The 225,122-nt window shown below is 63.0% G+C and carries 205 protein-coding genes and 4 pseudogenes (1 of these 209 running past the window's edge); 92 read left to right on the top strand and 117 right to left on the bottom strand.

Annotated elements, in window-relative coordinates:
- Positions 1-26 precede the first annotated feature (26 nt).
- Both rho and trxA read right to left on the bottom strand, forming a co-directional pair.
- Positions 27-1,286 (bottom strand): transcription termination factor Rho, encoded by a 1,260-nt coding sequence (gene rho / locus ACLEJP_RS04735; RefSeq protein WP_003253661.1) that lies wholly within the window; start codon positions 1,284-1,286, stop codon positions 27-29.
- A gap of 261 nt (positions 1,287-1,547) precedes the next feature.
- The gene (gene trxA, locus ACLEJP_RS04740) at positions 1,548-1,874 is read right to left on the bottom strand and encodes a thioredoxin TrxA (protein WP_056794137.1); all 327 of its coding nucleotides are present in this window, start codon (positions 1,872-1,874) and stop codon (positions 1,548-1,550) included.
- 256 nt (positions 1,875-2,130) lie between these two features.
- Here trxA and ppx point away from each other — a divergent pair, with 256 nt between their 5' ends.
- Positions 2,131-3,633, top strand: a complete 1,503-nt coding sequence (ppx, locus tag ACLEJP_RS04745) for an exopolyphosphatase (RefSeq protein ID WP_440804713.1) — start codon at positions 2,131-2,133, stop codon at positions 3,631-3,633.
- Here ppx and ppk1 read toward each other — a convergent pair.
- The gene (gene ppk1 / locus ACLEJP_RS04750) at positions 3,620-5,863 is read right to left on the bottom strand and encodes a polyphosphate kinase 1 (protein WP_225779705.1); all 2,244 of its coding nucleotides are present in this window, start codon (positions 5,861-5,863) and stop codon (positions 3,620-3,622) included. The genes ppx and ppk1 overlap by 14 nt on opposite strands.
- Positions 5,864-6,076: 213 nt before the next feature.
- Between ppk1 and ACLEJP_RS04755 the strand changes: the two genes are divergently transcribed.
- Positions 6,077-6,721: a DedA family protein gene (locus ACLEJP_RS04755; RefSeq protein ID WP_440804714.1), complete on the top strand. Its 645-nt coding sequence runs from the start codon at positions 6,077-6,079 to the stop codon at positions 6,719-6,721.
- 501 nt (positions 6,722-7,222) lie between these two features.
- On the opposite strand, the pseudogene ACLEJP_RS04760 reads toward ACLEJP_RS04755, so the two are convergent.
- Positions 7,223-7,855: pseudogene (locus ACLEJP_RS04760) on the bottom strand (sterol desaturase family protein); the annotation flags it as partial.
- 106 nt (positions 7,856-7,961) lie between these two features.
- Here ACLEJP_RS04760 and elbB point away from each other — a divergent pair.
- Positions 7,962-8,621: an isoprenoid biosynthesis glyoxalase ElbB gene (elbB, locus tag ACLEJP_RS04765; protein ID WP_225779707.1), complete on the top strand. Its 660-nt coding sequence runs from the start codon at positions 7,962-7,964 to the stop codon at positions 8,619-8,621.
- A 38-nt stretch (positions 8,622-8,659) separates the two neighbouring features.
- Here the strand turns inward: elbB and ACLEJP_RS04770 are convergent, their stop codons facing one another.
- Positions 8,660-9,112 carry a YaiI/YqxD family protein gene (locus ACLEJP_RS04770; protein WP_170033681.1) on the bottom strand — a complete coding sequence of 151 codons (453 nt, stop codon included), beginning with the start codon at positions 9,110-9,112 and terminating at the stop codon, positions 8,660-8,662.
- Between the two features lie 173 nt (positions 9,113-9,285).
- On the opposite strand from ACLEJP_RS04770, the gene ACLEJP_RS04775 reads away from it, so the two are divergent.
- Positions 9,286-12,135: a class I adenylate cyclase gene (locus ACLEJP_RS04775; RefSeq protein ID WP_440804715.1), complete on the top strand. Its 2,850-nt coding sequence runs from the start codon at positions 9,286-9,288 to the stop codon at positions 12,133-12,135.
- 37 nt (positions 12,136-12,172) lie between these two features.
- Here ACLEJP_RS04775 and rnk read toward each other — a convergent pair whose 3' ends face one another.
- From rnk to cyaY, 3 genes are all read right to left on the bottom strand, one after another.
- Positions 12,173-12,583, bottom strand: coding sequence for a nucleoside diphosphate kinase regulator (gene rnk / locus ACLEJP_RS04780; protein WP_225779709.1), 411 nt, complete (start codon positions 12,581-12,583; stop codon positions 12,173-12,175).
- A 145-nt stretch (positions 12,584-12,728) separates the two neighbouring features.
- Positions 12,729-12,953, bottom strand: coding sequence for a DUF1289 domain-containing protein (locus tag ACLEJP_RS04785; protein ID WP_440804716.1), 225 nt, complete (start codon positions 12,951-12,953; stop codon positions 12,729-12,731).
- Position 12,954: 1 nt separating this feature from the next.
- Positions 12,955-13,287 carry an iron donor protein CyaY gene (gene cyaY, locus ACLEJP_RS04790; RefSeq protein ID WP_186684100.1) on the bottom strand — a complete coding sequence of 111 codons (333 nt, stop codon included), beginning with the start codon at positions 13,285-13,287 and terminating at the stop codon, positions 12,955-12,957.
- Positions 13,288-13,538: 251 nt separating this feature from the next.
- Here cyaY and lptM point away from each other — a divergent pair, with 251 nt between their 5' ends.
- The 6 genes from lptM to ACLEJP_RS04820 are packed head-to-tail and all read left to right on the top strand — an operon-like array spanning position 13,539 to position 18,182.
- Positions 13,539-13,775, top strand: a complete 237-nt coding sequence (gene lptM, locus ACLEJP_RS04795) for an LPS translocon maturation chaperone LptM (RefSeq protein ID WP_440804717.1) — start codon at positions 13,539-13,541, stop codon at positions 13,773-13,775.
- Positions 13,776-13,784: 9 nt separating this feature from the next.
- Complete coding sequence (lysA, locus tag ACLEJP_RS04800; protein ID WP_440804718.1) at positions 13,785-15,032, top strand: diaminopimelate decarboxylase; 1,248 nt, start codon at positions 13,785-13,787, stop codon at positions 15,030-15,032.
- A 4-nt stretch (positions 15,033-15,036) separates the two neighbouring features.
- Positions 15,037-15,867, top strand: a complete 831-nt coding sequence (gene dapF / locus ACLEJP_RS04805) for a diaminopimelate epimerase (RefSeq protein WP_440804719.1) — start codon at positions 15,037-15,039, stop codon at positions 15,865-15,867.
- A gap of 13 nt (positions 15,868-15,880) precedes the next feature.
- Positions 15,881-16,591: a DUF484 family protein gene (locus ACLEJP_RS04810; RefSeq protein ID WP_225779715.1), complete on the top strand. Its 711-nt coding sequence runs from the start codon at positions 15,881-15,883 to the stop codon at positions 16,589-16,591.
- Positions 16,591-17,490, top strand: coding sequence for a tyrosine recombinase XerC (gene xerC / locus ACLEJP_RS04815; RefSeq protein ID WP_440804720.1), 900 nt, complete (start codon positions 16,591-16,593; stop codon positions 17,488-17,490). Before ACLEJP_RS04810 ends, xerC begins: the two co-directional genes overlap by 1 nt.
- The gene (locus ACLEJP_RS04820) at positions 17,487-18,182 is read left to right on the top strand and encodes an HAD family hydrolase (protein WP_440804721.1); all 696 of its coding nucleotides are present in this window, start codon (positions 17,487-17,489) and stop codon (positions 18,180-18,182) included. Before xerC ends, ACLEJP_RS04820 begins: the two co-directional genes overlap by 4 nt.
- Before the next feature lie 109 nt (positions 18,183-18,291).
- Here the strand turns inward: ACLEJP_RS04820 and sutA are convergent, their stop codons facing one another.
- The 3 genes from sutA to glnK all read right to left on the bottom strand — a co-directional run bounded on the left by sutA (position 18,292) and on the right by glnK (position 20,768).
- On the bottom strand, positions 18,292-18,621 hold the full coding sequence (sutA, locus tag ACLEJP_RS04825) for a transcriptional regulator SutA (RefSeq protein ID WP_317660327.1): 330 nt from the start codon (positions 18,619-18,621) through the stop codon (positions 18,292-18,294).
- Positions 18,622-19,050: 429 nt separating this feature from the next.
- Positions 19,051-20,382 carry an ammonium transporter gene (locus tag ACLEJP_RS04830; RefSeq protein ID WP_440804722.1) on the bottom strand — a complete coding sequence of 444 codons (1,332 nt, stop codon included), beginning with the start codon at positions 20,380-20,382 and terminating at the stop codon, positions 19,051-19,053.
- Between the two features lie 47 nt (positions 20,383-20,429).
- Positions 20,430-20,768 carry a P-II family nitrogen regulator gene (gene glnK, locus ACLEJP_RS04835; RefSeq protein WP_002555808.1) on the bottom strand — a complete coding sequence of 113 codons (339 nt, stop codon included), beginning with the start codon at positions 20,766-20,768 and terminating at the stop codon, positions 20,430-20,432.
- A gap of 398 nt (positions 20,769-21,166) precedes the next feature.
- Here glnK and ACLEJP_RS04840 point away from each other — a divergent pair, with 398 nt between their 5' ends.
- Together ACLEJP_RS04840 and ACLEJP_RS04845 are read left to right on the top strand one after the other, a co-directional pair.
- A complete protein-coding gene (locus tag ACLEJP_RS04840; RefSeq protein ID WP_440804723.1) occupies positions 21,167-21,433 on the top strand; it encodes an accessory factor UbiK family protein in 267 nt (88 codons plus the stop codon).
- Positions 21,434-21,787 (top strand): gamma-glutamylcyclotransferase family protein, encoded by a 354-nt coding sequence (locus tag ACLEJP_RS04845; protein WP_289133442.1) that lies wholly within the window; start codon positions 21,434-21,436, stop codon positions 21,785-21,787.
- Here the strand turns inward: ACLEJP_RS04845 and ACLEJP_RS04850 are convergent.
- Positions 21,741-23,789 (bottom strand): annotated as a pseudogene (locus tag ACLEJP_RS04850) (DUF4034 domain-containing protein). The gene ACLEJP_RS04845 and the pseudogene ACLEJP_RS04850 overlap by 47 nt on opposite strands.
- Positions 23,790-24,042: 253 nt before the next feature.
- Here ACLEJP_RS04850 and ACLEJP_RS04855 point away from each other — a divergent pair.
- Entirely contained in the window at positions 24,043-25,533 is a 1,491-nt protein-coding gene (locus tag ACLEJP_RS04855) for a YifB family Mg chelatase-like AAA ATPase (RefSeq protein ID WP_440804724.1), read from the top strand.
- Positions 25,534-25,604: 71 nt separating this feature from the next.
- Here ACLEJP_RS04855 and ACLEJP_RS04860 read toward each other — a convergent pair whose 3' ends face one another.
- From ACLEJP_RS04860 to ACLEJP_RS04870, 3 genes are all read right to left on the bottom strand, one after another.
- Positions 25,605-26,033: a DoxX family protein gene (locus tag ACLEJP_RS04860; protein ID WP_440804725.1), complete on the bottom strand. Its 429-nt coding sequence runs from the start codon at positions 26,031-26,033 to the stop codon at positions 25,605-25,607.
- A 108-nt stretch (positions 26,034-26,141) separates the two neighbouring features.
- On the bottom strand, positions 26,142-26,510 hold the full coding sequence (locus ACLEJP_RS04865; protein ID WP_289133438.1) for a response regulator transcription factor: 369 nt from the start codon (positions 26,508-26,510) through the stop codon (positions 26,142-26,144).
- Positions 26,507-27,499, bottom strand: a complete 993-nt coding sequence (locus ACLEJP_RS04870; protein ID WP_440804726.1) for a response regulator — start codon at positions 27,497-27,499, stop codon at positions 26,507-26,509. The genes ACLEJP_RS04865 and ACLEJP_RS04870 overlap by 4 nt, the downstream gene beginning before the upstream one ends.
- A gap of 239 nt (positions 27,500-27,738) precedes the next feature.
- Here ACLEJP_RS04870 and ACLEJP_RS04875 point away from each other — a divergent pair, with 239 nt between their 5' ends.
- Positions 27,739-32,787 (top strand): trifunctional serine/threonine-protein kinase/ATP-binding protein/sensor histidine kinase, encoded by a 5,049-nt coding sequence (locus tag ACLEJP_RS04875; protein WP_440804727.1) that lies wholly within the window; start codon positions 27,739-27,741, stop codon positions 32,785-32,787.
- Positions 32,788-32,841: 54 nt separating this feature from the next.
- Here ACLEJP_RS04875 and ycaC (ACLEJP_RS04880) read toward each other — a convergent pair whose 3' ends face one another.
- Both ycaC (ACLEJP_RS04880) and ACLEJP_RS04885 read right to left on the bottom strand, forming a co-directional pair.
- On the bottom strand, positions 32,842-33,468 hold the full coding sequence (gene ycaC, locus ACLEJP_RS04880; RefSeq protein WP_440804728.1) for an isochorismate family cysteine hydrolase YcaC: 627 nt from the start codon (positions 33,466-33,468) through the stop codon (positions 32,842-32,844).
- A gap of 72 nt (positions 33,469-33,540) precedes the next feature.
- Positions 33,541-33,903 carry a helix-turn-helix domain-containing protein gene (locus ACLEJP_RS04885; protein WP_170033726.1) on the bottom strand — a complete coding sequence of 121 codons (363 nt, stop codon included), beginning with the start codon at positions 33,901-33,903 and terminating at the stop codon, positions 33,541-33,543.
- 180 nt (positions 33,904-34,083) lie between these two features.
- On the opposite strand from ACLEJP_RS04885, the gene ACLEJP_RS04890 reads away from it, so the two are divergent.
- Together ACLEJP_RS04890 and ACLEJP_RS04895 are read left to right on the top strand one after the other, a co-directional pair.
- Positions 34,084-35,061, top strand: a complete 978-nt coding sequence (locus ACLEJP_RS04890) for a GlxA family transcriptional regulator (protein WP_440804729.1) — start codon at positions 34,084-34,086, stop codon at positions 35,059-35,061.
- A 238-nt stretch (positions 35,062-35,299) separates the two neighbouring features.
- The gene (locus tag ACLEJP_RS04895) at positions 35,300-37,087 is read left to right on the top strand and encodes a monovalent cation:proton antiporter-2 (CPA2) family protein (RefSeq protein ID WP_440804730.1); all 1,788 of its coding nucleotides are present in this window, start codon (positions 35,300-35,302) and stop codon (positions 37,085-37,087) included.
- Between the two features lie 4 nt (positions 37,088-37,091).
- Here ACLEJP_RS04895 and ACLEJP_RS04900 read toward each other — a convergent pair whose 3' ends face one another.
- The 3 genes from ACLEJP_RS04900 to ycaC (ACLEJP_RS04910) form a co-directional block, all read right to left on the bottom strand.
- A complete protein-coding gene (locus ACLEJP_RS04900) occupies positions 37,092-37,376 on the bottom strand; it encodes a HigA family addiction module antitoxin (RefSeq protein ID WP_440804731.1) in 285 nt (94 codons plus the stop codon).
- Positions 37,377-37,388: 12 nt separating this feature from the next.
- Positions 37,389-37,667 carry a type II toxin-antitoxin system RelE/ParE family toxin gene (locus ACLEJP_RS04905; RefSeq protein WP_440804732.1) on the bottom strand — a complete coding sequence of 93 codons (279 nt, stop codon included), beginning with the start codon at positions 37,665-37,667 and terminating at the stop codon, positions 37,389-37,391.
- 298 nt (positions 37,668-37,965) lie between these two features.
- The gene (gene ycaC / locus ACLEJP_RS04910; protein WP_440804733.1) at positions 37,966-38,595 is read right to left on the bottom strand and encodes an isochorismate family cysteine hydrolase YcaC; all 630 of its coding nucleotides are present in this window, start codon (positions 38,593-38,595) and stop codon (positions 37,966-37,968) included.
- Positions 38,596-38,874: 279 nt separating this feature from the next.
- Between ycaC (ACLEJP_RS04910) and ACLEJP_RS04915 the strand changes: the two genes are divergently transcribed.
- Positions 38,875-39,786: a LysR substrate-binding domain-containing protein gene (locus ACLEJP_RS04915; RefSeq protein WP_225779731.1), complete on the top strand. Its 912-nt coding sequence runs from the start codon at positions 38,875-38,877 to the stop codon at positions 39,784-39,786.
- Here the strand turns inward: ACLEJP_RS04915 and ACLEJP_RS04920 are convergent.
- Positions 39,747-40,946 (bottom strand): YbfB/YjiJ family MFS transporter, encoded by a 1,200-nt coding sequence (locus tag ACLEJP_RS04920; RefSeq protein WP_440804734.1) that lies wholly within the window; start codon positions 40,944-40,946, stop codon positions 39,747-39,749. The two genes, ACLEJP_RS04915 and ACLEJP_RS04920, sit on opposite strands and share 40 nt — an antisense overlap.
- A 126-nt stretch (positions 40,947-41,072) precedes the next feature.
- Between ACLEJP_RS04920 and ACLEJP_RS04925 the strand changes: the two genes are divergently transcribed.
- From ACLEJP_RS04925 to ACLEJP_RS04935, 3 genes are all read left to right on the top strand, one after another.
- A complete protein-coding gene (locus tag ACLEJP_RS04925; protein WP_440804735.1) occupies positions 41,073-41,930 on the top strand; it encodes a LysR family transcriptional regulator in 858 nt (285 codons plus the stop codon).
- A gap of 82 nt (positions 41,931-42,012) precedes the next feature.
- A complete protein-coding gene (locus ACLEJP_RS04930; protein WP_440804736.1) occupies positions 42,013-43,275 on the top strand; it encodes an OprD family porin in 1,263 nt (420 codons plus the stop codon).
- 1 nt (position 43,276) lies between these two features.
- A complete protein-coding gene (locus ACLEJP_RS04935; RefSeq protein WP_440804737.1) occupies positions 43,277-44,875 on the top strand; it encodes an MFS transporter in 1,599 nt (532 codons plus the stop codon).
- Between the two features lie 165 nt (positions 44,876-45,040).
- On the opposite strand, the gene ACLEJP_RS04940 is transcribed toward ACLEJP_RS04935, so the two are convergent.
- The 4 genes from ACLEJP_RS04940 to ycaC (ACLEJP_RS04955) all read right to left on the bottom strand — a co-directional run bounded on the left by ACLEJP_RS04940 (position 45,041) and on the right by ycaC (ACLEJP_RS04955) (position 49,418).
- Positions 45,041-46,882: an amidohydrolase gene (locus tag ACLEJP_RS04940; RefSeq protein ID WP_440804955.1), complete on the bottom strand. Its 1,842-nt coding sequence runs from the start codon at positions 46,880-46,882 to the stop codon at positions 45,041-45,043.
- A gap of 367 nt (positions 46,883-47,249) precedes the next feature.
- Positions 47,250-48,068 carry an alpha/beta fold hydrolase gene (locus tag ACLEJP_RS04945; RefSeq protein ID WP_440804738.1) on the bottom strand — a complete coding sequence of 273 codons (819 nt, stop codon included), beginning with the start codon at positions 48,066-48,068 and terminating at the stop codon, positions 47,250-47,252.
- A 38-nt stretch (positions 48,069-48,106) separates the two neighbouring features.
- Positions 48,107-48,673, bottom strand: a complete 567-nt coding sequence (locus ACLEJP_RS04950) for an antibiotic biosynthesis monooxygenase (RefSeq protein WP_440804739.1) — start codon at positions 48,671-48,673, stop codon at positions 48,107-48,109.
- Between the two features lie 115 nt (positions 48,674-48,788).
- A complete protein-coding gene (gene ycaC, locus ACLEJP_RS04955; protein ID WP_440804740.1) occupies positions 48,789-49,418 on the bottom strand; it encodes an isochorismate family cysteine hydrolase YcaC in 630 nt (209 codons plus the stop codon).
- A 301-nt stretch (positions 49,419-49,719) separates the two neighbouring features.
- Between ycaC (ACLEJP_RS04955) and ACLEJP_RS04960 the strand changes: the two genes are divergently transcribed.
- On the top strand, positions 49,720-51,147 hold the full coding sequence (locus tag ACLEJP_RS04960) for a mechanosensitive ion channel family protein (RefSeq protein ID WP_289134197.1): 1,428 nt from the start codon (positions 49,720-49,722) through the stop codon (positions 51,145-51,147).
- Positions 51,148-51,185: 38 nt separating this feature from the next.
- On the opposite strand, the gene amaA is transcribed toward ACLEJP_RS04960, so the two are convergent.
- Positions 51,186-52,472 carry an L-pipecolate oxidase gene (gene amaA / locus ACLEJP_RS04965; RefSeq protein ID WP_440804741.1) on the bottom strand — a complete coding sequence of 429 codons (1,287 nt, stop codon included), beginning with the start codon at positions 52,470-52,472 and terminating at the stop codon, positions 51,186-51,188.
- Positions 52,473-52,639: 167 nt separating this feature from the next.
- Positions 52,640-54,130 (bottom strand): L-piperidine-6-carboxylate dehydrogenase, encoded by a 1,491-nt coding sequence (gene amaB / locus ACLEJP_RS04970; protein ID WP_289133423.1) that lies wholly within the window; start codon positions 54,128-54,130, stop codon positions 52,640-52,642.
- Positions 54,131-54,265: 135 nt separating this feature from the next.
- On the opposite strand from amaB, the gene ACLEJP_RS04975 reads away from it, so the two are divergent.
- The gene (locus tag ACLEJP_RS04975) at positions 54,266-55,156 is read left to right on the top strand and encodes a LysR family transcriptional regulator (protein ID WP_440804742.1); all 891 of its coding nucleotides are present in this window, start codon (positions 54,266-54,268) and stop codon (positions 55,154-55,156) included.
- A gap of 193 nt (positions 55,157-55,349) precedes the next feature.
- Entirely contained in the window at positions 55,350-56,744 is a 1,395-nt protein-coding gene (hglS, locus tag ACLEJP_RS04980) for a 2-oxoadipate dioxygenase/decarboxylase HglS (protein ID WP_440804743.1), read from the top strand.
- Between the two features lie 39 nt (positions 56,745-56,783).
- Here hglS and ACLEJP_RS04985 read toward each other — a convergent pair whose 3' ends face one another.
- The 3 genes and pseudogenes from ACLEJP_RS04985 to ACLEJP_RS04995 all read right to left on the bottom strand — a co-directional run bounded on the left by ACLEJP_RS04985 (position 56,784) and on the right by ACLEJP_RS04995 (position 59,776).
- Positions 56,784-57,644 carry a methyl-accepting chemotaxis protein gene (locus ACLEJP_RS04985; RefSeq protein WP_440804956.1) on the bottom strand — a complete coding sequence of 287 codons (861 nt, stop codon included), beginning with the start codon at positions 57,642-57,644 and terminating at the stop codon, positions 56,784-56,786.
- A pseudogene (locus tag ACLEJP_RS04990) lies at positions 57,642-58,682 on the bottom strand (Cache 3/Cache 2 fusion domain-containing protein); the annotation flags it as partial. The pseudogene ACLEJP_RS04990 and the gene ACLEJP_RS04985, both read right to left, overlap by 3 nt.
- Positions 58,683-58,849: 167 nt before the next feature.
- On the bottom strand, positions 58,850-59,776 hold the full coding sequence (locus tag ACLEJP_RS04995; protein WP_440804744.1) for a LysR substrate-binding domain-containing protein: 927 nt from the start codon (positions 59,774-59,776) through the stop codon (positions 58,850-58,852).
- A gap of 154 nt (positions 59,777-59,930) precedes the next feature.
- Here ACLEJP_RS04995 and ACLEJP_RS05000 point away from each other — a divergent pair, with 154 nt between their 5' ends.
- Positions 59,931-61,319 (top strand): NorM family multidrug efflux MATE transporter, encoded by a 1,389-nt coding sequence (locus ACLEJP_RS05000; RefSeq protein WP_440804745.1) that lies wholly within the window; start codon positions 59,931-59,933, stop codon positions 61,317-61,319.
- 60 nt (positions 61,320-61,379) lie between these two features.
- Here the strand turns inward: ACLEJP_RS05000 and ACLEJP_RS05005 are convergent, their stop codons facing one another.
- Positions 61,380-63,044 carry a putative bifunctional diguanylate cyclase/phosphodiesterase gene (locus ACLEJP_RS05005; protein WP_440804746.1) on the bottom strand — a complete coding sequence of 555 codons (1,665 nt, stop codon included), beginning with the start codon at positions 63,042-63,044 and terminating at the stop codon, positions 61,380-61,382.
- Positions 63,045-63,340: 296 nt separating this feature from the next.
- Here ACLEJP_RS05005 and rep point away from each other — a divergent pair, with 296 nt between their 5' ends.
- Together rep and ACLEJP_RS05015 are read left to right on the top strand one after the other, a co-directional pair.
- Entirely contained in the window at positions 63,341-65,350 is a 2,010-nt protein-coding gene (gene rep, locus ACLEJP_RS05010; RefSeq protein ID WP_440804747.1) for a DNA helicase Rep, read from the top strand.
- Between the two features lie 60 nt (positions 65,351-65,410).
- Entirely contained in the window at positions 65,411-65,983 is a 573-nt protein-coding gene (locus ACLEJP_RS05015) for a xanthine phosphoribosyltransferase (protein WP_289133416.1), read from the top strand.
- Between the two features lie 110 nt (positions 65,984-66,093).
- On the opposite strand, the gene ACLEJP_RS05020 is transcribed toward ACLEJP_RS05015, so the two are convergent.
- From ACLEJP_RS05020 to dadA, 5 genes are all read right to left on the bottom strand, one after another.
- Positions 66,094-67,953 (bottom strand): acetyl-CoA hydrolase/transferase C-terminal domain-containing protein, encoded by a 1,860-nt coding sequence (locus ACLEJP_RS05020; protein ID WP_440804748.1) that lies wholly within the window; start codon positions 67,951-67,953, stop codon positions 66,094-66,096.
- 224 nt (positions 67,954-68,177) lie between these two features.
- A complete protein-coding gene (locus ACLEJP_RS05025) occupies positions 68,178-68,582 on the bottom strand; it encodes a c-type cytochrome (RefSeq protein WP_038408395.1) in 405 nt (134 codons plus the stop codon).
- 154 nt (positions 68,583-68,736) lie between these two features.
- Positions 68,737-69,285 carry a cupin domain-containing protein gene (locus ACLEJP_RS05030; RefSeq protein ID WP_013974777.1) on the bottom strand — a complete coding sequence of 183 codons (549 nt, stop codon included), beginning with the start codon at positions 69,283-69,285 and terminating at the stop codon, positions 68,737-68,739.
- 109 nt (positions 69,286-69,394) lie between these two features.
- A complete protein-coding gene (alr, locus tag ACLEJP_RS05035) occupies positions 69,395-70,468 on the bottom strand; it encodes an alanine racemase (RefSeq protein ID WP_440804749.1) in 1,074 nt (357 codons plus the stop codon).
- A gap of 146 nt (positions 70,469-70,614) precedes the next feature.
- On the bottom strand, positions 70,615-71,919 hold the full coding sequence (dadA, locus tag ACLEJP_RS05040; RefSeq protein ID WP_440804750.1) for a D-amino acid dehydrogenase: 1,305 nt from the start codon (positions 71,917-71,919) through the stop codon (positions 70,615-70,617).
- A 156-nt stretch (positions 71,920-72,075) separates the two neighbouring features.
- Between dadA and dadR the strand changes: the two genes are divergently transcribed.
- Positions 72,076-72,564, top strand: coding sequence for a transcriptional regulator DadR (gene dadR, locus ACLEJP_RS05045; RefSeq protein WP_003258963.1), 489 nt, complete (start codon positions 72,076-72,078; stop codon positions 72,562-72,564).
- 2 nt (positions 72,565-72,566) lie between these two features.
- Here the strand turns inward: dadR and ACLEJP_RS05050 are convergent, their stop codons facing one another.
- On the bottom strand, positions 72,567-72,920 hold the full coding sequence (locus ACLEJP_RS05050; protein ID WP_186684038.1) for a YkgJ family cysteine cluster protein: 354 nt from the start codon (positions 72,918-72,920) through the stop codon (positions 72,567-72,569).
- Positions 72,921-73,068: 148 nt separating this feature from the next.
- On the opposite strand from ACLEJP_RS05050, the gene ACLEJP_RS05055 reads away from it, so the two are divergent.
- Positions 73,069-74,361, top strand: coding sequence for an NAD(P)/FAD-dependent oxidoreductase (locus ACLEJP_RS05055; RefSeq protein ID WP_440804751.1), 1,293 nt, complete (start codon positions 73,069-73,071; stop codon positions 74,359-74,361).
- Positions 74,362-74,395: 34 nt separating this feature from the next.
- Here the strand turns inward: ACLEJP_RS05055 and ACLEJP_RS05060 are convergent, their stop codons facing one another.
- Positions 74,396-74,626, bottom strand: a complete 231-nt coding sequence (locus ACLEJP_RS05060) for a DUF1127 domain-containing protein (protein WP_296235016.1) — start codon at positions 74,624-74,626, stop codon at positions 74,396-74,398.
- 177 nt (positions 74,627-74,803) lie between these two features.
- On the opposite strand from ACLEJP_RS05060, the gene ACLEJP_RS05065 reads away from it, so the two are divergent.
- A complete protein-coding gene (locus ACLEJP_RS05065) occupies positions 74,804-76,234 on the top strand; it encodes an aminotransferase-like domain-containing protein (RefSeq protein WP_225779751.1) in 1,431 nt (476 codons plus the stop codon).
- 60 nt (positions 76,235-76,294) lie between these two features.
- On the top strand, positions 76,295-77,848 hold the full coding sequence (locus tag ACLEJP_RS05070; RefSeq protein ID WP_440804752.1) for a phospholipase D family protein: 1,554 nt from the start codon (positions 76,295-76,297) through the stop codon (positions 77,846-77,848).
- A 36-nt stretch (positions 77,849-77,884) separates the two neighbouring features.
- On the opposite strand, the gene ACLEJP_RS05075 is transcribed toward ACLEJP_RS05070, so the two are convergent.
- Together ACLEJP_RS05075 and ACLEJP_RS05080 are read right to left on the bottom strand one after the other, a co-directional pair.
- Positions 77,885-79,024, bottom strand: coding sequence for an MFS transporter (locus ACLEJP_RS05075; protein ID WP_440804753.1), 1,140 nt, complete (start codon positions 79,022-79,024; stop codon positions 77,885-77,887).
- A 102-nt stretch (positions 79,025-79,126) separates the two neighbouring features.
- Positions 79,127-80,620: an aldehyde dehydrogenase gene (locus tag ACLEJP_RS05080; protein WP_186671873.1), complete on the bottom strand. Its 1,494-nt coding sequence runs from the start codon at positions 80,618-80,620 to the stop codon at positions 79,127-79,129.
- Positions 80,621-80,816: 196 nt separating this feature from the next.
- On the opposite strand from ACLEJP_RS05080, the gene ACLEJP_RS05085 reads away from it, so the two are divergent.
- Positions 80,817-81,176 (top strand): cupin domain-containing protein, encoded by a 360-nt coding sequence (locus ACLEJP_RS05085; protein WP_112249410.1) that lies wholly within the window; start codon positions 80,817-80,819, stop codon positions 81,174-81,176.
- Between the two features lie 91 nt (positions 81,177-81,267).
- Here the strand turns inward: ACLEJP_RS05085 and rpmG are convergent, their stop codons facing one another.
- Entirely contained in the window at positions 81,268-81,423 is a 156-nt protein-coding gene (gene rpmG / locus ACLEJP_RS05090; protein WP_003253507.1) for a 50S ribosomal protein L33, read from the bottom strand.
- A gap of 10 nt (positions 81,424-81,433) precedes the next feature.
- Positions 81,434-81,670, bottom strand: a complete 237-nt coding sequence (gene rpmB, locus ACLEJP_RS05095) for a 50S ribosomal protein L28 (RefSeq protein WP_003258972.1) — start codon at positions 81,668-81,670, stop codon at positions 81,434-81,436.
- 361 nt (positions 81,671-82,031) lie between these two features.
- On the opposite strand from rpmB, the gene ACLEJP_RS05100 reads away from it, so the two are divergent.
- Positions 82,032-83,639 (top strand): ABC transporter substrate-binding protein, encoded by a 1,608-nt coding sequence (locus tag ACLEJP_RS05100; protein ID WP_440804754.1) that lies wholly within the window; start codon positions 82,032-82,034, stop codon positions 83,637-83,639.
- A gap of 123 nt (positions 83,640-83,762) precedes the next feature.
- On the opposite strand, the gene radC is transcribed toward ACLEJP_RS05100, so the two are convergent.
- A complete protein-coding gene (radC, locus tag ACLEJP_RS05105; RefSeq protein ID WP_440804755.1) occupies positions 83,763-84,443 on the bottom strand; it encodes a RadC family protein in 681 nt (226 codons plus the stop codon).
- Positions 84,444-84,571: 128 nt separating this feature from the next.
- Between radC and coaBC the strand changes: the two genes are divergently transcribed.
- From coaBC to argB, 4 genes and pseudogenes are all read left to right on the top strand, one after another.
- Complete coding sequence (coaBC, locus tag ACLEJP_RS05110) at positions 84,572-85,783, top strand: bifunctional phosphopantothenoylcysteine decarboxylase/phosphopantothenate--cysteine ligase CoaBC (RefSeq protein WP_225779756.1); 1,212 nt, start codon at positions 84,572-84,574, stop codon at positions 85,781-85,783.
- 5 nt (positions 85,784-85,788) lie between these two features.
- Positions 85,789-86,244: a dUTP diphosphatase gene (dut, locus tag ACLEJP_RS05115; RefSeq protein ID WP_225779757.1), complete on the top strand. Its 456-nt coding sequence runs from the start codon at positions 85,789-85,791 to the stop codon at positions 86,242-86,244.
- Between the two features lie 144 nt (positions 86,245-86,388).
- Positions 86,389-87,756 (top strand): annotated as a pseudogene (locus ACLEJP_RS05120) (phosphomannomutase/phosphoglucomutase); the annotation flags it as partial.
- A gap of 30 nt (positions 87,757-87,786) precedes the next feature.
- Positions 87,787-88,692, top strand: coding sequence for an acetylglutamate kinase (argB, locus tag ACLEJP_RS05125; protein WP_170033798.1), 906 nt, complete (start codon positions 87,787-87,789; stop codon positions 88,690-88,692).
- Positions 88,693-88,854: 162 nt separating this feature from the next.
- Here argB and pyrE read toward each other — a convergent pair whose 3' ends face one another.
- Positions 88,855-89,496, bottom strand: a complete 642-nt coding sequence (gene pyrE, locus ACLEJP_RS05130; RefSeq protein WP_170033799.1) for an orotate phosphoribosyltransferase — start codon at positions 89,494-89,496, stop codon at positions 88,855-88,857.
- An 80-nt stretch (positions 89,497-89,576) separates the two neighbouring features.
- Here pyrE and ACLEJP_RS05135 point away from each other — a divergent pair, with 80 nt between their 5' ends.
- Positions 89,577-90,356: an exodeoxyribonuclease III gene (locus ACLEJP_RS05135; protein ID WP_003253401.1), complete on the top strand. Its 780-nt coding sequence runs from the start codon at positions 89,577-89,579 to the stop codon at positions 90,354-90,356.
- Positions 90,357-90,472: 116 nt separating this feature from the next.
- On the opposite strand, the gene ACLEJP_RS05140 is transcribed toward ACLEJP_RS05135, so the two are convergent.
- Together ACLEJP_RS05140 and rph are read right to left on the bottom strand one after the other, a co-directional pair.
- Positions 90,473-90,841 carry a DUF4870 domain-containing protein gene (locus ACLEJP_RS05140; RefSeq protein WP_186671858.1) on the bottom strand — a complete coding sequence of 123 codons (369 nt, stop codon included), beginning with the start codon at positions 90,839-90,841 and terminating at the stop codon, positions 90,473-90,475.
- A 23-nt stretch (positions 90,842-90,864) separates the two neighbouring features.
- Complete coding sequence (rph, locus tag ACLEJP_RS05145) at positions 90,865-91,587, bottom strand: ribonuclease PH (protein ID WP_225779760.1); 723 nt, start codon at positions 91,585-91,587, stop codon at positions 90,865-90,867.
- Positions 91,588-91,814: 227 nt separating this feature from the next.
- Between rph and ACLEJP_RS05150 the strand changes: the two genes are divergently transcribed.
- Entirely contained in the window at positions 91,815-92,678 is an 864-nt protein-coding gene (locus ACLEJP_RS05150) for a YicC/YloC family endoribonuclease (RefSeq protein WP_225779761.1), read from the top strand.
- A gap of 13 nt (positions 92,679-92,691) precedes the next feature.
- On the top strand, positions 92,692-93,312 hold the full coding sequence (gmk, locus tag ACLEJP_RS05155) for a guanylate kinase (RefSeq protein ID WP_440804756.1): 621 nt from the start codon (positions 92,692-92,694) through the stop codon (positions 93,310-93,312).
- A 124-nt stretch (positions 93,313-93,436) separates the two neighbouring features.
- Here the strand turns inward: gmk and ACLEJP_RS05160 are convergent, their stop codons facing one another.
- From ACLEJP_RS05160 to ACLEJP_RS05170, 3 genes are all read right to left on the bottom strand, one after another.
- Entirely contained in the window at positions 93,437-94,978 is a 1,542-nt protein-coding gene (locus ACLEJP_RS05160; RefSeq protein WP_440804757.1) for an APC family permease, read from the bottom strand.
- 113 nt (positions 94,979-95,091) lie between these two features.
- Entirely contained in the window at positions 95,092-95,865 is a 774-nt protein-coding gene (locus ACLEJP_RS05165; RefSeq protein ID WP_225779764.1) for a gamma-glutamyl-gamma-aminobutyrate hydrolase family protein, read from the bottom strand.
- 4 nt (positions 95,866-95,869) lie between these two features.
- Positions 95,870-97,213, bottom strand: a complete 1,344-nt coding sequence (locus ACLEJP_RS05170) for a glutamine synthetase family protein (protein ID WP_440804957.1) — start codon at positions 97,211-97,213, stop codon at positions 95,870-95,872.
- 245 nt (positions 97,214-97,458) lie between these two features.
- Here ACLEJP_RS05170 and ACLEJP_RS05175 point away from each other — a divergent pair, with 245 nt between their 5' ends.
- The 5 genes from ACLEJP_RS05175 (at position 97,459) to ACLEJP_RS05195 (ending at position 102,206) form a co-directional block, all read left to right on the top strand.
- On the top strand, positions 97,459-98,331 hold the full coding sequence (locus tag ACLEJP_RS05175; protein ID WP_085588812.1) for a LysR family transcriptional regulator: 873 nt from the start codon (positions 97,459-97,461) through the stop codon (positions 98,329-98,331).
- A gap of 250 nt (positions 98,332-98,581) precedes the next feature.
- Positions 98,582-98,845 carry a DNA-directed RNA polymerase subunit omega gene (gene rpoZ / locus ACLEJP_RS05180; protein ID WP_003253383.1) on the top strand — a complete coding sequence of 88 codons (264 nt, stop codon included), beginning with the start codon at positions 98,582-98,584 and terminating at the stop codon, positions 98,843-98,845.
- Positions 98,846-98,904: 59 nt separating this feature from the next.
- A complete protein-coding gene (gene spoT / locus ACLEJP_RS05185) occupies positions 98,905-101,013 on the top strand; it encodes a bifunctional GTP diphosphokinase/guanosine-3',5'-bis pyrophosphate 3'-pyrophosphohydrolase (RefSeq protein WP_440804758.1) in 2,109 nt (702 codons plus the stop codon).
- Positions 101,014-101,036: 23 nt separating this feature from the next.
- Positions 101,037-101,417: a RidA family protein gene (locus tag ACLEJP_RS05190; protein WP_009684531.1), complete on the top strand. Its 381-nt coding sequence runs from the start codon at positions 101,037-101,039 to the stop codon at positions 101,415-101,417.
- Positions 101,418-101,474: 57 nt separating this feature from the next.
- The gene (locus ACLEJP_RS05195) at positions 101,475-102,206 is read left to right on the top strand and encodes a hypothetical protein (RefSeq protein WP_440804759.1); all 732 of its coding nucleotides are present in this window, start codon (positions 101,475-101,477) and stop codon (positions 102,204-102,206) included.
- A 137-nt stretch (positions 102,207-102,343) separates the two neighbouring features.
- Here the strand turns inward: ACLEJP_RS05195 and ACLEJP_RS05200 are convergent, their stop codons facing one another.
- A complete protein-coding gene (locus tag ACLEJP_RS05200; protein WP_440804760.1) occupies positions 102,344-103,201 on the bottom strand; it encodes an SDR family oxidoreductase in 858 nt (285 codons plus the stop codon).
- 188 nt (positions 103,202-103,389) lie between these two features.
- On the opposite strand from ACLEJP_RS05200, the gene exbB reads away from it, so the two are divergent.
- From exbB to ACLEJP_RS05230, 6 genes are all read left to right on the top strand, one after another.
- Positions 103,390-104,352, top strand: coding sequence for a tonB-system energizer ExbB (gene exbB / locus ACLEJP_RS05205; RefSeq protein WP_440804761.1), 963 nt, complete (start codon positions 103,390-103,392; stop codon positions 104,350-104,352).
- Between the two features lie 3 nt (positions 104,353-104,355).
- Positions 104,356-104,784: a TonB system transport protein ExbD gene (gene exbD, locus ACLEJP_RS05210; RefSeq protein ID WP_440804762.1), complete on the top strand. Its 429-nt coding sequence runs from the start codon at positions 104,356-104,358 to the stop codon at positions 104,782-104,784.
- Complete coding sequence (locus tag ACLEJP_RS05215; RefSeq protein WP_225779772.1) at positions 104,781-105,518, top strand: energy transducer TonB; 738 nt, start codon at positions 104,781-104,783, stop codon at positions 105,516-105,518. The genes exbD and ACLEJP_RS05215 overlap by 4 nt, the downstream gene beginning before the upstream one ends.
- Before the next feature lie 94 nt (positions 105,519-105,612).
- Positions 105,613-106,539: a hydrogen peroxide-inducible genes activator gene (locus ACLEJP_RS05220; RefSeq protein WP_296234992.1), complete on the top strand. Its 927-nt coding sequence runs from the start codon at positions 105,613-105,615 to the stop codon at positions 106,537-106,539.
- A gap of 3 nt (positions 106,540-106,542) precedes the next feature.
- Positions 106,543-108,621 (top strand): ATP-dependent DNA helicase RecG, encoded by a 2,079-nt coding sequence (gene recG, locus ACLEJP_RS05225; protein ID WP_440804763.1) that lies wholly within the window; start codon positions 106,543-106,545, stop codon positions 108,619-108,621.
- Positions 108,622-108,699: 78 nt separating this feature from the next.
- Positions 108,700-110,103, top strand: coding sequence for an HDOD domain-containing protein (locus ACLEJP_RS05230; protein ID WP_440804764.1), 1,404 nt, complete (start codon positions 108,700-108,702; stop codon positions 110,101-110,103).
- Positions 110,104-110,135: 32 nt separating this feature from the next.
- Here ACLEJP_RS05230 and ACLEJP_RS05235 read toward each other — a convergent pair whose 3' ends face one another.
- The 4 genes from ACLEJP_RS05235 to ACLEJP_RS05250 all read right to left on the bottom strand — a co-directional run bounded on the left by ACLEJP_RS05235 (position 110,136) and on the right by ACLEJP_RS05250 (position 112,478).
- The gene (locus ACLEJP_RS05235; protein ID WP_225779776.1) at positions 110,136-110,510 is read right to left on the bottom strand and encodes an SCP2 sterol-binding domain-containing protein; all 375 of its coding nucleotides are present in this window, start codon (positions 110,508-110,510) and stop codon (positions 110,136-110,138) included.
- Positions 110,511-110,658: 148 nt separating this feature from the next.
- On the bottom strand, positions 110,659-110,958 hold the full coding sequence (locus tag ACLEJP_RS05240; protein WP_114169522.1) for an HU family DNA-binding protein: 300 nt from the start codon (positions 110,956-110,958) through the stop codon (positions 110,659-110,661).
- 187 nt (positions 110,959-111,145) lie between these two features.
- Positions 111,146-112,294 (bottom strand): NAD(P)/FAD-dependent oxidoreductase, encoded by a 1,149-nt coding sequence (locus tag ACLEJP_RS05245; RefSeq protein WP_440804765.1) that lies wholly within the window; start codon positions 112,292-112,294, stop codon positions 111,146-111,148.
- A gap of 16 nt (positions 112,295-112,310) precedes the next feature.
- Complete coding sequence (locus ACLEJP_RS05250) at positions 112,311-112,478, bottom strand: rubredoxin (RefSeq protein ID WP_003253349.1); 168 nt, start codon at positions 112,476-112,478, stop codon at positions 112,311-112,313.
- Positions 112,479-112,704: 226 nt separating this feature from the next.
- Between ACLEJP_RS05250 and ACLEJP_RS05255 the strand changes: the two genes are divergently transcribed.
- Together ACLEJP_RS05255 and ubiA are read left to right on the top strand one after the other, a co-directional pair.
- Complete coding sequence (locus ACLEJP_RS05255) at positions 112,705-113,262, top strand: chorismate--pyruvate lyase family protein (RefSeq protein WP_440804766.1); 558 nt, start codon at positions 112,705-112,707, stop codon at positions 113,260-113,262.
- Positions 113,262-114,152, top strand: a complete 891-nt coding sequence (gene ubiA, locus ACLEJP_RS05260) for a 4-hydroxybenzoate octaprenyltransferase (RefSeq protein WP_440804767.1) — start codon at positions 113,262-113,264, stop codon at positions 114,150-114,152. The genes ACLEJP_RS05255 and ubiA overlap by 1 nt, the downstream gene beginning before the upstream one ends.
- Positions 114,153-114,185: 33 nt before the next feature.
- On the opposite strand, the gene ACLEJP_RS05265 is transcribed toward ubiA, so the two are convergent.
- Positions 114,186-114,557, bottom strand: a complete 372-nt coding sequence (locus tag ACLEJP_RS05265) for a COG4315 family predicted lipoprotein (RefSeq protein WP_440804768.1) — start codon at positions 114,555-114,557, stop codon at positions 114,186-114,188.
- A 172-nt stretch (positions 114,558-114,729) separates the two neighbouring features.
- Here ACLEJP_RS05265 and phoB point away from each other — a divergent pair, with 172 nt between their 5' ends.
- The 3 genes from phoB (at position 114,730) to ACLEJP_RS05280 (ending at position 118,287) form a co-directional block, all read left to right on the top strand.
- Complete coding sequence (phoB, locus tag ACLEJP_RS05270; RefSeq protein ID WP_003253341.1) at positions 114,730-115,419, top strand: phosphate regulon transcriptional regulator PhoB; 690 nt, start codon at positions 114,730-114,732, stop codon at positions 115,417-115,419.
- 47 nt (positions 115,420-115,466) lie between these two features.
- Positions 115,467-116,774, top strand: a complete 1,308-nt coding sequence (phoR, locus tag ACLEJP_RS05275; RefSeq protein WP_440804769.1) for a phosphate regulon sensor histidine kinase PhoR — start codon at positions 115,467-115,469, stop codon at positions 116,772-116,774.
- Positions 116,775-116,946: 172 nt separating this feature from the next.
- On the top strand, positions 116,947-118,287 hold the full coding sequence (locus ACLEJP_RS05280; protein ID WP_289129147.1) for a hemolysin family protein: 1,341 nt from the start codon (positions 116,947-116,949) through the stop codon (positions 118,285-118,287).
- A gap of 33 nt (positions 118,288-118,320) precedes the next feature.
- Here ACLEJP_RS05280 and ACLEJP_RS05285 read toward each other — a convergent pair whose 3' ends face one another.
- The 8 genes from ACLEJP_RS05285 to ACLEJP_RS05320 form a co-directional block, all read right to left on the bottom strand.
- The gene (locus ACLEJP_RS05285) at positions 118,321-119,217 is read right to left on the bottom strand and encodes a M23 family metallopeptidase (RefSeq protein WP_440804770.1); all 897 of its coding nucleotides are present in this window, start codon (positions 119,215-119,217) and stop codon (positions 118,321-118,323) included.
- A gap of 170 nt (positions 119,218-119,387) precedes the next feature.
- Positions 119,388-120,284: a response regulator gene (locus ACLEJP_RS05290; protein WP_440804771.1), complete on the bottom strand. Its 897-nt coding sequence runs from the start codon at positions 120,282-120,284 to the stop codon at positions 119,388-119,390.
- A gap of 164 nt (positions 120,285-120,448) precedes the next feature.
- Entirely contained in the window at positions 120,449-121,219 is a 771-nt protein-coding gene (gene phoU, locus ACLEJP_RS05295) for a phosphate signaling complex protein PhoU (RefSeq protein WP_225779785.1), read from the bottom strand.
- Positions 121,220-121,283: 64 nt separating this feature from the next.
- Positions 121,284-122,117 (bottom strand): phosphate ABC transporter ATP-binding protein PstB, encoded by an 834-nt coding sequence (pstB, locus tag ACLEJP_RS05300; RefSeq protein ID WP_084855420.1) that lies wholly within the window; start codon positions 122,115-122,117, stop codon positions 121,284-121,286.
- Positions 122,118-122,189: 72 nt separating this feature from the next.
- Complete coding sequence (gene pstA / locus ACLEJP_RS05305; RefSeq protein ID WP_440804959.1) at positions 122,190-123,806, bottom strand: phosphate ABC transporter permease PstA; 1,617 nt, start codon at positions 123,804-123,806, stop codon at positions 122,190-122,192.
- 71 nt (positions 123,807-123,877) lie between these two features.
- Positions 123,878-126,166 (bottom strand): ABC transporter permease subunit, encoded by a 2,289-nt coding sequence (locus tag ACLEJP_RS05310; RefSeq protein WP_440804772.1) that lies wholly within the window; start codon positions 126,164-126,166, stop codon positions 123,878-123,880.
- 139 nt (positions 126,167-126,305) lie between these two features.
- A complete protein-coding gene (locus tag ACLEJP_RS05315; RefSeq protein ID WP_440804773.1) occupies positions 126,306-127,304 on the bottom strand; it encodes a phosphate ABC transporter substrate-binding protein PstS in 999 nt (332 codons plus the stop codon).
- A 204-nt stretch (positions 127,305-127,508) separates the two neighbouring features.
- Positions 127,509-128,798, bottom strand: coding sequence for an MFS transporter (locus ACLEJP_RS05320; RefSeq protein ID WP_440804774.1), 1,290 nt, complete (start codon positions 128,796-128,798; stop codon positions 127,509-127,511).
- Between the two features lie 360 nt (positions 128,799-129,158).
- On the opposite strand from ACLEJP_RS05320, the gene ACLEJP_RS05325 reads away from it, so the two are divergent.
- Together ACLEJP_RS05325 and ACLEJP_RS05330 are read left to right on the top strand one after the other, a co-directional pair.
- Complete coding sequence (locus ACLEJP_RS05325; RefSeq protein WP_003253317.1) at positions 129,159-129,557, top strand: acyl-CoA thioesterase; 399 nt, start codon at positions 129,159-129,161, stop codon at positions 129,555-129,557.
- A gap of 71 nt (positions 129,558-129,628) precedes the next feature.
- Positions 129,629-130,525, top strand: a complete 897-nt coding sequence (locus ACLEJP_RS05330) for a D-hexose-6-phosphate mutarotase (RefSeq protein ID WP_440804775.1) — start codon at positions 129,629-129,631, stop codon at positions 130,523-130,525.
- A gap of 92 nt (positions 130,526-130,617) precedes the next feature.
- Here the strand turns inward: ACLEJP_RS05330 and ACLEJP_RS05335 are convergent, their stop codons facing one another.
- From ACLEJP_RS05335 to ACLEJP_RS05355, 5 genes are all read right to left on the bottom strand, one after another.
- On the bottom strand, positions 130,618-131,151 hold the full coding sequence (locus tag ACLEJP_RS05335; protein ID WP_440804776.1) for a DUF3299 domain-containing protein: 534 nt from the start codon (positions 131,149-131,151) through the stop codon (positions 130,618-130,620).
- Between the two features lie 48 nt (positions 131,152-131,199).
- A complete protein-coding gene (locus ACLEJP_RS05340; RefSeq protein WP_010955824.1) occupies positions 131,200-131,445 on the bottom strand; it encodes a GlsB/YeaQ/YmgE family stress response membrane protein in 246 nt (81 codons plus the stop codon).
- Between the two features lie 97 nt (positions 131,446-131,542).
- Positions 131,543-132,625 carry a 5-(carboxyamino)imidazole ribonucleotide synthase gene (locus ACLEJP_RS05345; protein WP_289129125.1) on the bottom strand — a complete coding sequence of 361 codons (1,083 nt, stop codon included), beginning with the start codon at positions 132,623-132,625 and terminating at the stop codon, positions 131,543-131,545.
- Between the two features lie 10 nt (positions 132,626-132,635).
- The gene (gene purE / locus ACLEJP_RS05350) at positions 132,636-133,127 is read right to left on the bottom strand and encodes a 5-(carboxyamino)imidazole ribonucleotide mutase (RefSeq protein ID WP_170033866.1); all 492 of its coding nucleotides are present in this window, start codon (positions 133,125-133,127) and stop codon (positions 132,636-132,638) included.
- 171 nt (positions 133,128-133,298) lie between these two features.
- The gene (locus ACLEJP_RS05355; RefSeq protein ID WP_289129124.1) at positions 133,299-134,231 is read right to left on the bottom strand and encodes a LysR substrate-binding domain-containing protein; all 933 of its coding nucleotides are present in this window, start codon (positions 134,229-134,231) and stop codon (positions 133,299-133,301) included.
- A 182-nt stretch (positions 134,232-134,413) separates the two neighbouring features.
- On the opposite strand from ACLEJP_RS05355, the gene aspA reads away from it, so the two are divergent.
- The 4 genes from aspA (at position 134,414) to ACLEJP_RS05375 (ending at position 139,325) form a co-directional block, all read left to right on the top strand.
- On the top strand, positions 134,414-135,838 hold the full coding sequence (gene aspA / locus ACLEJP_RS05360; RefSeq protein WP_003260072.1) for an aspartate ammonia-lyase: 1,425 nt from the start codon (positions 134,414-134,416) through the stop codon (positions 135,836-135,838).
- 182 nt (positions 135,839-136,020) lie between these two features.
- Positions 136,021-137,013, top strand: coding sequence for an AraC family transcriptional regulator (locus ACLEJP_RS05365; RefSeq protein ID WP_225779792.1), 993 nt, complete (start codon positions 136,021-136,023; stop codon positions 137,011-137,013).
- A gap of 164 nt (positions 137,014-137,177) precedes the next feature.
- Positions 137,178-138,221, top strand: a complete 1,044-nt coding sequence (locus ACLEJP_RS05370) for a histone deacetylase family protein (RefSeq protein WP_440804777.1) — start codon at positions 137,178-137,180, stop codon at positions 138,219-138,221.
- Positions 138,222-139,325, top strand: coding sequence for a polyamine ABC transporter substrate-binding protein (locus tag ACLEJP_RS05375; protein ID WP_440804778.1), 1,104 nt, complete (start codon positions 138,222-138,224; stop codon positions 139,323-139,325). It begins immediately after the preceding gene.
- An 81-nt stretch (positions 139,326-139,406) separates the two neighbouring features.
- Here the strand turns inward: ACLEJP_RS05375 and pdxR are convergent, their stop codons facing one another.
- Positions 139,407-140,945: a MocR-like pyridoxine biosynthesis transcription factor PdxR gene (gene pdxR / locus ACLEJP_RS05380; RefSeq protein ID WP_440804779.1), complete on the bottom strand. Its 1,539-nt coding sequence runs from the start codon at positions 140,943-140,945 to the stop codon at positions 139,407-139,409.
- Positions 140,946-141,034: 89 nt separating this feature from the next.
- Between pdxR and ACLEJP_RS05385 the strand changes: the two genes are divergently transcribed.
- From ACLEJP_RS05385 to ACLEJP_RS05395, 3 genes are read left to right on the top strand one after another with little or no spacing between them, the layout of a single operon-like run.
- Positions 141,035-141,664: an FMN-binding negative transcriptional regulator gene (locus tag ACLEJP_RS05385; RefSeq protein ID WP_440804780.1), complete on the top strand. Its 630-nt coding sequence runs from the start codon at positions 141,035-141,037 to the stop codon at positions 141,662-141,664.
- Between the two features lie 11 nt (positions 141,665-141,675).
- Positions 141,676-142,122: an N-acetyltransferase family protein gene (locus ACLEJP_RS05390; RefSeq protein WP_440804781.1), complete on the top strand. Its 447-nt coding sequence runs from the start codon at positions 141,676-141,678 to the stop codon at positions 142,120-142,122.
- Between the two features lie 7 nt (positions 142,123-142,129).
- Positions 142,130-142,801: a GNAT family N-acetyltransferase gene (locus ACLEJP_RS05395; RefSeq protein ID WP_440804782.1), complete on the top strand. Its 672-nt coding sequence runs from the start codon at positions 142,130-142,132 to the stop codon at positions 142,799-142,801.
- A gap of 125 nt (positions 142,802-142,926) precedes the next feature.
- Here the strand turns inward: ACLEJP_RS05395 and oadA are convergent, their stop codons facing one another.
- Together oadA and ACLEJP_RS05405 are read right to left on the bottom strand one after the other, a co-directional pair.
- Positions 142,927-144,735 (bottom strand): sodium-extruding oxaloacetate decarboxylase subunit alpha, encoded by a 1,809-nt coding sequence (gene oadA, locus ACLEJP_RS05400; protein WP_440804783.1) that lies wholly within the window; start codon positions 144,733-144,735, stop codon positions 142,927-142,929.
- A gap of 11 nt (positions 144,736-144,746) precedes the next feature.
- Positions 144,747-146,162 carry an acetyl-CoA carboxylase biotin carboxylase subunit gene (locus ACLEJP_RS05405; RefSeq protein ID WP_016712746.1) on the bottom strand — a complete coding sequence of 472 codons (1,416 nt, stop codon included), beginning with the start codon at positions 146,160-146,162 and terminating at the stop codon, positions 144,747-144,749.
- 189 nt (positions 146,163-146,351) lie between these two features.
- Between ACLEJP_RS05405 and ACLEJP_RS05410 the strand changes: the two genes are divergently transcribed.
- Positions 146,352-147,314: a LysR family transcriptional regulator gene (locus ACLEJP_RS05410; RefSeq protein ID WP_318782836.1), complete on the top strand. Its 963-nt coding sequence runs from the start codon at positions 146,352-146,354 to the stop codon at positions 147,312-147,314.
- Here ACLEJP_RS05410 and ACLEJP_RS05415 read toward each other — a convergent pair.
- Positions 147,256-147,474 (bottom strand): PA3496 family putative envelope integrity protein, encoded by a 219-nt coding sequence (locus ACLEJP_RS05415; protein WP_296234964.1) that lies wholly within the window; start codon positions 147,472-147,474, stop codon positions 147,256-147,258. The two genes, ACLEJP_RS05410 and ACLEJP_RS05415, sit on opposite strands and share 59 nt — an antisense overlap.
- Before the next feature lie 208 nt (positions 147,475-147,682).
- A complete protein-coding gene (gene hexR / locus ACLEJP_RS05420) occupies positions 147,683-148,549 on the bottom strand; it encodes a transcriptional regulator HexR (RefSeq protein ID WP_011536461.1) in 867 nt (288 codons plus the stop codon).
- A gap of 103 nt (positions 148,550-148,652) precedes the next feature.
- Here hexR and zwf point away from each other — a divergent pair, with 103 nt between their 5' ends.
- The 5 genes from zwf (at position 148,653) to ACLEJP_RS05445 (ending at position 154,341) form a co-directional block, all read left to right on the top strand.
- Positions 148,653-150,095 (top strand): glucose-6-phosphate dehydrogenase, encoded by a 1,443-nt coding sequence (zwf, locus tag ACLEJP_RS05425; RefSeq protein ID WP_440804784.1) that lies wholly within the window; start codon positions 148,653-148,655, stop codon positions 150,093-150,095.
- Between the two features lie 81 nt (positions 150,096-150,176).
- Complete coding sequence (locus ACLEJP_RS05430) at positions 150,177-150,491, top strand: hypothetical protein (RefSeq protein ID WP_440804785.1); 315 nt, start codon at positions 150,177-150,179, stop codon at positions 150,489-150,491.
- 130 nt (positions 150,492-150,621) lie between these two features.
- Positions 150,622-152,808 (top strand): DNA helicase II, encoded by a 2,187-nt coding sequence (gene uvrD / locus ACLEJP_RS05435; RefSeq protein ID WP_440804786.1) that lies wholly within the window; start codon positions 150,622-150,624, stop codon positions 152,806-152,808.
- Positions 152,809-152,956: 148 nt separating this feature from the next.
- Positions 152,957-153,820, top strand: coding sequence for a Tim44 domain-containing protein (locus ACLEJP_RS05440; protein WP_440804787.1), 864 nt, complete (start codon positions 152,957-152,959; stop codon positions 153,818-153,820).
- Positions 153,821-153,933: 113 nt separating this feature from the next.
- A complete protein-coding gene (locus tag ACLEJP_RS05445; protein ID WP_440804788.1) occupies positions 153,934-154,341 on the top strand; it encodes an SMI1/KNR4 family protein in 408 nt (135 codons plus the stop codon).
- 137 nt (positions 154,342-154,478) lie between these two features.
- Here the strand turns inward: ACLEJP_RS05445 and ACLEJP_RS05450 are convergent, their stop codons facing one another.
- Positions 154,479-156,239, bottom strand: coding sequence for a cation:proton antiporter (locus tag ACLEJP_RS05450; RefSeq protein WP_440804789.1), 1,761 nt, complete (start codon positions 156,237-156,239; stop codon positions 154,479-154,481).
- A gap of 271 nt (positions 156,240-156,510) precedes the next feature.
- Between ACLEJP_RS05450 and ACLEJP_RS05455 the strand changes: the two genes are divergently transcribed.
- Positions 156,511-156,996: an acyl-CoA thioesterase gene (locus ACLEJP_RS05455; RefSeq protein ID WP_009683536.1), complete on the top strand. Its 486-nt coding sequence runs from the start codon at positions 156,511-156,513 to the stop codon at positions 156,994-156,996.
- Here the strand turns inward: ACLEJP_RS05455 and pdxY are convergent.
- Positions 156,993-157,865 carry a pyridoxal kinase PdxY gene (gene pdxY, locus ACLEJP_RS05460; RefSeq protein ID WP_440804790.1) on the bottom strand — a complete coding sequence of 291 codons (873 nt, stop codon included), beginning with the start codon at positions 157,863-157,865 and terminating at the stop codon, positions 156,993-156,995. The genes ACLEJP_RS05455 and pdxY overlap by 4 nt on opposite strands.
- 121 nt (positions 157,866-157,986) lie before the next feature.
- On the opposite strand from pdxY, the gene ACLEJP_RS05465 reads away from it, so the two are divergent.
- Positions 157,987-158,379, top strand: coding sequence for a DUF3301 domain-containing protein (locus ACLEJP_RS05465; protein WP_289129095.1), 393 nt, complete (start codon positions 157,987-157,989; stop codon positions 158,377-158,379).
- Here the strand turns inward: ACLEJP_RS05465 and ACLEJP_RS05470 are convergent, their stop codons facing one another.
- The 3 genes from ACLEJP_RS05470 to zigA are packed head-to-tail and all read right to left on the bottom strand — an operon-like array spanning position 158,380 to position 161,219.
- Entirely contained in the window at positions 158,380-159,348 is a 969-nt protein-coding gene (locus ACLEJP_RS05470; protein ID WP_440804791.1) for a CobW family GTP-binding protein, read from the bottom strand.
- 39 nt (positions 159,349-159,387) lie between these two features.
- The gene (locus ACLEJP_RS05475; RefSeq protein WP_440804792.1) at positions 159,388-160,014 is read right to left on the bottom strand and encodes a DUF1826 domain-containing protein; all 627 of its coding nucleotides are present in this window, start codon (positions 160,012-160,014) and stop codon (positions 159,388-159,390) included.
- Positions 160,011-161,219 carry a zinc metallochaperone GTPase ZigA gene (gene zigA, locus ACLEJP_RS05480; protein WP_440804793.1) on the bottom strand — a complete coding sequence of 403 codons (1,209 nt, stop codon included), beginning with the start codon at positions 161,217-161,219 and terminating at the stop codon, positions 160,011-160,013. The genes ACLEJP_RS05475 and zigA overlap by 4 nt, the downstream gene beginning before the upstream one ends.
- A gap of 113 nt (positions 161,220-161,332) precedes the next feature.
- Here zigA and ACLEJP_RS05485 point away from each other — a divergent pair, with 113 nt between their 5' ends.
- Positions 161,333-161,716 carry a glutamine synthetase gene (locus tag ACLEJP_RS05485; RefSeq protein WP_440804794.1) on the top strand — a complete coding sequence of 128 codons (384 nt, stop codon included), beginning with the start codon at positions 161,333-161,335 and terminating at the stop codon, positions 161,714-161,716.
- A 23-nt stretch (positions 161,717-161,739) separates the two neighbouring features.
- Positions 161,740-162,645 (top strand): GTP cyclohydrolase FolE2, encoded by a 906-nt coding sequence (gene folE2, locus ACLEJP_RS05490; RefSeq protein ID WP_440804795.1) that lies wholly within the window; start codon positions 161,740-161,742, stop codon positions 162,643-162,645.
- Here the strand turns inward: folE2 and ACLEJP_RS05495 are convergent.
- Positions 162,629-163,156, bottom strand: a complete 528-nt coding sequence (locus ACLEJP_RS05495) for a DUF3617 domain-containing protein (RefSeq protein ID WP_225779815.1) — start codon at positions 163,154-163,156, stop codon at positions 162,629-162,631. The two genes, folE2 and ACLEJP_RS05495, sit on opposite strands and share 17 nt — an antisense overlap.
- Before the next feature lie 132 nt (positions 163,157-163,288).
- Here ACLEJP_RS05495 and cls point away from each other — a divergent pair, with 132 nt between their 5' ends.
- Positions 163,289-164,728, top strand: a complete 1,440-nt coding sequence (gene cls, locus ACLEJP_RS05500; protein ID WP_440804796.1) for a cardiolipin synthase — start codon at positions 163,289-163,291, stop codon at positions 164,726-164,728.
- Between the two features lie 121 nt (positions 164,729-164,849).
- Here the strand turns inward: cls and cfaB are convergent, their stop codons facing one another.
- Entirely contained in the window at positions 164,850-166,034 is a 1,185-nt protein-coding gene (gene cfaB, locus ACLEJP_RS05505; RefSeq protein WP_440804797.1) for a C17 cyclopropane fatty acid synthase CfaB, read from the bottom strand.
- Between the two features lie 207 nt (positions 166,035-166,241).
- On the opposite strand from cfaB, the gene lpdA reads away from it, so the two are divergent.
- On the top strand, positions 166,242-167,642 hold the full coding sequence (lpdA, locus tag ACLEJP_RS05510; RefSeq protein WP_440804798.1) for a dihydrolipoyl dehydrogenase: 1,401 nt from the start codon (positions 166,242-166,244) through the stop codon (positions 167,640-167,642).
- A gap of 130 nt (positions 167,643-167,772) precedes the next feature.
- Here the strand turns inward: lpdA and glmS are convergent, their stop codons facing one another.
- The 21 genes from glmS to rpmH form a co-directional block, all read right to left on the bottom strand.
- Positions 167,773-169,608 (bottom strand): glutamine--fructose-6-phosphate transaminase (isomerizing), encoded by a 1,836-nt coding sequence (gene glmS, locus ACLEJP_RS05515; protein ID WP_440804799.1) that lies wholly within the window; start codon positions 169,606-169,608, stop codon positions 167,773-167,775.
- Between the two features lie 3 nt (positions 169,609-169,611).
- Entirely contained in the window at positions 169,612-170,388 is a 777-nt protein-coding gene (locus tag ACLEJP_RS05520; protein ID WP_440804800.1) for a DeoR/GlpR family DNA-binding transcription regulator, read from the bottom strand.
- Positions 170,389-170,585: 197 nt separating this feature from the next.
- On the bottom strand, positions 170,586-171,953 hold the full coding sequence (glmU, locus tag ACLEJP_RS05525; protein WP_440804801.1) for a bifunctional UDP-N-acetylglucosamine diphosphorylase/glucosamine-1-phosphate N-acetyltransferase GlmU: 1,368 nt from the start codon (positions 171,951-171,953) through the stop codon (positions 170,586-170,588).
- Between the two features lie 112 nt (positions 171,954-172,065).
- Positions 172,066-172,491 carry a F0F1 ATP synthase subunit epsilon gene (locus ACLEJP_RS05530; protein ID WP_023383131.1) on the bottom strand — a complete coding sequence of 142 codons (426 nt, stop codon included), beginning with the start codon at positions 172,489-172,491 and terminating at the stop codon, positions 172,066-172,068.
- A gap of 44 nt (positions 172,492-172,535) precedes the next feature.
- Complete coding sequence (atpD, locus tag ACLEJP_RS05535; RefSeq protein ID WP_170033980.1) at positions 172,536-173,912, bottom strand: F0F1 ATP synthase subunit beta; 1,377 nt, start codon at positions 173,910-173,912, stop codon at positions 172,536-172,538.
- Between the two features lie 27 nt (positions 173,913-173,939).
- The gene (gene atpG / locus ACLEJP_RS05540; protein ID WP_186671701.1) at positions 173,940-174,800 is read right to left on the bottom strand and encodes a F0F1 ATP synthase subunit gamma; all 861 of its coding nucleotides are present in this window, start codon (positions 174,798-174,800) and stop codon (positions 173,940-173,942) included.
- Between the two features lie 48 nt (positions 174,801-174,848).
- Positions 174,849-176,393, bottom strand: coding sequence for a F0F1 ATP synthase subunit alpha (gene atpA / locus ACLEJP_RS05545; protein WP_186671700.1), 1,545 nt, complete (start codon positions 176,391-176,393; stop codon positions 174,849-174,851).
- 21 nt (positions 176,394-176,414) lie between these two features.
- Positions 176,415-176,951: a F0F1 ATP synthase subunit delta gene (locus ACLEJP_RS05550; RefSeq protein WP_043214190.1), complete on the bottom strand. Its 537-nt coding sequence runs from the start codon at positions 176,949-176,951 to the stop codon at positions 176,415-176,417.
- 12 nt (positions 176,952-176,963) lie between these two features.
- Positions 176,964-177,434 carry a F0F1 ATP synthase subunit B gene (locus ACLEJP_RS05555; protein ID WP_023383136.1) on the bottom strand — a complete coding sequence of 157 codons (471 nt, stop codon included), beginning with the start codon at positions 177,432-177,434 and terminating at the stop codon, positions 176,964-176,966.
- Between the two features lie 57 nt (positions 177,435-177,491).
- Positions 177,492-177,749, bottom strand: coding sequence for a F0F1 ATP synthase subunit C (atpE, locus tag ACLEJP_RS05560; protein ID WP_003097235.1), 258 nt, complete (start codon positions 177,747-177,749; stop codon positions 177,492-177,494).
- 144 nt (positions 177,750-177,893) lie between these two features.
- Positions 177,894-178,763 (bottom strand): F0F1 ATP synthase subunit A, encoded by an 870-nt coding sequence (atpB, locus tag ACLEJP_RS05565; RefSeq protein WP_225779822.1) that lies wholly within the window; start codon positions 178,761-178,763, stop codon positions 177,894-177,896.
- A 16-nt stretch (positions 178,764-178,779) separates the two neighbouring features.
- Positions 178,780-179,187, bottom strand: a complete 408-nt coding sequence (locus ACLEJP_RS05570) for a F0F1 ATP synthase subunit I (protein ID WP_008092225.1) — start codon at positions 179,185-179,187, stop codon at positions 178,780-178,782.
- A 148-nt stretch (positions 179,188-179,335) separates the two neighbouring features.
- Positions 179,336-180,208 carry a ParB/RepB/Spo0J family partition protein gene (locus ACLEJP_RS05575; RefSeq protein ID WP_225779823.1) on the bottom strand — a complete coding sequence of 291 codons (873 nt, stop codon included), beginning with the start codon at positions 180,206-180,208 and terminating at the stop codon, positions 179,336-179,338.
- 9 nt (positions 180,209-180,217) lie between these two features.
- The gene (locus tag ACLEJP_RS05580) at positions 180,218-181,009 is read right to left on the bottom strand and encodes a ParA family protein (protein ID WP_440804802.1); all 792 of its coding nucleotides are present in this window, start codon (positions 181,007-181,009) and stop codon (positions 180,218-180,220) included.
- 18 nt (positions 181,010-181,027) lie between these two features.
- On the bottom strand, positions 181,028-181,678 hold the full coding sequence (rsmG, locus tag ACLEJP_RS05585) for a 16S rRNA (guanine(527)-N(7))-methyltransferase RsmG (RefSeq protein WP_440804803.1): 651 nt from the start codon (positions 181,676-181,678) through the stop codon (positions 181,028-181,030).
- On the bottom strand, positions 181,675-183,567 hold the full coding sequence (gene mnmG, locus ACLEJP_RS05590) for a tRNA uridine-5-carboxymethylaminomethyl(34) synthesis enzyme MnmG (RefSeq protein WP_440804804.1): 1,893 nt from the start codon (positions 183,565-183,567) through the stop codon (positions 181,675-181,677). Before mnmG ends, rsmG begins: the two co-directional genes overlap by 4 nt.
- 587 nt (positions 183,568-184,154) lie before the next feature.
- Positions 184,155-185,525, bottom strand: coding sequence for a tRNA uridine-5-carboxymethylaminomethyl(34) synthesis GTPase MnmE (gene mnmE, locus ACLEJP_RS05595; protein ID WP_440804805.1), 1,371 nt, complete (start codon positions 185,523-185,525; stop codon positions 184,155-184,157).
- An 87-nt stretch (positions 185,526-185,612) separates the two neighbouring features.
- Positions 185,613-187,295, bottom strand: a complete 1,683-nt coding sequence (gene yidC / locus ACLEJP_RS05600) for a membrane protein insertase YidC (RefSeq protein ID WP_440804806.1) — start codon at positions 187,293-187,295, stop codon at positions 185,613-185,615.
- 2 nt (positions 187,296-187,297) lie between these two features.
- Positions 187,298-187,543, bottom strand: a complete 246-nt coding sequence (gene yidD, locus ACLEJP_RS05605) for a membrane protein insertion efficiency factor YidD (protein ID WP_015268406.1) — start codon at positions 187,541-187,543, stop codon at positions 187,298-187,300.
- On the bottom strand, positions 187,536-187,940 hold the full coding sequence (gene rnpA, locus ACLEJP_RS05610; RefSeq protein ID WP_225780775.1) for a ribonuclease P protein component: 405 nt from the start codon (positions 187,938-187,940) through the stop codon (positions 187,536-187,538). Before rnpA ends, yidD begins: the two co-directional genes overlap by 8 nt.
- Positions 187,941-187,953: 13 nt before the next feature.
- Positions 187,954-188,088: a 50S ribosomal protein L34 gene (gene rpmH, locus ACLEJP_RS05615; protein WP_003253163.1), complete on the bottom strand. Its 135-nt coding sequence runs from the start codon at positions 188,086-188,088 to the stop codon at positions 187,954-187,956.
- Positions 188,089-188,681: 593 nt separating this feature from the next.
- Here rpmH and dnaA point away from each other — a divergent pair.
- Genes dnaA through gyrB form a run of 4 tightly spaced genes read left to right on the top strand, consistent with a single transcriptional unit; the run spans position 188,682 to position 194,908 of the window.
- Complete coding sequence (gene dnaA / locus ACLEJP_RS05620; protein WP_440804807.1) at positions 188,682-190,220, top strand: chromosomal replication initiator protein DnaA; 1,539 nt, start codon at positions 188,682-188,684, stop codon at positions 190,218-190,220.
- 40 nt (positions 190,221-190,260) lie between these two features.
- Entirely contained in the window at positions 190,261-191,364 is a 1,104-nt protein-coding gene (dnaN, locus tag ACLEJP_RS05625; protein WP_440804808.1) for a DNA polymerase III subunit beta, read from the top strand.
- A 15-nt stretch (positions 191,365-191,379) separates the two neighbouring features.
- Positions 191,380-192,483 carry a DNA replication/repair protein RecF gene (gene recF / locus ACLEJP_RS05630; RefSeq protein ID WP_225779829.1) on the top strand — a complete coding sequence of 368 codons (1,104 nt, stop codon included), beginning with the start codon at positions 191,380-191,382 and terminating at the stop codon, positions 192,481-192,483.
- Between the two features lie 4 nt (positions 192,484-192,487).
- Positions 192,488-194,908, top strand: a complete 2,421-nt coding sequence (gene gyrB, locus ACLEJP_RS05635) for a DNA topoisomerase (ATP-hydrolyzing) subunit B (protein WP_440804809.1) — start codon at positions 192,488-192,490, stop codon at positions 194,906-194,908.
- Positions 194,909-194,982: 74 nt separating this feature from the next.
- Here the strand turns inward: gyrB and ACLEJP_RS05640 are convergent, their stop codons facing one another.
- Complete coding sequence (locus ACLEJP_RS05640; RefSeq protein ID WP_440804810.1) at positions 194,983-196,275, bottom strand: sigma-54 interaction domain-containing protein; 1,293 nt, start codon at positions 196,273-196,275, stop codon at positions 194,983-194,985.
- A gap of 223 nt (positions 196,276-196,498) precedes the next feature.
- Between ACLEJP_RS05640 and ACLEJP_RS05645 the strand changes: the two genes are divergently transcribed.
- Genes ACLEJP_RS05645 through ACLEJP_RS05655 form a run of 3 tightly spaced genes read left to right on the top strand, consistent with a single transcriptional unit; the run spans position 196,499 to position 199,509 of the window.
- Complete coding sequence (locus tag ACLEJP_RS05645; protein ID WP_440804811.1) at positions 196,499-197,383, top strand: MBL fold metallo-hydrolase; 885 nt, start codon at positions 196,499-196,501, stop codon at positions 197,381-197,383.
- A 39-nt stretch (positions 197,384-197,422) separates the two neighbouring features.
- Complete coding sequence (locus ACLEJP_RS05650; RefSeq protein ID WP_440804812.1) at positions 197,423-198,694, top strand: NAD(P)/FAD-dependent oxidoreductase; 1,272 nt, start codon at positions 197,423-197,425, stop codon at positions 198,692-198,694.
- A complete protein-coding gene (locus ACLEJP_RS05655; protein ID WP_440804813.1) occupies positions 198,691-199,509 on the top strand; it encodes a sulfite exporter TauE/SafE family protein in 819 nt (272 codons plus the stop codon). Before ACLEJP_RS05650 ends, ACLEJP_RS05655 begins: the two co-directional genes overlap by 4 nt.
- On the opposite strand, the gene ACLEJP_RS05660 is transcribed toward ACLEJP_RS05655, so the two are convergent.
- Positions 199,498-200,385 carry a LysR family transcriptional regulator gene (locus ACLEJP_RS05660; protein ID WP_440804814.1) on the bottom strand — a complete coding sequence of 296 codons (888 nt, stop codon included), beginning with the start codon at positions 200,383-200,385 and terminating at the stop codon, positions 199,498-199,500. The two genes, ACLEJP_RS05655 and ACLEJP_RS05660, sit on opposite strands and share 12 nt — an antisense overlap.
- Positions 200,386-200,552: 167 nt before the next feature.
- On the opposite strand from ACLEJP_RS05660, the gene ACLEJP_RS05665 reads away from it, so the two are divergent.
- Together ACLEJP_RS05665 and ACLEJP_RS05670 are read left to right on the top strand one after the other, a co-directional pair.
- On the top strand, positions 200,553-202,199 hold the full coding sequence (locus tag ACLEJP_RS05665) for a GMC family oxidoreductase (RefSeq protein ID WP_440804815.1): 1,647 nt from the start codon (positions 200,553-200,555) through the stop codon (positions 202,197-202,199).
- Between the two features lie 98 nt (positions 202,200-202,297).
- Positions 202,298-203,917 (top strand): MFS transporter, encoded by a 1,620-nt coding sequence (locus ACLEJP_RS05670; protein ID WP_440804816.1) that lies wholly within the window; start codon positions 202,298-202,300, stop codon positions 203,915-203,917.
- A gap of 197 nt (positions 203,918-204,114) precedes the next feature.
- Here ACLEJP_RS05670 and ACLEJP_RS05675 read toward each other — a convergent pair whose 3' ends face one another.
- The 4 genes from ACLEJP_RS05675 to glyQ are packed head-to-tail and all read right to left on the bottom strand — an operon-like array spanning position 204,115 to position 208,476.
- On the bottom strand, positions 204,115-204,900 hold the full coding sequence (locus tag ACLEJP_RS05675; protein WP_440804817.1) for a lysophospholipid acyltransferase family protein: 786 nt from the start codon (positions 204,898-204,900) through the stop codon (positions 204,115-204,117).
- 46 nt (positions 204,901-204,946) lie between these two features.
- The gene (gene gmhB / locus ACLEJP_RS05680; protein WP_440804818.1) at positions 204,947-205,474 is read right to left on the bottom strand and encodes a D-glycero-beta-D-manno-heptose 1,7-bisphosphate 7-phosphatase; all 528 of its coding nucleotides are present in this window, start codon (positions 205,472-205,474) and stop codon (positions 204,947-204,949) included.
- A 3-nt stretch (positions 205,475-205,477) separates the two neighbouring features.
- The gene (gene glyS / locus ACLEJP_RS05685) at positions 205,478-207,532 is read right to left on the bottom strand and encodes a glycine--tRNA ligase subunit beta (RefSeq protein WP_440804819.1); all 2,055 of its coding nucleotides are present in this window, start codon (positions 207,530-207,532) and stop codon (positions 205,478-205,480) included.
- Positions 207,529-208,476, bottom strand: a complete 948-nt coding sequence (gene glyQ / locus ACLEJP_RS05690) for a glycine--tRNA ligase subunit alpha (RefSeq protein WP_023377955.1) — start codon at positions 208,474-208,476, stop codon at positions 207,529-207,531. The genes glyS and glyQ overlap by 4 nt, the downstream gene beginning before the upstream one ends.
- Positions 208,477-208,559: 83 nt before the next feature.
- On the opposite strand from glyQ, the gene ACLEJP_RS05695 reads away from it, so the two are divergent.
- Both ACLEJP_RS05695 and ACLEJP_RS05700 read left to right on the top strand, forming a co-directional pair.
- Positions 208,560-209,111 carry a DNA-3-methyladenine glycosylase I gene (locus tag ACLEJP_RS05695; protein ID WP_440804820.1) on the top strand — a complete coding sequence of 184 codons (552 nt, stop codon included), beginning with the start codon at positions 208,560-208,562 and terminating at the stop codon, positions 209,109-209,111.
- A gap of 41 nt (positions 209,112-209,152) precedes the next feature.
- A complete protein-coding gene (locus tag ACLEJP_RS05700) occupies positions 209,153-210,040 on the top strand; it encodes a lysophospholipid acyltransferase (protein WP_170027565.1) in 888 nt (295 codons plus the stop codon).
- Between the two features lie 59 nt (positions 210,041-210,099).
- Here the strand turns inward: ACLEJP_RS05700 and ACLEJP_RS05705 are convergent, their stop codons facing one another.
- From ACLEJP_RS05705 to def, 5 genes are read right to left on the bottom strand one after another with little or no spacing between them, the layout of a single operon-like run.
- Positions 210,100-210,408, bottom strand: coding sequence for a tetratricopeptide repeat protein (locus ACLEJP_RS05705; RefSeq protein ID WP_440804821.1), 309 nt, complete (start codon positions 210,406-210,408; stop codon positions 210,100-210,102).
- Between the two features lie 11 nt (positions 210,409-210,419).
- Positions 210,420-211,793 (bottom strand): Trk system potassium transporter TrkA, encoded by a 1,374-nt coding sequence (gene trkA, locus ACLEJP_RS05710; protein WP_440804822.1) that lies wholly within the window; start codon positions 211,791-211,793, stop codon positions 210,420-210,422.
- A gap of 23 nt (positions 211,794-211,816) precedes the next feature.
- A complete protein-coding gene (gene rsmB, locus ACLEJP_RS05715; protein ID WP_440804823.1) occupies positions 211,817-213,127 on the bottom strand; it encodes a 16S rRNA (cytosine(967)-C(5))-methyltransferase RsmB in 1,311 nt (436 codons plus the stop codon).
- A complete protein-coding gene (fmt, locus tag ACLEJP_RS05720) occupies positions 213,124-214,056 on the bottom strand; it encodes a methionyl-tRNA formyltransferase (RefSeq protein ID WP_440804824.1) in 933 nt (310 codons plus the stop codon). Before fmt ends, rsmB begins: the two co-directional genes overlap by 4 nt.
- Before the next feature lie 60 nt (positions 214,057-214,116).
- Positions 214,117-214,623, bottom strand: coding sequence for a peptide deformylase (gene def / locus ACLEJP_RS05725; RefSeq protein WP_225779845.1), 507 nt, complete (start codon positions 214,621-214,623; stop codon positions 214,117-214,119).
- 207 nt (positions 214,624-214,830) lie between these two features.
- On the opposite strand from def, the gene dprA reads away from it, so the two are divergent.
- On the top strand, positions 214,831-215,928 hold the full coding sequence (gene dprA, locus ACLEJP_RS05730) for a DNA-processing protein DprA (RefSeq protein WP_440804825.1): 1,098 nt from the start codon (positions 214,831-214,833) through the stop codon (positions 215,926-215,928).
- A 42-nt stretch (positions 215,929-215,970) separates the two neighbouring features.
- Complete coding sequence (locus tag ACLEJP_RS05735) at positions 215,971-216,528, top strand: L-threonylcarbamoyladenylate synthase (protein ID WP_225779847.1); 558 nt, start codon at positions 215,971-215,973, stop codon at positions 216,526-216,528.
- 137 nt (positions 216,529-216,665) lie between these two features.
- Here ACLEJP_RS05735 and ACLEJP_RS05740 read toward each other — a convergent pair whose 3' ends face one another.
- Positions 216,666-217,643 (bottom strand): NADPH:quinone reductase, encoded by a 978-nt coding sequence (locus ACLEJP_RS05740; RefSeq protein ID WP_440804826.1) that lies wholly within the window; start codon positions 217,641-217,643, stop codon positions 216,666-216,668.
- Between the two features lie 134 nt (positions 217,644-217,777).
- Here ACLEJP_RS05740 and hemF point away from each other — a divergent pair, with 134 nt between their 5' ends.
- Both hemF and aroE read left to right on the top strand, forming a co-directional pair.
- Positions 217,778-218,689, top strand: coding sequence for an oxygen-dependent coproporphyrinogen oxidase (hemF, locus tag ACLEJP_RS05745; protein ID WP_440804827.1), 912 nt, complete (start codon positions 217,778-217,780; stop codon positions 218,687-218,689).
- Between the two features lie 25 nt (positions 218,690-218,714).
- On the top strand, positions 218,715-219,539 hold the full coding sequence (aroE, locus tag ACLEJP_RS05750) for a shikimate dehydrogenase (RefSeq protein WP_440804828.1): 825 nt from the start codon (positions 218,715-218,717) through the stop codon (positions 219,537-219,539).
- Positions 219,540-219,581: 42 nt separating this feature from the next.
- On the opposite strand, the gene ACLEJP_RS05755 is transcribed toward aroE, so the two are convergent.
- The 3 genes from ACLEJP_RS05755 to betC form a co-directional block, all read right to left on the bottom strand.
- Complete coding sequence (locus ACLEJP_RS05755) at positions 219,582-221,147, bottom strand: SulP family inorganic anion transporter (RefSeq protein WP_440804829.1); 1,566 nt, start codon at positions 221,145-221,147, stop codon at positions 219,582-219,584.
- 102 nt (positions 221,148-221,249) lie between these two features.
- Positions 221,250-222,179: a choline ABC transporter substrate-binding protein gene (choX, locus tag ACLEJP_RS05760; protein ID WP_440804830.1), complete on the bottom strand. Its 930-nt coding sequence runs from the start codon at positions 222,177-222,179 to the stop codon at positions 221,250-221,252.
- 16 nt (positions 222,180-222,195) lie between these two features.
- On the bottom strand, positions 222,196-223,713 hold the full coding sequence (gene betC, locus ACLEJP_RS05765) for a choline-sulfatase (RefSeq protein ID WP_440804831.1): 1,518 nt from the start codon (positions 223,711-223,713) through the stop codon (positions 222,196-222,198).
- A 108-nt stretch (positions 223,714-223,821) separates the two neighbouring features.
- Here betC and ACLEJP_RS05770 point away from each other — a divergent pair, with 108 nt between their 5' ends.
- Positions 223,822-224,721, top strand: coding sequence for a choline sulfate utilization transcriptional regulator (locus ACLEJP_RS05770; protein ID WP_440804832.1), 900 nt, complete (start codon positions 223,822-223,824; stop codon positions 224,719-224,721).
- Between the two features lie 34 nt (positions 224,722-224,755).
- Here ACLEJP_RS05770 and ACLEJP_RS05775 read toward each other — a convergent pair whose 3' ends face one another.
- Positions 224,756-225,122 carry the 3' portion of an NAD(P)-dependent oxidoreductase gene (locus tag ACLEJP_RS05775; RefSeq protein WP_440804833.1) on the bottom strand. Its footprint extends 251 nt past the window's final position, so 367 of the gene's 618 nt are visible here — the last part of the coding sequence; its start codon lies off the right edge, out of view; its stop codon occupies positions 224,756-224,758.

Consider the following 225,122-nt stretch of genomic DNA (forward strand, 5'->3'; position numbering starts at 1 on the left):
CCCAATGACTGCCTGGCCTGAAACGCTTACTTGCGCTTCATCGACAGGAAGAACTCGTCGTTGGTCTTGGTCTGCTTGAGCTTGTCGACCAGGAACTCGATGGCGGCGATTTCGTCCATCGGGTGCAGCAGCTTGCGCAGAATCCACATGCGCTGCAATTCGTCGTCGGCGGTCAGCAACTCTTCGCGGCGGGTACCGGAACGGTTGATGTTGATGGCCGGGAACACTCGCTTCTCGGCGATGCGGCGGTCCAGCGGCAGCTCCATGTTGCCGGTGCCCTTGAACTCTTCGTAGATGACTTCGTCCATCTTCGAGCCGGTTTCGACCAGCGCGGTAGCGATGATGGTCAGCGAGCCGCCTTCCTCGATATTACGCGCGGCACCGAAGAAGCGCTTCGGCTTCTCCAGGGCATGGGCGTCGACACCACCGGTCAGTACCTTGCCGGAGCTCGGGATGACGGTGTTGTAGGCACGCGCCAGGCGGGTGATGGAGTCCAGCAGGATGACTACATCCTTCTTGTGCTCGACCAGGCGCTTGGCCTTCTCGATCACCATCTCGGCAACCTGCACGTGGCGGGTAGGTGGCTCGTCGAAGGTGGAGGCGACCACTTCGCCGCGCACGGTGCGCTGCATTTCGGTCACTTCTTCCGGGCGCTCGTCGATCAGCAGGACGATCAGGTGGCACTCGGGGTTGTTACGGGTGATGTTGGCCGCGATGTTCTGCAGCATGATCGTCTTGCCGGCCTTCGGCGGCGCCACGATCAGGCCACGCTGGCCTTTGCCGATCGGGGCACACAGGTCGATGACACGACCGGTCAGGTCTTCGGTGGAGCCGTTACCGGCTTCCATCTTCAGGCGCTTGTTCGGGAACAGCGGCGTCAGGTTTTCGAACAGGATCTTGTTCTTCGCGTTTTCCGGGCGGTCGAAGTTGATGGTGTCGACCTTCAGCAGGGCGAAGTAACGCTCCCCTTCCTTCGGTGGGCGGATCTTGCCGACGATGGTGTCGCCGGTACGCAGGTTGAAGCGACGGATCTGGCTGGGCGAGACGTAGATATCGTCGGGGCCGGCCAGGTAGGACGCATCAGCCGAACGCAGGAAACCGAAACCATCCTGGAGAATCTCCAGCACGCCGTCACCCGAGATCTCTTCGCCGCTTTTCGCGTGCTTCTTCAGCAGGGCGAAAATCACGTCCTGTTTGCGCGAACGGGCCATGTTTTCGATGCCCATCTGTTCGGCCATTTCCAAAAGATCGGTAATCGGCTTTTGCTTGAGTTCAGTCAGGTTCATAAGGGGAGTGACGTAATCATGTAAGAAGGGAGAATTAAGCTTCTGGCTTAATGAGGCCGCGCCGCTAGATGGCGACAGGATCGCGTACTGATTCGAATTAGGGATGCTTCGGCGACGGCGTGTAGAGGGCACTGGAGAAGCAGTGCGAGGCCGAATGTAACACTTGCTTTTTTCGACGTCTAGTGGTTTTGACGGGGTAAATCGTACCCCTGCAGACCTCTGCGGGCAAAAAAAACCCCGCATTCGCGGGGCTTTTCGCTATCACAGGTGGGCGTCGAGGAACGCGGCCAGCTGCGATTTGGACAGGGCGCCGACCTTGGTGGCCTCGACGTTGCCGTTCTTGAACAGCATCAGGGTCGGGATGCCACGCACGCCGTGCTTGGCCGGGGTTTCCTGGTTCTCGTCGATGTTCAGCTTGGCGACGGTCAGTTTGCCCTCGTAGGTGGCAGCGATGTCGTCCAGAACCGGAGCGATCATCTTGCATGGGCCGCACCATTCAGCCCAGTAGTCAACCAGAACCGGGCCCTGAGCCTGCAGTACTTCGGCTTCGAAGCTGGCGTCGGTGACGTGTTTGATTTTGTCGCTCATGGAAATCTCCAAGGTCGTAAGCAATAAAAAACGTTGCCCATCATAGCCGCACCCGTCTCCTACAGGAAGTCGCGGGCGATTGAGTGTAACTATAGTTGTGCAAGACGCCACGAATCGAAACTGTCATGCCAGTGTCATAGCATCGAATGGCCTGTTGTCCTGCATCAAGGCCAGCTCAACGGCTGGGTGCCACGCGTTGGCGATAGCCTGCTATCGTGGCACGATTGCCGGGTTAACGACCGAGAACAACCAGATCATGCCGCATACCATCGCGAAGAACCTGTCCCTGATCGCTGCCATCGACCTTGGCTCCAACAGCTTTCACATGGTCGTGGCCAAGGCCCACCATACCGAAATCCGCATTCTCGAGCGGCTCGGCGAGAAGGTGCAGCTGGCCGCCGGCATCGACGAGGGGCGCATGCTCAGCGAAGAAGCCATGGAACGGGGCCTGGACTGCCTCAAGCGCTTTTCCCAGCTGATCAACGGCATGCCCGCGGGCTCGGTGCGCATCGTGGGCACCAACGCCTTGCGCGAAGCGCGCAACCGCAACGAGTTCATCCAGCGTGCCGAAGCCATCCTCGGCCACCCGGTGGAGGTCATCTCCGGCCGCGAAGAAGCGCGCCTGATCTACCTCGGCGTGTCGCACACCCTCGCCGATACGCCGGGCAAGCGCCTGGTCGCCGACATCGGCGGCGGCAGTACCGAGTTCATCATCGGCCAACGCTTCGAACCGCTGCTGCGCGAAAGCCTGCAGATGGGCTGCGTCAGTTTTACCCAGCGCTACTTCCGCGACGGCAAGATCACCCCGGCCCGCTACGCCCAGGCCTACACCGCTGCGCGCCTGGAGCTGATGAGCATCGAGAATGCCCTGCATCGCCTGACCTGGGACGAAGCCATCGGTTCCTCCGGCACCATCCGCGCCATCGGCGCTGCTATCAAGGCCGGTGGCCTGGGCAATGGCGAGGTCAACGCCGAAGGCCTGGCCTGGGTCAAGCGCAAGTTGTTCAAGCTGGGTGAGGCCGACAAGATCGACTTCGACGGCGTCAAACCTGACCGGCGTACCATTTTCCCGGCAGGCCTGGCGATTCTCGAAGCGATTTTCGATGCGCTGGAGCTGCAGCGCATGGACCACTGCGACGGCGCCCTGCGCGAAGGCGTGCTGTTCGACCTGCTGGGCCGCCACCATCACGAAGATGTGCGCGAGCGCACCCTCAACTCGCTGATGGAACGCTACCACGTGGACCAGGGCCAGGCCGCTCGCGTCGAGCGCAAGGCCCTGCACGCGTTCGACCAGGTCGCCGACGCCTGGGACCTGAAAGACGGAAACTGGCGCGACCTGCTGGGTTGGGCGGCGAAGGTGCACGAGATCGGCCTGGACATCGCCCACTACCATTACCACAAGCACGGGGCCTACTTGATCGAGCACTCCGACCTGTCGGGCTTCTCGCGCGAGGACCAGCAGATGATGGCCCTGCTGGTACGCGGCCACCGCCGCAACATCCCCAAGGACAAGTACGCCGAACTGGGCGAGGAAGGGGTCAAGCTCCTGCGCCTGTGCGTGCTGCTGCGCTTCGCCATCCTGTTCCATCACATCCGTGGCAACCAGCAGATGCCGAAGGTGGAACTCAAGGCAGCCGGTAACAGCCTGGATGTGGTATTCCCGCAAGGCTGGCTGGAACAGAACCAGCTGACCCAGGCCGACTTCGCCAACGAGGCGGAATGGCTGGCCCGGGTCGGCTTCGTCCTCAGCGTACGTTGAGGACCGGGTTGCTCAGGCGCTCCAGCAAGGTCGCCTGGGCACTGCGCGGGTTCTGGTTGCCGGTCGGCGTGCTGCGCACGTAGCGCCCGTCCGGCTGCAGGGTCCAGGCGTGGGTGTTGTCGGTCAGGTAGCCTTCCAGCTCCTTCTTCACCCGCAGCAGCAGTTTCTTGCCTTCCACCGGGAAGCAGGTCTCGACACGCTTGTCGAGGTTGCGCTCCATCCAGTCGGCACTGGACAGGTAGATCTGCTCTTCGCCGCCATTGAGGAAATAGAACACCCGCGTGTGCTCGAGGAAGCGACCGATGATCGAGCGCACCTGGATGTTGTGCGAAACCCCAGGGATGCCTGGGCGCAGGCAGCACATGCCACGCACCACCAGGTCGATCTTCACGCCCGACTGGCTGGCTTTGTACAGCGCCTTGATGACCTTGGCGTCGGTCAGCGAGTTGAACTTGGCAATGATGTGCGCCGGCTTGCCTTCAAGGGCGAACTGGGTTTCCCGCGCAATCATGTCGAGCATGCCCTTCTTCAGGGTGAACGGCGCATGCAGCAGCTTCTTCATGCGCAGGGTCTTGCCCATGCCGATCAGCTGGCTGAACAGCTTGCCGACGTCCTCGGTGAGGGCGTCGTCGGAGGTCAACAAGCTGTAGTCGGTGTACAGGCGGGCGTTGCCGGCGTGGTAGTTACCGGTACCCAAGTGCGCATAACGCACGATCTCGCCGTGCTCGCGGCGCAGGATCAGCATCATCTTGGCGTGGGTCTTGAAGCCGACCACACCGTAGATCACCACCGCACCAGCGGCCTGCAGGCGGCTGGCCATCTGCAGGTTGGATTCTTCGTCGAAACGCGCACGCAATTCGATCACCGCAGTGACCTCCTTGCCGTTGCGCGCAGCGTCGACCAGGGCGTCGACGATTTCCGAGTTGGCACCGGAGCGGTACAGGGTCTGGCGCACGGCGAGCACGTGCGGGTCCTTGGCCGCCTGGCGCAGCAGGTCGATCACCGGGGTGAACGACTCGAACGGGTGCATCAGCAGGATGTCCTGCTTGCCGATCACGCTGAAGATGTTGTCAGCGTTTTGCAGCAGCTTGGGGATCGCCGGGGTGAACGGCGTGTACTGCAGCTCGGGGTGGCTGTCCAGGCCAGTAATGCTGAACAGGCGGGTGAGGTTGACCGGGCCGTTGACCTGGTACAGCTCGCTTTCACTGAGGCTGAACTGCTTGAGCAGGTAGTCCGACAGGTGTTTCGGGCAGGTATCGGCCACTTCCAGGCGCACGGCATCGCCATAGCGGCGCGAGAACAACTCGCCGCGCAGCGCGCGGGCCAGGTCGTCGACCTCTTCGGAATCCAGCGCCAGGTCGGCGTTGCGGGTCAGGCGGAACTGGTAGCAGCCCTTTACCTTCATGCCCTGGAACAGGTCGTCGGCGTGCGCGTGGATCATCGACGACAGGAACACATAGTTGTCCCCTGCGCCACCCACCTCCTCCGGCACGCGGATGACCCGCGGCAGCAGGCGCGGGGCCGGGATGATCGCCAGGCCGGAATCGCGGCCGAAGGCGTCGACCCCCTCGAGCTCGACGATGAAGTTGAGGCTCTTGTTCACCAGCAGCGGGAACGGGTGGGTCGGGTCGAGGCCGATCGGGGTGATGATCGGGGCGATTTCGTCGCGGAAATAGCGGCGCACCCAGGTCTTGAGCTTGGGTGTCCAGTAACGACGGCGGATGAAGCGGATCTGGTGCTTTTCCAGCTCTGGCAGCAGCACATCGTTGAGGATCGCGTACTGGCGCTCCACTTCGCTGTGCACCAGCTCGCTGATGCGCGCCAGCGCCTGGTGCGGCTGCAGGCCGTCGGCGCCGGCCAGTTCACGGGCAAAATTGATCTGCTTCTTCAGGCCGGCGACGCGGATCTCGAAGAACTCGTCGAGGTTGCTGGAAAAGATCAGCAGGAACTTGAGGCGTTCGAGCAGCGGGTAGCTCTCGTCCAGCGCCTGTTCCAGCACGCGGATGTTGAACTGCAGCTGCGAGAGTTCGCGATGAATATACAGGCTGCTGTCGTCCAGGCCGGGGACGGCAATGGCCGGGGCCGGTGCTGGCGCCGGGGCCACAGGACCGGCCGCTGGCTCTACGGCAGGCGCGGGCGCCGGCGGCAGGTCTGGCGGGGTCTGCACCATCTCTTCGGGGATTTCCTGAGCATCCTTGATCGCGACAGGGGTTAGCACTTCATTATTCATCTGGCGTTCCTGAGGACGTTAACGCCCTATCATCAATTGAGCGGCAAGATAAGCGCCCATTATGACGCCTGTGTTACACGCCAGGGCAAGCGATGGCGCGCGCCTTCGGGCATTCTCGGTGCAGGAAATGTTCACGTCGAGACACATTTGGACACTTTCATGAATGCGCGCGAAGGGGTAGGCTGCGCGTTCATTTCGCCAGCACCTCAGAAAATGCTTCAACAATTCCTGCAGGATTTCGGCTACTTCGCCCTTTTTCTTGGCACCTTCTTCGAAGGCGAGACCATTCTGGTGCTTGCGGGATTCCTTGCGTTCCGCGGTTACATGGACATCAACCTGGTGTGCCTGGTGGCCTTTTTCGGCAGTTATGCCGGCGATCAGCTGTGGTACTTCATGGGCCGTCGCCACGGCCGCAGGATTCTGGCGCGCAGGCCACGCTGGCAGGCGATGGGTGACCGCGCACTGGACCACATCCGGCGCCACCCCGATATCTGGGTATTGAGCTTCCGCTTCGTCTATGGCCTGCGCACAGTCATGCCGGTGGCGATCGGCCTGTCGGGCTATCCGCCGCGCCGCTACCTGCTGCTGAACGGTCTTGGCGCGGCGATCTGGGCAGTCGCCCTGGGCGCGGCCGCGTACCACTTCGGCGCCATTCTCGAAGGCCTGCTGGGCAACGTGAAGCGCTACGAGCTCTGGGTACTGGGTGGCCTGCTGGCGCTGGGTGGCCTGCTATGGCTGCGCCGGCGCTTCCGTACCCTGCGTGCGGAGCGCAAGGCGGCGGACCAGGCCCAGGCCCCACAGGCTGAGCAGGCCGTAAGCCACGAGCAGGACCCAGGCCAGCGGCACGACCACCGCTAGGCCCGATGCACCGGCCAGGTACAGCGCCGGCGCGCTTGCCACCAGCCGTACCTGTTCCAGGCGCGTGGCCCAGGGCCGGTTCTCCAGGAGCGCGCCCAGCACGAACAAACCGAACGCCATCAACGACCAGCCGAGCACCAGCGCGGCAGTTGGCACGCGCTCGGCCACGCCCATCAAATAGCTGCCCAGTGCCAGATAAACCACGAATTGTGCCGCCACGTAGGCCTGCTGCGGGCGGCCCAGGGCAACCTCGAACTTGCGAAACAAGGCCAGGTCCTGCTTGCCATGCGGGTAGCGGGCGGCTACATCGGCTGGGCGCCAGCCCGTGGGCATGAACCAGATGCGCAGCTTGTCCCACAGGCTGCCGGCACGCCGGGCGTCCTGCCAGAGCTGGGCGTAGAACTGCAGGTTGGCCCATAGCGGGTTCCAGCTGGCCAGCGGCGTGGTCACGCCGAACACGACCGGCTCGGCCGGGTCCTCCTCCTTGAAAGTGCCGAACAGACGGTCCCAGAGAATGAACACGCCGCCGTAGTTGCGATCCAAGTAAGCAGGATTTTGCGCATGGTGGACGCGATGGTTGGATGGCGTGATCAACACCCACTCGAGCCAGCCGAGCTTGGCGATATGCCGGGTATGTACCCAGAACTGGTACAACAGGTTGAGCGACGCCACAGTGATGAACACCACTGTCGGCACCCCGACCAGTGCCAACGGCAGGTAGAAGATCCAGGAAAAGATGAAGCCGCTGCTGGTCTGGCGCAGCGCGGTGGTGAGGTTGTACTCCTCGCTCTGGTGATGCACCGAATGCGCAGCCCACAGCACGTTGCGCTCGTGGCCGAGGCGGTGCAGCCAGTAATAACAGAAGTCGTACAGGACGAAAGCCAGCAACCACACCCACCAGGCCTGCGCCGGCAAGCGCAGCAGCGCCAGATGCTCGAATGCGAATGCATAGGCCAGCAGACCCAGCCCCTTGGTCAGCAGCCCGGTGCTGGTCGACAGTGCACCCGTGCTGAGGCTGTTGATCGAGTCGGCCAGGGTGTAGTTGCGCTGCCCACGCACGCGGTCGGCCACCAGCTCCACGGCGATCAACACAAAGAAGAACGGCACGGCCAGCAATATCAGGTCCATGGGCATGAGCTCAGGCGTTATCCACCAAGATTAGGCCGCAGCCGCAGGAATCCCTATGGCGACATCTGCCAAACTAGAGGACATTTAGCGCCTCGACACTGGAGTAATGAGCATGACAAAAAAAGTAGCGGTGATTCTTTCCGGCTGTGGCGTGTATGACGGCGCCGAAATCCACGAAAGCGTGATCACCCTGCTGCGCCTCGACCAGCGCGGTGCGCAAGTGCAGTGCTTTGCGCCCAACATTGCGCAGCTGCATGTGATCAACCACCTGACCGGCGAGGAAATGCCCGAGTCGCGCAATGTACTGGTGGAGTCGGCGCGCATTGCCCGCGGCCAGGTCAAGGACATTCGCGAGGCCAAGGCCGAGGACTTCGATGCGCTGATCGTGCCGGGCGGGTTCGGTGCGGCGAAGAACCTCTCCAACTTTGCCGTGGAGGGCGCCAATTGCAGCGTCAACCCGGATGTGCTGGCCCTGGCCGAAGCCTTTGCAACGGCATGCAAGCCGGTTGGCCTGATCTGCATCTCGCCGGCGCTGGCAGCGAAGATCTACGGGCCGGGCGTGGTCTGCACCATCGGTACCGACGCCGACACCGCGGCAGCCGTGGTGAAGATGGGCGGCACTCATGAAGATTGCGATGTGCACGATATCGTCGAAGATTCCCAGCGCAAGCTGGTCACCACCCCGGCGTACATGGAGGCCAAGTCGATCAGTGAAGCGGCTGGAGGTATCTACAAGCTGGTGGATCGGGTGCTGGAGCTGACTCACGAATAGGTGCTTGCTGGCGCGCCCCGTGCAGGGGCGCGTACACCTCAGGCTTTGGAAAGCCGGGCGATGATGCGGTCCAGCGCATTGGCAAACGCCTGCTTCTCGCGCTCGCCGTAAGGCGCCTGCCCTCCCCCCACCTGGCCCTGCTCGCGCAGTTCGGTGAACAGGTTGCGCGCCGCCAGCCGGTCACCCATGTTGCGCTCGTCGAACTCGCGCCCACGCGGGTCCAGTGCTGCCACGCCCTTTTTCACCAGGCGGTCGGCCAACGGTACGTCACTGCAGATCACCAGTTCGCCGGGCACGGCGTGCTCCACCAGATAATCGTCCGCCGCGTCCATGCCGCTGGGTACCACGATCAGGCGTACGATGGCGAACGCCGGCTTGGCCACAGCCTGGCCCGCGACCATGACCACTTCGAACTTGCGCTTGAGGGCGAACTTGACGACCAGATCCTTGGCCGCCTTGGGGCAGGCGTCGGCATCGATCCACACACGCATCGGGTAACCTCGTCATTCATTCAAGGCAGCCATCATGCCTCAACGGCAGTAAAAGCTGGAGCTTGCCGCCATTGGCGATGGCAAATTGGCGTCAATCTTTCAATTGGCGCTTATCCACCGCCGATCCCTCAGGCTACACTCGCCACAGCTCCATTGGCCTGCCCGAGTGCGCAATGAACCACCCCCACGAAATCCGCCCCGACCTGGACGAAGGCATCGACCGCAAGGAACTGGCGACCTTGCGTGCGCGTTTCCTGCGGCTCAACCAGGGCCGGCTGCAGCGCGCACTGGAAGGCCTGTCGACGCGCCAGCAACAGGTGCTGACACTGTTGCCGCTGCTGTTCCACATAAACCATCCGCTATTGCCGGGCTATGTTTCGGGCAGCACCCCTGCCGGCGTATCAGGTTACGAACCGGGCGCCGAGTTGCTGCTCGAGGCCCAGCGCCTGGCCCGCTCGTTCACCTACAAGGCCCGCCATGGCAACCCGCCGCGGCCGATCCACGGCCTGTTCCTGATGGGCAGCCTGGGCTCGCTGGCGCAGGCCGAGCACAGCGACATGGACCTGTGGGTGTGCCATGCGCCCGGCCTGGCCGATGAACAGCTGGGCGAACTGCGGCGCAAGTGCCAGCTGCTGGAAGCATGGGCGGAAAGCCTGGGTGCCGAGGCGCACTTCTTCCTGATCGACACCCAAGGTTTCGCCCAGGGCCAACGCGACGGCCAGCTCGGCTCCGACGACTGCGGTACCACCCAGCACTACCTGCTGCTGGACGAGTTCTACCGCACCACCATCTGGCTGGCCGGGCGCACGCCGTTGTGGTGGCTGGTGCCGGTGTACCAGGAACAGCACTACCACAGCTACACCCAGACCCTGCTGTCCAAGCGCTTCATCCGCAGCCAGGACGCGCTCGACCTCGGCAGCCTGGCGAACATTCCGCCTGGCGAGTTCGTTGGCGCCGGCCTGTGGCAGCTGTTCAAAGCCATCGACTCGCCCTACAAGTCACTGCTCAAGCTGTTGCTGACCGAGGCCTATGCCAGCGAACACCCCGCCGTGCGCTGCCTGAGCCTGGAGTACAAACAGGCCGTGTTCGCCAACCAGCTCGACCTCGACGCGCTGGACCCCTACGTGATGGTGTACCGGCGCATCGAACACTACCTGCTGCAGCGTGGCGAACGGGCCCGCCTGGAGTTGGTACGCCGCAGCCTGTACCTGAAGGTGAACAAGAAGCTCAGCGAGCCATCCCGGACCACTGGCTGGCAACGCCGACTGCTGCAGCGCCTGACCGACGAATGGGGCTGGGACACGCGCCAACTGGCACTGCTGGACAGCCGCAACCAGTGGAAAGTCCAGCAAGTCGCCGTGGAGCGCCGCGACCTGGTAGCCGAGCTGAACCACAGCTACCGCTTTCTCAGCCAGTTCGCCCGCACCCAGAACGCCAGCAGCCGCGCCGACCAGCGTGACCTCAACGTGCTGGGTCGGCGCCTGTATGCGGCTTTCGAGCGCCGTGCCGGCAAGGTCGAAGTGATCAACCCGGGCATTGCCCCGGACCTCGCCGAAGGGACCCTGACCCTGGTCCAGGCGCCCAACCGCAAGGAGCCCGGCAGCCACCACTGGGGGCTGTATACCGGCAACCTGAGCACGCATGACGTGGAGCATTTCAGCCCGCTGAAACGCTGCCGCGAGCTGATCGAACTGCTGACCTGGGCACACCGCAACGGGGTGATCGACAGCAGCACGCGCCTGGCCTTGCACCCCGGTGTCAGCGACCTCAGCGAAATCGAGCTGTTCAACCTGGTGGGCTGCCTGCAGCAGAGCATTCCGCTGCCCTTGCCGATCGTCAGCGAGGTGCGCCTGCTGCAGCCCAGTGTTGCCGACGAAGTACTGCTGCTGGTCAACGTCGCCATCGACCCGCTGCGCCACCACCGCGACCTGAACATCCTGATGACCACCGAGCGCACCGACTCGCTGAGCTACGCCGGTGTGCGCGAAAACCTGGTGCTGACCCTGGACCAGGTCACCCTCAACAGCTGGAACGAGGTGCTGGTCCAGCGCTATGACGGCGACCATGCGCTGGTGCGCTGTCTGCGCGACTTTCTCAACAGCCCGGTGCTGCATGGCCAGCGGCCACGGGTGCGGGTACGCTGCTTCTGCCAGAGCCGCGCCCAGGCCATCAGCCAGCGCGTGGAGGAAATATTCGACACGGTACAGCTGCTGCTGGACCAGGGCCAGAACCACCGCTACCTGCTGCAGGTTGCCCAGCACACCCATGTGCTTGAACTGCTGGCCGGGCACGCAAGCCTGACGACCCTGACCGACCACGAGGCATTACTGGCCTACCTTGGCGAAGAACGCAGCAGCTACAGCCCCCTGTACCTGGACGCCAACGCCCTGCAGGACCACGACCTGCGCCTGGTCCTGGAACAAGGCCAGCCAGGCTGCATCCAGGTGTTCTACCGCCTGCAGGGTAGCTGGGCCGAGCTGTATGTGCTGGATGAGTACAACGCCTTGTGGCAACAGCGCCTGCCACTGCACGACGAAGCACACCTGCTGCTGCCGCTGCAGCGTTTTCTGCGCTCGGTGGTGATGCGCCGTGATGCCCGGTTGCCGATGGACACCCTGCGGCCGGCGTCACTGGACATCCATTACGCCCAGTTGCTCCCATCCGGCCCGGGCAAGGCGCGCAGCAGCGAGCCGCGCCCGGCCCCTTTCGAAGGCAGCGACCAGCCCTACTACGAGGTACAGGCCATTATCCAGGCCGGGGTGGCGGGTGCTGCGCATGTGACGCTGTACTGCGACCAGCAGGAATTTTCCGAACTGGAGCATGGCGAGCAACTGTATGCGGTAGTAGCCAGGCAGATTATCGGCCAGCGGCGCAGCGCGGGCCAGTACCGGTGCTACATCACCGACCTGGATCTGTCCGAGCTGCTGGATGACCAGTTGGGGTCGACGCAACTGTACCTGCGCTACAAGCGGGAGCTGGAGCAGGCGTTGAACGAGGGCTTGGAGCGGATATCCAGCGAATGACCGGGGCCGCCTTGCAGCCCCCTTGCAGCCCCAGGACTCAAAGGTCGAAATCGCCCGCCGCTTCCGGCTGGTACTCGACTTCCAGCAGCTTCAGCTTGAGGGTCTTGCCGCCTGGCGCCGGCCAGTCGATCTGCTCGCCCACCGACAACCCCAGCAAGGCGCAACCAATCGGCGCAAGGACCGATACCCTGCCCTCAGGCCCGGCATCCTTCGGATACACCAGGGTCAGGTGGTAATCCTTGCCGCTGGCTTCCTCACGGCAATGCACGCGCGAGTTCATGGTCACCACGCCAGCCGGTACTTCCTCATGACCGACCACCTGCTCGGCACGGTCCAGCTCGCCCATCAAGGCGAGCACACCCGGCGTACTCTCGTCGAGGCTGTCGATCAGACGCTCCAGACGCTGTACGTCCAATCGGGTGAGGATGAGGGAAGGCTTGGTGCTCATGATCCAGTCAGACTCCTTTGAACAGGCGGTTTTCAACAGGCAGATAAAGCAAAACCCCGCCCAAGGGCGGGGTTTGTAATGGCATTGCGTCACTGACGCAGAACCCGACACTACCACAGCCGGGCAAATACTCAAGCCCCTGCGATCAGTGTGCCTTAGCCTGATCGCGCAGGGCCTGGGCTTCGCGGCAGATCTGCCGGCGCCGCTCGTCATCGGCCGAGCGCCATTCGCGAATGTGCTCTACATGCCGGTGGCAGCCGGTGCAGATACGCTGCTCGTCCAGCCGGCACACGCTGATGCACGGCGACGGCACGGCAGGGCTGACGTTGCTGTAGAGCGGCCTGGGCGGCCGGGCCGGGGCACTGCTCATGTCAGATCTCGTCGAAGTCCAGCTTTTCGCCGGCCCGTTCCCAGACGATGCGTTCGAGCATTTCGCCGAGCAGCTCCTCGCTCTTCTCGCACACCCACTTGCCGCTGTCCTCGTCGTAGTCGAAGTGGAAACCACCGGAACGGTCGGCCAGCCACAGCTGGCGCAGCGGCTCCTGGCGGCTGAAGATCAGCGTACTGCCGTTGTCGAACTTGATGGTCAGGACACCCGCCGAGTTTTCCATGTCCAGGTCCAGGCCGCTCTCGTCGAACAGGTCTTCCAGGGCCTGTTGGGTAGTGTCGACCAGATCATGGAAACGCGCTTCACTCAAACTCATTACCGGAACCTCGAAATTGGCTGCGTTACTGGCATGCCGGGCAAGATACGGGCGCTTGCCGCCGAATGCAAAGTTTTAGCCATTGCCTGCAGCGGCACGAACCCGAAGCCAGCGCAGTGCCCGTGGGATCGGGAAAGGGCCGCTGCACGCGCCAAGAATAGCCCGCCCGGCGGGCCTGCCCTTGCATAGGCAAGCCGTCGGTCGCTCGGTATACTCGGGCGCAATACTGCAAATTTCTAAGGATTTCACCCATGAAGCGCCTGATTTCCTCCTTCGCGGCGCTGGTCGCTGTTGCCTGCCTCGTTTCGGCCTGCGGCCAGAAAGGTCCGCTGTACCTGCCTGAAGACGGCGATAACGGCAAAGCGCACAAGTCGCACCAGCACTCGCCAAAAGCCAAGCCGGCCCCGACGTCGGAACAGCAGCCGGAACAGCAGCCGGAACAGCAGCCCGAGCTGCAGTCCGAGCCCGAGCAGTCGCCAGCGCAGTAAGGAAACCAGATGAACGCTTTCAACTACCGCGACGGCGAGCTGTTCGCGGAGGGCGTGGGCCTATCGGCCATCGCCGAACGTTACGGCACCCCTACCTACGTGTATTCGCGCGCCCACATCGAGGCCCAGTACCGTAGCTACACCGACGCCCTGCAAGGCACCGAGCACCTGGTGTGCTTCGCGGTCAAGGCCAACTCCAACCTGGGCGTGCTGAACGTGCTGGCGCGCCTGGGCGCCGGTTTCGATATCGTCTCCGGCGGCGAGCTGGAGCGTGTGCTGGCCGCTGGCGGCCGCGCCGACCGCGTGGTGTTCTCCGGTGTCGGCAAAACCCGCGAGGACATGCGCCGGGCCCTGGAAGTCGGCGTGCACTGCTTCAACGTCGAATCCACCGACGAGCTGGAACGCCTGCAAGTGGTGGCCGCCGAAATGGGCAAGGTCGCCCCGGTCTCGCTGCGGGTCAACCCGGACGTCGACGCCGGCACCCACCCGTACATCTCCACGGGCCTGAAGGAAAACAAGTTCGGCATCGCCATCGCCGACGCCGAGGCCATCTATGTGCGCGCCGCGCAGTTGCCGAACCTGGAAGTGGTCGGGGTCGACTGCCACATCGGTTCGCAGCTGACCAGCGTCGAGCCTTTCCTCGACGCCCTCGACCGCCTGCTGGTGCTGGTCGACCGCCTGGCCGAGTGCGGTATCCACCTGCGCCACCTGGACCTTGGCGGCGGTGTCGGTGTGCGCTATCGCGATGAACAGCCACCCCTGGTGGCCGACTACATCAAGGCCATCCGCGAGCGCATCGGCGACCGCGACCTGGCCCTGGTGTTCGAGCCGGGTCGCTACATCGTGGCCAATGCCGGCGTGCTGCTGACCCGCGTGGAATACCTCAAGCACACCGAACACAAGGACTTCGCCATCGTCGATGCGGCAATGAACGACCTGATCCGCCCGGCCCTGTACCAGGCCTGGATGGGCGTCAGCGCGGTCACCCCGCGTGAGGGTGAGGGCCGTGCCTACGACCTGGTCGGGCCGATCTGCGAGACCGGTGACTTCCTTGCCAAGGACCGTGTGCTGAACCTGGCCGAAGGCGATCTGCTGGCTGTTCAGTCTGCGGGCGCCTATGGTTTTGTCATGAGCTCCAACTACAACACCCGCGGCCGTTGCGCTGAAATCCTGGTCGACGGCGACCAGGCCTTCGAAGTTCGCCGCCGCGAGACCATCGCCGAATTGTACGCTGGCGAAAGCCTGCTGCCGGAGTAAGCCCATGCTGCTGCGTTTCACCAAGATGCATGGGCTGGGCAACGACTTCATGGTCCTCGACCTGGTCAGCCAGCACGCGCACATTCAGCCCAAGCACGCCAAACAATGGGGCGACCGCCACACCGGCATCGGTTTCGACCAGTTGCTGATCGTCGAGGCGCCAAACAACCCGGAAGTGGACTTCCGCTACCGCATCTTCAATGCCGACGGCTCTGAGGTCGAGCAGTGCGGCAACGGTGCGCGCTGCTTCGCCCGCTTCGTGCTGGACAAGCGCCTGACCGCGAAGAAGCGCATTCGCGTGGAAACCAAGAGCGGCATCATCGAACTGGACGTGCAGAACGACGGCCAGGTCAGTGTCGACATGGGTCCGCCACGCTTCACCCCTGCGGACATTCCCTTCATCGCCGACCAGCAGGCGCTGAGCTACCCACTGGAAGTCGACGGCCAGGTGTATCCGATTGCCGCCCTGTCCATGGGTAACCCGCATGCCGTGCTGCGGGTCGACGACGTGCACAGCGCCCCTGTGCACCAGCTGGGGCCGAAAATCGAAAACCACCCACGCTTTCCGCAGCGGGTGAATGCCGGCTTCCTTCAGGTTATCGACCGTCACCGCGCCAACCTGCGCGTGTGGGAACGCGGCGCGGGCGAAACCCAGGCCTGCGGCACCGGCGCCTGTGCCGCTGCCGTGGCGGCGATCAGCCAGGGCTGGATGGACTCCCCGGTGTCCCTCGACCTGCCCGGTGGCCGCCTGCACATCGAATGGGCCGGCCCCGGCAAGCCTGTGCTGATGACCGGCCCAGCCGTACGCGTCTACGAAGGACAGGTTCGTCTCTAAGCGAGTAACCGCCATGACCGATCAGCCCAAGGTTGTACCCAAGCAGTCCGCCGAGCTCGATGCCGATGCGGTTGTCGCCTACCTGCGCGCCCACCCTACTTTCTTCGCCGAGCACGACGAGCTGCTGGTCGAACAGCGCATCCCGCACCAGCGCGGCGACAGCGTGTCGCTGGTCGAGCGCCAACTCAAGCTGCTGCGCGACCGCAACATCGAAATGCGCCACCGCCTGTCACAACTGATGGATGTGGCCCGTGACAATGACCGGCTGTTCGACAAGACCCGCCGGCTGATCCTCGACCTGCTCGATGCCGGCAGCCTGGAGGAAGTGGTCATGGCGGTCGAAGACAGCCTGCGCCAGGAGTTCCAGGTGCCCTTCGTCAGCCTGATCCTGTTCGGCGAGAACGTTGCGCCGGTCGGCCGCTGGGTCAGCAATGCCGAAGCGCAGCAGGCCATCGGCGCCCTGCTGGGCGGCGGCAAGACCGTCAGCGGCAACCTGCGCGAGCACGAGCTGGCCTTCCTGTTCGGCGAGGAACAGCGCCGCGAAGTAGGCTCCAGCGCCGTGGCTGCCCTGGAGTATCAAGGCCTGCACGGGGTGCTGGCGATCGGCAGCCGCGACCCGCAGCACTACAAGAGCAGCGTCGGCACCCTGTTCCTCGGCTATATCGCCGAAGTACTTGGCCGCGTTGTACCGCGCGTTACCCAGACCCTGCGCCCGGTGCGCTGATGGAACGCCAGCTGGAGTCTTATTGCGCACACCTGCGCAACGAGCGCCAGGTTTCCGAACATACCCTGCTGGGCTACCGCCGTGACCTGGACAAGGTTGTCGCCTACTGCAAGGAACATGGCATTGCCAGCTGGCAGGCGCTGCAGATCCAGCAGCTGCGCCAGCTGATCGCCCGCCAGCACCATCAGGGCCAGTCCTCGCGCAGCCTGGCGCGGCTGTTGTCGGCGGTGCGCGGCCTGTACCGCTATCTCAACCGCGAGGGCCTGTGCCAGCATGACCCGGCCAGCGGCCTGAGCGCGCCCAAGGGCGAACGCCGGCTGCCCAAGGTCCTGGACACCGACCGCGCCCTGCAGCTGCTGGATGGAGGCGTCGATGACGATTTCATCGCTCGCCGTGACCAGGCCATGCTCGAACTGTTCTATTCATCGGGCCTGCGCCTGTCCGAGCTGACCAACCTCGACCTCGATCATCTCGACCTTGCTGCCGGCCTGGTGCAGGTGCTGGGCAAGGGCAGCAAGACGCGCGTATTGCCAGTAGGTCGCAAGGCCCGCGAAGCGCTGCAGGCCTGGTACCGCCTGCGCGGCATCGGTAACCCGCGCGACCGGGCGGTGTTCATTACCCGCCAGGGCAACCGCATCAGCCCAAGGGCGGTCCAGCAACGGGTGAAGGTAGCTGGCGAGCGCGAGCTGGGCCAGCACCTGCACCCGCACATGCTTCGCCATTCCTTCGCCAGCCATGTGCTGGAATCGTCCCAGGACCTGCGCGCCGTGCAGGAGATGCTCGGCCATGCCGACATCGGCACCACACAGATCTACACCCACCTGGACTTCCAGCACCTGGCCGCGGTGTACGACAGCGCCCACCCTCGGGCCAAACGCAGCAAAGGCACAGACTCATGAGCATCAAGCTGATCACCTTCGACCTTGACGATACGCTATGGGACACCGCGCCGGTGATTGCCAGCGCGGAAGTCGTGCTGCGCGACTGGCTCGAAGCCAATGCCCCGATCCTCGGTGGCGTGCCGGTGGAACATCTGTTTGCCATTCGTGAACGCCTGGTGCAGGCCGAACCCGGCCTGAAACACCGCATCAGCGCCCTGCGCCGACGGGTGCTGTTCCATGCCCTGGAAGAAGTCGGCTACAGCGAAAAACATGCGCAGGAACTGGCCAACGAAGGCTTCGAAGTATTCCTGCATGCCCGCCACCAGGTGGAGATTTTCCCGGAGGTGCAGCCGGTGCTGGAGATCCTGCGCCACCACTACACCTTGGGCGTGGTCACCAACGGCAATGCCGACGTGAGCCGGCTGGGGCTGGCGGATTACTTCCGCTTCGCCCTGTGTGCCGAAGACCTCGGCATCGGCAAGCCTGACCCGGCGCCGTTCCTCGAAGCGCTGCGCCGTGGTGAAGTGGAAGCCAGTGCCGCCGTGCACATCGGCGATCACCCCGGCGACGACATTGCCGGCGCCCAGCGCGCCGGGCTGCGGGCGGTGTGGTTCAACCCGCAGGGCAAGGCCTGGGCAGGTGAACAGGCGCCGGATGCCGAGATCCAGCGCTTGTCGCAGCTACCCGACATCCTCGCGCGCTGGCGCTGATAGTCTCCTCCGGCCCCCCGCACGCCTACAGGGGCCGCATGGACCAGGCCTGTACAACTGGCACAAAAAAGCCCGCAGCGACGGCGGGCTTTTTTTTGCGATCAGCCACTCAGATAGGGCGGCTGCCGTACTTGTTGTCCGGCTTCTTGGGTGGGTCGGCGACCACGTTGGCTTCGACCTCCTGAACCTTGCCGCCGCGGGCGAGGAACTCTTCCATGGCCTTGGCCAGGGCATCACGTTCCTTCTGCTTGGCTTCCATGCTCGGCATCTCGTCTACCGAGACAGCCGCCTTGGACTTGCCCTTGGCAGTGGGTGCAGGGCTGCTGTCATCATCGCCGGCATCTTCGGCGACATCATCAGCCGCAGCTTCGAGGCCTTCATCAGCCTCATCTTCGTCGCCTACTTCGAGGTCATCATTTTCCAGATCGTCGTCGCTCATGTTCTACCTCATGACTTGCGAAAAGCAGGTTAGTTATAGACCAGTGCAGCCGTAGACCGGCAGCCACCAGTGAAAATTCAACTGGCCGTGGTAAGGCCACTGCCCTAGGGTCGGCGCTCCTGATGGGAGGCGGCACCCAGCAGACCCTGCTCCTGGCAGGACCTGACAAATCCATAAGCCCCTGCTGGCCACTCGCTATTGGCAAGCCTAGCAAAGGCTGGCGAAGCGTGCGGACAACTGTCAAACACCCTTCGGCGCGCATTCTAGCGCGCCAGAAGAAAAAGCAAAGCACCCTGAACGCTCTACGTTTTGTAAGTTTTATGCCCACGTCGCAAACGTAGCGAATAAACCGTTTGCCGAGCGCGAAATGCTGAAAATCCGGCAAAAAAAATGCCCGGCAAGCCGGGCAAGTTTTTTACCGCGCCGCGGTTACAGGTTGTAGCCGCGTTCGTTGTGCTGAGCCAGGTCGAGGCCGACCGACTCTTCTTCTTCGTTGACCCGCAGGCCCATCACCAGGTCCAGCACCTTGAGAATCACATAGGTGACGATGGCGGTGTAGAGCACGGTCAGGATCACGCCTTTGGCCTGGATCCAGACCTGCATGCCGATGTCGGTCACGGCACCGAAGCCACCCAGTGCCGGGGCTGCGAACACGCCGGTGAGGATAGCGCCGACGATACCGCCGATGCCGTGCACGCCGAAGGCATCGAGCGAGTCGTCATAGCCCAGCTTGCGTTTCAGGCTGGTGGCGCAGAAGTAGCAGATCACACCGGCGGCCAGGCCGATCACCAGGGCACCCATCGGGCCGACGGTACCGGCAGCCGGGGTAATCGCGACCAGGCCGGCGACCACGCCCGAGGCGATACCCAGCGCACTCGGTTTGCCGTGGCCAACCCACTCGGCGAACATCCAGCTCAGTGCAGCGGCAGCAGTTGCGATCTGGGTCACCAGCATGGCCATGCCCGCAGTACCGTTGGCGGCAGCGGCCGAACCCGCGTTGAAGCCGAACCAGCCGACCCACAGCATGGCCGCGCCGACCAGGGTGTAACCGAGGTTGTGCGGAGCCATCGGGGTGGTCGGATAACCCTTGCGCTTGCCCAGCACCAGGCAGCAGACCAGGCCAGCGACACCGGCGTTGATGTGCACCACGGTGCCGCCAGCGAAGTCCAGTACGCCCCAGTCCCACATCAGCGCACCGTCACCGCTCCAGACCATGTGGGCGATCGGCGCGTAGACCAGGGTGAACCAGATGCCCATGAACACCAGCATCGCGGAGAACTTCATGCGCTCGGCGAAGGCACCGACGATCAGCGCCGGGGTGATGATGGCGAAGGTCATCTGGAAGGTGATGAATACCGCCTCGGGGAACAGCGCGGTGGCCGAGGTCAGGTTCCCGGGCGTGACGCCGCTGAGGAACGCCTTGGAGAAGCCACCGACGAAGGAATTGAAGTTGAGCACGCCCTTTTCCATACCGGTGGTGTCGAAGGCCATGCTGTAGCCGTAGATGACCCACAGAATGCTCATCAGGCCCGTGATTGCAAAGCACTGCATCATCACCGACAGCACGTTCTTGGAACGCACCATGCCGCCATAGAACAGGGCCAGGCCTGGAATGGTCATGAACAGCACCAGCGCCGTTGCGGTCAGCATCCAGGCGGTGTCGCCGGAGTTCAGCGCTGGGGCAGCGTCCTCTGCCAGGGCAAGCCCGGGCATGACGAGGGACAATAGGGCTCCTAGCCCTGCGATCTTACGCAGAGTCATGTTGTTTTCTCCTGGGGCGTTGGGTTTGGTGAGGCTTTTTTTGCTGCTTAGATCGCGTCGGTATCGGTTTCGCCGGTACGGATTCGGATCGCCTGCTCCAGATTCACCACGAAGATCTTGCCGTCACCGATCTTGCCGGTGTTGGCTGCCTTGGTGATGGCTTCGATTACCCGATCAAGGTCCTTGTCATCGATGGCGACATCGATCTTCACCTTGGGCAGGAAATCGACCACGTATTCAGCACCGCGATACAGCTCGGTGTGGCCTTTCTGCCGACCGAAGCCTTTGACTTCGGTGACGGTGATGCCCTGCACGCCGATTTCCGACAACGACTCGCGCACGTCGTCCAGCTTGAACGGCTTGATGATGGCTGTGACTAGCTTCATGAAACTCTCTCCCGATTTGGTGGACTTGCCCCAGGAAAACAAACCCGTCTCAAGTCTAAGCGCAGCAGTTGGCTTTGTAACGCGTCGTCGGCATCCGGCTCCGCATGCGCACTGCCTGGTCACAAAGAACCGCATCAGTGCATGGCTCATGGTGGTCTTTGCAGAAACCTTGCCAGTTCTACCAAGGCACGAGAAAACAGCGGCTTATGTCAGTAAAGCGTGATTGGCCAGTCGCCAGCACGGGAAACATGCACAAATTCGGTGCGCAGCGGCCCGGCGTATTGCTCGAAAAATGTGCAACCACGCGCGCCTGTGGAATCGGCCACTGCGCACTCAAAGGCGAGGTTTGTGCGTGCTACACTGCCGGCCATTTCCCAGTTTCAGTGGACAGCCGAACCATGCTCGCGCCCAAAGCCCTTCTCGACGCCCTGAGCGACCAGGCCTCGCGCCTGTTCAGCAGCGATACCGCCCAGCCCCGTGCCGAACTGGAAAGCCAGTTCAAGGTGCTGATGCAGGGTGCCTTCAGCAAGCTGGACCTGGTCAGCCGCGATGAATTCGACAGCCAGATGGTTGTGCTGGCGCGCACCCGTGCCCGCCTCGAAGCCCTGGAACAACAAGTAGCCGAGCTGGAAGCGCGGCTGAACCCGACTTCACAGGACACGTGAATGCAGCCCTCCGATGCCTACCCGGTATTGCTGTTCTCCTACGGCACCTTGCAGGACAAGGCCGTGCAACTGGCCAATTTCGGCCGTGAGCTGACCGGCCAGGCCGACCGCATGCCTGGCTACCGCCAGGACTGGGTCGAGATAACCGACCCGGCCGTGTTGGCGACCAGCGGCAAGACCCACCACCCCATCGTCTCCCCCAGCAGCCAGGCCGACGACAGCGTGGCCGGCATGGTCTTCCAGATCAGCGAAGCAGAGCTGGCGGCAGCCGACCGCTATGAAGTCGCCGACTACAAGCGCATCGCCGTCACCCTCGCGTCGGGGCTGACGGCCTGGGTCTATGTACGCGCCTGAATCCTCCAGGCCGCTTCCACACTCACCCGGGCGGCAACTCGCTGGCATGCAGGGTGCCGCGGAACAAGGCCGCGCCACACTGGGTGAACAAGGTCTTCACCCGGTTGCGTGAATTGAGCACCTTGGCCTGGATTTCGCCAATGGCGGAATCCTCCGGCTGCAAGGTGGCGGCCCGGTTGACCCATTCGATGGCGGCAAAGCGACTTTGTTTGCGGGTGCCGCGTCCCTGCATCCAGGCCAGCCCCAGCTCGGCGCTGGCTCGCCCGGCAATTCCCGCGTCAGGGTGCTCGACCAGGCTCAGCAGGTAGGCCACCGCCTCGGCCCGCTCCTGGGGCTCGCCAAACCGACGCAACAGGATCCCCAGGTGCAGCCGCGCTTGTGCGTTGGTCTGCGCATTGCCCAGCGCATCAACCAGCAGCTGCCGGACTGCCAGCATGGCACTGCGATCGTTGAGGTCTTCGTCGCCATCCATGCGCAAGCGGGCCAGGTGGTACTTGGCTTGCCGGCTGCCAGCCTGCACCGCACGCTGCAGCCAGTACCTGGCCACCTCGTCATCCAGATATTGCTCAGGGGCGTCGCCCAGTTCGCCGTGATGCAATTCGTACAGGGCAAGGGCAGCCCCTGGCAGATTCAGCTCGGCGCAGCGCTCATACAGATAGCAGGCCACCTCATGCCGGTTGCCCGCCCACAGCAGCCGTGCCGCGTCGAGCACCGCGAAACCCGGCGCCAGGCCGCTGCACTGGCGCTTTACCGCAATCTGCGCCCAGGCCCTGGCCTGCTCGGCAGAACGCGACAGGCCCCACAAGCCGAAGCGGTGCCCGGCGGCCCGCAATGCGCAGGCCGCCGCATGCGAATGGCCCTCACACAAGGACTCGATGGCGGTACGTAGCAGCTGCTTTTGATCTGCCATGCCATCCAGCAATAGCCGCTCGACCAGACAGCGAAAGGGCTCGGCCATGGCCGGAATGGCAGCGTGATCAGCCTGGCACGCGAAGCTCGCGGCGATATCACCCATGCCGCCAACGTGGTCGTGCAATGCATGGCTGCGCAACGCCCCACGCCAGGCCAGCAGGATGGCCCGCTCCCTTGGCCTTAGCGGGCGCTGCGACCAGGCTTCGAACACCTGCTGCCACTCGACGACAGCCTGCAGCTGATCGGCATTCGGCAGTGTCAGCCGATCTTCGACAGGCATCCAGCGCAGTGCATTACGCAATGTCTCGTCCCACGCTTCGCACAACGGACCATTGGCCAGCAACTCGATCGCATCCAGGCTGGCGCCCCGGCGCGGCTGCAGGTACGACGCCAAGGCCTGGACCGCTTCGAAGCAGCCGGGGCGTGCGTCCAGCGCGTGGCGTAACCAGTAGTGGCGAGTATCCTTGCTTTCGCTGTCGGCCCGTCGGCCCAGGCATGCCGGCAACGCTTGCGGCAGCTCGGCCAGGGGCTGCAGCCCATGCTTTACCAGAAACGGCGCTGCAGCTTCTTGCACTTCCACATCGGCACGGGCACTGGGGCGGAAACGCGCCGGCTGGCCCTGGAACAGTTCAACCAGCCAGCCAGGCTCACCGAATTGCGCACTGATGTGCAGCATGCCAATGGCGGCGGCCACGGGCTGGGGGGAGCGGTCCATGGCCCGTAGCAGGTGCGCGGTCGCGGTTTCGCAGATCTGCTCGACGGCCAGCGAGCGCGCCGCGTTGCGCCTGCCGCTGGCCTGCACCTGGCAAGCGCGCTGGAAGCAGTGCAAGCCCATCACCACCTGGGGGTGATAAGCCTTGGGGCAAGCCTCTATCCAGGCCCTGAGCACCTGGCTCAGGGCGCGGTCGCCGTGGCAGTCGAGGTCGGCCAGCAGGTGCCCTTCGATAGCGGCAAGGTAGTCGGGAAACTCACCGGGCGGGGCCTGCCGCCATTGCCCTTCGAGGCTATCGAAAAAACGGTTGAGTTCAGTGAATGCGTTGGCCTGCACCAGTTCGCGGATTACCTGGCGCGTGCGGGTGAGCGTTTGCACGGGGCACCACCTCAAGTCCATTTGAAGGAAGCTGCGGTGCCATCCCATGGCAACCGCCGTTGCCCAACAACACTAAGCCATACCAGGCGACTGCGCAAAGGTATTGGATCCATTCTCGCCATACGGCATCAAGGCTGGGGACGATACCTGACCTGAAAAACCCCGATGCACACTTCCTGCGCCGGCCTGGAGAGCGCTCGCTATGCTTGCACAGCCGCAGGAAGCGGCCCATTTCAGCGACAACGGAGCGTCCATGTCCCTAGCCCTCGTCCACAGCCGCGCCCAGGTGGGCGTGCAGGCACCGGCGGTCAGCGTCGAAACTCACCTGGCCAATGGCTTGCCCCATCTCACCCTGGTCGGCCTGCCGGAAACCACGGTCAAGGAAAGCAAGGACCGGGTGCGCAGCGCCATCGTCAATTCCGGGCTGAACTACCCGCCACGGCGCATTACCCAGAACCTCGCACCCGCCGACCTGCCCAAGGACGGTGGGCGTTACGACCTGGCCATCGCCCTGGGCATCCTGGCCGCCGATGGCCAGGTGCCAACGCCCCCTCTCGCCGAGCTCGAATGCCTGGGTGAACTGGCCTTGTCGGGCAAACTGCGCCCGGTGCAGGGGGTGCTGCCTGCGGCACTGGCAGCACGCGAAGCAGGCAGGGCGCTGGTGGTGCCACGGGAGAACGCCGAGGAAGCCAGCCTGGCCGGTGGCTTGGTGGTGTATGCGGTGGGGCATCTGCTGGAGCTGGTCGCCCACCTGAACGGCCAGGTACCGCTGCCGCCCTATGCTGCCAACGGCCTGATACTGCAGCAACGCCCCTACCCGGACCTGAGCGAGGTGCAAGGCCAACTGGCCGCCAAGCGCGCATTGCTGCTGGCCGCGGCCGGGGCGCATAACCTCTTGTTCACCGGCCCACCCGGCACTGGCAAGACCTTGCTTGCCAGCCGCCTGCCGGGGCTGCTGCCACCGCTGGATGAGCATGAGGCACTGGAAGTGGCTGCGATCCAGTCGGTGAGCGGGCACACACCTTTGAGCAGCTGGCCGCAGCGGCCTTTTCGCCATCCGCACCACTCGGCCTCCGGTCCGGCACTGGTCGGAGGCGGCAGCCGACCACAACCGGGCGAAATCACCCTCGCCCACCATGGCGTGCTGTTTCTGGACGAACTGCCGGAATTCGAGCGGCGGGTGCTGGAAGTGCTGCGCGAACCGCTGGAATCCGGCGAGATCGTGGTTGCCCGGGCCCGCGACAAGGTGCGCTTCCCCGCCCGGTTCCAGCTGGTGGCGGCAATGAACCCGTGCCCTTGCGGCTACCTAGGCGACCCCACCGGGCGCTGTCGCTGCAGCACCGAGCAGATAGCGCGGTACCGCAACAAGCTGTCCGGGCCGTTGCTGGACCGTATTGACCTGCACCTGACCGTGGCCCGCGAGAGCACCACGCTGAACAACCAGCCGTGCGGTGAAACCAGTGCCGATGTCGCCGCCAAAGTTGCCAAGGCACGGGAGGTACAGCACAGGCGACAGGGGTGCGCGAATGCCTTTCTCGACCTGGAGGGGTTGCGCCGCCACTGCGGGCTGGCAGCAGCGGACCAGGCCTGGCTGGAGGGCGCTTGCGAGCGGCTGACCCTGTCGTTGCGCGCGGCGCACCGGTTATTGAAGGTGGCGCGAACGCTGGCCGATCTGGAAGGTAGCCAGGCAATTGGCCGGGCGCACCTGGCCGAGGCCCTGCAGTATCGGCCGGGGAGCAGCTAGCGGGTCAGGGTTGCGCTTCACCTGTGGGACTGGCTTGCCAGCGACAGGCCGCAAAGCGGCCTCGACATCCGTCAGGCAACCTTGCTCCGGCACAAAAGCCCGGCGACCGAATAGGCCCCCGGCCCGGTCAAGGCAAGCCCGCCATAAAGGGCCACCAGCAACCAGGCAAACTGACCCTGCTCCAGCGTCCAGTCCGGGTGCACCACCACCAGCGCTATCAGCAATACCGCCAGCACCGGCAGGCAAGCCAGACGTGCGGCAACCCCCAGTATCAGCAGCAGCGGGCAGACCACTTCGGCAAATACCGCCAGCCCCAACGTCAGCGCCGCGCCCAGGCCGAAGGGATCTTCAATGCGCTGCAGCTCTGTGCTCCAGTTCAACAACTTGGGCAGGCCATGGATGAACAGCAGCAGCAAGGCGGCCATGACCCGCAGGAACAACAAGCCGCTGGCGGTCAGGCGTGGCGATGGGGCATCAAGGAAGGGCTGCAGGCGAGGCATGACTCTGGCTCTGTGGTCGATCAGCCCGGGAGCATTGCGCAGCGCCAGGCAAATTGATTGTGCAGGTGTGCTGCGTTGACATGCACGCTCGGCGCACCAGCCTGCGCCTCAGCGGCTGCCGGCCAAGGCCTCTTCTACCGCCTTGAGCAGTACTTCTTCAGAAAACGGCTTGCCCAGGCAGGCCAGCGCCCCCTGCCCCATTGCCGCCTGCACCGAGCCGTCATCCCAATGCGCCGACATGCAGATCACCGGCAAACGCCAGCTCCGCTGCGCCAGCTCACGCTGTACCTCCAGCCCGCTCATGCCCGGCATCTTCAGGTCCAGCAACACACAGCCCGCCTCGCCCGCCAGGGGCGAGGCGAGGAAGGCTTCCCCAGCGGCAAACGTCAAGGTCTCGAACCCCGCCGAACGCAGCAGATTGGCCAGGCTTTTGCGCACTGACGCATCGTCGTCGACGATGCACACCCCTCTGCTCATGCGCCGCCCAGGCCCTCAGGTCGTGCTCCGAGGACGTTGTGCATGGCCACCAGCTCCAGCAGCGAGCGGGACTGCATCTTGTTCATGATGTTCTTCTTGTGCACCTTGGTGGTCACCTCGCTGGTGCCGATCTGCCTGGCAATCTGCTTGTGCGACAAACCGCCAACCACCAGCGAGAACACCTGGCGCTCACGCTGGGTCAGGCGCTGGTATTTTTCCTCGACCTGCCGCGCATGGTGCCACTTGCGGCCTTCGACCACGGCGCGGGCACGCACCGCCTGCAACAGGGTCAGCAACTGGTCCTCGTCGAACGGCTTGGTGAGAAACTCCAGCGCCCCGCCACGCATGGCCTGGACGGTCATCGGGATGGTGCCGAAGCCGGTCATGAACACAATTGGCCAGGGCAATGCCAGGCGGCGCAGCGCGTCCTGAACCTCCAGGCCGCTGGTATCGGGCAGGTGCATGTCCAGCAGCAGGCAGGCACAGGGGGTTTCCAGGCGGGCGTCGAACAGCGCCTCGGCACTGGCGAACAAGTGATGCGGGATGTCCTGCGAGCGTAACAGGCGGCCCAAGGCGCTGCGCACCGACGGGTCGTCATCCACCACCAGCACCGGCACGCTGAAACGCTCATCGAGCGGCTCGGCAGTTTCGGCCACGCTGCGCAGCAGCGACTTGCCCAGTGCCTGGCCTGGCACCTCGAGGCTGATGTCCACAGCCAGACGGTAGCCGCGACGCGGTACGGTCTGGATCAGGCTGCGGTCGCCAAAGGCCTTGCGCAACATCGACACCTGCACCTGCAGGTTGTTGTCCTCGACCACCGTGCCGGCCCACACCTGGCTGAACAGCTCGTCCTTGCCGACCACCCGGCCGTTGGCCCTGATCAGCGTGGCCAGTACCTCGAAAGCACGCCCACCCAACAGGATCGGCTTGCCGTCGACAAACACTTCGCGCCGCTCCAGCGACACCTGGGCATTGCCTATTCGGATCATGGCTTCCTCGCGCGGGCACCGGGCATTTTCGCTGCCTGGGCAGCCTAGGCCAGCGAACGCGTTCAGGCAATTATCCCGAGGGATAGGTTGGTCTGAGGACTATACAAAAGCCCGCCAGCTGCCAGGGGACGATAACGGACAACAGCGTGCCCGTTCCTGCCAAGCAGGCTGTAACCCGCATCAGTACTGGGCTCGCTGCGTATACTCGCGCCTCAGGATGTCGCTAGCAGGGGTGCTTTATGCTCGATGAACGCCTTGCCCACAGGCCCATCGATTACGACCAGTCGATCGACGAGGGCTGGCTGAACCGATGCGAGATCAGCGCGCTGGGCCAGGAAGGCGAGCTCAGCTACTTCCGCCTGCGCGACCCGGCCACCCGTCAGGCCTGGATCGCCGTGCGCGCCCCGCTCGAGGCCCCCGCCGCCTGCCAGCGCCTGGAACGTGACTACCGCCTGCAACTGGACCCACAGTGGGCGGTAGTCCCGTCGGCGTTCGTGCGTTCGGCCGAAGGCCCATTGCTGGTGTACCCGGCCGGCCGCTCGGTCGCCGACCTGCTCGCCGACGGCCCGCTGGCGCTGACGCCGTTTCTGGACATCGCGGTAAATGCTGCCCATGCCTTGGCACAGGCACACGAACACAATGTGCTGCACGGAGCGCTACAGCCCGGGCATGTGTGCCTGCATGCGCACCAGCGGGTGCGGCTGGGCTTCTTTCGCGCCGACCACGCGCAGCGGCTCAGCGACCAGGGCGCCCCGCTCGGCAACTGGGCCTACCTGGCGCCGGAGCAGGTTTGCCCGCACGGCAGCAGCAGCGACCGCCGCAGTGACATCTATGCCCTGGGCGCCATCCTCTACCAGCTATTGCTGGGCGAGCTGCCCCTGGCCGGCCGCGACACCCAGCACTGGCGCCAGCTGCATGCCGGCGTACAGCCGCGGGCGGCCTGCGAAGTGAACGGCAACGTACCACCGCCCCTCAGCCTGATCCTGGCCAAGGCTTTGGCCAAAGAGCCGGACGCCCGCTACCAGAGCGCACGTGCCCTGGCGGTCGACCTGGCTCATTGCCAGCGGCAATGGGCTACCACCCAGACCATGGCCCCCTTCACCCCAGGTTGCGCCGACCCGGTCGCGCCCAGCCGCGTGCACCTGTATGGCCGCAGCACCGAGCAGCAGGCAATCGCCATGCTGCTCAAGGCCATGCGCCGCGACAGCGCGCCACACGTCCTGCTCATCAACGGTGCAGTCGGCATGGGCAAGTCGAGCCTGGTCGAAGCCGCCCTCAAGGCCGACACCGAGGGCTACCGCGCCGTCGGCAAGTGCAACAGCCTGGCCCAGGCCGTGCCCTACACGCCCTGGGTTGACATACTCGGTGCGCTGACCACCCAGTTGCTGGCCAAGAACAGCCAGGACCTGGACACCCTGCGCCGCGAGATCCTGCAGCGCATCAAAGGCCATGGCCGCCTGCTCGGCAAACTGGCCCCGGACCTGCAGCTCATTCTTGGCCCGCAGCCGCAACTGCCGGCCAAGCTCACGCGCCTCGGGTTGCACAAGGAATTGCACGCGATCATTGAATTCCTCCAGGTTTTCAGCCGCCCTGGACAACCGCTGGTACTGTTCTTCGACGACCTGCAGTGGGCTGACGACGCCTCCCGGCAGCTGCTGGCCCAATTGCTGGCGGAGGCGCCCGATAACCTGCTGCTGATGTTCGCCTGCAACAACGACGCGCCCACCAGCAGCCCGCCACTGGCCATACCCGCAACGCTGCGCAGCACCACGCTGAACCTGCAACCGCTGGGTGTCGAGGCGGTAACCGCACTGATTGGCGAGCGCTACCATGTCACCCCCGAGGACGCGTTGCCGCTGGCCGAAAGGGTTCATGACAAGACAGCCGGCAACCCGTTCTTCATCCACCAGATCCTCAAGGCCATGGTCGAAGACCAGCTGTTCACCTTCGACACCCATGCCATGCGCTGGTCGTGGTGCCTGCACGCCGTGACTCGACACTGCTACGCCGACAATGTCGCCGAGCTGATGATCCAGCGTCTGGCGCGCCTGCCGGCAGCGCAACGCGACCTGTTACGGGTCGCCAGCGCGGCGGGCAGCCGCTGCGATCAGCGCCTGCTGCGGCAGGTACTCGCCCAACCACCAGGCGAACCGTTGAAAGCCTTGATTGGCGCGGGTTTCCTGCAACCAGCCGCGAACGGTTTGAGCTTCACCCATGACCGGGTGATGGAAGCTGCCTACGCGCTCACCCCGGCGTCCGAGCGCGCCTCGCTGCATGCCCGCATTGCCCTGGCCATGCGCCAGGCCTGGGCAGGCCGCCTGCACGAGGTACTGTTCGAGCTCGCCAGCCAGCTGCAACGCGCCAGCCCGTGCGGGTTTGCAGCGGACGACTGCGAAGCGTTCCTGCAGCTTCTGCGCGAAGCGGCATCACGCGCACGCGACCGTGGCGCCTTCGAGCAAACCGCTGATTACCTGCATACCGCCGAGCAGTTGCTGCAGCACGGCGCCTCGCTGGAAAGCCGCACCACGCATGGCTTTGCCATCGCCTGCATGGCGACGGAATGCGACATTCAGCTATCGCGGACGAGCAGCGCCGAAGCCCGCCTGAAGAAATGCCGCCAGCGCGCATATTCGGCGTTGGACCAGGCACGGGCGTGCCGCCTGCAAGCATTGCTGTGCACCTTGCGCGGCGACTACCAGGCGGCCATCGACAGCGCCCTGTCCGGCCTGGACCTGCTGGGTATAAACCCGGCGCGGGGCGTCGACTGGCAACAGGTCGAGGCCTGTCATGCCCATGTACAGGCTTTGGTCGAACAGAAAGGCCGGCACTGCCTGGAGTCGCTGCCACGCACCGACTCGGAGGAAGTGACGGTCGCCATCAGCCTGCTGGCCACGCTGTCATCCTCGTTTTTCGTAAAGGACGACATCTGTTTCCTGCACCTGGCCAAGCTCATGGAAATGTCGCTGCAGCATGGCGTCGCCCCGGGCAGCACCTACGGCATGGCCTGGTACGGGGTGATGATTGCCGAGCGTTTCGGTGCCTACCATGACGGCCATGCCTATTGCCTGGCCGCGCTCAAGCTGATCGAGCGGCACGGTCTCGAGGCCGACCTGACCAGCGCCCTGCTGGCCCTGGACCAGGTCAGCGCCTGGACCTCGCCCATGGAGTTCGCCCGCCGCACCGCGCTCGACGCAGTCCACTCGACGCGCCTGAGCGGCGACCTGGCGATGAGCTGCTACGCCTGCAACCACCTGGTTTCCGACTCGCTGTTCATGGGCCGCTACCTGCCGGAAGTGGTCGAGGAAGTGGCGCAAGGCCTGGCCACCGTGCGGCGCCACGGCTACCACGATGTCGAACAGATCCTGCAGGCCCAGCAAGCGTTCGTCGCCACCCTCGGTGGTATGCCCGGACCGGCCTCGGCGACCACCTCGAAATCGCCTACCACGCGGTTCTTCCAGCACCTGTTCGCCGGCATGGGCGCCTTCTACATGGGCAATATCGCGCAGGCCATGCGCAACCTCGCATTGGCCGCTGACAACGCCTGGGCTGCACCGGCACACATCAACCTGGCCGACTACCACCTGTTCCGCGGCCTGGCCCTGGGCAGCCCGGAGGCCCCCGGCAACCTGGCCGACAAGCTGCGCGAGCTGCATACCCTGCACGAGCGCTTCAGCCGCTGGGCCAGCTTCAACCCGGCCACCTTCCGCAACAAGCTGCTGCTGATCGAGGGCGTGATCGCCAAGCTCGAAGGCGACGGCCTGGCTGCGATCCGCTGCTTCGACCAGGCGCAGATCGCCGCTACTGCCGCCGGTTTCATCCACGAGCAGGCGCTGGCCCATGAGCAACTGGCCGAGGTGTGCATCCCCAGCGGCCTGATTTCCGGCGCCAACCTGCACCTGCGTATCGCCCGCGACTGCTTTCATATCTGGGGCGCGAGCGGCAAGGTGCACCAACTGGAGACGCTGCATCCATTCCTGCGCACCCAGCCGATCCAGGAGACCTATCGCGCCACCCAGCAGGCCAGGCTGGACCTGGAAGCCGGTATCGAAGCCGCGCGCGCATTGTCCGAGGAAGTGCTGCTCGAAGGCCTGATCGAAACCCTGATGGGCCACCTGACCCAGCACTCCGGCGCCGACCATGGCGCGCTGCTGATCGTCAGCGGTGCCGAGTTCCAGATGGCCGCCCTCGCCTACATCGATGATGACGGACTGCACGTGAGCATGGACAACTGCCAGAGGTTCATGACCCAGGCGCCGCTGTCGGTCATCAACGCCACCATGCGCACCCGCAAGCCGCTGGTACTCAACGATGCCCTCAGCGATTGCCCGGAGGCTTTCCGCCAGCAGTTGCAGGCGCGCAACGCCCGCTCGGTGCTGTGCCTGCCGCTGGTGATCCAGGGCGTGCTGATTGGCCTGGTGTACCTGGAAAACCGCCTGGTGCCGAACCTGTTCGGCAGCCAGCGCCTGGCCATGCTGGAAATCCTCGCCTCACAGGCAGCGGTGTCGCTGCAAACCGCCAAGTTCTATACCCGCCTGGCCGAGGACAACCAGACGCGCGCCCAGATGGAAGCCGAGTTGCGCCGCTCGCGGGCCGAATTGGCGCGCAGCGCACACCTGCAGGTGATGAACGAGCTGTCGGCCTCCATCGCTCATGAAATCAGCCAGCCGCTGCTGGGTATCGCTTCCAACGCCGCGGCCAGCCTGCGCTGGCTGAAACGCGCCGAGCCCAACCTGGAAGAAGCGATTGCCGGCCTGGAAGACATCCGCAATGACAGCGAACGGGCCGCCAACATCGTGCGCGCGCTGCGGGCGCTGGCCAAGCAGTCGCCGATGCAACTCAAGGCGGTGAAGCTGGACGAACTGATTCGCGAGGTGGTGCGCCTGACCTCGGCCGATGCCGCCAGGAGCCGGGTCGAGGTGCAGACGCAGTTGCAAGCCGGGGTGTGCGTGACAGCCGACCCGGTGCAGTTGCAGCAACTGATATACAACCTGATCACCAATGCCTTGGAAGCGCTGGCGGGGTATCGCAGTGATGGCGTGCTGCAGATTGCCTCGGCGCTGGTCGAGGGTGGCGTGGAGATTTGCGTGGACGACAACGGGCCGGGGATTGCCGCGGACGAGCGCGCGCGTGTCTTCGATGCGTTTCATACCACCAAGACCGGTGGCATGGGCATGGGTCTGGCGATCTGCAGCTCGGTGGCTCAGGCGCACGGTGGGCAATTGCAGGCCCTGGTGTCGCAGCTGGGTGGGTGCCGGATTCGTTTCACCTTGCCGGTGAATCCTTCCTAGCCTGTACCGGCCGCTTCGCGGATAGCCCCGCGAAGCGGCCGGTACAGGTCTGCATCAACGCGAGCTCAAGGCCGCATAGCTGTTCATCAGGTTGCGATAGTTGGGGATGCGCTGCGACAGCAGGTTGCCCAGCCCCTCGATGTCGTTGCGCCAGTCGCGATGCAGTTCACAGGCCACCGAGAACCAGTTCATCATCTGTGCACCCGCCTGGGTCATGCGCACCCAGGCCGCCTGCTGCACGGTCTCGTTGAAGGTGCCCGAGGCATCGGTGACCACGAACACGTCAAAGCCTTCCGCCAACGCCGACAGGGTCGGGAAGGCCACGCAGACATCGGTTACCACACCGGCGATGATCAATTGCTTGCGGCCAGTGGCCTTGATTGCCTTGACGAAGTCTTCGTTGTCCCACGCGTTGATCTGGCCCGGGCGGGCGATGTACGGCGCGTCCGGGAACATTTCTTTCAGCTCGGGCACCAGCGGGCCGTTCGGGCCTTGCTCGAAGCTGGTGGTGAGGATGGTCGGCAGGCCGAAGAACTTGGCCAGGTCGCCCAGGGCCAGCACGTTGTTCTTGAACTCGTTGGGCGAAAAGTCCTGCACCAGCGAGATCAGGCCGGTCTGGTGGTCGACCAGCAGCACCACGGCGTCGTCTTTGTTCAAGCGCTTGTAATCGGGTTGGCTCATGGGGGTGACTCCTTGGGTTGGGATAACGGGTGGGCCCTGTCCGCAGGGGTTATACCGGCGGATAGCTTCGGCTTAAGAAAGTACCTGCGCCTGGCGCCACGCCTTCGGCGGCTGGCCGACCAGGCGGCTGAAAGCGCGGGTGAAATGGGCCTGGTCGCAAAAGCCGCATTCCAGGCTCACATGGGTGATGGGCGCTTCGGTGGCGAGCAGGCGCTTGGCCTTTTCCATACGCGCCAGCAGGCGCCAGGCCTGGGGCGACAGGCCGGTAGCCACTTTGAACGCGCGGGAGAAATGGCTGCGGGTGAGGTTGCATACCGCGGCGATCTCGATGATCGACAACGGGCTGTGCAACATCAGTTCCTTGGCCCGGCGCAGCCGCGCGGGCGTTAGTGCGCCGGGGGTTTGCAGCGGCGCTTCGGGCGTCCCAGGGTGCATGGCGACTCTCCTGTTCAATGCAGAAAGTCTCGCCCCCGGCCCATGACAAAGTCCTGAGCCAAACCTGAATTGTTGTTAAATGTGCGCTGCTGGCCCAGGCTGTTTTGCCGATACCATAAGATGCGTTTCGTATTCAGCTTCTGGCCGCTGCCAGCGGCCGGCATTCAAGGCGAAAGAGGTATGCAGGAAAAACCCGCCCACCGCACCGTGGCCATGGTGCTGTTCAACGATGTGTTGCTGCTGGATGTCACCGGCCCCATGGATGCATTCGCCATCGCCAACCGGTTCCTGCCGGCAGAGCGGCAGTACCGGTTGCTGACCTTGGCCGAGGGGGAAGCGGCGGTACGCGGCTCATGCGGCCTGAAAGTGGTCGCTGACCGGCGCCTGGAAGACCTGCCGGAAGCCGTCGACCTGTTGCTGGTGCCAGGCGGCCCGGGCGCCTATGACATCGCCCTGCCCGCGATCGAGCGCTGGCTGCCCCAGGCCGTGCGCCGGGCCAGGCGCTTCGGCGCCATCTGTACCGGGGTGTTCCTGCTGGGGCGGGCCGGGTTGCTCGATGGCTATCGCTGCACCACCCACTGGAACTACGTGGAGCGCCTGGCACAGGCGTTTCCCCAGGCCAAGGTCGAAACCGAGCAGATCTACGTGATAGACCGCTGCCTGATTACCTCGGGCGGCATCACCGCTGGCATCGACTTGGCGCTGGCGGTGGTGGCGGAGGACCATGGCAAGGCGCTGGCCCTGGAAGTGGCCAAGGTGCTGCTGGTCGCCCGCCATCGCCAGGGCGGGCAGACACCCTATGGGCCACTGCTGGCGGCTGTACCACGGGACGATTCGCCGATTGCCCGGGTGCAGGCGTACATCGTCGACCATATCGAGCAAGCCTTCACCGTGCAGAAAATGGCAAACCTGGTGGCCATGAGCGGGCGCAACTTTGCCCGGACGTTCCTGCGCGAGGTCGGGATCACGCCGCTGCAGTACCTACAGAATGCGCGCATCGACCGGGCGCGCAAACTGCTGGAAGGCACCGACCTGCCCTTGAAGGTAGTGGCGGCACAGTGCGGGTTTGGTAGTGACCGGCATTTGCGCAAGGTGTTTTGCGAGCGGATTGGCATGACGCCTGCGCAGTATCGGGCGCAGTTTGGTGGCGGTGAATAGTCGGATCTGCGCTGTCTTCTTCGCGGGCACGCCCGCTCCCACAGCGATAACACCAGCCTCAGGGGCAGTGTTTGTACCTGTGGGAGCGGGCGTGCCCGCGAAGAGACCACCACAGGTTGTCACCTGTATCGGGACAATGTTTCTCCCCAATAGCAGATTGTCCAACTCCATCACAACCCCCAGAATTGTCCGTCAAACTGATCTAACGCTGCCCCGGCAGCTCATGGAGTACGAGCCAATGCCACACGAAGGCAGCCTTCTGCAAACCGCGGTGATCTTCCTGCTCGCCGCAGTCCTCGCCGTCCCCCTGGCCAAACGGCTGCAACTGGGTGCCGTACTCGGCTACCTACTTGCCGGGGTGATCATCGGCCCGCAAGCACTCGGCCTGATCCGCGACACCGAAAGCGTGGCGCACATTTCCGAACTGGGCGTGGTCCTGCTGCTGTTCATCATCGGCCTGGAATTGTCGCCCAAGCGCTTGTGGCTGATGCGCAAGGCGGTGTTCGGTGTCGGGACTGCCCAGGTGCTGCTGACCGGCGCAGTGATCGGTGCCATCGCGCTGTTCGGCTTCAGCCAGACGCTACCGGCAGCCATCGTGCTCGGCCTGGGCCTGGCGTTGTCGTCCACCGCCCTCGGCCTGCAGAGCCTGGCCGAGAGCAAGCAGCTCAACGCGCCACACGGCCGCCTGGCGTTCGCCATCCTGTTGTTCCAGGACATTGCCGCGATCCCGCTGATCGCCCTGGTCCCGCTGCTGGCCGCCAGTGGCCCGGACACCAGCAGTGGCGACAGCCTGGGGCATGGGCTGAAGGTGTTCGCCAGCATTGCCGTGGTCATTGTCGGTGGCCGTTACCTGCTGCGCCCGGTGTTTCGCACCGTGGCCCGCACGCACCTGCCGGAAGTGTCCACGGCCACCGCGCTGCTGGTGGTGATTGGCACCGCCTGGCTGATGGAACAGGCTGGTATCTCCATGGCCCTGGGTGCCTTCCTTGCCGGCCTGCTGCTGGCCGACTCGGAATACCGCCACGAGCTGGAATCGCAGATCGAACCGTTCAAAGGCTTGCTGCTGGGGCTGTTCTTCATCAGCGTCGGCATGGGTGCCAACCTGCGCTTGCTGCTGGAGATGCCGCTGGTGCTGCTGGGCCTGACCCTGTTGCTGGTGGCGGTGAAGCTGGTGTTGCTGATCGGCGTCGGCCGCCTGGCCGGTGGCCTGAGCAGCGCCAGCGCGCTGCGCCTGGGCATGGTGCTGGCCGCAGGTGGCGAGTTCGCCTTCGTGGTGTTCAAGTTGGGCAAGGACCAAGGCCTGTTCGATGCCCAGACCTACGACCTGCTGTTGATGACCATCACCCTGTCGATGGCGATTACCCCGCTGTTGATGCTTGGCTGCGCCCGCGCCCTCAAGCGCCCGCAAGCGGTGCGTGAAGTGCCTGAGCAGTACAAGCAGATCCAGACCGACACGCCACGGGTGGTAATCGTCGGCATGGGCCGCATGGGCCAGATCGTCGCGCGCATCCTGCGCGCCCAGAAGATCCCGTTCATTGCCCTGGAAACTTCGGTGGACACCATCGAGATGACGCGCATGTTCGAACAGGTGCCGGTGTTCTACGGCGACCCGCTGCGCCCTGAGGTGCTGCATGCGGCCAAAGTGGGTGAGGCGGAGTACTTCATCATCACCATCGATGACCCGGAGGCCGCCATCCATACGGCAGAGCGGGTCAAACGCCTGTACCCGCACCTGAAAGTGCTCGCCCGAGCGCGTAACCGCCAGCATGTGCACAAACTGGTGGATGCGGGTGCCGAACCGATTCGCGAGACGTTCTACTCCAGCCTCGAGATGACCCGCCGGGCATTGGTGGGGCTGGGCTTGAGCGACGAGCAGGCGGCGGACCGCATCGAGCGGTTTACCCAGCATGACGAAGAGGTGCTGGTGGCCCAGGGGCAGGTGCGTGACGACCGGGCCAAGGTGATGCAGACGGCCAAGGAGGCGCGGGTGGAGTTGGAGCGGTTGTTTGCTTCGGATGCGGATTGAGCTATCAGGCAAACACTAGCCGTTCTATTTGCGGATGCTCACGGTGCGCGGCCTGCCAGAGGTCGTAGGCAGCCTGCTCTGCAAGGTATTGGCGCGCATCCCCGAGGCCAGCCAGCTCAAGGCGATAAGCAAGGTCGGCTGATATGGCGGCGCGTCCATTAAGTACAGTGGACAGCTGTCCGCGCGAGTAGCCAAGATGGCGGGCCAGCCCCGACACGCTCATGCCAATCGCAGGTAAAACGTCTTCACGCAGGGACTCTCCCGGGTGAGGCGGGTCGAACATTGCCATGATTTCAGCTCCCTAGTGGTAATCCAGATAATCGACAAGCTCCACGTCAGTACCAACGAAGCGGAATACTAGACGCCAATTCCCCGAAACATTTATTGCCCAAAAGCCATCCAGCTTTCCATGCAATGGATGAAGTCGGTTACCTGGACGATTCATGTTTGATGGCATCTGCGCCACTTCAAGCGAAGCAAGCAAGCGTCGCAAACGGGCAACATGATCTGCCCGCACTCCTGATGGGTCGCCTTGTTGATGAAGCAACCTCAGGCCTTTATGCCTGAAGTTACGTATCATTGGAGAACAAGTGTAAGGCCAAGCCTTACACCTTTCAAGCTGGCAGCGGGGAGGCACATAGACATACTCCTGAAGGATTTCCGGCTTGCCCAGTGTGTTCCTACTTAGCCAGGTTGACGCCTTCAGGCGCTCCGATATGTGCGTAAGAGATTTCCTGCAAACCGAATTTGATTGAAGGATTGGCTGAGGCATTGTGGATGGGGCGTAGAGTCGCAGCCCAAGAATTGAAGCCGACACCACAAAAAAGGCCAGCTCCCTACAGAGGGAGCCGGCCTATTTGCGTGAAACTACCAGGCTGTTACTTGCCCGCAGTCAGCGCGTTGTAGCTGGTAATCAGATTGCGGTAGTCGGGGATGTGGTTGGAGCACAGCGCCGCCAGGCCCTCGATGTCGTTGCGCCAGTCGCGGTGCAGTTCACAGGCCACACCAAACCAGGTCATCAGCTGCGCACCGGCCCGGCTCATACGGTCGTGTGCGGCATCACGGGTCATTTCGTTGAAGGTGCCGGAGGCATCGGTCACCACGAATACATCGAACTCTTCTTCCAGGGCCGACAATGCCGGGAAGGCCACGCAAACTTCGGTCACCACACCGGCGATGATCAGCTGCTTCTTGCCGGTGGCCTTCACTGCCTTGACGAAGTCTGCGTTGTCCCAGGCGTTGATCTGGCCTGGGCGGGCGATGTACGGGGCGTCCGGGAACAGCGCTTTCAGCTCCGGCACCAGCGGGCCGTTGGGGCCTTGCTCGAAGCTGGTGGTGAGGATGGTCGGCAGGTTGAAGAACTTGGCCAGGTCGGCCAGGGCCAGCACGTTGTTCTTGAACTTGTCCGGCTCGATATCGCGCACCAGCGACAGCAGGCCAGCCTGATGGTCGACCAGCAGGACAGCGGCGTCGTCTTTGTTCAGGCGGTTGTAGGTGAATTTGCTCATGGTCTGTGCTCCCAAAGGTTTATGAATTTTTCAGCATTTCGAGGTGTTTCGCGTTGATGGGCACAGATTAAAATCACCCCCTTTACGGCGGTAGATAGCAGAATTTGGCTTTAGCGTTCTAATTTATGAACGATGGATTTGCAGGGGCTGTGCCAGCCCTTCGCGGCTGACGCCGCTCCTACAGGGATCGCGCCGGAGCTGGACCTACGCCGCGCCTGTGGGTGCGGCTTCAGGCGCGAAGGGGCCGGCACAGGCAACCACATGCCTGGAGACCGATCATTGGAAGACCTCAACTCGCTCTACTACTTCACCCAGGTAGTCGAGCACGGCGGTTTCGCCCCGGCCGGGCGGGCGCTGGACATGCCCAAGTCAAAACTCAGCCGGCGCATCGCCGACCTTGAAGACCGCCTGGGCGTGCGCCTGCTGCACCGCACCAGCCGCCATTGTTCGCTCACCGAGATCGGCCAGGCCTACTACAACCGCTGCCTGGCCATGCGCGTGGAAGCCGAGGGCGCGGCGGAGATCATCGAACGCAACCGCAGCGAACCGCGCGGCCTGGTACGCATCAGCTGCCCGACGACCCTGCTCAACTCCTGGGTCGGGCCGATGCTGACCCGCTACATGCTCAAGTACCCGCAGGTGGAACTGTTCATCGAGAGCACCAACCGCCGCGTCGACCTGCTGCACGAAGGTTTCGACGTCGCTCTGCGGGTGCGCTTCCCGCCACTGGAAAACACCGACATGGTGATGAAGGTACTGAGCAACAGTACCCAGTGCCTGGTCGGCCAGCCGCAGTATCTGGAGCGGCTGCCCAAGGGCTTCGACCCGCAGCTGCTCGGCACGCTGCCCAGCCTGCACTGGGGCAGCGCCCAACGCGAATACCACTGGCAATTGTTCCAGGGCGAGGACACCAGCCACAGCATCGTCATCCCGCATACGCCACGCATGGTCACCGACGACCTGTTCGCCCTGCGTCATTTCGTGGTCGCTGGTGTGGGCATCGCGCACCTGCCGCGGGTGGCAGTGCGCGAGGACCTGGCGTCCGGGCGGCTGGTGGAGCTGTTGCCGGGTTGGCACCCGCGCTGCGGCATCGTGCATGCGATCTTCCCGTCGCGGCGCGGTTTGCTGCCCTCGGTACGGGCACTGATCGATCACCTGGCCGAAGAGTTCGCCATCAGCGACATGGCCTGATTGTCCCTGACCAGCATGTCCACCAGCAGCGCCAGCACCACCGCACCGGCCGCCACGGCGAACAACACGCCGTAGTGGCCACCGCTGGCGGCGAACAGCGCCGAATAGGCGTAGCCGGCAATGGCCTGGAAGCTGGCGAAGGACACCGTAGCACGGCTCCAGGTCGCATTCTGTCGGGCATGCCCCGGCACCAGTTGATGGACCCGCGCCAGCGCCAGCGGCACGATGCCGGGCGGGAACGAGCCGATCAGCAGCGCTGCGGCCCCCAGCAGGCGCAGGTCGTGGCTACCCAGCAGCACAGCCAGGGCAGCCAGTTGTGCCAGCAACACCCAGCGGATGCCGGCACGCGCCCCCAGATGGTCAGCCAACAACCCGTAGAGCACCGGGCCGGCAATCGCCCCCAGGCCATACAAACCCCAGATCATTGCGCCGGCATGGGTACCCGCGCCCAGCCCACGACTGACGTAGTCCACCAGGAACATCATCGGCGCCACCAACGCGGTGGCCATCAGCGCGTATTGCCCGAACAGTACCAGCACCGCCGGTGAAACTGCAGCCGGGCCCGGCGCATGGCCGCCCTGTTGATGCTCCTGCTCGGCCGGCCACCCGCCCCAGCTGCTGAGGCTCAACAGCAGTGACAACGCGGCCAGCCCGAACCAGGTTTCCTGCAGCCCTTGGCCAAGCAGCCACGGTACCAGGCTGGCAGCACCGGCGATGCCCAGGCCAATGCCAAGGAAAATCGCGCCACTGGCCAGGCCCCGCCGCGCGGCAGCGACATGTGGCAGGATCGCGCTGGCCGCCAGCACCATGATCACCCCGCCGGCAACGCCCGACAGCAGGCGCCAGGCAAAGAACCAGGCAACCGACAGCGGCCAGGCACAGGCCAGGAATGCCAGGCTGACCAGCACCATCATGCCGCGCAGCACCGCTGCGCTCGACCAGCGCCTTGCCAGCGGCCTGCCGGCCAGGGCGCCGACCAGGTAGCCGGCGAGGTTGGCCGCGCCCAGGTAGACCACCGCCGAGCTCGCGAACCAGTGCGCCTCGATCAGCGCCGGCACCAGCGGTGTATAGGCAAACCGCGCCAGGCCGATACCGACCAGGCTGGCACACAGCCCGGCCCAGATCGGCAGCCAGGGCGCGCGTTGAGTTTCTGCAGTCATGTTCTTCCCTTGCGCCAGGCAGCGCTTGTTGATGGCGATGGGAAAAGCATAAAGTCGCCAGGCGATGAAATAACGCAGCGATTTCTCATTGCAGGCATGCACTTTTGCATCACAGAGGACAACCTGATGAACTGGGACGACACCCGTGTCTTTCTCGCCCTCTGCCGGGAGCGGACGCTGCGCGGCGCAGCCCGCAGCCTGGGTGTCGACCAGGCGACGGTCGGCCGCCGGCTTGCTTCGCTGGAACAGGCGCTGCACGCCACGCTGTTCCTGCGTGCAGCCAGTGGCTATACGCTGACCCCCGCTGGCGAAACGGCGATGCGCGCAGCCGTCGAGATGGAAGCTGCCGCCGCCGGCCTGCAGCGGCAGGTACTCGGCCTCGACGACCGCCTTGGCGGCGTGGTCCGGGTCACCACTACCGACTCCTTCGCCCTGGACTTCATCATCCCCGCGGTTGCCCGGCTACGCATGGACCATCCCGGAATAGAGGTGCAGCTGCAGGCCTCCACGCAAATGCTCAACCTCAGCCAGCGCGAAGCGGATATTGCCGTGCGTACGCAAAAGCCGGACAACCCGGAGCTGGTGGTGCGCCGGCTGGCACGCTGGCAGAGTGGCCTGTTCGCTTCACGGGATTATCTGCAGCGCTTTGGCGAACCCGCGCCGGGCAGCAGGTTTGCCGGGCATGAGCTGGTGGTCTACCAACCTTATCTGGACAGCGGCAAGGAGGTGATGCTGGCCGGTGAGCCGATCGCGCGCGGGCGCATTGCCATGACCTGCACCTCAGGGTTGATGGTGCGTCGGGCACTGGCCAGCGGGCTCGGGCTGGGCGAGTTGCCGGTGCCACTGGGCGAGCGGGATGGGTTGCAGCAGGTGTGGGCGCACGGCAAGCCTTATGACATCTGGCTGGTGACCCATCAGGACGTGCGGCGTACCGCCCGCGTGCGGGCGGTGATCGAAGCGATTGTGCAGGCGTTCGCTGACTAGCCCACCTGCCCAAAGCACACCCTTACAAGACCCCTGGCCTATCTTTCATCCATAGTCCCGGATCATCCCCGCTGGAGCCCCCATGATCCGCGCCAACCCCGGACCAGGCCGCGCCCTGCTCGCCACCCTTGCCCTCTGCCCACTGCTCAGCCAGGCCGACGAAGCTGGCTGGTCGCTGCTCAGCCGCAACTACTTCCTGCACAGCGACTTCCGCTCGCCCTCCGGTAGCGGCCAGAACTACCGCCAGGAATGGGCCCAGGGTTTCATCGGCGACATCCGTTCCGGCTTCACCGAGGGCACCCTCGGCGTCGGTATCGATGCCCACGGTTTTCTCGGCTTCAAGCTCGACGGCGGTCGCGGCCATGCCGGTACCGGCCTGCTGCCGCGCGACAGTGATGGCCGCGCCGAGTCCGCCTACTCCAGCGCCGGCGCCGCCCTCAAGCTGCGCCTGGGCGACACCCAGTTGCGCTACGGCGAGATGACCGTGGAAACCCCGGTGTTCGATACCGCCGACAAACGCCTGCACCCGGAATACGCCACCGGCTGGTTGCTGGAGAACCGCAGCCTGCCCGACTGGCGCCTGCAGGCCGGGCGCTTCACCGCCTTCAACAACCAGGACAACAGCGCTAGCCATGATGATTTCAGCGGCTACGGCGCCAGCACCGCCAACCGCGCCATCAGCCTGGCCGGCGCCACCTTCGCGCCCCCAGGCCCATTCGGCGCTGCGCTGTACGCCGGGCAGTTGCAGGACACCTGGCGCCAGGCCTATCTCAACCTGAACCTTGCCGAGGGCAACTGGCGCCTGGACGGTAACCTGTACAAGACCCGCGACACCGGCAACGCAAGCGCCGGGGCGATCGACACCCTCGCCTACAGCTTGCTGGCCAGGTACAGCTTCGGTGCCCAGGCGCTGAGCCTGGGCTATCAGAAGGTCGAAGGCGACACCCCGTTCGACTTCGTCGGTGGCGACTCCATCTACCTGGCCAACTCGATCAAGTACGCCGACTTCAACGGCCCTGGCGAGCGCTCCTGGCAAATCCGCCATGACCTCAATTTGGCCACCCTCGGTGTGCCCGGCCTGAGCCTGATGGGCCGCTACGTCAGCGGCCGCGGTATCGACGGCAGCCACGCCCCGGCGCGCGGCGCCTATGTAGGCCAGTATGGCAAGGGCGGCAAGCACTGGGAGCGCGACATCGACCTGAAATACGTGGTGCAGTCGGGCGCCGCCAAGGACTTGAGCCTGTCGCTCTCCCATGTCAGCCACCGCGCCAACCAGGCCCAGGCCGGCGATGACATCGATCGCCTCTACCTGATCATCGAATACCCACTCAAAGGCAGCTTCTGACATGAGCACATCCCCTTCAGGCGCCTGGAGCCCGTTGCGCAACACCACCTTCCGCATGCTGTGGATTGCCACCATTGCCTCGAACATCGGCACCTGGATGCACGAGGTGGGCGCCGGCTGGCTGATGACCACGCTGTCGGCCAGCCCGCTGCACGTGGCGCTGATCCAGGTGGCCGGCTCGCTGCCGATGTTCTTCCTGGCCCTGCCGGCCGGCGCCGCGGCGGATATCGTCGACAAGCGCCGCTACCTGTTGCTGGTACAACTGTGGATGGCCGGCGTGGCCGCTGTACTGGCGGCCCTGACCTTGCTCGGGCTGATGAACGTCACCTTGCTGCTGGTACTGACCCTGGCGCTGGGCATCGGTACGGCACTGATGATGCCGGCGTGGAGCGCGCTGACGCCGGAGCTGGTGGGCAAGCAGGACCTGGCCAACGCAGTGGCGCTTTCCAGTGTCGGCATCAACGTGTCCCGTGCCATCGGCCCGGCATTGGCGGGGGTAGTGGTGAGCATGGTCGGCCCGTGGCTGACCTTTGCCCTGAATGCCATCTCGTTCGCCGGCGTGATCCTGGTGTTGTTGCTGTGGAAACGCGAGGTGAAGGAGCCACTGCTGCCAGCCGAGCGCTTCGTTGGCGCCATGCGTACCGGGTTGCGTTTCGCCCGCAGTGCCAAACCGTTGCAGGCGGTGATGCTGCGCGCGCTGGCGTTCTTTTTCTGCGCCAGTGCCGGTACTTCGCTGCTGCCGCTGATCGTGCGTGGCGAGATGCGCGGCAGCGCAGCAGATTTCGGCCTGCTGCTGGCCGCCATCGGTATTGGCGCAGTGGCTGGCGCCACCTTGCTGCCACGCCTGCGCGAACGCATCAGCCGCGACCGCCTGGTGATGCTGGCCAGCCTGCTGTATGCGTTGTTCCTGTTGGCCTTGGCGCTGGTGCGTAACTTTTATGTGCTATTGCCGGCGATGCTGCTCAGCGGCGCGGCGTGGATCGCAGTGCTGTCCAACCTGCAAGTGGCGGCGCAGACCTCGGTGCCGGCCTGGGTGCGGGCGCGGGCGTTGTCGGTGTACATCCTGATCTTCTTCGGTGCCATGGCCGCTGGCGGGCTGCTGTGGGGCACGTTGGCCAGTCATGCATCAATCACCCTGAGCTTGCTGCTGGCCGCAGGCGGGCTGGCATTCGGCACCTTGCTGACCTGCAGGGTGACGCTGCCGGAAACCGAAGCCGAAGAGCTGACACCGTCGCTGCACTGGCCGGTGCCAGTGCTGAGCGATGAGCTGGACCAGGACAACGGGCCAGTGATGGTCACCGTCGAGTACCACATCGCACCGGCCAAGGCCGCCGCCTTCCAGCGGGCCGCGCGGGAGCTGGAGGCGATGCGCAAGCGCAATGGCGCATTGTCGTGGGGGTTGATGCGCGACAGTGCCGATCCGGCGTTGTGGCTGGAGTTCTTCTTCGAGGAATCGTGGCTGGAGCATCTGCGCCATCACCATCGGGTGACCCGGGGCGAACTGAAGATCGAGGCGCGGGTGCGGATGCTGCAGACCGATGGGGTGGAAGTGAAGATCCGGCATCTGTTGGCTGGAGGTGAGCACAAGGCTCACCATTGATGTTGGATTTTCCGGCCTCTTCGCGGGCTCGCCCGCTCCCACAGGGATCGCACAAAGCCTGAGGGCTGTGGTGTACCTGTGGGAGCGGGCGAGCCCGTGAAGAGGCCAGCACTGAAGGAACAAAAAAGGGGCCAGATGCTGGCCCCTTCTTCACATCAGCTCAGCTTAGAAAGCAAAGCACGAACAACCCAACGCCCCCCAGAAGCCCTGGAAGTCATTCACCGGCACATTCGAATGCCGCGCCTTCTCATGGCTGTGCGCATGCACCCCGCAAGGCCCGACGCACTGGTGCGCCGCTGCCGCCAGCGATGGCGTACCCACGCGCCAGTGGCCCGGCACCTTGGTCACCGGCGACCACTCCGGCAGCACCGGCACCTGTGGCGGGCCGAGCTTGTCGAACTCGGCCGCAGCGTACACCACCTTGCCATCGACCACGGTCAGCACCGACTCGATGCCCTTGATCGCTTCTTCATCGACGCTGAAGAAGTCCAGCGACAATGCCGCCAGGTCGGCCAGCTGGCCCACCTTGATCTGCCCCTTCTTGCCCTGCTCGCTGGAGAACCAGGCACTGCCCTGGGTAAACAGCTGCAATGCGGTGTCGCGGCTGAGGCCTTCAGGGTAAAGCTCCATGCCACCGACGGTCTTGCCGCTGACCAGCCAGTACAACGAGGTCCATGGGTTGTAGCTGGACACGCGGGTGGCGTCGGTACCGGCACCCACCGGCACGCCCATGTCGAGCATGCGCTTGATCGGCGGGGTCTGCTCGGCAGCCTTGGCGCCGTAGCGGTCGACGAAGTATTCACCCTGGAAGGCCATGCGGTCCTGGATGGCGATACCACCGCCCAGCGCACGCACGCGTTCGATGTTCTGCGCAGTGATGGTCTCGGCGTGGTCGAAGAACCACGGCAGGCCATTGAACGGAATGTCGCGGTTGACCTTCTCGAACACGTCGAGCATGCGCGTGATCGATTCGTTGTAGGTGGCGTGCAGGCGGAATGGCCAGCGCTGCTCGACCAGGTGGCGCACCACCGGCTCCAGCTCTTGCTCCATGGTCTGCGGCAGGTCCGGGCGCGGCTCGAGGAAGTCCTCGAAGTCGGCGGCGGAGAACACCAGCATCTCGCCGGCGCCGTTGTGGCGCAGGAAGTCGGTGCCGCTGTGCAGCTTGACGCTGGAGGTCCACTTACGGAAGTCGTCCAGCTCTTCCTTGGGCTTCTGGGTGAACAGGTTGTAGGCGATGCGCACGGTCAACTGGTTGTTGTCGGCCAGTTGCTGGATCACCTGGTAGTCGTCCGGGAAGTTCTGGTAGCCACCACCGGCATCGATGGCGCTGGTCAGGCCCAGGCGGTTGAGTTCGCGCATGAACTGGCGGGTGGAGTTGACCTGGTACTCCAGCGGCAACTTCGGCCCCTTGGCCAGGGTGGCGTAGAGAATCATCGCGTTGGGGCGGGCAATCAACATGCCGGTCGGGTTGCCGAACTTGTCACGCTGGATCTCGCCACCCGGCGGGTTGGGCGTGTCCTTGCTGTAGCCGACAGCCTTGAGCGCAGCGCGGTTGAGCAACGCGCGGTCATACAGGTGCAACAGGAACACTGGCGTGTCCGGGGCGGCCTGGTTGATTTCTTCCAGGGTGGGCATGCGTTTTTCGGCGAACTGGAATTCGTTCCAGCCACCGACCACGCGCACCCACTGCGGGGTGGGCGTGCGCGCGGCCTGGTCCTTGAGCATGCGCAGGGCATCGGCCACCGACGGCACGCCTTCCCAGCGCAGCTCCAGGTTGTAGTTCAGGCCACCACGAATCAGGTGCAGGTGCGAGTCGTTCAGGCCCGGAATGACCGTGCGCTGCTTGAGGTCGATGATCTGCGTGGAGGCACCCTTGTGGGCCATGGCCTCGGCGTCGTTGCCCACGGCGATGAAACGGCCATCCTTGATGGCGACGGCGGTCGCGGTGGGTTTTTCACGATCAACGGTGTGCAGTTTGCCGTTGAACAGAATCAGGTCGGCGGTCATGGAACCTCCTTGAGTGGATGCGTAAGCGGAACCGGTAAAGGGCAATGCCGACCAGAGCGCACCGGCGGCGCCGAGCACGCTGCTGGTGGCGAGGAACTGGCGACGGGTCTTGTCGTTGCGGTCCTGGGACATGGTCTTCTCCGTCTGGTGGCGGCGCCGGCAGGCGCAACTGCGGAGCATGCCGGTGAGTGCAGGGCCAGGGCTTGGATGGATGTGCGGTGGGTTGTAGAAGGTTAGCCCTGTTCAAGCTTTGTGCTGCCTGGGCCGGCCTCTTCGCGGGCAAGCCGGTTTCCCACAGGTAGGTCACAAGGCCTGAGGCCTGCGCCGTACCTGTGGGAGCGGGCGAGCCCGCGAATGCCTGGCGCAATTACTTCTGCAGGAACGCCAGCAGGTCCTCGTTCAGCTGCTGTGCATGCGTCACGGCAAACCCGTGTGGCGCCCCGGCATACACCTTCAGTTCAGCCCCACGAATCAGCTCCGCGGCCTGCTTGCCGGTGGTCTCGAACGGCACGATCTGGTCGTCGTCGCCATGGATCACCAGGGTCGGCACATCGACCTTGGCCATGTCCGGGCGGAAGTCGGTCTCGGAAAACGCCGTCACGCAATCCAGGGTGCCCTTGATCGATGCCATCAGCGCGATGTTCAAGGTTTGCGTCTGCACGCCCTGGGACACCTGCTGCCCATGGTTCAGGCCATAGAACGGCGTGGCAAAGTCGGCGATGAACTGCGCCCTGTCGGCACGCAGGCCGGCACGGATGCCTTCGAACACCGACAGGTCGACACCCTGTGGGTTGTCGTCACGCTTGCCGAAGATCGGCGTCACTGCGCCCAGCAAGACCAGGCCAGCCACACGCTCGCTACCGTGACGGGCGATGTAGCGGCTGACATCGCCACCGCCCATCGAGAAGCCCACCAGGGTCACCTCGCGCAGGTCGAGGTGCTCGATCAGCTGGGCAATATCGTCGGCGAACGTGTCGTAGTCGTAGCCACTCCACGGCTGGCTCGAGCGGCCGAAGCCACGGCGGTCGAAGGCGATGGCGCGGTAACCGCGGCTGGCCAGGAACTCCATCTGCGAGTCCCACATGTCGGCATCCAGCGGCCAGCCGTGGCTGAACAGCACGGGCTTGCCACTGCCCCAGTCCTTGAAGTAGATCGAAGTGCCATCGCGGGTAACGAACGTGCTCATGTCGGTATCTCCTTGAAAATGTCGAGGTAAAGGCTTGCTCAGCCGCGCAACCAGTTGGCGCAGCGACGGGTGACCCAGGGCATGATGTAGAACACCACGGGCAGGATGACGAACAGGTTGGTGATCAGGTTGCCGATGATCGCGCCGCCCAACTGCGGAAAGTGCGCGAACAGCGGCGCCAGCAGATGCGGAATGACCAGGGTCATCGGGCAGATCACCAGGTAGGTCAGCAGCGCCTGCTTCCAGCGCGGCGGTTGCGCGGCACGGGTGTTCGGCGGGGTGAACCAGAACTCCGGGTCGTCATGCACCTGGGTGTGGTCACCGCCTTCGAGCAACGGCAGCACTTCGTTGACCAGTGCCTGGCGCTCGGCCGAATTGACCCAGGCCTGCAGCAGGCTGGCGTCGGCGAAGCGCACCACCGTGGTGAAGTGCAGCCCGCCGTCGTCGGGGCGAATGACGTTGACGTCCAGGTGCCCCGGCTGACGCCGTGCAGTGCTGACCGTGCGCTTGAGCCAGGCTTCGTAGGCGGCCAGCGACGCGGCGCGGACCTTGTGCTGGATGACCAGGGTCACCACGTTGCGGTTGTCTTGGAATGCGGTGTTCATCGGCGTTCCTTGGGATGAGCTTGCCCGCATCCACTGTGCAACGGCGGACGGGCGGAGGATTGGACGGGTGTGCTGCACTGGCCGGGCACCGACTGGCGGTGCCCGGGAGCGTGGCTTACTTGTTGGCGTTGAAGGCGTTGTAGCTGGTCATCAGGTTGCGGTAGTCGGGGATGTGGTTGGAGCACAGCGCCGCCAGGCCTTCGATGTCGTTGCGCCAGTCGCGGTGCAGCTCACAGGCCACGCCGAACCAGGTCATCAGTTGCGCACCGGCCTGGCTCATGCGGTCGTGGGCAGCGTCGCGGGTCATTTCGTTGAAGGTGCCGGAAGCATCGGTCACCACGAATACGTCGAACTCTTCTTCCAGGGCCGACAGCGCCGGGAAAGCTACACAGACCTCGGTCACCACGCCGGCGATGATCAGCTGTTTCTTGCCGGTGGCCTTCACGGCCTTGACGAAATCTTCGTTGTCCCAGGCGTTGATCTGGCCTGGACGGGCGATGTACGGGGCATCCGGGAACAGCGCTTTCAGCTCGGGCACCAGCGGGCCGTTGGGGCCTTGCTCGAAGCTGGTGGTGAGGATGGTCGGCAGGTTGAAGAACTTGGCCAGGTCGGCCAGGGCCAGCACGTTGTTCTTGAACGCATCCGGCTCGATGTCACGTACCAGCGACAGCAGGCCAGCCTGGTGGTCGACCAGCAGCACAGCAGCGTCGTCTTTGTTCAGGCGGTTGTATTTGAAGTTGGTCATGGTCATAGCTCCTAAGGTTTTGAAGTTCAGTAAGTTGGGTGTTGCGCGTTGATGGGAGAAGATTAAAACCATCACCTTTGGCGCGGTAGATAGCGGTTTTTGGCTTTAGCGTTCTGTTTTAGGAACGATCCATTGGCGTTGGATTTGCTGGTCTCTTCGCGGCTAAACCCGCTTCCACACGTACTGAACTGGCTTTGCTATTTGCGCGATCCCTGTGCAAGCAGGTTTGCAGGCGCCCATTGCCTGCAACGACAACCTGCTCTATTACTACCCACAGCCCTCCCCTACCCCCGAGACCTCCATGCTGGCGTTCATCCAGTCATACCCGCTGTTGCTCGGCATCGCCCTGATCCTGCTCGACCTCGTGCTCTGGCAGCTCATTCCCCTCCAGCACCGGGCCTGGCGCATCGGCGCGCGGCTGGTGCTGTTCCTGCTGTTCAGCTCGGTACTGGTGGCCGCCGGCATGAGCCCGCTGCAACCGCCCCCCTGGGCCGACGATGTCTCGCGCAACCTGTTGGCCACGGTACTGGCCATCGGCTGGTGGCTGTTCGGCGCACGTACGGTGACGGTGGTGTTCGGCCTGTTGCTGGTGGCCCGTGGCAGCCACGGCGGGCGGTTGCTGCAGGATGTGCTGGGGGCGCTGATATTCCTGGCCGCCGTGGTCGCCGCGGCAGGCTATGTGCTGCAATTGCCGGTGAAGGGCCTGCTGGCCACCTCCGGGGTGATGGCCATCGTCATCGGCCTGGCGCTGCAAAGCACGCTGGCCGACGTGTTCAGCGGTATCATCCTGAACACCACGCGGCCCTACCAGATTGGCGATTCGATCTCGATTGACGGCACCGAAGGCAAGGTGCTGGAAATCGACTGGCGGGCTACCCGCCTGCTCACCGGCAGCGGCAGCCTGGCGGTGATTCCCAATTCGGTGGCAGCCAAGGCGCGGCTGCTCAACCACAGCCGCCCGGCCGACGTACATGGCGTATCGATCAGTGTGGTGGTGCCGGCCAAGGTGCGCCCCAAGCGGGTGTTCGATGCGCTGGAAAAAGCCTTGCAAGGCGTCAGCGCCATTCTTGCCACGCCAAAGCCGAAGGTCGCGGTGAAGGCATCGACGCTGGAATCAGTGGAGTACGAGGCCAGCGGCTTCGTCGCCGACGCAGGCGCCAAGGGTGATGCGCGCAACCAGCTGTTCGACCTGGCGCACCGGCACCTGGAGGCCAGCGGGGTGATGTGGAACGTTGACCTGGCCATGCCGCCGCGCAGCCGCCAGCGCGAGGTACTGGACGAAGTGCGGGTGTTCCGTTCGCTGAGCGATGAGGAACGCGATGCCTTGAGCCAGCGCATGACAGCAGTGGAGTACCTGGCAGACCAGGTGATCCTGGGCGTGGGCGAGCAATCCGAGCACCTGCTGGTGATTGGCAGCGGCGTCGTATCGGCGTCGATCCGCGATGGCGACAGGCTGGTGGAGGCCGGGCGCATGGGGCCCGGTGAGGTGCTGGGAATCGAGGGCATCATCGACGAGGACGACTCGTTTGCCGAGTTCCGCACGTTGACCAGTTGCGTGCTGTATCGCATCGACAAGGAACAGGTCAAAAGCTGCCTGGTGCAACGTGGCGAGGTGCAGGCAGCGCTGGGCAAGTTGCAGCGCTTCAGGCGGCAGAGCCGCGAGTCGCTGTTGCTGCAGAAGCCGGCTTCGATCAAGAAAGGCGGCTTCCTGAGCTGGTTGCACAAGTAGGCCTGGGCCGCCACGCGGCTACGAACGCGACCTAGCGCTTACAGCACGACCCTCAGGCATTGCCCAGCGTGGTACAGCGAGAACCCGGACTCGTAGAATGCAGTGCGCAGCGAAGGTGCACTCACCCCCTTCATTGGCGAGAACGGAATCGGCAGGCTGCCCGCCTCGCCCTTCAGCAGGAACTCGGCAAACGCTCGGCCGATCACGGTCCCGGTGGTATTGCCACGCCCGTTGTAGCCGGTGACTGCCACCAGCCCCGGCGCCGGCTCGAACAGGCGCATCAGGTGGTCGGGGGTGAAGTCGATGCAGCCGGTCCAGTGCATCTCCCATTCGACCTTGCCCAGCTCGGGGTAGTAGTGGCTCTGGATCCGGTCGGCCCAGCTGCGTACGAACCAGGCCGGCTTGTTGTCGACCCGGCCGAGGCTGCCCAGTAGCAGGCGGCCCTGGTCGTCGCGGCGGATGCTGCTGAGCACGGTGCGGGTGTCCCAGGAACCCTGGCCATGCGGCAGTACCTTGTCGGCGGCAGCGCCGTGCAACGGCTTGGACGCCACCTGGTAGTAGTAACCGCGGAAGAACTGCTTCTGCAGGTTGCTCCAGTCGCCTTCGGTGTAGGCCCCGGTGGAAATCACCACCTTGTCGGCGCGCACCGCGCCACGTGCGGTCTTCACCCGCCAGGCATCGCCATCACGCGCCAGGCCTTCGACCGACGACTGCTGGAACAGCTTGCCGCCCAGGCGCGCTACCGCGGCAGCCAGGCCCTGGGTGTAGCCCATGGGGTTGATGGTGCCGGCGCGGCGATCGAGCAGCGCGGCGGAGATCTTGTCGGTACCGCAGTATTCCTGGCATTGGGCGCCGGTCAGCAGCTCCACATCGGCCCCCCGGCGGTGCCATTGTTCGTGGCGGGCTTCGAGGTCGGCGATGCCGGTGGCGTTGTGCGCCATGTGCAAGGTGCCTTTGTGCTGCGCCTGGCAGTCGATGCCAAGGCGCTCGATCATGGCGAACACCTCAGCCGGGGCCTCACCCAGCACCTTGTTCAGGCGGCTGCCCTGCTGCAGGCCGAGGGTGGCTTCGACATCGTCAGGGCGAATCCAGGTACCGGCGTTGACCAGGCCGACGTTGCGCCCGGAGCCGCCATGGCCGATCTTCCAGGCCTCCAGCAGGATCACCGACTTGCCCTGCTCGAGCAGGTGGATGGCCGCTGACAGGCCGGTAATGCCGCCACCGATCACGCAGACATCGGCCTTGTGCTCACCGGCCAGGGCCTGGGCGGCGACGCTCGGTTCAGTGACGAATTCCCACAAGCATTGTTGACGCAGTTCGGACATGGCCCGGCTCCAGCAATTTTGTTCTTGTTGGGGCTGCCTTGCAGCCCATTCGCGGGCACGCCCGCTCCCACAGAATCCTCCCAGGCTTCGAACGCTGTGGGGACCCTGTGGGAGCGGGCTTGCCCGCGAACCGGGGGCCATGCCCCCGGCCATGCAGCATCAATCCATCAATCGAACACGATACCCTGCGCCAGCGGCAGCTCGCGCGAGTAGTTCACGGTGTTGGTCTGGCGACGCATGTAGCCTTTCCAGGCGTCCGAACCGGATTCACGGCCACCGCCGGTTTCCTTCTCGCCACCGAACGCACCGCCGATCTCGGCGCCGCTGGTGCCGATGTTGACGTTGGCGATACCGCAGTCGCTGCCCGAAGCACTCTGGAAGCGCTCGGCTTCGCGGATGTCGGTGGTGAAGATGCACGACGACAGGCCTTGTGGCACTTCGTTGTTCAGGCGCAGGGCCTCTTCGAAATCGTCATAGGCGAGCACGTACAGGATCGGGGCGAAGGTTTCGTGGCGCACCACGTCGCTCTGCGCCGGCATTTCGGCAATGGCAGGCGACACGTAGTAGGCGTTCGGGTACTGGTCGGCCAGCTGGCGCTCGCCGCCAAACACCTGGCCGCCTTCATCACGGGCCTTGGCCAGCGCACCTTGCATGGCATCGAACGACTGCTTGTCGATCAGCGGGCCCACCAGGTTGTCCTTGCGTGGGTCGCCAATGCGCACCTTGCCGTAGGCGGCCTTGACGCGGGCCACCACTTCGTCCTTGATCGAGCGGTGCACGATCAGCCGGCGCAAGGTGGTGCAACGCTGGCCGGCGGTACCGACAGCGGAGAACAGGATGCCGCGTACGGCCAGGTCCAGGTCGGCACTCGGGGCCAGGATCATGGCGTTGTTGCCGCCCAGTTCCAGGATGCTACGGCCGAAGCGGGCGGCCACACGCGGGCCTACTTCACGGCCCATGCGCGTGCTGCCAGTGGCGCTGACCAGCGGGACGCGCGGGTCGTCGACCAGGGCTTCGCCGGCTTCACGGCCGCCGATCACCAGCTGCGCCAGGCCAGCCGGGGCATCGCCGAAGGCTTTCAGGGCTTTCTCGAACAGTGCCTGGCAGGCCAGGGCGGTCAGCGGGGTCTTCTCCGACGGCTTCCACACCACCGAGTTGCCGGCCACCAGGGCCAGGGCGGTGTTCCAGGCCCAGACCGCGACCGGGAAGTTGAACGCACTGATCACGCCGACCACGCCCAGCGGGTGCCAGGTTTCACGCATGTGGTGGCCGGGGCGCTCGGAGGCGATGGTCAGGCCGTACAGCTGGCGCGACAGGCCAACGGCGAAGTCGCAGATGTCGATCATTTCCTGCACTTCGCCCAGGCCTTCCTGGGTGATCTTGCCGGCTTCGATCGATACCAGCTCGCCGAGGTCGGCCTTGTGCTCACGCAGCACCTCACCGAACAACCGCACCAGTTCGCCACGGCGCGGGGCCGGCACGCTGCGCCAGGCTTCGAAGGCGCCTTGCGCCTGGTCGATGCGGGCGATGGTCTCGGCCTTGCCGAGCAGTTTCACCGAGGCGATCTGGCTGCCGTCGATCGGCGTGTGAACAGGGTAGTCGCCCTGGGTGTAAGCCTCGGCGGCAACGCCAAGGCGCTCGAGCAATCCAGCAACCATTGTGCTTCTCCTACATCGGGTGATGGGGTGGAAAAATGATGTGGGTCAGTATTAATCCGATCACATAGCTACAACAAACGACCTTTATTCCGCATATCATTCCGCCAGGTAATGATTTGAGCCGCAGAGACCGCTATGTCCAAACGCCTGGTGCCGTCCATGACCGCCCTGCAGTGCTTTGAAGCTGCAGCCCGCCATTTGAGCTTTACCCGTGCCGCCGAAGAACTGCACCTGACCCAGAGCGCGGTCAGCAAGCAGGTGGCGCAGCTGGAAGACATGCTGCGCCACCACCTGTTCCTGCGTATCCGCCGCCGCCTGCAGCTGACCCCAGCCGGTAGCCTGTACCTGGCCGAGGTCAACAAGATCCTCACCCAGGTCGACATGTCCAGCCGCTACGTGCTCACCTACGGCGAGCAGACCGAGATATTGAAGGTAGCCACCCAGCCGAGTTTCGGCGTGCGCTGGCTGATTCCGCACCTCAAGGGTTTTGGCAAACGCCACGGCAATATCCACCTCGACATCCGCAACGAGATGGAGCCGTTCGCCTTGCTGCAGGGTTCGGCGGACGTGGTGTTCTTCTATGGTCAGGGCACCTGGCCGGGGGCCACCTGCATGGAATTGTTCGGTGAAGAGGTGGTGCCGGTGTGCGCACCGGAGCTGCTGGCCGGCCGCGAACTGGTCGATGCCGGGCAACTGGCCGAACTGGTGCTGCTACAGAGCACCTCGCGGCCAGAGGCGTGGCACGAATGGTTTCTGGAGCTGGGCCTGGAAAGCGTCAGCGCCTACCACGGGCCGCGCTTCGATACGTTCTATATGGCCTTGAGCGCGGCGCAGTCCGGCTGCGGGGTGGCGCTGGTGCCGCGCTACCTGGCGGCGAAGGAGCTGGCCGAGGGCAGCCTGGTAATGCCGTGGAACCATGCAATGCGCAGTGCCGGGGCGCATTACCTGGCGTATGCCGAGCATGCAGCGGAGGTGCCCAAGGTGCGGGCGTTGGTGGAGTGGATTCGCGAGCAGCTCTCGGCTTGAGGGCCTCTTCGCGGGCACGCCCGCTCCCACAGGGTCCGCGCAAGGTCTGAACTCTGTGGGAGCGGGCATGCTCGCGAAAGAGCCCTTAAGGTCGATCAAAAAAGGAATGACACACTCACTTTTTTTCGCTTGTAAGCCAAGTGCATTCCCCGCTTTCATGTAAGCGTCCGAACCCAACCAATGGAAGCTAGCGATGCCCGCCCTCGATTTCGTCAGCCCCGACAACATCCGCGCGCAGTTCTCCGCCGCCATGTCGCTCATGTACAAACAGGAAGTGCCCCTGTACGGCACGCTGCTGGAGCTGGTGAGCGAAATCAACCAGCAGGTCATGGCCCGGCAGCCCGAAGTCGCCGAGGCCCTGCGCTGGACTGGCGAAATCGAACGGCTGGACCAGGAGCGCCACGGGGCCATCCGCGTCGGCACTGCGCAAGAGCTGGCAACCATTGCCCGCCTGTTCGCGGTGATGGGCATGCAGCCGGTTGGCTACTACGACCTCAGCTCCGCCGGGGTGCCGGTTCACTCCACCGCCTTCCGCGCGGTGCACGAACAGTCGCTGCATGTCAGCCCGTTCCGCGTATTCACCTCGCTGCTGCGCCTGGAACTGATCGACAACCCGCAGCTGCGCACACTGGCAGAGAGCATCCTGGCCAAACGCAAGATCTTCACCGACCGCGCCCTTGAACTGATCGCCCAGTGCGAACGTGACGGTGGCCTGAACGCGGCAGATGCCGAGGCATTCGTGCAGGAAGCGCTGCACACCTTCCGTTGGCACCATGACGCCACCGTTACTGCCGAGCAGTACCAGCAGCTGCACGACCAGCACCGCCTGATCGCCGACGTGGTGGCCTTCAAGGGCCCGCACATCAACCACCTGACCCCGCGCACGCTGGACATCGATGCGATCCAGGCCGGCATGCCGGCCAAGGGCATCCCGCCAAAGGCTGTGGTCGAAGGCCCGCCTACCCGCCGCCATCCGATCCTGCTGCGCCAGACCAGCTTCAAGGCCCTGCAGGAAAAGGTCGCCTTCAGCGACCAGCAAGGCAGCGAAGGCAGCCACACCGCGCGCTTCGGCGAAATCGAACAGCGCGGTGCGGCCCTGACACCGAAAGGCCGCCAGCTGTACGACAAGCTGCTTGATGCCACTCGGGCCGCCCTGGGTGGCGTGCCGGCCGAGGCCAACGCCGAACGCTACATGGCGCTGCTGAAGGAGAACTTTGCCGAATTCCCGGACGACCTGGCACAGATGCGCCAACAAGGGCTGGCGTACTTCCGCTACTTCGCCACCGAGAAAGGCCTGGCCGCGCGTGGCCAGGATGACCGCCCGAGCACCCTGGAAGGGCTGATCGAAGCGGGCCATGTGCACTACGAAGCGCTGGTTTACGAGGACTTCCTGCCGGTGAGTGCGGCAGGGATCTTCCAGTCCAACCTGGGTGACGATGCGCACGCCGAGTACGGCAGCAATGCCAACCGCGCTGCGTTCGAAGCGGCGCTGGGTATGCAGGTGCAGGATGAGCTGGCCCTGTATGCGCTGAGCGAGCGGCGGTCGCTGCAGGCCTGTGCGCAGGCATTGAACCTGGGTTCGATGTAAGGATTCGGATTACGGGGGGGCGCTGTGCCCCCTGCGGTTTCAGCGGAAGCGGTCCACTTCCTGGCGTAACTGTGCCGCCAACCCTTCCAGTTCACGCGCGGTGAAGGCCAGTTCATTGGCCACCTCGCGTTGCTCGCCGTTGGCCTGGGCAATGCTCTGCAAGTTACGGCTGAGCAGCGTCGCGGTGCTGCTCTGCTCCTGGGTCGCGGTACTGATCACGGCAAATTGCTCACCGGCCGCACGGCTCTGCTCGTCGATACGCGCCAACGCCTGGGCCACCTTGTCGTTGCGTTCCAGGCCTTCCTGCATCAGCTGGTTGCCTTGCTCCAACGTGGTGATGGCGTGCCCGGTCTGCTGCTGGATGCTGGTGATCATGCTGGAAATCTCGTCCGTGGCCTGACGGGTTCGCGCAGCCAGCCCCCGCACTTCATCGGCCACCACGGCAAAGCCACGCCCCTGCTCGCCGGCACGCGCCGCCTCGATGGCAGCGTTCAAAGCCAGCAGGTTGGTCTGCTCGGCGATCGCGGTGATCACGCTGATGATGCCGCCAATTTCCTGCGAGCGGGCGCCCAGGCTGTCCATCACCGTAGCGGTACCGCCAAGCGCCTCGGCAATCTGTGTCAGCGAGCGCGACGCCTCGTCCATGGCATTGCGACCGATGCGGGTCTGCTGGGCGTTGTCACGGGCCATGCGCTCGGTGCCGGCCATGTTGTCGGCGATGTTCATCGAGGTGGCGCTGAACTCTTCCACCGCGCCGGCCATGCTGGTGATTTCGCCGGATTGCTGATCCATGCCCTCGCACGCGCCAGCCGACAGGCCAGCCAGCGAGCGTGCACGGGTACTGACCTGCTCGGAGGCGCCGCGGATGTGCTCGACCATGGTCGCCAGTGCTTCGCCCATCTTGTTGAAGCTGCGTGCCAGCTGGCCGATCTCGTCATCGCTGGTCACGCTCAGGCGTGCCCCCAGGTCTCCCGCCCCGAGCGCTTCTGCCTGGCGCACCAGGTCGTCCAGCGGGCGCAGCTTGCGGCGCAACAGCCACAGCGTGGCGGCGACGGCCAGCAACATCGCCAGCAGGCTGCCGATGGCCAGGCGCAGGCCGACGCTCCAGGTCACTTGGCGAATTTCTGCCATCGGCATGCTGGCGACCACGGTCCAGGGCCCTTCGGCGAAGGGCGCGGTGGCGCTGTACAGCTGCTGGTCGGCATTGGCTGGTGGTACCAGCCAGGCACCCTTCTCGTCACGCAAGGCCAACGAGCCGGTCTGGCCGATGCGGAAACGCGCCAGGTTGGCGAACTGGGCATTCTGCGCATCGGTGTAGTCGAAGCCGACGAACAGCACGGCGATCACCTGGCCACTGGCATCGCTCACCGGCACATAGCGGGTCATGTAGTTGCGCTCGAACAGCACGGCGCGGCCCACGTACATCTGCCCGGCCAGCAGTCGCGCATAGGCCGGGTGCTGGCGATCGAGCAGGGTACCGATGGCACGGCTGCCGTCCTGCTTCTTCAGGTTGGTGCTGATGCGCACGAAATCGTCACCGCTGCGCACGAACAGCGTGGCAATGCCGGCGGTCATCTGCTGGAAATCGTCGACCAGCTGAAAATCGTTGTTCAGCAGCTGATTGCCCAGGTACAGGGCAGGCGTGGCCTGGCCGGCGACCTGCACGGTCTCGCCCGCATGCAACGACAGGCCCGAGGCGAAGCGCCGCTCGAACAGGCCGCTGAGGCGCTGGGTGTTGTCCTTGAGCGAGCCGTGGAAGGTATCGAGCTGGTCGGCCAGCAAACGCGCCTCGCTGGCCAGGTGGGCCTGGCGGGTGGCGAGGTTGGCATCGTCCAGCGAGCGCAAGGCGAACAGGGTACTGCCGGAGATCACCAGTGCCAGCACGACGGCGAGGGCAACCCCCAGTTGCGAGGCGATTCGGGCACGCGGTTGAGACATGGTCAAGCTCCTGGCAAGGGGCCGGGATCGTCCTGATCACGTGGGCCACCCGCTTGTTGTCGTCGGGAAGCGCGCCCTCTTCCGGGACGCTGGTGCCACTTGATCGGCGTCGCCAGGGAATACTTGAGTGTCGGGCCGGGATATTCGCAAACCTTTGCGTCTGGCATTCAAGGCGTCGGCAGGATCTGCACATCGGGCAGATCCACCGCCGCCGCTTCGTCCTGCAGGAACCTGCTCAGGCGCCGCAAGCGCTCCCCGCCCGGGCGGGTGCGCGGCCATACCATGTAATAGTCCATGCCGCTGGGAACGGCGGTCGGCCACGGCAGGCTCAAGCGCCCCTGGGCCACGTCCTCGGCGACCATCAGCAGGTCTCCCATGGAGATGCCGTAGCCGCGCGCGGCTGCGATCATGCCGAGTTCCAGGGTATCGAATACCTGCCCGCCCTTTAGCGAAACCTGGTCGCCGAGGCCCATGCGCTCGAGCCAGGCGCGCCAATCGCGCTTGTCCGGCGTCGGGTGCAGCAGCTCGATACCGGCCAGCCGCCGTTCGTCCCATGGGCCATCCGCGAGCAGGTCCGGCGCCCCTACCGGGATCAGCAGTTCGGCGAACAACCGGCGCACCTCCCAGTCCGGCGGAAACACGCCGTCGCTGAGCAGCACCGCACAGTCGAACGGTTCGTTGCTGAAGTCCACATGGTCAACGTCCATCCAGGCACTGGTCAGTTGCACTTCGTTGCCGGGTTGCAGGTGCCGGAAGCAGCTCAGCCGCGCCAGCAGCCAGCGCATGGTCAGGGTCGAAGGCGCCTTCATGCGCAGGATGCCGTCCTCGCCACGCAAGCTCTCGCAGGCCCGCTCCAGCGCAGCGAAGCCTTCCCGCACGCCTGGCAGCAGCACCCGCGCTGCTTCGGTCAGTTGCAGGCTGCGGCCATTGCGCATGAACAGGCGACAGGCGAAATGGTCTTCCAGTGTACGGATATGCCGGCTGATCGCGCTCTGGGTGATCGACAGCTCCTCACCGGCACGGGTGAACGAGCTCAGCCGGGCGGCGGCTTCGAATGCGCGCAGGGCATACAACGGTGGGAGCTGACGTGACATGAGGCACCTGCCATGCGGGCTGGGAAAGGATCACCGGCAAGCATATATGCATGAGTCGAACTCATGCCAACGATCGCTTTTATCCTTTTGTGCAAAGTTGACCAAAGCCTCAGAATCGCCCTTCGTTGATCGCCCCAGGAAAAAGGACCGTCCCATGCATGTCGCGCCCACTACAGAACTGAAGGCTTTGCTGCGCCTGGCCGGGCCACTGATCGCCTCGCAACTGGCGCACATGCTGATGGTGCTCACCGACACCCTGATGATGGCCCGCATCAGCCCGCAGGCCCTGGCTGGCGGCGGCCTGGGCGCGGCGAGCTATTCGTTCGTGTCGATCTTCTGCCTGGGCGTGATCGCTGCGGTCGGCACACTGGTGGCGATCCGCAAGGGTGCCAACGACATCGAGGGCGCCACCCGCCTGGCGCAGAACGGCCTGTGGCTGGCCTGGGGCCTGGCGCTGTGCGCCGGGCTGGTGCTGTGGAACCTCGAGCCGGTGCTGTTGCTGTTCGGGCAAAAACCGGAAAACGTGGCTTCGGCCGCCGAATTCCTCACCCTGCTGCCGCTCGCCCTGCCCGGCTACCTGACCTTCATGGCCTTGCGCGGCTTCACCAGCGCCCTGGGCCGCTCGACCCCGGTGATGATCATCAGCCTGGTGGGCACGGTGCTCAACTACCTGCTCAACGTGGCGCTGATCGAAGGCATGTTCGGCCTGCCGAAGCTGGGCCTGATGGGCATCGGCCTGGTCACCGCAGTGGTGTCGATGGGCATGGCCATCGCCCTGGCGCTGTATATCCGCTGGCACCCGGCCTATGCCGCCTACCCGCTGCGCAAGGGCCTGTCGCGCCCGTCGCTGCCGGCCCTGCGCGAACTGTGGCGGCTGGGCCTGCCGATTGGCGGTACCTACATGGTGGAAGTCGGCCTGTTCGCCTTCGCCGCGCTGTGCATGGGTGTGCTGGGCAGTACCGAGCTGGCGGCGCACCAGATCGCCCTGCAGATCGTTTCCACGGCGTTCATGGTGCCGACCGGCTTGTCGTACGCGGTGACCATGCGGGTGGGGCTGTACTTCGGCGCCGGCAACCTGCTGGCGGCGCGCAGCGCCGGGCGGGTGGGCATCGGCTTCGGGGCGATGATCATGTTTGCCTTCGCCGCGTTGTTCTGGCTCCTGCCCGATGCGCTGGTGGGGCTGTTCATCGACCGCAACGACCCGGCCTTCGCGGCGATCTTCCAGCTGGCGGTGCAGCTGCTGGCGGTGGCGGCATGGTTCGAGCTGTTCGACGGCATGCAGACCATTGCCATGGGTTCGATCCGCGGGCTGAAGGACGCCAAGACCACCTTCCTGATCGGGCTGGTGTGCTATTGGCTGGTGGGGGCGCCGAGCGCCTGGCTGTTCACCTTTACCCTGGGCGGTGGCGCGGTCGGGGTGTGGTGGGGGCTGGCGTTGGGGCTGGCGTGTGCGGCGGTGGCCCTGACCTTTGGCTTTGAGTGGCGGATGAAGCGGCTGCTGGGGAAGGCCGGGCTGACTGACAGGTCTGCAGTGTCTGCATGACCGTTGAGGCTGCTTTGCAGCCCTTGCGTCGCGATGGCGGGCGAAGCCCTCCCAAGGCTGTCACAGACTGACCAGCTTCGGCTTGCTGTAATCCAGCAAGAACGCCATCAACTCGCCCACCGGCAAAGGCTTGCTGACCAGGAACCCTTGCACCTGGTCACAACCGAACCCGCGCAACAAGGCCAGTTGCTCTTCACTCTCCACCCCCTCGGCCACCACCTCGAGGTTGAGGTTGTGCGCCAGGTTGATCATGGCGTGCACCAGCTTGCGGTTCTCCTCACGCATTTCCATCTCGGCCACAAAACTGCGGTCCACCTTGAGCAGGGTGATCGGCAGGCTGTTGAGGTGCACGAACGAAGAGAACCCGGTGCCGAAGTCATCCAGCGAGAAACGCACGCCCAGGCGCCCCAGGGCATCCATGGTCTGGCGTACCAGCTCGTTGCGGCGCATCACCGCGGTTTCGGTCAGCTCGAACTCCAGCCAGCGGGCATCGACACCATGCTCGATGATCAGGCGGCTCAAGGTCGCCAGCAGCTGGCTGTCCTGGAACTGCCGGAAACTCAGGTTGACCGCCATGTGCAGCGGCTCCAGCCCCCCCTCGCACAGTGCCTGCATGTCACGCAGGGCACGGGAAATGACCCAGTAGCCCAACGGTACGATCAGCCCGCTCTGCTCGGCCAGCGGCACGAACTCGCTGGGCGGCAACAGGCCACGCTCGGCATGGCGCCAGCGCACCAGCGCCTCCAGGCCGACGATGCGCCCGTCGGCCAGGTTCAGCCGCGGCTGGTAGTGCAGCTCCAGCTCGTCACGGCGCAGGGCACGACGCAGTTCGCTCTCCAGGTCGGCAAGGCTGCGGGCATTACGGTTGATACGCTCGTTGAACACGTGGAAGGTACAGCCCTGGCTACCCTTGGCCTGGCGCATGGCAATGTGTGCATGCCACATCAGCGGGTCGGCCCCGCCCTGCACGCGCGCATGGGCCAGGCCCAGGCTGCAGCCCAGCAGCAGGCTTTCGCCGTCGATCCAGTACGGCTCGGCCAACGCTTCGACAATGCGCTCGGCCATCCACTCGGCGCGGTTGGCGTCTCGGCGGGTATCGATCAGCAGGGCAAATTCATCACTGCCCAGGCGTGCCAGCTGGTCGCCCGCCTCCAGCTGCTGCTTCAGGCGTGCCACCACTTGCAGGATCAGGCGGTCGCCGCTCTGGTGACCAAGCGCATCATTGACGTGGCGGAAGTTGTCCAGGTCCAGGTGGCCAAGGGCAATGCCACGGCCTTCGTTCTCGGCCAGGCGCGCGGTAAGCAAGGCCTGGAAACCCTGGCGGTTGGCGATACCGGTCAACGGGTCCTGTTCGGCCAGGCGTTGCAAGGTGGCCACCAGCACGCCGCGCTCACGCACATGGCGCAGCGAGCGGCGCAAGGTATCGGCATTGAGTTGCTCGCGCACCAGCCAATCGCTGACCGCACTCGGTGGCAGCTCGGGCTCGTGCTCGAGCAGCAGGATGGTCGGCAGGTCGCAGCGCGCGGGTGCAGGCTGTAGCGCCGGGGTCGCCAGTACGACAGCCTGGCGGTCATGACTGAACAGGCCGTCTACCGCCTCCCAGTTGGGCGCAGTCAGCAGCACTGCAGCACCGTCCAATGCATGCACGCAGTCGCGCAGCAATACGGTCCATTCCGGCTCATCAGCCAACAGCAGCAAACGCAGAGGTTCGACAGGCGTGGACAAGCGGGCTCCTTAGGGCTTCACGGTGCAACGGAAGAGTTCGGGTATGCTACTGCACAAATGAGAATGATTTTTAAATTTGTGAGCGCAAAGCTGACGTAGCGTCCCGACGCATTTTGTCGTGCATCCTGCGCGAAACGGACTCAACCGGCAAATACGTTTTTTCCAGTACCTTGCATTAGTCGCACTAATACCGGCGTTTCCACAAAAGTCTGACTCAGACGTCAGACGGTCGCGCCACAACGGGCCCATGCCTGATAGAATGCGCGGCTATTTTCTGGCGACCCCCGGTTTCTAGCATGTCCCGACTCAATCCCCGGCAGCAGGAAGCCCGTGACTATGTCGGCGGCCCTCTTTTGGTGCTCGCCGGCGCAGGTTCGGGCAAGACCAGCGTGATCACGCGCAAGATTGCCCACCTCATCCAGAACTGCGGCATCCGTGCCCAGTACATCGTGGCGATGACCTTCACCAACAAGGCCGCCCGCGAGATGAAGGAGCGGGTCGCCACCCTGCTGCGTCCGGGCGAAGGCCGTGGCCTGACGGTGTGCACCTTCCACAACCTTGGCCTGAACATCATCCGCAAGGAGCACGAGCGCCTGGGTTACAAGCCGGGCTTCTCGATCTTCGACGAGTCCGACATCAAGGCGTTGCTGTCGGACATCATGCAGAAGGAATATTCCGGCGACGACGGCATCGACGAGATCAAGAACATGATCGGTGCCTGGAAGAACGACCTGATCCTGCCGCCTGAGGCCCTGGAAAAGGCGCGCAACCCGCGCGAGCAGACCGCCGCCATCGTCTATACCCACTACCAGCGTACGCTCAAGGCATTCAACGCGGTGGACTTCGACGACCTGATCCTGCTGCCGGTCAAGCTGTTCCAGGAGCACCCCGACGTGCTGGAGCGCTGGCAGAACCGCGTGCGCTACCTGCTGGTGGATGAATACCAGGACACCAACGCCAGCCAGTACCTGCTGGTGAAGATGCTGATCGGCATGCGCAACCAGTTCACCGTGGTCGGCGACGACGACCAGTCGATCTATGCCTGGCGTGGCGCCCGACCGGAAAACCTCATGCTGCTCAAGGAGGACTACCCTTCCCTGAAGGTGGTGATGCTGGAGCAGAACTATCGCTCCACCAGCCGCATCCTGCGCTGCGCCAACGTGCTGATCGCCAACAACCCGCACGCGTTCGAGAAGCAGCTGTGGAGCGAGATGGGCGTAGGCGACGAGATCCGCGTGATCCGCTGCAAGAACGAGGAAGCCGAGGCCGAACGCGTGGCCATGGAAATCCTCACCCTGCACCTGCGCACCAACCGTCCCTACAGCGACTTTGCCATCCTCTACCGGGGCAACTACCAGGCCAAGCTGATCGAACTGAAGCTGCAGCATCACCAGGTACCGTATCGCCTGTCGGGCGGCAACAGCTTCTTCGGCCGCCAGGAAGTCAAGGACCTGATGGCCTACCTGCGCCTGCTGGTAAACCCGGACGATGACAACGCCTACCTGCGGGTGATCAACGTACCACGCCGGGAAATCGGCTCCACTACCCTCGAAAAGCTTGGCAACTACGCCACCGAACGCGGTATCTCGATGTATGCCGCCAGCGAGGAGCTGGGCCTGGGCGAGCACCTGGACGCCCGCTATACCGAGCGCTTGCAGCGCTTCAAGCACTGGCTGGACGGGGTGCGCCAGAAGGTCGCCCTGGAAGACCCGATTGCCGCACTGCATGAGATGATCCGCGACATCGACTACGAGAACTGGATCCGCCAGCAGACCGCCAGCGACAAGGCTGCCGAGTTCCGTATCAGCAACGTCTGGTTCCTGGTCGAAGCGCTGAAGAACACCCTCGAAAAGGACGAAGAGGGTGACATGACCATCGAGGACGCCATCGGCAAGCTGGTACTGCGCGACATGCTCGAGCGCCAGCAGGAAGAGGAAGAGAACGCCGAAGGCGTGCAGATGATGACCCTGCATGCTTCCAAGGGCCTGGAGTTCCCCTACGTGTTCATCATGGGCATGGAAGAGGAAATCCTCCCGCACCGCTCCAGCATCGAGGCCGACACCATCGAAGAGGAACGCCGCCTGGCCTACGTGGGCATCACCCGCGCGCGCCAGACCCTTGCCTTCACCTTCGCCGCCAAGCGCAAGCAGTACGGCGAAATCATCGACTGCACGCCCAGCCGCTTCCTCGATGAACTGCCGCCGGAAGACCTGGCCTGGGAAGGCCTGGACGACGCGCCGGTCGAGGTCAAGGCGGCACGCGGCAACAACGCCCTGGCCGATATCCGGGCGATGCTCAAACGCTGATCAACCATTACTCTTACTATTGCCGCGTACAGCGGCCACCTTTGTTTCGAGGTAAACACAGTGGAAGCACTGCACCAGAAGATTCGCGAAGAAGGCATCGTGCTTTCCGATCAGGTTCTCAAAGTCGATGCGTTTCTCAACCATCAGATCGACCCTGCGCTGATGCAGCTGATCGGTGACGAGTTCGCCCGCCGGTTCGCCGACGCCGGCGTGACCAAGATCGTCACCATCGAGGCCTCGGGCATCGCCCCGGCGGTGATGACCGGCCTGAAGCTGGGCGTGCCGGTGATTTTCGCCCGCAAGCACCAGTCGCTGACCCTGACCGAAAACCTGCTGACCGCCTCGGTGTATTCCTTCACCAAGCAGACCGAGAACACCGTGGCCATTTCGCCACGCCACCTCAACAGCAGCGACCGTGTCCTGGTGATCGACGACTTCCTGGCCAATGGCAAGGCGTCGCAGGCACTGATCTCGATCATCAAGCAGGCCGGCGCGACCGTGGCCGGCCTGGGCATCGTCATCGAGAAGTCGTTCCAGGGCGGCCGTGCCGAGCTGGACAGCCAGGGCTACCGCGTTGAATCGCTGGCCCGGGTGAAGTCGCTGGAAGGTGGTGTGGTGACTTTCATCGAATAAGGCCGCTATGCGATCTCTGTGGGAGCGGGTTTACCCGCGAATGCGATTTGGGATGCGCCATCGCATTCGCGGGTAAACCCGCTCCCACACGGGACAGTATGTCCGAGCGTTTATTTTGCAGCCTGTAAGCCCGCCAGCAGCAACCGCTGGTAAAGCTCTTCCTTCAACCCCTGCGGCTGGTCCAGCTGCATCCGCGCAAGGTGCCTCGCATAGCCCTCTGGCCCCGGTGCATCCAGTGCGGCCTTGCCCAGCTCCAGCACCTCGCTCAGCTTGAACTTGCTCTTCAACCAGTTCAGCGCGCGCAGCAGATCCCGCTCTTCAGTCGTAAAGTCCGTGCCCAGCGGATACTCCGGGAACAGCCGCGCATGCCGCGCCCTGATCGCCTCCAGGCGCTGCGGCGTGTTGTCGGTAAAGCGCGCTTCCAGTTGAAAGTCCCGGGCGAGCTTGCCGGCCTCCTTGGCCTGTTCGATCAGCCCCTGCTGGAACCGTGAATCACACACCGCCAGCAAACGCGCAATCACCTCGCTGTCGGTCTGCCCGCGCAAGTCGGCGATGCCATATTCGGTCACCACGATATCGCGCAGATGCCGGGGAATGGTGCAGTGGCCATAGGTCCAGAACAGGTTCGAAGTCACCTCTCCGCCCGCCTCGCGCCAGCTGCGCAGCAGCAGGATCGAGCGCCCGCCCTCCAGCGCATGCCCCTGGGCGACGAAGTTGTACTGGCCACCCACGCCGCTGAGCACGCGACCGTCTTCCAGCTGGTCGGCCACCCCGGCACCGAGCAAGGTCATGCCGAACACAGTATTGATGAAGCGCGCATCGCGACGCTGACGGCGCTTGAGTTGCTCCTGCCCGTACAGCTCGTTGATAAAGCTGATGCGGGTCATGGCAAACCGTGCACGCTGTTCCAGCGTCATGTCGCGCAGGCGCTGGTAGAAGGCCTGGGGGCCGAGAAAGAAGCCGCCGTGCAGCACGCTGCCCTGCGCATCCGCCGGGCGCCGCAGCAGGCCCGCTTCAGCCAGCACCAGCAGGCCGTTGACGAACATCTCGCTACAGCCATACAGCCCCTCGGCGAAAGCACCCAGCCCGCCTTCCCGTTCGACCAGCGCTTGCCATGGACCACTCTCCAGGTCATCGAGTACGGCACGGTAACCCGCGTTGTCGCCCTGGCGCGCCAGCAGGGCGGCGGCTACCGCGTCGCCCATGGCACCGATGCCGATCTGCAGGGTGCCACCATCGCGTACCAGGCTGCTGGCGTACAGGCCAATGCAATGATCCTGGGTGCTGACCGGCATGTTCGGCGTGGAAAACAAGCGACGCTGCTCGGCTTCATCGAGCAACAGGTCGAAGGCATCCATGGGCAGCTCGGCGTCGCCTGGCATGTAGGGCAGTTCGGCATGCACCTGGCCGAGCATGAGGATGGTTTCACCAGCGGCACGGCGCCTGGCGATCATCGGCAGCAGGTCGAGGGTGATGTCGGGGTTGCAGGCCAGGCTCAGATGCACCGGCCGCTCCGGGGTCGCCGCCACCAGCTGCGCAATCAGGTTCAGGCCCTTGGCGTTGATATCGCGCGCGGCGTGGCTGTAGTTGCTGCTGGTGTAGCCCTGCTGGGCTGACTCGCTGTGCAGCAGGCTACCGGGCTGCATGAAGAACTGTTCGACCCGGATGTTCGGCGGCAGGCTGTCGTTACGCAAGTCGGCGAGGTAGCTGAGCTCTTCGTAGTCGGCAAAGACCCGCTCGACGAAGGGCCCGAGAAAGCGCCGCTGCAGGCCATCGCCCAATGGCGGCCGCCCCAGGGACAGCGCGGTGTAGATGGTCAGTTGCCGCTCGGGCAGCTCGCGGATGCGGGCATAGAGTGCGTTGACGAAGGCGTTGGGCTTGCCCAGGCCCAGCGGCAGGCCCATGTGGATGTGGGCTGGCAGGCGCGCCAGGACCTGTTCGACAGCCTGGTCGATGGAGCAGAGGTGCATCGGGGCCTCCTGAGACATCCAAGGGTTCAGGGGTTGGACATGGGCCGGAAGTCATTGGTTGCCTGTACCGGCCTTTCGCGGCTGAAGCCGCTACAGGTACAGCGTCGGCCTCAAGGAGCGTGAGGCCATTGCAGGAGCGGCTTCAGCCGCGAAGAGGCCGGTACAGGCGCGATAAAAACAAAGCCCGCCAGAATCAGGCGGGCCTTGTGCAATTCAGCTGCTTCTCACAGCCCGGACATCTTCTTGATGGCCCCTTTGAGGTCATCATCCGAACAATCGGCGCAGGTGCCTTTCGGCGGCATGGCGTTGATACCGGTGATGGCCTTGGCCAGGATGCCGTCCAGGCCGCCCTGGTGGTCGGCACGTTCTTTCCAGGCTGCGGTGTCGCCGATCTTCGGCGCGCCGAGCAGGCCAGAGCCATGGCAGGCGTTGCAGTGTTTGGCGATGATCTCGTCCGGTGTCTTGGCGCCCCCGCCACCTGCGGCAGCGGCCACTTCCATGCCCTTGCATTCCTGGCCCTGCACACACACCTGGCCAACTGGCTCCAGGCGCTTGGCGATGTCGTCATTGGTCGCAGCGGTTGCGCTCATTGCCCAGAGGGCGAATACGGCTGCTGGTACGGCCAGCATCTTCTTGATTTGGTTCACGCGAACACCCTCATGGTGGCTAATCACGCTCGCGGCCACGAATCGGCGAGCGCTGAAAAGTATAGCGGGAACCCGGAAGCCGTGAAACGACCCTACACGGGAAAGGGGTATTGCCGAATCAATGCACTGCGCTGGATCAAAAGTTCGAAGGGGTCGCCGCGCTGATCAACCGCGCCGGCCGGTCAAACGGGTTGCGGAAGCGGTGCGGGCGGGTGCTTTCGAAGTAGTAGCTGTCGCCTTCCTCGAGGATGAAGATCTCGTTGCCGACCACCAGCTCCAGGCGGCCTTCCAGCAGGATGCCGGTTTCCTCGCCGTCATGGGTAAGCATTTCGGCACCCGTGTCGGCACCTGGCGGGTACACCTCGGTAAGAAAGGCAATGGCACGGTTGGGGTGCGACTTGCCGACCAGCTTCATGGTCACCGCACCGTCCGAGATATCGATCAGCTCATGGGCCTTGTAGACGATCTGCGTGGGGCTTTCAGGTTCCAGCTCGACCGAGAAGAACTCGACCATGGACATGGGAATACCGCTCAGCACCTTGCGCAGCGAGCTGATCGACGGGCTCACGCTGTTCTTCTCGATCATCGAGATGGTGCTGTTGGTCACCCCGGCACGCTTGGCGAGCTCACGCTGGGACAGGCCCTTGAGCTTGCGGATGGCTTGCAGTCGTTCGCCGACGTCCAAAGCTGGAGCCTCCTGAAACGGTGGAAAAGGGGGTGGATGTGAACGATATCATGGCAATGCCGTTCAGTATTTACAACACACAGCCCCTCAACCTGTCCGCTTCAGCGTTTCATTCGCCGCAGTAGTCCCGTGGTACCCGCTTCAGGTTGCAGAAGATCTGGTAGGGAATGGTGCCAGCCTGGGCAGCGACCTCGCTGGCCAGCACATGCTTGCCCCACAGTTCGACGGGGCTGCCGACGGTCGCTTCCGGTATGTCGGTCAGGTCGACGTTGAGCATGTCCATCGATACCCGGCCGATCAGCTGCGTGCGCTTGCCGGCGACCAGCACCGGGGTGCCATTCGGCGCCTGGCGTGGGTAGCCATCGGCATAGCCCATGGCGACCACGCCCACACGGGTCGGCCGCGGGCTGATGAACTTGGCGCCATAGCCCACCGGCTCGCCGGCGGGCAGCTCGCGCACGCTGATCACCCGCGATTGCAGGGTCATCACCGGTTGCAGGCGCTCGGCCTCGGCCTGGGCCACTTCGAACGGCGTGGCACCGTACAGCATCAGGCCTGGGCGTACCCAGTCACTGGGTGCCTGCGGCCAGCCCAGCACAGCGGGCGAGTTGCGCAGGCTGCATTCGGCGGCCAGGCCCTGGCGGGCGGCCTCGAATACGGCGATCTGCTGGGCGGTGGCGTCGGCATCCAGCTCGTCGGCGCGGGCGAAGTGGCTCATCAGCACGATGCGCGCGACCTTGCCACTGGCCAGCAGGCGCTGGTAGGCCTCGTGGTAATCCTTGGGGTGCAGGCCGACACGGTGCATGCCGCTGTCGAGCTTGAGCCAGACGGTGAGCGGCTTGTGCAACTGGGTTTGCTCGATCGCTTCCAGCTGCCACAGCGAATGCACCACGCACCACAGGTTGTGCTCGGCGATCAGCGCCAGTTCGCTGGCCTCGAAAAAGCCCTCCAGCAACAGCACCGGGGCCTTGATACCGGCAGCGCGCAGCTCCAACGCCTCTTCGATGCAAGCCACGGCAAAGCCGTCGGCTTCGGCTTCCAGGGCCAGGGCACAGCGCACGGCGCCATGGCCGTAGGCATCGGCCTTGATCACCGCGAGGGCTTTGGCACCGGTCAGTTCACGGGCCAGACGGTAGTTGTGGCGCAGGGCCTGGAGGTCGATCAGGGCGCGGGCGGGACGCATGGCGGCTGCCTTATGGTGGTTCGGGTTGAAATCGGTGTTGGGGTCTTCGCGGGCTCGCCCGCTCCCACAGGTACTGCACAGTTTTCAACATCTGTGGTGTTCCTGTGGGAGCGGGCAAGCCCGCGAAGAGGCCAGTACAGGCGAACTTACTGCTGGTGAGCCGGCGCAGCCTGCCCATGCTTGGCCACTTCCCGGCTGTTGCCATAGCGGAAGATGTCCAGGCCTTCGGCACTGATCTGCGGTTTCTTGCGCGCAATCAGGTCGGCCAGCAAGCGACCGGAGCCGCACGCCATGGTCCAGCCCAAGGTACCGTGGCCGGTGTTCAGGAACAGATTGCGGAACGCCGTGGCACCGACGATCGGCGTACCGTCCGGGGTCGCCGGGCGCAGGCCGGTCCAGAAGCTGGCCTGGCTCAGGTCACCGCCGCGAGGATAAAGGTCGTTGACGATCATCTCCAGCGTTTCGCGCCGACGCGGGTTCAGCGACAGGTCAAAACCGGAGATTTCAGCCATGCCGCCAACCCGGATACGGTTGTCGAAACGGGTGATCGCGACTTTGTAGGTCTCGTCGAGGATGGTCGACGTCGGGGCCATGTCGGCGTTGGTGATCGGCACGGTCAGCGAGTAGCCCTTCAGCGGATACACCGGGGCCTTGATGCCCAGCGGCTTGAGCATCTGCGGCGAGTAGCTGCCCAGCGCCAGCACGTAGCGGTCGGCGGTTTCCAGCTTGCCATCGATCCACACGCCATTGATGCGGTCGCCGGCGAAGTCCAGGCGCTGGATATCCTGGCCGAAGCGGAACTCCACGCCCAGCTTGGTGGCCATGTCGGCCAGCTTGGTGGTGAACAGCTGGCAATCGCCGGTCTGGTCGTTGGGCAAGCGCAGGGCACCGGCCAGGATGTCTTTGACGCCAGCCAGGGCCGGCTCGACACGGGCAATGCCGTCGCGATCGAGCAGCTCGTAAGGCACGCCGGACTGCTCGAGCACGGCAATGTCCTTGGCAGCGGCGTCTACCTGGGCCTGGGTCCGGAACAGCTGGGTGGTGCCCAGGCTGCGGTTTTCATAGGCGATGCCGGTTTCGGCGCGCAGCTCGTCGAGGCAATCGCGGCTGTACTCGGACAGGCGCACCATGCGCTCCTTGTTCACTGCATAACGGCTGGCGGTGCAGTTGCGCAGCATCTGCGCCATCCACAGGTACTGGTCGACGTCGCCGGTGAGCTTGATGGCCAATGGGGCGTGGCGCTCCAGCAGCCATTTGATGGCCTTCAGCGGCACGCCCGGTGCAGCCCAGGGCGAGGCATAGCCGGGCGAGATCTGGCCAGCGTTGGCAAAACTGGTTTCCATGGCCACCGCCGGCTGGCGGTCGACCACAGTCACTTCGAAACCTTGCCGGGCCAGGTAGTAGGCACTGGCGGTTCCGATCACACCGCTACCAAGTACCAGAACTCGCATCGTTTTATTCCTCGCACGCGGCGCACCGCAGTCTTTTGTTGAAATGGCATGGATGCGCGCAGTATAGGAATTTGAAGGCAGTGCAATTCACTATATAAAAGCCTATTATTGGCGAGAATTCTCGGCAAGATCGCCTTTCACGGAGGGGCATCCCCTATGCGAACCCAGCACCAGAGCAAGCGTGAGCTGGACAAGATCGACCGCAACATCCTGCGTATCCTGCAGAACGACGGGCGTATTTCCTTCACCGAACTGGGCGAGAAAGTCGGGCTGTCCACTACCCCTTGCACCGAACGGGTTCGCCGCCTGGAGCGCGAGGGCATCATCATGGGCTACAACGCCCGCCTGAACCCGCAGCACCTCAAGGGCAGCCTGCTGGTGTTCGTGGAAATCAGCCTGGACTACAAGTCGGGGGATACCTTCGAGGAGTTCCGCCGTGCGGTGTTGAAACTGCCACACGTGCTGGAGTGCCACCTGGTTTCGGGCGACTTCGACTACCTGGTGAAGGCGCGCATTTCGGAAATGGCCTCGTACCGCAAGCTGCTTGGCGACATCCTGCTGAAGCTGCCGCATGTGCGCGAATCGAAGAGCTACATCGTGATGGAGGAGGTAAAGGAAAGCCTCTGCCTGCCGATCCCGGACTGAGGCTAGACCAGCACCTGGCGCGTGGTGGCAATGAACTGATGGACCAGTTGCTCGGCGGCAGGGTCGATCATCTGCTCCGGGCCACGGCCCCGCGGGCAGGCCAGGCGCGGGGTGGTGCCGAACAGCCGGCAGATCATCGGCCGCTCTTCATAGACGGTGCAGCCGTTGGGGCCCAGGTGCACGCAATCCAGGCGCTCCAGGGCAGCGTCCTGCTCGGCCTGCGACTTGCGCGGCAGGCGCGCCATTTCTTCCGCCGAGGTGGTGACCGGGCCGCAGCAGTCATGGCAGCCGGGTTCGCACTCGAATGAAGGAATGAGTTCGCGCAGGAAATGGATCTTGTGGCGGTTGCAGGACATGGTTGAATACAAAACAGGGAACCTGGCCGGATTATAGGCTCACCTGGGCCACTCCTACAGCGACGGCGTATGCCAGGCCGGGCGGTTGCCCACCCCAGAGCCCCGGCTTATCCTCCTCCCCTTGCCCATCAGCTTCAGGACCGAGCCAATGATCCACAGCGCGCAGCACGCCGCCTCCTACTACGCCGCCAGCAGCGCGCCCCACCCTGATCACTCTTTCCTGCAAGGCGAGCACAGCGCCGATGTGTGCATCGTCGGTGGTGGCTATTCAGGCCTGAACACCGCCATCGAACTGGCCGAGCGCGGCTTCTCGGTCATCCTGCTGGAAGCTCGCAAGCTCGGTTGGGGCGCCAGTGGGCGCAATGGCGGGCAACTGATCCGCGGTGTCGGCCATGGCCTGGAGCAGTTCGTCCCGGTGATCGGTGAGGAAGGCGTACGCAGCATGAAGCTGATGGGCCTGGAGGCGGTGCAGATCGTCCGTGAGCGGATCGAGCAACATGCCATCGCCTGCGACCTGACCTGGGGCTACTGCGACCTGGCCAACAAACCGGCCGAGTTGCCGGGTTTTGCCGAAGACGCCGAGGAATTGCGCAGCCTGGGCTACGCCCATGAGCTACGCCTGGTCGGCAAGGACGATATCCACAGCGTGGTCGGCGCCGACTGCTATGCGGGCGGGCTGATCGACATGGGCTCGGGGCACCTGCACCCGCTCAACCTGGCCCTGGGTGAAGCGGCCGTGGCCAGCCGACTGGGCGTCAAGCTGTTCGAACAGTCCGAGGTCACCCGCATCGACTATGGCCCTGAAGTGCAGGTACATACCGCCCAGGGCCGGGTGCGGGCCAAGACCTTGGTCCTGTGCTGCAATGCCTACCACAACAACCTCAACCGCGAACTGGGCGGCAAGGTACTGCCGGCAGGCAGCTACATCATCGCCACCGAGCCGCTAGGCGAAGAACGTGCCCGCGCACTGTTGCCGCAGAACATGGCGGTGTGTGACCAACGGGTAGCCCTGGACTATTACCGCCTGTCCGCCGACCACCGCCTGCTGTTCGGCGGTGCCTGCCATTATTCGGGGCGTGACCCCAAGGACATTGCCGCCTACATGCGGCCGAAGATGCTCAAGGTATTTCCGCAACTGGCCGATGTCCGCATCGAATACCAGTGGGGCGGCATGATCGGCATCGGCGCCAACCGCCTGCCACAGGTTGGCCGCCTGGCCAGCCAGCCGAATGTCTATTACGCCCAGGCCTACTCCGGCCATGGGCTGAACGCCACACACCTGGCTGCGCGACTGCTGGGCGAGGCCATCAGCGGTCAGGAGAGCGGGCGCTTCGACCTGTTCGCCAAGGTGCCGCACCTCACCTTCCCCGGCGGCCAGCACCTGCGCTCTCCGTTGCTGGCATTGGGGATGCTGTGGCATCGCCTGAAAGAGCTGATCTGAAAGCGTAGGCGTGGCCCGCGCGACACCTGCCTGATCAGTCTTTCCAGAAGGGTTTGCGCCCTTCTGTACGCGCCTGCTCCCAGCTCAGCCCGACGTCACGCAACTCATCGTCAGTCAGCTGCAGCAGCGCCCTGCGGGTATGCCAGCGATGCAGCATCAGCCCCCAACGCCCCAACCCTTGCGGCGCGTTGAACACCTTGGCCTGCTGCCCGGCTTCCAGTTCCCTGGCCAACAGTTGCAAGCGCACATCGCTCATGCCACCCATCGCTGCATCCTCCGCTCGATTGATACCGTGGAGAAAGCATGCGCGCTACAAGCACCGGCAATACAGATCCAATACAGGCCTATTATTCCCATACAGAATTGGCCGCCGGCCAACTGAATGCTGTATTTTCGATGCAACTGTACCGGTCGCTATGCCAATGCAGCACAGGAGTATGCCGTGACCCTCTACCTGAACCTCGCCGAGCTGCTTGGCGCCCGTATCGAGCAGGGCCTCTACCGTCCCGGCCAGCGCCTGCCATCGGTGCGCGCCCTGAGCGTGGAGCACGGGGTCAGCCTGAGCACCGTGCAGCAGGCCTATCGCATGCTGGAGGACAGCGGCATGGTCTCGCCGCGGCCCAAGTCCGGCTACTTCGTCAGCAACCTTCGCCAGTTGCCCGCTCTCCCCGCTGTCAGCCGCCCGGCCCAGCGCCCGGTGGACATTTCGCAGTGGGAGCAGGTGCTGGAGCTGGTACGCAGCACGCCGCGCCAGGATGTCGTCCAGCTCGGTCGCGGCATGCCCGACATCGACAGCCCCACCCTCAAGCCCCTGCTGCGCAGCCTCGCCCAGCTGAGCAGAAGGCAGGACATGCCAGGCCTGTACTACGACAACATCCACGGCAACCTCGCCCTGCGCGAACAGGTAGCGCGGCTGATGCTCGATTCTGGCTGCCGCCTGGGCCCGGCCGACCTGGTGGTGACCACTGGCTGCCATGAGGCGTTGTCGTGCAGCATTCGTGCAGTCTGTGAGCCCGGCGACATCGTCGCAGTCGACTCGCCGAGCTTCCATGGCGCCATGCAGACCCTCAAGGGCCTGGGCATGAAAGCCCTGGAAATTCCCACCGACCCGGTCACCGGTATCAGCCTGGAGGCGCTGGAGCTGGCCCTGGAGCAGTGGCCGATCAAGCTCATCCAGATCACCCCCAGCTGCAACAACCCACTCGGCTACATCATGCCTGAAGCCCGCAAGAAGGCCCTGCTGAGCCTGGCCCAGCGCTACGACGTGGCCATTCTGGAGGACGATGTCTACGGCGACCTGGCCTATACCTACCCGCGCCCGCGCACGCTCAAGTCCTTTGACGACGATGGCCGCGTGCTGCTGTGCAGCTCGTTCTCCAAGACCCTGGCCCCCGGCCTGCGCATCGGCTGGGTGGCACCCGGGCGTTACCTGGAGCGGGTGCTGCACATGAAATACATCAGCACCGGCAGCACCGCCAGCCAACCGCAGCTGGCAATTGCCGACTTCATCGCTGCCGGGCATTACCAGCCCCATGTACGGCGTATGCGCAGCCAGTACCAGCGTGGCCGCGACCTGATGAGCGACTGGGTGACCCGCTACTTCCCGGCGGGCACGCGGGTCAGCCGGCCCCAGGGTGGTTTCATGCTGTGGGTGGAACTACCCGAACATTTCGACACGTTGCGGCTGAACCGCGCTTTACTGGAACAAGGCGTGCAGGTAGCCGTGGGCAGCATCTTCTCGGCCTCGGGCAAATTCCGCCACTGCCTGCGCATGAACTTCGCCGCGCGGCCGACACCGCAGGTCGAAGCTGCAGTGCGCAAGGTCGGTGAAACCGCCCTTCGTCTACTGGATGAAGAAAACGCTGGCGCGTAACTTTGCGCCGCCCGCTACGGTCCAACCCTTCAAGCCTTCGTTGCACAGGACGATCCACCCTTGAGACCCCAGCGAGCCCTGCCTCTGCTGCTGGTGCTACTGCTCGGCCTTGCCGGCTGTGCCAGCGTCGGCGCGCCCCGCGAAACCAGCCAGGCGCTGCCTGCCAACGACTCGGCCTTCGGCCGTTCGGTCCTGCGCCAGGCCGCGCCCTACAGCGGCCGCTCGGGCTTTCGCCTGCTGCCCAACAGCAACGAGGCGTTCCGCGCCCGCGCCGAACTGATCCGCAACGCCCAGGCGAGCATCGACCTGCAGTACTACATCGTTCACGACGGCCTCAGCACCCGCGCCCTGGTACATGAACTGCTGCGCGCGGCCGACCGTGGCGTGCGCATACGCATCCTGCTCGACGACACCACCAGCGACGGCCTGGACACCATCATGGGCACCCTCGATGCCCACCCGAACATTCACATCCGTGTGTTCAACCCGCTGCACCTGGGCCGTAGTACTGGCGTGACGCGCGCCGTGGGCCGCCTGTTCAACCTGTCGCGCCAGCACCGACGCATGCACAACAAGCTGTTCCTGGTGGACAACAGCATGGCCATCGTCGGCGGGCGCAACCTGGGTGACGAGTATTTCGACGCCGAACCCAACCTCAATTTCACCGACATCGACCTGCTCGGGGTAGGCCCGATCGCCGAACAACTGGGGCATAGCTTCGACCAGTACTGGAACAGTGCCCTCAGCCGGCCGATTACCGACTTCCTCTGGCACGACCCGGATGCCAGCGACCTGCGCGCCAGCCGCCAGCGCCTGGAAGTATCGCTGGCCGAAGCCAGGACCCAACGCAAAGCCCTGTATGACCGCTTGATGGCCTACCAGTCACAGCCGCGCCTGGATGTGTGGCGCAACGAACTGATCTGGGCCCACGCCCAGGCACTCTGGGATGCGCCGAGCAAGGTACTGGCCGACGACGAACCGGACCCGCAACTGTTGCTGAGCCAGCAACTGGCGCCGGACCTGGCCAACGTGCACCGCGAACTAATTCTGATGTCGGCATATTTCGTGCCGCGCGAGCCGGGCCTGCTATACCTGACCGGTCGTGCCGACGCTGGTACTTCGGTGAAGCTGCTGACCAACTCGCTGGAAGCCACCGACGTGCCGGCGGTGCACGGTGGCTATGCGCCCTACCGCCGGGCCTTGCTTGAGCACGGTGTGCAGCTTTACGAACTGCGTCGACAACCCGGTGACCCCAGCGCCGGGCGTTTGAGCTACCACGGCAGCTCGGATTCGAGCCTGCATACCAAGGCGATCGTGTTCGACCGACGCAAGACCTTCATCGGCTCGTTCAACTTCGACCCACGTTCGGTGCTGTGGAATACCGAGGTCGGCGTGCTGGTGGACAGCCCGGAACTGGCCGAGTACACGCGCGAGCTGGCCCATCAGGGTATGGCGCCTGCGTTGAGCTACCAGGTGAAGCTGGTGGGCGACAAACTGGTGTGGGTGACCGAGGACAATGGCCAGCGGCACATGCTGACTTCCGAGCCGGGCGGAATATGGCGGCGCTTCAATGCCTGGATCAGCAAGGCGGTCGGGCTGGAGAAGATGTTGTAACCGGACTTGGGGCTGCTTGACAGCCCCAGGCATCCATCAAGCCGATGCAGGCTCGAAAGCCCCGCGCCGCCGGGTCAACACCACCAACCCCGCAGCTCCCAGCGCCATCAGCCACGGCAGCGCGTGCCCACTGAGCCACTGGCTTCCTGCCCCTGCCAGCAATGGCCCGAGCAGGCAGCCAATACCCCACAGTTGTGCCACATGGGCATTGGCCCGCACCAGTTCATCATCGCGGTAGCGCTCGCCGATCAACACCAGCGACAAGGTGAACAAACCCCCGGCACTGGCCCCGAACAACACCCACAGCGGCCAGATCAGCGGCGTTTGCAACAGCAGCGGAATGACCAGGCTGGACACCAGCAAGGTCACCGCACAGCCAGTGAACAAGGCACGTCGCGACATACGGTCGGCCAGTGCGCCAATAGGCAGCTGCAACACCGCATCGCCCACCACCACGGTACTGACCATGAACAGGGCAATTTCGGTACTGAAGCCCTGCTGCAGGCAATACACCGGCAGCAAGGTCAGGATCATCGCCTCGAACGAGGCGAACAGGGCGATGGCCCAGGCAATCACCGGCAAACGCCGGCAGAAGGCGAACAGGTCGCTGAAGGTGACACTGCAGGCTTCGGTGCTCGGTGCGCCGCCACGCCCCAGGAGAATCAGCGGTGCCACCACCAGCAAGGCGGTGGCGGCCCAGAAGCCAAAGTCATCATCGGAGCCGAGAAAGCCGAGCACCAACGGCCCGGCCAGCTGGCTGAGGGCATAGCTGCTGCCATACAGCGCCACCAGGCGGCCTCGCCACTGCTCGACCACCAACTGGTTGATCCAGCTCTCGCCGAGAATGAACACCACGGTCAGCGACATGCCGATCAGCAGGCGCAAGAACAGCCACAGCGGATAACTGGGCAGCAAGGCGACCAGGCCGATCGACAGCGCCCCGCCCCACAGGCAAAGGCGCATGGCTGAAGGAACGCCGACCCAGCCGGCCAGGCGGCTGGCCAGGCTGGCGCCGACCAGTACACCCAGAGCCGGCATCGCGGCCATCACGCCAATGGCGAAGCTGCCGTAGCCCCACGCCTCCAGGCGCAAGGATACCAACGGCATGCTCACGCCGAGCGCCAGCCCGACGCTGAGCACCGATGCCAGTACGGCGAAGTAGGTCCCCCAACGCATTGCAGCCTCCCAGGCAGAAATTCGAACAGCAGAAACGACGAAGCCGGGCAGCGTGAGCCTGCCCGGCTATCGTTGGGGCTGCCGTGCAGCCCCCCCCTGGGATTACAGCTTGATCCAGGTCGCCTTCAGCTCGGTGTACTTCTCCAGCGCGTGCAGCGACTTGTCACGGCCGTTGCCCGACTGCTTGAAGCCACCGAACGGCGCGGTCATGTCGCCGCCATCGTACTGGTTGACCCAGACGCTGCCAGCGCGTACGGCACGAGCCGTCTTGTGCGCCTTGGAGATGTCCGAGGTCCAGATACCAGCCGCCAGGCCATACGGCGTGTCGTTGGCGATAGCCACGGCCTCTTCGGCGGTATCGAAGGCGATCACCGACAGTACCGGGCCGAAGATCTCTTCCTGGGCGATCTTCATGGCATTGGTCACGCCGTCGAAGATGGTCGGCTCGACATAGGTGCCGCCGGTCTCTTCCAGGGTGCGCTTGCCGCCAGCCAGCAGCTTGGCGCCGTCCTTGTGACCGGCCTCGATGTACGACAGCACGGTGTTCATCTGCTGGGTATCGACCAGGGCACCGACAGTGGTCTGTGGGTCCAGCGGGTTACCCGGCTTCCAGCCTTTCAGGGCCTCGACCACCATGGGCAGGAACTTGTCCTTGATCGAACGTTCGACCAGCAGGCGCGAACCTGCGGTGCACACTTCACCCTGGTTGAAGGCGATGGCACTGGCTGCGGCTTCGGCTGCGGCCTGCAGGTCCGGGGCGTCGGCGAAGACGATGTTCGGGCTCTTGCCACCCGCCTCCAGCCAGATGCGCTTCATGTTCGATTCGCCGGCATAGACCATCAGCTGCTTGGCAATCTTGGTCGAGCCGGTGAACACCAGGGTATCGACATCCATGTGCAGGGCCAGGGCCTTGCCCACAGTGTGGCCGTAGCCTGGCAGCACGTTCAATACGCCTGCCGGGATACCGGCTTCGATGGCCAGTTGGGCGATACGGATGGCGGTCAGCGGCGATTTCTCGGACGGCTTGAGCACCACCGAGTTACCGGTGGCCAGGGCCGGGCCAAGCTTCCAGCAGGCCATCAGCAGCGGGAAGTTCCACGGTACGATGGCACCGACCACGCCCACTGGCTCGCGGGTGACCAGGCCAAGCTGGTCATGCGGGGTCGGGGCGACTTCGTCGTAGACCTTGTCGATCGCTTCGGCGGTCCAGTGGATGGCATTGGCAGCGCCCGGGATGTCGATGCTGGAGGAGTCACCGATCGGCTTGCCCATGTCCAGGGTTTCCAGCAGCGCCAGTTCTTCGACGTTCTTGCGCAGCAGGTCGGCGAAGCGGATCAGCTTGGCCTTGCGCTTGGCCGGGGCCAGTTGCGACCACACGCCGGAGTTGAAGGTGGCACGGGCGTTTTCCACAGCGCGGTTGGCGTCGGCCAGGTCGCAGCTGGCAACCTTGGCCAGGAAGCGTCCGTCGACCGGGCTCAGGCACTCGAAGGTTTCACCGGATGCGGCATCGGTGTATTCGCCGTTGATGAAGGCACGGCCTTCGATCTTCAGTTGCTGGGCACGCTGTTCCCAGTCCGCACGAGTCAGGGTGGTCATACGAAACTCCTCCTCTTGTTTAGGTGCAACGCCGCACTGAGGACTCGCAGGCGTTGTCAGAATTCTGGCCGGGCGACGAGCGCACACTGGCAGGCAATACCCTAAACCAGGCCGGGCAAACTATCAATATATTTGACACAGAAGCCTCAAAAGCCTACTGATGTGCATTTTATTAAACAAAAACAGGAGCCGAACCATGAGCATTGCCAGCATCATCGACTTCGCCCAGGTCATCACCGAGGCCGAACGCTACCGCCCCGCGGCGGAAAAAATCCTCAAGGGCGAGCCGGACCAGGCGGTCTATAACCACTATTCCAGCCCGTGCGGGCAGTTTGCCGCCGGGGTATGGGAAGGCGAAGTGGGGCAGTGGACAGTGAACTACACCGAGCATGAATACTGCGAGATCGTCCAGGGCGTGTCGGTGCTGCGCGACCAGGATGGCGGCGCCAAGACCCTGCGCGCCGGTGACCGGTTCGTGATCCCGGCTGGCTTCAAGGGCACCTGGGAGGTGCTGGAGCCTTGCCGCAAGATTTATGTGATGTTCGAGCAGAAATAAGACCCCGGGGGCTGCTTGGCAGCCCCGGTTTCTGCAGGCATAAAAAAACCCGCCTCCTTTCGGAAGCGGGTTTTTTCAGGTCGCCGATCAATTACTTGATCTTGGCTTCCTTGTACACCACGTGCTTGCGAACAACCGGATCGTATTTCTTGATCTCGATTTTGTCCGGAGTGGTGCGCTTGTTCTTGTCGGTGGTGTAGAAGTGGCCAGTGCCAGCACTCGAAACCAGACGGATCAATTCACGCATGACGTTCTCCTTAGAACTTTTCGCCGCGAGCGCGCAGCTCGGCCAGCACTACGTCGATACCACGCTTGTCAATGACGCGCATGCCTTTGGCGGATACGCGCAGACGCACGAAACGCTTCTCGGACTCAACCCAGAAACGGTGGTGCTGCAGGTTCGGCAGGAAACGACGACGGGTTTTGTTGTTTGCGTGGGAAATGTTGTTCCCGGTTACTGGACCCTTACCAGTAACTTGACAGACTCTCGACATGACTCAGCCCTCTAAAACCACATGCCCAACCCGGCATGGGTTGGCCGCTTAATCTCTCAGTCTTTGGCGCCTGGGCGCCGTGATTCTGGAGGTCTTACCGACCGGATACGCTGACGCGACAGGCCGAGCCCCTAGAAAAGAGCGCTGCTTTATACCAGAAAGACTTGGCCACAACAACAGAAGATACATTTCCGGCGCCGGCCAAGCGCGCCCGGCCAGCATAGCGGCAGGCCCCGCCAGCCGTCGACCGCTCGTCGCCAGTTTTGTAAAAAAGGGTGTGGTCATTTCCCGACAGGCGCACTAGGGTAGGCCTTTTCCAGACTGCACTGGCAGATGGGCCACTGACAGCCAAGGAGCCACCATGCGTGCCGCCGCCCTTTCCTTATTGTTCAACTCCGTGTTCGCCGCCAGCGCCCTGTTCGCCGCTGGCGTTGCCCTGGCCGCCCCGCTGAGCGTCTGCAGCGAGGCCAGCCCCGAAGGCTTCGACGTGGTGCAGTACAACTCGCTGACTACCACCAACGCCACCGCCGACGTGCTGATGAACCGGCTGGTGGAGTTCGATGCGCAGCAAGGCAAGGTGGTGCCGAGCCTGGCGGCCAGCTGGACGGTATCGGCCGACGGCCTGGTCTATGACTTCACCCTGCGCAATGACGTGAAATTCCACACCACCGCCTACTTCAAGCCCAGCCGGGACCTGAACGCCGACGATGTGCTGTTCAGCTTCCAGCGCATGCTCTACCCCGCGCATCCCTGGCACAAGACCGCACCGGGGGGTTACCCACATGCCCAATCGCTGCAACTGGGCAGCCTGATCAAGGCGATCGAGGCACCGGCGCCGAACACCGTGCGCTTCACCCTCAACCACCCGGACGCCACGTTCCTCGCCACCTTGAGCATGGGCTTCGCCTCGATCTACTCCGCCGAATATGCCGACAAGCTGCTCAAGGCCGGCACACCGGAGAAGCTCAACAGCCAGCCGATCGGCACCGGGCCATTCGTGTTCCAGCGCTTTCAGAAAGACGCCGTGGTGCGCTACCGCGCCAACCCTGACTATTTCGCCGGAAAGCCGGCGGTCGACCCGCTGATCTTCGCCATTACCACGGACGCCAACGTCCGCTTGCAGAAGCTCAAGCGCGACGAATGCCAGGTGGCCTTGTCGCCCAAGCCGCTGGACATTGCCGAAGCCGGCAAGGATGGCAATCTCAAGGTGGCCACTACCCCGGCCTTCATGACGGCCTTCGTCGCCATCAACAGCCAGCACCCGCCACTGGACAAGCCCGAGGTGCGTCAGGCCATCAACCTGGCCTTCGACAAGCAGGCCTACCTCAAGGCGGTGTTCGAGGATTCCGCGGTGGCCGCCAATGGCCCCTACCCACCAAACACCTGGAGTTACGCCAAAGACCTGCCCGGCTACCCGCTGGACCTGAAGAAAGCCAAGGCCCTGCTGACCAAGGCTGGCCTGGCGGAAGGCTTCAGCACCACGATCTGGACCCGCCCGTCGGGCAGCCTGCTCAACCCCAACCCCAGCCTCGGTGCACAGATGCTGCAGGCCGACCTGGCCAAGGTTGGTATCAAGGCAGAAATCCGTGTGATCGAGTGGGGCGAGCTGATCCGCCGCGCCAAGGCCGGCGAGCATGACTTGCTGTTCATGGGTTGGGCAGGTGACAACGGCGACCCGGACAATTTCCTCAGCCCGCAGTTTTCCTGCGCGGCGGTGCAGTCCGGGACCAACTTCGCGCGCTTTTGCGAAAGCCGCCTGGACCAGCTGATCAGCGCCGGCCGCACAACCAATGACCAGAGCGTGCGCAGCCGGCTGTACCAGCAGGCGCAAACGTTGATCCAGCAGCAGGCGCTGTGGGTGCCATTGGCGCACCCGACGGCGGCGACCCTGCTGCGCCGGGATGTCGAGGGATACCAGGTGAGCCCGTTCGGGCGGCTGGATTTCAGCAAGGTCTCAGTGACCAAGTAAACCTGCACCGGTCTCTTCGCGGGCTCGCCCGCTCCCACAGTGACAGCACAACACTCAAGGTTGGTGCGATACCTGTGGGAGCGGGCGAGCCCGCGAAGAGGCCGGGACAGGCTGCACAAGTGCCTAAGCCACCATCCACCCATGCTCGACCATCGAAAGCGGCTCGCCGTCGCCAATGATGATGTGGTCCAGTACCCGCACATCGATCAATGCCAGCCCGCGCTTCAACGACAGGGTCAGATGCACATCGTCCTGGCTCGGCTCACTGTTGCCCGAAGGATGGTTATGGCAAAGGATCAACGCCGCCGCGTTATGCAGCAAGGCACGCCGCACCACCTCTCGCGGGTAGACACTGGCCCGGTCGATCGTGCCCCGGAACAGGATCTCGAACGCCAACGGCCTGTGCTTGGTATCGAGAAACAGGCAGCCGAACACCTCACTGACTTCATGTCGCAGCATGGCTTTCAAATAGCGCCGCACCGTTTCCGGGCTGTCCATGGCAGACTCACGTTCGATCGAAGTTGCAAGGTGCCTGCGCCCGATCTCGAGCAACGCCTGCAACTGGCTGTACCTCACCGGGCCCAGCCCCAGCTCGCCGACGAAAGCCTCACGATCAGCCTCCAGCAATTGGCGCAAGCTACCGAACTTCACCAGCAATCCTCGCGACAGCTCCACGACATTGCGCCCGCGCACGCCCGAGCCGAGAAAGACAGCCAGCAACTCCGCATCTGTCAGGCTACCGGCCCCGCGCTGCAGCAATTTCTCCCTCGGCCGCTCTTCAGCCGGCCACTCCCTGATATTCATCCTGTCCCTTTACCCTTGCTGCGGCCGATTTCGGCCCTGTGTTAATCTATTTCGCCTCGTACATGCGACGTTCTGCCGCAGGCATTACCAAACGTCGTCGCCCGCTCTCACTGGAAAAAGGCAAGCCTATGCAGCGGCTGTATCGCAAGCGCATCGTTCTCGGCGTGGGTGGCGGCATTGCCGCCTACAAAAGCGCCGAACTGATTCGCCGACTCCTGGAGCACGGCGCGCAGGTGCGCGTCGTCATGACCCGTGGTGGTGCAGAGTTCATCACCCCGCTGACCCTGCAGGCGCTGTCAGGCCACCCGGTGCACATGGACCTGCTCGACCCGGCGGCCGAAGCGGCCATGGGCCATATCGAACTGGCCAAGTGGGCCGACCTGGTACTCATCGCCCCGGCCACCGCCGACCTCATGGCGCGTATGGCCCAAGGCATGGCCGATGACCTGCTGACCACCCTGGTGCTGGCCACCGACGCCACCGTCGCCGTAGCCCCGGCGATGAACCAGGCCATGTGGCGCGACCCGGCCACCCAGGCCAACCTCGAGCTGCTCAAGAGCCGCGGTATCCAGGTATTCGGCCCGGCCTCCGGCAGCCAGGCCTGTGGCGACGTAGGCCTGGGCCGCATGCTCGAAGCCACCGACCTGGCCTGGTGCGCCGCGGAAAGCTTCAAGCGCCAGGCATTGACCGGCAAGCACGTGCTGATCACCGCCGGCCCGACCCAGGAAAACATCGACCCGGTGCGCTACATCACCAATCATAGCTCCGGCAAGATGGGCTTCGCCCTGGCCGAAGCCGCCGCAGAAGCCGGGGCCCGGGTCACCCTCGTCACCGGCCCGGTGCACCTGGCAACCCCCGACCGGGTCAGCCGCATCGACGTGGTCAGTGCGCGGGACATGCTCGCCGCCTGTGAAGCGGCCATGCCGTGCGACCTGTTCATCGCCTCGGCGGCGGTTGCGGACTACCGCCCGGAAGTCGTTGCCACGCAGAAACTCAAGAAGGATCCTACGACCGGCGACGGCATGCTGCTGCAGATGGTGCGCAATCCCGATATCCTTGCCACCCTCGCTGGCCGCGCCGACCGCCCGTTCAGCGTCGGCTTCGCCGCCGAAACCGAACACTTGCTCGATTACGCCACGCGCAAGCTCAAGGACAAGAACCTCGACCTGATCGTCGCCAATGATGTGGCCAACCCCAGCATCGGCTTCAACAGCGAGGAAAACGCCTTGACCGTGATCGACCGCCAGCAGCACCAGACCCTCTTCGCGCAGACCAGCAAAGGCAAGATCGCCCGGCAACTGGTCGCCTTCATCGCCGAACGGCTCAATCAGGTTCAGTAAGTTACATGCACGCTCTTCAAGCCAAGATCCTCGACCCACGTCTGGGCAGCGAATTCCCGCTGCCGACCTACGCCACCCCCGGCTCCGCCGGCCTCGACCTGCGCGCCCTGCTCAAGCAAGACACCGTCATCGAGCCGGGCCAGACCCTGCTGATCCCTACCGGCCTGTCGATCTACATCGGCGACCCGGGCCTGGCGGCGGTGATCCTGCCGCGCTCGGGCCTGGGTCACAAGCACGGCATCGTGCTCGGCAACCTGGTCGGCCTGATCGACTCGGACTACCAGGGCGAGCTGATGGTGTCGTGCTGGAACCGTGGCAACACCCCGTTCACCATCGCGGTGGGCGAACGTATCGCCCAACTGGTACTGGTACCGGTGGTACAGGCCCATTTCGACATTGTCGAAGCGTTCGATGAAAGCCAGCGCGGTGCTGGCGGTTTCGGCCACTCTGGCAGCCACTGAGCCGACAGATGACCGTTCAGGCCAAGGATGGCGAACTCTCTGGCAAAACCACCGTCCAAGCGTTCAGTTTGCGCCTGCCCAGTAAGCCTTTGACTAATGGAGCTTCCAGAGATGAACGACATGGCCCACCTGGTACCCGCAGCACTGCCAGACAGCATTTTCCGCGCGTATGACATCCGCGGCGTAGTCGGCAAGACCCTTCACGCCGAAACCGCCTACTGGATCGGCCGCGCCATCGGCGCACAGAGCCTGGCCCAGGGCGAACCGCAGGTTTCGGTTGGCCGCGATGGCCGCCTGTCCGGCCCGATGCTGGTAAAAGAGCTGATCAAGGGCCTGGCCGACGCCGGTTGCCACGTCAGTGATGTCGGCCTGGTGCCCACCCCGGCCCTGTACTACGCGGCCAACGTGCTGGCTGGCAAGTCCGGGGTGATGCTCACCGGCAGCCACAACCCGTCGGACTACAACGGTTTCAAGATCGTCATTGCGGGCGACACCCTGGCCAACGAACAGATCCAGGCCCTGCTGACGCGCCTGAAAACCAACAACCTGAGCCGCGCCGATGGCCGCGTGGAAAAGGTCGAGATCCTTGACCGTTACTTCCAGCAGATTGTCGATGACGTGAAGCTGGCGAAAAAGCTCAAGGTGGTGGTGGATTGCGGCAACGGTGCCGCTGGCGTGATCGCACCGCAACTGATCGAGGCCCTGGGCTGCGAGGTGATCCCGCTGTTCTGCGAGGTCGACGGCAACTTCCCCAACCACCACCCGGACCCGGGCAAGCCGGAAAACCTTGAGGACCTGATCGCCAAGGTCAAGGAAACCGGCGCCGACATCGGCCTGGCCTTCGACGGTGACGGCGACCGCGTCGGCGTGGTGACCAATACCGGCAGCATCGTCTATCCCGACCGCCTGCTGATGCTGTTTGCCCAGGACGTGCTGTCGCGTAACCCGGGTGCCGAGATCATCTTCGACGTCAAATGCACCCGCCGCCTGACCCCGCTGATCGAACAGCACGGCGGCCGCGCACTGATGTGGAAGACCGGCCATTCGCTGATCAAGAAGAAGATGAAACAGACCGGCTCGCTGCTGGCGGGCGAGATGAGTGGTCATATCTTCATCAAGGAACGCTGGTACGGTTTCGATGACGGCATCTACAGCGCCGCGCGACTGCTGGAGATCCTCAGCAAGGCCGGGCAGAGTGCCGAAAACCTGTTCGCCGCCTTCCCGAACGATATTTCCACGCCGGAAATCAATATTGATGTGACCGACGAGGGTAAATTCAGCATCATTGAAGCACTGCAACGCGACGCCGACTGGGGCGAAGCCAACCTGACCACCATCGACGGTGTGCGGGTGGACTACGCCCACGGCTGGGGCCTGGTTCGCGCCTCCAACACCACCCCGGTGCTGGTGCTGCGCTTCGAGGCCGACAGCGACGCCGAATTGCAACGTATCAAGGATGTTTTCCGTGCCCAGTTGCTGCGGGTAGAGCCTAAGCTGCAACTGCCGTTCTGACCGACTATCTGTTCCTTACAGGAGCCCTGCATGACCCTCGATCGCGATGCCGCTTCCCATGTAGCCGAGGTTTTGTCCGAAGCACTGCCTTACATTCGCCGCTTTGTCGGCAAGACCCTGGTGATCAAGTACGGCGGCAACGCGATGGAGAGCGAGGAGCTCAAGACCGGCTTCGCCCGTGACATCGTGCTGATGAAGGCGGTAGGCATCAACCCGGTGGTGGTCCACGGTGGTGGCCCGCAGATCGGCGACCTGCTCAAGCGCCTGTCGATCGAAAGCCATTTCATCGATGGCATGCGTGTCACCGATGCGGCGACCATGGATGTCGTGGAGATGGTACTGGGTGGCCAGGTCAACAAGGACATCGTCAACCTGATCAACCGCCACGGCGGCAGCGCCATCGGCCTGACCGGCAAGGACGCGGAGCTGATCCGCGCGCGCAAGCTGACCGTCAGCCGCAAGACGCCAGAGATGACCACCCCGGAAATCATCGACATCGGTCATGTGGGTGAGGTGGTGAGTGTGAACACCGACCTGCTGAACATGCTGGTCAAGGGTGACTTCATCCCGGTGATCGCGCCAATCGGTGTGGGCGCCGACGGTGAGTCGTACAACATCAACGCCGACCTGGTGGCGGGCAAGGTGGCCGAGGCACTGAAGGCCGAGAAGCTCATGCTGCTGACCAACATCGCCGGCCTGATGGACAAGCAGGGCCAGGTACTGACCGGCCTGACCACCGAGCAGGTCAATGAACTGATCGCCGACGGCACCATCTACGGTGGCATGCTGCCGAAGATCAAGTGCGCGCTGGATGCGGTGCAGGGTGGCGTGAACAGCTCGCACATCATCGACGGCCGTGTGCCGAATGCGGTGCTGCTGGAGATCTTCACCGACAGCGGCGTGGGTACCCTGATCACCAACCGCAAGCCGCGCTGAGTGATCGGTTAACTTGCAATGACCTCTTCGCGGGCACGCCCGCTCCCACAGGGATAGCGCCAACCCTGTGGGAGCGGGCATGCCCGCGAAGAGGCCGGAACAGGCGACACAAAAAAAGGCGACCTTCACAAGAAGGTCGCCTTTTTCATTTACAGGCCAGGATCAGATCCCGTACTGCGCCCGGTAAGCCTCGACAGCCGGCAGGTGCTGCTTCAGCTGCGGGTCATCGGCGAGGAATTCCAGCACCTGGGTCAACGAAACAATGCTGACAACCGGGATCCCGAAATCACGCTCCACTTCCTGGATCGCCGACAGTTCGCCATTGCCACGCTCTTCGCGGTTCAGCGCGATCAGCACGCCGGCGGCCTTGGCCTGCTGGGCGTTGATGATCTGCATGACTTCACGGATAGCCGTACCGGCGGTGATCACGTCGTCGATGATCAACACTTCACCAGCCAGCGGTGCGCCAACCAGGCTGCCACCTTCGCCGTGGTCCTTGGCTTCCTTGCGGTTGAAGCACCATGGCACGTCGAGCTGGTGCTGCTCGGCCAGGGCTACGGCAGTCGCTGCCGCCAGCGGGATACCTTTGTAGGCTGGGCCAAACAGCACGTCGAACGGGATCTTGCTGTCGACGATGGCCGCCGCATAGCAACGGCCCAGCTGGGCCAGGGCAGAACCGCTGTTGAACAGGCCGGCATTGAAGAAATACGGGCTGGTACGCCCCGATTTCAAGGTAAATTCACCGAAACGCAGTACCCCACGGTCGATGGCAAAACGGATGAAGTCGCGCTGATACGGCTGCATGAATAGTCCCGGACACCACGGATTTAGCTAAATGGGTTGAGCTCGGGTATCATACACGCACGAGATTTTTGGGGCCATTTATGCGGATCATCAGTGTGAACGTAAATGGCATTCAGGCTGCGGCCGAGCGTGGTTTGCTCAGCTGGCTGCAAGCCCAGAATGCCGACGTCATCTGCCTTCAGGATACCCGCGCCTCGGCCTTTGAACTCGATGACCCAGCTTTCCAGCTCGATGGCTATTTCCTTTATGCCTGCGACGCGGAGGTGCCTGCCCAAGGGGGTGTGGCCCTGTATTCGCGGATGCAGCCCAAGGCAGTCATCACCGGCCTGGGCTTCGAGACAGCCGACCGCTACGGGCGTTACCTGCAAGCAGATTTCGACAAAGTCAGTATTGCCAGCCTGCTGCTGCCTTCGGGTATGAACGGCGACGAAGACTTGAACCAGAAGTTCAAGTTGATGGACGACTTCGCCAAGTACCTGGACAAACAGCGTCGCAAGCGTCGTGAATACATCTACTGCGGCTCGTTCTACGTGGCGCAGCAGAAGCTCGACATCAAGAACTGGCGTGACAGCCAGCAGTCGCCGGGCTTCCTGGCGCCGGAGCGCGCCTGGATGGATGCGATCACCGGCGAGATGGGTTACGTCGATGCCCTGCGCGAAGTCAGCCGTGAAGGCGACCAGTACAGCTGGTGGCCGGACAACGAGCAGGCCGAGATGCTCAACCTGGGCTACCGGTTCGACTACCAGATCCTCACGCCGGGCCTGCGCCGCTTCGTGCGCAATGCCCGCCTGCCGCGTCAGCCGCGCTTCTCCCAGCATGCGCCGCTGATTGTCGACTATGACTGGACGTTGACCATCTGAAAGGCTTGGGGCCGCTTTACGGCCCTGTCACGACACAAGGCCGCTGCTGCAAGGGTTATGCATTCCCCTGCAGCAGCGGCCTTGTGTCGCGATAGGGCTGCAAGGCAGCCCCAGCTTTACTTGATCGGCCGCCAGATCATCGGGTAGCGATACGGCTTGCCTTCATTGGCCCGCACCGCCGCAATGATGATCAGCACCAGCACCGCCACCATCAGCATGGCGAACAGCATCAGCCCGATGAACACGAACATCAGCAGGAAGCAGATGAACCCGGCAATGGTCACGCTGATCTGGAAGTTCAGCGCCTCCTTGCCCTGGGCATCGATGAAAGGGTCTTGCTCGCGCTTGAGGTGCCACAGCACCAGCGGGCCCAGCAGGTGCCCGAGCGGCACCACCAGGCCCAGCAGCGCAGAAAGGTGACAGAACATCGCCCATTGCCGGACCTCGGCATTGGGCGGGGTGATCGACAGGTTGGAATCGCTCATGCCCCGCACCTCCCAGGCTGGCTTCAGTCGGCCAGCGCGGCCTGTTGCAGCTCGAAGATTTCAGCCATGCCCTTCTGTGCCAGGGCCAGCATCGCATTGAAGTCCTCAGGCTGGAAGGGCGCGCCTTCGGCGGTACCCTGCACTTCGATGAAACCACCGGCGCTGGTCATGACCACGTTCAGGTCGGTTTCGGCCGCAGAGTCTTCCAGGTAGTCCAGGTCGAGCACGGCTTCGCCCTGGTACATGCCCACCGATACGGCGGCAATCATGTGCTTCAGCGGGTTGCCGGCCTTCAGGCCGCCGCGCTTCTTGATCACCGCCAGGGCATCGCACAGGGCGACCATGGCACCGGTGATGGATGCAGTGCGGGTACCGCCATCGGCCTGAATCACGTCGCAGTCGATGTACAGGGTGATGTCGCCAAGCTTGCTCATGTCCAGCGCGGCGCGCAGCGAACGGCCGATCAGACGCTGGATTTCCAGGGTGCGGCCACCCTGCTTGCCACGGCTGGCTTCACGCTGGTTACGCTCGCCGGTGGAACGCGGCAGCATGCCGTACTCGGCGGTCAGCCAGCCCTGGCCCTGGCCCTTGAGGAAGCGGGGGACACCGTTCTCCACGCTGACCGTGCAGATGACCTTGGTGTCACCGAACTCGACCAGTACCGACCCTTCGGCGTGCTTGGTGTAGTTGCGGGTGATGCGGATCGAGCGGAGCTGATCGGCGGCGCGACCACTTGGACGTTTCATCTGGGATACCTGTACTGGGACTTTGAATCTGCCGAGCATTATAGAGCCCGCGGCCCGGGGAGGACATGCCTATTGTCGTGCGCGGCGCTGCCCGTCGCCTTTTCCTGCTGCCACAGCTGCCCCTCGGTAACATGGGTGGATTGGGCGCAAAGGCGCCACTGCGCTACAATCCTGCGCCTTGCAGCCGAGAGGCTCCCACCGTTCATTCATCTACGCGAGGTACTCCCATGGTGCACAGCATGACCGCTTTTGCTCGTGTCGAGCGCGCCGGCAGCCAAGGCACCCTGGTCTGGGAGCTGCGTTCGGTCAACCACCGTTACCTGGAGCCGCACCTGCGCCTGCCCGAAGCCCTGCGCGACCTTGAAGGCGGCGTGCGTGAAGGTCTGCGCCAGGGCCTGTCGCGGGGCAAGGTGGAGTGTACCTTGCGCCTCAACGAAGACAGCAATGGCAAACCGCTGAAGGTAGACCGCGAACGCGCCGCGCAACTGGTCGCTGCCGCCGAGGAAGTGGCCGGCCTGATCAAGCAACCGGCACCGCTGAACCCACTGGAAGTGTTGTCGTGGCCAGGCGTGCTGGTGGCCGACGCCAGCGACCCGCAAGCCTTGAATGCCGAAGCCATGGCCCTCTTCGACGAAGCGCTGGTCGAGCTCAAGGCCGGGCGCCAGCGAGAAGGCCAGGAACTGGCCCGGCTGATCAACGAACGCCTGGACCAGATGGCCAGCGAAGTCACCACCCTGCGCGCCCTGGTGCCGCAGATGCTGGCAGCACAGCGGCAGAAGATCCTCGACCGCTTCGGCGACCTGCAGGCCGAACTTGACCCGCAGCGCCTGGAGCAGGAACTGGTGCTGCTGGCGCAGAAGAGCGACGTGGCCGAAGAACTCGACCGCCTGAGCACCCACGTTACCGAGGTGCGTCGGGTGCTCAAGGGCGGCGGCGCTGCCGGCCGGCGCCTGGACTTCCTGATGCAGGAACTCAACCGCGAGGCCAACACCCTCGGCTCCAAGGCCTTCGACCCACGCAGCACGCAAGCGGCGGTCAACCTGAAGGTACTGATCGAACAGATGCGTGAACAAGTACAGAACATCGAGTAAGGCCACCCCGACCATGAACCACAGCAGCGGCACCCTCTACATCGTTTCGGCCCCTTCGGGCGCCGGCAAGACCAGCTTGGTCACCGCCCTGACCAAGGACGACCAGCAAATCCGCGTCTCGGTCTCGCACACTACCCGCGCCATGCGCCCGGGCGAGCAGCACGGGGTGAACTATCACTTCGTCAGCCATGACGAGTTCAAGGCGTTGATCGCCAAGGGTGATTTCCTCGAGCACGCCGAAGTGTTCGGCAATTACTACGGTACTTCGCGCAGTGCGCTGCAAGAGGTGCTGGACCAGGGCCTGGACCTGATCCTGGAAATCGACTGGCAAGGTGCACAACAGGTGCGCAAGCTGATGCCCGAGGCTTTGTCGGTGTTCATCCTGCCGCCAAGCCAGCAGGCCCTGCGCCAGCGCCTGGACGGTCGTGGGCAGGACAGCGAAGAGATCATCGCCGGGCGCATGAAGGAAGCGGTCAGCGAGATGGTGCACTACGACGAATACGACTACGTGATCATCAATGATGACTTCGACGTGGCGCTGGAGGATCTGAAAGCGGTGTTCCGCTCCAATCGCCTGCGGCTGGAGAAGCAGCAACAGCGCCATGCGGCTTTGCTGAAGCAAATGATCGGCTGAAAATCGATGGGGCCTCTTCGAGGCCCTATCGCGACACAAGGCCGCTCCCACATCTGATGGCGTACGCCGTGCTTTTGTGGGAGCGGCCTTGTGTCGCGATAGGGGCGCATAGCGCCCCCCAGCTTTATTCCTGCAATGGCAAGGTAGCCTGCTGACGCAGGGTCGCCCCGAGGAAATACGCCGGCGCACGCAGGCGCGACAGCATCATCAGCACGATCCCCAGCACCGAGATGATCGCGGCAATCACGAACACCAGCCCCACCCCACCCACATGCGAGCCGCTGCCGAAGTCCGGCGACGCGCTGTCGATAGCCGTACGCACGAAGATAACCGACAGGATCACCCCGCCTACCAATGGGCACAGGCCGCGCATGAAGAAGTGGCGCAGGCTGTCGAACAGGCTGTCACGGAAGTACCAGACGCAGGCAAAGGCCGTCAGCGAGTAGTAGAAGCAGATCATCATGCCTAGCGCAGTGATGGTATCTGCCAGCACGTTCTCGCTCAGGGTACGCATGGTCACGTAGAACAGGCCTGCGGCCACACCGGCGCAGATGGTCGCGTAGCGCGGCGTCTGCGAGCGCGGGCAGACGCTGGCGAACTTCTGCGGCACCGCGCCGTAGTATCCCATGGCCAGCAGGGTGCGTGCCGGCGACACGAAGGTCGACTGCAAGGAGGCTGCCGTACTGGCCAGCACGGCAATCGACATCAGGATCGCCATCGGCCCCATCACCGGGCCGGCCAGGTGGGCGAAGACGTTTTCCTGGATACGCGGATTGTTCAGGCCCAGCCCCTCTTCGCTGATACCGGCAAACTGCAGGGTGGCAATGGCGGTCAGCAGATACAGGCCGAGAATCAGCAGCACGGTCCAGGTGGCGGCCTTGCCCGGCACCTCTTCACTGCCCACCGACTCTTCACTGACAGTCAGGCACACGTCCCAGCCCCAGAAGATGAAGATCGACAGCGACAGCCCGGCGGCAAAAGCCGAGAACGACTCGACGCCAAACGGGTTGAACCAGGCGAAATCGAATTCCAGCGCCGCCGGCGCGGTGCTTTCACCGAAGGCAGCGAACGCAAAGCCGATCAGCACGAGCAGCTGCAACGCCACCAGGCCGTACTGCACGGTCATGGTGGTGGTCATGCCGCGACAGCAGATCCACACCGCCAGCGCGATGAACACGCAACAGGTGCTGACGTTGATCAACAGGTTGTCGGCCAGCGCCGCCAGCTCGTGGTGGCCGGTGATCTGGCCAAGGAACAGGTAGAAGAAATCGACTGCCACGCCCGCCAGGTTCGACAGCACGATGGTAGTGGCGACTACCAGCCCCCAACCGCCGATCCAGCCGATCATCGGGCCGAAGGCACGCGCCGACCAAGTAAACGATGTGCCGCTGTCCGGCTCGGCCGAGTTCAGCTCGCGGTAGCCGAGGGCGACCAGCAGCATCGGCAGGAAGCCGACGATGAATACCGCTGGCAGGTGGGCGCCGACCTCGCGCACGGTCGGGCCAAGTGCGCCGGTCAGGGTATAGACCGGGGCGATGGTCGAAATGCCCAGCACCACGCTGGCCAGCAAGCCCAGCCGGCCTTTGGCCAGGCCCTTGCTGCGCTGGGTGTTGCCCGCGTCGGTCGCCACGTCGGGTGGGCGGCCGGCTTCTGTGTAATCGCTCATGAGTATTTGCCGTAGATTTTGGAATTGTTTTCACTGGCCTTGCGCACAAGGCCCGCTTTCACTCATTGAAAGCTTGCTGCGGGGAACCAGTCATCCGAGACCTTCGGGTAACGTCAGAATGCCTTCTGCCGTGCGCCCTCCCGTGCTGCGTAGGCAATGCAAGCCTCGCGAAACGCCTGGAACAGACGCAGCGAGACCGGGTTTTCGGTAAATCGCCATTCCGGGTGCCATTGCACGCCGACAACAAAGCCCGGCGCCGCAGGCATGGATACCGCTTCGATCAGGCCGTCCGGGGCCCGTGCCTCGACGCGCAGGCCAGGGGCCAGGCGGTCGATGCCCTGGCTGTGCAGCGAGTTGACCTCGAACTGCGCCGCCAGGCCCAGGCGCTCGAACAACCCGCCAGGCTCGATGCCGACAAGGTGACGAGGGCCGTATTGCACTTCCAGGGGCGCGTCCTCGGGTTCACGGTGGTCCAGGTAACCGGGCAACTCCTGCACGCGTTGATGCAGGCTGCCACCCAGGGCCACGTTCAATTCCTGATAACCGCGGCAGATGCAGAACACCGGGACCCCGGCAGCGATGGCCGCCTGCAGCAGCGGCAAGGTCAGGCGATCGCGCGCCAGATCGTGCCGGGTACCCGCCGCGCTGGGGGCGCCATTGTAATGATGTGGTTCGATATTTGAAGGCGAGCCGGTAAAGACAATGCCGTCCAGACGGGCCAGCAGCGCCTGCGTGTCGCTGCCACCGTCACGCGCCGGCAAGATCAGCGGCAGGCCGGCAAAGCCGGCCGCCTCGACATACTTGTCGCCCACCGTGTGCGACGGGTTCTTCCCTACCTGCTGGCGGCAGGCGCTGACACCGATCAAGGGGACCGCATTTGCGCTCATGGGCTTACACCGTGTGCAGGTACCAGTTGTACTCGAGGTCGGAGATCGACACTTCGAACTCGGCCAGTTCGCTTTCCTTGCAGGCCACGAAGATATCGATGTAGTCCGGGCTGATGTATTGGTTGAGCACTTCACTGTCATCCAGCGCGCGCAACGCATCGCGCAGGTTGTTCGGCAGGCTCTGCTCCAGCTGCTCGTACGAGTTGCCTTCGATCGGCTGACCCGGCTCGACCTGGTTGGTCAGGCCGTGGTGCACGCCGGCGAGGATCGCCGCGAGCATCAGGTAGGGGTTGGCGTCAGCGCCGGCCACGCGATGCTCGAGGCGAACGTTGTCGCTGCTGTCGGTGGGCACGCGCACGGCCACGGTGCGGTTGTCCAGGCCCCAGCTTGGCGCGTTGGGGACGTAGAACTGCGCACCGAAACGGCGGTAGGAGTTGATGTTCGGGCAGAGGAAGGCCATCGACGCCGGCATGGTCTCCAGCACGCCGCCGATGGCATGGCGCAGCGCATCGCTTTGCAGCGGGTCATCGCTGGCGAAGATGTTCTTGCCGGTTTTCTTGTCCAGCAACGAAATGTGCACGTGCAGACCGTTGCCGGCCTGGCCCGGGTAGGGCTTGGCCATGAAGGTGGTGTCCATCTCATGGTCGTAGGCCACGTTCTTGATCAGGCGCTTGAGCAGGATCGCGTAGTCGCAGGCCTTCAGCGGATCAGCCACATGGTGCAGGTTGACTTCGAACTGCGCCGGGGCGCTTTCCTTGACGATGGCGTCGGCGGGCAGCCCTTGTTCCTTGGCTGCTTCGAGCATGTCCTGCAGGCAGTCGGCGTATTCGTCGAGGTCGTCGATCAGGTACACCTGGGTCGACTGCGGGCGCTTGCCGGAGATTGGCGAGCGCGGTGGCTGCGGGCGGCCGTTCAGGTTGTCCTGGTCGATCAGGTAGAACTCCAGCTCGAACGCAGCGCAGATATCCAGGCCCAGGTCATCGAACCGGCTCACCACCTGGCGCAGCACCTCGCGCGGGTCGGCGAAGAACGGTTCGCCTTCGAGCTCGTGCATGGTCATCAGCAGCTGGGCGGTCGGGCGCTTCTGCCAGGGTTCGTTGGAGAGGGTGCCAGGGATCGGGTAGCAGATGCGGTCGGCATCGCCGATATCCAGGCCAAGCCCGGTGCTTTCGACGGTGGAACCGTTGATATCCAGGGCAAACAGCGACGCGGGCAGGTTGATACCCTTCTCGTACACCTTGTGCAGGCTGGCCCGCTCGATGCGCTTGCCACGTACCACGCCGTTCATGTCGGAAATCAGCAGGTCGACGTACTGCGTATCCGGATGGGCCTGGAGGAAGTCACTCATCTCGCTGGAAGAACTGGCGCACGGGGTTACCGACGTCATGGCTGTACATCCTATGATTTGCTGCGGCGATGTGGGGATACGGCTGGCGCCTCACGGGCGACGATGGTTGCAGCTGTTGTTCTTTTCACTTTCCCATCGTGGGGATTGGTTACCCGACCGGGCGCATTGATTCCCGGGGGCCGTTTCACTATAAAATGGCCAAAACGCAACAGACATTGGCAATTCGGCAAGCAGAGCGTGCACCAATGCAATATCAGATTACACATGCCGACCTTTCCCTGGTCCTGGCACTGGAACGTGGCCGCTCACTGGCCAAGGCTGCCGAGCTGCTCAAGGTCGATGTCTCGACAGTGTTCCGCTCGATCCGCCGGCTGGAATCGGCGCTGGGCACGGCCTTGTTCGTCAAGAGCCGCAAGGGCTACCTGCCGACCGACACTGCCCAGGCCCTGGCCGAGCAGGCCGAGCGCGCCGAGCAGGCGTTGGAAGCGGCGCGCATTGCCATGACCAGTGGCGAACAGGTGGTGAGTGGCACGGTACGGCTGACCTGCACCGAAGCGGTGATGCACAGCCTGCTGCTGCCGGCGCTGGCCGAATTCATGCCCAACTACCCGGCGCTGTCGCTGGAAATGGGCACGTCCAACACCTTCGCCAACCTCAGCCGGCGCGATGCCGACATAGCCCTGCGCCTGACCAACACGCCGCCGGAGCACCTGGTCGGGCGCAACCTCGGGTCCACCTCCTACGTAATCTGCGGCCAGCCGCAGTGGCGCGAGCGTTTGGCCGAGTCGCCGGCCAGCGTGCCGTGGATCGCCCCGGACGACTCGATGCAGGACCACCCCACGGTGGTCTGGCGCAACCAGCAGCACCCGGGGCTGAGCCCACGCTACCAGTGCAGCGGCATGTCGACCATCGCCCAGTTGGTCACGGCCGGGTTGGGCGTTGCGGCGTTGCCGGATTACATGGTGCATGCGCTGCCCGGGGTGGACGCGTTGAGCGGGCCACTGCCCGGCTGCGATACCCAGCTGTGGCTGCTGACCCGGCCGGACTGCCGGGCGTTGCGCTCGGTCCAGACCCTGTTCGAGGAGCTGACCCCGCGGTTGCGTGACGCGATGCTCTGAGGGTATCGTCAGGTTCATGCATCGAGGGTCTCTGTCCCGGCCCTTTCGCGGGCCCGCCCGCGCCCACAGGTAATGCGGCGGCGGTGAGAACTGTGCAGGACTTGTGGGAGCGGGCATGCCCGCGAAGAAGCCCACACTGTCCCACCCGGCAAAACAGCGCTTCCCTATTGGCTGGTGATTTTTTAAACTATCGAGTCCGCCTGCCCATTATCGGGCTGCACGCCCACCGCAATTGCTACTGAGGAAGACCATGGCCCGCGTAACTGTTGAAGACTGCCTGGAACACGTGGATAACCGCTTTGAGCTGGTCATGCTCTCGACCAAGCGCGCTCGCCAGCTGGCGACCGGCGGCAAAGAGCCACGCGTTGCGTGGGAAAACGACAAGCCGACCGTAGTTGCCCTGCGTGAAATCGCCGAAGGCATCGTCACCAACGAATTCATCGCCGCTGAAGAGATCGTCACCGAGGATCCGGTGTTCGCCGCGTTCGAGGACGAGAACAACGAGGCTGTCTGATTGATGCCTGGTCGACGTCGCACGGCGCAAGGCCCTCTTCCTCGGCAGGAGGTGAACCCATGCCGGGTATAGAAGCTTTGGCCGAACGGCTGTCGACCTACCTTGGCCCCGAACAGGTCAACCTGGTCCGGCGTGCCTATTTCTATGCCGAACAGGCCCACGACGGGCAGCGTCGCCGCAGCGGCGAGCCCTACGTGACCCATCCGCTGGCCGTGGCCAGCATTCTCGCCGACATGCACATGGACCATCAGAGCCTGATGGCTGCCATGCTGCACGATGTGATCGAAGACACCGGCATCGCCAAGGAAGCGCTCAGCCAGCAATTCGGCGAGACCGTGGCCGAACTGGTCGATGGCGTCAGCAAGCTGACCCAGATGAACTTCGAGACCAAGGCCGAGGCGCAGGCCGAGAACTTCCAGAAGATGGCCATGGCCATGGCCCGCGATATCCGCGTGATCCTGGTCAAGCTGGCCGACCGCCTGCACAACATGCGCACCCTGGAAGTGCTGTCCGGCGAAAAGCGCCGGCGCATCGCCAAGGAAACCCTGGAAATCTACGCCCCCATCGCCAACCGCCTGGGCATGCACACCGTGCGCGTGGAGTTCGAGGACCTCGGCTTCAAGGCCATGCACCCGATGCGCTCGTCGCTGATTCACCGGGCGGTGAAAAGTGCGCGCGGCAACCGCAAGGAAATCGTCGCCAAGATCGAGCAATCGCTGGCCAACTGCCTGGCCGCCGACGGCATCGAAGGCGAGGTCAGTGGCCGGCAGAAACACCTCTATGGCATCTACAAGAAGATGCGTGGCAAGCGCCGCGCCTTCAACGAGATCATGGATGTGTATGCCTTCCGCATCGTCGTCGACAAGGTAGACACCTGTTATCGCGTGCTGGGCGCCGTGCACAACCTGTACAAGCCGCTGCCCGGTCGCTTCAAGGATTACATCGCGATCCCCAAGGCCAACGGCTACCAGTCGTTGCACACCACGCTGTTCGGCATGCACGGCGTGCCCATCGAAATCCAGATCCGCACGCGCGAAATGGAAGAGATGGCCAACAACGGTATCGCCGCACACTGGTTGTACAAGTCCAACGACGACGAGCAGCCCAAGGGCAGCCACGCTCGTGCGCGCCAGTGGGTCAAGGGCATCCTCGAACTGCAGCAACGCGCCGGCAACTCGCTGGAGTTCATCGAGAGCGTGAAGATCGACCTGTTCCCGGACGAGGTCTACGTGTTCACGCCCAAGGGCCGCATCATGGAGCTGCCCAAAGGCTCCACGGCCGTCGACTTCGCCTACGCGGTGCACACCGACGTCGGCAACAGTTGCATCGCCTGCCGCATCAACCGCCGCCTGGCACCGTTGTCCGAACCGCTGCAAAGCGGCTCGACGGTGGAAATCGTCAGCGCACCGGGCGCACGGCCGAACCCGGCCTGGCTCAACTTCGTGGTCACCGGCAAAGCGCGCACGCACATTCGTCACGCGCTCAAGCAGCAGCGCCGCTCCGAGTCCATCAGCCTGGGCGAACGCCTGCTGAACAAGGTGCTTACCGGCTTCGACAGCAGCCTGGAAAGCATCCCCCAGGAGCACATCCAGGCGATTCTCGCCGAGTACCGCCTGGAGCTGATCGAAGACCTGCTGGAAGACATTGGCCTGGGCAACCGCATGGCCTACGTGGTCGCACGCCGCCTGCTGTCGGCGGAAGGCGAACAACTGCCGGCGCCGGAAGGCCCGCTGGCAATCCGCGGTACCGAAGGCCTGGTGCTGAGCTATGCCAAGTGCTGCACGCCGATCCCGGGCGACCCGATCGTCGGCCACCTGTCCGCTGGCAAGGGCATGGTCGTGCACCTGGAAAATTGCCGCAACATCAGTGAAATCCGCCACAACCCGGAGAAGTGCGTACAGCTCTCCTGGGCCAAGGACATCACGGGTGAGTTCAATGTCGAGCTGCGTGTCGAACTGGAGCATCAGCGCGGCCTGATCGCGCTGCTGGCCAGCAGCGTCAACGCCGCCGACGGCAACATCGAGAAAATCAGCATGGACGAACGCGACGGCCGTATCAGCGTGGTCCAACTGGTGGTCAGCGTGCACGACCGTGTGCACCTGGCGCGTGTGATCAAGAAGCTGCGTACCCTGACCGGTGTGGTCCGCATAACCCGCATGCGTACGTAGTCCGCCAACCGCAAGGAGTCATCATGAGCAAGACCGTCATCAATAGCGACAAGGCCCCTGCCGCCATCGGCACCTACTCGCAGGCGATCAAGGCCGGCAATACCGTGTACATGTCGGGCCAGATCCCGCTGGACCCGAAGACCATGGAACTGGTCGAAGGCTTCGAAGCCCAGACCGTGCAGGTCTTCGAGAACCTTAAGGCCGTGGCTGAAGCCGCTGGCGGCTCGTTCAAGGACATCGTCAAGCTGAACATCTTCCTCACCGACCTGAGCCACTTCGCCAAGGTCAACGAGGTAATGGGCCGCTACTTCGAGCAGCCGTACCCAGCCCGTGCCGCCATCGGCGTTGCCGCGCTGCCGAAAGGCGCCCAGGTCGAAATGGACGCCATCCTGGTCATCGAGTGATGCCTCTGTGACGGGCGCCCTGCCCGTCACCTCTCCTCCTCTGCAAGGTTACCCGTCATGCGTCAAGCCCTGCCTCTCGCGCTGGCAGCCCTGCTTCTGGGCGGCTGCGCCAGCCATAAACCCGAAGATTTCAATGGCACCTGGATCAACCAGGACGCTATCACCGCGGCCGTCAAGGGCGGCAGCCTGCGCCAGGCGCTCAATGAGCACGGCCCGGTGTTCGAGTGGAAGCTCGACGTCGCCAGCCAGCAGGCCAGCTACAGCAATGGTTTCGAGGCGGCTGACGGCCAGCTGAGGGCCAACGACAAGCAATGGCAGGCCAGTTTCCAGGGCGGCCAGACCGAGCAGCTGTCGCTCGATGGCGACGAACTGCAGGCCATTGATCAGAACGGTGGCAAGCAGACCTTCGTGCGCGCCAAGGCGCCAGCGGCAGCTAGCGCGCCACTGGGAAGCAGCTTCGAGAAGGCGTTGTACCAGGCTTACCTGGGCGGCACCTGGAAGATCGTCGACGGCCAGGGCAAAGGTGCCACCGTGCGCTTCAGCGATACCGGCAACGTCACTGGCCTGCCGGGGCCAGACCGCTTCGCCCTGTGCCTGGCGGGAGACTGCGCGACCATGGGTGGCAGCAATGACAGCCTGTGGCTGGAACGCAACCAGCGTGGCGCACCCTTCATCCTCAAGCGCGATGGCGACAAGCTGGAGATCTTCCAGGCAGTGAACCGTGCGCAGCCCGACGAAATGCCCGTGTTGGCGGCCGGCAAGCGCCAGTGGCTGCTGGAGCAGGACTGAAGCCTTGTTTCGAGCCGAGCGCCGCCCCTTTGTGGGAGCGGGCATGCCCGCGAACACCAGCGAAGCCGGTGCCATGCACCGCGTAGCCTGATTCGCGGCACGCCCGTTCCCACAGGGTAGCGCATCAAGCCTGGGGGCTAGTTTTTACCCGCCAGGATCGCTGCGTAGCCTTCCTTGTAGCTCGGATACACCGGCGCCCAGCCCAGCGCCCGCGCCCGCGCATTGCTGCAGCGCTTGCTACCGGTGCGGCGCACGCGCTGCTCATCCGACCATTCGGTTACCCCCAGGTAGGCCCGCAGCCAGGCCACCACATCGGCCAGCGGCGCCGGGTCGTCGTCGACGCCGATGTAGCAGTCGTCCAGCACCTTGCCGTCGGCATCGGCCTGCAACAGGAACGCCAGCAGGCTGGCTGCGTCCTCGGCATGGATGCGGTTGCCATACAGCGGTGGCTCCTCCGCCACGCGGTAGCCCTGGCGCACCTGGCTGAGCAGCCACTCGCGGCCCGGGCCATAGATGCCGGTCAGGCGTACCACGCTGGCAGGGATGCCGCTGGCCAGTGCCAGCCTTTCAGCCTCCAGCATCAATCGCCCGGAATAGCCCGCGGGCTCGGTGGCGGCGCCTTCCTCGATCCACTCGCCGTCCTTCTGTGCATAAACGCTGCTGCTGGACACAAACAGCAAGCGCCGTGGGCGCTGGCCGCGCTCGGCCAGCCAGCCCAGCACATGCCGCAAACCGTCGACATACGCCGCCTGGTAACCCGCCTCGTCGTGCTGGCTGGCCGCCACGCAATACACCAGGTAGTCCGGCGCACGCTGCGGCCAGGCGTGCGGAATGGATGGCTCGGCCAAGTCTGCAGCCACCGGTACAACACCCGCCGGCAGTTGCCCGACCGAGCGACGCAGGCCGCTGACCTGCCAGCCGCGCGCCAGCATCTGCCGGGCAAGACGCCCGCCTACATCACCACAACCCACAACCATCACGGAAAGGTCTGACATCTCTGAACTCCCTAGACCAACTGATCAACCTGGCCACGCTACACGACGGGCGACTAGACCATAGGCGAAAAAAGCAACAAGATTACTTTTGTTAACAAGAATTACTTGCAATAATGGCGGCCAAATTGTTCTCGGCCTACTCGAGGCCTTGGAGAACGCTCACTTTTTCTTCATCAGGTCCGGCCAGCATGACACGTATTCAACCTTCCGCTTCGCCAACCCCGTCGCGCGCCTGGCGCGCCATCGCCGCGCTGACGCTCAGCCTGGTGCTGGCCCCGGTGGCCATGGCCGATGAGCCAACCGCCAACGCCGCCACGCCTGCTGCCGCCAGCGCACCTGTTGCTCCAGCCGCAGCGCCAACGGCGGACAGCCCTGCCGCCACCCCGGCTCAAGCGCCAGGCGTGGCAGACCCGAGCGTCGAAGCCCTGGTTGAAGACACCTCGCTGGGCATGGCCCACGACCTGTCCCCATGGGGCATGTACAAGAATGCCGACGTGGTGGTGAAGGCGGTCATGATCGGCCTGGCCATCGCCTCCATCATCACCTGGACCATCTGGATTGCCAAAGGCTTCGAGCTGATGGGCGCCAAGCGGCGCCTGCGCGGTGAAATCGCCCTGCTGAAAAAATCCGCCAGCCTGAAAGAAGCCAGCGACCATTCCAACAAGGCAGGCACCTTGGCCCATACCCTGGTCCAGGACGCGCTGGAAGAGATGCGCCTGTCGGCCAATGCCCGGGAAAAGGAAGGCATCAAGGAACGTGTCAGCTTCCGCCTGGAGCGCCTGGTACACGCCAGTGGTCGCACCATGAGCAGCGGCACCGGCGTTCTCGCCACCATCGGCTCTACCGCGCCATTCGTCGGCCTGTTCGGTACCGTATGGGGCATCATGAACAGCTTCATCGGCATCGCCAAGACCCAGACCACCAACCTGGCGGTGGTTGCCCCGGGTATTGCCGAAGCCCTGCTGGCCACCGCCCTGGGCCTGGTCGCGGCAATCCCGGCCGTGGTCATCTACAACGTCTTCGCCCGCTCCATCGCCGGCTACAAGGCCCAGGTGTCCGACGCCTCCGCCCAGGTGCTGCTGCTGGTCAGCCGTGACCTGGACCACCAGGGCAGCGAGCGCGCCGCCCCGCACATGGTGAAAGTGGGGTAAGCCATGGGCCTGCATCTCAACGAAGGTGGCGACGACCTCGTCGAAAACCACGAAATCAACGTCACGCCGTTCATCGACGTGATGCTGGTGCTGCTGATCATTTTCATGGTCGCAGCCCCTCTCGCCACGGTCGACATCAAGGTCGACCTGCCGGCCTCGACTGCCAAACCGGCACCGCGGCCGGAAAAACCGGTGTTCGTCAGCGTCAAGGCCGACCAGAAGCTCTACGTCGGCGACGATCAGGTCCCTGCCCCCGACCAGCTTGGCCCGATGCTTGACGCCAGGACCAAGGGCGACAAGGAAACCACCATCTTCTTCCAGGCCGACAAGGGCGTGGATTACGGTGACCTGATGGAAGTGATGAACAGCATGCGCGCGGCCGGCTATTTGAAAGTCGGCCTGGTAGGTCTCGAGACGGCAGCCAAGAAATGACGAAGACGCGCTCGAACCTGGCGCGCTACGGTGGCAGCCTGGCGATCGTGCTGGGTGTGCACGTGGTCGCCGTGCTGCTGACGCTCAACTGGTCGGTGCCCCAGGCTATCGAGCTGCCCCCGGCAGCCATGATGGTCGAACTGGCGCCGTTGCCGGAGCCTGCGCCACCACCACCCCCGAAGGCAGCGCCACAGCCGCCGGCACCGGTCGAAGAGCCACCGCTGCCGAAGCTGGCCGAGGCCCCAAAGCCGAAAATCGCCATCCCCAAGCCGCCCAAACCGAAGGCCAAGCCGCAACCGCAGCCGCCCAAGCCCGAAAAAAAGCCTGAGCCGCCGAAGGAAGCCCCGCCGACCGAACAGACGGTGGACGCACCGCCAAGCAACACGCCACCGCAGAAGTCCGCGGCACCGGCACCAAGCATTGCGTCCAACAGCAAAGCCCTGCCAACCTGGCAGAGCGACCTGCTGCGCCACCTGGGCAAGTACAAGCGTTACCCGGAAGATGCACGCCGTCGCGGCCTGCAGGGCATCAACCGCCTGCGCTTCGTGGTCGATGCCGAAGGCAAGGTGGTGTCGTATTCCATGGTCGGTGGCTCGGGCAGTGCCGCCCTGGACCGGGCGACCCTGGAGATGATCCGCCGGGCCGGCACGGTACCCAAGCCGCCGCCCGAGTTGCTGAACAACGGCACGATCGAAGTCGTGGCGCCGTTCGTCTACTCGCTGGACCGCCGCTGAGGCTTTTGTTTCTGTCACAAATCGGCAAGTCTGATAACGTGCGTCTATCGATTGCAGCCGCTATGCTGGGCTCGCAACTTCATGGACGCACGTTATGACCCTCACTGAATTACGCTACATCGTCACACTCGCCCAGGAACAGCATTTCGGCCACGCCGCCGAGCGCTGCCACGTGAGCCAGCCGACCCTGTCGGTCGGGGTGAAAAAGCTCGAGGACGAGCTTGGCGTGCTGATCTTCGAGCGCAGCAAGAGCGCGGTACGCCTGACCCCGGTTGGCGAAAGCATCGTCGCCCAGGCGCAGAAGGTGCTGGAACAGGCCCAGGGCATTCGCGAACTCGCCCAGGCCGGCAAGAACCAGCTGACTGCCCCGCTCAAGGTCGGCGCCATCTACACCGTCGGCCCGTACCTGTTCCCGCACCTGATTCCGCAGCTGCACCGGGTAGCGCCGCAGATGCCGCTGTACATCGAAGAGAACTTTACCCACGTCCTGCGCGAAAAGCTGCGCAACGGCGAGCTGGACGCAGTGATCATCGCGCTGCCGTTCAACGAAGCCGACGTACTGACCCTGCCGCTGTACGATGAGCCATTCTGCGCCCTGATGCCGGCCGACCACCCGTGGACAGCAAAAAAGACCATCGACACCGCGATGCTCAACGACAAGAGCCTGCTGCTGCTCGGTGAAGGCCACTGCTTCCGCGACCAGGTGCTGGAAGCCTGCCCGACCCTGAACAAGGGCGGTGAAGGGGCCAGGCACACCACGGTCGAGTCCAGCTCACTGGAAACCATCCGCCACATGGTGGCCTCGGGCCTTGGCGTGTCGATCCTGCCCCTGTCGGCAGTGCACAGCCACCATTACGCGCCGGGTGTCATCGAGGTCCGCCCGCTGACCGCACCAGCGCCGTTCCGTACCGTGGCCATTGCCTGGCGCGCCAGCTTCCCGCGGCCGAAGGCCATCGAGATCCTCGCCGACTCGATCCGCCTCTGCTCGGTCGCCAAAGCCCCTGTGGAACAACCGGCCTGAGTCATGAGCGAGCTGTCGAAGGTCCCGGTCACGGTACTCAAGGGGGTTGGCGAGGCCATGGCCGAGAAACTCGCCAAGGTCGGCCTGGAAAACCTGCAGGACGTGCTGTTTCACCTGCCCCTGCGTTATCAGGACCGCACCCGCGTGGTGCCGATCGGCCAGCTCCGCCCTGGCCAGGACGCGGTGATCGAGGGTGTGGTCAGCGGTGCCGACGTGACCATGGGCAAACGCCGCAGTCTGGTGGTGCGCCTGGGTGACGGCAGCGGTGTGCTGAGCCTGCGCTTCTATCATTTCAGTAACGCGCAGAAGGAAGGCCTCAAGCGCGGCACCCACCTGCGTTGTTACGGCGAAGCCCGCCCCGGAGCCTCGGGCCTGGAAATCTACCACCCGGAATACCGCGCGTTGAACGGCGATGAGCCGCCGCCCCCGGTGGAGCAGACCCTGACGCCGATCTACCCATCCACCGAAGGCCTTACCCAGCAACGCCTGCGCCTGCTGTGCCAACAGAGCCTGGCCATGCTCGGCCCACGCAGCCTGCCTGACTGGCTGCCCGAAGAACTGGCCCGGGACTACCAGCTGGCCCCGCTGGACGATGCTATCCGCTACCTGCACAACCCGCCGGCCGATGCGGACCTCGACGAGCTTGCCGAAGGCCAGCACTGGGCCCAGCACCGCCTGGCTTTCGAAGAGCTGCTGACCCACCAGCTGTCGCAGCAGCGCCTGCGTGAAAGCCTGCGCAGCCTGCGTGCGCCGGTATTGCCCAAGGCCCAGCGCCTGCAGGCGCAATACCTGGCCAACCTCGGCTTTCAGCCGACCGGCGCGCAGCAGCGGGTGGCCAACGAAATCGCCTATGACCTCAGCCAGCACGAGCCGATGATGCGCCTGGTTCAGGGTGATGTCGGCGCTGGCAAGACCGTGGTCGCCGCCCTGGCCGCGCTGCAGGCGCTGGAAGCCGGTTACCAGGTGGCGCTGATGGCGCCCACCGAGATTCTCGCCGAACAGCACTACATCACCTTCAAGCGCTGGCTCGAGCCGCTGGGCATCGAAGTGGCCTGGCTGGCCGGCAAGCTCAAGGGCAAGGCCCGGGCCGCCGCCCTGGAGCAGATCGCCAACGGTGCACCGATGGTGGTCGGCACCCACGCGCTGTTTCAGGAAGAGGTGAAATTCAAGCACCTGGCCCTGGCGATCATCGACGAGCAGCACCGGTTTGGCGTGCAGCAACGCCTGGCGCTGCGCAAGAAGGGCGTCGCTGGCGAGCTATGCCCGCACCAGTTGATCATGACCGCCACCCCGATTCCGCGGACCCTGGCCATGAGTGCCTATGCCGACCTGGACACTTCGGTGCTCGACGAACTGCCGCCGGGGCGTACCCCGGTGAATACCGTGCTGGTGGCCGACAGCCGCCGCTTCGAAGTGGTCGAGCGGGTACGCGCCGCCTGCGCCGAAGGGCGCCAGGCCTATTGGGTATGCACGCTGATCGAAGAATCCGAGGAATTGACCTGCCAGGCCGCCGAAAGCACCTACGAGGAGCTGGGCAGCGCCCTGGGCGAGTTGCGCGTGGGGCTGATCCACGGGCGCATGAAGCCGGCGGAAAAGGCCGGGGTCATGGCCGAGTTCAAGGCTGGCAACCTGCAGTTGCTGGTTGCCACCACGGTCATCGAGGTCGGCGTGGACGTGCCCAACGCCAGCCTGATGATCATCGAGAACCCCGAGCGCCTGGGCCTGGCCCAGTTGCACCAGTTGCGCGGCCGGGTTGGCCGGGGCAGCGCCGTCAGCCATTGCGTGCTGCTGTACCACCCGCCGCTGTCGCAGATCGGCCGCGAGCGCCTGGGCATCATGCGGGAAACCAACGACGGCTTCATCATCGCCGAGAAGGACCTGGAGCTACGCGGTCCGGGCGAGATGCTCGGTACCCGCCAGACCGGCCTGTTACAGTTCAAGGTCGCCGACCTGATGCGCGATGCCGATCTGTTGCCGGCAGTGCGTGACGCTGCCCAGGCCCTCCTTGCACGCTGGCCGGAGCATGTCAGCCCACTGCTGGACCGCTGGCTCCGCCACGGCCAGCAATATGGCCAAGTGTGACGATGGTTCCACAATGGATCCAGATTTGTCCCAAGGCTGGTTATACTTCGCGTTTAAAGGAATCAGTGGATACGGACCATGACTGAAGTCGCCCTGGACACCGCAACCCCACATGCACCCTCGGTCATCAGGCTGCTGCTCGACAAGCTCGGCGTGGCCTACCGCGAGGTCGTGGAGCATCCGCAACTGCCGGCGGCGTCAAGGGTACAGGCCGTGCTGCTCGACGACGAGATCGGTGCCTTGCTGGTGCTGTTCCCGCAGAGCCAGCTGCTGGACCTCAACCGCCTGGCTGAACTGACCGGGCGCCAACTGACTGCGGTGTCGGTGGCGCGCCTGAAGCAGATGCTCGACAAGCACAACCTCAAGGCCCTCCCGGGCATTCCGGCCTTGACCAGTTCGCCGTGCCAGTATGAAAAGAGCCTGCTCGACGCCGAACGCGTGTATATCCAGTCCGGCGAAACCGGGCTGTTGCTGGAAATCGAGCGCGCGCACTTCAAGCGCATGCTGGTAAAGGCCAGCGCCAGCAGCTTCGGCCTCGAGGTCGAGGCCATCAGCCCCAATCTCGATCGTCCGCATGACGACACCCGGGAAATCAGCCAGGCGGTGCAGGCTTTCACCGCCAGACGCATTCAGAAGCGCCTGGAGGAAACCATCGAGATCCCGCCTCTGGCAGATACCGCGCAAAAGATCATCAAGCTGCGGGTAGACCCCAACGCCAGCATCGATGACATCACCGGCGTGGTCGAAACCGACCCGGCGCTGGCGGCGCAGGTGGTCAGCTGGGCGGCATCGCCCTACTACGGCTCGACCCACAAGATTCGCTCGGTGGAAGATGCCATCGTACGCGTGCTGGGCTTCGACCTGGTGATCAACCTGGCCCTGGGCCTGGCGCTGGGCAAGACCCTGAGCCTGCCGAAAGACCACCCGCAACAGGCCACGCCGTACTGGCAGCAGTCAATCTACACTGCTGCGGTCATCGATGGCCTGACCCGTGCCATGCCGCGCACTGAGCGCCCGGAAGCTGGCCTGACCTACCTGGCCGGGCTGCTGCACAATTTTGGCTACCTGCTGCTGGCACATGTGTTTCCACCGCACTTCTCGCTGATCTGCCGGCACCTGGAGGTCAACCCGCACCTGTGCCACACCTATGTGGAACAGCACCTGCTGGGTATCAGCCGCGAACAGATCGGTGCCTGGCTGATGAAACTGTGGGACATGCCGGAAGAGCTTTCGGCCGCGCTGCGCTTCCAGCACGACCCGGCCTATGACGGCGAATATTCGGCATTCCCCAACCTGGTATGCCTGACCACCCGCCTGCTGCGCGCGCGAGGAATTGGCACGGGGCCGCAGGAGGAAATTCCCGAGGAACTGCTGGAGCGCCTGGGGATTACCCGCGACAAGGCCGAGGAAGTCGTGAACAAGGTGCTCGAGGCCGAGAACCTGTTGCGTGAACTGGCTTCGCAGTTCCACGCACCGCATTGACACCCTGGGGCCGCTTGGCGGCCCCCATTATTTCAGCCCTGCTTCTTCGGCTTGAGGTACTTCATCAAGCCCTGGAACCACATCACCAACGCCGGGTTGCCCTTGATCTGGATGTGCTTGTCCTGAATCCCCTGCATGAATGCCAGCTGCTTGTTACGCGCCTGCATCGTGGCAAAACCGTAGGCGGCGTCCTTGAAGGCAATGGCGAAGGCCGGCTGCGGGTGGGCGCCGCCCTTGCTGCTGATGCGCTCGTTGTTGACGATGAAGTGCCGGGCGACCTTGCCATCCAGGGTTTGCATCTGGAACACCAGGTCCTTGCCCTTGAGCTGCTGCTGGAATGCCGGGTTGTTACGGCTGGCCCTGGCCATCAACCAGCCCATGGCCCAGAGAAGAAAGCGGAACTTCATCAACGCGCCTCGAATTAAACGTGACTAAAGCGCGCATTCTATCCTTTTTCAGAACTATTTATGCAGGTACGAAACATTTTGCCTGCAGAAAGCACAACGGGCGCCTTGGCGGCGCCCGTTTGGCTGGCACTGCATCGTCAGCGCACGATCACTTGCCTTTCTTGGCTGGTTTGGCAGGGACGTTGACGCTGTCGCGCAGGTTCTTGCCTGGCTTGAAGGCCACGGTATTGCTGGCCTTGATCTTGACTGGTTCGCCGGTTTGCGGGTTCTTGCCGGTACGCGCGCCACGATGACGTTTTTCGAAGGTGCCGAAGCCGACCAAGGTCACGGTGTCCTTGTCCAGGGCACCGGTGATGCTGTCGAGAATCGCGTTCAACACCTGATTGGCCTTTTCCTTGGTCAGATCGGCCTTTTCGGCGATGACGGCGGCGAGTTCTGGTTTGCGCATAGTGAAGCCTCTTTGACGGAATTCTTGTTGTTATGCCGTGCTGCCTCTGGGAGCAGCGCTCAAGGCACCGCAGGCTCTAATCTGCGGCAGACGGGAGTGAGGATGGCACGTGCACCGGGGCCGCGCCAGTATCTGGGCGGCCATTGTGCAGGCAACAACAGGATAAATCCGACAGAACGCCAGCCATTTACGCCATAACGGCTGGCAACTGGCGATTCAGCGCCAGCTTGTCCATGACTGCTGTTCCGGTCAGGGCATAGCCCAGCAGCTTGCCGTCGGCATCGAAGCAGAGCACTTTGAGGTCGCTGCCCTGCCCCTCGACCCGCCAGGTGCCTTCGTGGCCCTGGGGTGGCGGCGAGACTACGAGTGGGCAGGCCGGGGTCTTCACCGTGACCGGCATCGGCCCGTAGGCGACCGCCGTCGGCTTACCGGCCAGGGTCTGCGCCAGCGCCCGGGCACAGCTCATCAGTGGCATGACGTACAGCAGGTTGATGCCATCGACCTCGGCACAGTCGCCAAGGGCAAAGATATTGGCGTGGGAAGTGCGCAACTGGCGGTCCACGCTGATGCCGCGGTTGGTTTGCAAGCCGGCGGCGGCAGCCAGGTCGGTGCGCGGGCGCAGGCCGATCGCCGAGACCACCAGGTCGCAGGCGATCACGCAGCCATCAGACAGGTGTGCCTCCAGACCCTGGGCCACCTTTTCCAGGCGAGCAAGCACCGGGCCCAGGTGGAAGCGGACCCCCAAGCCTTCCAGCCCGGCCTGCACAGCCGTGGCTGCAGCCGGGTGCAGCAAGGTCGGCATGACTTGCTCGCACGGCGCCACCACATCGACCTGGAAGCCGCCCAGGCTCAGGTCGTTGGCGAATTCACAGCCGATCAGGCCGGCACCGAGGATCAGCACGCGTTGCTTGCCAGAGGCTGCGGCGCGGAAACGTGCGTAGTCTTCCAGGTCGTTGATCGGGAACACCTGTTCGCCGCCATTACCCTCGATCGGTACCTGTACCGTCTGTGCACCGACGGCCAGTACCAGGTCGCGGTATTCCACCGCCTCCTCACCGACCCACAGCCGCTTGTGGCCAGGGTCGATGCCGCTGATACGGGTGTGGGTACGGATTTCGGCATTCAGTTGTTCGGCCATGGCGCCCGGTTCGGCCATGCACAAGCCATCCGCATCTTTCTGCTTGGCGAAGCCAGTGGAGAGCATGGGCTTGGAGTAGGAGCGACCGTCATCGGCAGTGATCAGCAGTAACGGTGTCTGGGTATCGAGCTTGCGAAATTCACGGGCCAGGTTGTAGCCCGCCAGGCCGGTACCGATGATTACCACAGGGGACGTCATGTCGTGCCTTCCTTGATTAGCCGATGGAGATCATTTCAAAGTCACTCTTGCCGACACCGCAGTCGGGGCAAAGCCAGTCTTCCGGTACATCTTCCCAGCGGGTGCCAGGGGCGATGCCGTCGTCGGGCCAGCCTTCGGCCTCGTCGTAGATCAGGCCACAGACAATACATTGCCACTTTTTCATCAGGTCTCTTTCCTCGGTTCGGGCTGGAGCTTACTGTTCTGCTGAGAGCCTCTTCGCGGATAGATCCGCTCCTACAGCGGCCGGGTAGCCGGTAGGGACGGGTTCACCGGCGAAGGACCCGTGCACAATTCGTGGGGGCTTTGTATCGGCCCCGCCAGCAGTATGCAAGCAGTCGGGGCAATCATGCTAAGCTCGCCGCCTCTCTGGTTGTAACAAGCAGACCGACGTGTCGTACGAATCCCCGCAAGCAGCCGCTGTCGCGTGGCTGCCGTATTCACAGCTGGCGACCGGCATCGACCAGCGCACCCTGGATTGGCTGTTCGACGAGGGCTCCCTGACCCGCCGCCTGACCCGCCTGTCCGACGATCACTTCACTGTCACGCCGCTGTTCGAGGGCTGGCAACCACTGCGCGATGACGAATGCCAGGCCCTGGGCATCGCCGCAGGGGCAGAAGGCTGGGTGCGCGAAGTTTACCTGCGTGGCCATGACCAACCTTGGGTGTTCGCCCGCAGCGTCGCCAGCCGCAGCGCCCTCGAGCGTGGCGGGCTGGACCTGGAAACCCTGGGCAGTCGCTCGCTGGGCGAACTGCTGTTCTGCGACCAGGCATTCATCCGTCACCCCATCGAGGTATGCAGTTATCCACCGGCCTGGCTGCCGAGCGCAGCCGCCCATGCCGCGCTGTGGGGCCGCCGTTCACGCTTCGAACGTGGCGGCCTGGAGCTGCTGGTGGCGGAAGTGTTCCTGCCAGCGCTGTGGCAAGCGGCCAAGGAGGGAAACCGCTGATGTACCTGCACCTGCTCAAGTCGCTCAACCGCCTGCATCCGCGGGCCTGGGACTTCGTCCAGCTCAGCCGCATGGACCGGCCGATCGGAATCTACCTGCTGCTGTGGCCAACCTTGTCGGCGGTGTGGATTGCCGGGAACGGTTCGCCGACCCTGGCCAACGTGCTGATCTTCGGCCTCGGTGTGGTGTTGATGCGCGCCGCAGGCTGCTGCATCAATGACTTTGCCGACCGCAAGGTGGACGGCCACGTCAAACGCACCGCCGACCGTCCCCTGGCCAGTGGCCGGGTCCGTCCGCGCGAGGCGCTGGCGCTGTTCGCTATCCTGGTCGGGGTCAGCTTCCTGCTGGTGCTGTGTACCAACAGCCGCACGGTGTGGCTATCGTTCGGTGCGGTGGCGCTGGCGTTCTGCTACCCATTCATGAAGCGCTACACCTACTACCCGCAGGTGGTGCTGGGGGCGGCCTATTCCTGGGGCATTCCCATGGCCTTTACCGCAGCGGGTGGTGAACTGCCAGCCAGTGCCTGGCTGTTGTACATCGCCAATCTGCTGTGGACGGTGGGCTATGACACCTACTACGCCATGGTCGACCGTGATGACGACCTGAAGATTGGCGTGAAGTCGACCGCGATCCTGTTCGGCGACGCCGACCGCGCCATCATCCTGACCTTGCAGCTGCTTTCGCTGGGCTGCCTGCTGCTGGCGGGTAACCGTTTCGAACTGGGGGGCTGGTTCCACCTGGGCCTGCTGGGCGCGGCGGCGTGCTTTGCCTGGGAGTACTGGTCGACGCGCAGGCTGGACCGGGAGTCATGCTTCAAGGCGTTCCTGCACAACCACTGGGCGGGGATGCTGGTGTTCATCGGGGTTGTGCTGGATTACGCGTTGCGCTGAGGAATGTGGGGCTGCTGTGCAGCCCCGACAACTTCATGGCTTGGCGACGTGCCAGACGTCCTTCATGCCGTCACCGGTCATATCCCCGGCCTTCTTGTCCTTGATGAAGGTGTACAGCGGCTTGCCGTCATAGGCCCACTGCTTGGCGCCGTCGTCGCGCATCACCACGCTCCACTTGCCCTTGGCCGGTTCGTCATTGGCCTTGACCATCAAGGGCGGCCAGTTCGTGGCACATTCGCCATTGCACATTGACTTGCCGCCCGCATCCTTGTCGAAGGTGTACAGGGTCATGCCGGCATGGTCGACCAACATGCCGCCCTTCTCCATCGCATGGTCAGCAGAGGCCACCCCCGGTAGCGCCAGCGCAGTGAAAAGGGCCATCCAGCTCAGCGTTTGTCGTGTCATTGGATTCACCATTGTTTCGGGGGGATTGGGATCGGAATGCCGCAAAAGCGGCTCTTTCAAGCCTAGTTCAGTCATGGAATGTCGCCAGACTGGCCAACAGCCTGTCACACAGCTGCAATAATTCCGTTATCTAATGCGGGCCAAGACATCGTATCCAGGAGAGGTTTTGAGCATGGTTGGCAGGAACATACTGATCGTCGACGACGAAGCGCCTATTCGCGAGATGATCGCCGTTGCCCTGGAAATGGCCGGCTATGACTGCCTGGAAGCGGAAAACTCCCAACAGGCCCATGCGATCATCGTCGACCGCAAACCGGACCTGATCCTGCTCGACTGGATGCTGCCAGGCACCTCCGGCATCGAGTTGGCCCGCCGCCTCAAGCGCGACGAGCTGACCGGCGACATTCCGATCATCATGCTCACCGCCAAGGGCGAAGAGGACAACAAGATTCAGGGCCTGGAGGTAGGCGCTGACGACTACATCACCAAACCGTTCTCGCCACGTGAACTGGTCGCCCGCCTGAAGGCCGTGCTGCGCCGCACCGGCCCCAGCGACAGCGAGGCACCGATCGAGGTCGGCGGCCTGCTGCTGGACCCGATCAGCCACCGCGTGACCATCGACGGCAAGCCGGCCGAGATGGGCCCCACCGAATACCGCCTGCTGCAGTTCTTCATGACCCACCAGGAGCGCGCCTACACCCGTGGCCAGTTGCTGGACCAGGTGTGGGGTGGCAACGTCTATGTCGAAGAGCGCACCGTCGACGTACACATCCGCCGCCTGCGCAAGGCGTTGGGTGAGGCCTACGAAAATCTGGTACAAACCGTCCGGGGCACCGGCTACCGCTTCTCGACCAAGAGCTGATCGAGTTCAAAGCGCCAAGCTGCACGTTGTTGTACAAGGACCGTCAATTGAACCAGAACTGGCATGCCACCCTGATCCGCCACCTGCTGCTGCTGATTACCGTCTGCCTGATCGGCGGGTTGGTCAGCGGCTATTATGGCTGGAGCCTGGCCATCGGCCTGGCGCTCTACCTGGGCTGGACACTCAAGCAACTGTTGCGCCTGCACGACTGGCTGCGCAACCACCAACCCGATGAAGCACCACCCGATGGCTACGGCCTGTGGGGCGAGGTATTCGACAGCATCTATCACCTGCAACGCCGCGACCAGCGCGTGCGCGGCCGCCTGCAGGCGGTGATCGACCGGGTGCAGGAGTCCACCGCCGCGCTGCGTGACGCGGTGATCATGCTCGACAGTGACGGCAACCTGGAATGGTGGAACCGCGCCGCCGAAACCTTGCTGGGCTTCAAGACCCCACAGGACGGCGGCCAGCAGGTCACCAACCTGGTGCGCCACCCGCGCTTCAAGGAATACTTCGAGGCGGAGAACTACCTCGAACCGCTGGAAATCCCGTCGCCAATCAACGACCGCATGCGCTTGCAGCTGCACATCACGCGCTATGGCAACAACGAACACTTGATGCTGGTGCGTGACGTCACCCGCATCCACCAGCTGGAACAGATGCGCAAGGACTTCGTCGCCAACGTGTCCCACGAGCTGCGCACACCGCTGACGGTGATCACCGGTTACCTGGAAACCCTGCTCGACAACGTCGAAGACGTGAACCCGCGCTGGAGCCGTGCCCTGCAGCAGATGAGCCAACAGGGTTCGCGCATGCAGACCCTGCTCAACGACCTGCTGCTGCTGGCCAAGCTGGAGGCCACCGACTACCCATCGGACAATCAGCCGGTGGCGGTCGATGCCTTGCTTACTGCAATCAAGAACGATGCCCTGGCCCTGTCCGGGCCGCGCAACCAGCGCATCAGCCTTGAAGCCGCACCCGGGGTGAAACTCAAGGGCAGCGAATCGGAGCTGCGCAGTGCCTTCTCCAACCTTGTATTCAACGCGGTGAAGTACACCCAGGACGAGGGCAGCATCCGTATTCGCTGGTGGGCCGACGCCCAGGGCGCGCACCTGTCGGTGCAGGACACCGGGGTGGGGATCGATGCCAAGCACCTGCCGCGCCTGACCGAACGCTTCTACCGGGTCGACTCCAGCCGTGCATCGAATACCGGCGGCACCGGGCTGGGGCTGGCGATCGTCAAGCATGTGTTGATGCGCCACCGCGGCCGGCTGGAGATCAGCAGCGTGCCGGGGCACGGCAGCACCTTTACCTGCCATTTTGCGCCGGCACAATTGGCTAACGCCAAGGGCTGATACCGCCGCTGCAGCGCTGCCCTTGGCGGGCACGCCCGCTCCCGCAACGGCCCGATAAGACCACCACCCTTTGCTTTTGCCGCCCCAGCCGCTACATTGGATCCCCTGTGCCAGCCAGAGCTGGCACTTTTTTTCTCTCTATCCCAAAGACGGAACCTGTAAAAACTCCATCATGGACCCTTCCCCTGGTATCAGCCTCACCTCGTTATTCGCCGACTTCGGCATGATCATCTTTGCCCTGCTGCTGGTGCTGCTCAACGGTTTCTTCGTTGCCGCCGAATTCGCCATGGTCAAGCTGCGGGCCACCCGCGTCGAGTCCATCGCCGAGCTGCATGGCTGGCGCGGCAACATCCTGCGCAAGGTACACAACCAGCTCGACGCCTACCTGTCGGCCTGCCAGCTCGGCATCACCCTCGCCTCCCTCGGCCTGGGTTGGGTCGGCGAGCCCGCCTTCGCCCACTTGCTGGAGCCTTTGCTGGCCTACCTGGGCGTCGACACGCCCGAGCTGGTCAAGGCCATCTCGTTCTTCGTCGCGTTCTTCGTCATTTCCTACCTGCACATCGTGGTCGGCGAGCTGGCACCAAAGTCCTGGGCAATCCGCAAGCCCGAGCTGCTGTCGCTGTGGACCGCCGTGCCGCTGTACCTGTTCTACTGGGCAATGTACCCGGCCATCTACCTGCTCAATGCCAGCGCCAACACCATCCTGCGCATCGCCGGTCAGGGTGAACCCGGCCCGCATCACGAGCACCACTACAGCCGTGAAGAACTCAAGCTTATCCTGCACTCCAGCCGTGGCCAGGACCCCAGCGACCAGGGCATGCGCGTGCTGGCCTCGGCGGTGGAAATGGGCGAGCTGGAGGTGGTCGACTGGGCCAACTCGCGCGAGGACATGGTCAGCATCGATGCCCAGGCGCCACTGAAGCAGATCCTGGCGCTGGTGCGCCGCCACAAGTTCAGCCGCTACCCGGTGTACGACGCCGAGCGCGAGGAGTTCACCGGCCTGCTGCACATCAAGGACCTGCTGCTGGAGCTGGCGGAACTTGAGCACCTGCCCGAAACCATCGACCTGGACGATCTCGCCAGGCCACTGGAGCGTGTGTCGCGGCACATGCCGCTGGCGCAGTTGCTGGAGCAGTTCCGCAAGGGCGGCGCGCATTTCGTGCTGGTGGAAGAGGCCGATGGCAAGGTGATTGGTTACCTGACCATGGAAGACGTGCTGGAAGTGCTGGTCGGCGACATCCAGGACGAGCACCGCAAGGCCGAGCGCGGCATTCTCGCCTACCAGCCGGGCAAGCTGCTGGTTCGCGGCGACACGCCGCTGTTCAAGGTCGAGCGCCTGCTGGGTATCGACCTTGACCACATCGAGGCTGAAACCCTGGCCGGGCTGGTATATGAGACGCTCAAGCGGGTGCCGGAAGAAGAGGAAGTGCTGGAGGTCGAAGGGCTGCGCATCATCATCAAGAAGATGAAAGGGCCGAAGATCGTGCTGGCCAAGGTGCTCATGCTGGATTAAAGGCTACGGGCCTGCGCAGCAGGCCCGGCAATCTCAAGGATTGCCCGCAGTGAAGTCCGGTAACCCGTTGATCGGCCGGTCGAACTGATAGGGTATCGATTCAAGCGCCAGCCCCACATTGCGCTGCACCACGAAGTGCAGGTGCGGCCCGGTACTGTTGCCAGTGTTGCCGGACTTGGCCAGCAGCTGCCCCTGCCGCACCCGCTGCCCCTCCGCCACGATCACCGAACCACGCAGCAAATGCAGGTACACACCCATGGTGCCGTCCGGGTGCAGGATCCGCACGAAATTGCCCGAGGGGTTCGGCCCGCGCCCGCTTTGGCGGTTTTCGGTCTTCACCACTACACCTTCCCGCGCGGCAATGATGGGGGTGCCTTCGGGCATGGCGATGTCCATGGCATAGCGCCCTTTCGGCCCGAAATGGCTGAGTCGGCCGTTGGGGCCCTGGGTCACACGGAACGGCCCGCCGACCCAAGGGAAGGCATAGCGAAAGCCCTTCGGCCGCTTGCCCGGGTCGCCCATGGCCTGCAGCAGGGTCGAGCGGTAATTCAGCAACGTCCCGGGCCGCCCCCTGAGCACGCTGAGCATCTGCGTGGTATGCGGCGGCAACACCCGGCGCACGATACGCGGCGCGTTACCGCCTTGCGCGTTCACCAGGTTGTCCAGCCGCAACTCCACCTCTACCGGCACATGCAGCTGGTTGCGGGCCGAGAAGCTGACGCCGCCGTCGAAGGTAATCGCATTCAGCTGCACCTGGCCTTCGTGCATCTCGACCATGGGCTCGCGCTGCACCAAGGGTCTGGCACCAGGACCAGGCCGGTCGGTATAGGAGGTTACACGGCCATCATCGGTGATCGTGTAGATCGTCATGCCCTGGCTCGACACCGAAGCCATGAGCATTGCACAGAACAGCAGCAGGCGGGCGGGCATGATAGTGGCTTTTTGACAGTTATGATCTGTCGAAGACTAGCAGCCGGTTTTATGGCGGGTATGACAGTTGGTCGGATGGCACAACGGCTGTGGGGCTTTTGCAGGAGCGGCCTTGCGTCGCGAAGGGCTGCAAGGCCGCGCCTGCAAAGAGGGCGGCGCGGGGCCGCGGGTCAAGCGCCCGGGGTGAAGTGCTTCTGTGCAGTCCCGCGAGCAATCAGGCGCGACAGGTAGTCGAGCTTCTGTGCATCCTGGTCGACGAACTTGAACGTCAATTGCAGCCAGTCACTGTCGGGCTTGGGCTCTAGTGCCACCACGGCATGCAGGTAACCGTTCAGACGCGCGACTTCGGCATTCTCGCCCTGCTCCAGGTTCAGCACGGCGCCTTCCAGCACCTGCGGTAGCGTTTCGCCACGGCGAACCACCAGCAAGGCCTCTTTCAGGCTCAACGCCTTAATCACGCAGGCCTGCATGCCACTGGCCAGGCGTAACTGGCCCTGGCCGCGGCCGGTCGGCACTGGCGCAGCGGCGGCAGGGGCACTGACCGATGGCCTGGCGGGTGCCGGCGCCGCTGCCGGTGCGGTGACTTTTGCCGCTTCCGGTTTGCCGCCAGTCAAGGCACTCAGCGAATCGTTGGCGAATGCCGAGTTGACGCGCGCCGGGCCGCTGGACATCAGGCCATCGAGCTTGCCGATCTTGGTCAGGGCCTTTTTCACCTTGGTCAGCAATTGCTCGTTGGTGAACGGCTTGCCGACGAAATCGGAAACGCCGGCCTGGATCGCCTGGATGACGTTTTCCTTGTCGCCACGGCTGGTCACCATGATGAACTGCAGGTTTTTCAGCTCAGGCTGCTGGCGGCACCAGGTGAGCAGTTCCAGGCCGGACATTTCCGGCATCTCCCAGTCGCACAGGACCAGGTCGAACGCTTCCTTGCCCAGCATCGCCATTGCCTTGCGACCGTTGACGGCATCGTCAATGGTCATGCCCGGGAAGGCGTTGCGCAGGCATTTGCGGACCAGGTCACGGATGAACGGGGCGTCATCCACAACCAGCACATTCACTTTACTCATCGATACTCCTTCTGAATCCCGGCTAGCCTACCGCCGAATAATGGCCATTCGCTACAACCTGGTCACGCCGGGACTTCTTCACATCGTTCGCGGGTGCCTGCCGGCTCCTCGACCGCAAACGAAAACGCCCGGCCAAGGCCGGGCGTCGATGCTCGGGAGCAATCTTATTTATCGTCAGGTTCAGCCGGAACATTAGCTTTTTCGCCATCCTCGAGTGCGGTGCCCTGCACTTCCGCAGTCATGCGCTTGAGGCCCATGTGGCGCACATCGGTGCCGCGCACCAGGTAGATCACCAGCTCGGAGATGTTGCGCGCGTGGTCGCCGATCCGCTCCAGCGAACGCAGCACCCAGATCACACTGAGCACCCGCGAGATCGAACGCGGGTCTTCCATCATGTAGGTCACCAGCTCGCGCAGGGCGGTCTTGTATTCGCGGTCGATGGTCTTGTCATACTGGGCCACCGACAGCGCCAGGTCGGCGTCGAAACGGGCAAAGGCGTCCAGCGCGTCGCGGACCATGTTGCGTACCTGGTCGCCGATGTGGCGCACCTCGACGTAGCCGCGCGGCGACTCGCCTTCCTCGCACAGCTGGATGGCGCGGCGGGCGATCTTGGTCGATTCGTCACCAATACGCTCCAGGTCGATCACCGACTTGGAAATGCTGATGATCAGGCGCAGGTCGGACGCTGCCGGCTGACGACGGGCCAGGATGCGCAGGCACTCCTCGTCGATGTTGCGCTCCATCTGGTTGATCTGCTCGTCGACTTCGCGCACTTGCTGGGCCAGGCCGGAGTCGGCCTCGATCAGCGCGGTGACCGCGTCGTTGACCTGTTTCTCGACCAGCCCGCCCATGGCCAGCAGGTGGCTGCGCACCTCTTCGAGCTCGGCGTTGAACTGCTGGGAAATGTGATGGGTAAGGCTTTCTTTGTTGATCATCATTCGCTCCGCGAAGAAGCTCAAAGCTTCAAGTAATCGTCTGGTTCCCTGTGCCGCAGGGCTGCTAGCCGTAGCGACCGGTGATGTAGTCTTCGGTCTGCTTCTTCGCCGGGTTGGTGAACAGGGTATCGGTATCGCCGAATTCGACCAGCTTGCCCATGTACATGAACGCGGTGTAGTCGGAAACCCGCGCCGCCTGTTGCATGTTGTGGGTCACGATGACGATGGTGTACTTGGATTTCAATTCGTAGATCAGTTCCTCGACCTTCAGGGTCGAGATCGGGTCCAGCGCCGAGCACGGTTCGTCGAGCAACAGCACCTCCGGCTCCACGGCGATGGTGCGGGCGATGACCAGGCGCTGCTGCTGGCCGCCGGACAGGCCCAGGGCCGAATCGTGCAGGCGGTCCTTGACCTCGTCCCACAGGGCCGCGCCCTTCAGCGCCCACTCGACCGCTTCGTCGAGTACGCGCTTCTTGTTGATGCCCTGGATACGCAGGCCATAGACCACGTTCTCGTAGATGGTCTTGGGGAACGGGTTGGGCTTCTGGAACACCATGCCGACACGGCGGCGCAGCTCGGCCACGTCTTCGCCCTTGCGGTAGATGTTGTGGCCGTACAGGTTGATGGCGCCTTCCACGCGGCAGCCGTCAACCAGGTCGTTCATGCGGTTGAAGGTACGCAGCAGGGTCGACTTGCCGCAGCCGGACGGGCCGATGAAAGCGGTCACACGCTGCTTGGGAATGTTCATCTGCACGTCGAACAGCGCTTGTTTGTCGCCATAGAACAGGCTCAGGCCTGGTACCTCGATGGCCACGGTTTCTTCGGCCAGACGCAGGCTTTGCTTGTCGCGGCCCAGGGCAGACATGTCGATGCCGTGGGCGTGGGATTCTTGCTGCATGGTCAACTCCATACGCTAACAATTCGTTTCAAAGGGCCGCACCACTTGGGCGCGGCACGCTTGCGATCAGGATCAGCTGTCGAGGGCTTTGTACTTCTCGCGCAAGTGGTTGCGGATCCACACGGCCGAGAGGTTGAGGGCCGCGATCACCAGCACCAGCAGCAGCGCCGTGGCGTACACCAGCGGCCGCGCGGCTTCGACGTTGGGGCTCTGGAAGCCGACATCATAAATGTGGAAGCCCAGGTGCATGATCTTCTGGTCCAGGTGCAGGTACGGGTAGTTCCCGTCCACCGGCAGCGACGGCGCCAGCTTGACCACGCCCACCAGCATCAGCGGCGCCACTTCACCCGCGGCGCGGGCCACGGCCAGGATCATGCCGGTCATCATGGCCGGGCTGGCCATGGGCAGGACGATCTTCCACAGGGTCTCGGCCTTGGTTGCACCCAGGGCCAGCGAGCCCTCGCGCACGGTACGCGGAATACGCGCCAGGCCTTCCTCGGTGGCCACGATCACCACCGGCACCGCCAGCAGCGCCAAGGTCAGCGATGCCCACAGCAGGCCCGGGGTACCCAGGGTGGGTGCTGGCAGCGCCTCGGGGAAGAACAGACGGTCGATCGAGCCACCCAGCACGTAGACGAAGAAGCCCAGGCCGAACACCCCGTAGACAATCGCCGGCACACCGGCCAGGTTGTTCACCGCGATGCGGATCAGCCGGGTTACCGGGCCCTGCCTGGCGTATTCACGCAGGTAGACAGCAGCCAGCACACCAAACGGGGTAACGATGACAGCCATGATCAAGGTCATCATCACGGTACCGAAGATGGCTGGAAAGATACCGCCTTCGGTGTTGGCTTCACGCGGGTCATCGCTGAGGAATTCCCAGACCTTGGTGAAATAGCTGCCCAGCTTGGTGAAGCCGGACATGGCGTTCGGCTGGATCGCGTGCACCACCTTGCTCAGGTTGATTTCCACCTCACGGCCATTGCCATCACGGGCCACCAGGCTGTCACGGGCAAAGGCCTGGTGCAGGCCGGTCAGGCGCTCCTCGATGGCCTTGTAGCGACTGTTCAGCTCGGCGCGGTCGGCGTCAAGGTCGGCCTGGGCGGCGGCATCCAGCTTGCCGTCCAGTTCCAGCTTGCGTGCTTGCAGGCGCAGGCGCTCGAGGCCATGGTTGATGGCACCGATGTCTTTCTTCTCCAGGCTTTGCAGCTCGTTGCTCAGTTGGCTGGCGCGCTTGAGGCGGGCCTGCAGCTCGCTCCAGGCGGCGGGCCCCTCGGCGACTACACGGCCTTGTTCCTTGACGCTGACCAGGTAGCCATAGAAGTTGCCCCACTCGCGGCGTTCCAGGGCAATCAGGTCGGCTGGGTGCTGTTCATCGACCAGCCACTCTCCGACCACCCAGGTGAAGTCGCTGCCGTTGAGGTCGCGGTTACCGACCTTGATCAGTTCCCGGGTCATGAACTCCGGCCCCTGGTCAGGCACCGGCAGGCCGGCGCCCTTCAGGCGCGCCCGGGGTACCTCCTCCTTCTGCACCACTTCGCCGATGACGACGTGATCGGCCTGGCCCGGCACCTTGTAGGTGGCCTGGACAAGATCGGCCGGCCAGAAGTGGCCCAGGCCGCGCACGGCGATCACCGCGAGCAGGCCGACGGTCATGATCACCGCCATGGCCACCGCGCCGCCGCTCATCCAGACGCCCGGGGCGCCACTCTTGAACCAGCCTTTGAGGGAATCCTTTTTCACGGATCGCTACCTTTCTATCAAAGCGACGAGTATTTCTTGCGCAGACGCTGGCGAATCAGCTCGGCCAAGGTGTTCATGATGAACGTGAACATCAGCAGCACCAGCGCGGCCAGGAACAGCACGCGATAGTGGCTGCCGCCGACTTCCGATTCCGGCATTTCCACGGCCACGTTGGCGGCCAGGGTACGCATGCCCTCGAACAGGTTCAGCTCCATCACCGGGGTGTTGCCGGTGGCCATCAGCACGATCATGGTCTCACCCACCGCCCGGCCCATACCGATCATCAACGCCGAGAAGATACCTGGGCTGGCGGTGAGGATGACCACACGGGTCAGGGTCTGCCAGGGCGTGGCACCGAGCGCCAGGGAGCCCAGGGTCAGGCTGCGCGGCACGCTGAACACGGCATCTTCGGCGATGGAGTAGATGTTCGGGATGACCGCGAAGCCCATGGCGATACCCACCACCAGGGCGTTGCGCTGGTCGTAGGTGATGCCCAGGTCGTTGGTGATCCACAGGCGCATGTCACCGCCGAAGAACCAGGTTTCCAGGAGCGGGCTCATGTACAGGGCGAACCAGCCGATCACCAGAATCACCGGGATCAGGATGGCCGCCTCCCAGCCATCCGGAATGCGCAGGCGGATCGACTCGGGCAGTCGGCTCCAGGCGAAGCCTGCTGCGAGGATGCCGATCGGCATGATCACGAACAGGCTGAAGACGCCCGGCAGGTGGCCTTCCAGGTACGGGGCAAGGAACAGGCCGGCGAAGAAGCCAAGGATCACCGTCGGCATCGCTTCCATCAGCTCGATCACCGGCTTGACCTTGCGGCGCATGCCCGGGGCCATGAAGTAGGCGGTGTAGATGGCTGCGGCAATCGCCAGCGGGGCCGCCAGCACCATGGCGTAGAACGCGGCCTTGAGGGTACCGAAGGTCAGCGGCGACAGGCTCAGCTTGGGTTCGAAGTCGGTGTTCGAGGCAGTCGACTGCCAGACGTACTTCGGCTCGTCATAGTTCTCGTACCAGACCTTGCCCCACAGTGCGCTGAAGGAAATTTCCGGATGCGGGTTGCGCAGGCTCAGCGGCAGCAGCTTGCCGCCCTCTTCGATCATGATGCGGTTGGCGCGTGGCGACAGGGCCAGGATGCCGGCCCCTTCGGCGGCCTGCTCGACCAGCAGGGTACGGTGCGCCGTGCTGTGGAACACGCCCAGCTTGCCTTCGGCATCCAGGGCGATGAAGCCCTTGCGGCGCTCTTCGGCGTCGATCTGCACGATCGGGGCCTTGCCCAGCTGGAAGCTGCGAATCTGCTTGAAGCGCGATTCGCCATCCGGGTCGCGGGCCATGAACCACTGGGTCAAGCCGCCTTTGGAGTCGCCCATGATCAGCGAAATGCCGCCGACCAGCTGGGCTGTGGCGGTGATTTCGGTGTCCGCACTGTCAGACAGCTTGTAACGGCCGTTGAGGCTCTTGTCACGCAGGCTGAAGACGTCGGCCGTGGCGCGACCGTTGATCACGTACAGCCAATGCTGACGCGGGTCGATGAAGATGTTCTTCACCGTTTCGGTCATCTGCGGCAGTTCGATGCGGTTCTGCTCGGTGGTGACCTCGCCGGTCATCATGTTTTCGCTGCGGGTCAGCTCGACCACCTGCAGGTGCGCGCCAGTGGAACCGGCCAGCAGCAGGGCATCGCCATTGACGTTGACGCTGACATGCTCCAGCGCGCGGCCCTGGTCATCGAGCACGACCGGTTGCTCGCCGTACGGGTAATCGATCCCGGGGTCGATGGTTTTCTTGTTGTCGGGGTAGGTCACCTTGTAGCTGTGGTGGAACACCAGGGCCTGACCATTGGACAAGCCCAGCACCACCAGCGGGCTTCCCGGCTGGTCGGCACTGATCGAGGTAACCTGCGTGCCTGCCGGCAGCGGCAGGGTGATCTGCTTGAGCGCGCTACCGGTCTTGGTATCGAAGAACAGTGCCTGGCCCTTGTCCGAAACACGCATGCCCACCAGGTTCTGCTCTTCAAGCGCAATCATCAGCGGCTTGCCGGCATCCTGTTGCAGCCAGGCTGGCTCCAGCGCCTTCTTGCTGGTCAGTTCGGCGCCCTGGAACAGCGGCAGTACCACATAGGCCAGGTAGAAGAAGATCAAGGTGATTGCCGCCAATACGGCAAGCCCGCCCACCAGTACATACCAGCGGGTCAGGCGGTCCTTGAGTGCGCGCATGCGGCGCTTGCGTTGCAACTCCGGCGTATTGAAGTCAATCCGCTCGGGCTGGGTATTTTGGGTCATGGTGGAGTTGGCCAGATCATTCATGCGCACACCCTAGCGATCCCGTATGACAAAAACATTACAAAGTAGTGACGCACGAAAGCCCGCCGCACAGTAAGCCTGGCTTCGGGCTGGGAAATCCTGGAAGAGGCCGGGCATTCGCGCCGGCCTCCGCCTCAGTCAGTTACTTTTTTGCGACGTTATCCGAGTGGGACAGGCCCAGGTCAGCCAGGGTCTTGTCGACGACCTTGGCCGGCAGCGGGATGTAGCCATCCTTCACCACCACCTGCTGGCCAGCTTGCGACAGCACCAGCTTGACGAACTCGGCCTCCAACGGAGCCAGCGGCTTGTTCGGTGCCTTGTTGACGTACACGTACAGGAAGCGCGACAGCGGGTATTTGCCGTTGAGGGCGTTGGTTTCGTTATCTTCGACGAACTCGCCGCCCTCTTTCTTGGCCAGGGCAACCGTCTTGACGCTGGCGGTCTTGTAACCAATGCCCGAGTAGCCGATGCCGTTCAGCGAGGAGCTGATCGACTGCACGACCGAAGCCGAACCAGGCTGTTCGTTGACGTTAGGCTTGAAGTCGCCTTTGCACAGGGCTTCTTCCTTGAAGTAGCCGTAGGTGCCGGATACCGAGTTGCGGCCGAACAGCTGGATTGGCTTGTTGGCCAGGTCGCCGGTCACGCCCAGGTCACCCCAGGTCTTGACGTCGGCTTTGCCACCGCACAGGCGGGTGGAGGAGAAGATGGCGTCGACCTGGGCCATGGTCAGGCCTTTGATCGGGTTGTCCTTGTGCACGAACACGGCCAGGGCATCGACGGCAACCGGGATGGCGGTTGGTTTGTAGCCGTACTTCTGCTCGAAGGCCTGCAGCTCGACGTCCTTCATCTTGCGGCTCATCGGGCCGAGGTTGGCAGTGCCTTCGGTCAGCGCGGGTGGCGCGGTAGAGGAGCCGGCCGCCTGGATCTGGATGTTTACGTTCGGGTATTCCTTCTTGTAGGCCTCGGCCCACAGAGTCATCAGGTTCGCGAGGGTGTCGGAACCGACGCTGGAGAGGTTGCCCGAAACACCGGTGGTCTTGGTGTAGGTCGGGATTGCAGGATCGACAGCGGCTACCGCGTTGGCGGTTGCAACGCCAGCGGCGGCAAAGGTGAGGGCCGCCATCAAACGCTTCAGTTTCATGCCTTGCTCCTAGCAGGAATAGGGGGTGTTGGATGGAACGGGCCCAAGTATCTGCAGGCCGCATGAATACGATATGACCTGAATGTGACAATTGGATGAAATGCCATCACCTATCAGCTGCCTGGCAACACCTGTGAAACGGCCCCTTGTGTCGCGATGGGCAGCGCAGCCCATCGCGACACAAGGGGCCGTTCCTGCAACAGGTCAGCGCTTGTTGGCGAGCAGGTACAGGCCGACGGCCAGGCCAACGGCACACAACCCCGCCACATAGTAGGCAGGCGCCATCGGGCTGACTTTCAACAACGCAGTCACCACCATCGGCGTCAATCCGCCAAAGATCGCGTAGGCCACGTTGTACGAGAACGACAGCCCGCTGAACCGCACCACCGCCGGAAATGCCTTGACCATCACATAAGGCACTGCACCGATCACCCCCACGCACAAACCGGTCACCGCATACAGCGGGAACAGCAGCTCAGGCCGGGTCGGCAGGCTGTGGTAGAAGGTCCAGGAGCTCGCCAGCAGCAGCAGGCTGCCGATCACGAACACCCGGCCCGCACCAAAGCGGTCGGCCAGGCTGCCAGCGCCGATGCAGCCGAAGCTGAGCAGCACGATCGCCAGGCTGTTGGCCTTGAGGGAGTCGGTCGGGCTGATGTGGTAGATGCTCTGCAGCAACGCCGGGGTCATCAGGATGACCACCACGATGCCGGCAGACAGCATCCAGGTCAGCAGCATCGACAGCACGATCGGGCCACGATGGTCACGCAGTACGGCACGCAGCGGCAGCTCCTCGGCCAGCGCCTTGCGCTGCTGCATCTCGGCAAATACCGGGGTTTCGTGCAACCAGCGGCGCAGGTACACCGAGAACAGGCCGAACACACCACCCAGCAGGAACGGAATACGCCAGGCGTAATCAGCCACTTCGTCCGCGCTGTACACGCTGTTGATCAGGGTGGCCACCAGCGAGCCAAGCAAGATGCCCGCAGTGAGGCCGGCCGTGAGGGTACCGCAGGCGTAGCCGGTGTTGCGCACCGGCACGTGCTCCGACACGAACACCCACGCACCCGGGACCTCGCCACCGATTGCCGCGCCCTGGATCACCCGCATCAGCAGCAGCAGGATCGGCGCCCACAGGCCGATCTGTGCATAGGTGGGCAACAGGCCCATGATCAGTGTTGGCAACGCCATCATGAAGATACTCAGGGTGAACATCTTCTTGCGCCCGAGCAGGTCGCCGAAATGGGCCATGATGATGCCGCCCAGCGGCCGCGCCAGGTAGCCGGCGGCGAAGATGCCGAAGGTTTGCATCAGGCGCAGCCATTCGGGCATGTCGGCGGGGAAGAACAGCTTGCCGACCACGGTGGCGAAGAACACGAAGATGATGAAGTCGTAGAACTCCAGCGCGCCGCCCAGCGCGGACAGTGAAAGGGTCTTGTAGTCACTGCGGGTCAGCGGCCGCGAGGGCTGCTCGATACTGCTCGGCACGGAAGTCATCGCTGATTGTTCTCTTTGTAGGGCATGCAGGCCGCTTGGCACGCGGCTTCTGGATTGGTGACAGAGCAAGATAGCAAATTGCCGAGCTGCGCCGGAAGCGATACAAAATCCATACACATATTCATGAATGCGCGGTCGTCGCTGGCCGATATGCTCTATATACTGCCGATTCGTAGGAAAAGGTTGCTCCTAACGTGGGATGTTGTGCGAAAACGCCGGTCATTATTGTCAGACGGTTTCGCAGAGTTTCCCTACGGCCGCCCAGTGAAACGAAATCGGCGTAGTATGTTTCAAGCTGAATCGTTTACCCGGCCTTTGCGCCACACCAACGAAAGCGTCACGGGTCAGAGGCCCCATCGCATGATTGAGCTCGAACAAGAAGATCCTATCCCGCAGGGCGACCTGGCCTTGCAGATCACCGCACTCCCGCGCGAGACCAACGGGTTTGGCGATATCTTTGGCGGCTGGTTGGTCGCCCAGATGGACCTGGCCGGTACCGCCATGGCCAGCCGTGTGGCCGGAGGCCGGGTGGCCACCGTGGCCATCGACCGCATGGCTTTCCTGGTGCCAGTCGCCGTTGGCGCACAGTTGTCTTTCTATACCCAGACCCTGGAAATCGGTCGCAGCTCGATCCAGATGATGGTTGAAGTGTGGAGCGACGACCCGCTGTCCAGCGAATGGCGCAAGGTTACCGAAGCGGTGTTCGTCTTCGTCGCCATCGACGGCAGTGGCCGTACCCGCTCCGTACCTCGTCGCTGAGCCCCGCCGGCGGTAAACTCATTGCATGTGCCCGGGTCCAAGGCCCACTGGCAATCAATGAGATGAACACAATGGCTTCCTTCCAGGTCGTAACCGAGCAACATGGCGAACTCAACTGCTGGCGTATCAGCAGCAACCACGCCGAACTCCTGATCGCCCAGCAAGGCGCGCAGATCCTCAGCTACCAGTGCGTTGGCCAGCCACCACTGTTGTGGCTGAGCGACCAGGCCATCTTCCGCCAGGGCAAGTCGGTACGCGCCGGGGTGCCGGTGTGCTGGCCGTGGTTCGGCAACCTGCAGCGCAACCCACAGGCCGTGCAGGCCATGTACCACGGTGAACAGGCACCCGCCCACGGCCTGGCGCGGACCCGTGACTGGCAACTGCTGGGCATCGAAGAAGCGAGCGACGGGCTGCGTATCGAGTTCGAGCTGCCCGAAGCGCAGGGCAACCTGCCCGACTGGCCCCACGATGTAGAGCTGAAGTTGCTGGTGGAACTGGGCATGGAGCTGAAGCTGAGCCTGACCAGCCGCAACATGGGCAACACGCCGGTCATCCTCAGCCAGGCCCTGCACAGTTACTTCGCGGTCAGCGATGTACGGCAGGTGCGGGTTGAAGGTGTCGAAGGGCTGGGCTACATCGAGACCCTGGCCGACTGGGAGCAGCGCCAGCAACACGGCGCGCTGACGTTCACTGGTGAGACTGACCGGATCTACCTCGCCACCCCGTCGAAATTGAGCATTGTCGACCCACACTGGAACCGGCGGATCAGCTTGACCAGCAGCGGGTCACGTTCGGCGGTGATCTGGAACCCCTGGACCGAGCGGGCCAAGGAGTTGCCGGACATGGCCGATGACGGCTGGCAGCGGATGCTGTGCATCGAGACGGCGAATGTGTGGGATGACCTGGTGGAACTGAAACCAGGGGCAACTCATTCGCTTGGCCTGGTGGTGGCTAGCGAAGCGCTTTGATCTGAAACACCCGGGACCGCTGCGCGGTCCTTTCGCAACACAAGGTCGCTCCTGGACGGGGGTTGAGGAGCGCCCTGGTGTTTTTCACGGCATCAGAGGTCGGCATCCTCCACCACCCTCACTTTCTGTGCATCCAGCGCATAGGCCGCATCGGCCAGGTCGTTGCTGACCTTTTCCACCTTCAGCGTGCCGCTGACCCATAGCGGTGTGTAGATGTCATCAATCCTTAGGCCTTTCGGGTAGCGCACCAGCACCAGCTGGTTCGGCGGCGGTGGCGGTACATGGATGCAGGCGCCCGGGTATGGCACCAGGAAGAACAACGTACTGTTGCCCTTGGCGTCACTCTCCAGCGGCACTGGATAGCCGCCCAGACGAATGTCCTTGCCGTTCATGGCTGCCACGGTCTTGGTCGAGTACATCACCGCGGGCAAGCCCTTGCTCTGCTTCAAGCCGCCCTTGGCGGTAAAGGTACCCATGGCTTCCGGCGAATTGTGGTCGATCTCGGGCATCTGCTCGAGCGCCTTCTGGTCCGACTTGGGCATCAGCTCCAGCCAGTCGGTTTCGGGCAGTTCGGCATGGGCCAGGGCGCTGGCCAGCAGCAAGGGGGCGAGGAAAAAGGCACGCATGAAAATGCTCGGCAACTCGAAGGAATTGCCGGGCATTCTAACCAGTATTCAACGTTTCTTGATGAATCCGTAGATCACCAGCAGGACGACCGCACCCACCAGCGCGCCAAAGAAGCCTGCAGCCTGCCCGGCCTGGTAGATACCCAGTGCCTGGCCGCCATAGGTTGCCAGCAGCGAGCCGGCGATACCCAGCAGGATGGTCATGATCCAGCCCATGCTGTCGTCGCCCGGTTTGATGAAACGAGCCAGCAGGCCGACGATGAGGCCGATGAAGATGGTTCCAATGATGCCCATGGCGATCCCTCTGCAGTGAAGAATGGAACAAGCCAAAGCCTAGACAGCGCTTTGGCATGTTGCCATTTCAGAGGGTATGTGGCGGGTAGAAGTTCGATCAGTTGCCGATCAGGGCTTCTACTTCGGCAATCTTGCGCTCCAGGGTAGCCATGTCGTGGCAACGCAGGGTGGCGTGGCCGACCTTGCGCCCGGCCTTGAATGCCTTGCCGTAGTGGTGCAGATGGCAATCATCGATGGCGATCACCTTGTCCACAGCCGGCACTTCACCGATGAAGTTGAGCATCGCGCTCTCGCCCACCTTGGCGGTCGAACCCAGTGGCAGGCCGGCGACGGCACGCAGGTGGTTCTCGAACTGGCTGCACTCGGCGCCTTCGATGGTCCAGTGCCCGGAGTTGTGTACGCGCGGGGCGATTTCGTTGGCCTTCAGGCCGCCGTCGACTTCGAAGAACTCGAAGGCCAGCACGCCGACATAGTCCAGCTGCTTGAGCACGCGGCCCACGTAGTCTTCGGCCAGGGCCTGGAGTGGATGCGCCTGGCTGGCGACCGACAGGCGCAGGATGCCGCTTTCATGGGTGTTGTGCACCAGCGGGTAGAAACGGGTTTCGCCATCACGGGCACGCACGGCTACCAGCGACACTTCGCCAGTGAACGGGACGAAGCCCTCCAGCAAGCAGGGCACGCTGCCCAGTTCGGCGAAGGTACCGACCACGTCCTCAGGCGTGCGCAGTACCTTCTGGCCCTTGCCGTCGTAACCCAGGGTACGGGTTTTCAGCACGGCCGGCAGGCCGATGCTGGCCACCGCAGCGTCCAGGTCTGCCTGCGAGAGGATGTCAGCGAAGGCCGGGGTGGGGATACCCAGGTCGCGGAACATGCTTTTCTCGAACAGGCGGTCGCGGGCGATGCGCAGCGCCTCGGCGCTGGGGTAAACCGGCACGAACTGCGAGAGGAAGGCCACGGTTTCGGCCGGCACGCTTTCGAACTCGAAGGTCACCAGGTCGACTTCGTCGGCCAGTTGGCGCAGGTGGTCCTGGTCGCCGTAGTCGGCGCGCAGGTGCTCGCCCAGTGGCGCGGCGCAGGCGTCCGGGGCCGGGTCGAGGAAGGCGAAATTCATGCCCAGCGGGGTACCCGCCAGGGCCAGCATGCGGCCCAGCTGGCCGCCACCAATTACACCGATCTTCATGGGTAGAGCCTCAAGCCTGGCGCGGGTCTGGGTTGTCCAGTACGGTCTCGGTCTGCTCCGTGCGGAACTGCTTGAGCGCCGTGTGGTACTGCGGGTATTTGGCACCAAGGATACTGGCCGACAGCAGCGCGGCATTGACTGCACCGGCCCGGCCGATGGCCAGGGTAGCAACCGGGACGCCGGCAGGCATCTGCACGATCGACAGCAGCGAATCGACACCCGACAGCATCGACGACTGCACCGGCACGCCCAGCACCGGCAAGTGAGTCTTGGCCGCGCACATGCCTGGCAGGTGGGCTGCGCCACCGGCGCCGGCGATGATCACCTCGATGCCCCGCCCTTCGGCCTCTTCGGCGTACTGGAACAGCAAGTCCGGGGTGCGGTGGGCGGAAACCACCTTCACTTCGTAGGGAATGCCGAGTTTTTCCAGCATATCGGCGGTGTGGCTAAGGGTGGACCAATCGGACTTGGAGCCCATGATCACGCCAACCAGTGCACTCATCGTCGAGCCTCTTCGCTTGTGCGCCCTTGGGCGCGTCAAAAAACAACAAGCCACGCGGGACGGCCGGCGTGGCTTGTTTGCTGATCAGGACCGGACACATCCGGTCGAAAGGCCGCGCAGTATACCGTAAGGTGGTGCGTTTAAGGCACCCCGGCGACCAACTGTCGCCCCTTATTTTTCGGGGCTTTGGCTGACTTTCGAGTCAACCGCTGCAGCCCCCTCGAGCTTGCGCCACAGCAGCCTCACGTTGGCCTTGCGTACCAGGGCGCAGCGATACAGGCGGATTTCCAGCGGCACATGCCACTGGCTGCCGCCGCAGATTGCCAGCTCACCCCGTTCGAGCTCGCCACGCATCGACAGGCGCGGTACCCAGGCGATGCCCATGCCCTCCAGCGCCATGCTTTTGAGGCTGTCGGCCATGGCGGTTTCATAGACGGTGGTATAACGCAGGTTGCGCTGGCGCAGCAGCAAGTTGACCGAGCGGCCGAGGAAGGCGCCGGCGGTATAGGCCAGCAGCGGTACACTGCCCTCGCCTTCAAGATCGAACAATGGCTTGCCGTCGGCATCCACGGCGCACACCGGCAGCATTTCGGTGGTGCCCATGTGCAGCGACGGGAAGATTTCGGCATCCATCTGCAGGGCCGCATCCGGGTCATAGAACGCCAGCATCAGGTCGCAGCCGCCTTCGCGCAAGGCATGCACGGCATCGCCGACGTTTGTCGCGACCAGGCGGGTGGCGATGTTCAGGCCGTCGTTGCGCAGCTGCGCCACCCAACGCGGGAAGAAGCCGGAGGCCAGGGAGTGTGCGGCGGCCACCTGCACCACCTCGCCCTGCCCGCCCTCAAGATGATGCAAATGGCGAAGAATTTCGCTCAACTGGTCGACAACAGTACGTGCCGTAACAAGAAACAGCTGGCCAGCCTCGGTCAGTTCTATCGGCGTGCGGGAACGGTTCACCAGTTGCAGGCCCAACGCCGCTTCCAGGCTGCGGATGCGCCGGCTGAATGCGGGCTGGGTGACGAAACGCCGCTCTGCCGCCTGGGAAAAACTGCGGGTAGCCGCCAGCGCGCTGAAGTCTTCCAGCCATTTGCTTTCTAGGTTCACGAAGCACATCTCCTGGCATGCACCAAAATGGAACACGCTCGAATATCAATTGGCGTCACATGAAACACTATGCCGTTTGTGCATAGGTTAGCGTGCAACAGCATTTGCCGCAAAATTGCCTTCAGGCCTAGGATTGGCGCCATTCCGGCATGTGCCGGGTCAAAATCGAGATGATATCCATCATGTCCTCCGCTGCATCGTTCCGCGTCGAAAAAGATCTGCTTGGTACCCTTGAAGTCCCTGCCGATGCCTACTACGGCATCCAGACCCTGCGCGCTGCCAACAACTTCCACCTCTCCGGTGTTCCGCTGTCGCACTACCCGAAGCTGGTCGTGGCCCTGGCCATGGTCAAGCAGGCCGCTGCCGACGCCAACCGTGAGCTGGGTCACCTGAGCGATGCCAAGCATGCTGCCATCACCGCAGCCTGCGCCCGCCTGATCAAAGGCGACTACCACGACCAGTTCGTGGTCGACATGATCCAGGGTGGTGCCGGTACTTCCACCAACATGAACGCGAACGAAGTCATTGCCAACGTCGCGCTGGAGGCCATGGGCCACCAGAAGGGTGAGTACCAGTACCTGCACCCGAACAACGACGTGAACATGGCGCAGTCGACCAACGACGCCTACCCGACGGCCATCCGTCTGGGCCTGCTGCTGGGCCACGACGCCCTGCTGGCCAGCCTCGACAGCCTGATCCAGGCCTTCGCTGCCAAGGGTAAAGAGTTCGACCACGTACTGAAGATGGGCCGTACCCAGCTGCAGGACGCCGTGCCGATGACCCTGGGCCAGGAATTCCGCGCCTTCGCCACCACCATGACCGAAGACCTGCAGCGCCTGCGTTCGCTGGCGCCGGAACTGCTGACCGAAATCAACCTGGGCGGTACCGCCATCGGCACCGGCATCAACGCCGACCCGGGCTACCAGGCCCTGGCCGTACAGCGCCTGGCTGCCATCAGCGGCCAACCGCTGGTACCGGCTGCCGACCTGATCGAAGCTACCTCCGACATGGGCGCCTTCGTGCTGTTCTCCGGCATGCTCAAGCGTACCGCCGTCAAGCTGTCGAAGATCTGCAACGACCTGCGCCTGCTGTCCAGCGGCCCGCGCACCGGCATCAACGAGATCAACCTGCCGGCGCGTCAGCCAGGCAGCTCGATCATGCCAGGCAAGGTCAACCCGGTTATTCCGGAAGCGGTCAACCAGGTGGCCTTCGCCATCATGGGCAACGACCTGGCCCTGACCGTCGCCGCTGAAGGTGGCCAGCTGCAGCTGAACGTGATGGAACCGTTGATCGCCTACAAGATCTTCGACTCGATCCGCCTGCTCCAGCGCGCCATGGACATGCTGCGCGAGCACTGCATCGTCGGCATCACTGCCAACGAACAGCGCTGCCGTGAACTGGTCGAACACTCGATCGGCCTGGTCACCGCCCTGAACCCGTACATCGGCTACGAAAATGCCACCCGTATCGCCCGCGTTGCCCTGGAAACCGGCCGCGGCGTGCTGGAACTGGTGCGCGAGGAGAAGCTGCTGGACGACGCGATGCTCGACGACATCCTGCGCCCGGAGAACATGATCGCTCCCCGTCTGGTTCCGCTGAAGGCGTAACCAGGACGCTGTAAACAGTCTCACCAGGTCGAGGGACTAGACACCTCTCAACCTTTACAAGGCCCGAGCCTATGCTTCGGGCCTTTTTTTTGCCTGCGGATTCCGCGGTTCCTGCGCAGCCCTCGGGATATCGGCACACAACTTGCTCCAGAATGCATCCCAGGCCAACGGGATTACCCAGCATGCTGCACAGCCACCTGACTACCCTCAACGCGGTTTCGCTGATCCTCAACGTCTTCCAGGCAGACGGTTGCGAGGCGTCGGCGCTGTTGGCCGGCAGCGGTATCGGCCCGGCAGACCTGGGGCATGCCGATGCGCGCATCACCACCCAGCAGGAACTGCAGGTATGCGCCAACGCCGTTGCCCGGCGCGAGGACATTGGCCTGGAACTGGGCCGGCGCATGCATGTGTCGTGCTACGGCATGCTCGGTTACGCCCTGCTCTCCAGTGCCACTTTGGGTGACGCCTTGCGCCTGGCGTTGCAGTATCCGGCACTGCTGGGAACAGTCTTCAAGCTGCGTTTGCTCGATGACGGCCAGCGGGTCTGGTTCAGCGCCAGCGAGTGCCATGACAGCCCGGCACTGACCGCCTTCAATGCCGAGTTCTGCCTGGTATCGCTGAAAGTCATTTGCGACGACCTGCTCGGACGCCCACTGCCGCTGCTGGGCGCCCGCTTCGAACACCCTCGGCCCAGCTACCACACGCTCTATGCCGGTGCATTCCAGTGCCCGGTCGGCTTCGACGCCGAGGACAATGCCTTTGCTTTCGAACGCCGCTGGCTGGACATGCCGCTGCCGCTGGCCGACCCGATCACCCACAAGGCCATGAGCGAACGCTGCCGGCGCCTGAACCTGGAGTTCACTGGCCGCCAGGCCTGGCTGGGGCGGATTCGCCAGCTGCTGGCACAGCAACTGGACGCAGCACCCGGGCTGGAGGGGCTGGCGCGGCAGATGAACTGTTCATCGCGTACCCTGCGTCGGCATTTGCAAGCCTTGGGCAGCAGTTATCAACAACTGCTGGACGAGCTGAGGTTCGAGCGGGCCAAGCAGCTGCTGGCTGACGAGCAGATGCCGATCTACCGGATTGCCGAGGCGCTGGGGTTCAGCGAAACCGCCAGCTTCCGGCATGCCTTCCAACGCTGGAGTGGCGTCGCACCCAGCCATTTTCGCGGTTGACCTGTAGCGGTTTGTTCGCGGGGCGGGCCCGCGAACAAACCCGCACAAAAACGCCTGGCCAACCACCTTGGCCACATCGATCCCCTTTTGGCCGTTTGTGTCGTTCTCCCCACCGGCTTCCGCCTTGAAAATGGGCCCACGCCAGTGTCCAAGGGAGAACAACAATGCTGACGATCTATTCCGATGACCACCGCCTGCATCATGGCCGCTGCGAGCTGATAGACGGCAAGCTGATGCCCTGCTTCGAAATGCCGTCGCGCGCCGACCACGTGCTCGAACAGGTTAGAAAGCGCAACCTTGGCGACATCCAGAGCCCTACCGACTTCGGCCGCGCGCCACTGCTGCGCATCCACAGCGCCGCCTACCTGGACTTCTTCGAAGGCGCCTGGGCGCGCTGGGCGGCACTGGGCCAGGAAGGTGACCTGCTGCCGTTTACCTGGCCTGCCCGCACCCTGCGCCAGAAAAAACCCAGCGGCCTGCACGGTGAGCTGGGCTACTACAGCTTCGATGCCGGGGCACCGATCACCGCCGGTACCTGGCAGGCTGCCTACAGCGCCGCCCAGGTGGCCCTCACCGCCCAGGCCGCCATCCAGCAGGGTGCCCATTCGGCCTTTGCCCTGTGCCGCCCGCCAGGGCACCACGCCGCCGGCGAAGTCATGGGCGGTTATTGCTACCTGAACAACGCCGCCATCGCCGCCCAGGCGTTTCTCGACCAGGGTCGACGCAAGGTCGCCATCCTTGACGTCGACTACCACCATGGCAATGGCACCCAGGACATCTTCTACCACCGCGAGGATGTGTTCTTCGCTTCGATCCATGGCGATCCGCAGGACGAATTCCCGTTCTTCCTCGGCTATGCCGACGAAACCGGCGAGGGTGCCGGAGAAGGCTGCAACATCAACTATCCACTGCCCGCCGGCAGCGACTGGGCTGCCTGGAGCGCTGCCCTGGAGGACGCGTGCCAGCGCATCGCCGCCTATGACGCCGATGTACTGGTGATTTCGCTGGGCGTGGACACCTTCAAGGACGACCCGATCTCGCAGTTCAAGCTGGACAGCCCGGACTATCTGGAGATGGGCAAGCGCATCGCGCAACTCGGCAAGCCGACCCTGTTCGTGATGGAGGGCGGCTACGCTGTGGAAGAAATCGGTATCAACGCGGTCAATGTGCTGGAAGGCTTCCAGCGCAGCCAGACAGGAGCCCGGTAAATGCTTCGACTCAAGCGTCTGCTCGCCCCGTTCATCGCTGCTACCCTGTTCACCGGCGCCCTGCAGGCCCAGGCCGAACAGCGCACCCTGCGGGTATACAACTGGTTCGACTACATCACCCCGCAGACCCTCACCGAGTTCCAGAAGGACAGCGGTGTAAAGCTGATCTATGACATCTTCGACACCAACGAGGCGCTGGAAGCCAAGCTGCTCACCGGTAACTCCGGGTATGACGTGGTGGTGCCGTCCAACGTGTTCCTCGCCAAGCAGATCGAAGCCGGGGTGTTCCAGCCCCTGGACCGCAGCAAGCTGCCGAACTGGCAACACCTGGACCCGGCCCTGATGAAGCTGATCCAAGCCAACGACCCGGGCAACAAGTTTGCCGTGCCCTACATGTACGGTACCGTGCTGATCGGCTTCAACCCGGCCAAGGTCAAAGCTGTGCTCGGCGACGACGCGCCGGTCGACAGCTGGGACCTGATCTTCAAGGAAGAGAACATCGCCAAGCTCAAGCAGTGTGGTGTGGCGCTGCTCGACTCGCCGTCGGAGATCCTGCCCTTGGCCCTGCAGCACCTGGGCCTGCCGCCTAACAGCGACAAGCCGGCCGACTACAAGCAGGCCGAGGCACTGATGCTGAAAATCCGCCCCTACATCACCTATTTCCACTCCTCGAAATACATGGCGGACATCGCCAACGGCGATATCTGCGTGGCGGTCGGCTACAGCGGCAGCTTCTCCCAGGCCGCCAACCGCGCCCGCGATGCGAAGAATGGCGTGGTGGTGGACATGCGCCTGCCCAAGGAAGGTGCGCCGATCTGGTTCGACATGCTGGCAATACCGAAGAACGCAGCCAACCCGGAAGATGCGCATGCATTCATCAACTACCTGCTGCGGCCTGAGGTCATTGCGCCGATCAGCGATTTTGTCGGCTACCCGAACCCCAACAAGGATGCCACCGACAAGGTGAACCCGGCGATTCGCAACAACCCCAACCTGTACCCGACGGCGGAGGCGATGACCAAGCTGTATACCCTCAAGCCTTTGGCGCGGGATGCCGAGCGGGCGCGCACCCGGGCCTGGACGCGGATCAAGTCCGGTACCTGAACCGCCTGCTTCGCGGGCAAGCCCGCTTCCCACAGGCATAGCACTGGCCCAAGGTGCGGTGCAGATCCTGTGGAAACGGGTTTACCCGCGAAGCGACCGCCAAGCCTTGCGCAATTTCAGCAAAGCCTCGGCAATCTCGCCCTCCGGCACCGCCGCGAACCCGAGCACCAACCCTGCCCGCTTATCCACAGGCACGGGACTGTCCGCGAGCCAGAAATGACTCAGCGGCGTCACCTCTACTCCGACACCCTCCGCCCTGGCCACCAGTTCTTGCTCCAGGGCAAAGTTATCCACATCTACCTTGACGTGCAGCCCTGCCGCCACTTCCGGCATGCTGGCTAAACCCGGAATACCCACAGGCCAACCGGCCTTGAGCACGTTGCGCCGGCTCAAGGCCGCCTTGCGCATGCGCCGGATATGCCGCTGGAAGTGCCCTCGCGCCATGAATTCAGCCATCACGCACTGGCTACTGACTTCCGAGTGCCGCATCGCCAGTGCCCTGCCCTGGCTGAACGCCTGCACCAGCGACGGCGGCAGCACCAGGTAGCCAAGGCGCATTGCCGGAAAGGCGATCTTGCCGAAGGTACCGACATACAGCACCCGCCCGGTCCGATCGAGCGAGGCCAGCGGGGCCAGGGGCGCGCCGCTGTAGCGATACTCACCGTCATAGTCGTCTTCGATGATCCAGCCGCCACTGCGCTCGGCCCAGGCCAGCAATTCCAGGCGCCGCGCCAGGCTCATGGTCACCCCGGTCGGGTACTGGTGCGCCGGGGTGACGTAGGCGAGCCGGCAATCGCTCAGTTGCCCGAGCCGCTGGCAGTCCATGCCGTCCTCGTCCACCGGCACACCATGCAACCTGCCACCGGCCAGCGCAAACGCGTGCCCGGCCGCACGGTAACCCGGGTTTTCCACAGCCACGCCATCTCCCGGCTGCAACAGCAACTGTGCACAAAGGCTGATGGCCTGCTGTGCACCACTGGTGATCACAATTTGTTCAGCGGCACAGCTGAGCCCACGCGAGCTACGCAGGTAGGCGGCGATCAGTTCGCGCAGCAGCGGCTCGCCAGCCGGGTCGCCGTAACCCAACTGCGCGGGGTCTGGATTCCGCCAGAAGCCCGCCTGCAGCTTGGCCCAGACGTCGAAAGGGAACAAATCAAAGGCTGGAATACCGAGCCGAAACGCTCGTGGTGCGCCTGTTCTCGGCGGCGGCAGATGGTGGCTTTCGAGCCGTCGCAACGGTTCGCTGGAACAGGTCAGGCTGTATGTATCCTCAGTGACCTGTACAGAAAATGTGGATAACCCTGTTGATAAGCTACGGGATAACCCTGTGGACAATTGTGTGGATAGTTTTGGAAGCTGGCTGACATAAGTGCCGTCACCGACCCGGCTTTCGATGAAGCCCTCGGCATACAGTTGATCATAGGCCCGCACCACGCTGTTGCGTGACAGCGCCAGCATGCCAGCCAGGTCGCGGGTAGCCGGCAACCGCGTGCCGCTACGCAGACGCCCGTCCAGAATCCGCCCACGCAATGCCTGGTACAACTGCTGGCTGAGCCCAAGACGTCGGTCCAGCACAATCCCGGCAGGGTCAAAAGGCAACACAAGGGTCTGCTCGTTCATGGCATTGGACCTATAAAAACAGCAGTCAATGGCTCTTACCCGGAACCAATAGCCTGCCTAGGATGGAGCCATTGCACAAGGAAACCGGCATGTACAACAGCAAACCCCACCAGGAGCACGACCTCGGTCGCCTGCATCAGCACATGCACGAAACCCGCCTGGCCATGCTGGTCAGCCACGGCGAGCATGGCCTGCTGGCAACCCACCTGCCGGTGCTGATCGATACCAGCGAAGGCGAGCTCGGCACCGTCTATGCCCACCTGGCCCGGGCCAACCAGCAATGGCAGGACCTGGCACAAGGTGTCGAGGCCCTGCTGGTGTTTCCTGGCGCCGACGCCTATGTCAGCCCCAGCTACTATCCGAGCAAAGCTGACAATCCAAGGGTGGTGCCGACCTGGAACTACCTGGCCGTGCATGCCTATGGCACCGCCGAAGTGCTCCACGATGGCCCAGCGCTGCTGGCTATCGTGAGCCGCCTGACCGAACGTCACGAACACGGCCGCAGCGAACCGTGGAAAGTCTCTGACGCCCCGGCAGACTACATCGAGGGCATGCTCCGTGCCATTGTCGGCATCCGCTTGCCCATCGCTCGCCTGCAAGGCGCGCGCAAGCTCAGCCAGAACCGCTCGGGGCAAGACATTGCCGGGGTGCGTGAAGGCCTGAGTGCCAGCCCTGATTACCTGGATAACCAACTCGCGGCGCACATGCGCCAACTCTGAAGGAATAGCCCATGCCCAGCGTCACCCTGCGTCCTGTCACTGCCCAGGACCATGCTGCCTGGCTTGCCTTGTGGCAGGCCTATTTGCACTTTTATGAAACGGAACTGGCCGATGAGGTCAGCCTCAGTACCTGGCAACGCCTGCTCGACCCGAACGAACCGACGTGTTCAGCGCTGGCCTGGGTCGATGGCGAGGCGGTAGGCATGGTCAACTACATCTACCATCGCACCAACTGGAGCATCGCCAACGCCTGCTACCTGCAGGACCTGTACGTGGGCAGCACGCAACGCGGCCTGGGCATCGGTCGCCAGCTGATCGAACACGTCTACGCAGCGGCCAAGGCCGCCGGCTGCAGCAAGGTGCACTGGCTGACCCACGAGACCAACGCCACCGCCATCAGCCTGTACCAGCAGGTTGCCGAGCGATCCGGCTTCATCCAGTTCCGCAAAGGGTTGTAGGCCAGCCATGACTGACACATTGAACTGGCTACCCGCCGCCACGCCCAACGCCGACCCCATCGATGGCCGTTTCATCCGCCTGGAAAAGCTCGACCCGGCGCGCCATGGCGATGATCTTTGGGAAGTGCTGCAAGGCCCGGCTGCCGACCCCGCACTGTGGGACTACCTGCCCTACGGCCCGTTTGCCGAACGTGGCGCCTTCGACCGTTGGCTGGAAGGCCACGCCGCCGGCCGCGACCCACTGTGCTACACGATCATCGACCGCTTTGGCGGGCAGGCCCAGGGCATTCTCAGCCTGATGTCGATCGTGCCCGAGCATGGCCGCATCGAAATCGGCCACGTCGCCTTCGGCGCCGCCATGCAGCGCACACCCAAGGGCACCGAGGCCGTGTACCTGCTGGGCAAACTGGCCTTTGCCCTGGGCAACCGCCGGCTGGAATGGAAGTGCAACAACGCCAACGCCCGTTCCAAGCGAGCGGCGGAGCGGTTTGGTTTTGTCTACGAAGGGGTTTTCCGCAAGCACCTGGTGGTGAAGAAGCACAACCGCGATACCGCCTGGTATTCGATAACCGATGACGAGTGGCCAGCAGTGGCTGCCGGGTTCGAGCGCTGGCTGAGCGAGGAAAACCAGCTACCGACGGGCCAGGTCGAGACCCTTGAGGCATGTCGCAAAGGCTGAGGGGGTATTGCCGCAACCGGCCTCTTCCGGATGAACCCGATCCCAAAGAGGCCGGTCGAGCCCACACGAAAAAAAGGGGAGCATCCGCTCCCCAGAGGTTAACCACTTGTAGATGAAGGCTTATCTCAGCCTTCGATCTCGATCAGGATCTCGCCCGGCGTCACGCGGTCGCCCTTGGCCACGTGAATGGCCACGACCTTGCCGGCGATGGCCGCCTGCACTTCAGTTTCCATCTTCATGGCTTCGGTGATCAGCACGGCCTGGCCGACCTTGACCATGTCGCCTTCCTTGACCAGCACATCCACGATGTTGCCCGGCATGGTGGTGCTGACGTGGCCCGGAGCGCTGGCCTGCTTGCGCTTGCTGCTGCCGCTGCCGACGAATTCGTTGAGCGGCTCGAACACCACCTCTTCCGGCATGCCATCGATCGACAGGTAGAAGTGACGCTTGCCTTCGGCCTTCACGCCTACACCGGTGATGTCGACGCGGTAAGTTTCGCCGTGCACGTCGATGACGAACTCGGTCGGCACACCTTCGCCGCCATGAGACGCGACTGCGCCCGCCTCGGGAATTGGCAGCAGGACTTCGGGCGTCAGGGTGCCAGCTTCGCGTTCCTCGAGGAACTTGCGGCCAATGTCAGGGAACATGGCGTAAGTCAGCACATCTTCTTCACAACGCGCCAGGGCACCGATGTCGGCACGCAGCTTGGCCATTTCCGGCTTCAGCAGGTCGGCCGGGCGTACGTCGATCACCTCCTCGCTGCCGATCGCCTGGCGCCGCAGCTGTTCGTTGACCACACCCGGGGCCTTGCCATAGCCGCCTTGCAGGTACAGCTTCACCTCGTTGGTGATGGTCTTGTAACGCTCGCCAGCCAGCACGTTGAAGAACGCCTGGGTGCCGACGATCTGCGAGGTCGGGGTCACCAGCGGCGGGAAGCCGAGGTCTTCACGCACCCGCGGGATCTCTGCCAGCACTTCGTTCATGCGGTTGAGCGCGCCTTGCTCCTTGAGCTGGTTGGCCAGGTTGGAAATCATGCCGCCCGGCACCTGGTTGACCTGCACGCGGGTATCCACGGCGGTGAACTCGCTCTCGAACTGGTGGTACTTCTTGCGCACGGCGTAGAAGTACAGGCCGATTTCCTGCAGCAGTTCCAGGTCCAGGCCGGTGTCGAACTCGCTGCCCTTGAGCGCGGCAACCATCGACTCGGTGCCCGGGTGGCTGGTGCCCCAGGCGAAGCTGGAGATGGCGGTGTCGATGTGGTCGGCGCCGTTTTCCACGGCCTTCAGTTGGCACATCGCGGCCAGGCCAGCGGTGTCGTGGGAGTGGATGAACACCGGCAGCGACTGCTCGGCCTTCAGCGCCTTGACCAGTTCGCCGGTGGCGTAGGGGGTCAGCAGGCCGGCCATGTCCTTGATCGCCACCGAGTCGCAACCCATGGCTTCCATCTGCTTGGCCTGGTTGACGAAGGCTTCGATGGTGTGCACCGGGCTGGTGGTGTAGGCGATGGTGCCCTGGGCGTGCTTGCCGGCAGCCTTGACCGCTTCGATGGCCACGCGCAGGTTACGCACGTCGTTCATGGCGTCGAAGATGCGGAACACGTCGATGCCGTTGACCGCGGCCTTGGCGACGAAAGCCTTGACCACATCGTCGCTGTAGTGGCGGTAGCCCAGCAGGTTCTGGCCGCGCAGCAGCATTTGCAGGCGCGTGTTGGGCAGCGCTGCACGCAGCTTGCGCAGGCGCTCCCACGGGTCTTCCTTGAGGAAGCGCACGCAGGCGTCGAAGGTGGCACCGCCCCAGACTTCCAGCGACCAGTAGCCGACCTTGTCGAGCTTGTCGCAGATCGGCAGCATGTCTTCGGTACGCATGCGGGTGGCCAGCAGGGACTGGTGGGCGTCGCGCAGGATCGTGTCGGTTACGTGAATTTTCTTGGACATTATGGGGTTCCTCACAGGCCTGCGTGGGCGGCGATGGCGGCGGCGATGGCCAGGGCCAGCTCTTCGGGTTTGCGCTTGATCGAGTAGTTGGTCAGTTCGGGGTGGCTTTCGACGAAGCTGGTATTGAACTGGCCGCTACGGAATTCGGGATTGCGCAGGATTTCCTGATAGTACGCGGCGGTGGTCTTCACCCCTTGCACGCGCATGTCGTCCAGGGCCCGCAGGCCGCGGTCCATGGCTTCTTCCCAGGTCAATGCCCAGACCACCAGCTTCAGGCACATGGAGTCGTAGAACGGTGGAATGGTGTAGCCGGTATAGATCGCCGTGTCGGTACGCACGCCCGGGCCACCGGGGGCGTAGTAACGGGTGATCTTGCCGAAGCTGGGCAGGAAGTTGTTTTTCGGGTCTTCGGCGTTGATCCGGAACTGCAGCGCGTAGCCGCGGTGCTGGATGTCTTCCTGCTTCACCGACAGCGGCAGGCCCGAGGCGATGCGGATCTGCTCACGGACGATATCGATACCGGTGATTTCCTCGGTGATGGTGTGCTCCACCTGCACCCGGGTGTTCATTTCCATGAAGTACACCTCGCCATCGGCGAGCAGGAACTCCACGGTACCGGCGTTCTCGTAGTTGACCGCCTTGGCGGCACGTACCGCGAGATCACCGATGTAGGCACGCTGCTCGGGGGTGAGCTGCGGGCTTGGGGCAATTTCGATGAGCTTCTGGTTACGGCGCTGGATCGAACAGTCACGCTCGAACAGGTGCACCACGTTGCCGAAGCTGTCACCGAGGATCTGCGCCTCGATGTGCTTGGGGTTGACGATGCACTTTTCCAGGAATACTTCGGCCGAGCCAAAGGCCTTGGTGGCCTCGGAGATGACGCGGGGGAAGTTCTGTTCCAGTTCTTCGCGGCTGTTGCAACGGCGGATACCACGCCCACCACCGCCAGAGGTGGCCTTGAGCATGACCGGGTAACCGATGCGGTCACCTTCGCTCAAGGCTTCGTGGATGTCGGCAACGTTACCTTCGGTGCCCGGCGTCACCGGCACGCCGGCGGCGATCATGGTGCGGCGAGCTTCGGTCTTGTCGCCCATGCGGCGAATGACGTCGGCGGCCGGGCCAATGAACTTGATCCCGCGTTCGGCGCAGATCTCTGCCAGCTCGGCGTTTTCCGACAGGAAACCATAGCCCGGGTGCAAGGCATCACAGCCAGTTTCCACCGCCAGGTTGACCAGCTTGCGCGGGTTCAGGTAGCCAGCCAGCGGCTCGGCACCGATGCTGTGGGCTTCGTCGGCGCGCTTGACGTGCAACGCATGCCGGTCGGCGTCGGAATAGATCGCCACCGAGCGAATGCCCATCTCGGCGCAGGCGCGCACGATCCGAACTGCGATTTCACCTCGGTTGGCGATCAGGATTTTTTTTATCACTGGAGTCTTCCCAAAGCCGTAGGAACAGTCGAGCCGGTTCTACCGGTCGGCGCGTGACCAGGCGTCGCTGGCCAGTCGCACATTCACCCTAGCGCTGTAGGTTGATAAACAAAAATCAATATTTGTTAGAGGCTGTATTAGTAAAAGCTTATAGTGCGGTAACAAGGTGTTGCCGAAGGGCGGGTTAAAATGCGTAAGTCGTTGATGCGTATGACATTGCGACAATTACAGATCTTCAACGAGGTGTGTGATTTGCGCTCGTACAGCCGTGCTGCGGAAGAGATGGCGCTGACACAACCCGCCGTTAGTCTACAGATCCGCCAGCTGGAAGAGCTGATCGGTCAGCCGCTGTTCGAGTACGTTGGCAAGAAGCTCTACCTGACCGAAGCGGCCGAAGCCCTGCAACGCGCCAGCCGCGATATCTTCGGCCGTCTGGAGAGCCTGGACATGCAATTGTCGGACATGCAGGGCTCACTCCAGGGGCAGCTGAAGCTGGCGATCGAGTCCAGTGCCAAGTACTTCGTGCCACACCTGTTCGCCGCCTTCAAACAGCGCCACCCGGAGGTCAACCTGACCTTGACGGTGGTCAACCGGGCCCAGGCCATCCGCCGCCTTTCGGACAACCGCGACGACCTGATCATCATGTCCATGGTGCCGCAGGACATGGGCCTGGAGTTTCTGCCGTTCCTCAACAACCCGATCGTCGCGGTGGCCCCGCCCGAACACCCGTTGTGCAAACTGGAACAGCTGCGCCTGCAGGACCTGGAGCCTCATACCCTGCTGGTTCGCGAACAAGGTTCCGGTACGCGCAAGGCTTGCGAGGAATACTTCAAGGACAAGCGCGTGCACTTTACCCAGACCTTGGAAGTGGCCTCGGCCGACGCCCAGCGTGAATGCGTGATCGCCGGCCTGGGTATTGCCCTGCTCACCCGCCATGCCGTCAACCTTGAACTGGCCACCGGTGTGCTGAAGGAGCTTCCGGTGGAGGAGCTGCCGCTGTACCGCAGCTGGTGCGTGGTGCAGTCCAAGGCCAAACGGCAATCACCGGTTGCCTTGGCCTTCCTGGCGTTCATCCGCGGCGAACGTGCGCTGATCAGCGGCCTGGTTGAGCGCTTTTCGGGGAAGTTGCCGCAGACGCCTGCCACACCGTGAGGTCCTGCAACTCGGGGTAGTCCACGAGGTCGCGCAGCAATTGGCGTTGGTCGCAATAGCTTTCGATCGCGCGGCGGTATTCCATGCGGCGCTGATCCTTTTCCTGCTGCTTGCGAGCCTTGGCGCTGGGTTGGTAAGTACCGTCGTAATCACGAGCCATTGCCTGTCTCCCAGATAGGATGCGGGAGTTTCAGACTGGCCTTGGTGGTTTACGGTTTGACTTTGGAATGGTGACAAAACAGTGAAATTTCACTGTCTGTACCGTCCCATTCGCGGGCTTGCCCGCTCCCACAGGGATTACGCCGATTTCAAAATGTGCGCAGTACCTGTGGGAGCGGGCAAGCCCGCGAAGAGGCCGGCGCAGGCCTTCAGTCGTCGGTAGCCTTGATCGACTTGGGCGACAAACGCAGGCTGCGCAAGCTGCGCTTCACGCTCTTGAGGTGGTTGACCAGGCTCGGCCCACGCGCCATGGCCACGCCCATGGCCAACACGTCGATCACCACAAGATGGGCAATACGCGAGGTCAGCGGCGTGTAGATTTCGGTGTCTTCATGCACGTCGATCGCCAGGTTGACCGTTGACAGCTCGGCCAGTGGCGTCTGGCTGGGGCACAGGGTGATCAGGTTGGCGCCGCTCTCACGCACCAGATTGGCGGTAATCAGCAGGTCCTTGGAGCGGCCCGACTGAGAAATGCATACCGCCACATCGCCCGGCTTGAGGGTCACCGCCGACATCGCCTGCATGTGCGGGTCGGAGTAGGCTGCCGCGCTGAGCAGTAGCCGGAAGAACTTGTGCTGGGCATCGGCCGCCACCGCACCGGAGGCGCCAAAGCCATAGAATTCCACACGCTGCGCCTGTGCCATGGCGGTTACCGCTTGCTGCAGCGCCTGGGGGTCGAGGTGCTCACGCACTTCCATCAAGGTATGCAAGGTGGTGTCGAAGATCTTCAGGCTGTAGTCGGCTACCGAGTCGTCTTCATGGATGGCGAACTGACCGAAACTGGCCCCGGCAGCCAGGCTCTGTGCCAGTTTCAGCTTCAGGTCCTGGAAGCCCGAGCAGCCGATGGCGCGGCAGAAGCGCACGATGGTCGGTTCGCTGATCCCTACGCTGTGCGCCAGGTCGGCCATGGAGCTGTGCATGACCGCAGCCGGGTCGAGTAACACGTGGTCGGCTACCTTGAGTTCCGATTTGCGCAGCAGGTGGCGCGATTGGGCGATATGTTGCAACAGATTCACAGGCTGGACTCGGTTATGATCGGCTGGCCGGGTTGTAGCTTTCTTGTAGTTATACTACATGGACGCCAACCCGCCCAGTTAAACGAACGTGGAGAGTGGTGGTTTGACTATTCCTTGCGACATTCTGGTTTTCGGCGGCACTGGCGATCTGGCCCTGCACAAATTGCTTCCGGCGCTCTACCACCTGTTTCGCGAGGCCCGTTTGAACAATGCCGTGCGGATCATCGCGCTGGCACGACGCAACTTGCCACGTAACGAATATCTCAAGCTCGTCGAGCGTCATTGCCGAGCGCAGATCGCCCGCAACGACTTCGATGAAGATGTCTGGCGACGATTTTCCGCGCGGGTCGACTATTTCCCCATGGATGCCTCGCAAAGCGCCGATTACGGCCGCTTGGCGCGCTACCTCGGCGAGCCCGGCGGCTTGACGCGGATCTACTACCTGGCCACCGCCCCCAACCTGTTCGTGCCTATCGCCAATCACCTGCGCAACGCAGGCCTGGCCGACGCCGAAGCGCGCATCGTGCTGGAAAAGCCCATCGGCCACTCGCTGCAATCGGCTACCGCCATCAACGAGGCGATTGGCGCCGTGCTGGCGGAAAACCAGGTATTTCGCATCGACCATTACCTGGGCAAGGAAACCGTGCAGAACCTGATGGCCTTGCGTTTTGCCAATGCACTGCTGGAACCGGTGTGGCGCAATAGCCAGGTCGACCACGTGCAGATCAGTGTTTGCGAGACCTTGGGGGTGGAGAACCGCGGTGCCTACTATGACCGCGCCGGAGCGATCCGCGACATGCTGCAGAATCACCTGCTGCAGTTGTTGTGTCTGGTGGCAATGGAGCCACCCGCGCAGTTCGAGGCTGAAGCAGTGCGTGACGAGAAGGTAAAGATCCTTCGTGCCCTCAAGCCCATCACCGGCCAGGACGTGCAGGACAAGACCGTACGCGGCCAATATGGCGCCGGGCGCATCGGCGGCCAGGAAGTACCGGCCTATTACTTCGAAAAGGACGTCGACAACGACAGCGATACCGAAACCTTCGTCGCCATCGAGGCGCACATCGACAATTGGCGCTGGGCGGGTGTGCCTTTCTACCTGCGCACCGGCAAACGCATGGCCCGACGCTCGTCGCAGATCGTGATCCAGTTCAAGCCGGTGCCACACGAGCTGTTCATGGGTGGCCAGGTCAACCAGTTGCTGATCCAGTTGCAACCTGACGAACGCATCAGCCTGCGCATGATGACCAAGAGCCCGGGCAAGGGCATGCGCCTGGAGCCGGTGGACCTGGACCTGAACCTGGCCCAGGTATTCAGCCAGACCCGCCGCTGGGAGGCCTACGAGCGCTTGCTGCTTGATGTACTGGAAGGCGACTCGACGCTGTTCATGCGCCGTGATGAAGTGGAGGCAGCCTGGGCGTGGATCGACCCGATCATCAAGGGTTGCGAGGAACACTTCCAGGCGCCGCGACCGTACCCGGCAGGCACTAATGGGCCGGAGCAGGCCAACAGCCTGCTCGCCAGGCATGGCAGGCATTGGCATAGCTGAAGCATTGCCTGGCTCCTGTGCTGGGTGAAAGGGACGACAGTGACGCTGACGCTACTTTCAACCCGATACAGGAGCAAATTAATGGCTACCATCGCCAATCTCGTTGCAATCAATGACATCGCCAACGGCGAGCAGACCTTCAAGGTCAATTGCACCGTTACGGTCGCTTCCCCCGCTATCGAACCGGTGCTGGTCGAACCCAAGATACGCCACCGGGGTGGCTGGGAGGTGCTGGAGCTCCAGCTGCAGGACAGCGGCGCGATTGCCCCGCAAGTGCTGACGGAAAAAACCGTGACGTTCGAACGCGCGGGTGGCACCCACTGGAAAATGCTGGAGGTCATTCACGCCGGTTCGCAGCAGCGCTGCGAAATACGCACCGTAGAGATGATCGACTGATCCCTGGTTGAGCGGGCCGCCCGAGTGGCGGCCTGGCGCCTGCCATCAGGTCGATGAACGGCCGCTGGCAAGGTGAATATTTATACAGTAGAGGTTTGCCCGTTCCCCTGCCGCGCCCTAGAATGGCCCGATGCACACAGACGACCTCTCCCTCCTGCTGAATTCCCTCAACGATGCCCAACGCCAGGCCGTAGCGGCCACGCTCGGGCGTCAACTGGTGCTTGCCGGCGCCGGTTCCGGTAAAACCCGCGTGCTGGTGCACCGCATCGCCTGGCTGATCCAGGTGGAGCAGGCATCGCCGCACTCGATCCTGTCGGTGACCTTCACCAACAAGGCTGCGGCGGAAATGCGCCAGCGGATCGAGCAACTGCTGGGGATCAACCCGGCGGGCATGTGGGTCGGCACCTTCCACGGCCTGGCCCACCGCCTGTTGCGGGCCCACTGGCAGGAAGCGCGGCTGGTACAGAACTTCCAGATCCTCGACAGCGACGACCAGCAGCGCCTGATCAAGCGGGTGATGCGCGAGCTGGGCCTGGACGAACAGAAATGGCCGGCACGCCAGGCCCAGTGGTTCATCAACGGGCAGAAGGACGAGGGGCTGCGACCACAGCATATCCAGGCCGGCGGCGACCTGTTCCTGTCGACCATGCGCGACGTCTACAGCGCCTACGAACAAGCCTGCGAGCGCGCCGGGGTCATCGACTTCTCCGAGCTGCTGCTGCGCGCCCTGGACCTGTGGCGTGACCATCCTGGCCTGCTGGAACATTACCAGCGGCGTTTCCGCCACGTGCTGGTGGACGAGTTCCAGGACACCAACGCCGTGCAGTATGCCTGGCTACGCCTGTTGGCGCGCGGCGGTGACAGCCTGATGGCGGTCGGCGATGACGACCAGTCGATCTACGGCTGGCGCGGGGCCAAGATCGAGAACATCCATCAATACACTGCCGACTTCCCTGATGCCGAAATGATCCGCCTGGAGCAGAACTACCGCTCCACGGGTGGCATCCTCAAGGCCGCCAACGCGCTGATCGCCAACAACAGCGGGCGCCTGGGCAAGGAGCTGTGGACCGACATGGGCGAAGGCGAACCGCTGACCCTGTACGCGGCCTACAACGAGCACGACGAGGCGCGCTACGTGGTGGAAACCATCGAGAGCCTGGTCAAGCAGGGCAATGCGCGTAACGAAATCGCCATTCTGTACCGCTCCAACGCCCAGTCGCGGGTGTTGGAAGAAGCCCTGCTGCGCGAGCGTATTCCCTACCGTATCTACGGTGGCCAACGCTTCTTCGAGCGCGCCGAGATCAAGAACGCCATGGCCTACCTGCGCCTGATCGAAGGCCGGGGCAACGATGCCGCCCTCGAGCGGGTGATCAACGTACCACCACGCGGGATTGGCGAGAAAACCGTCGAAGCCATCCGCGAGCATGCCCGCCACAGCCAGTTGTCGATGTGGGAGGCCATGTGCCAGCTGCTGGCAGCGAAGGCGCTGAAAGGCCGCGCCGCCAGCGCCCTGGGTGCGTTCATCGAGCTGATCGAGGGGTTGGCTGCCAAAGTTGTGGACATGCCGCTGCATACCATGACCCAGACCACCATCGAGCAGTCCGGGCTGATCATCTACCACCAGGAAGAAAAAGGTGAGAAGGGCCAGGCACGGGTAGAAAACCTTGAGGAACTGGTCAGCGCGGCGCGCAACTTCGAGTCCACCGAAGAAGATGCCGAGCTCTCGCCATTGTCTGCATTCCTCGGCCACGCTTCGCTCGAGGCAGGCGATGCCCAGGCCGACGAGCATGAAGACAGCATCCAACTGATGACCTTGCACAGCGCCAAGGGCCTGGAGTTCCCCTATGTATTCCTGGTGGGCATGGAGGAAGGCCTGTTCCCGCACAAGATGAGCCTGGAAGAGCCCGGTCGTCTGGAAGAGGAACGCCGCCTGGCCTACGTCGGCATCACCCGCGCCATGCGCCAACTGGTCATGACCTATGCCGAAACGCGCCGTCTGTATGGCAGTGAAACCTACAACAAGGTGTCACGTTTCGTACGTGAAATTCCGGCAGGTCTGGTTCAGGAAGTGCGCTTGTCCAACAGTGTCAGTCGCCCGTTCGGCGGGGCCAAGGCCACCACCAACAGCAACCTGTTCGCCAATGCCAGCATCCCGCAGACCGCATTCAACCTGGGCCAACGCGTGCAGCATGCGGTGTTTGGCGAAGGCGTGATCCTCAATTTCGAGGGCTCCGGCGCACAGGCACGGGTGCAGGTGAATTTTGCCGAAGGCAGCAAGTGGCTGATGCTGGGCTATGCCAAGCTCGAAGCCATCTGAAACCTGCGCCGCCCTGTCGTAGGGGCGGCCGGCCCTGCCAGCTTGGTAATAGCCAGGCAAAAGCTAGAAACATTATGTCGCTGGTCATGTGCCTGGGAACCTGTGCACCATGACGCGCGTGCAATCCACAACAGGGGATATCCCATTTATGCAACGTTTTCTTAGCATCGCTCTGGCGCTCTGCGTCGGCCTGACGCTGAGCCTGGATGCCAACGCCAAGCGTTTCGGCGGCGGCAAGAGCTCGGGCTCCGCGCCTATCCACCAGACCCGTCAAGCCACGCCAACCACGCCAACTGCGCCTGCTGCCGCGCCGACCGCACCTGGCCGCGCCGCACCGGCCGCCAGCGGTGCTTCGCGCTGGCTGGGCCCACTGGCCGGCCTCGCCGCCGGTGGTCTGCTGGCCTCCATGTTCATGGGTGACGGTTTCGAAGGCTTCCAGATCATGGACTTCCTGATCGTGGCGCTCATCGCCTTCCTGGTGTTCCGCTTCATCGCCGCGCGCCGTCGCCAACAGCAGCCGCAAATGGCCATGCCAGGCCACGCACCCATGCAGCGTGAGGCTCACGCCCAACCGGCCCAGCCTTCGATCTTCGGTGGTTCGGCCGCACCTGCAGCCACAGCAGCGCCAGTGATCAACGCCCCGGCGTGGTTCAACGAGCAAAGCTTCCTGGCCGCCGCCCGCAACCACTTCCAGGCGCTGCAGCAACACTGGGACGCCAACGAAATGGACAAGATCGCCGAATTCGTTACCCCGCAGATGCTCGAATTCCTCAAGCGCGAGCGGGCTGACCTGGGTGACGGCTTCCAGTCCACCTACATCGACAACCTCGATGTGCAGCTGGACGGTGTCGACGACCGTGCCGACCGCACCGACGCTACCTTGACCTTCCGTGGCGTGTCGAAGACCTCGCGCTTCGACCAGGGCGAAGTGTTCAGCGAAAGCTGGCACATGGTCCGCGCCCAGGGCGAGAACCAGCCTTGGCTGGTGGCCGGTATCCGTCAAAACGGCTAACTGCTGCACGCTGTACCAAAACCCCGGGGCTTCCCCGGGGTTTTTGCTTTTGCCAGACTGGGCTACTAGGGTATAACGCGCAGCGTTGTCATCTAGGTCAGAGGAAGTGAACCGTGGAAGAAGTGATCGAACAACTCCGTGAAGCCAATGAGCCAGTGCCGGTGCCGCTTGAGCTTCCCGACGAGGACCTGCTGGTCGAAATCGAAGAAGAGCTGTTCATCAACATTCCGTTCGTGTTCAAGGAGTTTCTGCTGACCGTCAGCGATGTGGTGTACGGTTCGTTGGAGCCGGTGACTGTCACCGACCCACAATCGCATACCTACCTGCCCGATGTTGCCGCCAATGCCTGGGATGCCGGTGTACCACGCGACCTCATCCCACTGTGCCAGGACGGCGATAACTACTACTGCGTCGAAGAAGACGGCACCGTGGTGCTGTGGGACGCAGAAGAGGAAATTGTCGGTGAGGAGAGTTGGGAGTCGGTGTGGCACTGGGCGCGAGATGTCTGGCTGGAGAGCTGATACCAGCGCTTCGGTAAATCAGTGGCCCGGTGCCATTAATGCAGTTACCATCGCCGGGGCTTTCTGCGCCTGGCGACATCGCTACCGCTCCATCCCCTCGGACGGCGGTGAAATCTGGCGCAGAGAGCGATGACGGTTCAATGCGAGTTCTCGTGGCTATTCTCCAGCGTCTCCAGCAAGGCAATCTGCATCCGCGTGTGTACGCGGATAAACCATCGCCACAGCAACGCCACCACTGACGCCGCCACTACGGCAATCACCAGCAGCAGTTCGCTGGTCGGCAGAATGCTTGCCGACAGCGCTGACAACAGCAGGAAGATCACCAGCAGCGACAGCAGCGGGATCACCTCGGCCACCACACGACGCACGCGCTGGGTATGCCGCCCAGCCATCTCTGGTTTTACACTCATTTCCGCCAGCACCATCGATAGCGCTTTGAGCTTGCGATAGGCAGCAATCAGGAACGGCAGCGACAGCAACAAGGCTGCCCCCCAGATCAACGCCTTCTGCTGGCTGGCATCGCTGACCCACTCACTGAGCCAGTCACCGATAGGCCCAGCGAAATAGCCACCACTGAAAAATATCGCGATCACCAGCGCCAGGTTGACCGCCACCTGCAACAGGATGCGCCGGATCATTGCCGCCAGCATGGCGCCCTCACCCTGGGGCTGGATGCTGCGCAACCATTCGCCGTACAACGACAACACCCGCGCCAGGCGGCTGGGCACTGCCTTGCCGAGCTTGTGCGACAGCGGGTCGGCCGCACGGATCAGGTACGGTGTCATGAGTGTGGTAATGGCCGAGACAGCCACAGCCACCGGGTACAGGAAGTCGCTGGTCACCTGCAGTGTCATGCCGAGTGCGGCGATGATGAAGGAGAATTCGCCAATCTGCGAAAGCCCCATGCCAACCCGCAATGATGTGCCGCCGTCATTTCCGGCGATGAACGCGCCCATGCCACACGACAGCATCTTGCCCAGGACCACCGCCAGGGTAATCACCACGATCGGCCATGCGTAGTCTACGAGCACCTGAGGGTCGATCATCAGGCCGATGGCGACGAAAAAGATGGCACTGAACAGGTCGCGCACCGGTTCGATCAAGCGCTCTATCTTCAACAATTGGCGCGACTCCGCCATGATCGCGCCAATCAGGAAGGCGCCCAGCACCATGCTGTATTCGAGCTTCACCACCAGCAGACAGAAGCCGAAACACAGGCCTAGCACGGTAATAAGCAACATCTCGTTGCTCTCGAACTTGGCCACATAGGCCAGCAGCCGCGGTACCAACAGAATGCCGATGACCAGCGCGACGATCATGAACAGCGACAGCTTGCCAACGGTGGAGAAAACCTCACCCGAACTGACCGTACCGCTGACGGCGATACCCGACAGCAGGGCAATGATGCCGATGCCGAGAATATCCTCGACGATCAGTACACCGAAGATAAGCTGGGCGAAGCGCTCGTTCTTCATCTTCAGGTCGTTCAGCGCCTTGACGATGATGGTGGTCGAGGAAATCGCCAGAATGGCGCCGAGGAACAGCGAGTCCATGGTGGTCCAGCCAAACCAGCGGCCAATCTCGAAACCGATCCAGATCATCAGCACGATTTCCATAAACGCCGCGATGAAGGCTGTGGCGCCGACCTTGAACAGCTTGCGCAGGCTGAATTCCAGCCCCAGGCAGAACATCAGGAAGATCACACCCAGTTCAGCCAGGGTCTTGATGGTCTCTTCATCGTGAATCAGGCCGAAAGGCGGCGTGTGCGGGCCGATGATGAAGCCGGCGACGATATAGCCCAGCACGACGGGTTGCCTGAATCGATGAAAGAGAATGGTGACCATGCCAGCGACCAGCATGATTACAGCCAGGTCCTGGATGAAGCTGATGGCATGCATGGCGCGATCCTCCTTTTCGTCCTTTGTTGCCCATGTCGCATGGGCTTCGTCAGGTTAACATCGCACCCTGCCGCAAAAAGGCGGTGCAATATGCAGAAACAGATCGGCAGGAAAGGCGCCGTCAGTGGCATGATCAGCGTGACGATGGAACGTCGGCCAACGTCCCGTATCAGGAAGGTCAACTCAAAGCGGGGAAACAGAAGTGTCTTCAGATAACCATCCCCAACGACCCCATTCGCCCGATTCAGCGCAATCTCACCGTGAGCACACTATGGAACCTGGAAACGCCCAGCTGAGCATGACCGTCCTGATGACCCCGGACATGGCCAACTTTTCTGGCAACGTACATGGCGGCACCCTGCTCAAGTACCTCGACGAAGTGGCCTATGCGTGCGCGAGCCGCTATGCCGGCAGCTATGTGGTGACCCTCTCGGTCGACCAGGTGATTTTCCGCGAGCCGGTACACGTGGGGGAACTGGTGACCTTCCTGGCGTCGGTCAACTACACCGGCAACACCTCGATGGAGGTGGGCATCAAGGTGGTCACCGAGAATATCCGCGAACGCTCGGTGCGCCATTCCAACAGCTGCTTCTTCACCATGGTCGCGGTAGACGACAACCGTCGCCCGGTACCGGTACCCCCGCGCCAGCCGCAGAGCAGCGAGGAAAAGCGCCGTTTCCTGCAGGGCCAGCAGCGCCGGCAGATCCGCCAAGAGCTGGAAAAGCGCTACCAGGACCTGAAAACCGACGCCATTTAAAGCGCCAGCGGCTGTGCCTCGAAGCGCACCCGTGGGTGCGCGATGCGGTCCTGGGCCCGCACCAGCTGCAATTCGTAGCTGGCGCAGGCCTGGGTTTCCAGCAGCACTTCGTGCACGGCCGCAGCGGTATATTCGAACGCCTGTACCCAACTGTCACCGAGCAGTACACGGGCGAGGAACAGGCCTGATGTCAGGTCCCCTACCCCCACCGGCTGCCGCGGGAACGCCAGCAGCGGGCGGCGCAGGTGCCAGCTGTGCTCGGCAGTCACCAGCAACATTTCGAACTGGTCTTCGGCACGCCCGGGGTAGGCCAGGTGCTTGACCAGCACCACCTGCGGCCCGCGCTGCAGCAGGCTGCGTGCCATGCGCACACAGTCCTCCAGCGACTGCGCACGGCGCCCGCAGAAACTGTCCAGTTCCAGCTGGTTGGGGCACAGTATGTCAGCTGCGGCGGCCGCCTCGTCGAGCAGGAACTCGCTGACTTCCGCCGGCACGATACAGCCCTTTTCCGGGTGCCCCATGACCGGGTCGCACAAGTACAGGGCCTTTGGGTTCACCGCCCTGATCCGCGCGACACCAGCCAGAATCGCCCGGCCTTGCTCGGCACTGCCCAGATAGCCTGACAGCACCGCATCGCAGTGGCCCAGCTCGCCAATGTTGGAAATGCCTTCCACCAACGCAGGAATTTGCGCCGGAGCAAGCACTTCACCTGCCCACTGGCCATACTGTGTGTGATTGGAGAACTGCACGGTATTGAGTGGCCAGACATTGACCCCGATACGTTGCATGGGAAACACCGCCGCGCTGTTGCCGGCGTGGCCGAACACCACGTGGGACTGGATGGCGAGCAGGTGCGGGGTACGTTTCATGCGAAAGATTTCCAGAGCAGTTTCAAGGAATTGTGCGCATCGCAGTATGGACTCGATTGCCACCTGTACGACAGGCCAGGGACGCAGTTAAGCTGGATTGACCTGTTTGGAGCAGATGTAAATGTTGACCCTGGAAAACCTCTTCATCCTGATGCTGGTAGCCACGGCAGGCGCCTGGCTGTGGCACAACCACGGTTTGCGTGAAAAAGCCCTGGAGCGGGTCAAACAGCACTGCGCCAAGCTCGACCTCGAGTTGCTCGATGATGCCGTCGCGCTCAAGCGCATCGCCTTTGTACGGGATGCCAACGGCCGCAAGCGTCTGGCGCGTGTCTATGCCTTCGAATTCACGGTTACCGGCGAGCAACGCCATCCCGGTACCATAACCCAGTTCGGCGCACACAGCGTGCAGATCGAACTGGCGCCCTACCCGTTCGAAATCAAGACCCCGCCACGCGCCGACAACGTCATCGAGATGCAGCAATGGCGCCAGGAGCACAACCGTTGGCGCAACTGATCAGCAGACGCGACATTCGCTCAAACCGGCTTGTAACGCCGGTTGCGGCTGTGGCTGGTCGAAAATCAGCTCGATGCGGGTATCCCGGCGCCAGTCGCTGGGCTGCCAGATGGGTATGTCGCCGTCCAGGCCATTGAACGATTGCCAGCCTTCCACTGTGTGGATAACCCCTTTCGCACGCCGCCATGGCCAGGCCCGCAGGAACGCCTGCAGGCGTTGTGGATAAAACTGTTGGTCGGGATGCCAGCGCCAGCCGATGCTCCAGCCACCCTCGCCTTGCTGGGCGAGACAGATCGGTTGGCCAGGGTCTGCCCAGAGCGCCGGGGGCATCAGCCTGTTGTCAGGAACAAGGTTATCCACAAGGGGGTTGGCAGCGGTACTGGTGGGTATGGTGGGAAGGTCCGATACGGACAGCTGCCCTTCGATCGTCCAGAACACTTTCCTGGTGGGAAACCTGTCCATTATCGATGCCTTGCAAGCATCAGCCAGCGACTCAGCCTTGTTGAAGACAACACCTTCCGCTGCATCGAGCGCCTGCTGTTGAGCCTCCGCCAGCCGCTCGTCACGAACCATCGACTGCGCATCCACGACCATCAGCAACGGCTGTACCGCCAGCACCCCAGCCCAAGGTGCCTGTTGCAACTGAGCAAGCAGCTGCAACGGATGGCCCAACCCGGATGGCTCTATGAACAACCGATCAGGCCGGGACTTGCGCAGCAGCCGGCCCAGGCCCACCTGGAACGGCATGCCGTTGACGCAGCACAGGCAGCCACCCGCGACCTCGCCGATGGCGATCCCGTCCTCGTCACGGCTGAGCAAGGCCGCATCAAGCCCGACCAGGCCGAACTCGTTGATCAGCACTGCCCAGCGCTCATTGCGCGGACGTTGGGCCAACAGATGGCGGATCAGGGTGGTCTTGCCGGCACCGAGCGGGCCGGCAATCACATGGGTAGGAATATTCTGCAGCATGGAGGACTTCAGGCGATGGTGAATCCTCACTATGCGCCGTCAGGCCAGCCAGTCAAGGCTGAGCAGCAGTCGCCCCTGCTGCCCCGCCGGCGAACGATGCACCAGGCCAGCGCCTTCGTTGCCCTGCCACTTCTCGCCCTTGAGCAGCCCTACGTCGCCTGGTTGCAGACGCTGAATGTTATCCACAGGCGGCTGCGCGGTGGCTAAATCCAGGCCCTCACTCGCCTGCCGGGGCAACCATTCGGTACCCGGCCCAGCGTAGGTGGTAAGCAAGCGCAGCGGTACGTTATCCACATGGAAGCGTGGGCACATGGGCCCCGCCAATACACGGAGGCGCAATCCCACCCGCCGCGCGCCAACCAGGCAGGTGTAGGCCGCGACCAGCCAGCTCACATCGGCGACGAATGCTGCATAGCCGTGCAGATCCGCTGTTTCACGCAACAGCTCGGGCAATACCGGCTTGTGCTGCTCGTCGACGTCAATTACCCGCTGGTCTGCCAAAGACACGCCAAGGCTGACGGCAAGAGCGGCAAAGTCCTCCAACTGCGCCGGCAAGCGTCGACGCCATACAGCCAGGTTGACGCCGTCCTGCAGCACGTCGGTCAGCACCTGGGGCGTCTCACCGAATGCCTGAAAGATATCCACAGATTTGCGTACCGGGATCACGCGGCAACCTCCTCCTGCCAAGGACCGAACGGGTCGGGCAGGCGCAACCAGCCCATCGGACCCAGGGCCATCTCCTCGTCGGTCAACAAGCATGCATCGAGTGCTGTGGATAATTCAGCGAAATCGATATTCTGCCCGATGAACACCAGCTCCTGGCGGCAATCACCGCTTTCGGCGGTCCAGTGCTCAAGGATCGCAGCGGTGTTATCCACGTCCTGCGGCCACTGTTCGCGGGGTACGAAGCGCCACCAGCGGCCCGCCAGCCCGTGACGCATCATGCCACCGGCTTGCGACCAGCTACCGGCCTCCTGGAACTTGCTGGCCAACCAGAAAAAGCCTTTTGAACGTAGCAGCCGGCCATTGCTCCAGGGCGTGTGGATAAAGTCGAAAAAGCGCTGTGGATGAAGCGGCCGCCGAGCCTGCCAGGTGGTGGCCGCGATACCGTACTCTTCCGTTTCAGGTACATGTTCGCCGCGTAGTTCCTGCAACCAGCCAGGAGCCTGGGCGGCCTGGTCGAAGTCGAACAGGCCGGTATCGAGGATACGCGCCAGCGGGACCTGACCCATGACCATCGGTATGATCTGCGCTCGCGCGTTAAGGCTACGCAGGATCGCCATGAGTTCTTCGCGCTGGTGCTGGCTGATCAGGTCGATCTTGCTCAGCAACAACACATCGGCGAACTCGACCTGCTCGATCAGCAGGTCGCTGATCGAACGCTCGTCCTCTTCACCCAAGGTCTCGCCGCGGCTGGCCAGGCTGTCGGCGGCCTGGTAATCACGCATGAAGTTCAGGCCATCGACCACAGTGACCATGGTGTCCAGCCGCGCCATGTCGGAGAGGCTCCGGCCCTGTTCGTCGCGAAAGGTAAAGGTCTCGGCCACAGGCAGCGGCTCGGAGATCCCAGTGGACTCGATCAGCAGATAATCGAACCGACCTTCGCCGGCGAGCCGCGCCACCTCCTCGAGCAGGTCTTCACGCAACGTGCAGCAGATACAGCCATTGCTCATCTCCACCAGCTTTTCTTCAGCACGGTTGAGGCTGACATTGCGCTGTACCTCGCTGGCGTCGATGTTGATTTCGCTCATGTCATTGACGATGACCGCGACACGCAGGTTGTCACGGTTGCGCAGCACATGGTTGAGCAATGTGCTCTTGCCGGCGCCAAGGAAGCCGGACAGCACGGTAACAGGGAGACGATTGGACATGGCAAACCTCTTCAGGCGAAGCGCATTCGAAACGATGCATTGCACAATGTTATAAAGTAACAATACAATTTCGCCAAGCCGTTCTCGACGACATGTGCTGACAAAGGATGGAAATGAAACTGTTACGCGCCTCGGCGCTGTTATTGCTTGCGGCGCCCACCTCGCTGCTCGCCGCCCTGCCGCAGGGCGGCTCGTTGGCGCTGTGTACGCGCAGCGCGACACTGCTCGCCTGTCAGGATGGCAAGGGCGGTTTCTATAGCGTTCGCAGCGAAGGCAGCATCTTTTACCTGCGGGGTTATGACTTAGACAGCCGCCGCCTTTGGGCACAGACCAATAGCCGCTATGGCACGTTGACCTTTTTTACCGGCCTGGCCAGCGATGGCGAAGCCTGGGTGGGTTACAGCCGACGCATCGGCTGGACCACCGTTAACCGCGTTTCCAGTTCCAGTGGGCAACGCTTCAACCTGCATTGCAGCTTGATCGCCGGCTGCCGTTGAAACCCTATTGTTTGGAAGGCCAGATGACTCAGCTCAAGCTCCCCGACATTGCTACCCAGACCCAGGACTACGCCTCGCCTTTGGACTGGGTGGGAATGTGCGGGATCGCCTTGCCGGTCCTCTTCGACGGACACCAAACGGCGGCTACCGTTGATGCCGGCGTAAGCCTGGTAGACGGCAGCTCACGTGGTATCCACATGTCACGGCTATACCTTGCCCTGGAAACCCTGGAACACCAGCCCCTTACAACGCTCGCCATTCGGCAGCTACTGTCTGGTTTCCTGGACAGCCATGAAGGGCTGTCCGCAGCAGCCTATCTGCGCCTGCGCTTCGAGCATCTGTTGAAAAGGCCTGCGCTGGTCAGCCCTTTGCACGGCTGGAAAGCCTATCCCGTAACAGTCGATGCAAGGATCGAGAAAGAAATGTTCCACGTGGAACTATCCGTTTCCATCCCTTACTCTTCGACCTGCCCTTGCTCGGCTGCGCTCGCACGGCAGCTGATCCAGCATCAGTTCCAGGCGGACTTCCCTACTGCGCACATCGACAAGGCTGCGGTGTTGCAGTGGCTAGGCAGCGCCGAGGGCATCGTCGCGACACCCCACAGCCAACGCAGTAACGCGCATATCCAGGTGAGGCTACGCAGTGATCAGCAGCATCTGCCAATCACCGAATTGATCGATCGCATGGAAGCGAGCCTGGGGACAGCGGTACAGACCGCAGTCAAGCGTGCCGATGAACAAGCGTTCGCCTTGGCCAATGGCCAGAACCTGATGTTCTGTGAAGATGCTGCTCGGCGTTTGCATAAGGCGTTGCGACAAGTTGAATGGAGCACAGCCTTCAAACTGCGTGTGGAACATGCAGAAAGCCTGCATGCCCACGATGCTGTCGCGTCCAGCCAGTGGCAGTGGGATATCAGCTACGCGGCTTGACCGAACCGCAGTCGCTCCCCAACCACACGGCACGGGTATTCATACTGCCTTGCTGCTGCACACCCGAAGCGTTGAATGTGCCGTTCACCTGGGTAGTGAACTCGCGGTCGCTGAGGAACGTCGCCTGGCCAGTGCCCTGTGCTCGCGGGCAACTGAACTGGAACTTCCACACGTTGCCGGTGCGGTCGGTAATCTTCTGGGTGCAACCTGACTTGGGGTCCTGCAACGGAATGTCGTTGGTGGCTACCTGCTCTGGGGTCAGGCAAGAACGCACCCCCTTGCCGCCGACAGTGACACCTTGCTTGGCCAGCACGCCTTCCATCATCGCGCGTTGTTCCGGCGGCAAGTTCTTCAACTGGCCGAGCATGAATTCCATGTCGGGTAACGGCTTGCCATCGACCTGCATGTTGCTGGTGGTCAGCTCCCACAATCCTGGCTGCAGCATTTGCGCATGCACCAACGGGCTGCTCATAGCTAGGGCCAACGCCAACAGTGGCAGACGAATCTTCATGGACGAACGCTCCTGGAAAAAAGCCGGCCAACCGGACCGGGCTGAGCCTTAGACGCCAAATCCACCTTCAGGTTGCAAGGCGGAGCGGGAACGTGTTCTGTTACACAAGTGTACTCGGCAAGCAGGATGCATATGGATTACCACAGCCCCTACTTCTTCGGTTATCTACTCGGCCTGATCCACCTGCTGGGTATCGTCGCCGCACTGCATGCACTGTTCACCGTGCGCACTGCCCAAGGTGCAATTGCCTGGGCCATGCCATTGTTCTTCATTCCCTACCTCACCTTGATTCCCTACCTGGTTTTCGGTGCGCGCTCGTTCTATGCCTACATCAAGGCCAGGCGGCAGGCCAACCAGGAAATGCACGTTGCCATGGCAAACCTCAACTGGCGGCCATGGGTAGAAGAGGCCCTCACCGCCCGCGAGTCGGAAAGCTACGCAGCCTTGCGTGCCATGCCCAAGCTTGGCCGCATGCCCTGCCTGGCCAACAACCAGGTGCAGCTGCTAATTGATGGGAAAGCGACGTTCGATGCCATATTCGCCGCCATCGACAACGCCCACGACGTGGTGCTGGTCCAGTTCTTCATCATTCATGACGACAGCCTTGGTAAGGCGCTGCAACAATTGCTGCTGCGCAAGGCTGCCGAAGGCGTGCAGATATTCGTCCTGTACGACCGGGTCGGCAGCCACGCCCTGCCGGCCAGCTACAGTCAGGTCCTGCGCGAAGGCGGCGTACAGATCCACGCCTTCGCCACTCGCCGAGGCTGGTTCAATCGCTTCCAGGTGAACTTTCGCAACCACCGCAAGATCGTGGTGGTGGATGGCCTGCTCGGTTTCGTCGGCGGCCATAACGTGGGCGACGAATACCTGGGCGCGCACCCGCAGCTCTCGCCCTGGCGCGATACCCATGTACAGATCACCGGGCCGGTGCTGGCATGCCTGCAAGAGTCGTTCGCCGAGGACTGGTATTGGGCCACGCGCCAGCTGCCTCCACTGATCCTGCCGGACGCCTACCCGGACGACGGCGTGCTCTGCCAAGCCTTGGCAAGCGGTCCGGCCGACCCACAGGAAACCTGCTCGCTGTTCTTCATCGAAGCGATTCATTCAGCCACCCGGCGAGTGTGGATCACCAGCCCGTACTTTATCCCCGACGAAGCGGTATTCGCCGCGTTGCGCCTGGCGGTACTGCGTGGGGTCGATGTACGCGTGTTGATACCGTCACGCCCCGATCACCGCATCGTCTATGCCGCCTCCAGCCTGTTTGCCTTCGAAGCGGTGCGTGCGGGGGTGCGCATGTTCCGCTACCAACCCGGCTTCCTGCACCAGAAGGTGGTGCTGGTGGATGACGAGATCAGCGCAATCGGCAGTGCCAACCTGGACAACCGCTCGTTCCGCCTGAACTTCGAAATCACGCTGTTGACGGTAGACCGCAGCTTCGCCGACCAGGTGGAGAACATGTTGATCAATGACTTTGAACAGGCTCGGGAAATCACTGCAGAGGACAGCCGTGACACTCATCGGCTACAGCAACTGGGGATGCGGATTGCACGGCTGATTTCGCCGATTCTGTAAGGAGTGGGCGCAGTTTCCGCTGCGCGTCGCGGGGCTTGGGGGAACGGGTTTACCCATCATTGCGCCGGTACCATCGCTGGCGCATTCACGGGTAAACCCGCCCCACAGTGAATAGGTAAAGTCAGCGATAAAGGTCTTCACGCGTCCACGGCAGGTCGTGATGCCCATCGGCGTATGGCTTCACTGCCAGAATCTGGTGCAGGTTGATCCAGCCCTTTTCAAAGGCGTAGGCACACCCGGCCAGGTACAAGCGCCAGATGCGCAAGGTCTTCTCAGGCACCAGGTCCGCTGCCTTGTGCAACTGGTTTTCCAGGTTCTCGCTCCAGTGGTGCAAGGTCTTGGCGTAGTGCAGACGCAAGCTTTCCACGTCTACCACTTCCAACCCCGCTTCACAGATGCTGGCACTGATCATCGACAGGTGTGGCAGTTCTCCATGAGGGAACACGTAGCGGTCGATGAATTCGCCAGCGCCGCGCCCGACCGGACGGCCATCGACGTGCTTGGCGGTGATGCCGTGGTTCATCACCAGGCCCCCTTCCCTCACGGCACCGAACAGCTTCTGGCAATACAGCGCCAGGTTGGCGTGGCCAACATGCTCGAACATGCCAACGCTGACCACCTTGTCGAAGCGGCCGTCCTGCGGCAGGTCACGGTAGTCGAGAATCTTCAGTTCGACCTTGCCGTCGAGGCCCTCTGCCTTGACACGCTCCTGGCCGAGCTTCAGTTGCTCCTTGCTCAAGGTGATGCCGAACACCTTGGCGCCATATTCACGGGCAGCGAAACGCGCCAGCCCACCCCAGCCACAGCCCACGTCGAGCAGATAGTCACCGGCGTCCAGGCGCAGCTTGCGACACAAGTGATCGAACTTGTCCTGCTGCGCCTGATCGAGCGTGTTGTCCGGCTCGCGGAAGTAGGCGCACGAATAGGCCATGTCCTGATCCAGCCACAACTGGTAGAACGCGTTGGAAACGTCATAGTGGTAGGAAATGGCTTCGGCGTCAGTGCTCTTGTCGTGGGCTTGCCGTTGCGGCGGCGCCTCGTCCGCCTCGGTCAGCAACGCTTCGCTCAGCTCATCGCACACGCGTATGGCTTCACCGATATCCCCTTCCAGCTCCAGCTTGCCCTCGACGAATGCCGTGCCCAGCTGGTCCATGCTTGGGTGGCTCAACTGGCTGATCAGCTGTGGCTCCTTGACCAGAATGGTGACCTGCGGGCTGGGCCCCAGATCGAACTGGTTACCGTCCCACAGTTTCAGCCGCAGCGGCAGATGCAGGCTCTGCAGTGCCGGTGGAAGTTGCGCAAGCATGAACGACCCTCCTGTCCGTATTTGGCCACGACGCCTGAAATTTCGAGCGTCGCCGGAACAGAGTAGTTCATTCGTGGGATGTTTCCTTTACACGCGACCATGGTCTAGAACCAACTGATCTTACCCAGCCTGCAGATTGTATACAATTATTGCATCTCAGCTTAACCTTGTGCCCCTCTCGCGCTTCTTCATCCTGGAGTTGAACCCATGAAATCCTATGACGTGGTGATCATTGGCGGTGGCCCTGGCGGCTACAACGCAGCCATCCGTGCCGGCCAGCTGGGCCTGAGCGTTGCCTGCGTGGAAGGCCGCTCGACCCTCGGCGGCACCTGCCTTAACGTGGGCTGCATGCCTTCCAAGGCACTGCTGCATGCGTCTGAGCTCTACGAAGCCGCCAGTGGTGGCGAATTTGCTCACCTCGGTATCGAGGTGAAACCTAATCTCAACCTCGCCCAGATGATGAAACAGAAGGACGAGAGCGTGACCGGCCTGACCAAGGGCATCGAGTACCTGTTCCGCAAGAACAAGGTCGACTGGATCAAGGGCTGGGGTCGCCTGGATGGCGTTGGCAAGGTCGTGGTCAAGGCCGAAGACGGCAGCGAAACTGCATTACAGGCCAAGGACATCGTCATTGCCACTGGCTCCGAGCCGACCCCGCTGCCAGGCGTGACCATCGACAACCAGCGCATCATCGACTCGACCGGCGCGCTGTCGCTACCACAGGTACCCAAGCACCTGGTCGTCATCGGTGCCGGCGTCATCGGCCTCGAGCTGGGCTCGGTATGGCGACGCCTGGGCAGCCAGGTCACGGTCATCGAATACCTCGACCGCATCTGCCCGGGCACCGACGAAGAAACCGCCAAGACCCTGCAGAAGGCACTGGCCAAGCAAGGCATGGTGTTCAAGCTGGGCAGCAAGGTGACCCAGGCCAACGCCAGCGCCGAAGGCGTCAGCCTGACCCTGGAGCCCGCCGCCGGCGGCAACGCAGAAACGCTGCAGGCCGACTACGTACTGGTCGCCATCGGCCGCCGTCCTTATACCCAAGGGCTGAACCTGGAAAGCGTGGGCCTGGCGACCGACAAGCGCGGCATGCTCGGCAACGACCACCACCGCACGTCTGTGCCGGGCATCTGGGTGATTGGCGACGTCACTTCTGGCCCGATGCTGGCGCACAAGGCCGAAGACGAAGCGGTGGCCTGCATCGAACGCATCGCCGGCAAGCCCCACGAGGTCAACTACAACCTCATCCCAGGTGTGATCTACACGCGCCCGGAGCTGGCCAGCGTGGGCAAGACCGAAGAGCAACTCAAGGCCGAAGGCCGTGCCTACAAGGTCGGCAAGTTCCCCTTCACGGCGAACAGCCGTGCCAAGATCAACCATGAGACCGAAGGTTTCGCCAAGGTCATCGCTGATGCCCAGACCGATGAAGTACTGGGTGTGCACCTGGTGGGCCCGAGTGTCAGCGAGATGATTGGTGAGTTCTGCGTGGCCATGGAGTTCTCGGCCTCGGCAGAGGACATCGCCCTCACCTGCCACCCCCACCCGACCCGCTCCGAGGCCTTGCGCCAGGCAGCGATGAATGTGGATGGCATGGCCATGCAGATCTGAGGCGGGACTGCGAAGGGCTGCATTGCAGCCCTTTCGCGACACAAGGCCGCTATGGCCGTGGTTGGCCTGAACGGCGTTGTGGCTTGGGGTGACCGGGGCAACCAGAGCGTTGCTCGCCCCGGCTTGCGCCTTACTCGACCGTAACCGACTTCGCCAGGTTCCGCGGCTGATCCACGTCGGTGCCCTTGAGCACGGCCACATAGTAAGACAGCAGCTGCAGCGGAATGGTGTAAAGAATCGGTGCCAGGGCGTCCGCAATGTGCGGCACCTTGATCACGTGGGTACCTTCGCCGTTGGTCATGCCAGCCTGTTCGTCAGCGAACACCACCAGCTCACCACCACGCGCACGCACTTCCTGCAGGTTGGATTTCAGCTTTTCCAGCAGTTCATTGTTCGGCGCCACGGTGACCACGGGCATGTCATTATCCACCAGCGCCAGTGGGCCGTGCTTCAGCTCGCCAGCCGGGTAGGCTTCAGCGTGGATGTAGGAGATTTCCTTGAGCTTGAGCGCACCTTCCATGGCTACCGGGTACTGCGCACCGCGGCCGAGGAACAAGGTGTGGTGCTTGTCGGCGAACAGTTCGGCGATTTTCTCGACGGTTGCATCCATGGCCAAGGCTTCACCCAGGCGGGCCGGCAGGCGGCGCAGCTCCTCTACCAGCCCGGCTTCGACGCCGGCTTCCAGGGTACCGCGCACCTGGCCCAGGGCCAGGGTCAGCAGCATCAGCGAGACCAGCTGGGTGGTGAAGGCCTTGGTCGACGCCACGCCGATTTCCGGGCCGGCCAGGGTCAGCAGGGTCAGGTCCGACTCACGTACCAGCGAGCTGATGCCCACGTTGCAGATTGCCAGGCTGCCGAGGAAGCCCAGCTCCTTGGCGTTACGCAGCGCGGCCAGGGTATCGGCGGTTTCACCGGATTGCGAGATGGAGACGAACAGCGTGTCTGGCTGCACCACTACCTTGCGGTAGCGGAACTCGCTGGCCACTTCGACCTGGCACGGGATGCCGGCCAGGCTTTCCAGCCAGTAACGGGCGACCATGCCAGCGTGATAGCTGGTGCCGCAGGCAACGATCTGCACGTTGCGCACCTTGGCGAACAGGTCGGCAGCTTGTGGGCCGAAGGCCTGCACCATCACGCTGTCCTTGCCCAGGCGGCCTTCCAGGGTACGCTGCACCACGCTTGGCTGCTCGTGGATTTCCTTGAGCATGAAGTGACGGTAGGTCCCCTTGTCGGCGGCTTCGGCGCCTTCGTGGTACTGCACGGTTTCGCGCTGAACCTTGCGGCCTTCCTGGTCCCAGATGGAAACCTGGTCACGGCGGATCTCGGCGATGTCGCCCTCTTCCAGGTACATGAAGCGGTCGGTGACCTGGCGCAGGGCCAGTTGGTCGGAGGCCAGGAAGTTTTCACCCAGGCCCAGGCCGATGACCAGCGGACTGCCGCTACGGGCTGCTACCAGGCGGTCAGGCTGGCTGGCACTGATCAGCGCCAGGCCATAGGCACCATGCAGGCGCTTCACAGCGGCCTTCAGCGCGTCGGTCAGGTCCGGGGTGGTCTTCAGGGTATGGTGGATCAGGTGGACGATAACTTCGGTATCGGTCTGCGAAGTGAAGACGTAGCCAAGGCCCTTCAGCTTTTCGCGCAGTTCTTCATGGTTCTCGATGATGCCGTTGTGCACCACGGCCACTTCATTGTTCGAGAAGTGCGGGTGGGCATTGCCCTCGGTCGGCGCACCGTGGGTAGCCCAGCGGGTGTGCGCGATGCCCAGTTGGCCAGACAGCGGCTCGGCGGCAACCGCAGCCTCCAGTTCGCTGACCTTGCCGATACGGCGGCGGCGCTGCAGTGCACCACTCGAAGTGAGGACGGCCAGACCGGCGCTGTCGTACCCGCGGTACTCAAGACGCTTGAGGCCTTCGATCAGGATGGCTGTGATGTTGCGTTCGGCGACGGCACCAACGATTCCACACATGGTTTATTGCTCCTGGCTGATCGCGGCGCAGATCAGGTTGATGCCGCGGGCTTGAATTTGTTCGCGTGCCGCTGCGGGCAGGCGTTCGTCAGTAATAAGGGTGTGCACGCTGCCCCAGGGCAGCTCGAGGTTGGGGATCTTGCGCCCGACCTTGTCCGACTCGACCATCACGATCACTTCACGGGCAACTTCGGCCATGACCCGGCTCAGCCCGAGCAACTCGTTGAACGTGGTCGTACCGCGGCCGAGATCGATGCCGTCGGCACCGATGAACAGCTGGTCGAAATCGTAGGAACGCAACACCTGCTCGGCCACCTGGCCCTGGAACGATTCGGAATGGGGATCCCAGGTTCCGCCCGTCATCAGCAGCACCGGTTCGTGTTCGAGGTCGCAGATGGCACGTGCGACGTTCAGCGAATTGGTCATCACTACCAGGCCAGGCTGGCGCCCCAGTTCGGGGATCATGGCTGCGGTGGTGCTGCCGCTGTCGATGATGATCCGCGCATGTTCGCGAATGCGCGCGACGGCGGCACGTGCAATTGCCTTTTTATAGGAAGACACAGGCTGGGCAGGTTCACCGAGCAGCTCTTGCGGCACCGGAACTGCGCCACCGTAGCGGCGCAGCAGCAGACCGTTGGCCTCGAGGGCGGCGAGGTCCTTGCGGATGGTAACTTCCGAGGTGGCGAAACGCTTGGCCAACGCGTCCACACTCACCTCGCCCTGCTCACTGAGCAACGCCAGGATATTGTGCCGCCGCTGTGGAGTATTTCGTTTCGACATGCGCGCTTAAGTTTCGATTCGAAAGATAACGATGGCAATCAAAACCTAAGACGAACGATTCGTCAAGCTGTGGATAAAGCTCAGGGATAAACGGGGCACGCGGGTGCCGCGATAAACGCTAGCGAAGGTGTATCGCTTGAAAAAAAAGCCGACTTATACACATAAGTCGGCTTTCGATCGAAACTGCTGTGTATAACTCAGCTTTTCTTGATCTTCTCTGGTCGCTTCCAGCCCGCGATGTTGCGTTGGCGCGCCCGGGCCACCGCCAGGTCGCCAGCCTCAACGGTCTGGGTGATGGTCGAACCGGCTGCAGTGGTAGCGCCTGCCTGGATATCCACCGGCGCGACCAGCGAGTTGTTCGAGCCGATGAAGACGTCTTCGCCCATAACGGTCTTGAACTTGTTGGCGCCATCGTAGTTGCAGGTGATCGTGCCGGCACCAATGTTGGTACGCGCGCCGATTTCGGCATCGCCCAGGTAGGTCAGGTGTCCGGCCTTGGCCCCTTCGCCCAGATGGGCGTTTTTCAGTTCGACGAAGTTACCCACATGAGCCTTGGCATCCAGCACGCTGCCCGGGCGCAGGCGGGCGAACGGGCCGGCATCGCTGCCCTCACCCATCACGGCGCCTTCAAGGTGGCTGTTGGCCTTGACCACCGCGCCTTTGCGCAGGGTCGTATTCTTGATCACGCAGTTCGGGCCGATCTGTACGTCATCCTCGATGACGACCTTGCCTTCGAGAACCACGTTGATATCGATCAGCACGTCGCGACCGACGGTCACTTCACCACGGACATCGAAGCGTGCCGGGTCGCGCAGGGTCACCCCCTGGGCCATCAAGCGACGGCCTTCGCGCAACTGGTAGTGACGTTCCAGCTCGGACAGCTGGCGACGGTCATTGGCGCCTTGCACTTCCATCGGGTCGTGCGGCTGTTCGGTAGCCACCACCAGGCCATCGGCCACTGCCATGGCGATGACATCGGTCAGGTAGTACTCGCCCTGGGCATTGTTGTTCGACAGACGCCCCATCCAGTCCGCCAGCCGGGCGGCCGGCAGGGCCAGAATGCCGGTGTTGCCTTCCTTGATCGCTTTCTGCGCATCGTTGGCGTCCTTGTGCTCAACGATAGCGGTCACCTTGCCCTGCTCGTCCCGCACAATACGGCCATAACCGGTCGGGTCATCGAGGGTTACCGTGAGCAGGCCCAGCTGCTGGGGATTGGCCTTGGCCAGCAGGCGCTGCAGGGTTTCCACCTCGATCAGAGGCACGTCGCCATATAGCACCAGCACGGTGTCGGCAGTCAGGGCCGGCAATGCCTGGGCCACCGCGTGGCCGGTGCCCAGCTGCTTGTCCTGCATGACGAAGTTCAGGTCGTCAGCGGCCAGGCGCTCGCGTACCAGCTCGGCTCCATGGCCAATGACCACGTGGATACCTTGCGGCTGAAGCTGGCGCGCGCTGTGGATAACATGGCCGAGCATGGAGTTGCCGGCGACCGGGTGCAGCACCTTGGGCAGCGCCGAGCGCATGCGGGTGCCTTGGCCGGCAGCGAGAATAACGATATCGAGTGACATTACTGGCTACCAATCCTGGGCGGTCAGTGGAATGACCGGTTCTATGGTTTACAAAAAGAAAAAGGGTAGCCGATGGCTACCCTTGTTCTCAATCTACATGAAGCCTGCGGAATTAACCGCCGAACTTCTTGCGGATCTGCTGGACGGTACGCAGCTGGGCTGCGGCCTCGGCCAGACGTGCGGATGCGGCACTGTAGTCGAAATCCGCGCCTTTCTCATGCAGGGCCTTCTCAGCTGCCTTGACGGCATCCTGAGCGGAGGCTTCGTCCAGGTCGGCTGCACGTTGCACGGTATCGGCGAGTACCTTGACCATGTTCGGCTGCACTTCCAGGAAGCCACCGGAGATGTAGAACACCTCGCGCTCGCCGCCCTGCTTGGTCAGCGTGATCGGACCTGGCTTCAGATTGGTGATCAGCGGCGCGTGGCCTGGAGCGATACCCAGATCGCCCAGGTTGCCGTGCGCAACCACCATCTCGACCAGACCGGAGAAGATTTCTCCTTCCGCGCTGACGATATCGCAATGGACTGTCATAGCCATCTGCTTGCCTCAACCTGATTAGCGCCCCTTTCGGGGCGCCGGGATTACAGTTTCTTGGCTTTCTCGATCGCTTCGTCGATGCTGCCGACCATGTAGAACGCTTGTTCTGGCAGGTGGTCGTAGTCACCTTTGAGGATGCCGCTGAAGCCAGCGATGGTGTCTTTCAGGGAAACGTACTTGCCTGGCGAACCGGTGAAGACTTCGGCCACGAAGAACGGCTGCGACAGGAAGCGCTGGATCTTACGAGCGCGGGCTACCAGTTGCTTGTCGGCTTCGGACAGTTCGTCCATACCCAGGATCGCGATGATGTCCTTCAGCTCTTTGTAGCGCTGCAGAACATACTGAACCTGGCGGGCAGTTTCGTAGTGCTCGTTGCCGATCACGTTCGGGTCCAGCTGGCGCGAAGTCGAGTCCAGTGGGTCAACCGCCGGGTAGATACCCAGGGAAGCAATGTCACGGGACAGAACGACGGTGGCGTCGAGGTGGGCGAAGGTGGTGGCTGGCGACGGGTCGGTCAGGTCGTCCGCAGGTACGTATACGGCCTGGATCGAGGTGATCGAACCTTCTTTGGTCGAAGTGATACGCTCTTGCAGAACGCCCATCTCTTCGGCCAGGGTCGGCTGGTAACCTACTGCGGAAGGCATACGGCCCAGCAGTGCGGATACTTCGGTACCGGCCAGGGTGTAACGGTAGATGTTGTCGACGAACAGCAGAACGTCGTTACCTTCGTCACGGAACTTCTCAGCCATGGTCAGGCCGGTCAGCGCTACGCGCAGACGGTTTCCTGGTGGCTCGTTCATCTGACCGTAGACCAGTGCTACTTTGTCGAGAACGTTGGAGTCCTTCATCTCGTGGTAGAAGTCGTTACCCTCACGAGTACGCTCACCCACACCGGCGAACACGGAATAACCGCTGTGCTCGATGGCGATGTTACGGATCAGTTCCATCATGTTAACGGTCTTGCCAACACCGGCACCACCGAACAGACCAACCTTACCACCCTTGGCGAACGGGCAAACCAGGTCGATAACCTTGATGCCGGTTTCCAGCAGGTCGTTGCCGCCTGCCTGGTCAGCGAAGGAAGGTGCCTTCTGGTGGATACCACGACGCTCTTCTTCGCCGATCGGGCCGGCTTCGTCGATCGGGTTGCCCAGAACGTCCATGATACGGCCCAGGGTGGCCTTACCAACAGGAACGGAGATGGCAGCGCCGGTGTCGACGACATCCAGACCGCGCTTCAGGCCTTCGGTCGAGCCCATCGCAATGGTACGAACCACGCCGTCGCCCAGCTGCTGCTGAACTTCCAGGGTGGTGTCCGCGCCTTGTACTTTCAGCGCGTTGTAAACACTCGGCACGACGTCACGTGGGAATTCCACGTCGATGACGGCGCCGATGATTTGAACGATACGTCCGCTACTCATAGCTGGATCCTCTGAATATTTGAACCGTTAAACCGCGGCAGCGCCGCCGACGATTTCCGAGATCTCCTGGGTGATCGCAGCCTGACGCGCCTTGTTGTAGATCAGCTGGAGTTCGCTGATCAAATCACCGGCGTTGTCTGTGGCGTTCTTCATGGCGATCATCCGGGCCGCTTGTTCAGCAGCGTTGTTCTCGACCACCGCCTGGTACACCTGCGACTCCACGTAACGCACCATCAAGCCGTCCAGCAGCTCTTTTGCGTCGGGTTCGTACAGGTAGTCCCAGTGATGCTTGAGATCCTGATCCGGGGTTGCCACCAACGGTACCAATTGCTCGACCGTCGGTTTTTGGGTCATGGTGTTGATGAACTTGTTCGAAACCACCGAGAGGCGATCGATGCGGCCGTCCAGGTAGGCGTCCAGCATCACTTTGACGGAGCCGATCAGATCGTTGATCGATGGCTCTTCGCCCAAATGGCTAATCGCGGCTACGACGTTGCCGCCAAAGTTGCGGAAGAATGCCGCACCCTTGCTGCCGATCACGCACAGGTCGATTTCCACGCCCTGTTCGCGGTTTTCGTTCATGTCCTTGACCAGGGCCTTGAACAGGTTGGTGTTCAAGCCACCGCACAGACCACGGTCACTGCTCACCACGATATAACCGGCGCGCTTTACAGGGCGCTCGATCATGAACGGGTGGCGGTATTCCGGGTTGGCGTTGGCCAGATGACCGATCACCTGGCGGATACGCTCCGCGTAGGGACGGCTAGCAGCCATGCGCAGTTGTGCCTTGCGCATTTTGCTGACCGCCACTTTTTCCATGGCGCTGGTAATTTTTTGCGTGCTTTTGATGCTCGCAATCTTACTGCGAATCTCTTTTGCGCCTGCCATGTATCACCTATCAGGTTAGCAAGCGGGGGCCAGGGCCCCCGCTGCGGCTTACCAGGTCTGGGTGGCCTTGAACTTCTCGATGCCAGCTTTCATGCCAGCGTCGATTTCGTCGTTGAAGTCACCCTTCACGTTGATCTTGGCCATCAGTTCGGCGTGATCACGGTTGAAGTAGGCGATCAGAGCTTGCTCGAAGCTGCCGACCTTGGAAACTTCTACGTCGGTCAGGAAGCCACGCTCAGCGGCGTACAGCGACAGGGCCATGTCCGCGATGGACATTGGCGCGTACTGCTTCTGCTTCATCAGCTCGGTAACGCGCTGACCATGCTCCAGCTGCTTGCGGGTCGCTTCGTCCAGATCGGAAGCGAACTGGGCGAATGCAGCCAGTTCACGGTACTGAGCCAGAGCGGTACGGATACCACCGGACAGCTTCTTGATGATCTTGGTCTGAGCGGCACCACCTACGCGGGATACCGAAACACCGGCGTTAACTGCAGGGCGGATGCCCGAGTTGAACATGGCCGATTCCAGGAAGATCTGACCGTCGGTGATGGAAATCACGTTGGTCGGAACGAACGCGGAAACGTCGCCAGCCTGGGTTTCGATGATCGGCAGGGCGGTCAGGGAACCGGTCTTGCCAGTGACTGCACCGTTGGTGAACTTCTCGACGTATTCTTCCGAAACGCGCGATGCACGCTCCAGCAGACGGGAGTGGAGATAGAACACGTCACCTGGGTACGCTTCACGTCCTGGCGGACGGCGCAGCAGCAGGGAGATCTGACGGTAGGCAACGGCCTGCTTGGACAGGTCATCGTAAACGATCAGGGCGTCTTCACCGCGGTCACGGAAGTATTCGCCCATGGTGCAGCCGGCGTAAGGCGCCAGGAACTGCAGCGCGGCCGATTCCGAGGCGCTGGCGGCAACAACGATGGTGTTGGCCAGGGCGCCGGCTTCTTCCAGCTTGCGCACAACGTTGGCGATGGTCGACTGCTTCTGGCCTACGGCCACGTATACGCAGAAGATGCCGCTGTTTTTCTGGTTGATGATCGCGTCGACCGCCATGGCAGTCTTACCGATCTGACGGTCACCGATGATCAGCTCGCGCTGGCCACGGCCAACCGGGATCATGGCGTCAACCGACTTGTAGCCAGTCTGTACAGGCTGGTCTACCGACTTACGCCAGATCACGCCCGGTGCGACCTTTTCGACCGCGTCGGTTTCGGTGGTGGCCAGAGGACCTTTGCCATCGATCGGGTTACCCAGAGCGTCGACGACGCGGCCCAGCAGGCCTTTGCCGACCGGAACTTCCAGGATGCGACCGGTGCACTTGGCGCTCATGCCCTCGGCGAGGGAGGTGTACGCACCCAGTACCACCGCACCAACGGAGTCTTGCTCCAGGTTCAGTGCCATACCGTATACGCCGCCCGGGAACTCGATCATTTCGCCGTACATAGCGTCGGCCAGACCGTGGATCCGTACGATACCGTCGGAAACGCTTACGACGGTACCTTCGTTACGGGCTTGGGAGCCGACATCGAGCTTCTCGATGCGACCCTTGATGATTTCACTAATTTCGGAAGGATTGAGTTGCTGCATTGCTCTGCTGCCCCTTCAAACTCAAGATTTCAATGCTTCGGCCAGTTTCGCGATCTTGCCGCGAACCGAGCCATCGATTACCAGGTCGCCGGCGCGGATGACGACGCCGCCGATCAGGCTGGCATCCTCCGACGCGTGCAGGCGCACTTCCCGGCTGAGCCGTGCACTGAGAACCTTGGCGAGTTTGTCTTGCTGTTCTTGGTTCAACGCAAAAGCACTGGTGACTTCCACGTCCACGGATTTCTCTTGCTCGGCCTTGTACAGGTCGAACAGGGCGGCAATCTCCGGCAGAAGCAGGAGACGGTCGTTTTCCGCGGCAACATGAATGAAATTCTGTGCCTGTGCATCGAACTTGTCACCGCACACTTCAATGAATGCGGCGGCCTTTTCTGCGCTTGTCAGTCGCGGGGCCTTGAGCAGGCGCTGCATGGTGTCGTCTTCCGACACCGCAGCAGCCAGGCCGAGCATGGCTGACCAATTGGCCAGTTGCTGATGGGCCTGGGCATGCTCAAAGGCAGCCTTAGCGTAAGGTCGGGCCAACGTGGTCAGTTCTGCCATGATCGCCCTCGCTTAAATTTCAGCGGCCAGTTTGTTAACCAGCTCCGCATGCGCGTTTTGATCGATTGTGGCGCCAAGGATCTTTTCAGCACCGCCAACAGCCAGGGCACCCACTTGGGCACGCAGGGCGTCTTTGACGCTGTTCAGTTCCTGTTCGATCTCGGCTTGAGCCTGAGCCTTCACACGGTCAGCTTCGACGCGAGCCTGTTCACGGGCTTCCTCGACAAGCTGAGCAGCGCGTTTCTTGCTTTGCTCAATGATTTCGGCTGCCTGTGCCTTTGCTTCACGCAGTTGCTGACCCGCTTTCTCTTGGGCCAGCTCCAGGTCGCGAGCTGCGCGGTTGGCAGCGTCCAAGCCGTCGGCAATCTTCTTTTGGCGCTCTTGCAGGGCAGTGATGACCGGAGGCCATACATACTTCATGCAGAAGAGTACAAAAATCAGAAAAGCAACGGATTGGCCAATCAGGGTTGCATTAATGTTCACGCCAACACCTCGCTCGGTCTTTGTCCATCACACCAATCAACTCGTGGAAACGAGTGATTAGCCGGCGATCTGACCAACGAAGGGGTTCGCGAAGGTGAAGAACAGGGCGATACCAACACCGATCATGGTTACGGCGTCGAGCAGACCGGCAACGATGAACATTTTGACCTGCAGCATCGGAACCATCTCAGGCTGACGAGCAGCGCCTTCCAGGAACTTGCCGCCCAGCAGGCCGAAACCAATGGCGGTACCCAGAGCACCCAGGCCGATCAGCAGAGCAACAGCGATAGCGGTCAGACCAACTACAGTTTCCATCTTTCCTCCCGACTTTTACGTCGTATTGGTTAGGTTTTTAGTTTGAAGCGGTAAAACAAATCGTTTGGTACAGCATGCCCTTGCGGACTTTTTAAGCCCTCCCCCCAAACGAGCGGGGAAGGCTATCAGACACGCCAGGCGGTCTTAATGGTTATCTTCGTGAGCCATCGACAGGTAGACGATGGTAAGCATCATGAAGATGAAGGCTTGCAGGGTGATGATCAGGATGTGGAACACAGCCCACGCCCACTGCAGCACCACACCCAGGCCGCTGAGCCACAGGATGCCGGCGCCGAACATCACGGCGATCAGGATGAACACCAGTTCGCCGGCGTACATGTTGCCGAACAGACGCAGTGCCAGCGAGATCGGCTTGGCGATCAGGGTGACGAATTCCAGCAGGAAGTTGACCGGAATCAGCAGGATCTGCACGAAGATGTTCTTGCTGCCGAACGGGTGCAGGGTCAGCTCACCGATGAAGCCACCCAGGCCCTTGACCTTGATGCTGTAGAAGATGATCAGGGCGAACACGCAGAAGGCCATGGCCAGGGTTGCGTTCGGGTCGGTGGTCGACACGGCGCGGAACGGAATGTGCGGGTCACCGGAGATCAGGATGGCCAGCTGAGGAATCCAGTCGACCGGTACCAGGTCGATAGCGTTCATCAGGAACACCCAGACGAAAATGGTCAGCGCCAGCGGGGCGATTACCGGGCTACGGCCGTGGAAGGAGTCCTTCACGCTGCCGTTGACGAAGTCCACCAGCACTTCAACGAAGTTCTGCAGGCCGCCAGGTTGGCCGGAAGTCGCCTTCCTGGCCGCCATGCGGAAGATGAACAGGAAGATCAGACCCAGCGCGACGGACCAACCCAGGGTGTCCAGGTGGAACGCCCAGAAGCCCATTGCCTTGGCTTCTGCAGCCGAATGGGCGAAGCCCCAGCTGCCGTCTGGTAGTTGACCGTAGGTCAGGTTCTGCAAGTGGTGCTGGATATAGCCCGAAGCGGTTTCTGCTGCCATGGTTGCCTCAAACGCCCTAAGGTCTCGAAAGTCTTTTATTCATCAGCAGGGGCGCGAACCAGCTGACCAAAAGGGTCAGCACGAAGACGCCGAATACTGCTAACGGCGCCAATGGCTTCACTCCTGCGAAGGTCAGTGCAAAAAGCACTGCCGTCAAAATCATCTTGCCTGCCTCGCCAGCGTAAAACGACTTGACGATGGCTTGTGCCGCCCGTGCTCCGCTGAAGCGAAAAGCCTTCCAGGCGAAATACACATTGGGTAGCCAGGCAATCAAGCCTCCGCAAAGGCCTGAATATCCACTGACCGCCCCTTTCCACTGCCACAACACCAAGGTCGCCAGCAGCAGTACGACAAATTGAGCCAGCAGTACCGGAAAAACCGCCCAGCGATGGAAAGGCAGGCGGTTTGGCGTGCGGATTTCCATCACAACTGCTCCTCGGAAGTCGACCAACAAGTCAGCTATGACTTGGCATAATTTGTGCCGACAAAATGCGCGCAGAGTATAGGGGTGGATTAACCCCTATTCAACTCTTCGTAGTGATTTCCGACTGCACGCTACAACAGGAATTGTTTCAGCGGATGTGAGCAAGCACGCCTTGCAACTCGTCAAGCGAGTTGTAGCGAATAACCAGCTGGCCTTTGCCCTTGTTGCCATGGCGAATCTGTACGGCCGAGCCCAGGCGCTCTGCGAGACGCTGTTCAAGGCGCGCGATATCCGGATCAGGTTTGCTCGGCTCGACCGGATCAGGTTTGTCGCTGAGCCACTGGCGAACCAGTGCCTCGGTTTGGCGCACGGTGAGGCCACGTGCGACAACATGACGCGCCCCCTCTTCCTGACGATGTTCTTCCAAGCCGAGCAATGCACGTGCGTGGCCCATCTCCAGGTCGCCATGGGCGAGCATGGTCTTGATCGCATCAGGCAGGGTGATCAGGCGCAGCAGGTTGGCCACGGTTACCCGCGACTTGCCCACGGCGTCGGCCACCTGTTGCTGAGTGAGCTCGAATTCCTGCTGCAGGCGCTGCAGTGCCAGGGCTTCTTCCAGGGGGTTGAGGTCTTCACGCTGGATGTTCTCGATCAGCGCCATGGCGATGGCAGCTTCGTCGGGCACTTCGCGGACCATGGCCGGGATCTTGTCCAGGCCAGCCTGCTGGGTGGCACGCCAGCGACGCTCACCGGCGATGATCTCGTAGCGGTCGTCGCCAATCGGGCGCACCACGATCGGCTGCATCACGCCATGGTTGCGAATCGAATGCGCAAGCTCTTCCAGCGCCTCAGGGTCCATGTCCCGGCGCGGCTGGTACTTGCCACGCTGGATCAGCTCGACCGGCAGGTGTTGCAGTTCTTTCTGGTCGATCTTCACAGCCTGCTCTTCGAGCGCGCTGACGGAAGGACCACTGAGCAGTGCATCCAACCCACGTCCGAGACCCCGTTTCTTGACGGCCATACGGATTCCTTAAGTTGTTTGTGCAGTGCGGGATTGACGGCGTTGGCGACGGACCAGTTCCCCGGCCAGGGCCAGATACGCCAGCGCGCCGCGCGATTGCTTGTCGTAGGCCAGGGCCGGCATGCCGAAGCTGGGGGCTTCGGCCAGGCGAATATTGCGCGGAATGACCGTGTCGTACAGCTGCGGGCCAAAGTGTTCCTTCAGCTGCGCCGAGACATCGTTGTTCAGGCTCAGGCGCGGGTCGTACATGGTCCGCAACAGGCCTTCGATCTTCAGTTCGGGATTCAGCCGGGCAGCGATGCGCTTGATGTTATCCACAAGGTCGCTGAGACCTTCCAGCGCATAGTATTCGCATTGCATCGGAATGATCACGCCATCCGAGGCGACCAGGGCGTTGAGCGTCAGCATCGACAGCGACGGCGGGCAGTCGATGAGGATGTAGTCGTAGTTGTCGCGGATAGGTGCCAGGGCGTTGCGCAGGCGGCTTTCCTTGACCTGCATTTCCAGCAGCACCACTTCGGCGGCGGTCAGGTCACGGTTTGCCGGCAGCAACTGGAAACCACCGTGTTCGGAGTAATGCATGGCCTGGGCCAGGTCGCATTCCCCGATCAACAGATCGTAGACCGAGTGCTCGAGCTCGTGCTTGTCCACACCGCTACCCATGGTGGCGTTGCCTTGCGGATCGAGGTCGATCAGCAGTACACGACGCTTGGTTGCGACCAGCGAGGCAGCGAGATTGATACAGGTGGTGGTCTTGCCCACACCACCTTTCTGGTTCGCGATTGCGAATACCTTAGCCATTGTTGCGTGTGTTCCCAGTCATGCCTTGCGGCGCAGTATCAGCAGATGGCGCTGGCCCTGGCAACCCGGAACGGTCAGGGCCTGCTCGCTTTCCACTGTGAAGTCTGCGGGCAATGCTACCAGTTCATCGGCAGGATGCAGCCCCTTCATTGCAAGCCATTGCGTCCCGGTGTCGCCCAGGTGGCGGGTCCAGTTGGTGAAATTTTCCATGCTGCTGAAAGCGCGGGAGATGATCCCGTCGAACGGTTGTGCCGGCTGGAAGGCTTCGACCCGGCTGTGGATAACCGTGAGGTTGTCCAGCTTGAGTTCCATTTTCACCTGGGTCAGGAAGCGCGTCTTCTTGCCGTTGGCATCCAGCACCGTCACCCGCTTGTGCGGATGCAGGATAGCCAATGGGATGCCAGGCATGCCGCCGCCACTGCCGACATCCAGCCAGTCGTCACGTTCGCTGTGGATAAACGGCATGACGCTGAGGCTGTCCAGCAGATGACGCGACACCATCTCGTCGGGGTCGCGCACGGCAGTCAGGTTGTAGGCTTTGTTCCATTTGATCAACAGGGCCAAGTAGCCGAGCAGCTTTTCGTGCTGCTCGGCGCTCAGCTCGACACCGAGTTGGCGCGCACCTGTGGACAACTCTTCAGCGTGTTGCGGGGTGACCAGGGAACTCAAGCGCTTTGCTCCAATTCGCGGCCAGCGCCGCGTTTCTTCAAGTGAATCAGCAACAGGGAAATCGCCGCCGGAGTGACGCCAGGGATGCGCGAAGCCTGGCCGAGGGTTTCCGGACGGGTCTGGCCCAGCTTGCCCTGGATTTCCTTGGACAACCCGGAAATGCTCGAGTAATCGATATCCACAGGCAGGCGGGTGTCTTCGCTGGCCCGCAGGCGAGCGATTTCATCCTGCTGCCGGTCGATGTAGCCGGCGTACTTGGTGCGGATCTCGACCTGTTCGGCGACCTGTGGATCGATCGCTCCGCCGCCGGTCGCCTCGATCAGGCCGGCGTAGTCGATTTCCGGGCGGGCCAGCAGGTTGAGCAGGCTGTACTCGTGGCTGAGCGGGGTACCGAACTTATCCACAATGGCCTGGCCTTGCTCGGTGTTCGGCCGTACCCAGGTCGATTTCAGGCGTTGTTCCTCGCGCTCGATGCCTTCGCGCTTGGCGCAGAAGGCGGCCCAGCGCTGGTCGTCGATCAGGCCAAGTTCACGGCCCTTTTCGGTCAGACGCAGATCGGCGTTGTCTTCGCGCAGGATCAGGCGGTACTCGGCACGTGACGTGAACATGCGGTACGGCTCCTGGGTACCCAGGGTAATCAGGTCGTCCACCAGCACACCGATGTAGGCCTCGTCGCGACGCGGGCACCAGCTGTCACGGCCCTGCGCCCGCAGGGCGGCGTTGGTACCGGCCAGCAGGCCCTGGGCGCCGGCTTCTTCGTAACCGGTGGTGCCGTTGATCTGGCCAGCGAAGAACAGGCCGCCGATGACTTTGGTTTCGAGGCTGTACTTGAGGTCGCGCGGGTCGAAGTAGTCGTACTCGATGGCATAGCCCGGGCGCACGATGTGGGCGTTTTCCATACCGCGAATCGAACGCACCAGTTCCAGCTGTACGTCGAACGGCAGCGAAGTGGAAATACCGTTGGGGTACAGCTCATGGGTGTTCAGGCCTTCCGGCTCGATGAACACCTGGTGGCTTTCCTTGTCGGCGAAGCGGTGGATCTTGTCTTCGATCGACGGGCAGTAGCGCGGGCCGACCCCTTCGATCACACCCGAGTACATCGGCGAACGGTCGAGGTTCGAGGCAATGATTTCGTGGGTGCGGGCGTTGGTGTGGGTAATCCAGCAGCTCACCTGGCGCGGATGCATCTCGGCATTGCCCATGAACGACATTACCGGGATCGGCGTATCGCCTGGCTGTTCGGTCATGACCGAAAAGTCCACCGAACGGCCATCGATGCGTGGCGGCGTACCGGTTTTCAGGCGCCCGACGCGCAGCGGCAGTTCACGCATGCGGTGGGCCAGGGCGATCGAAGGCGGATCACCTGCGCGACCACCGGAATGGTTCTGCAGACCAATGTGGATAAGGCCGCCGAGGAAGGTACCGGTGGTCAGTACCACCGATTCGGCGAAGAAACGCAGGCCCATCTGGGTCACCACGCCTTTGACCTGGTCCTGTTCGACGATCAGGTCGTCGCAGGACTGCTGGAATATCCACAGGTTTGGCTGGTTTTCCAGGATTTCACGCACCACTGCCTTGTAGATGGCGCGGTCGGCCTGTGCACGGGTAGCGCGTACGGCCGGGCCCTTGCGGTTGTTCAGAACGCGGAACTGGATGCCGCTCTTGTCGGTGGCCAACGCCATGGCGCCACCGAGGGCATCGATCTCTTTGACCAGATGGCTTTTGCCAATGCCGCCAATGGCGGGGTTGCAGCTCATGTGACCGAGGGTTTCCACGTTATGGGTCAGCAGCAGGGTCTTCACCCCCATGCGTGCAGACGCAAGCGCAGCCTCGGTACCGGCATGGCCGCCGCCGATGACGATCACTTCAAAACGGGAAGGGAAATCCACCACGCACCTCGTGCCTGTTTTTGCGAATAGAGAAAGTAAGCGGACAAGTATAGGGACTTCACCCCCGTTAAAGAAACCGTCTGAGCAAATTTTGACCAGGCTGTGGATGAATGGCAGACAACAGAAATCAAAGAGGAAAAATTTAAAAAAGCTTTGTTTTTATGTTTATTCTTATGCACAGCCTTGTCTGTGGATAAACCGCTGCAGCCCTTTATTCACAATAGGTGTAGCGAAAATAAACCCTGTGGCTGGAGTGCCCTGAGGGCTATGGATAACGTGATTTAGCCTGTGGATTAAAAGGCTGTTTACCCACAGGGCGGGTTGTCCTCAGAAAAAAAGCCTGCTTATCAACGGAGCTGAAGGTAAGTTTTCCACAGACCTCCTGAGCAGGTATTTTGGGCTGAAATTGGGAAAATAGACGGGGAAGCGACCAGATCCGGACAAGGTCAAGCGGGCGAGCCCGCGAAAACGTCGTTACAGCCCGAGAAATGCCAGGCTTGCCGAGGTTCTCTTCGCGGACATGCCTTCTCCCAGACAAAAAAAAGCCGCTCCCGAAGGAGCGGCCCTTGGCCTCGCCCGGCTGTGGATTACTTGCCGATGCAGAAACTGGAGAAGATCCGCCCAAGCAAGTCGTCCGAGCTGAATGCCCCGGTAATCTCGCCCAAGGCCTGCTGCGCCTGGCGCAGGTCTTCTGCCAGCAGCTCACCTGCACCCGCCAGGGTCAGCTGGGCACGGCCATGCTCAAGATGTTCGCTGGCCTGGCGCAGGGCCTCCAAATGGCGCCTACGGGCGCTGAAACCACTCTCGGCGGTCTGCTCATAGCCCATGCAGGCCTTCAGGTGGTCACGCAACAGTTGCAGCCCGGCGTCGTCGCCTTTGGCGCTGAGGGTTATCGTCACATGGCCGTCATCGCATTGTTCCAGCGCTACCCGCTCACCACTCAGGTCGGCCTTGTTGCGTATCAGCGTGACCTTGGCCGGGTCTGGCCGCTGGTCGAGAAATTCTGGCCACAGGGCGAAAGGATCGCTGGCTTCGGGCGCCGTCGAGTCCACCACCAGCAGAACTCGGTCGGCCTCGCCAATGGCTTTGAGCGCGCGTTCCACGCCGATCTTTTCCACATGGTCGTCGGTATTACGCAAACCAGCGGTATCGACAACATGCAGCGGCATGCCGTCGATGTGGATATGTTCACGCAGGATGTCCCGGGTAGTACCGGCGATGTCAGTGACGATCGCGGCTTCCCGCCCGGCCAGTTGGTTCAGCAGGCTCGATTTACCGGCATTCGGTCGCCCGGCGATGACCACGGTCATGCCGTCACGCAACAAGGCGCCCTGCCCGGCTTCACGCTGCACTGTGGACAACTCCTGACGTACCGCATCGAGCATCGACAGGACGTGGCCATCGGCCAGGAAGTCGATTTCCTCTTCAGGGAAGTCGATCGCCGCCTCGACGTAGATGCGCAGGGCGATCAACGCTTCGGTCAGGGTATGCACACGTTTGGAGAATTCCCCCTGCAATGAACGCAGGGCATTGCGTGCCGCCTGGCTTGAGCTGGCCTCGATCAGGTCAGCGATGGCTTCGGCCTGGGCCAGGTCGAGTTTGTCATTGAGGAACGCGCGCTCGCTGAATTCGCCCGGGCGGGCCAAGCGGCAGCCAACTTGTACACAGCGCTGCAGCAACATGTCCAGGACCACCGGGCCACCGTGGCCCTGCAGTTCGAGCACATCTTCGCCGGTAAACGAATTCGGCCCGGGGAAGAACAGCGCGATCCCTTCGTCCAGCACCAGCCCTTCCTCGTCACGGAACGGGCCATAGTGGGCATGGCGCGGGGTCAGCGTACGGCCGGTGATCAGCTGCCCGGCCTTGGCAGCCAGAGGCCCGGACAACCTGACAATACCGACACCGCCACGGCCCTGGGCGGTGGCGATGGCGGCGATGGTTTCACGCACAATGTTCATGCTCGAAAGCCTCTACGACAAAACGACAGATAGCAAAAACGCCCCACTAGGGGGCGTTTTTTATTCACAGGCTAGCGCAGTAGCCTGTCAAGCAGCAGCTTTTTTGCTGGCTGCTTCGATGCTGCGGGTGATGTACCACTGCTGCGCGATCGACAGGCAGTTGTTCACAACCCAGTACAGCACCAGGCCAGCCGGGAACCACAGGAAGAAGAAGGTGAAGATGATCGGCATCATTTTCATCACCTTGGCCTGCATCGGATCCGGTGGAGTCGGGTTCAGACGCTGCTGGATGAACATGGTGGCGCCCATGATGATCGGCAGGATGAAGAACGGATCCTTGATCGACAGGTCGGTAATCCACAGCATCCACGGGGCCTGGCGCATTTCCACGCTTTCCAGCAGTACCCAGTACAGGGCCAGGAACACCGGCATCTGGACCAGGATCGGCAGGCAGCCACCCAGCGGGTTGATCTTCTCTTTCTTGTACAGCTCCATCATCGCCTGGGACATCTTCTGGCGATCATCACCGAAACGTTCCTTGAGCGCGGCCAGTTTCGGCGCAACGGCACGCATGCGCGCCATCGAACGGTAGCTGGCTGCCGACAGCGGGAAGAACAGGCCCTTGATGAGCATGGTCAGGACGATGATCGACCAGCCCCAGTTACCCAGCAGGCTGTGGATATGTTGCAGCAGCCAGAAGATCGGCTGGGCGATGAACCACAGGAAGCCATAGTCGACGGTCAGTTCCAGGCCTGGGGACAACTCTTTCAGCTTGGACTGGATCTTCGGGCCGGCGTACAGCATGGCGCTGGTTTCGACCTTGCCGCCAGCAGGTACGCTGATAGCCGGGCCGGTGTAGCCGATGATGTAGTTGCCTTGGCTGTCCTTGCGGGTCTGAACAACGTTGCTGTCCGACTTGGCTGGAATCCAGGCGGTCACGAAGTAGTGCTGCAGCCAGGCGACCCAGCCGCCGGACACATTTTCTTTCAAACTGCCTTTGTCGATGTCCTTCATCGAGACCTTTTTGTAAGGCTCGGAAGCTGTCCACAGGGCTGCACCCAGGTAGGTCGCGGTGCCAGTGGCGGTACTCGACGACGGGTCGGAGCTGGCATCACGCTTGAGCTGGGCAAACATGTTGCCGCTCCAGGCCTGGCCGCTCTGGTTGTCGATCAGGTAGCTGACGGTCAGGTCATACTCGCCACGCTTGAAGCTGAAGCGCTTGATGTAGTTGACGCCGTTGTCGCTGAACTTCAGGTCGACCACCAGTTGGTCCTGGCCATCAGCCAGCTGGTAGCCCTTCTGTTCGGTCGCGTACAGCGGGCGGCCGGCTGGGCGGGCGTCCGGGCCGTTGACACCGGTCAGGCCGCTTTGTGCCAGGTAGACACGCTCGCCACCATTGTCGAACAGCTGGAACGGAATTTCCGGGTGGTCCTGACGACGTGGGAACTTCGGCAGGTTCAGCTGGACGATGTCACCACCGACCGGATCGATAGCCAGGTCCAGGACGTCGGTCTTGACCCGGATCAGGTCCTTGCTTACCGCGACCGGCGCCAGTTCGGCAGCGCTGGTTTCGGCATTGGCGCTCGGCACATCGGCGCTGGCGCCGGCATTACCGGCCGGTACGCCATCCGGCAGGCCCGGGGCAACAGTGCTGGCAGCAGTATTCTGAGTCGGCAGGGCAGCCTGGCCGTAGTCCTGGTTCCACTTGAGGACCATGACGTAGGACACGATTGCCAGGGCGACGATCAGGATCGTGCGTTTAATATCCATGATTACTCGGCTATCGAAGAAGTTCGGGAGGAAGGAGCGGGAGGAACGGGATCGAAACCGCCGTCGTTCCACGGATGACAACGCCCCAGGCGACGAACGGCTAGCCACCCACCACGCCAGAGGCCGTGGTTTTCAATGGCTTCATAAGCGTAACAGGAGCAACTGGGGAAAAAACGACAGTGATTGGCCATCAGAGGACTGATGGCGTAACGGTAAAACTGGATCGGAACGAGGGCCAGTTTACGCATCTTGGCTGTCTACCCCTGCGGAATCGGCGGTTACTGCTGGAGTGGGCCGGCTGCGCGCCAGGCGTTTCCAGAGCTTGCCAAAGTGTTGGTGCAATTCCGGGTTTTCTATCTCACCCAATCCCTTGCGCGCGACGATCACGATGTCCAGCCCGGCAAGCAAATGCTGGTTCAGACGAAAGGAATCGCGCATCAAGCGCTTGAGGCGGTTGCGTTGAACGGCGAGCTTGACGCTCTTCTTTCCGATTACCAGGCCTAGGCGTGGGTGATCGAGGCCGTTCTCGCGAGCAAGGATCAGCAGGTTTTTCCCTGGAACCTTGCCGGTTGGGGAGTCGAAGACCGCTTTGAAATGCCGGGGTGTAAGCAGTCGCTTTTCCCGACTGAAGTCCTGACTCACCACCTGTGCCGAAAAATCAAATGGCCAGACGCTTACGGCCTTTGGCACGACGACGCGACAGAACAGCGCGGCCGTTCTTGGTAGCCATACGGGCACGGAAGCCGTGGGTGCGCGCGCGCTTGATGGTGCTTGGTTGGAAAGTACGTTTCATGGCGTGTTACCTGGTTTGTCGACGACGGGCCGGGATGGCCCCCTTTTTAAGAGACCGGCGATTCTAGAGAAAGCAAGCCCATAGGTCAATTTCCAACCAGCCTTTCCATATAGAGCGTGTGATGGACGGTGGCTCAATCCGGCATCGCCAAGGTGCTTGATCGGGCAGGGACATTGGGGACAACATGAAAAAAAGAAGAGACATATAAAAAGCTTTTCTGAAGAACTTATAGATCTTAGATGGACAACCGTCTGTGGATAACATGGTCTAGCCCAGTGAAATCAGAGCGTGCAGGATTTCACAACCGTGTTTTCAACCGGTGCTGCGCCTGTTTTGTTCGTGGTCGAAAGCTGTGGATGAAAACGTTCGTTATCCACAGGTGAGTTATCAACAGGGCGAGACCCAGGGTTGTGCATAGCCCTCAAGGGTATTTATCCACAGGGCTTATTCACATTGAGGAAAAGCCGTTTTGGTCGATAAATGGCTGTTTTGTCATGGCTCCTAACGTGTCCACATGTGGATAACTGGGCGCTCGACCGGTACAATGGCGGTTTGTTTTTGCCTCATCCGGCTTTCAAACTCAGGGGAAATCCGTGTCAGTGGAACTTTGGCAGCAGTGCGTGGAGCTTCTGCGCGATGAACTGCCTGCCCAGCAATTCAACACCTGGATCCGTCCGCTACAGGTCGAAGCCGAAGGCGACGAGTTGCGCGTCTATGCGCCTAACCGTTTCGTTCTCGATTGGGTCAATGAAAAGTACCTGGGGCGCTTGCTCGAACTGTTGGGCGAAAACGGCAGCGGCATCGCGCCTGCCCTTTCCTTGTTGATCGGCAGCCGCCGCAGCTCGGCACCACGTGCTGCACCTAACGCGCCAGTCAGTGCTGCGGTGGCGGCATCGTTGGCCAATACCCAGGCACAGAGCCAGACCCAGAAGGCAGCGCCGGCAGCGGTCGAACCGGTCGCAGTGGCAACGGCTGAGCCTGTGCTGGTCGATGAGTTGGCCGAACCGTCCTTGCGTGACAGCTTCGATTCCATGGCCGAACCGGCTTCGCCGTCAGCCGCCAGCGCCCGGAGCGAACAACGTACCGTGCAGGTCGAAGGCGCGCTCAAGCACACCAGCTACCTGAATCGCACCTTTACCTTCGACACATTCGTCGAAGGTAAGTCGAACCAGCTGGCACGCGCTGCTGCCTGGCAGGTGGCCGATAACCCCAAGCATGGCTACAACCCGCTCTTCCTTTATGGGGGCGTGGGCCTGGGTAAGACCCACCTCATGCATGCTGTGGGTAACCACCTGCTGAAAAAGAACCCGAACGCCAAGGTCGTGTACCTGCATTCGGAGCGTTTCGTCGCGGATATGGTCAAGGCGCTGCAGCTCAACGCCATCAACGAATTCAAGCGTTTCTACCGTTCGGTAGATGCGTTGCTGATCGACGATATCCAGTTCTTCGCCCGGAAGGAGCGCTCGCAGGAAGAGTTTTTCCACACCTTCAACGCCCTGCTCGAGGGCGGTCAGCAGGTCATTCTCACCTCCGACCGTTACCCCAAGGAGATCGAGGGCCTGGAAGAACGCCTGAAATCGCGTTTTGGCTGGGGCCTGACGGTGGCAGTCGAGCCACCCGAACTGGAAACCCGCGTGGCGATCCTGATGAAGAAGGCCGACCAGGCCAAGGTCGAGTTGCCGCATGATGCCGCCTTCTTCATTGCCCAGCGTATCCGCTCCAACGTACGTGAGCTGGAAGGCGCATTGAAGCGGGTGATCGCTCACTCGCACTTCATGGGCCGCGATATCACCATCGAGCTGATCCGTGAGTCGCTGAAGGATTTGCTGGCGCTACAGGACAAACTGGTCAGTGTGGATAACATCCAGCGTACCGTCGCCGAGTACTACAAGATCAAGATCTCCGATCTATTGTCCAAGCGGCGTTCGCGTTCTGTCGCGCGTCCGCGTCAGGTGGCCATGGCGCTGTCCAAGGAGCTGACCAACCACAGTCTGCCCGAAATCGGCGACATGTTCGGTGGTCGCGACCATACGACCGTGCTGCACGCCTGCCGCAAAATCAACGAACTTAAGGAATCCGACGCGGACATCCGCGAGGACTACAAGAACCTGCTGCGGACGCTGACGACCTGATGGCCGTCTGCGCAGCTAATTGAAGGCAAGGGACTAGACCATGCATTTCACCATTCAACGCGAAGCCCTGTTGAAACCCCTGCAACTGGTCGCCGGTGTCGTCGAGCGCCGTCAGACCTTGCCGGTGCTGTCCAACGTTTTGCTGGTCGTGCAAGGCCAGCAACTGTCGTTGACCGGTACCGACCTGGAAGTCGAACTGGTAGGCCGCGTGCAACTGGAAGAGCCAGCCGAGCCTGGCGAAATCACTGTTCCAGCTCGCAAGCTGATGGACATCTGCAAAAGCCTGCCGAACGACGCCCTGATCGATATCAAGGTTGATGAGCAGAAACTGTTGGTCAAGGCCGGCCGCAGCCGCTTTACCCTGTCGACTCTGCCAGCCAACGACTTCCCGACCGTCGAAGAAGGCCCGGGCTCGCTGACCTGCAACCTGGAACAAAGCAAGCTGCGCCGCCTGATCGAGCGCACCAGCTTCGCCATGGCCCAGCAGGATGTGCGCTACTACCTCAACGGCATGCTGCTGGAGGTGTCCCGCAATACCCTGCGCGCGGTTTCGACCGACGGCCACCGCCTGGCGCTGTGCTCCATGAGCGCGCCGATCGAGCAGGATGAACGTCATCAGGTGATCGTGCCGCGTAAAGGTATCCTCGAACTGGCGCGCCTGCTCACCGACCCGGAAGGCATGGTCAGTATCGTCCTGGGCCAACACCACATCCGCGCCACCACCGGCGAATTCACCTTCACCTCCAAGCTGGTGGACGGCAAGTTCCCGGACTACGAGCGGGTTCTGCCAAAAGGTGGTGACAAGCTTGTGGTTGGCGATCGCCAGTCGCTGCGTGAAGCGTTCAGCCGTACTGCAATTCTCTCCAACGAAAAGTATCGCGGTATTCGCCTGCAGTTGGCGGCTGGTCAGCTGAAGATCCAGGCCAACAACCCTGAGCAGGAAGAAGCTGAAGAAGAAATCAGCGTGGACTACGACGGTAGCTCGCTGGAAATCGGCTTTAACGTCAGCTACTTGCTGGACGTGCTGGGCGTAATGACTACCGAGCAAGTTCGTCTGATCCTGTCCGACTCCAACAGCAGTGCGCTGCTGCAGGAAGCGGGTAACGACGATTCTTCCTACGTTGTCATGCCGATGCGCCTGTAACCCGTAGCAGGCGAAATGTCCCTTCGACGTATCATGGTCACCGCGGTGCGCAACTTGCACCCGGTGACACTCTTACCCTCCCCCCGCATCAACATCCTTTACGGCGCCAACGGCAGCGGCAAGACCAGCGTGCTCGAAGCTGTGCACCTGCTCGGGCTGGCGCGGTCTTTCCGCAGCACGCGCTTGAACCCGGTCATCCAGTACGAACAAGCTGCATGCACCGTGTTTGGTGAAGTGCAGTTGGCCGAGGGTGGCAGCAGCAACCTGGGTGTATCCCGGGAACGGCAAGGGGAGTTCACTATTCGCATCGATGGGCAAAATGCGCGTAGCGCAGCGCAGCTGGCAGAATTACTGCCGCTACAGCTCATCAACCCGGACAGCTTCCGCCTCCTGGAAGGTGCCCCGAAGATTCGTCGCCAGTTTCTGGATTGGGGAGTGTTCCACGTGGAACCTCGTTTCCTGCCGGCTTGGCAGCGGTTGCAGAAGGCGCTGCGGCAGCGGAACTCATGGTTGCGTCATGGTACACTTGACCCAGCTTCGCAAGCCGCCTGGGACCGGGAATTGTGCCTGGCCAGCGCGGAAATAGATGAATACCGTCGCAACTACATCAAGGCCTTGAAGCCCGTCTTCGAGCGAACCCTGAGCGAACTGGTCGAGCTGGACGGGTTGACCCTGAGCTACTACCGAGGCTGGGATAAGGACCGGGAACTGCAAGAAGTACTCGCCTCCTCTCTCCTTCGCGATCAGCAGATGGGCCATACCCAAGCCGGTCCGCAGCGCGCTGATCTGCGTCTTCGTCTGGCTGCCAACAATGCAGCGGACATCCTGTCGCGTGGTCAGCAAAAGCTGGTGGTGTGTGCCTTGCGCATTGCCCAAGGCCATCTCGTCAGTCAGGCTCGCCGCGGTCACTGTATTTATCTCGTGGATGACTTGCCGTCCGAACTGGATGACCAGCATCGCCGCGCGCTGTGCCGCTTGCTTGAAGAATTACGCTGCCAAGTGTTCATCACTTGTGTAGATCACGAATTACTGAGGGAAGGCTGGCAGACGGAAACGCCAGTTGCTTTGTTCCACGTGGAACAAGGCCGTATCACCCAGACCCACGACCATCGGGAGTGAAGGCATGAGCGAAAATCAAACGTACGACTCCTCCAGCATCAAGGTGCTGAAAGGTTTGGATGCCGTACGCAAGCGTCCCGGCATGTACATTGGCGACACCGATGATGGTAGTGGCCTGCACCACATGGTCTTCGAGGTGGTCGACAACTCCATCGACGAAGCCCTCGCCGGTCACTGCGATGACATCACCGTCATTATCCACCCGGACGAATCCATCAGTGTGCGCGACAACGGTCGCGGCATTCCGGTCGACGTGCATAAAGAAGAAGGCGTATCCGCAGCTGAAGTCATCATGACCGTACTGCACGCCGGCGGTAAGTTTGACGACAACTCCTACAAGGTATCCGGGGGTCTGCACGGCGTAGGTGTTTCCGTGGTGAATGCCCTGTCCGAGAAACTGGTACTGACTGTTCGCCGTAGCGGCAAGATCTGGGAGCAGACCTATGTCCATGGGGTTCCCCAGGCGCCGATGGCGGTGGTTGGTGACAGCGAAACCACGGGGACCCACATCCACTTCAAGCCGTCAGCCGAAACCTTCAAGAACATTCACTTCAGCTGGGACATCCTGGCCAAGCGTATCCGTGAGTTGTCTTTCCTCAACTCGGGTGTGGGCATCCTGCTGAAGGATGAGCGCAGCGGCAAGGAAGAGTTCTTCAAGTACGAAGGCGGCCTGCGTGCATTCGTCGAGTACCTGAACACCAACAAGACCCCGGTGAACTCGCAGGTGTTCCACTTCAATGTCCAGCGCGATGATGGCGTAGGCGTGGAAGTTGCCCTGCAGTGGAATGACAGCTTCAACGAAAACCTGCTGTGCTTCACCAACAACATTCCGCAGCGTGACGGTGGTACGCACCTGGTGGGCTTCCGTTCCTCTCTGACCCGTAGCCTTAACAGCTACATCGAGCAGGAAGGCCTGGCCAAGAAGAACAAGGTGGCAACCACTGGCGATGACGCTCGTGAGGGTTTGACCGCGATCATCTCGGTGAAGGTGCCAGACCCGAAGTTCAGTTCGCAGACCAAGGACAAGTTGGTCTCCTCGGAGGTTAAAACCGCCGTGGAACAGGAGATGAACAAGTACTTCGCCGACTTCCTCCTGGAGAACCCGAACGAGGCCAAGGCTGTCGTCGGCAAGATGATCGACGCGGCGCGTGCCCGTGAAGCCGCCCGTAAAGCCCGCGAAATGACTCGTCGCAAAGGTGCGCTGGATATCGCCGGCTTGCCGGGAAAATTGGCGGACTGCCAGGAGAAGGACCCTGCCCTTTCCGAACTGTACCTGGTGGAGGGTGACTCTGCGGGTGGTTCGGCCAAGCAGGGCCGCAACCGTCGTACTCAGGCGATCCTGCCGTTGAAGGGCAAGATCCTCAACGTCGAGAAAGCACGCTTCGACAAGATGATCTCGTCCCAGGAAGTGGGCACGCTGATCACTGCGCTGGGCTGTGGTATCGGCCGCGAAGAGTACAACATCGACAAGCTGCGTTATCACAACATCATCATCATGACCGATGCTGACGTCGACGGTTCGCACATCCGTACCCTGTTGCTGACCTTCTTCTTCCGTCAGTTGCCGGAGCTGGTCGAGCGTGGCTACATCTACATTGCCCAGCCGCCGCTGTACAAAGTGAAGAAGGGCAAGCAGGAGCAGTACATCAAGGACGACGAGGCCATGGAAGAATACATGACCCAGTCGGCCCTGGAAGATGCCAGCTTGCACCTGGACGAGTCGGCGCCAGCGGTTTCCGGTGTGCAGCTGGAAGCGTTGGTCAACGAGTTCCGTAGCGTCATGAAGACCCTCAAGCGTCTGTCGCGCTTGTACCCGGAAGAACTGACCGAGCACTTCATCTACCTGCCAGAGGTGGCCCTGGAGCAGTTGGGTGACCACGCGGTGATGCAAGCCTGGCTGGCCAAGTTCCAGGAGCGCCTGAGCAACAGCCAGAAGTCTGGCCTGGTCTACAAAGCCAGCCTGCGCGAGGACAAGGAACGCAACGTATGGCTGCCAGAAGTGGAAATCACTTCTCACGGCTTGGCCAGCTATGTCACCTTCAACCGCGACTTCTTTGGCAGCAATGACTACCGGACCGTGGTCAACATCGGTGCCAAGCTGTCGAGTCTATTGGGTGAAGGCGCCTACGTGCAGCGTGGTGAGCGCCGCAAAGCGATCGTCGAGTTCAAGGAAGGCCTGGACTGGCTGATGAATGAGACCACCAAGCGTCATACCATCCAGCGATACAAAGGGCTGGGTGAAATGAACCCGGATCAGCTGTGGGAAACCACCATGGATCCAGCCGTTCGACGCATGCTCAAGGTCACCATTGAAGACGCGATTGCCGCCGACCAGATCTTCAACACCCTGATGGGTGATGCGGTCGAACCACGTCGTGACTTCATCGAAAGCAACGCATTGTCGGTATCGAACCTGGACTTCTGATCAGGTGTAGGTTCGAAGAAAAGGCCCGCATCAGCGGGCCTTTTCTTTGTCGACGTCCCATCCCGAATGCTCGGTCAATTCAGGCCCAGCTCCTTCAAGCGCCGGTACAGCGTGCGCTCGCTCAAGCCAAGGTGACGGGCCAGTTCACTGCGCGACCCCTTGAACTGCTCCAGCGCCTGCGCCAGCTCACCCAGGTGACTACGCCGACCGCCGCTTGGAACCGCTGCAGCCGGCCCGATATCCTCCGGCAGATGCTCCGGCCGAATCAACCCGTCATCGGCGAACAGCCGTGCCCTTTCAAGGATGTTGCGCAGTTCGCGGATATTGCCCGGGAAAGGATGCAGCCGAAGCTGCTGCAAGGCATCGTCGCTCAACCTGGGTGTCGGCTTGCCTGCCATGCGCTGAAGCAGGCTCTGCGCAAGCAAGGGCAGATCTTCCACTCGCTCGCGCAGGGCTGGCAGGCGGATCGGGAAGCCGCTGATGCGGTAGTACAGGTCTTCGCGAAAGCTGCCATTTGCAACCATTTGCCTGAGCGGTTTGTGGGTGGCCGACACCAGGCGGAAGTCCGAATGTACCGTGCGCAGGCTACCTACCGGTCGGAAGCTACCAGACTCGATCAGGCGCAGCAGCTTCACCTGCATCGCCAGCGGCACTTCACCAATTTCATCGAGGAACAGGGTCCCGCCATGGGCCGCTTCAGCAAGGCCGATCTTGCGTTGGTTGGCTCCGGTGAATGCCCCTTTCTCGTAGCCGAACAACTCGCTCTCGAACAGTGATTCGGTCAAGCCGGTACAGTCGACCACTACCAGCGGGCCGTTGGCCCTGGGGCTGCCCATGTGCACAGCGCGGGCGAACAATTCCTTGCCGGTCCCCGACTCACCCTGCAGCAACACCGGGATTTGCGCCGGCGCCGCACGTTGCAGGCTGGCCAGGGCAGCTTTGAACGCAGGTGCGCGGCCTACCAACCCTTGTTCCTGAGGCTGTGCCGATGCCAGGGTAATGCTGGTCAGGCGTTCGACGAAGGCCACCACCCTGCCCTGTTCATCCACGATCGGACGCAGCTCGACATCCACATGCTCGGGGCCGCGTGGCGTGTGATGAATGTGCAATACCCGCTCTGGCACCTTGCTGTGCCATGCCTTGCGCATCGGACAGTGCTCGCCGGCCTGGTCACAAGGCACGGCATAGTGATGCGAGACTTTGTGGCATTTTTCCCCCAACGGCGCCTGGTCGTGATGGCCGAACTGGCGTCGATAGGCGGCATTGGCAGCAAGGATGTTGTAGTCGGTGTCCAGCACGATGGTTGGCAGGGCATCGTGCTCAAGGTAGGAAACCAGGGCTAGGATGAGAGGATGGGCTTCAGGCATGAGGACACCGATAGGGTTACCGACGCAGGGTAGCAAGGACTGCCAAACACTGCCATCGGCTGCCAGTCGACTGCCAGCCCGTGCTGCCAATATCGCTGATGGCTCGCTGCAACAGGCCGATTTCCTTGGTCCGCTCGTAGGAAAATGCCTGGCATGCATCTTGATAAAGCTCCTGTCGCTGCCTACGCCTGTACAAGACTGGGCGGAAAATTTGGAGAACGTGATGATCATCGGCAACAACCTGCACGTGGACGCCTTCTATGACCAGGCGACCTCGACCATCAGCTACCTGGTCATGGACCGTGAAACCCGCCAGTGCGCATTGATCGACAGTGTGCTGGATTACGACCCGAAGTCCGGACGCACCTGCACGGCTTCGGCAGACCGCCTGGCCCAGCGCGTGGCCGAGCTTGAAGCCAGTGTGCAATGGATACTGGAAACCCATGTCCACGCCGACCACCTTTCGGCAGCGGCTTACCTGAAGGCGAAACTGGGTGGCCACACTGCCATCGGTGCACGCATCACCCAGGTGCAGAAAGTGTTTGGGGCGTTGTTCAACGCCGAGCCCGGCTTCGCTCGCGATGGCAGCCAGTTCGATGTGTTGTTCGAGGACGAAGAAGGGTTTCGCATCGGCAACCTGCATGCCCGTGCCTTGCACACCCCAGGGCATACACCCGCATGCATGAGCTTCATGATCGAGGACGCCGGCGAGACCGCTGTATTTGTCGGCGATACGCTGTTCATGCCCGACTACGGCACCGCGCGTTGTGACTTCCCTGGTGCCGACGCCCGCACCCTGTACCGCTCGATCCGCCGCCTGCTGGCCTTCCCCGACCAGACGCTGCTGTTCATGTGCCACGACTACCTGCCCGGTGGCCGCGACATGCAGTACGTCACCACCGTGGCCGAGCAGCGCGCCAGCAACATCCACATCCACCAGGGCATCGACGAGGACAGCTTTGTCGCCATGCGCGAAGCCCGCGACAAGACCCTCGACATGCCCCTGCTGATCTTGCCGTCGGTGCAGGTGAACATGCGCAGCGGCCAGTTGCCCGCGCCAGAAGAGAACGGTGTCAGCTACCTGAAGATTCCGCTGAACACGCTGTGAGCGCCCTGCCCCATAACCAGATTTCCAGGATTTACCGCCATGCCTGCCTTGTTGTCCCCTGCCAATAGCGACCATCACCAAGTGGTCATCGTCGGTGCCGGTGCCGCCGGTATTGCCACCGCCTCCAGCCTGATCAGCCGTGACCCGTCGCTGGACGTGGCGTTGATCGACCCTGCCGAGGTGCATTACTACCAGCCCGGCTGGACCATGGTCGGTGCCGGCGTGTTCACCGCACCGAGCACGGCCCGCACCATGGCCTCGACCATTCCGCGCGGTGTGCGCTGGATAAAGGCACGGGTGGAAGGGTTCGACCCGCACGGCCAACAGGTCATCCTCGATGATGGGCGCGCCATCGGTTACCAACAGCTGGTGGTTTGCCCTGGGCTCAAGCTGGACTGGGCTGCCATCGAGGGGCTCAGCGAGACCCTGGGGCGCAATGGCGTCACTTCCAACTATCGCCATGACTTGGCCCCCTATACCTGGGAGCTGGTGCAGAAGCTCAAGCAAGGCCGCGCCCTGTTCTGCCAGCCGCCCATGCCGATCAAATGCGCGGGGGCTCCGCAGAAGGCGCTTTACCTGTCTTGCGACCACTGGCTGCGCCATGGCCGGCTGGGTGCAGTGAAAGCCAGTTTCTTCAATGCCGGTGCGGTGTTGTTCGGCGTGCCGGACTACGTACCCGCGCTGATGAAGTACATCGAAAAGTACGCAGTGGACCTCAACTTTGCTTGCCGCCTGGTCGCCGTGGACGGCGCCAGCAAGCGCGCCACCTTTGTGCGGACCTTGGCTGATGGCAGCAGCGAAACCCGCACCGAGGCTTTCGACATGCTGCATGTGGTACCGCCACAAGTGGCGCCGGATTTCATCCGCGAAAGCCCCTTGGCCGACGCTGCCGGTTGGGTTGATGTCGACCCGCACACGCTGCGCCACCGGCAGTTCGCCAATGTCCATGCCCTGGGTGACGTGGCCAACACCAGCAATGCCAAGACCGCTGCGGCTGCTCGCAAGCAGGCGCCGGTAGTGGCCAACAACGTGCTGGTGACACTGGGCAGGCTGCCGACCCTGGCCCGCTACGACGGGTATGGCTCCTGCCCGCTGACAGTTGAGCGCGGCAAGATCGTCCTGGCCGAGTTCACTTATGGCGGCAAGCTGGCGCCGAGTTTCCCCAGCTGGCTGCTGGATGGTCGCAAGCCGACGCGCCTGGCCTGGTTGCTCAAGGCGCAAGTGCTGCCCCCCTTGTACTGGCAAGGCATGCTCAAGGGACGCGAGTGGTTGGCGCGACCGCAGCCGCTGGTAGCCGAAGGTGGCCAGTGATCGAACATCAACTGTTGGGCGCAGGCCTGGGCGCACTCATTGGCGCGGTGCTGGCGTTGACGGGTGCCGGCGGTGGCATCCTGGCTGTGCCGTTGCTGGTCTTCGGCCTGGGGTTGTCGATGGTCGAGGCGGCACCGGTTGGCCTGCTGGCCGTCGGCCTGGCGGCGGCAGTGGGGGCTGTGCTGGGCTTGCGCCAGGGGCTGGTGCGCTATCGGGCGGCGTTGTTCATCGCCTTGGTGGGTGTGGCCGCGGCGCCGTTCGGACTGATGCTGGCGCACCGCGTGCCGGATTCACCCTTGCAGTTGGCCTTCGCCGGGGTGCTGGTTTACGCCTGCGTGCGCATCTGGCGCAAGGCGACCAAGGAATTGCGTGGCGAAGCCAATGATGCCCATCGCTACATCGAACCCTGTGTGCTCAACCCGCTGCAGGGCCGTTTGCGCTGGACCCTACCCTGCGCGCGTGCCCTGGCATTTACCGGGGCATTGTCCGGCTTGCTGTCCGGGCTGCTCGGTGTGGGTGGTGGCTTTGTCATCATCCCGGCGCTGAACCGCTATACCAACCTGCGCATGGCCAGCATCGTCTCCACCTCGTTGGCGGTGATTGCCCTGGTGTCTACCGGCAGTGTGGTCAGTGCCAGCCTGGCCGGGGTCATGCACTGGCAGGTCGGTGCGCCGTTTGCCGTTGGCGCGGTGCTCGGCTTGCTGCTGGCGCGGCCTTTGGCGGCCAGGCTGGCCGGGCCGCGTCTGCAGCAGATGTTCGCTGTGGCGGGGTGGGTGGCGGCGGCGCTGCTTGCCGGCAAGGCGCTACTGGGCTAGCAGTTCGCTCTGTTCAGCCGCACACAGCGCCAGCAGGTAGTCCCATACGACCCGCAGGCGCACCGACTTGTGCAGCTCGCGACGGGTGCAGATCCAGTAGCTGCGCTGGATGGTCTCGCCAGGCAGTACGCGCACCAGTGTCGGATCGTGGCGGGCCATGTAGTTGGGTAGCACGGCAATGCCCAGCCCGGCGCGGGCGGCGGCCTGTTGAGCGATCACGCTGGTGCTGCGAAACACCACGTTGGGTGTGCGGCAAAAGCTGTTGAGGAATAACAGCTCCTGGCTGAACAGCAAGTCATCGACGTAGCCGATCCAGCTGTGACGGGCCAGGTCTTCGCGGTTGCGCAGCGCTGGCGCACGGTCGAGGTAGGCCTGGCTGGCGTACAGGGCCAGGCGGTAGTCGGTGAGCTTACGGGTGATCAGCAGGTCGGCGTTGGGGCGTTCCAGATGGATGCTGATCTCCGCTTCGCGGTTGAGGATGCTGACGAAGCGCGGCACTGCCACCAGTTCCACTTCCAGGCCGGGGTAGCGTTCGAACAACGCATTCATGCGCGGGGTGAAGAACATGATGCCGATGCCTTCGGTTACCCCGAGGCGAATCTTGCCCAGCGGGGTGATGGCCTGGGTGATTTCTTCCTGCGCCAGCAGGGCGACATTTTCCATGGCTTCGGCGTGTTTGAGCAGGGCCTGGCCCGAGGGGGTCAGCTCGTAGCCTTGGGCATGCTGCACGAATAGCGCAGTGCCCAGGCTCTGCTCGATGCTCTCGATATGCCGGGCCACGGTGCTGTGGGTGGTGTTGAGGCGCTTGGCGGCGGTAAGCAGGCGGCCACTGCGCTGCAACTCGAGGAAAAACCGCAGATCGTTCCAGTCGAACATGCTAGTCCCTATGCTCCAGGCGCGTATTTTTGTAGGAGCGCACCGTTGCAGTGATGGTCGCTGTGCCAAAAAACGCACAGCGGCTGCGCGAAATCTCGTGTTTCCTCCACGAAATTACTCACTAAGATGGTTCGGGACAAGAATAAAAAACAGGCGCGAGGTTGCCTATGCCATCAGCCGATTCTGTTTTCGATTACGTGATTGTGGGCGCCGGTCCCGCCGGATGTCTGTTGGCCAATCGTTTGTCCGCCGACCCCTCCTGCCGCGTGTTGCTGCTCGAAGCCGGTGGCCGCGACAACTATCCCTGGATCCACATTCCCGTCGGCTACCTCTACTGTATTGGCAACCCACGTACCGATTGGTGCTTCAAGACCGAGGCACAGCCCGGGCTGGGCGGCCGCGCACTGGGTTACCCGCGAGGCAAGGTGCTGGGTGGCTGCTCCTCGATCAACGGCATGATCTACATGCGCGGCCAGGCCGCCGACTATGACCGTTGGGCCGAGCAAGGTAACGACGGCTGGGCATGGAAGGATGTGCTGCCGCTGTTCAAAGCCAGCGAGAACCACTTCGCCGGTGCCAGCGAACACCATGGCGGTGACGGTGAATGGCGGGTTGAACGCCAGCGCTACAGCTGGCCGATTCTCGATGCTTTTCGCGATGCCGCCGAGCAGAGTGGCATCGGCAGGGTCGATGACTTCAACACTGGCGACAATCAAGGTTGTGGATACTTTCAGGTCAACCAGCGCAGCGGTGTGCGCTGGAACGCGTCCAAGGCTTTCCTGAAGCCTGTCCGGAACCGCCCCAACCTCACCGTGCTGACCGGCGTCCAGGTTGACCAGGTGCTGCTCAACAACACCCGTGCACGGGCAGTGAAAACGCTGTGGCAAGGCGCCTGGCACGAGTTTGCGGCACGTCGCGAGATCGTGCTGTGCGCGGGGGCAGTCGGGTCACCCGGCATTCTGCAGCGCTCCGGCATCGGCCCGCGCCCGTTGCTGGAACGCCTGGGCATCGGCGTGCGTCACGACATGCCAGGTGTGGGTGGCAACTTGCAGGATCACCTGCAACTGCGCCTGATCTACCAAGTGCGTAATACCCGCACCCTCAACCAGATGGCCAACACCCTGTTGGGCAAGATGGGCATGGGCTTGCGCTATCTGTATGACCGCAGCGGCCCGTTGGCCATGGCCCCGAGCCAATTGGGCGCGTTCGTGCGCTCTGGCCCGGAGCAGCCCACTGCCAACCTGCAGTACCACGTGCAGCCCTTGTCGTTGGAGCGCTTCGGGGAACCATTGCACCAGTTTCCGGCTTTTACCGCATCGGTGTGCAACCTGCGCCCGGCCAGCCGTGGGCGTATCGATATCCGTAGCGCCGACATGACCAGCACGCCGCTGATCGACCCCAACTACCTCAGTGCCCCGGAGGACCTGCGCGTCGCCGTCGATGCCATTCGCCTGACCCGACGCATTGTCCAGTCCCCTGCCCTGGCGGCCTTCGAGCCGAAGGAATATCTGCCAGGCCCAGCCCTGCAAACCGAGGAAGAGCTGTACGAAGCTGCCGGCAAGATCGGTACTACCATCTTCCATCCGGTCGGCACCTGCCGCATGGGCAACGGTGCAATGGACGTTGTGGATAACCAGCTGCGGGTACATGGCATCCCCGGCCTGCGCGTCGCAGATGCCTCAATCATGCCGCAGATCACGTCCGGCAATACCTGTTCACCCACCCTGATGATCGCCGAAAAGGCGGCGCAACTGATCCTCAAAGGAGCGGCTACCCAGACCTGTCTGAACGAAGACGCAATACCGACGCCCTGACCAGGGTGCGTGCAAGAACCGGCGGCTTGCGGTCGAAAGCCGCCGACAGTGGAACAACAACAATAATCACTGTGGCCTGCGGGCCGAGGACAGCAACGATGTCGGATTACATCCACGAGCAGAGTGCGACGGCCAGCAGCCCCAGCCGTCGTGAAGAACGCAAGATCATTTTCGCGTCATCCCTCGGGACGGTTTTCGAGTGGTATGACTTTTTTCTCTATGGCGCGCTGGCTGCGGTCATCAGCAAGCAGTTCTTTGCTGGGGTAAACGACACCACTGCGTTCATCCTGGCCTTGATGGCCTTCGCCGCCGGCTTCCTGGTCCGGCCGTTCGGTGCATTGGTGTTCGGCCGTCTGGGCGACATGATCGGACGCAAGTACACCTTCCTGGTCACTATCGTGCTGATGGGCCTGTCCACCTTCGCCGTCGGGCTGTTGCCCACCTACGCCAGCATCGGCATTGCCGCACCGATCATCCTGGTGGTCCTGCGCATGCTGCAGGGGCTGGCGCTGGGCGGTGAGTACGGCGGTGCGGCGACTTACGTTGCCGAACACGCTCCGCCGGGCAGGCGTGGCTTCCATACCGGTTTCATCCAGTCCACTGCCACGCTCGGCCTGTTGCTGTCGCTGGTGGTCGTGCTCGGCAGCCGCTATATCAGTGGCAATGAGTTCGAAACCTGGGGCTGGCGCCTGCCATTTCTGTTGTCGATCGTGCTGCTGGGCATTTCCACCTGGATCCGCCTGAGCATGCACGAGTCGCCGGCCTTCGTGAAAATGAAGGCCCAGGGCAAGGTCAGCAAATCGCCGATCCGTGAGTCGTTCACCTCCTGGCCTAACCTCAAGGTGGTGCTTACCGCCTTGTTCAGCATCAACGCCGGGCAAGCGGTGACCTTCTACACGGCGCAGTTCTATGTACTGTTCTTCATGACCCAGATGCTGAAGATGGACCCGGCCCAGGCCAACACCCTGTTGATCATCAGCGTGGTGATCGGCGCACCGTTCTTCGTGTTCTTCGGCTGGTTGTCGGACCGTATAGGCCGCAAGCCAATCCTGATGCTTGGGCTGCTGCTGGCCACCGTACTGTATTTCCCGCTGTTCAAGGCGCTCAGCCATTACGCCAACCCACAGATCGACGCCGCCAGCCGTCAGGCGCCGATCGTGGTCACTGCCGACCCGCAAGGCTGTACCTTCCAGTTCGACCCGGTAGGCAAGGCGCGTTTCGACAGCCCGTGTGACAAGGTCAAGACTTTCCTGGTCAAGCAGGGCCTGCCCTACAGCTCGGTGGATGTTGCCGGCAGCGATGTGGTGGTCAACATCGGTGACAAGACCATCAACGGCTTTGACGAAGCGGCCATGCGCGCGGCGGTGGAGCAGGCCGGCTACCCGGCCAAGGCCGACCCGTCGCAGGTCAACCAGGTGATGGTGGTGGTGCTGATCGTGGCGATGATCCTGATCGCCACCATGACCTACGGCCCGCTGGCGGCGGTAATGGTCGAACTGTTCCCGACCCGCATCCGCTACACCTCCATGTCGCTGCCCTACCACATCGGTAACGGCTGGTTTGGTGGCTTCCTGCCGACGGTGTCGTTCGCGCTGGTGGTGTATACCGGGGATATTTTCTATGGGCTGTGGTACCCGGTGCTGGTGACCGGGGTCAGCCTGGTGGTGGGAATCTTCTGCCTTAAAGAAACCAAGGACGTGGATATCGACAAGGTCTGACGGCAAACGCGCAAGGGCGCCCCTTCTCAATCCCTATAAAAAAACCGGCTGTAAAAGCCGGTTTTTTTATGCCCCGAAAAAACTTATGCACGATTTTCAGAAAAACGTCATACAGAAAAATAAGTAACTAATTCAACGATTTAGCTATTACTTCAGGCATCTCATCCAAAAATTGCACACAAGTTATCCACAGATGATCAGGCGATTTGTTCCTGAGGGTTTTCTTCCGCTGGCGGCAGCGAACCCATTGCCCGCTGGGTTGCTTCATTCCATGCTGCGGCGCGGTCGTTGAGCTCGGCGATTGCACGAGGCCCGGTACCATTGGCGTACATGGGTTCGCCAATCACCACCTCGATGGTTCCCGAACGTTTGCCCCAACCCGTCTTTGGCCAGAATTTACCCGCGTTGTGCGCGATCGGCAGCACCGGCAGCCCGGCATTCACCGCCAGCGCAGTACCCCCACGGGAGAACTTGCCAATGGTACCGAACGGTACGCGGGTACCTTCGGGGAAGATCAGCACCCAGGTTTTCTGCTTGAGCAACTCATCGCCCTTGCTCGCCACCTGGCGCAGGGCTTCCTTGGGGTTGTCACGATTGATCGCGATCGGCCGCAGCATGGCCATGGCCCAGCCGAAGAACGGCACGTACAACAGCTCGCGCTTGAGCACCTGGCTCAGCGGCGAGAAGTACTGGGAAAGGAAGAAGGTTTCCCAGGTGCTCTGGTGGTTGGACAGGATCACGCAAGGCTCATCCGGCACGTTTTCGGCGCCGGTGACCTTGTAATCGATGCCCAGGATGGTGCGCACCAGGAACAAGGCGCAGCGGCACCAGTACACGTTGATGAACGTGTAGCGCTTGGGGAAGGACAGGAACGGCGCGACGAAGAAGCTCAGCGAGCACCACAGCAGCGAACTGGTGCCCAGCAGCAGGTAAAAAAGAAAGATTCTGATCGCCTGCAGGATCGACATAGTGGCTTGTACCATTGCGGGGCATGCCCGCCTGAGAAAAATGCGCCCGAAGGCGCACTGTTTAAATTAGTTCTCTGGCGATAGCTGCCAGATCGTCGAAAATCAGTGTAGTTTCCGGGACACCTTTTTCCAGGGTCCGCTCGCCCTTGCCGGTTTTCACCAACACCGGTTGGGCACCGACAGCCAAGGCAGCCTCCAGGTCACCCTTGCTGTCGCCGACGAACCAGACGCCTTCAAGGCCGACCTGGTAATGCTCGGCAATTGCCCGCAGCATGCCAGGCTTGGGTTTACGGCAATCGCAGCCTTCGTCCGGCCCGTGCGGGCAATACACGATGAGGCCCACCTCGCCACCTTGCTCGGCCACCAGTTCGCGCAGGCGCGTGTGCATGGCCTCGAGGGTGGCCAGCGGGTAGTAGCCGCGGGCAATGCCGGACTGGTTGGTGGCGACAGCCACCGTCCAGCCCGCCTTGCTCAACTGCGCGATCGCTGCGACCGAGCCAGGGATCGGAACCCATTCTTCCAGCGTCTTGATGTAGGCGTCGGAGTCATGGTTGATCACCCCGTCACGGTCGAGAATCAGCAGTTTCAAGGCTTACCCCAGCAGCGAGATGTCGGCCACGCCCAGGAACAGGCCGCGCAGGCGGCTGAGCAGGGCATAACGGTTGGCACGGACCTTGGCATCCTCGGCGTTGACCATCACCGCCTCGAAGAAGGCGTCGACCGGATCACGCAGGGCTGCCAGGCGGGCCAGCGATTCGCTGTACTGGCGTGCAGCTGCCATCGGTTGCACGGCCTGGTCGGCCTGCTGGATGGCCGAGTACAGGGAGAACTCGTTGGCGTTGTCGAAGTACTTCGGCTCGACCTGCTCGGCGATGGCGCCTTCGGCCTTGCTCAGCAAGTTCGAAACACGCTTGTTCACCGCAGCCAGGGCCTCGGCTTCCGGCAGCTTGCGGAATGCCTGCACAGCCTGCACGCGCTGGTCGAAGTCCAGCGCCGAGCGTGGCTGCAGGGCCCGTACCGACAGGTAGGTAGCAACGTCGATGCCTTCGTCTTCGTAGCGCGCACGCAGGCGGTCGAAGATGAACTCCAGCACCTGTTCGGCCAGGCCGGCAGCCTTGACCTTGGCGCCGTACTGCTTGACCGCGAAGTCGACCGCAGCGGTCAGGTCCAGGTCCAGCTGCTTCTCGATCAGGATGCGCAGCACACCCAGGGCGGCACGGCGCAGGGCGTACGGGTCCTTGCTACCGGTGGGCAGCATGCCAATACCGAAGATGCCGACCAGGGTATCGAGCTTGTCGGCAATGGCCACGGCAGCGCCGGTGAGGGTCTGCGGCAGCTCGGCGCCAGCACCGCGCGGCATGTACTGCTCGTTCAGGGCCAGGGCGACGTCTTCCGGCTCACCGTCGTTGAGCGCGTAGTAGTAACCGGCGACACCCTGCATTTCAGGGAATTCGCCAACCATCTCGGTGGCCAGGTCGCATTTCGACAACAGGCCGGCGCGCCCGGCGCGCTGGGCGTTGCCGCCGATCAGCGGGGCGATGAAGGCAGACAGCTTGGAAACGCGCTCGGCCTTGTCGTACACGGTACCCAGCTGAGCCTGGAAGACCACGTTCTTCAGGCGCTCGTTGAAGGTTTCCAGCGGCTGCTTCTTGTCCTGCTTGAAGAAGAACTCGGCGTCGGTCAGGCGTGGACGCACGACCTTCTCGTTACCCTGCACGATCTGCTTCGGGTCACGGCTCTCGACGTTGGCCACGGTGATGAAGCGCGGCAACAGCTTGCCTTCGCTGTCCAGCAGGCAGAAGTACTTCTGGTTGTCCTGCATGGTGGTGATCAGGGCTTCTTGCGGCACTTCGAGGAAACGCTCCTCGAACGAGCACACCAGCGGTACCGGCCACTCGACCAGGGCGGTCACTTCGTCCAGTAGCGCCGGCGGCACGATGGCGGTACCTTCCTGTTGCATGGCCAGCTCGGCGGTACGCTTGCTGATCAGCTCGCGGCGCTCGGCGAAGTCGGCCAGCACGTAGGCTTTGCGCAGGTCTTCGACGTAGTTGCCCGGAGTGGTGATGAGCACGTTTTCCGGGTGGTGGAAGCGGTGGCCACGGGATTCGCGGCCAGCCTTCTGCGACAGGATGGTGCAGTCGACCACCTGGTCACCCAGCAGCATCACCAGCCATTGGGTCGGGCGTACGAACTCTTCACGGCTGGCCGCCCAGCGCATGCGCTTGGGAATCGGCAGGTCGTTCAACGAGTCTTCGACGATGGTCGGCAGCAGGCCGGCAGTGGCCTTGCCTGGAATGTGCTGGGAGAAGCGCAGCTTGGGGCCGCTCTGGTCGATTTCGGCCAGGTCCACGCCGCACTTCTTGGCAAAGCCCAAGGCCGCCTGGGTTGGCTCGCCTTCGGCGTTGAATGCCGCCTGCACGGGCGGGCCGTCAATGTTGATGCTGCGGTCAGGCTGCTGCACGTCCAGCTGGCGGATCAGCACGGCCAGGCGGCGCGGCGCGGCATAGACCTGCTTGCCGGTGTAGTTCAGGCCGGCGGCCTGCAGGCCTTTCTCGATGCCGGCCAGGAAGGCTTCGCCGAGGCTGGCCAGGGCTTTCGGTGGCAGCTCTTCGGTGCCCAGTTCTACCAGGAAATCTTGAGCACTCATTGTGCAGCCTCCAGCTTCGCCAACACTTCGTCACGCAGTTCAGGGGTGGCCATCGGGAAGCCCAGGCGTGCACGGGCTTGCAGATAGCTTTGCGCCACGTCCCGGGCCAGGGTACGTACACGCAGGATGTAGCGCTGGCGCTCGGTTACCGAGATGGCGCGGCGGGCGTCCAGCAGGTTGAAGGTGTGCGAGGCCTTCAGGACCATTTCATAGGTCGGCAGCGGCAGCTCCAGCTTGATCAGGCGGTTGGCTTCGCTTTCGTAGAAATCGAACAGCTCGAACAGTTTCTCGACGTTGGCGTGTTCGAAGTTGTAGGTCGACTGCTCCACTTCGTTCTGGTGGAACACGTCGCCGTAGGTGACCTTGCCGAACGGGCCGTCGGCCCACACCAGGTCGTACACCGAGTCGACGCCCTGGATGTACATGGCCAGGCGCTCCAGGCCGTAGGTGATTTCACCGGTGACTGGGTAGCACTCGATGCCGCCCACCTGCTGGAAATAGGTGAACTGGGTGACTTCCATGCCGTTGAGCCAGATTTCCCAGCCCAGGCCCCAGGCGCCCAGGGTCGGCGATTCCCAGTTGTCTTCGACGAAGCGAATGTCGTGCACCAGCGGGTCCAGGCCAATGGCTTTCAGCGAGCCGAGGTACAGCTCCTGGAAGTTGGCCGGGTTCGGCTTCAGTACTACCTGGAACTGGTAGTAGTGCTGCAGGCGGTTGGGGTTTTCGCCATACCGCCCGTCGGCAGGGCGACGGCTAGGCTGCACATAGGCGGCGTTCCAGGTTTCTGGACCCACTGCGCGCAGGAATGTAGCGGTGTGGAACGTGCCGGCGCCTACTTCCATATCGTAGGGCTGAAGCACCACACAACCTTGCTCGGCCCAGTAGTTCTGCAGGGCGAGGATCAGGTCTTGGAAGGTACGCACGGCTGGCGTAGGCTGGCTCACGAAATTCACCTGTATCTGGGGATGCGGATGTAAAGAGCGGGAGTATAACCTGATTCGCCTCGCCCTCTACTCATTGGAGCCTTATGCCACGCTGCTTTTGGTGTACCGACGATCCGTTGTACCAGGCCTACCATGACCAGGAATGGGGAACGCCCCAGCGCGACCCGGCGTTGCTGTTCGAGATGCTTTTGCTCGAAGGGTTCCAGGCCGGGCTTTCCTGGATCACCGTTTTGCGCAAACGCGAGCGTTATCGCGAGGTGCTGTATGGCTTCGATCCCGTGCAACTGGCGGCCATGAGCGACGAGCGGATCGAAGCGCTGATGCAGGACGCCGGCATCATCCGCAACCGCCTCAAGCTCAAGGCCGCGCGGCGCAATGCCCAGGCCTGGCTGGCTGTGGATAACCCTGCGCAATGGCTCTGGTCGTTCGTCGGCGGGCAACCGAAGATCAACCATTTCACCAGCCGCAGCGAGGTGCCAGCGGTAACCGAGGAGGCCAAGGCCATGAGCAAGGCCCTGCAGAAGGCCGGCTTCACCTTCGTCGGCCCGACCATCTGCTACGCCTTCATGCAGGCCACCGGCATGGTCATGGACCACACCACCGATTGCGATCGCTACGCCGCCTTGTTGCGCTGAGGGGTTACAATGCGCGCCTTGCTGAAATAAGGAATTCGCCTGTGGAAAAGTTCAAGGGCGCCCTGATGGTCGGGGTGCTGCGTCTGTTTGCCAAGCTGCCCTGGGGCGCTGTGCAGCGCGTTGGCGCGGGTATCGGCTGGCTGATGTGGAAAATCCCCAATGGCTCGCGCAATGTCGTGCGCATCAACCTGGCCAAGTGTTTTCCCGAGATGGACCCGGCCGAGCGTGAGCAGCTGGTCGGCCGTGCGCTGAAAGATATCGGCAAATCCTTCGTCGAAAGTGCCTGTGCCTGGATCTGGCCGCCGCAACGCTCGCTGGCGCTGGTCAAGGAAGTGCATGGCCTGGAAGTGCTGGAGCAGGCCCTGGCTTCGGGCAAGGGGGTGGTCGGCATCACCAGCCACCTGGGCAACTGGGAAGTGCTGAATCACTTCTACTGCAACCAGTGCAAACCGATCATCTTCTACCGCCCGCCGAAGCTCAAGGCGGTGGACGACCTGCTGCGTGAGCAGCGGGTGCAGATGGGCAACCGCGTGGCGCCTTCGACCAAGGAAGGCATTCTCAGTGTCATCAAAGAAGTGCGCCGTGGCGGTCAGGTGGGCATTCCTGCCGACCCGGAACCGGCGGAGTCGGCTGGCGTGTTCGTGCCGTTTCTCGGGACCCAGGCGCTGACCAGCAAGTTCGTGCCGAACATGCTGGCCGGTGGCAAGGCGGTGGGAGTGTTCCTGCATGCCCTGCGCTTGCCGGACGGTTCGGGCTTCAAGGTGTTCCTCGAAGCGGCACCTGAGGAAATGTACAGCACCGATGTGACGGTATCGGCGGCGGCGATGAGCAAAGTGGTGGAGCGTTACGTGCGCGAGTACCCGAGCCAGTACATGTGGAGCATGAAACGCTTCAAGAAGCGCCCGGCTGGGGAGCCGCGCTGGTATTGAGATCCTGGGGGCGCTCCGCGCCCCCTTTCGCGATGGGCTGCAGGGCAGCCCCGGCTACCTCAAGCCTTGTTCAGCTTCTTGAGGAACACGGCCATCTCTTTCTCGGCCTGTTTGTCGCCGTGCGCCTGTGCCGCCACGATCCCCTCCTCCCAGGCCTTGCGCGCCGCTGCCAGGTCGCCCTGCAACAGATACGCCTTGCCCAGCAGCTTCCACGCCGCCGAGTATTTCGGGTCCTGCTCCACGCACTGCGCCAGGTGCACGGCTGCTTCTGCGCCATTGCCCTCGTCCAGCCAGGCCTTGCCCAGGCCAAACCTCAGCAAAGGGTTATCCACACCCTTGGCCAGCATCTTTTCCAGCGATTCGCGCATGCCTTGTCTTCCTAGAAGAAACTCAAGCCGACGTGGAACAGCTTCTCCACATCGCGGATATGCTTTTTATCCACAACGAACAGGATCACGTGGTCGCCTGATTCGATGCGGGTGTCGTCGTGGGCGATGATCACCTCTTCGGCGCGAATGATCGCGCCGATGGTGGTGCCCGGCGGCAGGGCGATGTCTTCGATGGCCTTGCCGACCACCTTGCTCGACTTCGCATCCCCGTGCGCCACTGCCTCGATGGCTTCCGCCGCCCCGCGGCGCAGGGAGTGCACGCTGACGATGTCGCCCCGGCGTACATGCGCCAGCAGGGTGCCGATGGTGGCCAGCTGCGGGCTGATGGCGATGTCGATCTCGCCGCCCTGCACCAGGTCGACGTAGGCCGGGTTGTTGATGATGGTCATCACCTTGCGCGCACCCAGGCGCTTGGCCAGCAGCGACGACATGATGTTGGCTTCGTCATCGTTGGTCAGGGCCAGGAAGATGTCGGCGTCGGCGATGTTCTCCTCGAGCATCAGGTCCTTGTCCGAGGCGCTGCCCTGCAGCACCACGGTGCTTTCCAGGGTGTCGGAAAGGTGCCGGCAACGGGCCGGGCTCATCTCGATGATCTTCACCTGGTAACGGCTTTCGATGGCTTCGGCCAGGCGCTCGCCGATCTGCCCGCCGCCGGCGATGACCACGCGCTTGTTGGTCTCGTCGATGCGGCGCAGTTCGCCCATGACCGCGCGGATGTCCTTCTTCGCGGCGATGAAGAACACTTCGTCGTCGGCCTCGATCAGCGTGTCACCCCGTGGCGTGATGGGGCGGTCGCGGCGGAAGATGGCCGCCACGCGGGTGTCGACATTGGGCATGTGGGCACGGATCTGGCGCAGTTGCTGGCCTACCAGTGGGCCGCCGTAGTAGGCCTTTACCGCCACCAGCTGGGCCTTGCCTTCGGCAAAGTCGATCACCTGCAGCGAGCCGGGGTGTTCGATCAGGCGCTTGATGTAGTTGGTCACAACCTGTTCCGGGCTGATCAGCACGTCGACCGGGATATGGTCGTTGTCGAACAGCTCTTCGCGGGTAAGGTAGGCCGATTCGCGCACCCGGGCGATCTTGGTCGGGGTGTGGAACAGCGAATAGGCCACCTGGCAGGCGACCATGTTGGTCTCGTCGCTATTGGTCACCGCCACCAGCATGTCGGCGTCGTCGGCGCCAGCCTGGCGCAGCACCGTGGGCAGCGAGCCGCGGCCCTGCACGGTGCGGATATCCAGGCGGTCGCCCAGGTCGCGCAGGCGGTCGCCGTCGGTGTCGACCACGGTAATGTCGTTGGCTTCGCTCGCCAAGTGCTCTGCCAGCGTCCCGCCTACCTGCCCTGCACCGAGGATGATGATCTTCATCCGCTACTCCCTACCTTGTTTTCCTATCCGCGCGAAGCGGCGATCTTGATCAGCTTGGCATAGTAGAAGCCGTCGTGGCCGCCCTCCTGGGCCAGCAGCTGGCGGCCATGGGGCTGACGCAGGCCGGCCGTGGTGGCCAGGTCCAGCTCGCGGGCGCCAGGCGTGCGGGCGAGGAACGCGTCGATCACTTCGGTGTTCTCGGTAGGCAGGCTGGAGCAAGTGGCATACAGCAGCATGCCGCCGACTTCCAGGGTCGGCCACAGGGCGTCGAGGAGTTCGCCCTGCAGCGTGGCCAAGGCCGGAATGTCTTCGGCCTGGCGGGTCAGCTTGATGTCCGGGTGCCGGCGGATCACGCCGGTGGCCGAGCACGGTGCGTCGAGCAGGATGCGCTGGAACGGCTTGCCATCCCACCAGTTGGCGGTGTCGCGGGCGTCGCAGGCGATCAGCTCAGCGTCGAGCTGGAGGCGGTCGAGGTTCTCGCGCACCCGGCTCAGGCGCTTGGCTTCGAGGTCGATGGCCACCACCTGGGCCAGCCCAGTTTCGGCCTCCAGCAAGTGGCAGGTCTTGCCGCCGGGTGCGCAGCAGGCATCCAGCACGCGCTGGCCGGGGGCCAGCTCCAGCAGGTCGGCGGACAGCTGCGCGGCTTCGTCCTGCACGCTCACCCAGCCTTCTGCAAAGCCCGGCAGGCCACGCACATCGCAGGCTTCGGCCAGCACGATGCCGTCACGGCTGTACTGGCAGGCGCTGGCGCCAATGCCCGCCTCGGCCAGCAGCGCCAGGTAGGCGTCGCGGCTGTGGTGTCGACGGTTGACCCGCAGGATCATCGGCGGGTGGGCGTTATTGGCGGCGCAGATGGCTTCCCACTGCTCCGGCCAGAAGGCTTTCAGCGATTTTTGCAGCCAGCGTGGATGGGCGGTGCGCACCACCGGGTCACGCTCCATTCCAGCCAGCAGTTCCTCGCCCTCGCGTTGGGCGCGACGCAGCACGGCATTGAGCAAACCCTTGGCCCAGGGTTTCTTCAGCTTGTCGGCACAACCCACGGTTTCGCCGATGGCGGCATGCGCCGGAATACGGCTGTAGAACAGCTGATACAAACCGACCAGCAACAGCGCCTGGACATCGGCGTCAGCGGCTTTGAACGGCTTCTGCAGCAGCTGCGCGGCCAGCAGATCGAGGCGCGGTTGCCAACGTGCGGTGCCAAAGGCGAGGTCCTGGGTCAGGCCACGGTCGCGCTCATCGACCTTGTCCAGCTGCGCCGGCAGCGAGCTGTTCAGCGAGGCTTTGCCGCTGAGTACGGCGGCCAGGGCGCGGGCGGCAGCGAGGCGTGGGTTCATTGGCCCAGCACCTTGCCACTGGCGAATTTCTCGCGGCGGCTGTTGAACAGGTCGCTGAAGTTCAAGGCCTTGCCGCCGGGCAGCTGCAGGCGGGTGAGGCTCAGCGCCTGGTCACCGCAGGCGACCACCAGGCCGTCCTTGCTGGCCGACAGGATCTCGCCCGGCGCACCCTGGCCGGCGGCCAGGCTGGCGGCCAGTACTTTCACGCTCTCGCCATCGAGGGTGCTGTGGCAAACCGGCCATGGGTTGAAAGCACGGATCAGGCGCTCCAGCTCGACCGCCGGGCGGCTCCAGTCAATGCGGGCTTCGTCCTTGTTCAGCTTGTGCGCATAGGTGGCCAGGCTATCGTCCTGCAGTTCTCCCTGCAGCGAGCCGTCGGCCAGGCCGGCGATGGCCTGCACCACGGCGGGCGGGCCCATTGCGGCGAGGCGGTCATGCAGGCTGCCGCCGGTGTCTTCGGCACTGATCGGGGTGACCACCTTGAGCAGCATCGGGCCGGTGTCGAGGCCTGCTTCCATGCGCATCACGGTCACACCGCTCTCGGCGTCGCCGGCTTCCACGGCGCGCTGGATCGGTGCGGCACCGCGCCAGCGTGGCAACAGCGAGGCGTGGCTGTTGATGCAACCCAGGCGCGGGATATCCAGCACCGCCTGCGGCAGGATCAGGCCATAGGCCACCACCACCATCAGGTCTGGCTTCAGCGCGGCCAGCTCGGCCTGGGCCTCGGCATTGCGCAGCGTCGGCGGCTGCAGCACCGGAATATCATGGGCCACGGCCAGTGCCTTGACTGCGCTCGGCATGAGCTTCTGGCCACGGCCGGCGGGGCGGTCGGGCTGGGTGTAGACGGCCACGATCTCGTACGGGCTGTCGAGCAGGGCCTTGAGGTGTTCGGCGGCAAACTCTGGAGTGCCTGCAAAGACGATGCGCATGGAGTTCTCGCTTCAAAAAAGAAAAAGGCTTGCCGGAGCAAGCCTTCTGGAAGGTCGGGATCAGGCTTGCTGGCGGTGCTGCTTTTCCAGCTTCTTCTTGATCCGGTCGCGCTTGAGCTGCGACAGGTAATCGACGAACAGCTTGCCGTTGAGGTGATCGAATTCGTGCTGCACGCACACCGCCAGCAGGCCTTCGCATTCCAGCTCGTAGGGCTTGCCGTCGCGGTCCTGGGCCTTGACCCGCACACGCAGCGGACGATCGACGTTCTCATAGAAACCCGGTACCGACAGGCAGCCTTCCTGGTACTGGCCCATGTCATGGGTCAGCTCTTCGACCGTGGGGTTGATGAAGACCCGCGGCTCGCTGCGGTCTTCGCTGAGGTCCATGACCACCACCTGCTTGTGCACATTCACCTGGGTGGCGGCGAGGCCGATGCCGGGGGCTTCGTACATGGTTTCAAACATGTCGTCGATCAGCTGGTGCAGAGCGTCGTCGAACTCCGTCACCGGTTTGGCGATGGTGCGCAGGCGCGGGTCCGGGAATTCGAGAATGTTCAAGATGGCCATAAGGTCAGGCGGTCACTGTGCGTTCGGTTGAAAACTGAGCACACATAATAAAGGGAAACGGGGATTTCAGCACCTGGCAAAGCTCGACTAGGATTTTCAAGGCCCGCTTATAGCCGGTTCGATGGACAGGTTGTCAAAGTGTTATCAACAAAGTTATCCACAACTTGTGCCACGTCGATGGCCCCGTTTCGATCAAGGATGATCCCCATGCCTAATTACCATTCGTCGCCTATTCCTCCTGCGGAACTGGAGGCCCGATTGCGCCTGCACCGCCTGCCGGAAACCGGATTGCGACGTTTTCGCAGCCTGCTGAAAACCTTTGGCAGTGCCTCGTCAGCTCTGTGCGCACCGGCCGGTGCCTGGCGTGCACTGGGCATACCGCAGGCCACCATCGATGCCCGGCGCAGCGCCGAAGTACGGGACGGCGCATTGGCTGCAATGGCCTGGCTAGAGGGCCCTGGCCAGCATTTGTTGATGTGGGACGGCCCTGGCTACCCGCCGTTACTGGCCGAGATCGACGATGCTCCGCCGTTGCTTTTCGTCGCTGGTGAGCCGGCCTTGCTCGAGCGCCCGCAGTTGGCGATCGTGGGTAGCAGGCGTGCTTCACCCCCGGCAATCGACAACGCTGGTGCATTTTCCCGTTACCTGGCGCAAGCCGGTTTTACCATCACCAGCGGGCTGGCCGTGGGTATCGATGGTGCCGCTCATCGGGCCGCATTGCAGGCCGGAGGAAGTACGATCGGCGTGCTCGGTACGGGGCTGCAAAAACTTTATCCACAGCGCCACAAGGCACTCGCGCAGGCGATGATCGAAAATGGCAGCACGCTGGTCTCCGAATACCCGCTGGATGCCGAGCCCTTGCCGGGAAACTTCCCGCGGCGCAATCGCATCATCAGCGGCCTGTCGCTGGGGGTGCTGGTTGTCGAGGCAAGCCTGGCCAGTGGTTCGTTGATCACTGCACGCCTGGCGGCCGAGCAAGGGCGCGAGGTGTATGCCATCCCCGGCTCCATTCACCACCCAGGGGCCAGGGGTTGCCACCAGTTGATCCGTGACGGCGCACTGTTGGTGGAAAGTGTGGAACAGATTCTGGAGAGCCTGCAGGGCTGGCAAAATCTGCCGCCAGCGGTTGTGGACAAGTTCGACCATCCGCTGCTTGCCCTGTTGCATGCTGCACCACAGACCAGCGAAAGCCTGGCGCATTGCAGCGAGCAGCCGCTGGCCGATGTGCTGGCGCAGCTTACCGAACTCGAGCTGGAAGGCCGGGTCAGCAATGAAGCCGGACGTTGGTTTGCCCGCGCGGGCTAAGTACACTGCTCGCAAGCAAGTTTGACAGGTGGAGTGACAGAAATGGTTAGCAGTTTTCGAGTGCAACAAGCCGCACGTGAAATCCGGGCGGGCGCGGTGATCGCCTACCCGACGGAAGCGGTCTGGGGCCTGGGCTGCGACCCGTGGAACGAGGACGCGGTGTATCGCCTGCTGGCGCTGAAGTCGCGGCCTGTAGATAAAGGGTTGATCCTGGTAGCCGACAACATCCGCCAGTTCGACTTCCTGTTCGAGGATTTCCCCGAAGACTGGATAGACCGCATGGGCAGCACCTGGCCGGGGCCGAACACGTGGTTGGTGCCGCATCAGGACCTGTTGCCAGAGTGGGTGACCGGGCAGCATGACACGGTGGCGCTGCGGGTCAGCGACCACCCGTTGGTGCGGGAGCTGTGTGCATTGGTGGGGCCATTGATTTCGACCTCGTGCAACCCCGGCGGCCGCCCGGCGGCCAAGACCCGACTGCGGGTGGAGCAGTACTTCCATGGCCAGCTGGACCTGGTGCTGGGTGGGGCGTTGGGTGGGCGGAAGAACCCGAGCGTGATTCGTAACCTGGCAACTGGCGAGGTTGTGCGTCCGGGCTGATAGCGCTGGCCAGGGCTTGCCTTGCCTTTGGATTTGCAGCGCCTGTGAGACCGAGCGCCGTCCGCGCGGCACTCAGTCTCACAGGCGCTGCAAACCGCAAGGCGTACACATCGTCGCCCTAACGCACTCCCAACCAATCAAGGCAACAATACCGTCGACCCCACCGTCCTGCGCGCCGACAGCTCCGCCTGCGCCTTGGCCGCCTCGCTCAGCGGGTACCGCTGCTGGATATCCACAACCAGCTTGCCACTGCCAATCATCGCAAACAGATCATCAGCCATGGCCTGGGTGTTCTCGGCATTGTTGGCATAGCTCGCCAGGGTCGGCCGGGTCACGTACAGCGAACCCTTCTGCGCCAGGATGCCCAGGTTCACCCCGCTCACCGCGCCCGAGGCATTGCCGAAACTTACCATCAAACCACGCGGCTGCAGGCAGTCCAGCGAGGTCAGCCAGGTGTCGGCGCCCACCCCGTCATACACCACCGGGCATTTCTTGCCGTCAGTCAGCTCCAACACCCGCTTGGCCACGTCCTCATGGCTGTAGTCGATGGTCGCCCACGCCCCCAGCGTCTTGGCCCGTGCGGCTTTCTCGGCAGAACTGACGGTGCCGATCAGCTTGGCCCCCAGCGCCTTGGCCCACTGGCACGCCAACGAACCCACGCCGCCGGCCGCTGCATGGAACAGGATCACGTCGCCTGGCTTCACCGCGTAGGTCTGCTTCAACAGGTACTGTACGGTCAATCCCTTGAGCATCACCGCCGCCGCCTGCTCGAAGCTGATGTTGTCAGGCAGTTTGACCAGGTTGGCCTCCGGCAGTGTATGCACTTCGCTGTACGCACCCAGCGGGCCACCGGCATGGGCGACGCGGTCGCCGACCTTCAGGCGGGTCACGCCCTCGCCCACCGCCTCGACCACACCCGCCGCCTCGGTACCCAGCCCGGAGGGCAGCGATGGCGGTGCATACAGCCCGCTGCGGTAGTAGGTGTCGATGAAGTTCAGGCCGATCGCATGGTTACGCACACGCACCTGCTGCGGCCCGGGCGGAGCGGGTTCGAATTCCACAAACTGCAGCACTTCCGGGCCGCCATGCTGGCTGAACTGGATACGCTTGGCCATCTCGCACTCCTGTAGTCGGGATCGGGAAAGGCCTTCTATCGGACGCCTTTGCTTGATCGCCGTCAACTGCGGCACGCGCGCTGGCGGTGGTATGCTACGCGGCGAATTATTCCCTGCCCGTTCCTGGTGACCCGATGACTAGCCGCACCGAGGCCGTGAAAGCCTATCTGCTCGACCTGCAAGACCGCATCTGCTCTGCCCTCGAAACAGAAGACGGCGGTGCCTGCTTCGTCGAGGACGCCTGGGTGCGCGAGGCCGGTGGCGGCGGCCGTACACGGGTGATCGGCGACGGCAAGGTGATCGAGAAAGGCGGGGTCAATTTCTCTCACGTATTCGGTGCCGGCCTGCCGCCGTCGGCCAGCGCCCATCGCCCCGAACTGGCGGGGCGTGGCTTCGAGGCCCTGGGCGTGTCGCTGGTGATCCACCCGCACAACCCGCATGTGCCTACCTCCCACGCCAACGTGCGCTTCTTCATTGCCGAAAAGGAAGGTGAAGAAGCCGTGTGGTGGTTCGGCGGAGGTTTCGACCTGACCCCCTATTACGGCAACGAGGAAGACTGTATCCACTGGCACCGCGTGGCCGAGCAGGCCTGCGCGCCGTTCGGTGCCGACGTGTACCCGCGCTACAAGGCCTGGTGCGACCGTTACTTCCATCTCAAGCACCGTGGCGAGCCGCGCGGTATTGGCGGGCTGTTCTTCGATGACCTGAACGAATGGGACTTCGATACCTGCTTTGCCTTCGTGCGCGCCATTGGCGATGCCTACATCAACGCCTACCTGCCGATCGTCCAGCGTCGCAAGAACACGCCATACACCCCGCAACAGCGCGAGTTCCAGGAATACCGCCGTGGCCGCTATGTGGAGTTCAACCTGGTCTACGACCGTGGCACCCTGTTCGGTCTGCAATCGGGCGGGCGTACCGAGTCCATTCTCATGTCGCTGCCGCCGCAGGTCCGCTGGGGCTACGACTGGAAGGCCGTGCCCGGCAGCGAGGAAGCACGCCTGACTGAATATTTCCTGCAGGACCGTGACTGGCTCGGCCAGTAAGCCTGTGCACAACGAAGGAACCGCCATGGACCAGTACGTCGTTTTCGGTAACCCCGTCGGCCACAGCAAGTCGCCGCTGATCCACCGCCTGTTTGCCAAGCAGACCGGTGAGGACCTGGAATACGCTACCCTGCTGGCGCCGTTGGACGAGTTCAGCGATTGTGCACGCGGCTTTTTCAAGCAAGGCAGCGGCGCCAATGTCACCGTGCCGTTCAAGGAAGAGGCCTACCGCCTGTGCGACAGCCTGACCCCACGCGCCCAGCGCGCCGGCGCGGTGAATACGCTGAGCAAGCTGGCCGACGGTACGCTGCAGGGCGACAACACCGATGGCGCTGGCCTGGTGCGTGACCTGACGGTGAATGCCGGGGTCGAGTTGGCAGGCAAGCGCATCCTGATCCTCGGTGCTGGCGGCGCCGTGCGTGGCGTGCTGGAGCCGCTCCTGGCGCACAAGCCGCAGTCGCTGGTCATTGCCAACCGCACCGTGGAAAAGGCCGAGCAGTTGGCGCGGGAGTTCGATGCGCTAGGGCCGGTGGTGGCCAGCGGTTTCGCCTGGTTGCAGGAGCCGGTGGATGTGATCATCAATGCCACCTCGGCGAGCCTGGCCGGCGAGTTGCCGCCGATTGCCGACAGCTTGGTCGAAGCGGGTCGCACGGTTTGCTACGACATGATGTATGGCAAAGAGCCGACACCGTTTTGTCAGTGGGCGCAGAAGCTGGGGGCGGCAAAAGTGCTGGATGGGCTGGGGATGCTGGCTGAGCAGGCGGCTGAGGCATTCTTCGTCTGGCGTGGGGTGCGTCCGGATACGGCGCCTGTTTTGGCTGAACTGCGCCGACAGCTCGCTCGGGGCTGAAATCGCGGGGCTGCGTAGCAGCCCCAAAATATCAACCCAAGCTCACTCCTCAAACCGGATCGGACACAGCTCCGCCCCTTCCAGCTTCTGCAATTCCTCGATCACCTGCGGCCTGGCCCGATGCAGTGTCAGGCTCCCCCCTGCCCGGCGCAGCCGCCGCGCCTCGCGGTGCAACATATCCACACCCGAGTAATCGATGAAGTTCACTTGCCGCGCGTCGATCACCACATGCGGCCCCTGGCAGCGCTGCAAGCGCACCTGCAGGTAATGCGCGGCACCAAAGAATATCGACCCGCCGACTCGCAGCACATCCGCCTCGCCTTCACGGCTCTGCTGAACCCGTGGCCGCGAGGTACGCTTCAGATAGAAGAACAGCGACGCCAGCACCCCTGCATAGATCGCCGTCTGCAGCTCCAGCAACAACGTCGCTGCCGCCGTCAGTGCCATGACCAGGAATTCCGAACGGCTGACCCGGAACAGCGCGCGAATCGCGCGGTGGTCCACCAACCCCCAGCAGATCAGCAGAATGCTGCCGGCCATGGCCGGTATCGGCAGATGCGCAATCAGCCCGGCCCCGGCAACGGCGAACAGCGCCACCCACAGCGCCGAAAACACCCCGGCCAGGGGCGAGCGGGCGCCAGCGTCATAACTCAGCCCGGAGCGGGTGAAGGAGCCGGAAGACAGGTAACCGGAGAAAAACGCACCGACGATGTTCGACAGGCCCTGTGCGCGTATTTCCTGGTCTGCATCGACCAACTGCTCCGAACGTGCTGACAACGAGCGGGCGATCGACAGACTGGTAACCAACCCGAGCATGCCCACCGCCACGGCACTGGGCAGCAGGCGCAGGATCAGCTCCACATCCAGCAAGGGCAGCGGGCTGAACGGCGGTAGCTGGCCGGTGAACGCTGGCACGCGCGGCACATGGCCAAACACGCCGGGCAGCAACCAGGCCAGCAGGCTGACCAGCATCAGGCTGAGCAACAGGCTCGGCCAGCGTGGGCGCCAGAGCTTGAACACCACGCCGATCACCACGGTGGCCAGGCCCAGCACCAAGGAAGGCAAGTCTACCTCACCGGCGTGGTTGGCCAGGTCCTGCACGGTCTTCAGCGCAGTGGCCTGGCTGGGCAGGTCCATGCCCAGCAGGTTGGGTAACTGGCCCAGGGCAATGACGATGGCAGCGCCCAGGGTGAAGCCAAGCACCACGGAATGGGAGACGAAGTTGACCAGCGCGCCGAAGCGCAAGAGCCCAAGCAGCAACTGGAAGAGGCCGCCAAGGAAGGTCAGCAGTAGTACCAGGGTTACGTAGTCGGCGCTGCCGGCCACGGCCAGCGGGCTGATGCTGGCGTAGAGCACGATGGAAATGGCGGCGGTCGGGCCACAGATCAGGTGCCAGGACGAGCCCCACAGGCAGGCGATCAGCACCGGCACGATGGCGGCGTACAGGCCGTATTCGGCAGGCAGGCCGGCGATCAGGGCATAGGCGATGGATTGTGGCAGGGCGAGGATGGCACCGCTCAGGCCCACCAGCAGGTCCTGACGCAGGCTGCGGCCCGATTGGCGCGGCAACCAGGTGAGGAAGGGCAGCAGGTGGGCGAGGCGATGCATGCGATATCCAGGTTTCCGAAGATGCACTGTCCCCCGTGGGGGCGGGTTTACCCGCGCATGCTCTAACGCATCCGTGGGTGAACCCGCTCCCACAGGATCGGTTTAGAGCTTGGTTTTTACTGCTTTGGCAGCATCCTCGCCACCTTTGCTGCTGACCCCGGCCAACCACTGATCCAGCACTTCGGGATGTGCCTTCACCCAGGCCTTGGCCGCTTCGTCGACGCTGATCTTCTTGTCCACAACCTCAGCCATGATGGTGTTCTCCATATCCAGGGTGAACTTCAGGTTCTCCAGCAGCTTCGCCGCATTCGGGCAGGCTTGTGGATAACCCTTGCGGGTCAAGGTATAGACGTCGCCTTTGCTGCCGAACCACTGTTCCCCACCGGTCAGGTAATGCATTTTCAGCTTCACGTTCATCGGGTGCGGGGTCCAGCCAAGGAAGGTGATGAACTGCTGTTTTTTCACCGCCCGGTCGACCTGCGCCAGCATTGCCTGTTCGCTTGACTCCACCAGTTTCCACTGGCCAAGGTTGAATTCATTCTTGTCGATGATTTCCTTCAGCGACAGGTTGGCCGGGGCCCCGGAGCCAATCCCGTAAAGCTTCTTGTCGAACTGGTCGGCGTGTTTCTGCAGGTCGACAAAGTCCTTCACTCCGGCATTCCACACATAATCGGGCACTGCCAGGGTGAACTCGGTTCCTTCCAGGTTGCGCGACAGCTGCTTTACGTCGCCATTGGCGATGAACTTGTCATGAAAGCCCTGTTGCGCAGGCATCCAGTTACCGAGGAAGGCATCGATGCGGCCATCTTTGAGGCCGCCATAGATGATCGGTACAGCCAGGCTGTCGATCTTGACCTGGTAACCCAGGCTTTCCAGCAGCAGGCGGGCCACGGCGTTGGTCGAGGCGATGTCGCTCCAGCCCGGGTCGGCCAATTTAACGGTAGTGCATTGCGTGTCGCTGTCGGCGGCGTAAGCGGTGCCCACGCCCAGGCTCATGGCCAGGGCGAACACGGCGGCGGAGAACTTATGCATGGCGGCCTCTCTTTACTCATTCCAAGGGTGCGGGCTGTGGATAACGTGCCTTGCGCTCGAGGTCGTCGAGATCGATGTGGTTGCGCATGTACTGTTGGCTGGCGTCCACCCAGGGTTGGTGGTCCCAGCTTTTCAGCTTGCCGATGGCCAGCGCCTCGGCCACCAGGCGGCGGCGGCGCTGGCTGGCCAGCACTTGCTGGCGCAGGCTGGGGATATCCCAGCGTTGCTGTGCTTCATCGACAAATGCCTGCAGCAGCGCCTGATGATCCGGGCTGCTGGTGAGGTTCTCCCGCTCGTGCGGGTCGCGGCTCAGGTCATAGAGTAGGCATGGGTCGTCTTCGCTGTACACGAACTTGTACGGCCCGCGGCGGATCATCATCAGCGGCCCGACCGTGCCTTCGGCCATGTACTCGCCGATGACTTCGTCGTGGCCACCCTGCCCTTGCAAGTGGCCAAGCAGCGAGCGGCCGTCCAGGTGCAGGTTTTTATCCACAGACCCGCCAGCCAGTTCCACCAGCGTCGGCAGCAAGTCGCAGGTCGACACCGAGGCGTCCACGCGGCCTGCGGCGAAACGCTTCGGCGCGTGTATCAGCAGCGGCACCCGCGCCGACATCTCGAACCAGTGCATCTTGTACCAGAGGCCCCGCTCACCGAGCATGTCGCCGTGGTCGCCGGAGAACACGATCACGGTGTTGTTGGCCAGGTCGCATTCCTCGAGGGTTTGCAGCAGCTGGCCGATGTTGTCGTCGATGTAGCTGCAAGCGCCGAAGTAGGCGCGGCGAGCATCGCGGATCTTGTCCATCGGCAATGGCTTGTTCCACAGGTCGTAGACCTTCAGCAGGCGCTGCGAGTGGGGGTCGAGTTCCGCCTGCGCGAACTCGGCGCGGGGCATGGGGATATCCACACCCTCGTAGCGATCCCAGTAGCGCCTGGGGATGGTGTACGGGTCGTGCGGGTGGGTCATCGACACGGTCAGGCAGAACGGTCGGCCATGGTTTTCGCGAACGTGGTCGTACAGGTACTGGCGCGCCTTGAACAGCACTTCTTCGTCGAAATCCAGCTGGTTGGTACGCACGCACGGGCCGGCCTGCAGCACCGAGGACATGTTGTGATACCAGCTTGGGCGCACATCCGGTTCATCCCAGTTCACCGCCCAGCCGTAGTCTGCCGGGTAGATATCGCTGGTCAGACGTTCTTCGTAGCCATGCAACTGGTCCGGGCCACAGAAGTGCATCTTGCCCGACAGTGCGGTGCGGTAGCCCAGGCGGCGCAGGTAGTGGGCGTAGGTCGGCACATCGGCGGGGAAGTCGGCGGCGTTGTCGTAGGCGCCGATGCGGCTGGGCAACTGGCCGCTGACCAGGGTGAAACGGGACGGGGCGCACAATGGGCTGTTGCAGTAGGCGGCGTCGAACACCACCGCCTGCTCGGCCAGGCGGCTCAGATGTGGCATCTGGATCGGCGAAGGGGCGTAGATCGGCAGCAAGGGCGCGGCCATCTGGTCGGCCATGATGAACAGGATATTCGGGCGCGTCATGGTGGCTTCCATCGTTGAGAGTTATGCGAACCGCTTGCCTACCAAGATGCGACTGTGGATAACATGGGTAAAGCCCATGGCGAACAATGACCAGGATTAGCCAGACTTATGTTTGACCATCTCGCCGATTTGTCGCTGGATACCTTGCGCGTGTTCGAGGCCGCTGCGCGGCTGCGTGGCTTCACTGCTGCGGCGCTGGAGCTGGGCACCACGCAGCCGGCGGTGAGCCAGCAGGTCAAACGGCTGGAGGCTCAGTTGGGCACGCGCTTGTTCGACCGCATTTACCGGGGCATCGAGCTGACCGAAGCTGGCCAGGTGTTGTTCGAACAGGTGCATCAGGCCCTGCAGGCCATGGATGACGGCGTCGCTGAAGTCTGCGGGAAAGGCCAGCGCGAGGTGCTGCAGGTAGCGACCGACTTCGCTTTTGCGGCGTTCTGGCTGATGCCACGGTTGCAGCGCTTTCACCAGGCTTATCCACAGGTTGATGTAAGCCTGGTGACGGGTGAACGCAGCCAGGGCATGTTGCGCCCGGACATTGATGTGGCAGTGCTGTTTGGTGACGGGCGCTTCCACCAGGGCGAGAGCCGCTGGCTGTTCGATGAAGAGGTTTTTCCGGTCTGCAGCCCGCGGCTGATTCATGGCAAACCCTTGTCAGCCGAGGCTTTGCAACGATTGCCGTTGTTGCACCTGAAGGGCGAGCAGGCCAGCCGCTGGTTCGACTGGGCGGGGGTGTTTCGTGGGTTTGGCGTGGCCAGCCCGCCGCCGCCGGGGCAGCTGCGGTTTGATAACTATACCTTGCTGATTCAGGCGGCGATCGCCGGCCAGGGCGTGGCGATTGGCTGGGGGCATCTGGTGGACGGGTTGGTTGAGCAAGGGCTGTTGTGTCGACCTCTGGAAGGGAGTTTGCGTTCGGCGCGTGGGTATTACGCAGTGTTGCCGCCGCGCAAGCGGCGTGGGGCGTTGATAGAGCGATTTGTGGATTGGCTGGAGCGGGAGCGCAGTCTTTGAGATCTTGAGGCCGCTGCGCAGCAGCCCCGGCAATCTAGACCACAAAGTTCAGATGCTCGCCCCGGTGCAAATCCAGTTCCAGCATATCCACCATTCCCGCCGCGATCCTCGCCAAGTGCCGCAACGGTTCTGCCAACCCAGGCTCCAGCGTGCCCTCGGTACTGCGAAAATGCTCCATCCCCAACCCTGGCAGCTCCGGCGGCGAATTGATCAATGTCCACTGCAAGGCGCTGCGCTGCAACCCATCGACCATCTGGTCCATGCATTTCTGCTCCGCCTCACTGTGCTTGGCCGGCTTGTCCAGCACATCGAAATCGCCCACCAGCAACAGCCGGCGTATAGTCGTGCGCTTGAGCCCAGCCACCAGCGCCTCGCTCATGCGCGCCTGGCCTGGCAGGTCG

This window comes from Pseudomonas sp. SMV7 (assembly GCF_052041995.1).
In the GTDB taxonomy this organism is placed as follows: Bacteria; Pseudomonadota; Gammaproteobacteria; order Pseudomonadales; family Pseudomonadaceae; genus Aquipseudomonas.

What these genes read in the sequence shown, in the direction of transcription:
- ACLEJP_RS04905 (WP_440804732.1), bottom strand. Translation starts at nt 37,667, where the DNA reads ATGATACGTAACTTCAGGCATAAAGGCCTGAGGTTGCTTCATCAACAA.
- ACLEJP_RS05665 (WP_440804815.1), top strand. Translation starts at nt 200,553, where the DNA reads ATGCCATCAGCCGATTCTGTTTTCGATTACGTGATTGTGGGCGCCGGT.
- ACLEJP_RS05085 (WP_112249410.1), top strand. Translation starts at nt 80,817, where the DNA reads ATGAGCATTGCCAGCATCATCGACTTCGCCCAGGTCATCACCGAGGCC.
- ACLEJP_RS05020 (WP_440804748.1), bottom strand. Translation starts at nt 67,953, where the DNA reads ATGCACCTCTGCTCCATCGACCAGGCTGTCGAACAGGTCCTGGCGCGC.
- ACLEJP_RS05570 (WP_008092225.1), bottom strand. Translation starts at nt 179,187, where the DNA reads ATGGAAATCCGCACGCCAAACCGCCTGCCTTTCCATCGCTGGGCGGTT.
- ACLEJP_RS05165 (WP_225779764.1), bottom strand. Translation starts at nt 95,865, where the DNA reads ATGAGCGCAAATGCGGTCCCCTTGATCGGTGTCAGCGCCTGCCGCCAG.
- ACLEJP_RS05325 (WP_003253317.1), top strand. Translation starts at nt 129,159, where the DNA reads ATGATTGAGCTCGAACAAGAAGATCCTATCCCGCAGGGCGACCTGGCC.
- ACLEJP_RS04755 (WP_440804714.1), top strand. Translation starts at nt 6,077, where the DNA reads ATGCTTCAACAATTCCTGCAGGATTTCGGCTACTTCGCCCTTTTTCTT.
- ACLEJP_RS04810 (WP_225779715.1), top strand. Translation starts at nt 15,881, where the DNA reads ATGACCGATCAGCCCAAGGTTGTACCCAAGCAGTCCGCCGAGCTCGAT.
- cls (WP_440804796.1), top strand. Translation starts at nt 163,289, where the DNA reads ATGGATTACCACAGCCCCTACTTCTTCGGTTATCTACTCGGCCTGATC.
- phoB (WP_003253341.1), top strand. Translation starts at nt 114,730, where the DNA reads ATGGTTGGCAGGAACATACTGATCGTCGACGACGAAGCGCCTATTCGC.
- ACLEJP_RS05190 (WP_009684531.1), top strand. Translation starts at nt 101,037, where the DNA reads ATGAGCAAGACCGTCATCAATAGCGACAAGGCCCCTGCCGCCATCGGC.
- lysA (WP_440804718.1), top strand. Translation starts at nt 13,785, where the DNA reads ATGAACGCTTTCAACTACCGCGACGGCGAGCTGTTCGCGGAGGGCGTG.
- lptM (WP_440804717.1), top strand. Translation starts at nt 13,539, where the DNA reads ATGAAGCGCCTGATTTCCTCCTTCGCGGCGCTGGTCGCTGTTGCCTGC.
- atpB (WP_225779822.1), bottom strand. Translation starts at nt 178,763, where the DNA reads ATGGCAGCAGAAACCGCTTCGGGCTATATCCAGCACCACTTGCAGAAC.
- ACLEJP_RS04895 (WP_440804730.1), top strand. Translation starts at nt 35,300, where the DNA reads ATGCCACACGAAGGCAGCCTTCTGCAAACCGCGGTGATCTTCCTGCTC.
- ACLEJP_RS05280 (WP_289129147.1), top strand. Translation starts at nt 116,947, where the DNA reads ATGGACCCTTCCCCTGGTATCAGCCTCACCTCGTTATTCGCCGACTTC.
- exbD (WP_440804762.1), top strand. Translation starts at nt 104,356, where the DNA reads ATGGGCCTGCATCTCAACGAAGGTGGCGACGACCTCGTCGAAAACCAC.
- ACLEJP_RS05650 (WP_440804812.1), top strand. Translation starts at nt 197,423, where the DNA reads ATGCCTGCCTTGTTGTCCCCTGCCAATAGCGACCATCACCAAGTGGTC.
- ubiA (WP_440804767.1), top strand. Translation starts at nt 113,262, where the DNA reads ATGTACCTGCACCTGCTCAAGTCGCTCAACCGCCTGCATCCGCGGGCC.
- ACLEJP_RS05235 (WP_225779776.1), bottom strand. Translation starts at nt 110,510, where the DNA reads ATGAAGTTCCGCTTTCTTCTCTGGGCCATGGGCTGGTTGATGGCCAGG.
- ACLEJP_RS04950 (WP_440804739.1), bottom strand. Translation starts at nt 48,673, where the DNA reads ATGAACACCGCATTCCAAGACAACCGCAACGTGGTGACCCTGGTCATC.
- ACLEJP_RS05530 (WP_023383131.1), bottom strand. Translation starts at nt 172,491, where the DNA reads ATGGCTATGACAGTCCATTGCGATATCGTCAGCGCGGAAGGAGAAATC.
- rsmB (WP_440804823.1), bottom strand. Translation starts at nt 213,127, where the DNA reads ATGAACCCACGCCTCGCTGCCGCCCGCGCCCTGGCCGCCGTACTCAGC.
- glnK (WP_002555808.1), bottom strand. Translation starts at nt 20,768, where the DNA reads ATGAAGCTAGTCACAGCCATCATCAAGCCGTTCAAGCTGGACGACGTG.
- coaBC (WP_225779756.1), top strand. Translation starts at nt 84,572, where the DNA reads ATGCAGCGGCTGTATCGCAAGCGCATCGTTCTCGGCGTGGGTGGCGGC.
- glmS (WP_440804799.1), bottom strand. Translation starts at nt 169,608, where the DNA reads ATGTGTGGAATCGTTGGTGCCGTCGCCGAACGCAACATCACAGCCATC.
- ACLEJP_RS05250 (WP_003253349.1), bottom strand. Translation starts at nt 112,478, where the DNA reads ATGAAAAAGTGGCAATGTATTGTCTGTGGCCTGATCTACGACGAGGCC.
- ACLEJP_RS05675 (WP_440804817.1), bottom strand. Translation starts at nt 204,900, where the DNA reads ATGGTACAAGCCACTATGTCGATCCTGCAGGCGATCAGAATCTTTCTT.
- rho (WP_003253661.1), bottom strand. Translation starts at nt 1,286, where the DNA reads ATGAACCTGACTGAACTCAAGCAAAAGCCGATTACCGATCTTTTGGAA.
- def (WP_225779845.1), bottom strand. Translation starts at nt 214,623, where the DNA reads ATGGCCATCTTGAACATTCTCGAATTCCCGGACCCGCGCCTGCGCACC.
- ACLEJP_RS05315 (WP_440804773.1), bottom strand. Translation starts at nt 127,304, where the DNA reads ATGAAACTGAAGCGTTTGATGGCGGCCCTCACCTTTGCCGCCGCTGGC.
- ACLEJP_RS04995 (WP_440804744.1), bottom strand. Translation starts at nt 59,776, where the DNA reads ATGTCACGTCAGCTCCCACCGTTGTATGCCCTGCGCGCATTCGAAGCC.
- ACLEJP_RS05740 (WP_440804826.1), bottom strand. Translation starts at nt 217,643, where the DNA reads ATGGCCAAGCGTATCCAGTTCAGCCAGCATGGCGGCCCGGAAGTGCTG.
- alr (WP_440804749.1), bottom strand. Translation starts at nt 70,468, where the DNA reads ATGCGTCCCGCCCGCGCCCTGATCGACCTCCAGGCCCTGCGCCACAAC.
- ACLEJP_RS05415 (WP_296234964.1), bottom strand. Translation starts at nt 147,474, where the DNA reads ATGGCTCGTGATTACGACGGTACTTACCAACCCAGCGCCAAGGCTCGC.
- ACLEJP_RS04960 (WP_289134197.1), top strand. Translation starts at nt 49,720, where the DNA reads ATGCTGGCGTTCATCCAGTCATACCCGCTGTTGCTCGGCATCGCCCTG.
- trxA (WP_056794137.1), bottom strand. Translation starts at nt 1,874, where the DNA reads ATGAGCGACAAAATCAAACACGTCACCGACGCCAGCTTCGAAGCCGAA.
- ACLEJP_RS05000 (WP_440804745.1), top strand. Translation starts at nt 59,931, where the DNA reads ATGCATGTCGCGCCCACTACAGAACTGAAGGCTTTGCTGCGCCTGGCC.
- amaB (WP_289133423.1), bottom strand. Translation starts at nt 54,130, where the DNA reads ATGGTTGCTGGATTGCTCGAGCGCCTTGGCGTTGCCGCCGAGGCTTAC.
- ACLEJP_RS05335 (WP_440804776.1), bottom strand. Translation starts at nt 131,151, where the DNA reads ATGCGTGCCTTTTTCCTCGCCCCCTTGCTGCTGGCCAGCGCCCTGGCC.
- ACLEJP_RS04875 (WP_440804727.1), top strand. Translation starts at nt 27,739, where the DNA reads ATGCTCGATGAACGCCTTGCCCACAGGCCCATCGATTACGACCAGTCG.
- ycaC (WP_440804740.1), bottom strand. Translation starts at nt 49,418, where the DNA reads ATGACCAACTTCAAATACAACCGCCTGAACAAAGACGACGCTGCTGTG.
- ACLEJP_RS05340 (WP_010955824.1), bottom strand. Translation starts at nt 131,445, where the DNA reads ATGGGCATCATTGGAACCATCTTCATCGGCCTCATCGTCGGCCTGCTG.
- ACLEJP_RS05265 (WP_440804768.1), bottom strand. Translation starts at nt 114,557, where the DNA reads ATGACACGACAAACGCTGAGCTGGATGGCCCTTTTCACTGCGCTGGCG.
- ACLEJP_RS05285 (WP_440804770.1), bottom strand. Translation starts at nt 119,217, where the DNA reads ATGCCCGCCCGCCTGCTGCTGTTCTGTGCAATGCTCATGGCTTCGGTG.
- uvrD (WP_440804786.1), top strand. Translation starts at nt 150,622, where the DNA reads ATGCACACAGACGACCTCTCCCTCCTGCTGAATTCCCTCAACGATGCC.
- mnmE (WP_440804805.1), bottom strand. Translation starts at nt 185,525, where the DNA reads ATGAACATTGTGCGTGAAACCATCGCCGCCATCGCCACCGCCCAGGGC.
- ACLEJP_RS05150 (WP_225779761.1), top strand. Translation starts at nt 91,815, where the DNA reads ATGGTGCACAGCATGACCGCTTTTGCTCGTGTCGAGCGCGCCGGCAGC.
- trkA (WP_440804822.1), bottom strand. Translation starts at nt 211,793, where the DNA reads ATGAAGATCATCATCCTCGGTGCAGGGCAGGTAGGCGGGACGCTGGCA.
- folE2 (WP_440804795.1), top strand. Translation starts at nt 161,740, where the DNA reads ATGACTCAGCTCAAGCTCCCCGACATTGCTACCCAGACCCAGGACTAC.
- ACLEJP_RS05050 (WP_186684038.1), bottom strand. Translation starts at nt 72,920, where the DNA reads ATGTCCTGCAACCGCCACAAGATCCATTTCCTGCGCGAACTCATTCCT.
- radC (WP_440804755.1), bottom strand. Translation starts at nt 84,443, where the DNA reads ATGAATATCAGGGAGTGGCCGGCTGAAGAGCGGCCGAGGGAGAAATTG.
- ACLEJP_RS05330 (WP_440804775.1), top strand. Translation starts at nt 129,629, where the DNA reads ATGGCTTCCTTCCAGGTCGTAACCGAGCAACATGGCGAACTCAACTGC.
- ACLEJP_RS05550 (WP_043214190.1), bottom strand. Translation starts at nt 176,951, where the DNA reads ATGGCAGAACTGACCACGTTGGCCCGACCTTACGCTAAGGCTGCCTTT.
- rph (WP_225779760.1), bottom strand. Translation starts at nt 91,587, where the DNA reads ATGAAACGTCCAAGTGGTCGCGCCGCCGATCAGCTCCGCTCGATCCGC.
- rnk (WP_225779709.1), bottom strand. Translation starts at nt 12,583, where the DNA reads ATGAGCACCAAGCCTTCCCTCATCCTCACCCGATTGGACGTACAGCGT.
- ACLEJP_RS05160 (WP_440804757.1), bottom strand. Translation starts at nt 94,978, where the DNA reads ATGAGCGATTACACAGAAGCCGGCCGCCCACCCGACGTGGCGACCGAC.
- dadR (WP_003258963.1), top strand. Translation starts at nt 72,076, where the DNA reads ATGCGAACCCAGCACCAGAGCAAGCGTGAGCTGGACAAGATCGACCGC.
- ACLEJP_RS05195 (WP_440804759.1), top strand. Translation starts at nt 101,475, where the DNA reads ATGCGTCAAGCCCTGCCTCTCGCGCTGGCAGCCCTGCTTCTGGGCGGC.
- ACLEJP_RS05755 (WP_440804829.1), bottom strand. Translation starts at nt 221,147, where the DNA reads ATGCATCGCCTCGCCCACCTGCTGCCCTTCCTCACCTGGTTGCCGCGC.
- ACLEJP_RS05390 (WP_440804781.1), top strand. Translation starts at nt 141,676, where the DNA reads ATGCCCAGCGTCACCCTGCGTCCTGTCACTGCCCAGGACCATGCTGCC.
- ACLEJP_RS05735 (WP_225779847.1), top strand. Translation starts at nt 215,971, where the DNA reads ATGGTTAGCAGTTTTCGAGTGCAACAAGCCGCACGTGAAATCCGGGCG.
- ACLEJP_RS05200 (WP_440804760.1), bottom strand. Translation starts at nt 103,201, where the DNA reads ATGTCAGACCTTTCCGTGATGGTTGTGGGTTGTGGTGATGTAGGCGGG.
- ACLEJP_RS05455 (WP_009683536.1), top strand. Translation starts at nt 156,511, where the DNA reads ATGGAACCTGGAAACGCCCAGCTGAGCATGACCGTCCTGATGACCCCG.
- ACLEJP_RS05580 (WP_440804802.1), bottom strand. Translation starts at nt 181,009, where the DNA reads ATGGCTAAGGTATTCGCAATCGCGAACCAGAAAGGTGGTGTGGGCAAG.
- ACLEJP_RS05220 (WP_296234992.1), top strand. Translation starts at nt 105,613, where the DNA reads ATGACCCTCACTGAATTACGCTACATCGTCACACTCGCCCAGGAACAG.
- ACLEJP_RS05645 (WP_440804811.1), top strand. Translation starts at nt 196,499, where the DNA reads ATGATCATCGGCAACAACCTGCACGTGGACGCCTTCTATGACCAGGCG.
- choX (WP_440804830.1), bottom strand. Translation starts at nt 222,179, where the DNA reads ATGCATAAGTTCTCCGCCGCCGTGTTCGCCCTGGCCATGAGCCTGGGC.
- ACLEJP_RS04830 (WP_440804722.1), bottom strand. Translation starts at nt 20,382, where the DNA reads ATGACTCTGCGTAAGATCGCAGGGCTAGGAGCCCTATTGTCCCTCGTC.
- dprA (WP_440804825.1), top strand. Translation starts at nt 214,831, where the DNA reads ATGCCTAATTACCATTCGTCGCCTATTCCTCCTGCGGAACTGGAGGCC.
- rpmH (WP_003253163.1), bottom strand. Translation starts at nt 188,088, where the DNA reads ATGAAACGTACTTTCCAACCAAGCACCATCAAGCGCGCGCGCACCCAC.
- pstB (WP_084855420.1), bottom strand. Translation starts at nt 122,117, where the DNA reads ATGCAGCAAGAATCCCACGCCCACGGCATCGACATGTCTGCCCTGGGC.
- dapF (WP_440804719.1), top strand. Translation starts at nt 15,037, where the DNA reads ATGCTGCTGCGTTTCACCAAGATGCATGGGCTGGGCAACGACTTCATG.
- ACLEJP_RS05670 (WP_440804816.1), top strand. Translation starts at nt 202,298, where the DNA reads ATGTCGGATTACATCCACGAGCAGAGTGCGACGGCCAGCAGCCCCAGC.
- ACLEJP_RS05410 (WP_318782836.1), top strand. Translation starts at nt 146,352, where the DNA reads ATGCGTAAGTCGTTGATGCGTATGACATTGCGACAATTACAGATCTTC.
- ACLEJP_RS04900 (WP_440804731.1), bottom strand. Translation starts at nt 37,376, where the DNA reads ATGGCAATGTTCGACCCGCCTCACCCGGGAGAGTCCCTGCGTGAAGAC.
- ACLEJP_RS05320 (WP_440804774.1), bottom strand. Translation starts at nt 128,798, where the DNA reads ATGACTTCCGTGCCGAGCAGTATCGAGCAGCCCTCGCGGCCGCTGACC.
- ACLEJP_RS05640 (WP_440804810.1), bottom strand. Translation starts at nt 196,275, where the DNA reads ATGCCTGAAGCCCATCCTCTCATCCTAGCCCTGGTTTCCTACCTTGAG.
- oadA (WP_440804783.1), bottom strand. Translation starts at nt 144,735, where the DNA reads ATGTCCAAGAAAATTCACGTAACCGACACGATCCTGCGCGACGCCCAC.
- ACLEJP_RS04975 (WP_440804742.1), top strand. Translation starts at nt 54,266, where the DNA reads ATGTCCAAACGCCTGGTGCCGTCCATGACCGCCCTGCAGTGCTTTGAA.
- recF (WP_225779829.1), top strand. Translation starts at nt 191,380, where the DNA reads ATGTCCCTTCGACGTATCATGGTCACCGCGGTGCGCAACTTGCACCCG.
- argB (WP_170033798.1), top strand. Translation starts at nt 87,787, where the DNA reads ATGACCCTCGATCGCGATGCCGCTTCCCATGTAGCCGAGGTTTTGTCC.
- ACLEJP_RS04855 (WP_440804724.1), top strand. Translation starts at nt 24,043, where the DNA reads ATGTCCCTAGCCCTCGTCCACAGCCGCGCCCAGGTGGGCGTGCAGGCA.
- dnaN (WP_440804808.1), top strand. Translation starts at nt 190,261, where the DNA reads ATGCATTTCACCATTCAACGCGAAGCCCTGTTGAAACCCCTGCAACTG.
- spoT (WP_440804758.1), top strand. Translation starts at nt 98,905, where the DNA reads ATGCCGGGTATAGAAGCTTTGGCCGAACGGCTGTCGACCTACCTTGGC.
- rep (WP_440804747.1), top strand. Translation starts at nt 63,341, where the DNA reads ATGTCCCGACTCAATCCCCGGCAGCAGGAAGCCCGTGACTATGTCGGC.
- xerC (WP_440804720.1), top strand. Translation starts at nt 16,591, where the DNA reads ATGGAACGCCAGCTGGAGTCTTATTGCGCACACCTGCGCAACGAGCGC.
- ACLEJP_RS05695 (WP_440804820.1), top strand. Translation starts at nt 208,560, where the DNA reads ATGCCACGCTGCTTTTGGTGTACCGACGATCCGTTGTACCAGGCCTAC.
- cfaB (WP_440804797.1), bottom strand. Translation starts at nt 166,034, where the DNA reads ATGCTTGCGCAACTTCCACCGGCACTGCAGAGCCTGCATCTGCCGCTG.
- ACLEJP_RS05135 (WP_003253401.1), top strand. Translation starts at nt 89,577, where the DNA reads ATGCGGATCATCAGTGTGAACGTAAATGGCATTCAGGCTGCGGCCGAG.
- ACLEJP_RS05170 (WP_440804957.1), bottom strand. Translation starts at nt 97,213, where the DNA reads ATGAGTGACTTCCTCCAGGCCCATCCGGATACGCAGTACGTCGACCTG.
- ACLEJP_RS05245 (WP_440804765.1), bottom strand. Translation starts at nt 112,294, where the DNA reads ATGACGTCCCCTGTGGTAATCATCGGTACCGGCCTGGCGGGCTACAAC.
- ACLEJP_RS05375 (WP_440804778.1), top strand. Translation starts at nt 138,222, where the DNA reads ATGCTTCGACTCAAGCGTCTGCTCGCCCCGTTCATCGCTGCTACCCTG.
- ACLEJP_RS05215 (WP_225779772.1), top strand. Translation starts at nt 104,781, where the DNA reads ATGACGAAGACGCGCTCGAACCTGGCGCGCTACGGTGGCAGCCTGGCG.
- ACLEJP_RS05140 (WP_186671858.1), bottom strand. Translation starts at nt 90,841, where the DNA reads ATGAGCGATTCCAACCTGTCGATCACCCCGCCCAATGCCGAGGTCCGG.
- ACLEJP_RS04925 (WP_440804735.1), top strand. Translation starts at nt 41,073, where the DNA reads ATGAACTGGGACGACACCCGTGTCTTTCTCGCCCTCTGCCGGGAGCGG.
- ACLEJP_RS05175 (WP_085588812.1), top strand. Translation starts at nt 97,459, where the DNA reads ATGCAATATCAGATTACACATGCCGACCTTTCCCTGGTCCTGGCACTG.
- phoU (WP_225779785.1), bottom strand. Translation starts at nt 121,219, where the DNA reads ATGATCAACAAAGAAAGCCTTACCCATCACATTTCCCAGCAGTTCAAC.
- ACLEJP_RS04865 (WP_289133438.1), bottom strand. Translation starts at nt 26,510, where the DNA reads ATGAGCAGAGGGGTGTGCATCGTCGACGACGATGCGTCAGTGCGCAAA.
- ACLEJP_RS05485 (WP_440804794.1), top strand. Translation starts at nt 161,333, where the DNA reads ATGAAACTGTTACGCGCCTCGGCGCTGTTATTGCTTGCGGCGCCCACC.
- hglS (WP_440804743.1), top strand. Translation starts at nt 55,350, where the DNA reads ATGCCCGCCCTCGATTTCGTCAGCCCCGACAACATCCGCGCGCAGTTC.
- ACLEJP_RS05430 (WP_440804785.1), top strand. Translation starts at nt 150,177, where the DNA reads ATGGCTACCATCGCCAATCTCGTTGCAATCAATGACATCGCCAACGGC.
- ACLEJP_RS05440 (WP_440804787.1), top strand. Translation starts at nt 152,957, where the DNA reads ATGCAACGTTTTCTTAGCATCGCTCTGGCGCTCTGCGTCGGCCTGACG.
- ACLEJP_RS05370 (WP_440804777.1), top strand. Translation starts at nt 137,178, where the DNA reads ATGCTGACGATCTATTCCGATGACCACCGCCTGCATCATGGCCGCTGC.
- exbB (WP_440804761.1), top strand. Translation starts at nt 103,390, where the DNA reads ATGACACGTATTCAACCTTCCGCTTCGCCAACCCCGTCGCGCGCCTGG.
- ACLEJP_RS05240 (WP_114169522.1), bottom strand. Translation starts at nt 110,958, where the DNA reads ATGCGCAAACCAGAACTCGCCGCCGTCATCGCCGAAAAGGCCGATCTG.
- ACLEJP_RS04945 (WP_440804738.1), bottom strand. Translation starts at nt 48,068, where the DNA reads ATGAGCACGTTCGTTACCCGCGATGGCACTTCGATCTACTTCAAGGAC.
- pdxY (WP_440804790.1), bottom strand. Translation starts at nt 157,865, where the DNA reads ATGAAACGTACCCCGCACCTGCTCGCCATCCAGTCCCACGTGGTGTTC.
- ACLEJP_RS04770 (WP_170033681.1), bottom strand. Translation starts at nt 9,112, where the DNA reads ATGCGTGTGTGGATCGATGCCGACGCCTGCCCCAAGGCGGCCAAGGAT.
- ACLEJP_RS04845 (WP_289133442.1), top strand. Translation starts at nt 21,434, where the DNA reads ATGCAGCCCTCCGATGCCTACCCGGTATTGCTGTTCTCCTACGGCACC.
- ACLEJP_RS05365 (WP_225779792.1), top strand. Translation starts at nt 136,021, where the DNA reads ATGCTGCACAGCCACCTGACTACCCTCAACGCGGTTTCGCTGATCCTC.
- ACLEJP_RS04940 (WP_440804955.1), bottom strand. Translation starts at nt 46,882, where the DNA reads ATGACCGCCGACCTGATTCTGTTCAACGGCAAACTGCACACCGTTGAT.
- ACLEJP_RS05060 (WP_296235016.1), bottom strand. Translation starts at nt 74,626, where the DNA reads ATGGGTGGCATGAGCGATGTGCGCTTGCAACTGTTGGCCAGGGAACTG.
- pstA (WP_440804959.1), bottom strand. Translation starts at nt 123,806, where the DNA reads ATGAGCGGCGGCGCGGTGGCCATGGCGGTGATCATGACCGTCGGCCTG.
- ACLEJP_RS05100 (WP_440804754.1), top strand. Translation starts at nt 82,032, where the DNA reads ATGCGTGCCGCCGCCCTTTCCTTATTGTTCAACTCCGTGTTCGCCGCC.
- ACLEJP_RS05520 (WP_440804800.1), bottom strand. Translation starts at nt 170,388, where the DNA reads ATGTCGAAACGAAATACTCCACAGCGGCGGCACAATATCCTGGCGTTG.
- ACLEJP_RS04885 (WP_170033726.1), bottom strand. Translation starts at nt 33,903, where the DNA reads ATGCACCCTGGGACGCCCGAAGCGCCGCTGCAAACCCCCGGCGCACTA.
- gyrB (WP_440804809.1), top strand. Translation starts at nt 192,488, where the DNA reads ATGAGCGAAAATCAAACGTACGACTCCTCCAGCATCAAGGTGCTGAAA.
- ACLEJP_RS04775 (WP_440804715.1), top strand. Translation starts at nt 9,286, where the DNA reads ATGAACCACCCCCACGAAATCCGCCCCGACCTGGACGAAGGCATCGAC.
- sutA (WP_317660327.1), bottom strand. Translation starts at nt 18,621, where the DNA reads ATGAGCGACGACGATCTGGAAAATGATGACCTCGAAGTAGGCGACGAA.
- rpmB (WP_003258972.1), bottom strand. Translation starts at nt 81,670, where the DNA reads ATGTCGAGAGTCTGTCAAGTTACTGGTAAGGGTCCAGTAACCGGGAAC.
- betC (WP_440804831.1), bottom strand. Translation starts at nt 223,713, where the DNA reads ATGACGCGCCCGAATATCCTGTTCATCATGGCCGACCAGATGGCCGCG.
- atpA (WP_186671700.1), bottom strand. Translation starts at nt 176,393, where the DNA reads ATGCAGCAACTCAATCCTTCCGAAATTAGTGAAATCATCAAGGGTCGC.
- zigA (WP_440804793.1), bottom strand. Translation starts at nt 161,219, where the DNA reads ATGTCCAATCGTCTCCCTGTTACCGTGCTGTCCGGCTTCCTTGGCGCC.
- ACLEJP_RS04985 (WP_440804956.1), bottom strand. Translation starts at nt 57,644, where the DNA reads ATGGGCGAAGCACTGGCGACCATGGTCGAGCACATCCGCGGCGCCTCC.
- atpG (WP_186671701.1), bottom strand. Translation starts at nt 174,800, where the DNA reads ATGGCAGGCGCAAAAGAGATTCGCAGTAAGATTGCGAGCATCAAAAGC.
- ACLEJP_RS05495 (WP_225779815.1), bottom strand. Translation starts at nt 163,156, where the DNA reads ATGAAGATTCGTCTGCCACTGTTGGCGTTGGCCCTAGCTATGAGCAGC.
- aspA (WP_003260072.1), top strand. Translation starts at nt 134,414, where the DNA reads ATGTCCTCCGCTGCATCGTTCCGCGTCGAAAAAGATCTGCTTGGTACC.
- ACLEJP_RS05310 (WP_440804772.1), bottom strand. Translation starts at nt 126,166, where the DNA reads ATGAATGATCTGGCCAACTCCACCATGACCCAAAATACCCAGCCCGAG.
- ycaC (WP_440804733.1), bottom strand. Translation starts at nt 38,595, where the DNA reads ATGAGCAAATTCACCTACAACCGCCTGAACAAAGACGACGCCGCTGTC.
- ACLEJP_RS04920 (WP_440804734.1), bottom strand. Translation starts at nt 40,946, where the DNA reads ATGACTGCAGAAACTCAACGCGCGCCCTGGCTGCCGATCTGGGCCGGG.
- ycaC (WP_440804728.1), bottom strand. Translation starts at nt 33,468, where the DNA reads ATGAGCCAACCCGATTACAAGCGCTTGAACAAAGACGACGCCGTGGTG.
- recG (WP_440804763.1), top strand. Translation starts at nt 106,543, where the DNA reads ATGAGCGAGCTGTCGAAGGTCCCGGTCACGGTACTCAAGGGGGTTGGC.
- ACLEJP_RS05450 (WP_440804789.1), bottom strand. Translation starts at nt 156,239, where the DNA reads ATGCATGCCATCAGCTTCATCCAGGACCTGGCTGTAATCATGCTGGTC.
- lpdA (WP_440804798.1), top strand. Translation starts at nt 166,242, where the DNA reads ATGAAATCCTATGACGTGGTGATCATTGGCGGTGGCCCTGGCGGCTAC.
- yidC (WP_440804806.1), bottom strand. Translation starts at nt 187,295, where the DNA reads ATGGATATTAAACGCACGATCCTGATCGTCGCCCTGGCAATCGTGTCC.
- ACLEJP_RS05290 (WP_440804771.1), bottom strand. Translation starts at nt 120,284, where the DNA reads ATGAGTAAAGTGAATGTGCTGGTTGTGGATGACGCCCCGTTCATCCGT.
- glyS (WP_440804819.1), bottom strand. Translation starts at nt 207,532, where the DNA reads ATGAGTGCTCAAGATTTCCTGGTAGAACTGGGCACCGAAGAGCTGCCA.
- ACLEJP_RS05055 (WP_440804751.1), top strand. Translation starts at nt 73,069, where the DNA reads ATGATCCACAGCGCGCAGCACGCCGCCTCCTACTACGCCGCCAGCAGC.
- gmk (WP_440804756.1), top strand. Translation starts at nt 92,692, where the DNA reads ATGAACCACAGCAGCGGCACCCTCTACATCGTTTCGGCCCCTTCGGGC.
- ACLEJP_RS04935 (WP_440804737.1), top strand. Translation starts at nt 43,277, where the DNA reads ATGAGCACATCCCCTTCAGGCGCCTGGAGCCCGTTGCGCAACACCACC.
- yidD (WP_015268406.1), bottom strand. Translation starts at nt 187,543, where the DNA reads ATGCGTAAACTGGCCCTCGTTCCGATCCAGTTTTACCGTTACGCCATC.
- ACLEJP_RS04930 (WP_440804736.1), top strand. Translation starts at nt 42,013, where the DNA reads ATGATCCGCGCCAACCCCGGACCAGGCCGCGCCCTGCTCGCCACCCTT.
- ACLEJP_RS04870 (WP_440804726.1), bottom strand. Translation starts at nt 27,499, where the DNA reads ATGATCCGAATAGGCAATGCCCAGGTGTCGCTGGAGCGGCGCGAAGTG.
- ppx (WP_440804713.1), top strand. Translation starts at nt 2,131, where the DNA reads ATGCCGCATACCATCGCGAAGAACCTGTCCCTGATCGCTGCCATCGAC.
- dut (WP_225779757.1), top strand. Translation starts at nt 85,789, where the DNA reads ATGCACGCTCTTCAAGCCAAGATCCTCGACCCACGTCTGGGCAGCGAA.
- pyrE (WP_170033799.1), bottom strand. Translation starts at nt 89,496, where the DNA reads ATGCAGCCGTATCAGCGCGACTTCATCCGTTTTGCCATCGACCGTGGG.
- atpE (WP_003097235.1), bottom strand. Translation starts at nt 177,749, where the DNA reads ATGGAAACTGTAGTTGGTCTGACCGCTATCGCTGTTGCTCTGCTGATC.
- ACLEJP_RS05705 (WP_440804821.1), bottom strand. Translation starts at nt 210,408, where the DNA reads ATGCGCGAATCGCTGGAAAAGATGCTGGCCAAGGGTGTGGATAACCCT.
- ACLEJP_RS05575 (WP_225779823.1), bottom strand. Translation starts at nt 180,208, where the DNA reads ATGGCCGTCAAGAAACGGGGTCTCGGACGTGGGTTGGATGCACTGCTC.
- fmt (WP_440804824.1), bottom strand. Translation starts at nt 214,056, where the DNA reads ATGCGCATCGTCTTTGCAGGCACTCCAGAGTTTGCCGCCGAACACCTC.
- cyaY (WP_186684100.1), bottom strand. Translation starts at nt 13,287, where the DNA reads ATGAGTTTGAGTGAAGCGCGTTTCCATGATCTGGTCGACACTACCCAA.
- atpD (WP_170033980.1), bottom strand. Translation starts at nt 173,912, where the DNA reads ATGAGTAGCGGACGTATCGTTCAAATCATCGGCGCCGTCATCGACGTG.
- ACLEJP_RS04785 (WP_440804716.1), bottom strand. Translation starts at nt 12,953, where the DNA reads ATGAGCAGTGCCCCGGCCCGGCCGCCCAGGCCGCTCTACAGCAACGTC.
- ACLEJP_RS04860 (WP_440804725.1), bottom strand. Translation starts at nt 26,033, where the DNA reads ATGCCTCGCCTGCAGCCCTTCCTTGATGCCCCATCGCCACGCCTGACC.
- ACLEJP_RS05660 (WP_440804814.1), bottom strand. Translation starts at nt 200,385, where the DNA reads ATGTTCGACTGGAACGATCTGCGGTTTTTCCTCGAGTTGCAGCGCAGT.
- ACLEJP_RS04840 (WP_440804723.1), top strand. Translation starts at nt 21,167, where the DNA reads ATGCTCGCGCCCAAAGCCCTTCTCGACGCCCTGAGCGACCAGGCCTCG.
- aroE (WP_440804828.1), top strand. Translation starts at nt 218,715, where the DNA reads ATGGACCAGTACGTCGTTTTCGGTAACCCCGTCGGCCACAGCAAGTCG.
- ACLEJP_RS05345 (WP_289129125.1), bottom strand. Translation starts at nt 132,625, where the DNA reads ATGAAGATCGGTGTAATTGGTGGCGGCCAGCTGGGCCGCATGCTGGCC.
- ACLEJP_RS05075 (WP_440804753.1), bottom strand. Translation starts at nt 79,024, where the DNA reads ATGCGTTGGGGGACCTACTTCGCCGTACTGGCATCGGTGCTCAGCGTC.
- rpmG (WP_003253507.1), bottom strand. Translation starts at nt 81,423, where the DNA reads ATGCGTGAATTGATCCGTCTGGTTTCGAGTGCTGGCACTGGCCACTTC.
- ACLEJP_RS05770 (WP_440804832.1), top strand. Translation starts at nt 223,822, where the DNA reads ATGTTTGACCATCTCGCCGATTTGTCGCTGGATACCTTGCGCGTGTTC.
- glmU (WP_440804801.1), bottom strand. Translation starts at nt 171,953, where the DNA reads ATGTCACTCGATATCGTTATTCTCGCTGCCGGCCAAGGCACCCGCATG.
- ACLEJP_RS05470 (WP_440804791.1), bottom strand. Translation starts at nt 159,348, where the DNA reads ATGCTGCAGAATATTCCTACCCATGTGATTGCCGGCCCGCTCGGTGCC.
- purE (WP_170033866.1), bottom strand. Translation starts at nt 133,127, where the DNA reads ATGAGTGCACTGGTTGGCGTGATCATGGGCTCCAAGTCCGATTGGTCC.
- hemF (WP_440804827.1), top strand. Translation starts at nt 217,778, where the DNA reads ATGACTAGCCGCACCGAGGCCGTGAAAGCCTATCTGCTCGACCTGCAA.
- amaA (WP_440804741.1), bottom strand. Translation starts at nt 52,472, where the DNA reads ATGTCCGAACTGCGTCAACAATGCTTGTGGGAATTCGTCACTGAACCG.
- ppk1 (WP_225779705.1), bottom strand. Translation starts at nt 5,863, where the DNA reads ATGAATAATGAAGTGCTAACCCCTGTCGCGATCAAGGATGCTCAGGAA.
- ACLEJP_RS05080 (WP_186671873.1), bottom strand. Translation starts at nt 80,620, where the DNA reads ATGACCACCCTGACTCGTGCGGACTGGGAACAGCGTGCCCAGCAACTG.
- dadA (WP_440804750.1), bottom strand. Translation starts at nt 71,919, where the DNA reads ATGCGAGTTCTGGTACTTGGTAGCGGTGTGATCGGAACCGCCAGTGCC.
- ACLEJP_RS04820 (WP_440804721.1), top strand. Translation starts at nt 17,487, where the DNA reads ATGAGCATCAAGCTGATCACCTTCGACCTTGACGATACGCTATGGGAC.
- ACLEJP_RS04890 (WP_440804729.1), top strand. Translation starts at nt 34,084, where the DNA reads ATGCAGGAAAAACCCGCCCACCGCACCGTGGCCATGGTGCTGTTCAAC.
- ACLEJP_RS05385 (WP_440804780.1), top strand. Translation starts at nt 141,035, where the DNA reads ATGTACAACAGCAAACCCCACCAGGAGCACGACCTCGGTCGCCTGCAT.
- elbB (WP_225779707.1), top strand. Translation starts at nt 7,962, where the DNA reads ATGACAAAAAAAGTAGCGGTGATTCTTTCCGGCTGTGGCGTGTATGAC.
- ACLEJP_RS05230 (WP_440804764.1), top strand. Translation starts at nt 108,700, where the DNA reads ATGACTGAAGTCGCCCTGGACACCGCAACCCCACATGCACCCTCGGTC.
- ACLEJP_RS05025 (WP_038408395.1), bottom strand. Translation starts at nt 68,582, where the DNA reads ATGCTGGCCGTACCAGCAGCCGTATTCGCCCTCTGGGCAATGAGCGCA.
- pdxR (WP_440804779.1), bottom strand. Translation starts at nt 140,945, where the DNA reads ATGAACGAGCAGACCCTTGTGTTGCCTTTTGACCCTGCCGGGATTGTG.
- rpoZ (WP_003253383.1), top strand. Translation starts at nt 98,582, where the DNA reads ATGGCCCGCGTAACTGTTGAAGACTGCCTGGAACACGTGGATAACCGC.
- ACLEJP_RS05465 (WP_289129095.1), top strand. Translation starts at nt 157,987, where the DNA reads ATGTTGACCCTGGAAAACCTCTTCATCCTGATGCTGGTAGCCACGGCA.
- ACLEJP_RS05395 (WP_440804782.1), top strand. Translation starts at nt 142,130, where the DNA reads ATGACTGACACATTGAACTGGCTACCCGCCGCCACGCCCAACGCCGAC.